This window comes from Pseudoxanthomonas sp. OG2, assembly GCF_014192765.1.
Classification (GTDB): domain Bacteria; phylum Pseudomonadota; class Gammaproteobacteria; order Xanthomonadales; family Xanthomonadaceae; genus Pseudoxanthomonas_A; species Pseudoxanthomonas_A beigongshangi.
The window spans coordinates 2,102,281-2,325,489 of sequence record NZ_JACHYM010000001.1 but is presented as its reverse complement, the minus strand read 5'-3'; the positions used below and the strand labels follow the sequence as shown (position 1 = coordinate 2,325,489).

The following is a 223,209-nucleotide window of genomic DNA, read 5'->3' as shown; positions in this document are numbered from 1 at the left end:
GGGCCAGCGGACGCGTCGCCAGGCGCACCGCGATCCAGGCGCAGCCCAGCAGCAGAAACACCTGCGCCGCTAGCACCCACGGCAACCAGCGTGCGATCGGCATCAGCGACGGGGTGACTTCGATGGTCAGCGGCTGCCCGTCCGCCAGGGTCAGTTCCACCTCGTAGCGCTCGGGTGAACTCGACACCGCGCGCGGGCGCAGGGCATAGCGGTGCATCAGCACATCGTCGATGGCGGCGGTGACCTGCCGCGCGCGATCGTTGGCCAGCGGCGTGCCGGGCTGCGCCGGGCGCAGCAGGTAGCGATAGGTGCGACGCTCCAGCCGGGGCACCCAGCGCGCGCGTTCGGCCGGCGACAGGCGTTCCAGCAGCGCCACGCTCAACGGAATGTCCTGCTCCAGGCTGGTCAGCATCATCGAGCGCGTCGCGGCGGCGCGCTCGTAGAACAGCAGGGCGAAGGACAGCGCATGCGCCAGCAGCAGGCCGGTGGCGAGTATCAGCAGCACCCGCGCGCCCAGCGTGCGCGGCAGCCAGCGCCCGGCGCGCGATGGCAAGGGTGATGGCGAGGGCGTATTCATGATTCCTCGCCAACCAGCACGACCGGCTGGCTGAAGACGTAGCCTTCGTTGCGCACGGTCTTGATGTAGGTCTGCTCGCGCGCGCCGTCGCCCAGGCGTTGGCGCAGGCGACTGACCAGCAGATCGATGGAGCGATCGAACAGTTCCGCATCGCGGCCCTGGGTGAGGTTGAGCAGCTGGTCGCGGCTGAGCACGCGCTGCGGATGATCGATGAAGACCCGCAGCAGCCGGAACTCGGCACCGCTGAGCGGGTAGGCGGTGTCGTCGGCGTCGAGCAGGTGGCGCGCGGTGGTATCCAGTCGCCACTGGCCGAAACCGATCAGGCGGCTGGCCTCGCTGACCTGAAGATTGGGCGGCAGCATCCGCGCGCGGCGGATCACCGCGTTGATGCGCGCCAGCAGCTCGCGCGAGGAGAACGGCTTGGTGACGTAGTCGTCAGCACCCATCTCCAGCCCGATGATGCGGTCGGTCTCGTCGTCGCGCGCGGTCAGCAGCACCACCGGCACCGTGCGGTGCTTGCCGGCGCGCAGGTTGCGGCACAGCGACAGGCCGTCCTCGCCGGGCATCATCACGTCCAGCACGATCAGGTCGATGTCGCTGGTGTCCAGGGTGGCGCGCATCTCGCGCCCGTCGGCGGCCAGGCTGACCCGCAGGCCGTTGCGGCGCAGGTAGTCCCCCACCATCTGGCGGATCTCGCGGTCGTCGTCGACCACCAGGACATGATCGGTGTGGGATGACATGCGTCTTCTGCTCCGGAAATCCGGCTACGGGGGCCGGTGGTTCTATGTGGATGTCGAATGTTAGCGCCTGACCGTGTGCCGGTTCCTTCAAAGCGGGCACACGGCGGGCAATGCGATGCGGTTCAGTGGCCGCCGGTGGCTTGCGCGGACGGCAGGCCGCTGGCTTCGAGGATGGCCTCGCTCACCGCGTCCGGCGCCGACAACGGCGACACGTGGCCGGCATCGGTCGCACGCAGATGGGCGCCGATGCGCTGCGCGGTGGCGGCCTGCAACTCCGGCGACAGCATGCGGTCGTTGCGCGAGAGCACGTACCAGCTCGGGTGCGATTTCCACGCGGCGGTCGTCACCGCCTCGCCCAGTGCGCTGGCCTTGAGCGGCAACTGGTGCGCTTCGACCTGGCGCAATTCTTCCGGCGCCACGTCCTGGGCGAAATCGCTGGCCAGCGTGGCCGGCGAGAGTGACAGCCAGCCGTCGCGCTCCTGCAACTGTTGCAGGCCCGGAGCGACCGGGAAACCTTCGCCCTGCTGGGCGGAAGTCTGGCCCGCATCCGGTGCGAACGCCGCCACGTAGACCAGGCCGGAGACCTTGGGATCGTCGCCGGCTTCGGTGATCACCGTGCCGCCCCAGGAATGGCCGACCAGCACCACCTTGCCCGGCGCGGCGGCGATCGCCTTGCGGGTGGCGGCCACGTCGTCGCCCAGCGAACTCAATGGATTGTCCACCGCCACCACCGGCACGCCGCGCTGGCGCAGGCGTTCGGCCACCTTGTCCCAGCTGGAGGCGTCGGCGAAGGCGCCGTGGACGAGGATGACGGTGGGCGCCTGCGCATCCGCGCGCGGCGCGGCGGTGGCGGGCAGGGCGGCGGACAGGGCCGCCAGCGACAGGCTCAGGGAAAGCGATAGCGAACGCAGCATGGGAACACTCCTCGGGTTGGGGTGCGCCATTGCACCGCCGCGCTGTATCCGCCGGGTGTCGGCCGCCGGCCGCTTTGTATCCGAATGTATCGACCGCCGGTTTTCCCCGGCTTGGCTGACAAATGCGGGCTTGCGGGGACACGTCGCCGATACGCCCGGGGCGTGCAATGGCCCCATCGCCGACGGGGCCTCCGCCGGCTCCCCACGAGGACACGCACATGAGCCAAGACCTTTCGACTTCGAACAGGACCGCGCTGGTATTCGGCGGATCCCGCGGCATCGGCGCCGCGATCGCCCGCCGGCTGGCACGCGAGGGCCATGCGGTGGCGCTGACCTATGCCTCGCGCGCCGACAAGGCGGCCGAGGTGGTCGCCGACATCCGGGCCGCCGGTGGCCAGGCCATCGCGATACAGGCCGACAGCGCCGACCCGCATGCGGTCACCGCGGCGGTGGCCGATGCCACCGCACGCCTCGGCCCGCTGCAGGTCGCGGTGATCAATGCCGGCGTCTACCGCGGCAGTCCGCTGGATCGGTTTCCGCTGGAGATGCTGGACCAGATGCTGGCGATCAACATCCGTGGCGTGTTCCTGGCCATCCAGGCCGCTGCGGCACAAATGGTGGACGGCGGTCGCGTCATCACCATCGGCAGCAACACCGCCGTGCGCGGCGGTGTGGTCGGCAGCAGCGTGTACGCGATGAGCAAGGCCGCGGTGGCCACATTGGTGCGCGAACTGGCGCTGGATCTGGCACCGCGCCGGATCACCATCAACAACATCCAGCCCGGTCCGATCGACACCGACATCACCACCGGGACCGTCGACATGCTGGCCGATCGCAATCCGCTCAAGCGGATCGGCCACCCCGACGAAGTCGCCGCGCTCGCCGCCTATCTGGCCGGCGACGAGGCCGGCTACATGACCGGCGCCAGCCTGACCCTCGACGGCGGCTTCTCGATCTAGTCCCGCCGATTTCCCCATATCCGCACGCCCTTCCCCTCAGGAGATTCCCATGTCGCTGTCCGATGCCCGCTTCCCCGTCGATCTCGAACGCCGCCGCCTGCTCGGCTCGGCCGCCGCCGCCGCGGCCGGCGCGGGACTGCTTGGCCTGCTGCCCTCGGCCGCCGTGCGCGCCGCCACGTCGCTGGGCGATGACCGCATCCGCCCATTCCGGGCGCAGGTGTCCGAACAGGACCTGGCCGATCTGCGCCGGCGCGTGCGCGCCACCCGCTGGCCGGATCGCGAAACCGTCGCTGACACCTCGCAGGGCCTGCCGCTGGCGACGCTGCGCACGCTGGTCGATTACTGGGGCGGCGACTACGACTGGCGGCGGCTGGAAACGCGCATCAACCGCCTGCCGCAGTTCATCACCCGCATCGACGGCGTGGATATCCACTTCATCCATGTGCGCTCGCGCCATGCCGATGCGCTGCCGGTGATCCTGACCCACGGCTGGCCGGGCTCCTTCCTCGAATTCCTCGGCGCCATCGATCCGCTCACCAACCCCACCGCGCACGGCGGACGCGCCGAAGACGCCTTCGACGTGGTCATCCCGTCGATTCCCGGCTACGGCTTCTCCTCGCGTCCGGACACCACCGGCTGGGGGCCGGAGCGGGTCGGCCGCGCGTGGGACGAGCTGATGCGCCGCCTCGGCTACCACCACTATGTTTCGCAGGGCGGCGATCACGGTTCGGTGATCTCCGACGCGATGGGCCGGCAGCCGCCGCCGGGCCTGCGCGGCATCCACCTGACCATGCCGGCCACCGTGCCCGGCGATCTGATGGCGGCGATCAACGCCGGCGCCGCGCCGCCGGCCGGACTGGCCGCCGACGAGCGCGAGGCGTTCCAGGCCTTGAGCGCGTTCTTCGGCCGCAACGCCGCCTACGGCGCGATGATGGTCACCCGGCCGCAGACGATCGGCTATGCGCTGAACGATTCGCCGGTTGGCCTGGCCGCGTGGATGTACGACAAGATCGCGCAGTGGACCGACAGCGACGGCCAGCCCGAACGCGTGCTCGGCCGCGACGCCATCCTCGACGACATCAGCCTGTACTGGCTGACCGGCACCGCGACCTCGGCCGGGCGCTTCTACTGGGAAAACAACAACAACAACTTCAGCGCCACCGCGCAGAAGACCGATCGCATCACCGTGCCGGTGGCGGTCTCGGTGTTCCCCGGCGAGATCTACCGCGCGCCGCGCAGCTGGACCGAGCGCGCCTATCCCTCGCTCTACTACTTCAACTCGCTCGACAAGGGCGGGCACTTCGCCGCCTGGGAACAGCCGCAGCTGTTCAGCGCCGAACTGCGCGCCGCGTTCCGGCCGCTGCGCAAGACCCTCTGACCCCTCCCTTCGCATCGAGGCATCGCCATGAACACCGTTTCCATCGCTCCGACTTCCTCCCTCCGCCGCCTGCCCCTGGTGTCCTGGCTGCTGGCCGCGTTGCTCGCGTCCGGCACCGCCGCCGCCGCGCCGGTCCAAGCACCGGCCAGCACCGCCACGCCCGCGCTGATCGCCGACAAGCAGATCGACGCCGGTGATCTCAGCATCGGCTACGCCGATCTGGGGCCGGCCAAGGGCGAGGTGGTGATCCTGCTGCACGGCTGGCCCTACGACATCAACAGCTATGCCGAGGTCGCGCCCCAACTCGCCGCACGCGGCTACCGGGTGATCGTTCCGCACCTGCGCGGCTACGGCAGCACCCGCTTCCGTTCCGCCGACACGCCCCGCAACGGCGAGCCGGCGGCGCTGGCCTCCGACGTCATCGCGCTGATGGACGCGCTGAAGATTCCGCGCGCCACCCTGGCCGGCTACGACTGGGGCGCGCGCTCGGCCGACATCGTCGCCGCGCTGTGGCCGGAGCGGGTCAACGCGCTGGTCGCGGTCAGCGGCTATCTGATCAGCAGCCAGGAGGCCGGCCGCAAGCCGCTGCCGCCGCAGGCCGAGCTGCAATGGTGGTACCAGTACTACTTCGCCACCGATCGCGGCCGCGCCGGCTACACCCAGTACACGCACGACTTCGCCCGCCAGATCTGGCAGCTGGCCTCGCCGCGCTGGAAGTTCGACGACGCCACCTTCGCGCGCAGCGCCGCCGCGCTGGACAATCCGGATCACGTCGCCATCGTCGTGCACAACTACCGCTGGCGGCTGGGCCTGGCCGAGGGCGAACCGAAGTACGCGGCACTGGAGCAGCAGCTGGCGCAGGCCCCGGCGATCACCGTGCCGACCATCACCATCGAAGGCGACGCCAACGGCGCGCCGCACCCGCAGCCGCAGGCCTACGCCGGCAAATTCACCGGCAAGTACGAGCACCGCACCTTCGAAGGCGGCATCGGCCACAACCCGCCGCAGGAAGCGCCGGAGGCCTTCGTGCAGGCGGTCATCGACGCCACCCACCTGGCCCACGCGAAGGGAGGTGCGCGATGAGACGCTTGTTGATTGCCGCCGGCGTGTTCGGCGCTGTCGCGCTGACGCTCGGCCTGATCGGCATCGTGGAAGCACGCGACGGCAGCCACTCGCCCGCCGCCCCGATCTATGGCGTGCAACTGCCGGACGGCTACCGCGACTGGCCGCTGGTGGCGCCCGCGCAGGAAGCCGCGCCGCTGGACGAACTGCGCGTGATCGTCGGCAACCCGATCGCCATGCGCGCCTACCGCGACAACATCCGCCCCTTCCCCGACGGCAGCGTGCTGGTCAAGCGCGCCTGGAAGCATGAGCAATCGCCGGATTTCGAACCGGCCTCCATTCCCGGCGCCGCCACCACCGTGCAGGTGATGGTCAAGGATTCCAAGCGCTACGCGTCCACCGGCGGGTGGGGCTATGGGCGCTTCATCGACGGGCGTCCGGTCGATGAAGCCCAGCATCGCACCTGCCATGCCTGCCACGCCGCCCGCGTGAGCGATCGCGATTACGTGTTCACCCGCTACGCGTCGTGAGTCCACGGCGTTCCTCTCCCGCTCCAACCCACAACACCCACCCATCACAGGAGATTCCCATGAACACACTCGACACCGTGCTCTACACCGGCAAGACCCGCGTCACCGGCGGCCGCGAAGGCCACGCCCGCAGCGACGACGGCCAGCTCGACACCGCACTGTCACCGCCCGGCAGCGGCCGACCCGGCACCAATCCCGAACAGCTGTTCGCCGCCGGCTGGTCGGCCTGCTTCGAAGGCGCGATGAAGATCGCCGCGCGCGCCCAGCGCATCGCCCTGCCGGCGGATCTGGCCATCGACGCCGAGGTGGATCTGGGCAAGGTCGGCGACGGCTACCAGTTGCAGGCACGTCTCAATATCTCGCTGCCTGGCGTGGATCCCGCGCAGGCGCAGGCGGTGGTCGATGAAGCGCACCGCACCTGCCCGTACTCCAAGGCCACGCGCGGCAATATCGACGTGCAGATCCGGATCGTCTGATCCCGTTCGGTAACGAAACACGCGGCGCCCGGTCCCGGACACGTCCGGATACAAAACCGCCGGGCGCCGCACACACCCCCGCGACATGCGCGCGTTGCAATGGCCTCCATCCCGCACGCGAGTCTCTTCCCATGATCGAATACGCACTGGCCATCGCCGCCGGCATGGCCACCATCCTGTCTCCCTGCATCCTGCCGGTGCTGCCGATCGTGCTGGCCACCAGCACCGGCGGCGATCGCGCCGGCCCGCTGTGGGTGATCGCCGGCTTCGTCGGCACCTTCGCCGCCGGCGGCATCCTGCTCGGCGCGCTGTCCGCCTCTTCCGGCGAACTGCAAGGCGTCATCCGCACCGTCTCCATCAGCGTGTTGCTGCTGGCCGGCCTGGCCTGCTTCTGGCCCGCGCCGTTCGATCGGCTGGTGATGCTGTTCCAGCAATGGCGCCAGCAACTCGTGCCGGCGGGCTGGCAGGGTCCGCGCATCGGCGGCCGTCCCGGCGCGCTGCTGGTGGGTGCGTCACTCGGCCTGGCGTGGACGCCCTGCGCCGGACCGGTACTCGCCTCGGTGCTGTCGCTCGCGGCGACCTCGCAGGCACCGGGCAAGGCCAGCGCGCTGCTCGGCCTGTACGCGGCCGGCGCCGGCGTGCCGATGCTGCTCATCGCTTACGGCGGCCACTGGATCAACGACCGGTTGCCGTTCCTCAAACGCCATGCCGGTCGGTTGCGCCAGGGTTTCGGCGCGCTGGCCGTCGGTGTCGCCGTGCTGCAACTGACCCAGTACGACGTGTTCGTCTCGGCCTGGGCCACCCAGTGGCTTCCCCCCGTCTCGCAAGGACTCTGACCATGAACAAGATCGCTTCCCTCTCCACCCTGCTCGCCGCCTGCCTGTTCGCCGCTTCCTGCTCTCCCAGCGTGCAGGCCGATCCGGTGTCCCCCACCGCCAGTTCGCCCGCGCCGGTCGCACCGGAATTCCGCGGCATCGACCACTGGCTCAACGGCCCGCCGCAGACCCTGGCCGCCCTGCGCGGCAAGGTCGTGCTGGTCGAGTTCTGGACCTACTCGTGCATCAACTGCGTGCGGGTGATGCCGCACATCAAGGACTGGCATGCCAAGTACCGCGACCAGGGCCTGGTGGTGGTCGGCGTGCACACGCCCGAATACGGCTACGAAAAGAAACTGTCCAACCTGCAGGCGGCGGTGAAACGCTTCGGCATCACCTACCCGGTGGCGCAGGACAACAACTACGAAACCTGGAACGCCTACGGCAACCAGTACTGGCCCGCGCTGTACCTCATCGACGCCAACGGCCGCGTCGTCTACCAGCACTTCGGCGAAGGCGACTACGACACCACCGAAGCCAAAATCCGCAGCCTCCTGGCCACCCGCAAATAACCCGCCTCACCGGTACCCGGCCACCCGGGTACCGCCCCCTTCCATCCCTTGTAGGAGCAACGTAAGTCGCGACCGGAAACCACGGCAGCCCGGATCGCCATCAAAAGCCAAACATCCAAACGCTGACACATCGGAAAGCCACATCCACAAACAACACCGACGCGCACACCAGACTAGTCCGAACATCCCCCATCACCACCGCCCCCGGCACATCCGTCAAAGCCGCTCCCGGAAGCTCCAGGCGCCTCCCCGCCAGTCGCATCCGCATTGTTCGCGAACGCGGTCCGATCCATGAATGGCTTGTCGCCGAGCGTAACCGTGGCCCTGAAGGCAAGACAGACGACCGCCCCCAATACGGGTACCAGCCACACCAGCGCAAGCTGGGCCACACGGCGCGAACGCGGCATGTCGGCGTCGCCAACAACCCTGGCGGAGGCAACGAAGTTAAGTATCAACCAAACCCCGATGAGGGCGCCCCATATCCAGCTCATGCGCTCTCCTTGGTATCTCTGCGAACCATCAGCCATCCCCTCTACCGGAACCCCGTTGAACAAACGGGAATGGCAGCTCCCGTAGACCGATATCCGGCATCCGTTCCAGCGCCCGCAATTCCAGCCCTTCCCATGAGCACTGAAGGTCTTCCTCTGCCAACGATGGCATCCGCCAGACCTCGTAGTGGCCGATGAAGTCATCCAGTTCTTCATCGAAGCGGGAGTAAAATAAAAAAGTTTCCTCGCCACGCCTCGCAACTACCATGCATGGCACGTCCCAGAAGTCCCTGTAAGCAATCACTGACCAGCTTGCCAAGGTGCTCTCCTATGCAGCCTTGCCGCATGTCTGGAATGCGCTGATGCCCTCGAGGCCCTCACGGGCGAATATCCACCCCAGGTAGGAGCGGCCTCCGGCCGCGAGCTCTCCCGCGCGATGTCCGGTTCCGATGATTGCGACGGTGAGGGTCGTGGCGATCGCGCAAAAAGATCGCGGCCGGAGGCCGCTCCTACCTCTTTTTTTGCATTGCTCCGTGTGCATCGGGGTTTGTGGCGAGCCTTCACGCCAACCCTACTCCGCCGCCTCCGGCGCACAGAACGCATTGCTGTAAATCCCCGACCGATCAAAGCAGCAGGCCCGGCGCTTGCCCGATTCCAGCTGATCGCACGCGGTAGCAATGCGCTTCACCCGGGTTTCGGCTTTCTTGCCGGAGGTCATCCATTGGATCCAGTCGCGGCGCGCGACCGGAGTGAGGGTGGCCCACTGCGCCTTGGCGGCCGGATGCTCGGCCAGCGCCTTGCGGATGTCGGGCGGCACCTTGGGTTCGGGTTCGACCGCCACCGGCGCCATTTCCAGCGCCACGGTATCGCCCACCGACACGCCGGCGGCCTCGCGCAGTTTCTTTTCCACCTTGAGCCAGTGGCTGCCCTGCCCATCCGGCTCCAGCGTGGCCTGGAAGGCATGCCCGTCGAGCTTGCCGTCCACGGTCACCTGGCTGCGCGTGGGCAGCTTCGCACTGGCCTCGGCCGGCAGGACCAGGAAAGTCCAGGCCGCGCCTTTCGGCTCCGCCGGCCGGGACAGCTTCGCCTTGAATTTGACGGTGTTGGTGGCTGTGCTCATGGGGGCGAAAGATAGCACCGGCGATGCCGGAGGGTGGGAGAAGCGGCGCCCGTCCGGCCAACGGGCCGGACTACGAACCCGCGACCGCCTTCTCCAGCGCCGCGATGTCGATCTTCTTCATCTCCATCATCGCCTTGAACGCGCGCTCGGCCTGTTCGCCGCCACCACTGACCAGCTCGATCAGGCGCCGGGGGGTGATCTGCCAGCACAGGCCGAAACGGTCCTTGCACCAGCCGCACATGATCTCCTGGCCGCCGCCCTCGGTGATGGCATTCCAGTAGCGATCGGTTTCCGCCTGATCCTCCGTCGACACCTGGAAGCTCATCGCATCGCTGAAGGTAAACGAGGCCCCGCCGTTCAACAGTAGGAAGGGCTTGCCGAGAATCGTCATCTCGATGGTCAGCACGCCGCCCTGCTTGCCGTCGGGATAGTCGCCGGGCGCGCGGTTGACCTTGTCGATGCGGCTATCGGCGAAGGTGTCCGCGTAGAACTGGGCCGCTTCCTCGGCATTGCCGTCGAAGCACAGGCAGGGCTGGATGCGCGGGATCATGGCGGGCCTCGTGAGTCGGGTTTGGGAGGGGAGCGTACTGCGGCGACATTTGGTTCAAGTGAATTTCAGTCGTTCAGAGCAGCCGAAAGATCAGGACTCGCCCCAGTCAGCAATCGCAAGCCACAACATGAGGGCGCTGCCGCCAGCCAGCAGTACAAGCGCGAGGCAGAATCCGATGGGTTCTTCGGCCCATCCAACCATTGCTCCTTTGGTGTACCTGCCGTACAGCGGCAATTCGCCGTCGGACAGCCCTGTAACGATCATGTACAGACCATAGACGCCCATTGACGCAACCACGATTCTCGCCATGCGCCATACCCATCTGCGCGGGCTTCTCTTTCGCTTTGTCCGGTGGATGAACATGTTCTCTGCCTAAAGATTCTTGCGTTTTGCCCGCTGCCGGTGTGATTCCCGTGTCTACTTGTTTGGCGCTGCCGCCGAGGAATGTTCACTGCCATTGCCACCGGTCAGTCTTCCCAGCCAACGCGCCCCTTCCTTTTTGGCAAGCGTAAACGTCTCCGCCTTGGACAAAAAGATAAATGCCAGGAAGACGAACAGCACCGAATTCACACCACAGATCCAGGCGAACAGGCTCTTCGGACCACCACTGACGGCGGCCACCAGAAATCCGACCGCTGATAAAGCCAGTAGAAAGTACCCAAGGGTATGCAGGAACGAAGTAACCGCCAGCCCCTTCGCGGTTGCATACCGGGACTTGGCCCAGACAACCGTTCTGCCAACCGGGTCGTACTGATACAGGGGCCAAAGCTGCGCGACCTGAAAGATACCGTCCGCGCAATGGTCCGACGCGCATATCCGGCGGATGACACCCGCCGGCAAATAGGTCCCGCACAAATGTCGAGTGGCAACTTCTAGCGCCATATCGTCCATCTGTTCCACGCCCTTCCATAGGCCGAGAAACTCGGTTCGCTGCTGGCTCTTGGTCCTGTGAAGTCCTGTCAGCATCGTGATCGCATAGCCCGCGACCGCAATCGACGCTATCGGCACAACCGCCGATGTCCCTATCGCCTTGAGGATTTCTTCCATCATCTATCTACCCTCCCTGACCCGACATTCTTCCTGAAAGATGGCGCATACCATCTTCCCGCTTCTCAATACGGCGCCGCGATAGCTTCAAACTCCATTTCGTTGAAGTCACGCAACGTGCGTCTTTCCATCAGCCCTTTGTTCGTCAGACGCCCGGTTTCAAGCCGGCCACCGGTTGCCCAGACCAGACGGTCTCCGTCCAGGTCGGCCCATTCCCAATCCGGGCAAGCAATGGCCCCACTGGAAGGATGAACCAGTACATGCTCATCCCAATAGCAGCCCTTGCCGGGGCCTGCGTAGAGCTGCAGATGCGACATCTTCTTCAGGGTCCAGCCACGGGGGCAGGGCTTTTCAAAGGTGAACCATTCATTCCGATGATCGGCGCGCTCCCGCCCCGCAAGCGTCCATCCATCCCGCATCAGCCGGTGGTAGTAAACGCCAGGGCATTCGCCACCATAGTCGATGGACGGGCGCCAACTGAGATCGCGGCGTATGTATCGGACGTCATGCATCACCTCGTGCCCGTAGCCGTCATTGAGCCAATAGAGGCCGTTACTGGTCCACAGTCCACCACCGTTCCAGCAATCGCCCTTGGGAAACATCGCCAAGGCTTTCAGATACGGCGCGCGCGAGATGGCAGTCCAGGAGCCCTTGGCCTCGCCGCTCCATTTGCCGTTCATCGCGAAATAGATCAGATGCTCGCCATCCGGTGAAAGATCGCAGCGTCGTTCGTAGATGCGACCTCTGAGCCATTGGCCCAGCCTGAAGTGGTCTTTGCGCCGGTCCCACAGCAGGACAGCCACGGACTTCGCCGGACCACGCCGGATGACGACACCCACCGGCGCATCACGCGCCAGCAGGACATGGATACGAGCCGGAAACTTGGCCATCCCTGGTGATTCCTTGAGTCCCTGTTCTGCCTGATCGATCCGATGCGTCTTGCCGACCGCAGCATGCCACGTCCGAAGTCCCCTGCGGCCATCACCAACCGCGAAGCCGCATCACGCCAGCCAACGGCCAGACAGGACGAAGCCTGAGCACTCCCGACGCGCTTCCATCACCCCAAAGCCTGCGCACGCTTCCAATCCCGCGGCGCCAGCCCCACGTGCGCCTTGAACGCGCGTGACAGCGCGGCTTCGCTGCCGTAGCCGACGTCGGCGGCGACGACTTTCAGGGGGCGGTCCTGGCGCAGGGCCTGTTGGGCCAGGCTGACCCGCCAGCCTTGCAGGTACTGGCCGGGCGTGATGCCCAGCGTTTCGCGGAAGGCGCCGGCGAAGACGCTGCGCGACATGCCGGCGGTGGCGGCCAGATCATCCAGCGTCCATTCCCGGGCCGGTGATTCGTGCATGGCCACCAGCGCGTGGCGCAGGCGCGGGTGGGACATGCCGGCCAGCATGCCGCCGCGCACTTCGCCGCGTTCCATCAGCTGGCGCAGGATGAGGACCATCAGCGCCTCGAACAGGCGGTTGATCAAGGCATGGCGTCCGCACCGCTGCGCGAACGCCTCGTCGAACAGCAGATCCAGCACCGGCGAGGCGCCATCAATCGCGTCGAGCGGCAGGCAGATGAATTCCGGCAGCGACGCCGCGATCGGATTGCTCGCGCCACCGTCGAAACGCACGTTGGCGCAGGTCATGTCCGCGCCGCGCACCGGATCGGTGACGAAGCGGTGCGACAGCGGCCGCGGGTACAGCAGCAGGCTGGGCACCTCCACGCAGTGCGAGGCATTGCCGTGGAAAACCTCCACCGCGCCGTGCCGGATCAGGTGCAGCTGGCCCAGGCCGGCCTCGGCCTCCAGCAGGTTGACGCCGCACAGGGCCCCGGCCTGGAACACCTGGGCGGTGACGGAAAAACGCTCCAGCAGGGCGGCGAGTCGGTCGGACATCAGGACGCTCGGTCAAGTTTAAAGGACGATACGTAGCCAATCGTATCGCCTTGGCGCGCAAAGTACACCTCGCCAGCCGGCACGGCCTCACCGCCGACCACCCACCCCTTCAGCCAAGGATTCCACCCATGAACGCACTCACCCGCTCCGTCGCCGTCGCCCTGATCGCCTTTGCCGCCCAGGCCGGCGCCACCGCCCAGGCCGCCCAATCCCCGCAGACGCCCACCGCCCTGGGCGCCACCGTCAGCGGCAGCTACGTCACCACCCGCGACGGCGTGCAGCTGTACTACAAGGACTGGGGCCCGAAGGACGGCCCGGTCGTCACCTTCAGCCATGGCTGGCCGCTCAACTCGGACAGCTGGGAATCGCAGATGCTGTTCCTGGCCGCCAAGGGCTACCGCGTGGTTGCCCACGACCGCCGCGGCCACGGCCGCTCCAGCCAGCCGTGGGACGGCAACGACATGGACCACTACGCCGACGACCTGGCCGCGGTCATCGAAGCGCTGGACCTGAAGGATGTCACCCTGGTCGGCTTCTCCACCGGCGGCGGCGAAGTGGCCCGCTACATCGGCCGCCACGGCACCGCGCGGGTCAAGAAGGCCGTGCTGGTCAGCGCCGTGCCGCCGCTGATGCTCAAGACCGCCGACAACCCGGGCGGCCTGCCGATCGAAGTGTTCGACGGCCTGCGCAAGGGTTCGCTGGACAACCGCGCACAGCTGTACACCGACATCGCCTCCGGCCCCTTCTTCAACTTCAACCGTCCGGGCCAGAAGCCGAATGCCGCGCTGATCCAGTCGTTCGTCGCCCAGGGCCTGCAGGCCGGCCACAAGAACACGTACGACTCCATCGCCGCGTTCTCCGCCACCGACTTCCGCGCCGACCTGAAGAAGTTCGACGTGCCCACCCTGGTGGTCCACGGCGATGACGACCAGATCGTCCCCATCGACAGCTCGGGCAAGGCCTCGGCCGCGCTGGTCAAGGGCGCACAGCTCATCGTCTACAAGGGCGCCCCGCACGGCCTGGCGGACACCCACAAGGATCGCCTCAACCAGGACCTGCTGGACTTCCTGAGCAAGTAAGCCAACCGCACGGCAACGGGCCCGGACAGTGATGTCCGGGCCTGTTGTTTTTGTGGGTGGTGATATCAGGTTCGGTCAGCGATGCCGCGCCGGCATGGCGTAAATCGTCAACCGCGCGTGCGCCGACTCACCAGCAATACGCCACGCCCGACCGTCACTTGCAAATCGTCACCAACCGCGAAACCGCATTGCTCCAGCCAGCGGCCGGACAGGCGCAGCTTGGGCACGGGGCGGCTGACGACGTGCTCGTCGTGGCGTTCATCGTAGTACTGGAAGCCCATCGTGCAGCGGTGCGGGATGCGGAAGCGGCGGCGTTGCGGGCGCGGAGGCTTTGCGGGCGGCAGTGGTTCGGGTGGCGCGATTTCCGTGGCGGGCGGATCTTCCGCGATGGTCCAGACGCATCGGACGCGACGGGGTTTGCGGGGGGATTTGGGCGCGGCGGTGCGCGCCGGTGACTTGCGACGGGTCATATGGGATTCCTCGGTTGTCTGGAATCCGCCGCCTCGCTGCTAAACGGGGTGACGGACGGTACGCGGTTAGCAGACCGGACCGAGGACCGGCAGACCTTGCGGTCTCCGCGCACCGCCCGCCATATGACAGGCACGCTTCCATGCCCCGATGACAAGCATGAAAAAAGCGCCGGTCATCGGTTGATGGGCGCTGGTGCGCCTCGGTTGTTCGGGCTGCTAAACCCGGCTGCCGGATTTAGGGCAGCGGGGGGAATGGTGCTATGGAGAGGGTGTGGCGTCAAATGGCTTTAGAGCGCTCTACGTATGACGGCTATCGGCCAGAAGCGGACCTTGTGAACTGACGCCTAAGCGTCGACCTTTGGAAGATCGCGGGTTCATCTACAGTGACCCACTAGCGCTGCGGTCGGCTCAAACGCCACCAATGCCATAGCTCGCATCGGCGTCTATGACGCTATCATTCTTTTGGCGGGACTGGATACGGAACGAGTGTATCCTTCTTTTTCAGTAGCTTCGCCACTCGCCCAAGATTGGACTTTTTTGCAAACATCCAGACCCACTGCCCTCCTCGTGCCTTCATCCAGCGACCGCCCCAATCCTTGAACTTGTCCTTGTGTGCGAGCGTGTTTCCGGCTACTACAAACGCCTTATCAGAGTAGTCATACAAGGTCGCGTCATCGTCATTCACGTCATCGTTGGCGTTCGAGCGCTTGGTCTCCTGCTTGTCGGTCGGAACTATTGCAGCCGACTTCGTTGCGCGCTTGAGCTCTGCAACATTAACCGTTGGAGTAACATTCATTCGATCTATGACGGTAGTGAGTTGTTTGAAAAGCATATTTTCAAGCTTTGAGGGCGTCTCGTAGTCAAAAACTAGGCCCTTCTGTTGGATCTGTTTCTTAAAATCCCGAAGGCGCTTCACCTGATCGATATCGCAATCACTAGGGAAGTTCCGCGTGGAAAAGTAGATCATCACTGGCTTTTTCTCTTTGACGAACCAGTTAATTTCTTCAATCGTTCCGGATTCTGCCTCACCAGTTGGTGAACCCAGGCGTGTCCAGAAAATGCCGACAAGCATGTCGCACTCGCGGACAATTTGCTCATTAATTACCGCTTGCGGACGAGCGTCGAGGGATGGCGCAGCGTGGGTCTCCCACATTACAGGGAGAAGTACAATGCCCCTAGCCTTCGAGTTGTGAGAGTTCCAATCGTGGATTGCCGAGGCCACTGCCGCCCGGTCCTCTGCAACATCGGAGGGCGAGGCAACAAGCACGCGATAGACCGTGGCGGAAAATGACATGAGAATTCCCTTCTTTGGTAGTTGAAAATCGACCGATCTGGGTCGAAAGCGGCCATTCGTCTATCTATTCTTTACTCAATGAGCTCAATTACGAATTCCTTTGCATATAGGGAAGGTGGAGCATCCCCAGAATCCATTTCCATCCCGCCGACTAACTCTGCGAACCATTGTTTCGCCACATCGTGGGCAGGACGGTACGTCTATCAGTTTCTCTGTCATTGCAACTAGCCTTGGTTCTATCCGATTCCTTGCGTCAATCGCTCCCGAGCTCACAGCTCGTCCTTGCTCGATCATCGCTAACAAAGTTGAGCCGTCGATCAGCTCAATCCGCTTCCCCTCGGCAAACCGCTCCGCATCCGGCGTGAAGCCGCCCAGCGCAGCAATCCGCACCTCATCCGCCCGGTGATGGGCCATCAGCCCATACATCTCCCGCACCACATTGACCGGCACGCGTTCGCGCCGCCATTGCTTGCACTGCACCAGGATGCGTCGGCCATCGCGACGCAGAATCAGATCGATGCCGCCGTCGGCACCGCCCAGGCCGGTTTCCTCGACGCTGTAGCCGCGACGGCGAAAGGCTTCGCCGACCAGTCGCTCGAAGTCGCGCCAGCCCAGCGCGGCGATGCTTTCCAGCCCGGTGCGGGTATCCAGCAACCGACGAGTGCGCCGGGCATTGAAGAACGAGGCCAGCGCGCCGATGGCGCACATGCCGAAGAACAGCCAGCCGAGCAGCGAGAACGGATGGGACGCTCCGGCGAACGCCTGCGCCAACGACCCGCTCTGACGGGCGAACCACATCGGTACGCCGTGAGCGAGCGTGAGATAGCCCAGCGCACCGACCACCAGACCGACCGGCCAAGGCAGGCCCGCCAGCACGTCGATGAGATTGCGTTTACCACGTCCCATGTGGCCTTCCCCATTACCCCGGGGCGGACCATAGCGCGAATCAGGACACGTTTGAAGTGTGTGCCAAGCCGTTTATCGGGTCAGGGGCAGTTGGCGTACCGGAGTCGGGATGAGAGGCGGAGTTTGGGACCAGTGGAAACCTAGAGCATCCGAAACACGTCGGTCAGTTCCCTGTCCGTATGTGGCGTTTCCCACTTGGACATCCAGCAGAAGGAAACGCCCGCGCGCTCGGCGGTTCGCTTCAGGGTTTCAAGTTCGCGCTGGGTAGGAACATAGTGCTCGGGGATGAAGTGCATCAGGGCGACGGGCCTGCGGAGCGAGAAACCGGGCTTCAACTCCTTGAACATTCCGCGTAGTACCTCGCGGATACGCGTGAAATCTTCGAGTTCGCCTCGCCGATTGTCCAGTGAGTGGCAATCCCGTCGGATGGTCCTTTCCTCGCCTACAGTGCGTGCCAGGAAGTGGTCTGGGTAGACCTGGATATAGATGACGGGGCGATGGAATAGCCGCATTCTGATGGGCCGCTATAGCGAAGTGCTGTTACGTCTTTTCTTGGGGAGGCTGATGGTGCGGAGGCTGACGTCCGAAGCCTCAATCAACCATCTTGCCCGCGCTCCCGGTGGGCCCGCCCATTCGATTTCATGGAGAATGGATCCGGCATCTGTGAGCCGGAGTTCGCTGTATCGCCAATCGAAGTGACCGGCTTCCGATCTCGGATTCTCCAAGGTGTAGGCATGCACCTTGGGATAGAAAAGCTCGATGTATCTGTCGTGATTCGCGCCCAGAAGCCGTATCCGCAAGCTCAGATGACGAATCTCGTTTCGGCTGCCCTCGGCCGGCTCCTCAAACCTGGCCCACTCCAACCAAGCGTCATGGGGGCAGCGAGGATCGGAGACATCTAGCAATGAGCCTGTCGCAAGGTCGTAAGCCGAGACGGGAAATCTATCCTTGTGGAGCGTCAAATACTCGCTGTAGCGCCGCCAAGGTTCATTCGGGTCTCCGCCCGCGTGAAGCTGTTCTGCAAGAATGAACATAGGTTCTGGTTTCAGTGGTTAGTCCGAATCGCCAAGCCCCAACCGTGCCAATGCCTCGGGCAGTGATAGCTGATTGCAGCCGTTGTCGTGAAGCACGCCATTGGTATCCAACTCCCCCAGCTCGAAACCTTCTTCGACATCCTCGAAATATAGAAGCCCATTGGGAAGATGGGCCACGACCAGCACATGCTCCAGCCCATATCGACGCTGGAACGGCACCGCATAGGGCATTACTCGATAGGTGCCGAAACACGTCCGTTGGGCTTGCGAACACTCGTTGAGCTGATTTGCTACGAGCGCTTCCAGTTCGTTGACGGAAATCGGCTCCCAGGAACGCGAATAGAACTTCTCGCTACTGACGGCAACAGTACCGGCATCACCTCGAACATGACCTAGGGCGCCCTGCCAATCCACTTGCCATCCGGTCTCCGAAAAGAACGCCTGCAAGGCACTTTCATCCGCAACCCATGAGTCGAAGGTGGCCGACTGCCTTGAGTCGGAAGGTTCGTCCCACCATTCGAGTATCAGGAATCCGCCGGTGTCCTCGGCATCATCGCTGACCTTGACCCTGTGGCCGGGCTTGTCGCTATTGATGATGCGTCCAGGTACGTCTCTGGGAATACTCATGCGAGCCCGTCTTCATTCGCCTGCGGCATCGACCTGGACGGCCGACCTTCTTCCGCATAGTGCTTCTGGATGGCCGTGATGATGGATCCCCGCTCGTCTTCCGTGACGGCACGAACCACCTTGGAATCCGCATCCAGCCAGTGCTGGATGGAATCCGGGTGTATCACCCGGCCACGAGAAAAAAGCCCCTCTTCATAGTCGACCCACACGAGCACCGAGAGCCCCTCCATGCGATATGCAAGCGTCTCCCGGTCAACCCAATCGATGCGGTACTGCATGAGCCGAAGCGTTCCCTGTCTGGCGGACGCCCACTATCTCATGGGTCAGCTTGAATCCGGCTCCACGACGGCAGCCCTCCTTAGTGCCGCTTCGCGGCTTCCTGTTCCTTCAACGCTTCCTCGAACGCCGCCCTGAAGTCCTTCACCATCGTGGGAAGTACGGCAGGGTCAACAAACGCATCCGCATTCCCCGCATCGCGCTTGGCCGCCCGCTCCAGCACATCCGCCATCTCGGGATGGCTGGTCAGCACGATGTCCGCGCGCATGGCGGCGAGCTTGGCGAAGGTGGCGCGGTAGTCGTCGGCGATGCCGGGATACGCCTGGTTACCGATCAGGGTGTTGCCGGCCACAGTGATGCTGCACAGGAACAGCACCTGGCGCGGGGTACCGCGGTCGTCCACGGTCATGCTCCAGCTGGTGCAGCCGCGGGTGTGGCCGGGGGTGAGGTGGGCGGTCAGGGTGACATCGCCCAGGCGGACCTGCTGGCCGTCGCTGATGACCTCGTCCACCGGGATGGGGTCGAAGGGCATGATGCCGTAGTTGTTGTCGCCTTCGTTCCGGCCGTTCTCCAGCGCCCAGCGGTCGCCTTCGCTGGCGAGAAAGCGCGCGCCGGTGTCGCGCTTGAGCTGCGCCATGGCGCCGACGTGGTCGGCGTGGGCGTGGTCGCTGAGCAGCAGTTTGACCTCGCGCAGGGGCACGCCCAGGCTTTCGATGTTGCGCTCGATCTGGCCGGCGTTCTCGGCCAGGGTGGCGTCGAGCAGGATGGCGCCTTCATCGGACTTGATGAGGTAGGCGGCCAAGCCCTGGGTGCCGACGTAGAAGACATTGCCGGCGATATGGAAGGGTTTGACCGGTTCCGACCATTCCGGCGGATCGTGCGCCAGGACCGGCAGCGCCATGGCGCCGGCCATGACCATCGCGAAAATCTGAACTACCGAACGAAACCCATGACCTGCGTTCATGCCCACTGCCAGTCCTCTGTCGGGAAGGACTGGGACATTGCCCCGGCGGGCGTCGGCGCACAAATGACCAAAACTTGTGCGACGCATGAGTTGTTCTAATGGAAGTGTCGGTACAGGCTGATATCACCCGTGAGCGATTTTCCTGCACTTCGGATTTCAGTCGCGTCCCTCTGCCGCGTCGCCGGAGGCGTTGCTCCCGGCCGACTTTCCGGGCGGGAGCGCCTGTTGTTCCTTGGCGATTTCTTGCAGGTATTGCTTGAACCCGGAAAGCTCGCCGTCAACTTCAAGCGCATCGAGCCGCTCCAGGTAGCGCTTTGCGTCGTCGTTCCGGCCGATCCTTCGGTTGTAATCGCCGAGCAGGTACAGGTTTTTCAGGGTCTCACCGGGGTCAGCCGACGCCGCCAGGCTCTTCTCGAGCAGGGGGAGCGCCTTCCTCACATACGCAAGGCTAGTCTCGCTATCTTCCCGGGTTTCAAACGCCATCAAACGGAAGAAATGGCACCAGAAGTCATCGTCCATTCCACGGGCGGCATAAACCTTCTCCGCCCACTTCAGGAGATCCTGCCGGGACTGCGGCGGCGCATTCCGATCGAAGTTGGTCTTGAGCCAGTCCTTCAAGACTGCTCGCTTGGCCGTATCCAGCTCCGCGAAGTCGTTTCCGAATGCGATGTAGCCGGACGCCGGGTTGAACCAGAGCCAGTTGCTGTCGGTGAAAGGCCAGAAGACCTGATCGGACTTTTCCGGCCAGCTGTAGACGTAGCTGCCGGACGACATGGGTTGGTGAACCTTTACGCGCTCGTTCGTGACCGGATCGCGCACCTCGCTCTTGGCCCAGGTAATCGCCTGGGCGGACATGGGCACGATACAGAGCAGGGCTGCGATCAGCAGCGCTTTGGTGCGAATCCAGTGGTGCATGGCGTCCCCTTTTGGCCTGTTCCCTAGGGCCACGCAGAGCAACGTCCCCAATGCTCCGCGCGTCGTGGGCAGACCTTAGCACGGGGCGGCCTAGTGCTTGGGGCCGGGTATCCGGCAGCAGGTTGAATCGCTCGGGCAACTGCTCCCGCCAAGCCGGTATGACCGTCTCTAATCAGATTCGACGCGTTCGGCCCGTTCACTGACCGCCCCGTTCTCGAACACCGCCAGCGTGCGCACCCTGCCCGCCGCGTCGCTTTCAAATTCAAAGTGCAGATCGCGCTCTCGGGCGAAGAAGCGGTTTTTCGTCTCCGGGTAAAGCATGGCCACGAAGTCGCCGGCGGTGAGCTTGAGGTGATCGCCATCGACGGAAACGAGGATGTCGCCAATCCGTGCCGAGCGGTAGCGGCCCGCGTACGTGGCGAGCGTCGAGGGGTCGAGTGCGAAGGTGACGGATGGCGGCGTGTAGGGGACCGGCCCGTGGCCGTAGCTCAGTACACGATGCATGCGCCATTGGCCGTCGGCGAACTTCCAGACGGTGGTGAATTCGGCCTGCCCGTCCAGGTACTCGGGCTTTCCCGCTTCCTGCGCGTAAAACCGGTGCTTGCCGGAGAGGATGGCATAGCCGTCCTTGAGGGGATGGAACACCAGGCTTTCATCCACGACTTCGCGCCGCACCCGCATCTGTGGATTGCCACACACACCCTTTCGCAGCGACTCAATCAAGGCCTCGCGTGAAACCGTCAGGCCGGTCTTGTCGTGGTAGAACTCGACATCGGCCGTGAGCAGGCGGCCCATCTCCTTCATGTCGCAGGCGTTGTAGGCCTTCCAGAATTGCGTGTCGGCGGCGCGGACCTGTGTGTCTTCGTTCTCCGCCGCGGGCGATGCCGCGATGGCCACGAGGAGTGACGCGGCCATCAGAAACCTGGTCTGCTTCATGTCCCATGCCTCCGCTTCAGCAGGCACGATTGGGAAGGATTACCGCTCCCGGCTCAAGCGCCGTAAGTCACGGCTCCCGACAAATGCCTGGCGAAGGCGGCGAAGCCAGGCATGCGGGTGGAACGGCACTGCCGGTGGGGATAGCGGGCTCGGCTTGGGGCTTGTGGTGACGCTGCCGGTGCTGCTTCCTGCCAGTGGCAATAGACGTCCTGCCGATGGAGGGATTCAACGAATCTGGTAAGTCCCCTGAATCACGACGGGGAAACCCTTCTTGGCGAATGACTCCGGCGGCGGCGGGGCTTTTATCTTCGTGATGCGCTCCGCGTAGCACCGGGTGTAGTTGCTCTGTTCCTTTTCCGCGACGGCGACATTGACGATGTTGCCCGTGGCATCGATGTCGAACACCGTGGTGAACTTCTCCGTTGTTCCTTTCTGTCCCTGGCTGGAGCAATCGCCATGGGCCTTTTCGAACGCCTCGTCTGTTTCCGGCATGAACTCCTGCATCAGATACTCGCGACCAACCGGCGATGAGCGTTCCACCTTGGTGGCGCGGGCAACACGCGCGTCGAAATCGTCACCGGCGTAGGCCATTCCGGTGAACAGGAGCAGGGTCAGCATGCATGCGGGCTTGATCATCCGAACCTCGAAGTCGATGGATCCGGCGGAACGCCGGGAATGGGGTCACTCGGAACGTCCAACCGGCTCCGACGCCTTGGGTGCGAAACGGCCGGTCCCGGTGTAGTACTCCAGCATGTAGCTGGTTCCCTGTCCCTCCCGCCGCGCGGCAGTCGCCACCACGATAGCGAAGTCCTGGCGGAGGCGCCATTTGGCGCCGGGCGCCGTTGCGGGGCCCGGCCTGGAACGCTCTCAGGCCGACCTGACGCGGCCGAATCCCATGCGCCGGGCGATATAGCCATCCTTCCGCCGCCATTGGCGGAACACCGCCGCGGCCACGTGCAAGCTGACCAGCGCCGACAGGGTCCAGGCGCCGTAGACGTGCACGTACCAGGCGAGGGCGCGCCCGGTTTCGTCGTCGTCCGACGGAACGGAGAACGCGGGCAGCTGGAGTCCGCCGATCAGGGTGCGGTCCGCGCCCATCCATACCCAGATGACGTGGCCGCTGATTGGCAACGCGAGTACCAGCAGGTAGATCAGTGCGTGGACGCAGGATCGGATTCGGCGATGCCAGCGTGGGGCATCGCTGTCGTCGGCGGGCACCGGCAAGCGCAGGCGCAGGCCGAGACGCAGGATCATCAGGCACAGGATGAGGACGCCCAGTTTGAAGTGGAGCGGGAACAGCGCGTCGGAGACCGCGCGCGGCGTCCAGTGCTCGGCCGCGAATCCGAGCATCACCTGCGCCGGCAGCAACAGCGCGAGCAGCCAGTGCAGCAGCCGCAGCTCGAATGGATATCGCCCTGGCGTCCGAACTTTCACTGGGCGCAGGCCGGATAACCGGGAATGTTGCGGCCGAGCACGATGTCGCGGGTTGCCTGCCATCCGTCCGCGACACGCTCCGGCATCACGATGCCGGAACCGCCGCGCCCGTGGTCCATCTTGCGTGCGACGGCGGGGGTGAGGTGCGGGTCGTCGCGGAACAGCACGTCGTCGATGTAGTACAGGGCGCAGCCGGTCTCGATGACGTACAGGTGGATGTGCTGCGGCATCCGCGTGCCCGGATAGCTGCCGGGGCGGATGGTGAGGAAGGCGTACCGGCCGTCGGCATCGGTGGTGGCCCAGGCGCGCAGCCGCCCGTGGGCGCGGATGCCGGGATCCGTTTCCGATTTCTCGCCCGGATAAACGCCCTGCCGGTTGGTCTGGTGCGCGTACACGATCACGCCCGGGCGCGGCCGGCCGTGCGCATCGGTTGCGCGCCCGCTCAGGCGCAGGCGTTCGCCGGGTTCGGTTTGGGGCGCCAGTCGGGCTTCCGTCGGGGGAGCGGCCGGCAGGCCGATCAGGGGCACGTCGCAGTCTTCGCACGGCAGCCCGACCACCGGCGTGGTGCCGGCATCGGCCCGGCCACAGGCCGCCAGCAGGAGAAACAGGGCCGAGGCTCGCGCGGCGTCCACGGCAAGGCTCAAGATGGGGGGTAGCGGGTGGGGCATGGGTGCGCTCCGGGTGGGTTCGCCAATGAAGAGCGCGTTTCCCGTGGCGGTGTTAACCCCGTCCGTCGTGTTAACACTTTGGCCGCGGCCCTCCTCTACTTCCAGGTTCTCCGGATTCGCCAGGACATGAAGGTCGCGACACCGCCCCAGGACATCGCCCGGCAAGTACACGCGGCCCAGCGCGGGTCGCAGGCGGCATTTGCCTGGCTGTATCGCGGTTTCGCGCCGCTGGTGCACGCCATCCATCTGGGCATGACCTCGCGTGCGCGGGCGGAGGAGCTGACGCAGGAAACCTTCGCCATCGCCTTCGGCAAGCTGGATCAGCTGCGCGAGCCGGAACGCTTCGGCCCGTGGATCGCGATGATCGCGCGGCGCACCCGACCGGCGGCGGCCATCGAGGAACAGGAACTGACGGATGCGGACGAACCGGCCTGGCCAGGATCCAGCCCCGAATCGATGGCGCAGGCGAGCGAGGCCTTGCGCGCAATCCGGCAGTTGCCCGAAGCCTATCGCGAGACCCTGATCCTGCGGTTGGTCGAAGGCTTGAGCGGACCGGAGATTGCGCAGCTCACTGGACTGACGCCGCAGTCGGTGCGGGTGAATCTTCATCGCGGCATGGGCCGGCTGCGCGACGCGCTGGGCATCGCGTCCCGGCAAGAGGAGATGACCGATGACTGAGAAACCTGATCCGCTGTGGGACCCGGATCTGCCCTGTGATCCGGATCTCGAACGCCTGGCATCGGCGCTGGGTGCGTATCGCCATGTGCCCAAGACCGATGTCATCTGGCCGAAGCCGCGTCCCTCGCGAGTGGGCGGGTGCAGGCGCCGTGTCGTCTTCGCCGTTGCCGCGACGCTGGCCGCATGCGCGATCGGCATCGCGACATGGCTGCCCTGGCGCCTGCAATGGAGCGATCAGCGGCAGTGGGCGGTCGAAACGGACGTGCGTACCCTGCCGCAGACGTGGGCGGTGGGCCAGACTTTGGCGACTGCCGCCAATCAGTCGGCGACGATCCGGGTCGCGCGCATCGGCCGGATGGAGATTCTTCCAGGCACGCGGGTCACGCTCTCGGACACACGCACCGGACACCATCGCCTCGACCTGCTGGAAGGCCGCGTGCGCGCGCGCATCTGGGCGCCACCCGGCTATTTCGGCATCGCGGCGGGCGCCAGCGAAACCGTCGATCTGGGTTGCGAGTTCGACATGATCCGCGACGCACGTGGCGAAGGAACCATCCACGTCACCAGCGGCTGGATCATGCATCGGGTGAACGGGCAGGAGACGCTGGTGCCGGCGGGCTCGACGCTCGACTTCAACGAACAGCGCAGTGGCATTCCGCTTGCGACTTCGGCGACGGTCGGGTTCCGGCGCGCGGTCGAGCGCCTGGACCTGGCGATGTCGGAGGGAAACCGCGCATCCGACATCGAGGCGGTCGTCGCCCAGACGGCCACCGCATCCGACCGCTTTACCCTGCTCACCCTGCTCACCCGCTATCCGGCACTCGCGTCCGGCCCTATCTACCCGAGACTCGCCACGATGTTCGATGGACCGGTTCCGGATCCCAATCACCGCAAAGCCTGGCGGCACGGCAGCGTGCACGCCATGAATCTATGGTGGGAACAGATTCCGCGCCCGCCCAAGGCGTGGTGGCTCAACTGGCGGGATGCGTTGGGGTGAGGAGATGCTCAGGGCTCATGAACCGGTGCGTCCAGTAGAACGCCAGCCCGGAGAATCCGCCCACCACCGAAGCGACAAGAAGGAAAGCAACTGCAACGCCGACCTCGCCCGCCGAGATGGGCCCAAATAATGCTGATGCCAGAAAGATAAGCGGCAGCGGGCTGGCCGCAATGGCTCCCGCCACTAGCGCGGGGATGGCCCTGAACATGCGCTTGTGGACGAGGAACAATCCCACCGGAAGACCGACGATTACGACGTAGGGGAGGCAAACAACGAAAGCGAGAAAGACCATGACGCCGAAGTCGCCCTTGATGAGGGGCGCATGCGGCCCGGCGCCCCACGCCGTCGCGGCCAGCAGGCACGCTGCCATGGCCGAGCAGCTGAATGTGGCGACGGGCAGGGCGAGCGCTTCTCTCAGTGTCCTGATATCAGGATGCATCAGTAGGCACCCCCCTGTTCGATTCCCCCATCGGTGTCGGGGATCTTTCCGAAAGCGATTCGCTGCCCTTCCTCAGTGGGAAACGGCCAAACATCGATGGCATCACCGGGCTTGGTTGCTGTCGCCAAGTAATCACGGAAAGCCTCAAAATCGCTGAAAGCCAGCGGGGTCGGATGGCTCGCACCGAAAAGGTGCCAATGAAGGACGACCGCGAATCCTGAAGATTCCAGGTGCAAGCTGACCGTCTCCAGATTCTGGGTGGACAGGATCGAATGCGGGTGGATCATGTGCGACCACCATCCAATGGAGGTTCCTAGGTTCCCCATACTACTTATGCGGTCACGGGTTGGACAAACCACCGGTTCTGACGGCCTGTCGATTTCCGGCCAGGTCGTTCGTCTATCCAGAGAAGGCGGCGCGGCAGCGCCATTCCCATCATCAGGAGACCCGCCATGAGCCCCACCATCACCGCCTTCGAAAGCTCGCCGGATCGCGGCAAGGGCCTGTCACGCGACGTGCGCGTGCGCTGGGCATTGGAGGAAGCCGGGCAACCCTACGATGTGCGGCTATTGTCCTTCGCCGCGCTCAAGCAACCCGGGCACCTGGCGCTGCAGCCCTTCGGCCAGATTCCTACCTATGAGGAAGGCGACCTGACGCTGTTCGACTCGGGCGCCATCGTGCTCCACATCGCGGAGCGCCACGCCGGCTTGTTTCCCAAAGACCCCAATGGCCGTGCACGCGCGATCACCTGGATGTTCACCGCGGTCAGCACGATGGAGCCGCCCATCGTCGAGCACGGCATGATGAGGATCTTCGAGAGCGGCGAGCCCTGGTTCGAACCGCGCATTGCCATGATCGAGCAGCGGGTCCGGACCCGGCTGGCCCAGCTCTCCGCGCGCCTGGGCGACGCCGACTGGCTGGATGGTGCCTTCAGCGCCGGCGACCTGCTGATGATCTCGGTGCTGCAACGGCTGCGCAGTTCGAACCTGGTGGACGAGTATCCGAACCTCGCCGCCTATGTGGCGCGAGGGGAAGCGAGGCCAGCGTATAAGCGGGCGTTCGCGGCGCAGTTGGCGGTGTTCGAGGCTTCGCAGGCGGGATGAAGAACGGTATTGACCAATGGATGATTCAGAATATGAGATCGTCGTCTGGAGATGACCCTGGTCCCATGCCGGATGGACGGCGCAGGTTCCACTTTTCTGACCTGCTAGGTCCCCATGACGAAGAAGGTAAAGCCACTGCCGGTAACCCGGTCGGCATTCATTGGAACCTCCAAGATTTCCTCGAAGAAGACCCTTGCATCCTCCGACCTTGATTCTGGAGGAACATTGAAAATCTCTTCGTCACGCAGGAGGCCCAACGCAAGCATCTCGGCCTCGTCCGGATTGGAAGCCTCCACGAAACGTGTCGTATAGAAACCAATTGGTGACGATTCGCCCAGCATGGCGCCTGGAAAGTTCTCTCCGCAGATAGAGCATCTATAAAGCGGCATGGGACGCCTTGCCTTGCGGGTCTGATCCGGGGACAAAATCGTACAACGCGTCGGCGGAAAGCAGAATACGCAAGTGAGCTTACGGCCGGAAAGCGGTTCGCGCTTCCGGTATTGAACCAAATCAGCTCATCGCACACAGCGGAGCCTTCTCCCCCGAGCGTAAGGTCAGCACCCGCACGCCGGTCCGGGTCACCGCCACGGTGTGCTCGAACTGCGCCGACAACTTGCCGTCGCGGGTGTAGACCGGCCATTCATCCGGATGGGAGCGGATCGCCGCCCGGCCGGCGTTGAGCATGGGCTCGATGGTGAACACCATGCCCTCTTCCAGTTCCAGCCCGGTGCCCGGCGTGCCGTAGTGGAGCACCTGTGGGTCCTCGTGCATTTCGCGGCCGATGCCATGGCCGCAATATTCCTTCACGACGCTGTAGCCATGCGCGCGCGCGTAGTGGGCGATGGCGTGGCCGATGTCACCCAGGCGCGCGCCCGGACGCACCCCCGCGATGCCCCGCCACATGGCGCGGTAGGCGGTGGCCACCAGCCTGCGCGCCGGATAGGCGACCTTCCCCACCAGGTAGGTGGTGCTGGAGTCGGCGATGTAGCCGTTCTTTTCCAGGGTGATATCCAGGTTGACGATCTGTCCGCCGCGCAGCACGTCGTCCTTCGACGGCATGCCATGGCAGACGACGTCGTCGATGGAGGCGTTGAGCACATACGGAAATCCGTACTGTCCCTTGCTGGCGGGCCGCGCTTTAAGTTCGCCGACGATCATGCGCTCGACGAAATCATTGATGTCCAGCGTATTCCGCCCTTCCAGATCCATACGACCCAGCGCGTCGAACACCTTGGCCAGCAGCGATCCGGCTTCCGCCATCAACGCGATTTCGGCGGTGCTCTTGATCACGTGCGGCCCGGGCGCAGGGTTTGCGGTCGCACGCCGGCCGCGCGCAATTCGTTGGCGACGATGTCCTGGAAACTCAGTTCCGGATTCATTTCGCAGAGCATGCCGACCTTGATCCAGAAGTTGGCCTGCGCGTTGATGGAGCGGCTGGTCACGGTGCAGGCACGACGAATCTGGTCGTGGAGGTCGTCGTCGATGTTGACTATGCCCATGGGTCTTTCCAGTGGTTGGATTATACGAAGCATATATGTTTCGTATATTATGCTCAAGACCTGCCATTGCCGGTCCGCTGGTGGATATCCGTGTGATTGAAAGCCTTGGGGCGATGACGCGGTCGCGACTTACGTCGCTCCTACAGGGCGCGATTGCGTGGTTGAGTCCGCTTCGGTGTGCGGGAAGGTGCAAGGCGGATTAAACCGCGCGTGTGGTTCACGCATCCCATTGGGCAATCCCGGCGAGGAAAAGGCACATGAGTCCAGCGCGCAAGCTCCGCCTGTTTTGCATATTGCTCGGTTCCGCCCTGTGGCTGTCCGCCCTGTTCGCGGCCAGCGCCGCGGAGCCGCCGGAACCGTATGCGGCGATCCAGGCGGATGTCGAGAAGGAAGTCGCGGCCGGCCGGCTCACCGGTATTTCGATGGCGGTGGTCAAGGACGGCCGGATTATCTGGGAGCAGGGCTTCGGCTGGGCCGATCGCGAAGCGCGCCGGCCGGCGACGGCGCACACGGCGTTCTCGGTGGCCTCGACCACCAAGCCGTTCACCACCCAGGCGGTGATGATGCTGGCGACCGAAGGCAAGCTCGATCTGGATCGCCCGGCCAATGACTACCTGGGCGTGGAAAAGATCGTCGACGCGAACGGGCCTTCGCGCGAGGCCACCGTGCGCCGGCTGGCGACGCATTCGTCGGGCTTGCCGACGTTCTTCTCGATGTATCCCGAGGGCGGCGTCGCCAGGCAACCGACCATGCCGGAACTTATCCGCGACTATGGCCACCTGATCGCGCCGGTCGGTGAGCGCTACGAGTATTCCAACGTGGCGATGGGCATCCTGGGCGAGATCGTCGCGCGCCAATCGGGACAGGAATTCGGTGCCTTCCTGCGCGATCGCATCCTCCAGCCGCTGGGCATGAAGGACAGCTTCTTCGACACCGATCTGTCGCGCCGCGCGGAAATGGCCGTGCGCTACAACGACGACGGCAAGCCGCTGCCTTTCTACCTGACCGGCACGCCGGGTTCCGGCGAGCTGTACGCCAGCGCGCACGATCTGGCGCGGTTCGCGATGCTGCACCTGGGCGGCGAGGGGCTGGACGCCTCCGCGAAGATTCTGGGCCAGGCGCAACTGGACGAGCTGCATCGTCCGGCCACGCAGGTCGCGCCGCACTTCCACTACGGGATGGGTTGGGAGATCTACAACGAGCCCGGACGGATCGGCGTGCTGCATCACGGCGGCGGACAGGCGGGCGTCAAGGCGGAGTTCGTGCTGGTGCCGTCGGCCAACGCCGCGGTGATCGTGCTCAGCAACCGGCGCGGTGAGAAGAACTTCATCGACGACGTGCGCGACCGCCTGCTGAAAACAGTCGTGCCCGGCTGGATCCGCCTGCCCCGGCCGGCGAACGCGCCGCTGCTGCCCTTGCAGCCGGTGAAGGACTATCGCGGCACCTGGCGCGGGACGCTGCTGGCGCAGGGCCGGCGCGTGCCGATCACGATGGTCATTGCGGATGCCGGCAAGGCGACGCTGGCGGTCGGCGACGGCCCGGCCAATCCGATTGCCGATTTCGGCCTGATCGACGGGCTGGTGTCGGGCGAGGTCAAGGGCGATGTCGGCAGCCCGGATACCCGCCGCGAAGGGCTGAAGGATCTGGCATTGGCATTGAAGCTGCGCGGCAACCGGATCGACGGCGAAATCGTCGCCTGGCGCAAGACTTCCGAGAACATGAACATGTTCCCGTTCTGGACGGATCTGGAGCGCGTCGCGGACGAGTGATCGTGCGGGACATTCCCTATTTGCGCAGGATCTTCTCCATCGCCTTGCCCTTCGCCAATTCATCGACCAGCTTGTCCAGGTAGCGGATTTTCCGCATCAGCGGATCCTCGACCTCCTCCACCCGGATGCCACACACCACGCCGGTGATCAGCGAGACGTTGGGATTCAGTTGCGGCGCCTGCGCGAAGAAGGATTCGAGGCTGGCGTCGGATTCGATCTGCTTGCGCAGGCCGGCCTCGCTGTAGCCGGTGAGCCAGCGGATGACCTGGTCGAGCTCCTCACGCGAACGCCCTTTGGATTCCACTTTCTTGACGTACAGCGGATACACGCTGGAGAATTTCATCGCGAAGAGCTTTTCAAGGCGCATCGGGATTTCCTCGGATGATGGGGTGTGGGTGCATGCGGACCGCATGGCTAAGGATGCCATCCGGGCAAGCCGGTGACAGCCTCGGTCAAGTCGAAGCCAACCGCCACCCCAACCCCGACCACCGGCTCGCGTGCCTCGCCAGTGCTTCGCGGATTACCGCTTCGCCACCGGCCAGATGGAGTTCGCGGCGGGCGCGGGTGAGTCCGGTGTAGATCAGTTCGCGCGAGAGCACGCGGTTGGTGCGGGCGGGGAGCAGCAGCCAGACGGTGTCGAACTCCGAGCCCTGGGCCTTGTGCACGGTCATGGCGAAAGCGGATTCGTGCGCGGGCAGGGCGGCGGGATGGAAGGCGCGTGGCTGGGCCGGGTCGTCGCCGGGGAACCAGGCCGCGAGCGCACCCTGCGCGTCCCGCAGGCAGATGCCGATATCGCCGTTGAACAGGCGGTGGCGGTAGCTGTTCTCGGTGACGATGAGCAGTTGGCCGTGGAAGTGGCCCTGCCCGGCGGCGCGGGGCAGGCCGGCGCCCTGGCTTTCCAGCAGCAGGCGTTCGATGCGCGCATTGAGCGTGCGCGCGCCCTGCGGGCCTTCGCGCACGGCGGTGAGGATGCGCAGGCGGCTGGAGAGTGCCAGCGCCTGTGCGGGCGTGGTCGCGGTCGCCAACGCTTGCCAGTGGGCGAGCAAGGCGTCCTGCTGGGTTTGCAGCGGGTCGGCGAGGTTTTCGTGGAAGCGGACGTTGGACAGTTCGCCGGCGCGCAGCAGGGCGAGCGTGGTGTCGGCGTCGCCTGCGCGTACGGCGTCGGCGAGGGGAGCGAGTTGCAGCGACTCGCTCTGGCGCCAGCCACGCTGGAGATGGACGCGGATGCCGGAAAAGGTTTCCTGCGTGCCCGGGTGCGGGTCGCTGCCTTCGCCGGGACGATGGGCGATCCCGTCGATGGCGGCGGCGAGGATGGCGGACAGGACGTCGCCCGCCTCCACCGAGGGCAGCTGATCCGGATCGCCCAGCAGCGCCAGCCGTGAACCGTCGGGGATGGCGTCGACCAGCTTGGCCATCAGTGGCAGATCGACCATGGAGGCTTCGTCCACGACCACGACGTCGAACGGCAAGGGATGATCGGCGTCGTGGCGGAAGCGCGGCGAGTCGGGAATCGTGCCGAGCAGGCGATGCAGGGTGGTGCCGGTGGTGGGCAATGCGGAAAGCAGATCGCCGTCGATGCCGGCGGCGGCCAGTGCCTGGATGGCATGGCGCACGCTTTCGGCCATGCGCTCGGCGGCGCGTCCGGTCGGCGCGGCCAGGGCGATGCGCGGCGGCGGGTGGCCGACATCGCGCGCCTGTGCCGCGAGCAGCACCAGCAGGCGCGCGGTGGTGGTGGTCTTGCCGGTGCCGGGGCCGCCGGTGACGAGCAGGAGGCTGTGATGGAGGGCGAGGGTGGCGGCCAGTGCCTGGTGATCGATGGTCGTGTTGCCCCCATCCGCCCTTCGGGCCCCTTCCTCCGCAGGCGGGGGAAGGGGTTTGTTGGGTTCAGCACCGAATTGCTCCTCCGCGAATAGAGGAAGTGTCTGATTCTTCTCTACCTTGAGCCCTTCCCCCGCGTGCGGGGAAAGGGTTGGGATGGGGGCACCCGGAAACAGCCGAACAAACAACGCATCAAGCGCGGACACTTCTCCCGCATCAACTCGATGCGCCGCGATACGCCGCAGACCCTCCGCCAGTTGGCGTTCGTATTCGCGATAACGACGCAGGTAGAGCAGTCCCCGCTCCAGCACCAGCGGCGCATGCGGATCGGAAACGGCAACCGGATCATCCGGGGTAGCAACCCAGCGCGACGCCGCCAGTTGCGAAGCCCACGTGTCCGCTGCCGGCCAGGCGATATCGGCATCCGTCTCCAGCAGTGCCTGCGGCTGCGCGAGCAATAGCCCGGCATGGCCCTTGGACACGGCGAGCGAGGCGAGCGCGGTGGCGGCGAGGACGTCGTCGGGAGTATCGCGATCGAGACGGCGCAGGCTCTGGGCGAGTGCGTGATCGAGGGTGCGCAGGTGGCCGGCTTGCCAGAGGTTGGCGAGGAGGTTGTGGGTGTTCATGCGCGATCACCTGGGCGGTTGCCCCCACCCTGGCCCTCCCCCGCTTGCGGGGGAGGGAGTGGATCATGGTTGCGGGAAGAAATGCCGGCGAACAGGGCGTCCAGCGCATGGACGAGTTCGGGGGCGAAGCGTTGGGCGTGGACGCCGGGCGAGGGATCCCGGGTGAGATCCATGCCGCGACAGAACAGGTAGCGCACGCCGCCGAAGTCGCGTGCATAGTCATAGGCCTCGCCCAGCCGGAAACGCAGCCACCGGTGCAGGGCCAGCGTGTAGATCAGCGCCTGCAGGTCGTATTCGCTGTGCGCCATCGCCTGCTGCATCGAGGCGATGTCATAGCCGGGCAACTGGTTGGACTTGTAGTCCAGCACGTACCAGCGTCCGTCCTGGCAATAGGTCAGATCGATCAGGCCGGTCATCAGGCCTTCCAGCCGCTGGCGCAGGCCGAACGCGTGCCGCTGGCGCAGCACGCCATGCTCGTGCAGCAACGCGAGCAGCGCGGTGACCGGCGTGGAAGTCATGGCGAAATGGAATTCGATTTCCGCGCGGCGCATGTTCGGCGGCAGGTCGGCGAGGCGACCGCCTTCGGGCATCACCGTGCCCAGGGTATGGCCGATCAGCGGCACCAGCACGGCGAGGCCGTCGGCGACATCGGCTTCGGCATAGCCACCCGCACGCAGGGCGTCGGCGATGATCCGGTCCTGTCCGGCGGGCGCATCGTCGCCGGGTCGCCAGTCGCGCCAGGCAGCGAAGTCGGCGTCTTCCAGCGCGGCGTGCATGACCACGCCGAAGTGGCTGCCGGCGAAACGCGGATCGGCGGTGAAGACGGAAGCGGCGGTTTCGGCGCCGGATTCGTCGACGTCGGCCACGCGGGTTTCGTCCTCGCCGCCGGGGTCGGCCTGGGTGGCGGCGGCCAGCGGGTCGGCGCCGGATTCGGCGTGGGCGAGCTGGGTGAAGCTGTAGACCCACCAGTCGGCGGCGATACGTCGGCGGGCGACGCGCGCGGGCGCCACGCCGGCGTCGTGTTCGGCGGGCAGGCGTGGCGGCGGCGGTTCGGCCGGGCCTTCGACGATGTGGACATCGGCGTGCCCGCGCAGCGATTCGGCACCGGCCAGCAGCGGCGCGAGGCGACTCCTGGCGAAGTCGGTGATGTCGCCCGCCGCGATCCACAGCGCATGCTCGGCGCGGGTGAGGCCGACATAGAGCAGGCGTGCGTCCTCGGCCTGGCCATCGCCGGAAGCCGCGTCGCCGGCGGCCTTCCACGCCGGATCCTCCTTGTCGATGCGCCAGCGCAACACGCGGCGGCCGCCTTCGTGCAGCACGCGGTAGCGGCCACTGTCCGGACGGCGCGTGCCGATGCCGGTGAAGGGCAGATAGACCAGCGGGTACTCCAGGCCCTTGCTCTTGTGCAGGGTGACGATCTGCACGCGGAGCGCGTCCGATTCCAGTCGCAGCAGCTGGGTCTCGTCGTCGGGATCGGCGTTGGCGATGCGCGCCTGCAACCAGTCGAGCAGGCCGTGCAGGCCGAGCGTGTGCGCGGCGGCTTCCTGCAACTGTTCGCCCAACTGCAGGTAGTTGGTCATGCGGCGCTCGCCGTCGATCAGGCCAAGCAGGCGTTCGGCCTGTTCGGCGCACAGGTCGGACACCAGCGCGAACGGGCCGCTGCGCTGCCAGCGCTCGCGCCAGTGCAGCAGGCGGGCCTGGTGGTGCCGCTGCGCGTCGCCTTCGGTTTCCAGCGCGGCAATCGCGTGGGCGTCCTCGCCCAGCAGCACGGTGGACAACGCGGCGCGCAGGCGGCCGCTGTCGGCCGGTTGCAGCAGCGCCAGCAGCAGGGTGCGCAGTTCACCAGCTTCGGTGGTCTCGAACAGGCTCTGCTTGCCGGCGGCGACGGCGGGCACGCCGGCGCGGGCGAGCGCCTGCTGCATGCGGGTGCCGTCGCGGTGGTTGCGCACCAGCACGGCGATGTCGCCGGGACGCACCGGACGGCCGTCGAGCAGCGCGCGGCCTTCGCGCGCGTCGTTCAATACGCGATGGATCTCGGCCACGCAGGCGGCGGTGGCGGCGTCGCGCGAGCCGTCGGCGTCGAGCGGCTGGCCATCCGCCTGGCGCAGCAGGCGCAGGGTCAACGCGGGCGCCGGTTCGCCATCGCGCAGATAGTCGGCGTCACCGCGCTTGCCGCCGGCATGCACGGGTTCGAACTGGATGCCGGGATGGAGAAAGGCATCCTGCCCCGCCTCCCGCGCGCCGTCGTACAGCGCCTGGACGGCGCGCAGCACGCCGGGGCGCGAGCGGAAGTTGTGATCCAGCCGCGGCGCCTCGTCGGCTTCGCCACGCGCGAGCAGGTAGGTGGCCACGTCGCCGCCACGGAAGCCGTAGATGGCCTGCTTGGGATCGCCAATCAGGAACAGCGCCGGTACGTCGCCGATCGCGCGCACCTCGTCCGAGTCGCCGAACACCCGTGCGAAGATCCGCCATTGGCGCTCGTCGGTGTCCTGGAATTCATCCACCAGCGCGACCCGGTACTGCGCGCGCAACCGCGCCACCAGCGCCTGCCGGTGCGGACCTTCCAGCGCTTCGGCGACGCCTTCGATCAGATCATCGTAGGTGCGCACGCGGCGCAACCGCTTGAGCGCGTCCAGGCGCTGCCGCGCCTCGGCGCGCAGCTGGTGCAGCAGGGCCGTGCGTTGCAGCAGCTGCACCCGCTGCCAGGCCGTATCGGCCTCGCACCAATCGCGCAAGGCGTCGAACAGCGGCGAAGCCGGCGCGCCGGCACCCTGTCCTTCCTTGCAGAAGCCGGCCAACGCGTCCGGCAACAGCTTCTGCACGTGGGTCTTGTCGGTGCGTGGCCAGTCGCCCAGTCGCGTGCCCGCCTGGAGTTCCTCGAACGCCTTGTCGAAGCTCGGCCGCCGCGCGCGCCGGCCATCGAACACCTTGTTGTCGAACGCCGCGGCGATCGCCGCGCGCGCATCGGCCTGATGGTTGGCGATGGCCTCGATCAGATTCGCGGCACGGGCCGCGCGCACGGCCTGTGTTTCAGCCTGCGCCCGCGGATCGGCATCGGGCGGCACCTGCGGATACAGCGGCAACGGTCCGCACAGCGCCGGCAAGTCCCCCGCCAGCGCGTCCGGTCCGTTCCACAGGCCCATCAGCGCGTCGGCATCCGCCGGATCGGCCGCGTGCATGCGCCACAGATCCGCAGCCACCTCGGCATACAGGTCGCGCGCGTTGCCAAGCAGTTCGAACGCGTCGAAGCCCTGCCCGGTTTCCAGCGCGTGCTCGCGCAGCACGCGTGCGCAGAAACCGTGGATGGTGAAGATCGCGGCCAGATCGGTTTCCTCCGCCGCGATGCGCAGACGGCGGGACAACTGGTCGGGAGTTTCCTCGCCGCGTTCGAGCTGGCGCTGGAGAATGCCGCGGGTCAACGCGGCCTCGTGGCTGTCGTCGTTGCCGGCGAGCGTGCCGACGAGGCCGGCGGCCAGCGACAGGCGTTCGCGGATGCGCTTGCGCAGTTCCTGAGTGGCGGCCTCGGTGTAGGTCACCGCCAGCACCTGGCCCATGCGCAGGCGCTGTTCGACGATCAGGCGGGTGAACAGGGTGGCGAGCGTGTAGGTCTTGCCGGTGCCGGCGCTGGCTTCGATCAGCTGCACGCCATCGAGCGCGCGGGTCAGGTAGGCATCGGCCGCGGGCATGGTTGCGCTCATGCGGCGTCTCCTTCGCCGACGTCGCGATCGCGCGCATGGCCGCGCCGCACGAGGTCGTAGATCACCAGGCTGGTGTCTTCCAGCTGGCGATAGTCGGCTTCGTTGGCGAACGGGTCCCGACCGCGCAGTGCGAGCCGGATCGCCTCGCCCTCCCCTTCGGCCCAGCCGCCGTTGCCGTCGCCGTGCCAGCGCTTCCAGGCGACGCCGCGACGCTTCTCCGGATCGGCGTTCCAGATGTCCCAGCCGGTATAGGGCGCGAACCACAGCGGTTCGCGCAGGCCCCGGGCGTGCAGGGAAAGCAGTTGCCGCAGCGCATCGCGCGCCTGTGCCTCGTCCGGCGCGTCGATCACGTACGGGCCCGGACCATCGCCGCCGTCATGGAACTGCACCAGCGGCAGTCGCGCGCCGGCCGCGTTGGCGAGCAGCCAATCCAGGCCCCAGCGCAGCGCGGCGTTGCCGTTGATCGGGTCCGCGCGCATCCGCACCAGGCCGCGCGGATGCACGTCGGCGACGCGACCGTGCAGCTGCACATCGTCGATGCGGACTTCATAGCGCTCGGAGGCGACGACGTCATTCGCCAGCCAGTTGCGGCGCGCCTGCACGAACGGGCGGATTTCCGCGAGCAGGGTTTCGAACTGGCGTTCGCCGAGCGCGCCGGACGGCAGCAGCGCACGGGCGCGCAGGCGGGCGCGCAGGCCGGACTCCTCGCCGGCGTCGAGCGCCTCGATCACCGCCTGTTGCAGGGCGGCGCGCTCCAGCCCGCGGCCGGGCAGCACCAGCGGTTCGACATCCTCGGCCTGTTCGATCGGCTCCGGCAGCCGCAAACCCAGCCGCTGGGCGAGGAACTGGCCGTGCGGATCGGCGAAGAAACGACGCAGCGTGTCCAGCGACAATTCGGTGGCGGGCGTGTCCAGTGCCGGCAGCGGGCCGGCCAGCCACGGCGACAACGCGGCGCGCGCGCCACCCAGGCGATCCGCGGCCGGACGCCATTGCGCGCGATAACTGAAGCGGCGTGGTTCGTCGCCACCGAACGCCGCCGGCGCGAACGGCTGCAAGGGATGCTGCACCACCAGCGCTTTCCGCGCGGCCGGGTCGGCGTGGTACGCCGCCGCCGCGTCCAGCAGTTCGCTGACCAGCACCGAAGGCTCGCGGGCGCTGCCGTCGCGCGGATCCGCGCCCTGGTAGCTGAGGTAGAACACATCCTGCGCGGCCGCGAACAGTTGCAGGAACAGATAGCGATCGTCCTCGCGGGTGGAGCGGTCGCCATGCCGGCGGCGCTCGGTGCCCAGTTCGGCGGTCAGACGGTTGAGGCCGGCGGCCGGATCCCGGTGCGGGAACTCGCCGTCGTTCATGCCGAGCAGGCAGGTCACCCGGAAGGGCAACAGCCGCATCGGCACCATCCGGCCCACGCTGATGCCGCCGGTGAGCAGCGGCGCGCGGGTGTCGGCTTCCGAAAGCAGTTCGGTGAAGTGCGCGCGCACCACTTCCGCCGGCACCTCGGCGTCGTGGCCGGCGGCCTCGGCGTCACGGGCGAAGCGATCGATCAGCGTGCGCAGGCGATCCAGCGCGCGTTGCGCGCGCGGCGCGGCCGGGCGCTCCGGCAGCAGCGCGTCGAGCAGGCGCAACAGGCGTTCGCGCCACTGCGCGGGCGCCAGCGCCTGGCCCAGGTCGCGGCGCTGGCGGGCCAGTTCGCGCAGCAGGCGGATCAGGGTGTCGAGCGCATCGAGCGCGCCGCCTTCCAGCTCCGTCCACGGCGCGACCCCGGCGATCTCGTCCGCGGCGCCGCTGGCGTGGCCCAGCAACAGCCGTTCCAGCGCGAACTGCCAGGTGTAGGCGTCGTCGGCGGGCGCATCGGACGCGGCGCGGTGCGCGGCGTCCAGGCCCCAGCGCGCGCCGGCCGCGCGCAGCCAGCCATGCAGGCGCTCGATGGCGTCGGTGTCCAGCCCGGCGGCCTCGGCCACCGGCGCGCTGGCCAGCAGATCGAGGATCTCGTCCAGGCCGAAGCGCGAGATCGGCAGCGCCAGCAGCCGCAGGAAGACCTCGGCCAGCGGTTCGCTGGCCAGCGGACTGGTGTCGGCCAGCGCCCATGGCAGTGCATCGGCGTGGCCTTCGCCGCCAAACACCGCGTCCAGATACGGCACGTAGGGATCGATGTCCGGCGCCAGCACCGCGATCTCGCGCGGCTGCAGCGGCGGATCGAATCGTTTGTCGTCCAGCAGCGCGCGCAGTTGGTCATGCAGTACCTGCACTTCCCGCAGGCGGGTGTGGCAGGCGTGGATCTGCAGGCCGGGATCCTGGCGATCCACCTGCCCGCGCGGCGGACCGGATGGCGCGGGACGACGATGGAACAGATCCCGCTGCATGCGGTGCAGCAGGCTGTCGGACAGACCGCCCTCGGCCAGGGTGGGCGCGTGGTCCTGTTCGGGATCGGCATAGGCGGCGATTTCGCCGGCCGGATGCACCACTTCGTAACTGCCGAGCACGGCCATGAAATCGCGACCGGCCGCGCCCCAGGCCTGCAACAGCGGGTTCTCGCCGGCTTGCCCGGCAAAGGGATCGGCCACGCCCGCGCGCAGGCGTTCGCCCAGTGTCTGCAGATCGCCCCAATACGCCTGGGTGGGCGTGGGCAGATAGAAATGCAGGGTGCCGGCGCGCGCCTGGGTGGCGACCACGCGCAGCACGTCGGGCGAAATATTGAGGGTGGCGAAGGCGAACAGGCGCCCCGGCAAGCCGGCCGGCAGCGCCGAGTCGGGGCCGGCGAAGCGATCGAGATATTGCTGGATGCGGCGCGCGCGATGTTCGCGCCCGGCGGCGATGTGCCGCCACAGCAGCGCCTGCGGATCTTCCGGATCGGCGCCGGCTTCCCAGCGCAGCAGCCAGTCGCGGCGCCAGGCCTGGTACTTCTCGAACACGCCGGCCAGCTCGCCGGCCAGCGCCCATGGCTTCACCAGGTCGCCGCCGGCCAGATAGGCGCGCAGCGCCGCCAGCGCGGGCCGCGCCAGCAGCGCCGGATCGGTCAGCGCCGCGTACAGGCGCCAGCGCAGGCCGGCCGCGTCCAGATCCTCGCCTTCGCCGGGCACGTTGGCGGCCAGCGCGCGGGCGACGAATTCGCCAGGGGTCAGGAATTCCAGGTTCGCCGCCACCCCGTGTTCGGCCGCCAGCGTGGCCTGCAGCCAGCGCCGCATCGCCACCTGCGGAATCAGCACCAGCTCCGGCGCCAGCAACGGCTGTCCGGGCACGGGCCGGCGCAGCTCGGCCGCCAACAGGCCCGCCAGCACGTCCAGGGAATTGGAGTGGTAGAGGCGGAAGTCGGGCATCGCGGCGTCGGGCATCCGGCTATCTTGCCGCAGCGGACCCGTGGCGCCGAGCCGGATCCGATCCGGCGGCCCGCGGGGCCCGCGCGATGGGATTGTCTTTCCCGCGGGAACCGGCTCCGTCGGTCCAGGTTTCCGGCACAATACCTGTACCGGTCAGTTCGGTTTTGTTCAGCCGCCAGCCGCGAAGCTTCCTCGTTGCTTTTCCGTTAAGCGCCCGCCCCCGCCATGACATCCGCCGACACACCCGCCGTGCGCCTGTCCGATGTCCGCCTCGATCGCGGCGGACGCGCCATCCTGCGCGACATCGCGCTGACGGTGCCGCGCGGCAGCATCACCGCCGTGCTCGGTCCCAGCGGCAGCGGCAAGTCCACCCTGCTGGCGGCGCTGACCGGCGAACTGCCGCCGGCCGCGGGCCAGGTGGAAGTGTTCGGGCAGGCCGTGCCGCGCCGCAGCCACGCGCTGCTGGAGATGCGCAAGGGTATCGGCGTTCTGTTGCAAGGCAATGGCCTGCTCACCGATCTGACCGTGGCCGAGAACGTGGCGCTGCCGCTGCGCACCCACACCCGGCTGGCCGCGTCGCTGATCCGGCGCCTGGTCGAGTTCAAGTTGAACGCGGTCGGCCTGCGCGCCGCCGCCGATCTGTATCCGCGCGAACTGTCCGGCGGCATGGCGCGCCGGGTCGCGCTGGCGCGCGCCCTGGCGCTGGATCCGCCGCTGATGATCTACGACGAACCGCTGACAGGACTGGATCCGATCGCCAGCGGCGTGATCATGAGCCTGATCCAGCGCCTCAACGACACCCTGGGGCTGACCAGCATCATCGTCACCCACCACGTCCACGAAACCCTGCCGATCGCCGACCAGGCGCTGGTGATCGCCAACGGCGGCCTGGTATTCACCGGTACGCCGGCCGAACTGGAGAACACCGGCGACCCGCTGGTGCGCCAGTTCCTGCGCGGCGAACCGGATGGCCCGATCGCATTCGATGCGGTCAAGCGCGTGGGGGAAGCCGCTTGAAGCCGGGAATCGGGAAGCGGGAAGCGGGAAGCGAAGCCGTGCACGGCCGCCTTGCCGCACTCATAAATAGCCCCCTCCCCCGCGACGCGGGGGAGGGTTGGGGTGGGGGCAGGGATGAAGACGTATTCGTCCAGGTTCCTGCATTTGCCCCCATCCGCCCTTCGGGCACCTTCCCCCGCCAGCGGGGGAAGGGACTGCGGCCTAAGGGAGGGATCCACTGATGCCGTTCATTGCCGCCACCCGTTCGCTTGGCCGCGCGGGGCTGTTCTCGCTGTCGGTGTTCCGGGCCTCGGCGCCGACCCGCGATTTCTTCGCCGAGCTGACCCGCGAGATCTACAAGATCGGCGGGCGCTCGTTGCCGATCATCGCGGTCGGCGGCGCGTTCGTGGGGCTGGTGCTGACCCTGCAGGGCTATCGCACCCTGACCACGTTCGGCGCTTCCGACGCGCTGTCGACGCTGCTGGGCCTGTCGCTGTACCGCGAACTGGGTCCGGTGCTGACCGCGCTGCTGTTCATCGGCCGCGCCGGCAGTTCGATTGCCGCCGAGCTGGGCCTGATGCGCGCCACCGATCAGATCAAGGCGCTCGAGCTGATGGCCATCGATCCGGTCGCCAAGGCGGTCGCGCCGCGCTTCTGGGCGGCGGTGCTGACCGTGCCGCTGCTAACCGGGTTCTTCTGCAGCCTGGCGATCAGCGCCAGCTACTTCGAAGCCGTGCACGTGCTGGGCCTGGACAACGGTACGTTCTGGTCCGCGTTGCAGAACAGCGTGGATTTCTGGGACGACTTCGGCGTGGCGCTGCTGAAGTCGGCGGTGTTCGGCGGCACCAGCGCGCTGGTCGCAGCCTACGTGGGCTACCACGCCGAACCGACCATCGAGGGCACCTCGGTGGCGACCACCCGCGCGGTGGTGAACGCCTCGCTGCTGGTGCTGATGTTCAATTTCGTCCTTTCCGCCCTGCTTTTCCGGAGTTGATGCCATGGCCGTCCGTGGACCCCGTCTCGAATTCGCCGTCGGCGCCTTCCTGCTGCTGGCCCTGGCCTCGCTGCTGGTGCTGGCGATCGCCTCCACCAACAAGCGCTTCGGCATCGGTGGCGGCAGCTACGAGCTGAAGGCGCGCTTCACCAACCTGGGCCAGCTGCGCAAGCAGGCGCCGGTCAAGATCGGCGGCGTGGTGGTCGGCCAGGTGGCCGACATTCAGCTGGATCCGGTCAAGTTCGAGTCCATCGTCACCCTGTCCCTGGATACCAAGTTCAAGGATCTGCCCGCCGATACCTCCGCCGGCATCTTCACCAGCGGCCTGCTGGGTGAGAACTACGTCGGCCTGTCGCCCGGCGGCGATCCGGAAGTACTGAAGCCCGGCGAGGAAATCGCCTTCACCCAACCGGCCGTGGATCTGTTGCAGCTGGCCGGCAAATACATGTTCAGCGGCGGCGGCAGCGCCGGCAGCAGCCCCCCCGGCGAAGAAGCCGCTCCGCCCGCACAACCGACGGAAGAACAAACCCAGCCATGAAAACGATCATGAAACGTTCCCTCCTGCCGTTCGCCTTGGCCACCGCGCTGCTTGCAGGCGTTCCGGTGCTCGCCAGCGCGCAGACCGCCACCGCCCAGGCCGCGCCGAGTTCGGCCAGCCAGGTGGTGCTGACCAACAGCTCGCGCATCATCGGCACGCTGGAAAAGCGCCGTGCCGAGTTCAAGGCCAACCCGGCCACCCTGCGCCAGTACGTGTCCGGCGAGTTCAACAACCTGTTCGACCGCGAGTACGCGGCCCGGCTGGTGCTGGGCATCCACGGACGCGGCGCCAGCGACGCCGACGTCAAGACTTTCGCCGACGCGCTCGGCGACAGCCTGATGACCCGTTACGGTTCGGCGCTGCTCGACTTCAATACCCAGCTGAAGGTGCGGGTGAAGTCCGAGTCCGCCCTGCCCGGCGGACGCGGCGTGAAGGTCGCCAGCGAGATGCTGCGCCCGGACGGCGAGCCGATTCCGGTGGATTACCTGCTGCGCCAGGCGGGCGGCAAGTGGAAGGTGTTCGACGTGATGGTGGAGGGCGTCTCGTTCGTGCAGACGTTCAAGACCCAGTTCGACACCCCGCTGCGGCAGAAATCGATCAGCCAGGTCGCCGCCGACCTGCGTGCCGGCAAGTTGCAGACCAATGCCAGCGCCAGCGGCAAGAAGTGACGCCGGCGTCGCCCGCGAGGGCGACGCGCTGGTGTTCCGCGGTGCGCTGGATCGCGCCGCGGCGGTCGCGCTGTGGCCGCAACTGGCCAAGGCCACCGGCGTGCAACGCATCGTCCTGACCAATGTCACTACCGTGGATAGCGCCGGCTTGGCATTGTTGGCCGAACTGGCCGCGCAGGTACGCGCATCCGGCGGCACGCTGGCCATCGAAGGCCAGCCTGCCGGCTTCACCGAACTGTGTGCCGCGTACCGCCTGACGCCGGGACTGGAGTTCCCGGCCTGACCCTCTCCCCCCGAGATTCCAAGGAAACGGGATGAACACCTTCCGACTCTGCACCGTGCTCCTGTTCGCCGCGCTGGCCACGGCCTGCGCGTCGGCGCCGAAGACGGCCTCCGCTCCGGATCCCACCGCCGGCGCCACCGTGATCGACGGTAGCGCACCGGTGGCCGCCGCCGAAGCCGCGCCTTCGTCCTCGACTGAAATCGCACCGGATCCCGGCGCCACGGTTCCGCCGGTGGAAGTGCCGGCCACCGCCGCGACCACCGATGCCGATGCGCCGGCCACCAGTGCCGAAGACGACTTCGCCGCCATCTACGGCGGCGCGGTGGCCGACCCCACCCTGCCCGCCGCGGTGTCGTCGCCGGCGGTGTACGACCCGTGGGAGAAGTTCAACCGCAAGGTGCACCGCTTCAACAACGCGGTGGATCGCGCGGTCGCGCGCCCGCTGGCCCGCGCCTATTCCAACGTGGTGCCGCGGCCGATGCGACTGGGCGTGAGCAATTTCTTCGACAACCTGACCCAGCCGCTGGCCGCCATCAACCACCTGTTGCAGGGCCGCCCCAAGTACGCCGGCCAGGCGCTGGGCCGGTTCCTGTTGAACTCCACGCTGGGCATCGGCGGCATCTTCGATCCGGCTTCCGACGCGAAGCTGCCCCGTCGCAGCGAGGATTTCGGCCAGACCCTGGGCGTCTGGGGCTGGAAGAAGTCGCGCTACGTGGAACTGCCTTTCTTCGGCCCGCGCACCGTGCGCGACGTGTTCGGCCTGGCTGGCGACATTCCGCTCAGTCCGGTGCGCTACATCGAGGACGACAAGACTCGCATCTTCCTGCAGGGCCTGAACCTGGTGGACACCCGCGCCCAGCTGCTGTCGCTGGACAGCCTGCGCGAAGGCGCGGTCGACGACTACACCCTGGTCCGCGATTCGTGGATGCAGCGCCGCGCTTACCAGATCGAGGGCACCCGCTCGCAGGATCAGGACCAGTCGCTGCCGGACTACCTCAACGACGAGGATCCGGATCCGACCGTTCCGGCCAACGCCATGCCGATGCCGCAGCTCACTCCGGGCGACTGAGGCCCGCCGCGACCGACGTTGGTCGCGAAGCGGATCTCCCGCAAAGAAAACCGGCGCAGTGCGCCGGTTTTTTGTTTTTCCAACCGGTTCCGGATGGCTTCCTGTGGGAGCGACGTCAGTCGCGAGTTTGGGGGTTCCGAACGTTGGAACAATCGCGACTGACGTCGCTCCCACAGGGATGGGCCCAGGGGTCGAGGCTATTCCGCCTCGTCGGCGCCGAGCAGCTTCTGGCTGTCCTCGCCGGGCAGGGCTTCGACGTTGCGCAGCTGGCGCTCGATGGCGCGGGTGCGCACGCCGGCGGCCTTGATGCTGTTCTGCACGGTATCGAGCTGGCTGTGGGCCTTCTCCAGCACGGTGGCGAACTTGCCGAACTCGGTCTTCACCGCGCCCAGCAGGTGACGGACCTCGCTGGAGCGCTGTTCGATGGCCAGGGTGCGGAAACCCATCTGCAGGCTGTTGAGCAGCGCGGCGAGCGTGGTCGGGCCGGCCACCACGATGCGGTGTTCGCGCTGCAGGGTATCGACCAGGCCGGGCCGGCGGATCGCTTCCGCATAGAGGCCCTCGGTGGCCAGGAACATCACCGCGAAGTCGGTGGTGTGCGGCGGCACCACGTACTTTTCGTTGATTGACTTGGCCTGCACCTTGATCGCGCGTTCGAGCTGCGCGCCCGCGCCGCGCATCGCTTCGGTGTCGCCGCGTTCCTGCGCGTCCAGCAGGCGCTCGAAATCCTCGCGCGGGAACTTGGCGTCGATCGGCAGCCACACCGGCGCCTGATCCTCGCCACGCCCGGGCAGACGGATGGCGAAGTCGACCGCTTCGCTGCTGTCCGGACGAACCCGCACGCCGCGCGCGAACTGCTCGCCGGTCAGCACCTGTTCGAGCAGGTTTTCCAGCTGCACTTCGCCCCAGCCGCCGCGATCCTTGACGTTGTTCAGCACACGCTTGAGGTCACCCACGCCGGTGGCCAACTGCTGCATTTCGCCCAGCCCGCGCTGCACCTGCTCCAGCCGCTCGGACACCAGCTTGAACGAGGCGCCCAGCCGCGCTTCCAGGGTGGTCTGCAGTTTTTCATCCACCGTCTGCCGCATCTGCTCCAGCTTGGCGGTGTTGTCGGCCTGCAGTTCCTTCAGTCGCGCTTCCAGGGTGGTGCGCATCTCGCCGATGCGCAGTTCGTTGCGCTGGGTCAGTTCGGCCAGCCGCTGGCCCAGGGTGTCGGCGAAACGCTGCTGCGATTCGGCCGCTTCCAGCCGGCCTTTGCGGGCATCCTCGTTCAGTGCCTCGCGCAGAACGTCCAATCGCTGGTCGGTGCGGGTGCTCAGATCGGCCAGGCTGCGACCGAAGCCCTCGATGCGGATTTCCTGCTGGCGCGACAACCCTTCCAGCTGCTCGCGCAGCTCGCCGCGCCCGTCGCGCTGTTCGTCGCGCAGCGCGCGCTCCAGTACGCCGCCCAGACGGTCCTCGGGTCGGCGCAGCAGCAACACGACCAACAACACGACGGCCGCGGCGGCGAGGATCAGGAGCAGGACGAGCAGGGTCTGGGTATCCATGGCGGACAGTGTAGCCGGGCGCGTCTCAGTCCTTGATACCAACGTCGCGGCAAACCGTCGGCGCACGCGCATGACAGGCCGGATTTTCGGGCGCAGAATCCGAGTTCCCCTGATTGAAACGAATCACCATGCAGTGGATGGGCATCCAGGATCTCGGCACCTTCGTGGCGGCCGTGGTCGTCTTCCTCGCCATTCCCGGTCCGGGCACGTTTTCGCTGCTGACGGCCACCGGCAAAGGCGGCCTGCGCGCCGGTTACGCGACCCTGGCCGGACTGGCGCTGGGCGATCAGATCCTGATGTGGCTGGCGGTGATCGGCGTGGCCGCGCTGCTGAAGGCCAATCCGGTGCTGTTCGGGCTGGTGAAGTACGCCGGCGCCGCCTATCTGATCTGGATTGGCGTGCAACTGCTGTGGCAGCGTGGCGAAGGCGCCGGTGGTCCGGTGCGGATGGAAGCCGGGCGCTATTTCCGCCAGGGCATCCTGGTCACCCTGCTGAATCCGAAGGCCATCATCTTCTACATGGCGTTCTTCCCGCTGTTCATCGATCCGGCCCACCACCAGGGCCTGGCGACCTTCGCCACGATGGCGGCGCTGATCGCGGTGATCACGCTGCTGTACTGCTCGCTGCTGATCCTGGCCGGCCACGCGATGAGCCAGCGGGTGCGCCAGCAGCCGCGCCTGCGACGCTGGCTGCAATCGCTGGCGGGCGTTTTCCTGGTCGGCTTTGGCGTGCGGCTGGGCACTGGTTGAGGAGACCCATGGACCTGCGGATCAAGCGTGCCTACGAACCCGCCGCGCGGACGGACGGCAAGCGGATCCTGGTCGACCGGCTTTGGCCGCGCGGGGTGTCGAAGGAAAAGCTGGACGCGGAGTGGATGAAGGCGGTGGCGCCCAGCGCCGAATTGCGTCTCTGGTACGGGCATGAGCCATCGCGCTGGGATGGGTTCCGGGAGCGTTACTTCGCCGAACTGGACGCCCAGCCCGAAGCATTGGCACCGCTGCGCGAGGCTTTGAAGCACGGCCGGGTGACCCTGGTCTACGGCGCGCGCGACCCCGAGCACAACCAGGCCGTGGCGCTGGCGGAGTATCTGAAGAAGCATCGCGGGCGGTAGGGTTCGGCGCCCCGGTGCAGAAGCAAATCCCCCTCGGTCCCCTTTTTCAAAGGGGGAGGAAAAGCTGGTTTCCGGCGTGGGGCTTCCCTGCATGCCCCCTTGACCAGCCATGCGGCTGTTGAAAGGCGCTTGAAAAAGGGGGCGGGCGGCCGCGTCAGCGGGCGACGGGGATTGACCCGCCATTCGGCGGTTGAGAAGCGCTTGCTTTTCGCGCCAGCATCCAGCGCTCTTCGGCAACCGTAAACCCGGACATGGTGGTGCGCTGCCGATTGCCAGCAGGGCGACCGGCCTTTAGCCTGCACGCGCCTCGACTCATATTGCCGTCGAGCCTCACCCGGCCTGCCGGGTCCCTTCCGTATTCAAGGACACTCCATGCAGACCTGGCTCCGGCGCAAGTCCATCGATCGCGTCACCGTGCACGAGGAGGGCCGCCGGCTGGTGCCCACGCTGAGCTGGCCCCATCTGGTGGCGCTGGGCATCGGCGCGATCGTCGGGACCGGCATCTACACCCTGATCGGGGTGGGCGCGAATCTGGCCGGTCCCGCCGTGCTGCTGTCGTTCGTGGTCGCCGGCGTGGTCTGCGCCTGTGCGGCGCTGGCCTATGCCGAGATGGCGACGCTGATGCCCGCGGCCGGCAGCGCCTATACCTACAGCTACACCGTGCTGGGAGAATCCATCGCCTGGGTGGTCGGCTGGAGCCTGATCCTGGAGTACTCGCTGGTGGTCAGCACGGTCGCGGTGGGCTGGTCGGGTTACGCGGTCGGCTTCCTGAAAGGCATGGGCGTTGATTTGCCGACCATGCTGACCGTCGGTCCGCACGCCGGCGGCCTGATCAACCTGCCGGCGGTGCTGATCACCTTCGTGGTGGCCGGCCTGCTGATTGCCGGCACCCGCGAGAGCGCCACCCTCAACGCCATCCTGGTGGTGGTCAAGGTGATCGCGCTGGCGGTGTTCGTCGCCATCGCGCTGCCGCAGTTCGATGCGGCCCACCTGGAACCCTTCATGCCTTACGGCTTCGTCAAGTCGATGGGCGCGGACGGCGTCGAGCGCGGGGTGATGGCCGCGGCGGCGATCATCTTCTTCGCCTTCTACGGCTTCGATGCGATCTCCACCGCCGCGGAAGAAACCAAGAATCCCGGTCGCGATCTTTCGATCGGCATCGTCGGCTCGATGATCGGCTGCACCCTGATCTACATCGTGGTCGCCGCCGCCGCGGTCGGCGCGATGAGCTACACCGTGTTCGGCCAGAGCCCGGAGCCGCTGGCGCTGATCCTGCGCGAACTCGGCCAGGGCACCGCCGCCAAGGTCATCGCCGGCGCCGCCGTGGTCGCCCTGCCGACCGTGCTGCTGGCGTTCCTGTACGGCCAGAGCCGCATCTTCTTCGTGATGTCGCGTGACGGCCTGCTGCCGCGCGGGCTGTCCAAGGTCAACCCTCGCACCGGCACGCCGGTGGCGATCACCGTGTTCACCGCGATCCTGGTGGCCGCGCTGGCCGGCGTGGCGCGCCTGGACGAAATCGCTGCGCTGGCCAATGCCGGCACGCTGGCGGCGTTCATCGCGGTGGCGGTGTGCCTGCTGGTGCTGCGCAAGCGCGATCCCAACCGTCCGCGTGTGTTCCGCACGCCGGCCGCCTGGCTGGTCGGCCCGCTGGCGATCGGCGGCTGCTTGTATCTGTTCTGGAGCCTGCCGCGCACCACCCAGCTGTGGTTCCTGGCCTGGAACGCCATCGGCGTGGTGGTCTACCTGCTGTACAGCCGTCGCAGCAGCCTGTTGGCCAAGGGCAGCGACGCGTAAGCCTCGCCGCCGGCAACACGCCGGGAAGAAGCGGGCACCGGCCCGCTTTTTTCATGCGCGATGGCGACTGTACGCAGGCGAACGGAATGCCACCGATACCGGCCTGCTTCATTCCGCGGGGCGCGGGCGGGTAAGATGCCGCGCAGACAAACACCGCCTGGTACCCGACGTTGATCATCCATCCCAAAGTCCGCGGCTTCATCTGCACCACCACCCATCCGCTCGGTTGCGAGCTCAACGTCCGTGACCAGATCGCCGCCACGCGCGCGCAGGGCGTGCGCACGGACGGTCCGAAGAAGGTATTGGTGATTGGTGCGTCCAGTGGCTACGGGCTGGCGGCGCGCATCTCGGCGGCATTCGGTTTCGGCGCGGACACCCTGGGCGTGTTCTTCGAGAAGCCGGGCAGCGAGAAGAAGGCCGGCACCGCCGGCTGGTACAACGCCGCCGCGTTCGACAAGTTCGCCAAGGAAGCCGGGCTCTACAGCCGTTCCATCAATGGCGACGCGTTCTCCGACGAAGCCCGCGCCCAGGTCATCGAGCTGATCAAGAACGAAATGGGTGGCCAGGTCGACCTGGTGATCTACTCGCTGGCCTCGCCGGTGCGCAAGCTGCCCTCGACCGGCGAGCTGAAGCGCTCGGCGCTCAAGCCGATCGGCGCGGCCTACACCTCCACCGCCATCGACACCAACAAGGACGCCATCATCCAGGCGACCATCGAGCCGGCGACGGAGCAGGAGATCGAGGACACGATCACCGTGATGGGCGGTCAGGACTGGGAACTGTGGATCGACGCGCTGGCCAAGGCCGGCGTGCTGGCCGACGGCGCGCGCACGGTCGCCTTCAGCTACATCGGCACCGACATCACCTGGCCGATCTACTGGCATGGCGCGCTGGGCCGGGCCAAGGTCGATCTGGACCAGACCGCGCACCGCCTGGACAAGCGCCTGGAAGCGACCGGCGGCGGTGCCAATGTCGCGGTGCTGAAGTCGGTGGTGACCCAGGCCAGCTCGGCGATTCCGGTGATGCCGCTGTACATCAGCATCGTGTTCAAGGTGATGAAGGAACTGGGCCTGCACGAAGGCACCATCGAGCAGCTCGACCGCCTGTTCCGCGATCGCATGTACCGCGCGGACGGCCAGCCGGCGCAGACCGACGACGAAAACCGTCTGCGCCTGGACGACTGGGAACTGCGTCCGGAAGTGCAGGCCAAGGCCAAGGCGCTGTGGCCGCAGATCACCAGCGAGAACCTGTTCGCGCTGACCGACTACGCCAACTACAAGCACGAATTCCTGAAGCTGTTCGGCTTCGAGCGCGATGACGTGGACTATGACGCCGACGTGGATCCGGACGTGAAGTTCGACTGCATCGAATTGTCGCCGGAAGGCTGAGGGATCAGGTAGCTTTCTTGCTTCTGCCTCCCCCTTCGGAGAAGGGGGAATGAGGGGGACTCACTGTTTGCGCGAAGAGCAAATCCCCCGTCGCCTCCGGCGCCCGCCCCCTTTTTCAAAGGGGGCTAAGTGAAAGCCTTGTCGTCAGGAACCCTCTTCTTCTTCCCCCTTTGCAAAAGGGGGATTGAGGGGATTTGCTTTCGCGCCAAGAGCAGGCGCTTCTCACCAGCCGAATGGCTGGTCAAGGGGGCTAAGAGAAACTCTATCGTCCGGAGCCCGCTTTGACCTCCCCCTTTGAAAAAGGGGGAATGAGGGGGATTTGCTTTTGCAAGGTCCCCCGCCGACCGCTCAATCCACCACCCGGCAGAATACCGCCTTCAGGTAGCGCGATTCCTGCACGTGCGCCATGAAGGGATGGTCGGCACCGGCGCCGGACACCTTGAGGATCTGGATGGTGCGACCGGAGAAGTAGGCCGCGCGGCGCAGCATGTCGAGGAACTGTTCCTCGCTGACCAGGCCGGTGCAGGAAAAGGTCGCGAACAGGCCGCCCGGCTTGACCACGCCCAGTGCCAGCTTGTTCATGTCCAGGTATTTCTTCAGCGCCGCGATGACCTGTTCGCGATCGCGGGTCATCTTGGCCGGATCCAGGATCACCACGTCGTACTGATCGCCCCGGTTCGCCGCATCGCGCAGGTACGGGAAGATGTCGGCCTGCACGAACTTCGGCCGCACGTCGTTCAAGCGCGCGTTGCCCTTGGCGATCTCGATCACATCCTGGTCGATGTCCACGCCGACCACTTCGCTGGCGCCGCGCGCGGCCGCGTAGACGGCGAAACCGCCGGTGTTGCAGCACAGGTCCAGCACCCGCTTGCCGCCGCACTGGTGCGACAGCCATTCGCGGTTCTCGCGCTGGTCGGCGAAGAAGCCGGTCTTGTGCGCCCCGGCCGGATCGGCGCGGAACTTCACCCCGTACTCGCTGATGACGGCCGGCGGCACCGGATCGCTGCCGCGGAAGTCGAAGCTCTCCTGCTTCTGGATGTGCTCCTCGGCGAAGCTGTAGAAGCGCGCGCCGGGGAACTGTTCCTGCAGGGCCTCGTAGATCCACTCGCGGTGGCGGAACATGCCGGCGCTGAAGAACTCGACCACCAGCAGGTCGCCGTAACGATCCACCACCAGGCCCGACAGGCCGTCGCCCTCGGCGTGGACCACCCGCCAGGCGTCGGTGGTCGCGTCCAGCTTGAGCACGTCACGCCGCAGCGACACCGCCTCGGCGACCTTGCGCGAGAACCAGCCGGCGTCGATCGGAACCTCCGGATGGGTCTCCAGGATGCGCACGGCGATGCGCGAATGGCCGTTGTAGAAGCCCCGGCCGATCCACTCGCCGTCCACCCCGACCACGTCGACGATGCTGCCCGGCTTGGGCTTCTGGACGGGCTTCTCCACCAGTTTCTGGAAAATCCACGGGTGGCTGGAGCGCCAGGCGTTCTTGAGGCGTACGACGGGGAGCGGGCTGTTCATGAACGCCATTTTACATTTCCCGTTGACCGGCCCGGCCCCTTGCCCTGAAAATCGCCGCCAGAAGGGGAGTAGCTCCCAACGTGCCGGCCGTCATTTCGAGCGTTCACGCTCCGGTCCCACGGCAGCCAGAGACCTGGCTGTGAGCGAGACCTTCGCCGCAACGGCGAAGATCTGCCCCGGAGTCCCCCCGATCCCGTGCATGCCTGTCGCCCTGCGGCCTGGACTTGACTCTTTCCGACGGGACTTTCGATGCAAACGATAGGCAATCCATGGTTGTGGGCCGGCTTCGCCGGCGTGGTGGTGATCGCGCTGCTGGTCGATCTGGTGCTAATGCGCCATGGCGGCGCGCACCGGGTGACCTTCAAGGAGGCGCTGTACTGGAGCCTGGGCTGGATCGGCCTAGCGCTGCTGTTCAACGCCGGCCTGTGGTGGTACGTCAATGAAACCGCCGGCGTGGCGATGGCCAACAAGGTCGGCCTGGAATTCCTCACCGGTTACCTGGTGGAGAAATCGCTGGCGGTCGACAACATCTTCGTGTTCCTGATGCTGATGAGCTACTTCGCGGTACCAGAGGAGCAGCGCCAGCGCGTGCTGGTGATCGGCATCCTCGGCGCGATCGTCCTGCGCAGCATCCTGATCTTCGCCGGCGCCGCGCTGTTGGCCCATTTCCACTGGCTGCTGTACGTGTTCGGCGCGTTCCTGCTGCTGACCGGCGTGAAGATGTGGTTCGCCGCCGGCAAGGAGCCGGATCTGGAGCGCAACCCAGTGCTGCGCTGGATGCGCGGGCACCTGCCGCTTTCGCCCGAGTACCACGGCGAGGCACTGAGCGTCGTCCGCGACGGCAAGCGCTGGTACACCCCGCTGTTCGTGGTGCTGGTGCTGATTGGCGTCACCGACGTGATCTTCGCGGTGGACAGCATCCCGGCGATCTTCGCGATCACCGCCGATCCGTTCATCGTGCTGACCTCCAACGTGTTCGCGGTACTGGGCCTGCGCGCGATGTTCTTCCTGCTCGCCGGCATGGCCGATCGCTTCCACCTGCTGCCCTACGGCCTGGCGGTGGTGCTGGCCTTCATCGGCACCAAGATGCTGCTGATCGACGTGTTCAAGATCCCGGTGCTGTGGTCGCTGGCTGGCGTGGCCGCGATCCTGGGCGTGACCATCGCCCTCAGCCTGGCGCGTCCGGCCAAGCCGGGCACGCACGCCTGACCGGCCGCCGGGACGGCCATCCCGTCCACGGGATGGTCTGTCCCCGGCCGCCGGCCCTTGCAAACGCGGGGGCCGGGCGCCATGCAGATTTCCATGGACCTGCATCATCCCGATCATCCGGCCTTCGATCCGGACACCCAGCGCCGGCATGACCGCCGGCGCCTGCTGTGGGCGCTGAACCTCAGCCTGGCCTTCGTGCTGCTGCTGGCGGTGGTGTTCTCGGCGCAGTCGAGTTTCAACTGGGCGCCGTTCGCCATCGCGCCGCTGCAGGTGCAGGGCCTCATCGGCATCCTGACCGCACCGCTGCTGCACGGTTCGGTCGAGCACATCGCCGCCAACGCCACCGCCCTGCTGATGCTCGGCACCCTTGCCGGCGCGGTGTATCCGCGTGCGACCGCCTGCGCCGTGCCGCTGGTGTGGCTGGGCGCGGGACTGGGGCCGTGGCTGCTGGGCGATCCGGGTTCGCATCACCTCGGCGCCAGCGGCCTGACCCATGGCCTGATGTTCATGATCTTCATGCTCGGCATGCTGCGCCGGGACCGCGCCGCGATCGCGGCCGGCATGATCGCGTTCCTGTTCTACGGCGGCATGGTGCTGAGCATTTTGCCGCAGGAACCCGGCGTGTCCTGGCAGGCGCACATGGGCGGCGCCGTCGGCGGCTTCATCGCTGCGATCCTGTTCCGCCGGCTGGACCCGCCACTGCCGCGCAAGCGCTACAGCTGGGAGGACGAGGAAGAATCGATCGCGCCAATCGACGACGAACTGGAACCCCCGGCGCCGCGCGAGGTGCCGGTGCTGTGGGTGCGCCCGCAGGACGACGGCGTGCGCGGGGTGGTCCTGCGCTTTCCGCCGCGAGAGCCGCCGGGGCAGTAGGTCGTTTGCCTGTTGGGGCGATTCCACTGCGATCGGTTTGTTGTTCGAGCGGGTCGGGAATCGCGACTGACGTCGCTCCCACATGATGGGATTCTCGGCATTGTTCCTTGTGGGAGCGACGTGAGTCGCGAGCTTTTGACTCCTCGGACGAGACGGGATTGTCGCGACTTACGTCGCTCCTACAAGGATGGATTCGTGGCACCGCTTTCTGTAGGAGCGACGTAAGTCGCGACAGCCTTTCGATGGAATGGCGAAACGCCGTCCATATCCAGGCCGCAGTCCAACCCCATGTCCTGCCGTCATCCGAACGGACATCCGGGGGCGCATGACAGTCATCGCATGACCTTCCCTTGCGAAGTAACGACGCCGCCCGGACATTCATCGCCATCGCGATTCGCGTCGCTTCCTCAATATGAAAGTAATCGTATAGTGACGGCCCCGCTTGGAGTCGCGATGAAATGAGCAGATTGATTCGGTCAGGGTGGTTGGCGCTGGCTTTCGCTTTCTCGGTCGGCGCCGTCGAAACGCAGGCCGCGCAGGCGAAGGACGATTCGGGATATCGAGTGATCGGCTACGTCTCCGACGGCGAGAAGCTTCCGCCGATCAGCGCGCGCAAGCTGGATGTCATCAACTTCGCCTTTGCCCACGTCAATCCGCAACACGAGGTGTTCCTGCCCCGCGAAACCGCGGCGCGCTCGCTGGCGGGACTGACCGCGCTGCGCAAGGACAATCCGGATCTGAAGATCGTGCTGTCGATCGGCGGCTGGGGCGCGGGAAATTTCTCCGAAGCGGCCGCCACCGAAGCGGCGCGTGCGCGCTTCGCCGACACCGCGGTGGAACTGGTGCGCCGGCATGATCTCGATGGCGTGGACATCGACTGGGAATACCCCGGCCATCCCGGGCCGGGCATCAGCTACAGCGCCGACGACAAGGCCAACTTCCCGCTGATGCTGGAGGCTGTACGCACGAAACTCGACGCGCTCGGCAAGACCCAGGGAGATCGGTATTACCTGCTGACCATCGCCGCGGCCGACGGTGACGCGGCGCGCGGCCTGGACATCCCGCGCATCTCGGCGATCCTGGACTGGATCAACCTGATGACCTACGACTTCTACGGCAGCCTCAAGCGCACCACCGGCCACCACGCCGGCCTGCGTCCGTCGCGCACGGCCGAGCCGGGCAGCCGCAACACGGTGCAGGCGGTGGAGGAATTCCTCGCCGGCGGCACGCCGCCACGCAAGCTGCACGTCGGCCTGGCATTCTACGGCCGCACCTTCGACGAGGTGACCGACGGCAACAATGGCCTGGACCAGCCGTTCGCCAGCGGCGGCGGCTTCATTTCCTGGCGGGAGATCGCCCGTTCACGGCTGAACAAGGAAGGCTATGTCCGCCATTGGGACGACCAGGCACAGGCGGCGTGGCTGTGGAATCCGACGCTGCGCAAGATGATCAGCTACGAGGATCCGCAGGCGCTGAAAGCCAAGGTGGCCTACGTGCGCGAGAAGGGCCTGGGCGGCGTGATGTACTGGGAGCAGAGCAACGACCCGGACGAGCAGCTGCTGGATGTGACCCGCGAAGCCCTGTTCACCGACACGCCCGCGAAACGCTGAACCGCGGAAATGCCTTCTTGTGGGAGCGACGTGAGTCGCGATGGTGGTTTCCGGAGCCGATGCGCCGGAAGGCGTCGCGACTCACGTCGCTCCCACAGGGAAGGGTCGTGAGAATCGGATGCAATGCAACACCCGAATCGCCCGTGTAGGAGCGACGTCAGTCGCGACAGCGGTTTCCGAAGCCGATGCGCTGGAAGGCGTCGCGACTCACGTCGCTCCTACAGGGAAGGGTTGTGAGAATCGGATGCAATGCAACACCCGAATCGCCCGTGTAGGAGCGACGTCAGTCGCGACCGCGGCTTCCGGAGCCGATGCGCTGGAAGGCGTCGCGACTGACGTCGCTCCTACAAAAAGCGATGGCATCCCGCTCCGCCGGTTGGACGGCGGAGCGGGCGTTTCCTCAGAACTTCATCGTGAATTCGGCGCCGACGGTGCGCGGTTCGTTGATGAATCCGGTCAGGTTGTTGAAGTCGATCGCGCCGACGATGCGGGTCTGGTCGGTGATGTTGCGGCCGAACAGTGCCACTTCGTAGTCACCGTAGTTCCAGCCGTAGCCGATGCGCAGGCCGCCTTCCAGCGAGGACTTGCCGGTGAATTCCACCGACTCGTACAGGAAGAAGTTCACTTCGCTGCGATAGGCCCAGTCGGTGTAGAAGTACAGCTCGGCACCGTCGCCCATCGGCACGCTGTAGCGCGCGGTCAGGTTGTGCACCCACTTCGGCGCCTGCGGCAGCGGATTGCCGTTGATGCGGGCGAAGCCATTGACGATCGGATCGGTGACCGTGCAACCGCCGCCGCACGGGGCGACGCCAAGATCCGCATCCTTGATCTCGGTGTCGTTGTAGCTGCTGCCGAAGGTCACCAGCAGGTTGTCCAGCACGTAGGCTTCCAGATCCAGCTCGAAGCCCTGGCCGATGGTCTTGTCGGCATTGAGCAGGTTGGCCTGGTTGGTACCACCGCCGACCGCGATCAGCTGCTGGCCGTCGACGTTGTAGCGGAACACGTTGAAGCCCACGCGCGCGCGCTTGTCCCACAGGTCCGCCTTGACGCCGGCCTCGTAGGAAATCACTTCCTCCGAATCGGCCTTGGTCACGGTGCCGAAGGCCACGCGGCCCTGGATCGACGGCGCGCGGAAGCCCTTGGCGACGCGGGCGTAGAAGTTCACGTTGTCGTTGAACGCATAGACCGCGCTGCCATCCCAGCTGACATCGTCCACGTCGGTGTGCTCGCGGAACGGACCGCCGACCGGCGAACCGCCGGGTACCGCCTGCAGCACGCTGGCGCTGAAGTCCTTCTTGTCCTGGGTGTAGCGCACGCCGCCGCGCAGCTTCAGCTTGTCGGTGGCCTGGTACTCACCGGAGGCGAACACCGCCCACGCCTTGTTCTCCTGCTCCTGGATCGCGTGGCCGCTCTGCGGATTGCCCGAGGCCAGCGAGTCGTAGTTGAAGCTGTCGATGCGGATGTCTTCCTTGAACCAGAACAGGCCGGCCTGCCAGTTGAACTTGCCGGCGTAGTCCGATTCCAGGCGGAACTCCTGGGTGAGCTGCTTGTGGTGCGGCAGGCCGTCGGCCGATTCGGACGGGAAGCGCGCGCCGATCAGCGGCTGGCCGGCGTCGATGCCGTCGGCCGGGTTGAAGTCGAAGGTGTACACGTAGCCGCCGTCGATGTCGCCGCGGTTGAGCGATTCGGCGGTCTCGTAACCGGTGATCGAATACAGGTTGTAATCGCCCAGATCCCAGCGCAGGCGGGCGCTGCCGCCCCAGGTGTCGAGCTCGGAGAAGTTCACGCCATCCGTGTACATCTTCTCCTTGTCGAAACCCGGCACGAAGTCATTCGTGCCCGGCTTGATGATGTTGGCGCGGAACAGGCGGGCGGTGCCGTTGAGGTGGCGCTTGTGCAGGTTGAACAGGCCTTCGAACGCGTCGCCCTCGTACAGGAACTGCACGCGCGCGGCGGATTCGTCGTAGCCCTCGGCACCGCGATCCGGGCCGGCCGGGTTCTGGTTCGTCACCCAGTCTTCCTTGCGCTGGTACAGCGCCGACACGCGCGCGGACCAGCGCTCGCTCAGCGGACCGCCGATGGCGCCCTCGAAATTCCACATGTTGTCGCTGCCGTAGGACAGCTGGGCATAGCCGTCCAGCTCGCGGGTCGGCTTGGCCGATTCGAACTTGACCACGCCGGCCGGGGTGTTGCGGCCGAACAGCGTGCCCTGCGGACCGCGCAGCACCTCGATGCGCTCCAGGTCGAAGATCGGGAAGCCCTTCAGCAGCGGGCTTTCCTGGACCACTTCGTCGTACACCAGCGAGACCGGCTGCGAGGCGTTGAGATCGAAGTCGGTGTTGCCCAGGCCGCGGATGTAGAAGCGCGGGAACGCGCGGCCGTAGGAGGATTCGATGTTGAGGCTGGGCACGCGCGCGGACAGGAAGCGGATGTCGTTGCCGCCGGAACCGAGCACGTCCAGCTTCTCGCTGCTGACGCTGGAGATGGAGACCGGGACGTCCTGGATGTTCTCGACCTTGCGCTGCGCGGTCACCTGCACGGTGTCCAGCGTGGACGCTTCGGTCTTGGGAGCGGTGGTGGCTGCTTCCTGGGCGAGCACACTGCCGAACGGCAGCAGCGCGGCGATGGCGAAGGCAAGGCGGTGCGGCCGCACGGCGGTGGAGCGGAGTCGGGACATGGCGATGGCTTTCCGGTGGGTGGTCGGGAGCGGCGGGCGCCGCCTAGCATGCGAATGTTGCATTACAGCAACAGGCGGGGCAATGGCCGGAAGTCCTGTTCATGCCGAAGGTAACGGCAATCCCGCCGCCCCGCGATGGCGGTCGCGTTCCGACCGTACCGGGCAGGACTTCCGGGTATGTCGCAGGCGGGGTCGCGCGGCTAGACTCGCGGCTCTTTCCACCCCCGGACACCCCTCATGAGCCAGTGGTATTTCCATAGCCCCAATGATCAGCAGCGGGTCGGTCCGCTGGACGACGAAGCCGCCCGCCGCCACGCCCAGCTCAACCCCGGCGCGCTGGCCTGGCGCGAGGGCATGCGCGAGTGGAAGGCGGTGCGCGAGGTGCCGGAACTGGGCGGCGGCGCCAGCACCCCGCCGCATGTGCCGCCGCTGCCGGGTTCCGGCGGACGCCGCGGTGCCGACGAGATCGATTTCCGCATCGTCGGCCACGACATGCAGTTCGTCGAGGTCGAGCTGGATCCGGGCGAGAGCGCGATCGCCGAAGCCGGTGCGCTGATGTTCAAGGACGGCACGGTGCAGATGGATACCGTGTTCGGCAACGGCTCGCACAGCGGCCAGGGCGGCGGCTTCATGGACAAGCTGCTGTCGGCCGGCAAGCGCGTGCTGACCGGCGAGAGCCTGTTCACCACGGTGTTCACCCATACCGGCACGGGCAAGGCCAAGGTCGCGTTCGCCGCGCCCTACCCCGGCACGGTGCTGGCGATGAAGCTGGACGAGCACGGCGGTCGCCTGATCTGCCAGAAGGACAGCTTCCTGGCCGGCGCGCGCGGCGTCAGCGTGGGCATCCACTTCCAGCGCAAGATCCTCACCGGCCTGTTCGGCGGCGAGGGCTTCATCATGCAGAAGCTGGAAGGCGACGGTTGGGTATTCGTGCATGCCGGCGGCACCGTGGTCGAGCGCGAGCTGCAGGCCGGCGAGCGCATCGACGTGGACACCGGCTGCGTGGTCGCCTACCACGCCAGCGTGAACATGGACGTGCGTCCGGTCAGCGGCATCAAGAGCATGTTCTTCGGCGGCGAGGGCGTATTCCTGGCCACCCTGACCGGTCCGGGCAAGGTCTGGATGCAGTCGCTGCCGTTCTCGCGCCTGGCCGGCCGCATGCTGCAGGCCGCGCCGCAGACCGGCGGACAGGCGCGCGGCGAAGGCTCGGTGCTGGGCGGGCTGGGCCGGATCCTGGACGGCGACAACAGCTTCTGAGCAGGCGCCGGCGGCGGGAGCGCAACCACTCCGCCGCCCCCGGAGCCGGCTGGCCGCCAGGACAGCCTCGGGCAACCGGAGTCGCCGGTTGGAAGCCATTGAACCGCCGCGCGGTATCCTGCGCCGTCGATTTCCACTCCACCTGCACATTCATGAATCCGCTCCGCCCTCGCCTTTCCTGGCTGCTGCCACTGGTGCTGCTGGCCGCCTGCGGCGGCAATACCCGGCCATCACCACCGCCCGCCGCGGTGACGCCGGTCGCGCCGGTACCGCCACCGCCGCCGGTGAAGGTCGGCATCGCCCTGGGCGGCGGCGCGGCCAAGGGTTTCGCCCACATCGGCGTGATCAAGATGCTCGAGGCCAATGGCATCCAGCCGGTGGTGGTTTCCGGCACCAGCGCCGGCAGCGTGGTCGGCGCGCTGTACGCCAGCGGCATGGATCCGTTCCAGATGCAGAAGCAGGCCTTCGCGCTGGATGAAACGAAAATCCGCGACGTGCGGCTGTTCTCCGGCGGGCTGGTGCAGGGCCAGGCCTTGCAGGACTACGTCAACGACCTGCTGGGCAAGCGTCCCATCGAGAAGCTGAAAAAGCCGTTCGCCGCCGTCGCCACGCAACTGGAAACCGGACAGCGCACCGTGTTCGTGCGCGGCAATGTGGGCCAGGCGGTGCGCGCCTCCAGCAGCATCCCCGGCGTGTTCGAGCCGGTGGTGATCGGCAAGTCGACCTACGTCGACGGCGGCGTGGTCAGTCCGGTGCCGGTGGATGCCGCGCGCCAACTGGGCGCGGACTTCGTGATCGCCGTGGACATCTCCACCAAGGCGCCCGGCACGCGGCCGGGCAGCATGCTCGGCATCGTCAACCAGTCGATCACGATCATGGGCCAGAAACTCGGCGAGCAGGAGCTGGCGCGCGCGGACATCGTCATCCGGCCACGGGTCAACGAGATTGGTCCTGCGGATTTCGAGCAGAAGAACAACGCGATCCTGGAAGGCGAGCGCGCGGCGATGGCGGTGATGCCGCAGATCCGCGAAAAGCTGCAACGCGTGCAGCGCGAGCGCCTGGCCGCGCACACGGCGAAGACCGCGCCGGTCGTTCCGCCCAAGCCCGCGGACTGCGACGACGAGGGATTCCGCCTCGGCAAGCTGTGGGGCGGCAAGAAGAAATGCGAGTAGAGCGGAGCTTGCTCCGCTGAGCGTTTCCGGACCGGCGCCAATGCTGGGCAAGCTCGGCATCTACATGATGCCGCGTACCCGCCGCTAAGCCACCGCGCGTGCCAGGTTTTCCCTTGCGCGGGTTTCCAGCCGGTCGTGGAAATATGGCGTCGTGTACAGCCGTGGCCGCTCCAGGAATCCCTGCAGGATGGCGCGCCGCTTGCGCCGGAACAGCCAGCCGGGCACGAAGGCGTATTCACGCCGGATCTGCGCTTCGTATTCGGCGAAGCGCGCCGTGTCCGCACCGAGGATGCCCAGATCGATATCCACCAGCAGCTGCGCGTCGGCATCGGCGGGAACCGCGTCGTGCCGGGTGGCCATGATCAGCGCATGCACGCGATCGGCGACCGCGCATTCCACCTCCGCGTCCAGCAGCGCCTCACGCGCCCAGTCCGCGCTGCGTGCCTCGTTGTCGGATCGCTTCACGTCGTAGATGGCGTCGTGGAACCACAAGGCCAGCGCGATCTCATCGGGATGTGGCGCCAGCGCGCGCGCCTGGTCGAAGGCCGCCAGGCATTCGCCGAGGTGTTGCAGCGTGTGGTAGTGGCGATGCGGTTCCTGGTAGCAGGCCAGCAGCCGCTCGCACCACGCCAGGTCATCACCGACCGCGCCGACGCCGCGCCATGCGCGCTGCCAGGACGATTGCAGATGCTGTTTCATCGTGCGAAGTCTACGCCTCTTGCCCACGCGTGATCCGCCCGCATCTCTGCCATCGAATCCCCCGCCGGAGTTCCCGCCGCATGTCCGTTTCCTCCCCTGCCGACCTGGCCGCCATCAACCACAAGATCGTCGCCGCGGGCGAAGTCCTGCCCGCGGTCACCCTGAAGGACGGCAGCCGCGTGCAGACCGGTACCGTGGCCACGCTGCTGCACAACATCACCCTGTACAACGCGGGCGAACGCGGCCGGGTGGAAACCGAACTGGCCGCCGCCATCCCGACCCTGTTCAAGGTCGGCCTGTTCGATCTGTTCCCGCCGGCCGAATGGATCGCCGGCGACAATCCCGGTCGGCGCCACGTGGGCGAACTGGCATTGGCGCACCGGGACGGCGCGCGCGTGGAAAGCGGCGACGCTTGACCGCGCGGGAGACGCCATCCGTCTAGAGCAGGCGGATCCATTGCCGCAGCACGGCTTCGAACGCGGCCTGGCGACGGCGCAGATCCGCCATGTCGGCGAAGACCACCCGCGCGCGATCCGGTCCCAGCCATTCCAGCAAGCCGTCGGGATCGTCAATCGCGGGTTTTCGCTCCGGCGCCCGCGTCTTCGCGCCCAGATGCAGGATCACGCCGATGCCCTGTTTCGCACGCAGGTGGGTGGTGGCGAAGTATTCGTCCAGGCGCCAGCTTGGCGCATTCCATTTGACGCCTTCGGCGATACGCGCGTCCACGCCGGTGATGATCCGGCGCAGCGCTTCCACTTCCGCCTTGCAGGGATGATCCAGCGCGGCCATGTAGGCATCGACGGCGTCCGTGGTGTCGGTGGTCTTGCGGTGCATGGCGGCGACGCTCCTGTCACCCGGGATCGGGCCCACGGATTATTCCGGTTCCACCCGGCGCAGGTCATGCTGCGCCCGCGCTTCGGCCAGTGCGGCGTGGTGGCGCTCCGCCCAACGGTCCAGCCCGACCAGCGTGCGGTCCAGCGAACGCCCCAGGTCGGTCAGGCGATATTCCACGCTCGGCGGCACCGTGCCATGGTCGATGCGTTCGATCAGGCCGCTGCGCTCCAGTTCGCGCAGGTTCTGGGTCAGTACCTTCTGCGACACGCCGTCGATGCGCCGAAGCAACGCGTTGTTGCGCACCGGGCCGCGCGCCAGTTCGGTGAGGATCGGCAGTGCCCACTTGCCCGCGAGCAAGGTCATCACCGCCTGCGACGGGCAGGCGCCGCTTGCGGTTTCCGGCTGTTCCGGCAGGGCTGGCTGAGCGCTGTCCACAGGCACCTCGAAGTGCGTACTTGTACGGTAGCCAGTGTGTGGTCAGGCTGGGCGCCCTTCAAGTGAACCGGAGTCCGCGATGGCGTGGTGGCTGCTGATCCTTGCCGGCCTGATGGAAATCGTCATGGCCGGCGCGCTCAAATCCGCGCAGGGATGGACGCGTCCCCTGCCCGGCGTCATCGGCATCGTCGCGGCGCTGGTCAGCATCTTCCTGCTGACCCACGCCATCCGCGATCTGCCCACCGGCACCGCCTACGCGGTGTGGACCGGGATCGGCGCGATCGGCGTCGCCGCGCTGGGCATCTTCGCCTACGGCGACAGCCCGTCGCCGGCGCGGCTGGGCTGCATGGCGCTGATCCTGCTCGGCATCATCGGCCTGCGCTGGCTGGAAGCGTAGGACGCGCGCCTACGCTTCGTAGTCGTCCAGGTACACTGGCGGCAGCGCTTCGGCCTCATGCAGCCATTCGCGCACGGTGGGCCGGGACAACAGGCGTTCGCTCCAGTCGCTGGCATGCGGCCAAGCGCTGGCGTCGACATCGTGCGCGAACAATCGCCACAGCACCGGCACGAACGCCAAGTCCGCCAGTGACAGCGCGCCACACAGATAGGGCCCGCCGCTGTGCACCAGCGCCTGCTGGCAGGCGGCCAGGATGCGTCCAGCCTCGGCCTGTTCCTGCGTGGTCATGCGCCGCCGTTGCGGATAGAAAGCGCTTTCGAACGACAGCCGGCCACATAGTCCGGACAGGCCCGAATGCACCCAGGCGAGCAACGCTCGCGCCCGTGCGCGAGCGAGGATGTCGGCGGGCAGCAGTGGCGAAGCACCCAGTTCACTGGCGTATTCCATGATCGCGAGCGAGTCGTAGATGACGGTCTCGCCGTCCACCAGCACCGGCACGGCGGCCGGCGGCGAGAACACAGCGATGCGAGCGAGGTTCTCGAACCGCTGCGGCTTGCGGATGTCGACGATGCGTTCCTCGAACGCGATGTCCTGTTCGCGCAGCGCCAGCCACGCGCGGAACGCCCAGCTGGAGGCGTTGCGGGTGCCGCTGTAGAGGATGCGGCTCATGCGCCGAGGTCGCCGTAGGGTCCGGCCACGACCACGACATAACCATCCGGATCACGCAGCCAGATCTCGCGATGCTGCGCGTTCGGATTGACCTTCGGTCCTTCCAGCACCTCCGCACCGGCCTGTTCCACGCGCCGGATCGCGGCATCGAAGTCATCGGCCAGGAACCACAGCAGCACCCCATTGCCGGGCGCAATATCCGGCTGGCCCAGATGCGGGTGCGCATGCGCTTCCCAGCGGTGCAGTTGCAGGATCATCTTGCCGTCGGCCATCAGCTGTTCGTACTCGTCGCCGCCGTGACCGCTGTCCAGGCCAAGCGCGGCCTGGTACCAGCGCCGGCTGGCCGCAACATCCCGCACCGCGATCAGTGGCTGCGGTTTCATGCCGTCGCCTGTGCCAGACCATGGCCGCCGACGGGCGCGGTCTCGAAATGTTCGCCGAAGCCGGCGATCAGCGGCTTGGCGCGGGCGATCACCTGTTGCACCGCCGGCAACGACAGGGAGGCCTTGTGGCTGGCGGCGCTGTCCCAGACCTCGGTGATCCAGATGCCATCGGCGTCGGCCGGGTCGCGCGCGACGATGTAGCTCAGGCAACCGGGCATGGCGCCGACTTCCTCCAGCATCAAGGCGATCAGCGCTTCGCGCTGGCCGCCCACCGCTTTCATCTTGCCAATCAATCCGTACATCGGGGGTTCTCCATGGATATGGGCCGGCAGTCGTGCGGATACGAGCATCAGTGCCGCGCCGGTCCCGGCCAACAGATCGCGGCGTTTCATTTCACGGCTCCAAAGGCTTTCGATCGGAGGGATGGTTCACGCCATCCTCGACCGGCACTTCGCCCAGTGCGAACGGGTTGACGCCATCCAGGCAACCGACGTTGTAGCCGTATTCGTTGGGATCGGAGCGGCGCTGGTGGTGCGTGTAGATGCCGCAGCGCGAACAGAAGTAGTGCCGCGCGACCTTCGTGTTGAACTGGTACAGGGTCAACACGTCCCCGCCCTGCATCACCCGTAGGCCGGACAGTGGCACCGAAGCGACGATGGCACCCTTGCGTCGGCACAGCGAGCAGTCGCAGCGGCGCGGTTTGACGATGCCGTCTGGCAGATCCAGCTCCAGAACCACCGCGCCACAATGGCAGCGCGCGCGATGCGTGGCCTGGATGGGTACACCGCCGACTTCCCGGATCATGCCGTGCCTGCCTCTCGTTCCGACGCGCCGCGTCGCGGGGACGCCAGTTTATTACGATCGTGATGAGCGACGTGGTGGCGCATCAGGTATGGGTCAACATCAACCGATAGCCATCCGGATCGGCCAGCGGGAACTCGCCCCGCGGGCAATAGAACGGATGGCTCATCGGACCGACCGGCCACCCCTCGGCGCCCAGTCGCGCATGCACCACCGCGATATCGTCAAAGTACAGATAGAACAGGATTCCCTGCTTGCCCGCATCGACCGGCTCACTGGCCTTCGTCAGCATCAGCTGCCCTGCCCCGCCCTCCAGCCAGGCCCACACCGGCGCCCCATCGTTGTCGGTTCCGTCGGGCACATGGGTGTTGCGCAGCTCGAAACCCAGCCGCGAATAGAACGCCAATGAACGCGCCATATCGGTGACCTGGAGCATCGCGACCAGGTTGCGGAGCGAAACCGGAGGTGGAGCGCTCATCTCGGACTCCCTGCCGCGCGTGCGGCGTCAACGCTTGAAGTCGGTCGGACGCTCGAGCTGGTAGATGGCGTCCTGGATATCGTCCAGCTTCGTCACCAGCGCGGCCTGCGCGTCGTACAGGCCGCGATTGTAGTAATAGGCGCCGACCTCCCGGGAGAAGAAGTCGAGCAGGAACTCGGCGTCGAACCGGCCGATGGCCTGTTTCAGCTCTTCACTGAAGTACAGCTGGATCCGATTGACGATCAACGCCTTTTCTTCCGGGGAAAACCGGATTTCGCTCATGGTGTCCGCATCACTCTTCGAGGCGCGCGACCCGCGCCGGCAACGGGAAAGGAGATCGCCTGCGGCATGCGTCAGGGCTGCACCGGCAGGGTCGACTCACTCCACCATCATCATGCAACCGATCTCACGCAATGCGATCGGCATGCCCGCGCGGCTCCCGCGTCATACCTTTGCATCGGCTTCCGGCGGTTCCAGTCCCCGGAACATCACGTACGCATCCACCCAGCCCAACCGCTCGTGGCGGAACGCGCCGGGCAGTGTCCCGACGATGTCGAAACCGAGCCGGCGATAGAGTTCCACCGCGCCCCCGTTGGTACTGACCACGTAGTTGAACTGGATGCCGCGGAACCCGGCGGCGCGTGCACGGGCCAGGCTGTGCTCGACCAGTCGCCTGCCCACGCCCCGGCCCTGCATGGCGGGCGCGACCGCGTAGGTGGCGCTGGCGACATGCGCACCCCGCCCGGCGTGGTTGGCCCCCAGCTTGTACATGCCGATCACCTCGCCGCCCTGCTCCGCCACCGAGGCGGCATGGGCGCCGAACCAGTGCTCGCGAAAGGTGTCGCGATCGAAACCCTCGTCGAACGGCAGTGCGTCGCCCGGCGCGATCACCGCGCGGAAAATCGTCCACATGGCGTCGAGGTCGCCGGTCGTGGCGGGCCGGATGTGCAACGTATCCATTCAATCTCCCGGGAGCGTTCTCATGCCTTCGGCAGCGGCCAGCCACCGAAGGCTTTCACGGTGCGCAGCACGAAACTGGAATTCACGTCGGCGACGCCGCTGGCGTCGAGCAGCTTGTCCAGCAGGAAACGCGAGAAGTGTTCCAGATCCTGCACCACGACGTGCAGCAGGTAGTCCATGTCGCCGGTCAGGGCGTGGCAGGTGACCACTTCATCCCAATGCTGCACGTTGTCGGCGAACAGGGCGATGCCGCTCTGGCCATGCTTCTCCAGCTGCACGCGCACGAACGCCTGCAAGCCCAGGCCGACGCTCTGCGGTTCCACCCGCGCGGCGTAGCCGGTGATGACCCCGGCCGCTTCCAGCCGCTGGATCCGGCGCAGGCAGGCCGAGGCCGACAGGTTCACCTGGGTGGCGATGTCGGAGTTGGGGGCCCGGCCCTGCTGCTGCAGCAGGGCCAGCAGGCGCAGGTCGGTCCGGTCCAGGGTGACGGATTCGGCCATTTGTTGCCTCGCAACATGATTCTACGCAACAAGATTGCGCCAATGACCCCTATGTGCGCAACTTTGCAAGCCCATTGCGCGGTCCCGGCGCTAGCATGCGATCGCAGGACTTGCCCTGCCAGGAGCCCACCATGAACGAACCCCGCCGCGTCGAGCACCAGCAGACCGACAAGGGCTACGTGCCGGTCTACACGACCGCCGTGGTGGAGCAGCCGGCCGACTATCCGGCCGCCGACCACGACACCTGGGGCAAGCTGTACGAACGCCAGCGCCAGCTGCTGGTCGGGCGGGCCTGCAATGAATTCCTGCAGGCACAGGACGCGATGGGCATGACCCCGGACCGCATCCCGCGCTTTGACGAGCTCAACCGGGTGCTGAAGGCGACCACCGGCTGGACCCTGATCGGCGTCGAGGGCCTGCTGCCGGAACTGGACTTCTTCGATCACTTGGCCAACCGGCGTTTCCCGGTCACCTGGTGGATTCGCCGCCCCGATCAGATCGACTACATCGCCGAACCGGATCTGTTCCACGATCTGTTCGGCCACGTCCCGCTGCTGATGAATCCGGTATTCGCCGACTACATGCAGGCGTACGGCAAGGGCGGGGTGAAGGCGCACGGCATCGATCAGGAGGCGCTGGTCCACCTGACCCGGCTGTACTGGTACACGGTGGAATTCGGCCTGATCAACACGCCTGACGGACTGCGCATCTACGGTGCCGGCATCGTCTCGTCGAAGGGCGAATCGCTGTACTCGCTGGAATCGCCGGCGCCCAACCGGATCGGTTTCGATCTGGAGCGGCTGATGCGCACCCGCTACCGCATCGATACCTACCAGAAGACCTACTTCGTCATCGACAGCTTCGAGCAGCTGATGAACGCCACCGCGCCTGACTTCACCCCGATTTACGCGCGCCTGGCCGACCAGGAGGCCATTCCGGCCGGCGACGTGCGCGAGGGCGACCGGGTGTTCACCCGTGGCACCGGCGAAGGCTGGCTGGCCGACGGCGACGTCTGAACCGGCAGTCCGATTCCCCTGTAGGAGCGACGTCAGTCGCGACCGCACCATCAGGCCCGCCGCCTGTTTCCAACAGCGGGTTGGCTTCATGGTCTTCCAGGGATGCAGGTGGTCCGGAGACTTCGGTCGCGACTGACGTCGCTCCTACAGGGGAGGGCGGGACTCTAGAATGCACGCATGACGCATCTACCTCGCGCCACGCTGGCGCTGGCCCTTCTCGTCGCCTTGCCGGCGGCCGCGCAGGACACCGCGCGCACCCTGGACCGTGTCACCGTGCAGGCCGCTCGCCTGGAGGGTGTCTCGGCGTTCGACACGCCTGCCTCGCTCGACCTGATCGATCTGCGCGAGGATGCCGCCACCGCCGGGGTAAACCTGTCCGAGCGCCTGGGCGGCGTGCCCGGACTGCTCGCGCGTGACCGGCAGAACTACGCGCAGGACACCCAGTTGTCGATCCGCGGTTTCGGCGCGCGCGCGACCTTCGGGGTACGCGGGGTGCGGCTGTATGCCGACGGCATTCCGGCCACGCTGCCGGACGGGCAAGGCCAGCTGTCGCATTTCAACCTGATGGGTGCCGAACGGGTGGAAGTGCTGCGCGGTCCGTTCTCGGCGCTGTACGGCAATTCCTCCGGCGGGGTGGTGCAGTTGTCCAGCGCGCGCGGCGAAGCGCCAGGCGAACTTCGGGTGCGAGGCTCGGTGGGCAGTCACGCGACCCGCACGCTGGGCGCGCAATGGTCAGGCGCGCAGGGCGGGGTGCACTACAACCTCGCGGCCAGCATTTTCGACACCGACGGCTACCGGGACCACAGCGCGGCGCGGCGCGAGTCGTTCAACGGCAAGCTGGGTTTCGATCTGGCGGGCGAGGGCACGCTGGATCTGGTGTTCAACCATTTCGATTCGCCGCGCGCGCAGGATCCGCTCGGCCTGACCCGGGCACAGTGGCGCGCGGACCCGGCGCAGGCGATCGCCGCCGCGCACCAGTTCAACACCCGCAAGTCGGTGCGCCAGGATCAGCTCGGGCTGGTGCTGGATCAACCGCTGGCCGCCGGTCATCGCCTGCGCGCGACGGCCTATGCCGGCAGCCGCGATGTCGAACAGTTCCTGCCGCTTCCCGTCGGTGCGCAGGGCAATCCGCTCAACAGCGGCGGCGTCATCGATCTGGGCAATGACCAGGCCGGCATCGACGCGCGCTGGTCGTGGCAGGGCGAACTGGCCGCGCGGCCGTTCGAGGCCACCGTGGGCGTGAATGCAGACCGCCAGCGCCAGCACCGGCGCGGTTACGAGAATTTCATCGATGCGGAGTGGGGCGTGCGGGGCTGGCCGCGTCGCGACGAACGCAACCGGGTGGAGAACGTGGACCAGTATGCGCAGGCGTGGTGGCGCTTCGCCGATCGCTGGTCGCTGCTCGCCGGCGCGCGCCACAGCGCGGTGCGGTTCGCCTCGCGCGATCATTACGTCACCGCCACCAACCCCGATGACAGCGGTCGCGTGCGCTATGCCGAGACCACTCCGGTCGCGGGCGTGATGTTCGATGCCGGCGCCGACTGGCGCCTGTACCTGTCGAGCGGACGTGGTTTCGAGACCCCGACCTTCAACGAACTCGGCTATCGCGCCGATGGCGGTGCCGGGTTGGCGCTGGACCTGCGTCCGGCGATCAGCCGGCACTGGGAACTGGGCAGCAAATGGCGCTGGTCCGCCGGCGACCTGGCGTTCGCGCTGTTCCGCGCCGACACCGACGACGAGTTGTCGGTCGCCAGCAACCTGGGCGGGCGCAGCACCTATCGCAACGTGGGGCGTGCGCGACGGCAAGGCGCGGAGGCGAGCATGCGCGCGTCGTTCGGCGAACACTGGCAATGGCAGGCCGCCTGGACCTGGCTGGATGCCGAGTTCCGCGACGGCTTCCTGACGTGCGCACGCAGCGGTTGCGCCGTGCCGGACACGCCGGTGAAGGCGGGCGCGACGATTCCCGGTATCGCGCGCCAGCAGTTCTTCGGCCGGCTTGAATGGCGTTCGGAGACCTGGAGCGCGGCCGCCGAAGCCGTCGCCCAGGATCGGGTGAGCGTGAACGATATCGGCAGCGAGCAGGCCCCGGGCTACGCATTGCTGCATCTGGAAGCCGCGCGCCGCTGGCGATTCGGCGACGATATGCTGCGCGCGTTCCTGCGCGTGGACAACGCGCTGGACCAGCGTTACGCCGGATCGGTGATCGTCAACGAAGGCAACGGCCGTTACTACGAGCCCGGACCCGACCGTGGATTCCTGCTGGGCCTGGAGTGGCGCAGGATGCCCTGACGCCCCTCAGGCATCCGAAGGCGGCGGGCCGACCCGGCGGAAGTACGCCTCCAGGCCATGCTCGGGATCGTCGGCGAAGATCTCGCCGGTCTCATCCAGTTGAAGGATGCGGTCGGGACGGAAGTTGCGGAAATCGCGGCGGAAACGGCACCAGGCCCCGAGCGTCCAGCTGCCGCCCCAGAAGGCCAGGCACAGCGGCTCGATGTCGCGCCCGGTTTCCTCGCCGGAATGATCGGCGTAGCGGAACCGCAGCACCCGGCGCTGCTCGATGGCTTCGTGCAGACGATCCAGCAGGCCGGTGGATTCGAAGCGGTCCTTCAGTTCCGGCGCATAGATGCGGGTGCGCTGCGCACGCGCCTGCAGATCCGGCGGCAACACCGCCTGTATTTTCAGCAGTGCCGAGCGCGCGCCGACGGACAGGCGCTTGCCGCCGAACGCGCGGACGAAGCGCGTGCCGACCACCAGGGCTTCGAGTTCGTCGGCGTTGAACATCAGCGGAGGAATGTCCGCGCCCTTGCGCAGCAGATAACCGATGCCGGCCTCGCCTTCGATCGGCACGCCGGACAATTGCAGGTCGGCGACATCGCGATAGACCGTTCGCAGCGAGACCGCCAGGGTCTCGGCGAGGGTACGGGCGGGCAGGGCGGTGCGGCGTCCACGCAGGGCATGGATGATCAGGAACAGGCGGTCGGCGCGGCGCATGTCGGCATCATCCCTTGCCGGCGCCGGGGGACGCAAAGGGACGCGCGCATCTCACGCCTCCCCGCCGGGACGCGGGTCGCGCCCCATCCGCGAACGCGCGGTGGGCGCCAGCCGCAGCAACTCGGTGCGATGCGGCTGCGCGCCGATCCGCCAGGCGGCCTGGAGCTGGCGATCGCAGCGTTCGTGGGTGGCTTCGTCGGCGAACTGCAGGAGACAGGCGAACACGTGCTCGCCCTCGCGCACCGGCAGGGCGGCGTAGTCGTTCGGGGCGGTGCTGCTCACCAGCGTGCCAAGCACGCGCGCCTGCATCTCCTCCAGCCATGGCCGTTGTATCTGTTCGAAATGATCCCGCCACTCCTGGCTCACCGGCGCATCGAAATGGTGCAGGCAGATGACGACGCGGGCCTGCTCCGGCGCGGCCGCGTCCATCGCCGGCGGCGGCGCCGACACCCGCAACCCGGGGCCCGGATGCGCGGGCTGCAGCAGCAGCACGTTGTCCGAATCGATCATCGTCGCGTTGGCGGCATCGCGATTCGCGCGCCAGGCCTGTCCCTGGTAGAACCGCGCCAGTGCCTCCCGCCGCGTCGCCATGTCGGCGAATCCGCGCAACCAGACGAAGCGATCCGGATCGTCCAGATCGCGGAACTGGCCCAGCAGGTGCATCCCGGCCGCTTCCTGGGTTTCGATGAACTCGCGTTCGAACAGGGTGATCAGTTCGTCGCGCCGGCCCGGGTGCAGGGTGTACTGGCGCAATTCGATCACGCCTGGAACCGCGGTGGCGACCGGCGGGACAGCGAGGGGACGGGAAGGGCGGGCCGTCGTGGGGGAGAGGGTATCCAGCATCACGTCACTCCTGGCGCAGGGCATCGACAACGGCGGTGTCCATCTCGATCACCACCGACAGGTATTCCTCGATCAGATCGAGCACGGCCTGGCGCGGTCCCTCGCGCCATTGATCGCTGCCGTAGAAGGCGTCCTGCTCGCGCTGGCGCGCGTCCAGATCCGCGTAGGCACGGATCAACAGGTAGGACGTGCGGTCGTGCGGCGATGGGCCATGCCGGACCACGTCCATCGGCCAGCCGCGCAGCATCGGCATGACCGTGGCAGTGATCAGCTGGTGGAAGTCTTCGCGCGTGCCGGGGCGCAGGCGATAGCTGCGGAACTCGACGGCCCGGGTGGAAACCGGCGCGCTCATGCAGCCTCCCGGCTCAGGTACATGTGCCAGTTGGTTTCCCAGTGGCCGCCACGATCCGGCGAGAACGCCTGCTCCCAGTGCGCGCTGTCCGGCTGGATCTCGTGCCAGCGGAACCGCACCCACACCTCGCGGCCCTTGTGGCGATCGCGGCCATGGAAGGTGCCGACGCCGTTCTCGAATCGGCCGATCACCGGCGGTTCGAGCAGGCCCTGGAGGTTGTTGGCCCAGTACAGGCTCCACTGCCGCTGGAGCGGGTCGTACAGGCGCAGGGTCATGCCGCGATAGCCACCCGACCAGTCGGTGACGAACTCGTCCATGTTGCCGACGCCGCCCAGCACCGGACCGCATTGCTGGCGCGCCTCGAAGTGTTCCCATTCCTCGCACCCGGCCAACCGCTCCTTCAGCCGCACGTTGCGCACCCGCCAGCGGCCGTGCAGGAAATCGAAGTCGTGGCGGCCTTCCGCGGGCAATGGGTGGCCGGGCGACGCCGGATAGACAAGCTGGTCGCCGCTCACCAGGCTACGTCCCAGGCCGGCAACGTAGGCGTGGAAGGCGCGCGGCAGCAGGTCCTGGGCGCGCGCGGTCAGACTCCGGGGGCTCATGCGTATTTCCTCCTGAAAATGGCAGGGGTCCATCCTGATGCGGGGCTGCTGACAACGTGGTGTCAGCAGCCATCGACCTGCCGGAAGTCACGACTTGCGCGATGCCCGTGGCGTCCGCCAGCGGCGGCAGGCAGCATGTCCGCATGCGCGAACGCCTGAAGCTGCTGCTGCAACCCCTCAATCTGTCCGGCGTCCTGACCTGGGCGGCGGTGATGCTGGCGATGCGCGGTGAGACCGGCGGCCTCGACGGCCCGCGCCTGGGTACGCTGCTGGCGTTCCTGGCCGCCTTCCTGCTGCTGGATCAGCCCGGCGTCGGCCGGCGCCTGCGCGATGCGCTGTTGTGGCTGCAACTGCTGCTCGCCTTGCTCATGATCGAACTGGCGCCACGCACCGGAACCGCGCCGGTCCTGCTGGTGGTGGTCGCCGCGCAACTGGCGATGACCTGGCGCCCGCTGCATGCGCTGCTGGTGATGCTGGCGGCGAACCTGGTGTTCGGCCTGCTGATGGTCCGTGCCGGGCACGACGCGGCCTGGTTCATGGTCGCCATCTACGGCGGCTTCCAGGCCTTCGCCGCGCTGATCGGCCACTACGCGCGCAGCGCCGAGAACGCCCGCGATCGGCTGGCGCTGGTCAACGCCGATCTGCTCGCCACCCGCGCGTTGCTCGCCGACAGCGCGCGCGACGCCGAGCGCCTGCGGGTGGCGCGCGAGCTGCACGATGTCGCTGGGCACAAATTGACCGCGATGAAGCTCAACCTGCGCGCGCTGGCTTCCGATCCCGCGCTGGCCGGACGTCCGCAGGTGCGCTTGAGCGAGCAGCTGGCCAGCGACCTGCTGGAGGACATCCGCAACGTGGTCCAGGCGCTGCGCGATTCGCGCGGGCTGGATCTGGAAACCGCGCTGCGCGCATTGGCCGCGCCGTTGCCGCAGCTTCGCATGCAGCTGAACATCGGCGCGGACGCGGTGATCCGGAATCCGCAGCTGGCCGAGACCGTGCTACGGATCGTGCAGGAAGCCATGACCAACGCGGCGCGCCATGCCGGCGCGGCGACGTTGTGGGTCGAACTGCGGCGCGAGGGTTCGCGGCTGTGGCTGCGGATCGCCGATGATGGCCAGGCCCCGGCGCTGCTGCGCGAAGGCAATGGGCTGGCCGGCATCCGCGAACGGGTCGCCGCGGTCGGCGGGGATCTGCGCATCGGCCGCGGCCTGGCCGGCAACCTGGAACTGACCGTGGAGTTTTCTCATGAGTGATATGTCCGGATCCGCGATCGTGCGGGTCGCGCTGGCCGACGATCAGGCCCTGGTCCGTGCCGGCCTGCGCGCGTTGCTGGACGGGCCGGACGAAATCCGGGTGGCGTTCGAGGCCGAGGGCGGCGCGGAATTGCTCGAGCGGCTCGCCGATAGCCCGGTGGACGTGATCCTCAGCGACATCCGCATGCCCGGCGTGGACGGCATCGACGCGCTGCTGCGACTGCGCGCGCGCGGTGACCGGACACCGGTGCTGCTGCTGACCACCTTCGATGACGGCGACCTGCTGCTGCGCGCGGCCGAAGCCGGCGCACAGGGATTCCTGCTCAAGGACGCGGCGCCGGAAGACCTGCGCGCCGCTATCCGCCGGGTCGCCGCCGGCGACACCCTGCTGCAGCCGGTCGCCACCGATCCGGTGCGCGCGCGCTACCGGTTCCACGACGAGAGTCCGTCCAGCGATCGTTTCAGCGAGCGCGAAGTCGCGATCCTGCGCCTGCTCGCCGGTGGCTACTCCAACAAGGAAATCGCGCGCACGCTGTTCCTCGCCGAAGGCACGGTGAAGAACTACGTCTCCAACATCCTCGACAAACTCGGCACCCGCGACCGCACCCGTGCCGTGCTCAAGGCAATCACGCTGCGGATCATCTGATCGGACTCTCCTTGTGGGAGCGACGTGAGTCGCGACGATTCCGTGTCTGATTGGATGACGGTCGCGACTCACGTCGCTCCCACAAGTAAGGAATTCCCCGCTCAGGTCAACACCAGCACCGCCAACCCCGCCGCCAGCGCGGCCAGCAATCCAGCCGCGACGCGCATGCCGTAGGCGGCGCCACCACTGATCCAGGCGATCACCGATTTGGTCGCCAGGCTCGCGCCCAGCAGCGCCAGCATCAGCCAGCGCGCCTCGATGTCGCTCAGGCCGCCGCGGGCGAACTGGTTGGCCAGCGTCGCCACCGCCGCGTGCAATTCGGCGGTCGCCGAGATCACCGCCGCGGCCATCGCGCCACGCGGCCCGATCCATGCCGCCAGCGCGGCCGACACGAACGTCAGCACGGCCACCACCAGCGCGAATCCCAGCGCCTGTCCGAACCGGAACATCCGGCTTTCCGCGGTCGGCGGCGCGGCGGGATCGTCGCGTCCCGCGCGCAGGCCCAGCAGGCCGCCGGCCAGCAACACCGCGCCGATCGCGGCCAGCTCGGGCCACAGGTCGATGACCAGCGGCGGCGACACCGCCCACAGGATCGGCACGCACAGACTCAACGACGCCAGGTTGGAGAGCAGTGCCGCAGCCACCGTCGAGGACAGCAGCGCGGGGGTTTCCCGCGCCCGCTGGCCGAAACCGATCACCGCCGCGGTGGAGGACACATAGCCGGCGAAGAATCCCGCCGCGGCCAGGCCCCAGCGGTTGCCGATCAGGCGCAGCGCGACATGGCCGAGCGCGCTGACCGCCATCACCAGCACCACCAGCTTCCACAGGGTCGCCGGGTTGATGGCCTGGAACGGACCGATCGCCTCGTCCGGCAGGATCGGCAGGATCACCAGCGCCGAGGCCAGCAGCAGCAAACCGTCGAACACCTCGCGTTCGCTCAGCACCTGGCGGGTCAACCGGTGCAGAGGCTCCTTGGCGTACAGCAGCAGTGCAGCGACCACCGCCAGTCCGGTCGCCAGCGGCGGCGACTGCATCGCCAGCGCACCCAGCAGGGCGGTCAGGAGCAGGGCGACCTCGCTGGTCAGGCCGGCATCGTGGTCGCGCGTGCCCAGGTAGGCCAGGGCGGCCAGGACCACCACCCCGGCCAGAATCACCAGCAGCACCGGCAGGCCAAGCTGGGCGGCAACCGCCGCGCCCAGTGCGGTCAGGGCGTGGGTGCGCAGGCCGGCGATGGCGCGCGCCTCGCCCCCGGCGCGCTCGCGGACTAGGCCGATCAGCAGGCCCAGGCCCAGCGCCGAAGACAGGGAAAGCCATACCGCCGGGGGGGTCGGAATCAAGGTGTGCCCTCGGGATCCATGAAATTGGTCTTGCATTGGTCCGCAATGTCCGGACAATGCGCGGTTCTTCCGCCCGCCATCCTGCCATGCCCATGCCCACCGCCCATACCGTTTCCCTCAGCCGCTACCTGATCGAGGAACAGCGCGCCGGCCGCATCGACGCCGAACTGCGCCAGCTGATCGCGGTGGTCGCGCGGGCCTGCACCAGCATCTCCATCGCGGTCAGCAAGGGCGCGCTGGGCGGGGTGCTTGGCGACGCCGGCACCGGCAACGTCCAGGGCGAGGCGCAGAAGAAGCTGGACGTGCTGAGCAACGACATCCTGCTGGAGGCCAATGCCTGGGGCGGCCACCTGGCGGCCTGCGCCTCCGAGGAAATGGAGCACAGCCAGCCGATCCCGGACGCCTATCCGCGCGGCGGCTTCCTGCTGCTGTTCGATCCGCTGGACGGCAGTTCCAACATCGACGTCAACGTCTCGGTCGGCACCATCTTCTCGGTCCTGCGCAGCCCCGAGGGCGTGAGCCGGCCGGGCGACGAGCATTTCCTCCAGCCGGGACGCCGGCAAGTCGCTGCCGGCTACTGCATCTACGGGCCCAGCACGATGCTGGTGCTGACCACCGGCCACGGCACCCACGCCTTCACCCTGGACCGGGAACAGGGCGCGTTCGTCCTGACCCAGCGCGACATGCGCATCCCGGAGGACACCCGCGAGTTCGCCATCAACGTCTCCAACCAGCGTCACTGGGAGCCGGCGATGCAGGCTTACGTGACCGACCTCCTGGCCGGCAAGGAAGGCCCGCGCGGCAAGGATTTCAACATGCGCTGGATCGCCAGCATGGTCGCCGACGTGCATCGCATCCTGACCCGCGGCGGCATCTTCATCTATCCCTGGGATCGCAAGGAACCCGGCAAGCCGGGCAAGCTGCGCCTGATGTACGAGGCCAATCCGATGGGCATGCTGGTCGAGCAGGCGGGCGGCGCGGCCAGCACCGGGCGCGAATCCATCCTCGATCTGCAACCCGACCACCTGCACCAGCGCGTGCCGGTGTTCCTGGGCTCGCGCAACGAGGTGGAAGCGGCCGCGCGGTATCACCTCGAAGCCCGCTGATCCCGCACCTGACCTGTGGGAGCGACGTCAGTCGCGATACTTTCCGGGGACGGGATTGATACGGTCGCGACTCACGTCGCTCCCACAAATGCCTTGGCCACTCAGAACAGCTCCCCCTGCGGCGAGGGCGGCCGCGGTGGCACGAACTTGCGCACATCCAGTCCCTGGTGCCTGCGCCGATCGAAACCCAGTCGCCGATAGGCCAGGTCGAAGCGGCGCGCCAACAGCTCCGCATACACCCCGTCGCCGCTGAATCGCTTGCCGAAGCGGGCGTCGTAATCCTTGCCGCCGCGCAGTTGCTGGATGGTGCTCATCACGTGTTCGGCGCGCTGCGGCAGGTGGGTCTGCAACCAGTCACGGAACAGGGGCGATACCTCGTGCGGCAGGCGCAGCAGCACGTAGCCGGCGGAATCGGCGCCCGCATCCCGCGCCGCCTCCAGCACCGCTTCCAGCTCGGCATCGTTCACCCAGGGGATCACCGGCGCGAACATCACCCCGACCGGAATGCCGGCCTCGCTCAGCCGGCGCACGGCGCGCAGGCGCGAATGCGGCGCCGACGCCCGCGGTTCCAGTCGCGCGGACAGGTGGTTGTCCAGGGTGGTGATCGAGAAATACACCTGCACCAGGTGTTCGCGCGCCATCGGCGCCAACAGATCCAGATCGCGCTCGACCAGCGCATTCTTGGTGATCAGCGAGAACGGATGCCGGGTTTCGGCCAGCACCTCGATGATGCGCCGGGTCAGGCCCAGTTTCCGCTCGGTCGGCTGGTAGGCGTCGGTATTGATGCCCAGCGCGATCGGGCTGCACCGGTAGCCCGGCTTCGCCAACTCCTTGCGCAGCAGTTCCGACGCGTTGGTCTTGGCGAAGATCCGGGTCTCGAAGTCCAGGCCGGGCGACAGGTCCAGATAGGCGTGGCTCGGCCGGGCAAAGCAGTACGAGCAACCATGCTCGCAGCCCCGGTAGGGATTGAGCGATTGCTGGAACGGAATGTCCGGCGACTGGTTGCGGCTGATGATGCTGCGTGCGCGCTCCTCGGTCACCCGGGTCGCCGGCGAGGACGCGATCTCGTCCTCGCGGTCCCGCTCGTGCCAACCGTCGTCCTCGGCCTGCGCCGTGGTCACGGCGAACCGGCCGGGCAGGTGTCCCGTGGAACCGCGGCCTTTGATCATCTCGCCCATCCATGCAGGTTACGCCGCCGGCGTCTCAGCGGCGGCGACACCGCATGGGCAACACCGCATAGAATCTCGCCATGCTGGAAACCCTGCACGCCTGGTGGGATGCCTTCCTGTCCATCCCGCACCTGAACCGCTGGCTCACCGCCGCCTGGCTGCTCTACCTGATCCCGCTGTGCGGCTGGATCGTGCTGCAGAAGCGCGAGCCCGTCGCCACCCTCAGCTGGGTGCTGTCGCTGTCGCTGCTGCCCTACATCGGCTACCTGATCTACTTCCTGCTGGGGCCGCAGAAGATCAAGCGCCAGCAGCTGCGCCGGCACCAGTCACGCACGGGAATGGATACCTACGAGACGTTCTGCCCGGTCGATGAGGGCTGCACCGAACTGGCGATGCTGGCCCAGACCACCACCGGCCTGCCGCCGTCCACCGCCACCTCGGTGCAGTTGCTGGTGGACGGCTCGGCGACCTACGAAGCCATCCTGGACGCGGTCCGCCAGGCCACCAACCACATCCATCTGGAGTACTACATCTACAACCCGGATCGCTGCGGCCAGCGCCTGCTGGAAGCGTTGATCGCCAAGGCGCGGGAAGGGGTGAAGGTGCGGCTGCTGCTGGACGCGGTCGGCTCCTCGCAGGTGGGCCGGCGCTTCCTCCAGCCGCTGCACGAGGCCGGCGGCGAGAGCGCCTGGTTCCACCCGACCCGGTTCCGGCCATTCACCCGTCCCTGGGTCAACCTGCGCACCCACCGCAAGATCGTGGTGGTCGACGGCCGCATCGCCTTCACCGGCGGCATCAACATCACCGACGAGGAAGACGAATCGCTGCGGCCCGATGCCTACCGGGATCTGCACCTGCGGATGGAAGGCGACGTGGTGCGCAGCGTGCAGCAGGTGTTCGTCGAGGATTGGGTGTACGCCACCGGCCAGAAGCGCAAGGATTTCCAGGGCACGCGCCTGTGGCATGCGACCGACAACGGCATCGAGGGCGGCATCGCGGCGCAGACCCTGGTATCGGGACCGGATTCGTCCTGGGAGCCGATCCACCGCACCTACGTGTCCGCCATCCACGAAGCGAAGTCGCGGGTATGGCTGGTGACGCCCTATTTCGTCCCGGGCGAGGCGGCGCGGATGGCGTTGACCTCGGCGGCGCTGGGCGGACTGGACGTGCGCCTGCTGGTGCCGCGGATGAGCGACTCGCGGCTGGTCACCTACGCGGCGCGTTCCTATTTCGATGAACTGCTGGCCGCCGGCGTGAAGGTCTACGAATACGGGCCGCGCATGATGCACAGCAAGGCGCTGCTGTGCGACGACAACCTGGCCCTGATCGGCAGCGCCAACTTCGATCACCGCAGCTTCCGGCTGAATTTCGAGATCTCGATGCTGTTCCGCGACCGCGGCCTGGCCGGCCAGTTGGCGCAGTTGCTGGAGGGTGAATTCGCATCCTCGAGGCCGGTCAGCCCGGAACGTCGGCGGTCATTGTGGCGGCACCGCCTGCCGGAGGCGCTGGCGCGACTGACCTCCCCGCTGTTGTGATCCGCAACGCTTCACGCCATCGCCGGGCGTTGTAAACTCCCGCCATCCAGGGGAGGGACGGTCATGCACTGGCTCTATCTATTGTTCGCCGCCGGCGCGCTGGTGCTGTCCATGCGCACCACGTCCACCGCATTGATGGTGGTCGGCCTGATCGCGTCGCTGGGCCTGTTCGTCGCATGGATCGTCGGCTGGTACGCCGCACGGATGGGCGACAGCCAGCGCGACGAATCGCACATGATCGACCCCACCGAACTGCGTCGCCTGCGCGAACTGGCCGAGGCGCGCAAGCAGGGCACGGTGCCGCCGCCGGGACCACCCCCGCTGTGAGAGGCGAACCTTGTTCCGCAGGGAAGCCGGCATGAGCCTCCTGAGCGTCAACGTCAACAAGATCGCGGTGCTGCGCAATTCGCGCGGCGGCAGCGAGCCGGATGTCGTGCGCGCCGCCCGCGCCTGCCTGTATGCCGGCGCGCATGGCATCACCGTGCATCCGCGGCCCGACCAGCGCCACATCCGCGCCGATGATGTCCACGGACTGGCCGAGCTGACCCGCGAAAGCCAGGTGGAGCTCAACCTGGAAGGCAACCCGTTCGCGCCGCCGCGCGAGGGCTATCCGGGTTTCCTGGCCCTGTGCGAACAGGCGCGTCCGGCCCAGGCGACCCTGGTTCCCGACAGCGACGGCCAGATCACTTCCGACCACGGTTTCGATTTCGATCGTGACGGCGAGCGCCTGCGGCCGCTCGTCGCCGAGCTGAAATCCTACGGCTGCCGCGTGAGCGTGTTCGTCGACGCCGGTTGTTCTTCCCTGGAAAAGGCGGCCGCCATCGGCGCCGACCGCATCGAGATCTATACCGGACCGTTCGCCGAGGCGATGGCCGCTGGCGACGCGGAGGCGGAACTGGCGCACTGCATCCAGACGGCGCGCCTGGCGCGCTCGCTGGGCATGGGAGTCAATGCCGGCCACGATCTCAGCCAGGCCAACCTGCAGGAATTCCTGGAAGCCGTGCCCGGCGTCCTCGAAGTCTCCATCGGCCACGCCCTGATCGGCGAGGCGCTGTACGCGGGCCTGCACCGCACGGTTCAGAACTACCTGGCCATCCTCGAATCGGTACACGCGGCGCAGGCGAACCACTGAGGTTCGCCTGGCCGTTTCAGGGCAACCGACCGCGAATCAGCGCTCCCCGCGCCAGGACACCTGCTCGATCCCGCTGGCGCGGACTTCGGCCAGGGCGGTAACCACTTGCTGATAGTCCGCATCGGGCGAAGCGCTCAGGGTCAGCACCGTCTTCGGGTCGCTGCGCAGCGCATCGTCCAGGCGCACGCGCAGATCCCGCGCCGAAAGCGGACGATCGTCCAGCCGCAACGTGCCATCGGCGGCGACATCCAGACTGAGGATGCTGGGTTTGTCGGGCGAGGGCGTATCCCTGCCCTGTGGCAGGGACAGGTCCAGTGGCCGCGAGAGCAGCGGAGCCGTCACCATGAAGATGATCAGCAGGACCAGCATGACATCGACCAACGGGGTGACATTCATCTCCGCCAGGGCGGAGGGACGTGCGGTTGCGGAGAAAGCCATGGCGTACTCCTTTCGCGTCGGGTCGACTCCACGCTACGCCTGCCTGTTGCCTCCTGGCAAGAGGGTGGGAACGCGCCGTGGAGCGACGTCAGTCGCGACCGGGAAGCTTGGTTGGTTGTGGAGCCAACCCCATGCGGGCGAAAGGACGCCGTGAGCAGATGCTGGATTCCGGTCGCGACTGACGTCGCTCCTACAAGGACTAGCTTCCGCGGAGAACGGCCAAAAAAAACGCCGCCCGAAGGCGGCGTTCAACAGGTTTGCGTCTATGCGTACTACTGCACGAAACCGATTTTCTGCATCTGAGCGTTCTTGGCCGCGGCCAGTACTTTCGCCATCACGTCGTACTGGGCGTCCGGGTTCGCGTCGATGCGCAGTTCCGGCTGGTTGGTCGGATCACGCTGGATCTCCTGCTCCATGCGCTGCTGCAGATCGCGCACGTTGACAGGCGAGTTGTTCCAGTAAACCGAGCCACCCGCATCGATGCGCAGATCGATCGGCGGCGGCGGTTCCTTCAACTGCGGCGGCGGGTTGATCACGCGCTGCGGCAGGGCCACGTCGATCGGGTAGGTCATGATCGGCGCGGTCACGATGAAGATGATCAACAGCACCAGCATCACGTCCACGAGGGGCGTGACGTTGATGTCGGCCATGGGGCCCTTGCTTCCACCACTACTGAATGCCATGGCTTACTGACCCTTCTCTTTGGTGGCAACGTAGCCGATGTCCAGCATGCCCTGGCCCTGCGCGATCTTCGTCACCTCGGTGATCGTGCGCATCTTGGTGGTGCGATCACCACGCAGATTGAGCTTGGGCTGCGGCTGCAGCTGCGCCGTACTGGACAGACGCGACTCAAGGATTTCCTTGCCGATCTTCTCGTCGTTCCAATACAGCGAGCCATCCTCCTTCACCGAGATGGTGATCGGCGGAACCGGCGGAGCCTTCTTGTCCTCTTCGTTCTGCACGAGGTTGGCCTCGGGCAGTTCGATCTTCACCTTATGCGACATCAGCGGCGCGGTGATGATGAAGATGATCAGCAGCACCAACATCACGTCCACGAGGGGCGTGACGTTGATCTCGGCCATCGGGCCACTGCTATTACCACTACTGAAAGCCATTTTCGGGCTCCGTCAATGCTAGTCGATGTGCGTGGGACTGCTGTTGCCTGCGGCTTAGCGGACGCGCGAGCCGGTGGCGAAGAAGTCGTGCAGATCGTGGGCGAACGTATCGAACTTGGAGATGGTCGAGCTGTTCGTCTTGCTGAAGAAGTTGTAGGCGAACACGGCCGGGATGGCGACGAACAGACCGATGGCGGTCATGATCAGCGCTTCACCCACCGGGCCGGCAACGGCGTCGATCGAAGCCTGGCCGGTGGCGCCGATGCGGATCAGGGCGCCGTAGATGCCCCACACCGTACCCAGCAGACCCACGAACGGGGCGGTCGCACCGACGGTGGCGAGCAGGGTCATGCCGCTCTGGAGCTTGGCGCTTTCGCGGGTGACGGCCTGGCGCAGGGCGCGGTCGACGAACTCGGAACGGCTCAGGGCTTCACCCAGACCGGCGCTGGAACCTTCGGCGCGCTGGTGGTGGGCGGCGGCCTGGGCGGCGTCCAGGGCGATCTTGGAGAACGGCTCGTTCTTCGGCTGTTCTTCCATCAGGCGGATGGCGTCCTGCGCGTTCGGGGTTTCCCAGAAGGTGCTGACGACGCGGTCGGCCTGGCCCTTCAGGCGCACGCTCTTGAGCGAGTTGATGACGGTCCAGTACCAGGACATGGCCGACATCGCGACCAGGATGAGCAGCACTGCCCAGGAGACGGCGTACTCGCCGGGCTTTTGCACCATTTCGGTGATCAGGTGCTCGAAGCCCATGTTGGTGAGGGCACTCGCGGCGTTGTTGCCCCCGGCTGCGGCGGCGATGATGGTTTCCTGCAGCATGACGCTTACCTTTATTTAAGAGTGTTGATTGAGGGTGTTGCGGGTGACGAAACGGATGGAGTAACTCGCGAGGGGCGGCCGATCAGCCGCCCATCTTGAAGTCGACCGGGACGCGGACGCGGCCGGCGGCCTTCTGGCCGTTGACGACGGACGGATTGAAGCGCCACTTGCGGGCGGCTTCCATCGCCGCGCGGTCCAGGTCGCGGTTGCGGCTGGACTTCTCGACGGAGACGTTGGTGACGTTGCCACTGGCGTCCACGTCGATGATCAGGATGACCGTGCCTTCGATACCGGCGCGGGCGGCCGACGGTGGGTAGCGCGGCGGGTTCATGTTCTTGGACGAGATGTCCACGCTGGCGCCGATGTCGGCGACCGGAGCCGGCGGCGCCGGGGGAGCCGGCGGCTGGTAGACGTCGGTCGGACGCGGCTCGGACACTTCGACCGGCGGCGCTTCCGGCGGCGGCGGCAGCGGAGTCTGCTTCGGCGGCGCCAGGTTCTTGACCGGCGGCGGCGGCGTGTCCTGCTTGGGCGGCGGCGGCGGCGGCGGCGGCGGGGGAGGCGGTGCGTCAACGATCACCACGGAGGTACGTTGCGTTTCTTCCTTTTCCGCCGGCGGAGCCACAGCCGGAATGAGGAGCAGCAGCAGCGCGGCCGCGTGCAACGCGATCACGAAGGCAATGCCGATGATCCGGGGCCAGTTGAGGCTCTTGTCCTCTTCCTCTTCCCGATACCTATTGATGACCAGTTGTTCAGCCATGCGCCAATGAACTCAAGGTTGGTGCGGGACGCCGCAACGTCCGCGTCGTATTGGTTTCCCCCCACCTGACTTTTGGCAGGGGGAACTCTCAGCTTATACCATTCCGTGGTGCCAAAACCATCGTTTTTTCGATGTTTCTGGCCGTCGGTTTATTGGTTTCCCGTTAGGGCAGGGCCAGGATTTTCTTGGCGTCCTCGGGCTTCTTCAGACCCTTGTCCAGTGCGGACTTGGCGGCCTGCTTGGCCTCCGGGATCCGGTTTTCCTGCCACAGCACGCGCGCCAGGTTCAGGTAGGTTTCGCCGTTGGGCGACTGCGGCGCGGCCTTCTTCCAGGCCTCGATGGCCTGCGGGATCTGCTCGGAGTAGTAGTAGGACTGGGCCAGCGCCAACTGGGTCTGGTAGTCGTCCTTCAGGACGCCTTTCTGCAGGCCTTCGTTGATGACGGCGATGACGTCCTTTTCGCGGCCGTCCATGTTCGCGTACATGCTGTACAGCTGGCGATACTCGCGATCGTCGGTGAGCTGGCCGGAAGCGCGCAGCTTCTCCAGCACGCCGGCGGCCTGGTCGGTCTTGTCGGCCTGCAGGTAGACCGAGGCCAGGTTCATCTGCGCCTTCTTGTCGGTCGGGCTCTTGGCGGCCAGCTGTTCGGCGAGCTTGACGGCGGCGTCGTTCTGGCCGGCTTCGGCATAGCTGGCCATCAGGATCTGCAGCCATTCGTTCTTCGGTTCCGGCGAGCCTTCCACGGCCTGCTTCAGGAACGGAATCGCGTCGGCGTAGCGCTCGGCGCGATACAGGATGTTGCCCTTGACCACCAGTTCCTCGGGCTTCTGCGACTTGGTCTCGGCGAAGAACTTGTCCATCGTCGCCAGCGCTTCGTTGAACTGGTCGTCCTGCATCTGCAGTTGGGCCAGGAAGAACATCGTCTGGTAGTGGTTGTTGTTGTCCAGGCCGTTGAACTCCAGGACCTTGTTCGCATAGTCCTTGGCCAGCTTGGCATCATCCTTGCCGTAGGCGGCCTGCGCACCGATCTGCGCGGCGACCGACTTGTCGTACGCGTTGGCCTTGTCGCTGGCGATGATCTCGTTGACGAGCGTCATCGTCTCGTCTTCGTTGTTTTCCTTCTCGTAGGCCTTGAACAGCTTGTTGAGCTGGTTCTGCATCTTGGCCGACGCCTTTTCCTTCGGCTCCTGGCGGGTCGCTTCGGGATACCTGATTTCGACCTTTTCCTTCTTCTGCCGGCGCATCGAACTGCTGTCGTCGCGGTTCATCTGGGCAACGGCATCGGCGGCAACCCCTGCGCCCAGCAGGCCGATGATGGCGAAGGAAAGCAGGGCGTGTCTGGACTTGCGATGCAGCATGGGGGTCACCTCAAAGCGGACGGCAGAAGTCTATCGGGGGCGGTCGGATCCTTCCGGGGCCGGAAAAGCTATCAGAAACTTCGGTGAAACAGGTAAGGTTTTTGTTGCTGCAGGGCAGCAATACCCTGGCGTTCTCAGCCGCAGCGGGGGATGTTTCCGGCCTTGCGGGCGGCTTCGTAGGTGGGGATCAGCGCCGGGGCATCGCGCTGGAGTTCGCGGATGCGGTTGGTCGGGTCCGGGTGGGTGGAGAGCCACTGCGGCGGCCTTCCGCCGCCTGCGACCATCATGTTTTCCCACAGATTGACCGCCTGGCGGGGGTCGAAGCCGGCCTGGGCCATCAGCCGCTGGCCGACCACGTCCGCCTCGCTTTCCTGGGTGCGGGAATTGGGCAGCAGGATCAGGCCCTGCGCGCCCAGGCTGCCGAACTGGCTGACCGCATCCATGCCGGTCTGGCCGTATTTGGCGCCGGCCAGCGCGCCAAGGATGCTCAGGCCCGTCTGCGTGCCCATCTGGCGCGTGATGCGCTCCTCGTGGTGGCGACTGATGACATGGCCGATTTCATGCCCCAGCACCGCGGCGAGCTGATCCTGGTTCCTGGCGACCGTGAAGATGCCGGTGTTCACCCCGACCTTGCCTCCCGGCAGGGCGAAGGCATTGGGTTCCTTGTCGACGAATACCGCCGTTTCCCACGCAACCGAGCGCTGCGCGGGCGGCAGCTGGCGCACCAGCGCGTTGACCACGCAGGTGACATAGGCGTTCTGCTTCGCGTCGCGGTTGGCGGGTTCCTTGGCCTTGGTCTCGGCGAAGGCCTGGGCGCCCAGCTGATCCAGCTGCTGCTGCGAAATGCCGCCCACCACCTGGGTGCGGCCGGTGGGCGAGGTGGTGGTGGCGCAGGCGACCAGCAAAGTCGCGACGGCGGCGGCGAGCAACCAGGGTTTCATGGCAGTGCACTCCAGTGCGGAACCGCGTTTAGTGTCGGCAAGGCCGTCTTAACATTCCGTCAACCGGGCGCGGCAGTCAGCCACCAGCCAGCTGCATGGCCCCCAGGGCCAGGGCGTTGTTCAGCGCATGGGCGGCGATGGGCGCCCAGAGCGTGCCCGTGCGCCGATACAGCCAGGCGAAGGCCACGCCCATGCCGGCATAAACGACCAGCAGCAGTGTCGTGGCCGCCGCGCCGTTGCCGTTGAGTCCGGGCGCCTCGTGCGCGAGCGCGAAGGCGCAGCCACTGAGGATCATGCCCAGCACCGGATATCCGGCCTGCCACATGCCGCCGAACAGCACGCGCCGGAACAGCAGTTCCTCGTACAGCGGCGCCAGCAGCACCGCGAACGCCATCATGAAATAGGGATGGTGTTGGGAGAGGTCCTGGATCGGCGCCAGGTTGCTGGGATTCGGCGGCACCCCCATCCGTTCTCCCAGCCAGCTCGCCAGGCTGCTGGACAGGAACGTCAGCACCGCCACGCCGACCACCGCGACCCAGGTGCCGGTCCGGCGCGCCGCCCATTGCGAATGCCGGCGTTCCTGCGCGCTGGCGGGACGCCGCCAGAAGTACAGCAGCAGGGCCGCGCTGCCCATCGAGAACAGCGCGATCAGGATCTGCACGACCGCGTCGGGCCTTTCGAGCGCGGCCGTGATTTCAGCTTGCTCGGCGCCCGCGGCAGCCAACTGGATGGCACGCGCGACGCCCCAGAAAACGCCGGCGCCCAGCATCAGCACGACGGTGATGACGAGCGCCAGCGCGGTGTCGGCGCAGAAGCCGGCAAGGGCCGAACGCAGCGGCCGCAATGGCGGCGGCGAAGACAGCCCTGTTTCCGGCGCGTCCGGCATCGGATCAGACGTCGAGGTTGGCGACCTTCAGCGCGTTGGCTTCGATGAAGTCGCGGCGCGGCTCCACCACGTCACCCATCAACGTGCTGAAGATCTGGTCGGCGGCCACCACGTCCTCGATACGCACCTGCAGCAGGCGACGGGTATCCGGATTGACCGTGGTGTCCCACAACTGCTCGGGGTTCATTTCACCGAGACCCTTGAAGCGCTGGATGCTGCGGCCCTTCTTCGCTTCCTCCAGCAGCCAGGCCTGCGCCTGGGCGAAACCTTCGATCGCCTGGGTCTTGTTGCCGCGCACGATGGTCGCGCCTTCGCGGACCAGGCCATGCAGCAGATCCGCCGCTTCGCGCAGCGCGCGCAGTTCGCCGGTTTCGAACACCGACAGCGGCAGCACCTGGGTCAGTTCCTCGCCCATGTGCCGGCGGGTGGACAGCAACGCGGCTGGACGCTGTTCGTTGGCCGACTGCAGGTGCAGCGAATAGCGCGGACTGCCCAGGCGGCCCCGGTTGAGCTTGGCTTCCAGCGCGTCGAGATCGGCGCGCTGGTCCTGGTTGCGCTCGGCGAAAGCGGCATCCAGCGCCGGCGCGTCGATCAGCGCTTCGAGCAGCTGCGAATCGAAGCGGTGCGCATTGCGCGCAATCGCTTCGCGCGCGTTGGCGTAGGCGAGCAGCAGCTTCTCCAGCGCTTCGCCGGCGATCGGCGGTTCGCCGTCGGCCGGGATCAGCGAAGCGCCTTCCACCGCGCTGTTGGCGAGATAGACGTTCAGTGCCGCGTCGTCCTTCAGGTACAGCTCCTGCTTGCCCTGCTTGAGCTTGTACAGCGGCGGCAGGCCGATGTAGACGTGGCCGCGCTCGATCAGTTCCGGCATCTGCCGGTAGAAGAACGTCAGCAGCAGCGTGCGGATGTGGGATCCGTCCACGTCGGCGTCGGTCATGATGATGATGCGGTGGTAGCGCAGCTTGTCCGGGTTGTATTCGTCCTTGCCGATGCCGGTGCCCAGCGCGGTGATCAGCGTGCCCACTTCGGCCGAGGACAGCATGCGATCGAAGCGCGCGCGTTCCACGTTGAGGATCTTGCCGCGCAGCGGCAGCACCGCCTGGTTCTTGCGGTTGCGGCCCTGCTTGGCGGAGCCGCCTGCCGAGTCACCCTCGACGATGAACAGTTCCGACAGCGCCGGATCCTTCTCCTGGCAGTCGGCCAGTTTGCCGGGCAGGCCGGCGATGTCCAGCGCGCCCTTGCGGCGGGTCAGTTCGCGGGCCTTGCGCGCGGCTTCGCGGGCGCGGGCGGCGTCGACGACCTTTTCCGCGATGGCGCGGGCCTCGTTCGGGTGTTCTTGCAGGAACTCCTCCAAACGTGCACCGAACGCGGCCTCAACGGCCGGCTTCACGTCGGAACTGACCAGTTTCTCCTTGGTCTGCGAGGAGAAGCTGGGATCCGGCACCTTCACCGACAGCACCGCGATCATGCCTTCGCGCATGTCGTCGCCGGACAGGTTGACCTTGGCCTGCTTGGCGATGCCGTTCTGTTCGATGTAGTTGCTGAGGGTGCGGGTCAGCGCCGCGCGGAAACCCGCGAGGTGGGTGCCGCCGTCCTTCTGCGGGATGTTGTTGGTGAAGCAGAACATCGTTTCCTGGTAGGCGTCGGTCCACTGCAGGGCGACGTCCACGGTGATGCCGTTGGTTTCTCCGGTCACCGAGATGACGTTCGGGTGCAGCGGGGTCTTCAGCTGGGCCAGGTGCTCGACGAAGCTGCGGATGCCGCCTTCGTACTGGAACACGTCCTGGCGGCCTTCGCCGCGCTCGTCGATCAGGGTGATCTTCACGCCCGAATTGAGGAACGACAGTTCGCGCAGGCGGCGGGCCAGGATGTCGTAGTGGAACTCGACATCGGTGAAGATTTCCGCCGACGGCCAGAACCGGGTCAGGGTGCCGCGCTTGTTCGAGGCTTCCAGCTGCCTCAGCGGATACACCGGCTCACCGAGGTGGTATTCCTGCTCGTGGTGGAAGCCATCGCGCCAGATATCGAGGGTGAGCTTGTTCGACAGTGCGTTGACCACCGACACGCCGACACCATGCAGGCCGCCGGAAACCTTGTAGCTGTTGTCGTCGAACTTACCGCCGGCGTGCAGCACGGTCATGATGACTTCGGCCGCCGAAACGCCTTCTTCCTTGTGGATGTCGACCGGAATGCCGCGGCCGTTGTCGGACACCGAAACCGAGCCGTCCTCGTGGATCTTCACGATCACGTCGTCGGCATGGCCCGCCAGGGCTTCGTCGATCGAGTTGTCGACGACTTCGAACACCATGTGGTGCAGGCCGGTACCGTCGTGCACGTCGCCGATGTACATGCCGGGCCGCTTGCGGACCGCTTCCAGGCCCCGAAGGACGGTGATTTTGCTGGAGTCGTAATTGCCGTTCGGTGCAGGAATCGTTTCGTCGGTCATTCGCTTCGTGGTCGGCTGCATAGCCACTGGTGCCGGACCGGGGAACGCCGGGCAGGCACGCAGCTATAGGGATACGAAGCGAAATTATAGCACCCCGGCGGACCCGGCCCCGCCGCGCGGCGGCGTCAGACAGGGGACAGCCGGCCGTGTTCCACGTGGAACCGGGTTGGGCTGACGCCTATTTCCTCCAATGCGGCTGGAGGCTCGGTGCCGGTGATGAAGATCTGGGCACCACTGCCCAGCAGGCGTTCCAGCACGCGGCGTTGGTGTCCGCGGTCCAGTTCGGAAGCCAGGTCGTCCAGGGCGATCACCGGCCACTCGCCGCGCCGCGCCGCATAGTCCTCGGCCTGGGTGAGCAGGCAGGCCAGCGCGGTGAGCTTGGCCTGGCCGCGCGAAAGCGCTTCCCTGGCGGGGCAGGCGGCATAGTCCACCCGCCAGTCGGCACGATGCGGCCCCACCGAGGTATGGCCGGCCGCGCGATCCCGGTCCCGGGCCAGCAGCAGGGCATCGGCCAGGGACAGTTCGTGACGGCGCCAGCCGGGCTGGAACTCCAGGGTGGCCCGGCCCAGCCCGGGGACCAATTCGGCCGTCATCCGGCTCAGGCGAGGTTGCAGTTGCTCCAGATATCCGAGCCGCCGCTGGGTCAGCGGTTCACCGGATTCGGCCAGCTCATGGTCCCAGGCGTCCAGCTGGGCGCCGCCGATTCCGGATTTGAGCAGGGCATTGCGCTGCTTCAGGGCGCGGGCATAGCGGCGCCACAGTCCCAGGAAGTCCTGTTCCACGTGGAACAAGCCCCAATCGACGAAGCGCCGGCGGGGCTCCCCGCCCCCGGTGACCAGGGCATGGCTGCCAGGTTCGAAGCTCACCACGGCCAATGCCGCGCAAAGCTCGCCCAGCTGGCCGACCGTCTCGCCATCCAACCGGCCGGTCCAGGCCTGGCCGCTGTGGCGCAGGCCGGCCCGGCGCGGCCGGACGGCCGTGGCTTCCTCCCACTCCACGAAAATCTCGACCGCCTCGCTTCCCGTCCGTACCAACCCGTCCCGGACCCGGCCGCGAAAGCTCCGGCCATAGGCCATCACGTGCAACGCCTCCAGCAGGCTGGTCTTGCCCGCACCGTTGTCCCCGGTCACCAGGTTCAGGCCCGGGCCCGGCTGCAGGCTGGCCTGCTCGAACCGACGCAGCCCTGCCACCGTCAATCGGGTCACATGCACAGGGACACCGCTCCGGCCGGACGGGGGCTGGAAACAGGGAACGAAAACCAGGAAGCCGCCGGCGTTGGCGGAAAGGTGCGGGAGGGCATGCAGGGATCTTACCGGGATCCGGCGCCCCCGATTCCGGGGCGGATGCGCAATGGGGCCATCGCATCAGGGCCAGACATGCGCGTTCCGGTCGAATCCACCTCGGTAGGGCTTGCCCACGCAGAAACGGTGCCCACTGGGCGCCTGCATGACCACCCATTCGGCCTGCCGGCTGACCAGGACCGCCCCCAACTGTTCCAGCCGACGGACTTCCAGCGGGATCGAATCCGTCTCCAGGTCCAGATGGACGCGGGGGGCATGGCGGACCTGCTGGAGAATGACCCGCACGTCGTCCGCCGGCGTCCGCAGCCGGATGAAACGGCCTTCCCAATCCCCCGGCAGAGCCAGGCCGAGCGTGGCACTCCAGAACTCCGCCGCAGCTGGGAGATCGTCTGTCCGGCAATCGATGACGAGATTGCCAAGCCTGCTCCGGTGCATGGTGGCCTCCGCTGGACTCGGGAATCGACACCGTAGCGCCCTGGGCTCCCAGGGAATGTCGACGGGACTCGCCAACGAAAACGCCCGGCATCAAGCCGGGCGCTGTTCGTGTTCCACGTGAAACCAGATGTCAGAGGCGCAACGGCATGACCACGTGGCGGGACTTCTCGCTGCTGGCCTCACGCACCAGGGCGGAGGAGTTGGCGTCACGCAGCTGGATGACGACCTGCTCGTCGCGCAGGGCGCTGAGCGCATCCAGCAGATAGTTGACGTTGAAGCCGATGGCCAGTCCGTCCACCTTGGTGTCGGCTTCGATTTCTTCCTGGGCTTCTTCCTGTTCCGGGTTGTGCGCGCTGATCTTCAGCTGGCCGGGCGAAACTTCCACCCGCACGCCGCGGTACTTTTCGTTGGACAGGATCGCCGCGCGTTGCAGCGCCGCGCGCAGGACTTCGCGATCCAGCAGAACCTCGCGATCCGCGCCAATCGGAATCACCGCGGCATAGTCCGGAAAACGGCCATCGATCAGCTTGGACGTGAAGGTGACATCGTCCCGCTTGACCCGGATGTGGCTGCGACCGACTTCCAGTTCCAGCGCCCGATCACCGCCTTCCAGCAGGCGCTGCAGCTCGGTCACGCCCTTGCGCGGCACGATGATCTGGCGCTTGGACAGCGGCGAGCCTTCCAGTTGCGCTTCGCACAGGGCCAGGCGATGGCCGTCGGTGGCCACGCAGCGCAGGGTGCGGTCGGCCAGGTCGAACAGCAGGCCGTTGAGGTAATAGCGCACGTCCTGCTGCGCCATCGCGAACGCGGTGCGCTCGATCAGTTCCTTCAGGGTCGCCTCTGGCACGTCCACGCGCTCGGTCGCCTCGACTTCATCCACCGACGGGAAGTCGTTGGCGGGCAGGGTGGCAAGGGTGAAACGGCTGCGCCCGGCTTGCACGGTGACCTTGTCTGCCGATTGGCTGACGGTGACCTTGCTGCCATCGGGCAGGGCCCGGACGATTTCAAACAACTTGCGCGCGGGGATCGTGGTTTCGCCGTCCTGCGCGTCCTCGACCGCGCTGCGCGCAATCATTTCCACTTCCAGATCGGTGCCGGTCAGCGACAGCTGCCCGTTCTGCACCTGCACCAGGAAGTTCGCCAGGACCGGCAGGGTCTGCCGCCGTTCGACTACATTGACCACCTGGGCCAACGGCTTGAGGAATGCTTCGCGCTGAAGGCTGAAACGCATGTCGGTGGGTGCCCCTTGTGCCTTGTGCTTCTAAAAAGAAGGAAAGATCTTAAAAACTGGTGGTGATGGTTTCGCCGATTTCAGTGGGGAACCATCACAAACATTTGAATCACAACGATTTTCCGACAGATCCAACCCCGTGGACAAGCCCCTCGGGAAGGGCACTGAAACCTGTGGATAAATTTTGGCGGAAATTCCAGCCACAGTTTGTCCACAAGGGAGCAGGCCGCTTACTCACTGAGTTTACGGATCAACTTATCCCAATCCTCGCGGAGTTTGCCATCGGTCTCCATCAGGCTCCGGATCTGGCGGCAGGCATGCAGCACGGTGGTGTGGTCGCGGCCGGCGAACGCGTCGCCGATTTCCGGCAGGCTGTGCTCGGTGAGTTCCTTGGCCAGCGCCATCGCGACCTGTCGCGGCCGCGCCAGCGAGCGCGTGCGGCGCTTGGACAGCAGATCCTTGATCTGCAGTCCGTAGTAGTCGGCGACCGTTTTCTGGATGTTGGGGATGCTGATCGCCTGCTGCTGCGCGCGCAGCAGATCGCGCAGGGTTTCCTGGGCGAATTCTGGAGTGATCGCGCGCCCGGTGAAGTTGGCGCGCGCGGCCAGGGTGTTGAGCGCACCTTCCAGATCGCGCACGTTGCTGCGCATCTTCTTGGCCAGCAGGAACGCGACCTCGTCGGGAATCTCGGCGCCGCGATCGCGCGCCTTGGCCAGCACGATCGCCGCGCGCGTCTCGAAATCCGGCGGTTCGATCGCCACCGACAGGCCCCAGGCCAGGCGCGATTTCAATCGTGGCTCGAGCCCTTCCACTTCGCGCGGATAGCGATCGCAGGTCAGGATGATCTGCTGGCGGCTGTCGAACAGCGCGTTGAAGGTGTGGAAGAACTCTTCCTGGGTGCGGTCCTTGCCGGCGAAGAACTGGATGTCGTCAATCAACAGCGCGTCGACCTGCTGGAAGCGGCGCTTGAACTGATCCATCGATTTCTCGATCAGCGCCTTGGTCATCGCGCTGAAGAACTGCTCCGAACGCAGGTAGAGCACGCGCGCGTTCGGGTTCTGCCGACGCATCTCGTTGCCGGCGGCGAACATCAGGTGGGTCTTGCCCAGACCGGTGCCGCCGTACAGCAGCAACGGGTTGTGGGCGCGGTCACCCGGCTTCTGCGCCGCCTGCCAGGCCGCGGCGCGGCCCAGCTGGTTGCTGCGGCCTTCGACGAAATTGTCGAAGGTGTAATGGGTATCCAGGTTGCCGGCATAGGGCTCGGCCGAGGCCACGGCCGGCATTCCCTGGCCGGGGGCGGCCGGCCTGGCCGGTTCCGGCGCGCGGGCGCGCGAGCCGATCTCCAGCGAAACCTCGGCGTGGCCGGCGAAATAGTCCAGCAGCTCCCGGATCCGGTCCAGGTAACGCTCGCGCACCTGTTCCACGATGAAGGCGTTCGGCGCGTACAGGACCACCGCATCGCTGCGCTGTTCGGCCTGCAGCGGCTTCAACCAGGTGTGTACATCCTCTGCCGGAAATTCGGCTTCCAGGCGTTCAAGGCAGCGGGGCCAGGCATCCATCGCGTGAAACAACTCGTTCTTGATAAGGTGTGGAAAACACGGCGTCCGCGCCACGCGATTGCGTGGACGGGAGCCTGTAAAGAAGGGGTCGGCCAGACTACCACCGCCATCCGGCCGCGCCAATGGTTCCTGTGCATAAGATGTGGATGAATGGACCGGCGGCGATCCCTTCCGGCGCGGGGCCTTGCGCGGCCCATTTCGATCTTCTTCGCCGGTGTTGACCGTAACCGGCGGATACCTATAGAATTTCCGGTTCTTTCCATCCGCAAACCCGCACGAGGGCCCCATGGCCACCAAGCGCACTTACCAACCCAGCAATCTCAAGCGCAAGCGCGACCACGGTTTCCGTGCCCGCATGAAGACCGCCGACGGCCGCAAGATCCTGTCGCGTCGCCGCGCCAAGGGCCGCAAGCGCCTGACCGCCTGATGGCTTTGCCGCAATTCGCGGCCGAGACATCAATCATGCGATGCCCTTGCCAGGAGCCCGCACTGAACGGTGCGGGCTTCTTGCTGTCATGAGCGCAGCATTTCCACGCCACGCCCGGGTCCGCACGGGCGCGGAGTATGCGCGCGTGTTCGAGCAGTCACGCCGTACTTCGGATCCGTTGCTGAGCCTGCACTGGCTGGCCGGCGAGCAGCCGGCCCGGCTGGGCATGGCCGTTTCCCGCAAGGTCGATCGCCGCGCGGTGGGCCGCAACCGGATCAAGCGCCAGCTGCGCGAACAGTTCCGCAGCCTGCGTTCGCAGCTGCCCGGCGGCGACTATGTCGTGGTTGCGCGACCGCCGGCCGCCACCGCCAGCAATGCGCAGCTGCGCGCGACCTTCCTCCGCGTGCTGACCCGCGCCGGCGCATTGCCGCCGCCAGCGACGGTAGGCACAATGCCGGCGGCCTTGAATTCCCCCTCTTCTCCCTCCACGACACCGGAACCCGACGCCGGTTGAGATTGCCTGTCCGATGAACCAGACCCGTGTTTTCCTGATTTTCGCCTGGCTGATGGTGGCGATCCTGTTGTGGATGGAGTGGGGCAAGTTCAATGCGCCCGCCGTCGCTGCGCCCACCGTGGCGGCCACCACCGCGACGCAGTCCGGCAGCACCGTGCCCGCCTCGGCGCCCGCTGCGCAACCCGGCAGTACGGTCCCGCAGGCGCCGGCTGCGGTCGAGGCCCCGGCCGCCGTTGCCGCCGCGCCGTCGGCCGGCCAGCGCGTGACCATCAGCAGCGATGTGCTGAAACTGACCCTGGATGGCGGCAGCGTGCTGGAAGCCGAACTGCTGCACTACCCGCAGGACAAGCGCCCCGGCAGCCCGGCGGTGAAGCTGTTCAACCAGGATCCGGCGCATTACTACGTCGCCGAGAGCGGCTGGGTGCCCGCCGGTGGAACACGCGCCGCGCCGAATCACGAGAAGGGTTTCGTGCCGGAAGCCGGCACCGCCTTCGCGCTGGCGGCGGGCGGCAATGAAATTTCCGCGCCCTTCATCTGGCGTGGTCCGGACGGCGTGACCATCCGCCGCGTCTACACGCTCAAGCGCGGCGAATACGCGCTGACCGTGCGCGACGAAGTGGTCAACGGCGGCAGCACGCCGTGGCAGGGTGCGATCTATCGCCAGCTGACCCGCAACCCGCCGCTGGTCAAGCGCGGCATGACCAACCCGGAATCCTTCAGCTTCAGCGGCGCGACCTGGTACGACGGCAGCTACCAGCGGCGCAAGTTCGACGAGGACTACGTGGCCGATGGCCGCGTCGATTGGCGCGGCACCGGTGGCTGGATCGCGATGCTCCAGCACCACTTCTTCACCGCCTGGATTCCGCAGGCGGCCGATCACACCACCATCTCGCTGGACGAGCCCAGGTACGCCACCGGCCCGCGTCCGCTGATCCGCGACATGGCCGATCCGCTGAACGTCGCGCCGGGCCAGACCGTGGCCACCAGCGCGCGGCTGTGGGTGGGCCCGAAACTGGTCAACAAGATCAAGGCCGAGAACGTGCCGGGCCTGCACCGCGCGGTCGACTACAGCCAGTTCCAGATCTTCGATCTGATCGGCCAGGGCCTGTTCTGGATCCTGGCGCACCTGCATGCGCTGCTGGGCAACTGGGGCTGGTCGATCATCGGCCTGGTGGTGCTGGTGAAGCTGGCGCTGTATCCGCTGTCGGCGGCGCAGTACAAGAGCTTCGCCAAGATGCGCAAGTTCCAGCCGCGCATCCAGCAGCTGAAGGAACGCTACGGCGACGACAAGCAGAAGTTCCAGGTCGCCATGATGGAGCTGTACAAGAAGGAGAAGATCAACCCGATGGGCGGCTGCCTGCCGATCCTCGTGCAGATGCCGATCTTCCTGTCGCTGTACTGGGTGCTGGTGGAATCGGTGGAACTGCGTCAGGCGCCGTGGTTCGCCTGGATCCAGGACCTGACCGCGCAGGATCCGTACTTCATCCTGCCGATTCTCAACATGCTGGTGATGTGGTTGACCCAGAAGCTGACGCCGGCGCCGGGCATGGATCCGATGCAGCAGAAGATGATGCAGTTCATGCCGCTGGTGTTCGGCGTCATGATGGCCTTCTTCCCGTCCGGTCTGGTTCTGTACTGGGTCACCAACGGCGCGCTGGGCCTGCTGCAGCAGTGGTGGATGACCAAGCGGCACGGCGAACCGGCCACCGCGACGGCCACCGCCAAGAAGTAAGCCGTGCCATTCCGAGGAAAACCCGCCGCAAGGCGGGTTTTTCTTTGCCGGGGTAACATGCGCGACCACCTTTCCGCCGTTCCACGGGGCGTGCCGCGATGCCATTCCGCTGTTTCCTTGCTCCGGTGCCGGCGCCGCTGTCCGGCTTCACGCGGGTGGCGCGCGACAAGGACGACGTCACTTCGGCGGTCGGGATCGGAAAAGCAAGGATCGCACCTCGCGTGGGGGCGATCAGCGCGTATCCGGTTCTGCAACCGACCGGCGCCTCCGCCGACGCGGCGCGCGAACAGCTGAGGCAACTGCAATGAATCCCGCGCCGGCTTCCGACACCATCGCCGCCGTCGCCACCGCGCCCGGTGCGGGCGGCGTGGGCATCGTGCGCCTGTCCGGCCCGCGCGCGCTGGCCATCGCGGCGGCGATGTGCGGACGCGCGCTGCATGCGCGGCGTGCCCACCACGTGCGCTTCGATGACGGCGAAGGCGGCATCCTGGACGACGGCATCGCGCTGGCGTTCCCGGGTCCGGCGAGTTTCACCGGCGAGGACGTGGCCGAACTGCAGGCGCACGGCAGTCCGGTGGTCCTGCAGGCACTGGTCGATCGCGCCTGCGCGCTCGGCGCCCGACGTGCCCGTCCCGGCGAGTTCAGCGAACGCGCCTTCCACAACGACAAGCTGGATCTTGCCCAGGCCGAAGCGGTGGCCGATCTGATCGCCGCGTCCGACACCCGCGCCGCGCGGGCCGCGCGGCGTTCGCTGGACGGTGTGTTCTCGCGCCGGGTGGACGCCATCGCCGCGAGCTTGCTGCGGCTGCGCGTGCATGTCGAGGCGGCGATCGATTTCGCCGACGAGTCGATTGAAACGCTCGGCGGCGGCGAGGTCCGGGCCGGGTTGCAGCAGGCGCAGGCCGAACTGCGGCAACTGCTGGCCGACGCCGAACGCGGGCGCAAACTGCGCGACGGTCTGCATACGGTCATCGTCGGCCCGCCCAACGCCGGCAAGAGCTCGCTGCTGAATGCGCTGGCCGGCAGTGATCGCGCCATCGTCACCGACGTCGCCGGCACCACCCGCGACACCCTGCACGAAACCATCCGCCTGGATGGACTGGAATTGCATCTGGTCGACACCGCCGGCCTGCGCGAGGGCGGCGACGCAATCGAACGCGAAGGCATGCGCCGCGCCCGCGCCGAATTGCAGCGCGCGGACCTGGCCCTGATCGTGGTCGATGCCCGCGACGTGCAGGCTGGCGCGGCGGCGGTGGCCGACGTGGTCGCCGACGTGCCGCGCCGGTTGTGGATCCACAACAAGGTCGACCTGCTGCCGACGGCGCCGGAGGATCCCGATGCGGAGGTCGTGACGGTTTCAGCCGCGACCGGCCAGGGTTTGCCGGCACTGCATGCGCGCCTGCGGGAACTGGCCGGGCAGGGAGCGGGCGAGGGCAGCGAAGGGGAGTTCTCCGCCCGGGCCCGCCACGTCGATGCCCTGCACCGCGCGTCCGGGCATGCTGAACAGGCAAATAGTGAACTGAATCACGAAATGCTGGAGCTGGCCGCCGAGGAACTGCGGTTGGCGCACGACGCGCTGGGGGAGATTACCGGCAAGATTTCCGCCGACGAGATGCTGGGATACATCTTCTCGACCTTCTGCATCGGCAAATAAGGTGACAAGATTGACAGACGGGGCGTGATCCCGTGTGCTGGGCACGCGGGATCCATTGATTCACTTTCGTGTTTCTGGGGGAAACAACCGATGCTGTCGAAGACGCACTACGCCAAGTCGCGCTTGGCGGTACCGCTATTGCTGGTACTGACCATCGCCGCATGCTCCAAGGACGAACCGGCCACGGCCCCTGCCACCGGACAGGCCGCCGCCGCGGGACAGGCCGCGCCGCCGCCGCCGGCGGTTTCAGCCGAAGTCCAGGCCATGAACGTGGACCAGCTCCGCGACGCCGCCACCAACGCGTTGCGCGAGAACCGCATCTACGCGCCCGGCGGCAACAACGCCATGGAGTACTACCTGGCCCTGCGCGACAAGCTGCCCAATGATCCGGGCGTGACGAGCGCCTTGACCGACCTGATGCCCTACACGCTGATCGCCGCGGAGCAGAGCATCGCGCGCGAGGAGTTCACCGAGGCGCAACGCCTGTCGGCGATCATCGAGAAGGCCGATCCCAAGGCGCCGGCACTGCCGCGCTTGAAGCAGAGCATCACCGCGGCGCAGGAAGCAGTCGCCCAGCGTGCGCAGGACAGCGAGGCCAAGACCAAGGCCGCGGAAGAGGCGAGGTTGAAGGACCAGCAGCGACTGGCGCAGCAGGCCGAACAGCAACGCGCGACCGAGGCCGCCGCCGCACAGCAGCTGGCCCAGCAGCAGGAAGCCGCCCGCCAGGAAGCCGAACGCCAGGCCGCGGCGCGGCGCGAGGCCGAACAGCGCGAGGCCGCCGCCCGCGCGGCGGCGCAGACACCGTCCGCACCCGCGTCGGCGCCAGCCAGCACCGCGGCGACTTCCAGCGGCAGCAACCAGTTGCGTCCGATCAGCACGCCGGCGCCGCGCTATCCGCCCGAAGCCCTGCGCGCCGGTACCGCCGGCGAGGTGCTGGTGGAATTCACGGTGGGCACCGATGGTTCGGTCACCTCAGCGCGGGTCGTGCGCGCCACTCCGGCCCGTGTATTCGATCGCGAAGCGGTCAACGCGGCCAAGCGCTGGAAGTTCCAGCCGGTCAGCGAGCCGGTTACCACCCGCCGCACCATCGGGTTCAATCCGGGCGGTTGAACCGGAACATCAGGCAGCAAAAAGGGGGCGGAATTTCCGCCCCCTTTTTTCATTCCGGCATCGCGCCCCGTCAGCCCGAGATCGCCAATCGCTCCTGGTGGTAGCGGCGCACCGCGGCGAACCACAGCAACGCCGCCAGGGCGAACGCGCTGGCCAGGTAGATGCCCCAGATCTGCGGGGTGATGGCCTCGTTGCGGATGACCTTGAGGATCAGCTGGTTCTGCGCGAGGAACGGCACCGCGAACTGCCACAGCTGGCTCTTCACCGGGCTGGCCATCAGCGCGAAGGTCGGCACCATCGGCAACAGCAGCAACCAGGTCATGTGGCTCTGCGCCTCCTTCATGCTCTTGGCGCTGGCGGCCAGCCAGGTCAGCAGCGACGTGCCGATGAACAGCATCGGCAGCAGCACCAGCAGCATCTGCGCCATCGCCGGGAACGACACGTTCAACTGGCGGCCGACGCCGGAGGAAATCTGCGCGCTGAAACGGAACGCCAGCAAGGTCAGCACCAGCGTGCCCATGCCGATCATGCAGGCCGCGGCGATCTTGCCGCTGACCACCGCGCCGCGCGAAGCCGGCGTGGCGAGCAAGGGTTCCAGCGACTGCCGTTCGCGCTCGCCGGCGGTGGCGTCCAGGATCAGGTAGGCGCCGCCGATGAACGAGGTCAGGATCAGCAGGTAGGGCAGCAGCACCGACAGCAGCACGCCACGCTTGGCTTCCGGCGTGGCCAGATCCTGCGCGCCGATGTTCACCGGCTTGGCGACCGAGGCATCCAGCCCCCGCGCCATCAGCCGCAGCGCGCCCGCCTGCTGGCTGTAGATCGCCAGCGTGGTTTCCAGCCGTCGGCTGGGAATCTCGGCATCGCGACGGGTGCTGTCCTTGATGATTTCCACCAGCGCCGGCTTGCCGGCGCGCCAGTCCCGGGCGTAGTCGGGGCTGATGCGCAGGGCGACGTCGATGTCCTGGTTGCGGATCGCCGCGGCCAGATCCTTTGGCGGTTCCACCGCCTTCAGGCCGTAGCTGGCGAGGAAGGCCACCAGGTTGGGCGCGTTCTCCTTGCCGACCACGGGAATGTCGAGTTCCTTGTCGATCTGGGTGCGGGCGCGCTTCTCGGCCAGCGAACCCATGCCCAGCATCAGTGCCGGGTACAGCAGCGGGCCGAGGAACAGGGCCAGGGCGAGCGTGCGGCGGTCGCGCGACAGGTCCTTGAGCTCCTTGCGCATCACGGTGATGACGGTACCGAACAGGCTCATGCGTGCAGTCCCTCCTCGGACCCGATCACTTTGACGAAGGCGTCTTCCAGGTTGTCCTCGCCGACCTGCCGGCGCAGTTCGTCGGCGGTGCCGGCGGCGACCACGCGCCCCTTGGCGATGACCACGATGCGATCACACAGCGCGGCGACCTCCTGCATGATGTGGCTGGAGAAGATCACGCAGCGGCCCTCTTCGCGCAGCTGGCGCAGGAAGCCGCGCATGGCGCGCGTGGTCATCACGTCCAGGCCGTTGGTCGGTTCGTCGAGGATGACGTTCTTCGGGTCGTGCACCAGCGCCCGCGCAATCGCGGTCTTGGTGCGCTGGCCCTGCGAGAATCCTTCGGTCTGCCGATCCAGGATGTCGTCCATGTCCAGCGCCTGCGACAGCTTGCGGGTGCGCTCGGCGATGACCTCGCGCGACAGGCCGTGCAGTTCGCCGAAATAGGCGATGTTCTCGCGCGCGGTCAGGCGCTTGTAGACGCCGCGCGCATCCGGTAGCACGCCCAGCGCACGGCGCACCGCGACCGGGTCGCGGGCGGCGTCGATGCCGTCGACCAGCACGCTGCCGCGATCCGGCGACATCAGCGTGTACAGCATGCGCATGGTGGTGGTCTTGCCGGCGCCGTTGGGGCCGAGCAGGCCGGTGATCTCGCCGTCGCGCGCCTGGAAGCTGACCGCGTCCACCGCATTGACCAGGCCAGTCTTGGCCTTGAAGCTCTTGTGCAGATCCTGTGCCACGATCATCGAATGTCTCCTGGAATCGCTGCTGCGGATGGGAAGGGGATGCGAAGGTCCATCACGGCTCCCATCCGTTGAAGCTGGTGAAGGCGGGCGTGCCGTCGATCGCATCCAGGCACTTGGCGTCCAGCGCCTTGGCATCCGTCGATTCGATGAACTGGCTGACCAGCTTGGGCATGCAGCCCTGGCCGATCACGTTGTGGCCCTGGCCGCGCAGGACCAGGTGGCGGCCGTTGGACAATCCCTTGAGCACGGCTTCGCCGTAGCTGGGCGGAGTGACCGGATCCTGCTCACCGGACATCAGCAGCGCCGGCACCTTCGACACCAGCGGCTGGTTGAAGCCAGCCGGGCGTTCGCCCTTCGGCCACACCGCGCAGGGACTGAAGAACAGCCGGGCCAGGTCGTCGCCCATCACCGTATCGGCGTCGGCCGGATCCGGCCGATAGCGATCGGCGTCCTCGGCGCAGATCACCGACAGCTGCATGCCGCGCGCCATCTGGCCGGACACCTGTCCGTCCATGAACTTGGCCAGCGACATCAGCGGGCCGTAGCGGCCCTGGTCGGCTTCGTCCAGCACCAGCGGCAGCAGCGAGGTGGTGGCCGGCATGTAGGAGAACGCGTGGGTCAGGCCGGTGACCGTCGAGGCGGACAGCTTGTCCCGCTTCTCCTGTCCGTTGGACGGATCCCGGTAGGTCACCTCCACCGGCGCGGCGGACAGGCGCTGCTTGAGCGCCAGCAGGCGGGTGCGCAGGTCGGTCGGATAGCGCGCGCGGCAGGCGGCATCGGCGGCGCAGGCCTTGGATTGCAGCGCCAGCGCGTCATCGAAACGGCGGGCGAACTCACCGCCGACCACCAGCGCATTCGGCGCCACGCCGTCCAATACGATCGCGCGGGTGTGCTGCGGATAGGCGCCGGCGTACTGCTGGGCGACGCGGGTGCCGTAGGACACGCCGATCAGGTTGATCTGCGCGGCGCCGATCGCGGCGCGCACGGCGTCCAGGTCGCGGATGGCCTCGGTGGTGGTGTAGAAGCGCAAATCGGCGTGCTTGGACAGCGCGTCCACGCACTTGCGCGATATGGCCTGCAGGGCGCCCTCATCCAGCGAATCCATGTCGGCGACCGACGGCCCGTCCTCGGGGCCATCGCATTTCAGCGGATTGGAGCGGCCGGTGCCGCGCTGGTCCACCAGTACCACGTGGCGCTGCTTGCGGACCTCGCGCAGGGCCGCGTCGACCAGGACCGCATGCTCGGTCGCGGCCTGGCCGGGACCACCGGCCAGGAAGAACACCGGATCCTCGAGGGCCGCGCCTTCGTCGGTGGCCGGCAGCCAGGCGAGGTTGAGGGCGATCTTGCGGCCCTGCGGCGCCTGCCGGTTCTCCGGCACCTCGAAGGTCGCGCATTGCGCCTCGACGTTCCCGCCGGTCCCGGCCTCGGCCAGGGTGCAGGGCTGGAAAGTGACGCGGCCATAGTGGCGGCCGGTGGCCGCCTTGTCCGGCGCGGGGGCGTTGCTGCAGGCGGTGAGCGCGAGCAGGCCGGCGCAGGCCAGCAGGGTGTTGCGGTGGTGTCGCATGGGCGTTCGTCCTGGTTGCGATGCGTTTCAGGATGCCATGACGACGCCAACCGACGGATGTGACCAAAGTGCGGTGGCTTTTTTTCCGACCGCCTGCAGGCATCCCAAACCATCGGAATCACCGACCGGCGGTAGGAGCGGCGTCCCGCCGCGAGCCTTTTCACACAGCGGCCGCCAATGCCCGGTGAAGAGCTCGGCGAAGAATCCGGCGAAGAGTCCAGCGAAGAATCCGGCGAAGAATCCGGCGAAGAGCTCGCGGCGGGACGCCGCTCCTACCGGTTTTATTTGCTGCTGACGTATTTTTCGCGGCGGATCTGCGGAATCGGCAGGCCGGCGGCCTTCAGCGCCTCGAAGCAGGCATCGACCATGTCCGGATTGCCGCACAGGTAGGCGATGTCGGTATCCGCATTCGGGGCGAACTCGGCCAGATGCTGCTGCACGTAGCCCTGGCGGACATCCGGGTGCGGATGTTCCGGCAGTTCGCGGGAGAAGCAGGGCACGAAACGGAACTGCGGATGCTGGTCGGCGAAGGCGCGGAAATCCTCGCCGTACAGCAGTTCGGCGGGTGTACGCGCGCCGAACAGCAGCACCACCTCGATGTCGCGGCCGGCGATCTGCTCGGCCAGCTGCGGCAGCATCGCCCGGTAGGGCGTGACGCCGGTGCCGGTGGCGATCAGCAGGTAGCGGCGGTTGCGGTCGTTGGGCATCAGGCAGAACCGGCCGTAGGGACCGCTGGCGTCGACGTGGCCACCTTCGGGCAGGCCCTCGAACAGGGCCGTGGCCGCGCCGCCGGGCACGTAGCTGACCGCGATCTCCACCGCCTCGCCCGGTCCCAGCCGGTGATCGTGGATGGTCGCCAGCGAATAGCTGCGCTTGGCCGGGGTCCCGTCGGCGTAGCTGAAATGCACCTGGATGAACTGGCCCGGGATGAAGTCCAGGGGCTGGCCGTCGTCACGGACGAAGACATAGTGGCCGACGCTGGGGGCCAGCATGCGGCGCCCGACGAGCTTCAACGGAAAATGGACGATGGCCAAGGTGCTGGGCGATGGAACGGTGTGGTGCCGGGACCGACCCGGCGGGGTGCCTATAATAAGCGTTCGTGTCCCCCCGGGCGCCCACGCTGGCGCCGCAAGGTCCCCTACGTGTCCCAACCCGTGGTTCCCGCGAACGCGCCCGCGCTCGCCATTTCCGATCTCCGCAAGGTCTACGACAACGGCGTGCAGGCGCTCAAGGGCATCTCGCTGCAGGTCGCGCCCGGCGATTTCTTCGCCCTGCTCGGCCCCAATGGCGCCGGCAAGTCGACCCTGATCGGCATCGTCAGCTCGCTGGTGAACAAGAGCGGCGGCGAAGTCGAGGTGTTCGGCGTCAACCTGTCGCGCCACCGCGACGACGCCCTGCGGCTGATCGGCCTGGTGCCGCAGGAATTGAACTTCAACATGTTCGAGAAGCCGATCGACATCCTGGTCAACTACGCCGGTTTCTACGGGGTGCCCCGCGCCGAGGCGCTGGTGCTGGCCGAAGAGGAACTCAAGCGCGCCCAGCTGTGGGACAAGGCGCAGATGATGAGCCGCACGCTGTCCGGTGGCATGAAGCGGCGGCTGATGATCGCCCGCGCGATGATGACCCGGCCGAAGCTGCTGATCCTCGACGAGCCGACCGCCGGCGTGGACATCGAAATCCGGCGTGGCATGTGGAAGACCCTGAAGGACATCAACGCCGCCGGCACCACCATCATCCTGACCACCCATTACCTGGAGGAGGCCGAAAGCCTCTGCCGCAACCTGGCCATCATCGACCACGGCACCATCGTCGAGCAGGGCCCGATGCGCGAGCTGCTGGCCAAGCTGGACGTGGAAGGCTTCCTGCTGGACATCGACGGCGAGCTGCCGGCGCAGCTGCCGCTCATCGAAGGCGCGACGCTGGTGGCGACCGATCCGCATACGCTGGATCTGGACATGCCGCGGGCGATGGATCTCAACCGCATCTTCGCCGCGCTCAACGAAGCCGGCATCCGGGTGCGCTCGATGCGCACCAAGAGCAACCGGCTGGAGGAACTGTTCGTGCGCATGACCGGCAATGGCAAGGAGCAGGCGGCATGAGCAATCCCAACCTGATCGCCTTCGGCACCATCGTCCGCCGCGAAGTGGCGCGGATCCTGCGCATCTGGGGCCAGACCCTGGTGCCGCCGGCCATCACCATGACCCTGTACTTCCTGATCTTCGGCGGCCTGATCGGCTCGCAGATTCGGGACATGGGCGGATACAGCTACATGGAGTTCATCGTGCCGGGCCTGGTGATGATGAGCGTCATCCAGAACAGCTACGGCAACATCTCCTCCAGCTTCTTCGGCGCCAAGTTCGGACGCCACATCGAGGAGTTGCTGGTCAGCCCGATGCCGAACTGGGTGATCCTGTGGGGCTACGTGGCCGGGGCGGTGCTGCGTGGCCTGATGGTCGGCATCATCGTGCTGATCATCGCGACCTTCTTCACCCCCGTGCGCATGCCGCATCCGCTGGTCACCCTGAGCACGGTCCTGCTGGGCGCCACGATTTTCTCGCTGGCTGGCTTCATCAATGCGGTCTATGCCAAGAAATTCGACGACGTGGCGATCGTGCCGACCTTCATCCTGACCCCGCTGACCTACCTGGGCGGCGTGTTCTATTCGGTGAAACTGCTGCCGTCCTGGGCCGAGGCGCTGACCCACGCCAACCCGATCTTCTACATGGTCAACGCGTTCCGCTACGGCCTGCTGGGCAGCAGCGACGTGCCGCTGTGGGTGGCTTACGCGCTGATGCTGGGATTCGTGCTGGCGCTCAGTTCGCTGGCGCTGTGGTTGCTCAAGCGCGGCGTCGGCCTGCGCAGTTGAATTTGCGCCGGCACGGTCCGGCGCGATGCAGGGAGTGGTGCGGATGCGAATCCTGATCCTGGGCGCCGGCGGCACCGGCGGTTATTTCGGCGGCCGGCTGGCGCAGTCCGGCGCCGACGTCACCTTCCTGGTCCGCGCGCCGCGCGCGGCGGATCTGGCGCGCGAGGGCCTGCGCATCCGCAGTCCGCTCGGCGACGCCGACCTGCCGGTGGCGACGGTGACCGCCGAAGCCCTGCCGGCACTGATTGCGTCGCGTCCCTTCGATCTGGTCCTGCTCAGCTGCAAGGCCTACGACCTGGACAGTTCGATCGACGCGATCGCGCCCGCGGTCGAGGCCGGCGCCGACGTGCTGCCGGTGCTCAACGGCCTGCTGCACTACGCGCGGCTGGATGAGCGGTTCGGCCGCGATCACGTGGTCGGCGGCCTGTGCTTCATCAGCGCCACCAAGGGACCGCAGGGCGAAATCCTGCATCTGGGCAGGCCCGCTTCGATCACCTTTGGAGAACGCGATGGCGCCGCGCCGCGCGCGCGCCTGTCGGCCTTCGCCGAGGCCTGCGGGCAGGCCGGCGTCGATCACCTGCTCGCGCCGGACATCGCCCGCGAACAGTGGATCAAGTACAGCTTCCTCACCGCGCTGGCCGCCGGTACCTGCCTGATGCGCGCGCCAATCGGGCGGATCGTGGCGGGCGAGGGCGGCGAGGCGTTCATGACCGCGCTGTACGCCGAATGCATCGCGGTGGCCGCGGCATCCGGACAACCGATTCCGCAGGCTGCGCAGGACACCGCGCTGGCGACGCTGCGGCAATCGGGGTCGGACATCAAGGCCTCGATGCTGCGCGACCTGGAAGCCGGCCAGCGCGTGGAGGGCCGGCAGATCGTCGGCGACATGGTGCATCGCGCGCAGGGCTTCGGACTGCCGGCGTCCCTGCTGTCCACCGCCTGGTGCCATCTGCAGGCCTACGAGGCGTCGCTGCCGGCACGTTGATCGCGCGGAGCGGAGAATCGGCGCCATTCGGAATGCTCCGATGGCCGCCGGCGATCGCCGTTCGTACGGTGGGGACACCGCCATGAACCCTCCCGGAGTCCTTCAACTGATGCATACACGCCATCTGCGACGCCTTTTGCCGCTGTCCGCGAGCCTGCTGCTGTTGACTGGCTGTTTCCCGCATGGGCAGCAGATCGTCCCGGCAATCGAAGGAATGCTGGTGCGAGGGCAGGTTCCCGTTGCGGGTGCGCGGATCCACGTGTTGCCGAGCATGTTCAAGGCCGACTGCGGACCCTCCCGGTATACGGCAGTCACCGACGCGACGGGCCGGTTCACGATCCGCGGCGCCAGCGAGATCGGGATGATGTTGCCGATGGGCGATCGCATCAACACGTGGGGCGTCTGCATCGAGGACGACGGACGCTGGGTCGAAGGATTCAAGGAAGGCGACATCGGATGGCCGCCCCGCCGTATCGACATGCACTGCGATCTGGCGCGGGTGCGGGACGTTTGCGAATGGAAGGCGCGGGATCGCTAGAGAAGAGTCGCCTCCGCATCCACGGATTCACTGGCACCGGTAACGGCGTGCGTCGCGCCGGCATTGCGCCGGCAGGCCATGCTTGTCCCAGTACGCGGCGATGCCGCTGCGGTGCAGGTAGTCCTGGAACGCCGGATCCTCGCGCAGATACGCCAGGTCGCGGGTCCACAGCAGCAGATCCCAGGATGAATACGAACGCCTTCGCACCTGATCCAGCCCGTCGATCACGGCGGCGGTGTCGCGTTGCGGATCCAGCACGCTGAGGAAGTTCATCAACCCGGTGCGCTGTTCGAACTCCTTCATCGCGATGCGCGTCCGCGGCCAGGCGGAAGGATCCACCACGGCCCGGCTGGCCAGCAGGTAGGACTGGCGAAGCAGCGGGCCATACTGCCGGCTGCTGGTGTCCTCGGGTCCGCCGATGCCGGCGGCGATCACCGGCAAGGCCGCGTGATCGCCGCGCCACACCGCGTTGAACCAGCGGCCATAGCGCCCGAAGCGGCCGGCGCGCTGCAATTCGACCAGGGCCTCGCGGTGCCGGCCCAGGGTGTCGAGGATGCGGCCATGACCGAAATGCCAGCCCTGGTTGAGCGGATCGCGGCGGGCGCCGCGCCGCATCACCTGCTCGGCCTGGTCCAGGTAGCCCAGCGACGCCAGCGCCATGGCGTACTGGAACTGCGCGCGCATCTCGCTGGGCGCCAGGTCGGTGGCATGGCGGTACAGCGAGAGGCATAGCTCCCATTGGTTGCCGCGACAGGCGGCGCTGGCCTGCACCAGGTAGGGCTCGGGCAAGGCGGGATCCAGACGCTGCGCCAATGCGGCGTGGTGCGCCGCATCCTGGCGCAGCTCGATGGCCAGTTCCGGCCGCAGGTAGGCGCGCCCGTCCAGCGCCGCGGCGAGGGCGGCGTGCGAAGGCGCGTGCCGGGGTTGTTCGGCGACCAGTTGGCGCAGGCGCGTTTCGGCCAGCTCGACCCGCTCGGGCGGTACCGGTGGCGGCGCACGCAGCAAGGCCTGCACCGCCAGGTAGCGACGGTAGAAATCCGCGTCGCCGCCGCGCGTTGCCGCGGCCGGATGTGCCAGCCCCAGGTTGAGCGCGAGTGCGCCGGCGACGGCCTGGGCGATGTCGCGTTCAAGCGCCAGCACGTCGGCCACGTCGCGATCGTAGTCCTGGGTCCACAAGGTGCGTCCGGTCGCCGCATCCACCAGCCGCAGGTGCACCCGCAGGCGCTCCCCGGCTTGGCGGGCGCTGCCTTCGAGCGCATGGCTGACGCCGAGCCGGCGGACCAGCCGCGACAGGTCGGCGCCGTCGGCCGTGGCCAGGCGGGTCGAATCGCGTGCGATCACACGCAGCCCCCGGATGCGCGAGAGCGTGCTGATCAGCTCCTCGCTGAGGCCGAAGGCGATGTCGCGATCTCCTTCGCCCACCGCGACCAGCGGCATCACGATCAGGGTGCGCGGCTCGGCCCGGGCCGATGCCGGCGCCGCGTCGTAAGCACGCGGGAGGAATACCGCGGCGGCCAGCAGCAGCAGGCCCAGCAAGGCGGCGATGGCCCAGGCCGGCGCACGCGGAGGGCGTGGATGCGCCGTGGCGACCAAAGGATCGGTTGCGGGCGCGGAGGCCGCACCGGGCGGTGCCGGTTCCTCGTTGAAGCGGTAGCCGATGCCATGCAGGGTGTGCAGCCGGCGCGGATGATGGGCGTCCTCGCCCAGCGCCTGTCGCAGCAGGGTGATCACCCGGTTGAGCACGCCCGGGGTGACGTGGCGGTGGCCCCACACCGCGTCGAGGATCTCGTCGCGGCTGAACGCGCGGCCCGGTTCCGACGCCAGCAGCGCCAGCACGTCGAACGCCTTGGGCTCCAGCGGACGCACTTCGCCGTCGCGCAGCAACTGGCGTCCGGTCAGGTCGATGACCACGCCGTCGAGCACGATGCGGGCGGAAGCGGATGACGGCATGGCGATCGGCGCAGGAAGGTTCCGGCGGAACACGTACATCCTAGGGATACGCGGAAGCGCGGCCGTGCCGGCCTAAGCATTTCCCAAGCTTCCCAAGCCGTCCATCGGGGTTTCCCGCCAGCCTCCTCAAGACCCGGACGCGGCGGCGGCGCGAGGCTGGCGACCCGGCCATCGAAGGAACAAACCCCATGAACGCCATTCCCGCCACCGTGCTGTCCGCCCTGCTGCTGGCAGCGGCCCTGTCGCTGCCCGCCCATGCCGGCGCCGTGACGCCGCCGACCGACCTGCGGGTGGATTGCGCGCAACCACGCCTGCCGTCCCAGTACGAGACCGGTCGCTGGCTGGGCCAGGCCAACGCCGGCCAAGCCTATGCCTCGCGCCAGCGGCTGATGGCCGAGATCCAGCGCGCCTGCCGGAAGCCCGGCATCCGCACGGTCGTGTTGCAGTTGCCGCGTCCGGCCGATGCGCCGGAGCGTGGGTTGGCCGGACGACCCTAGGTACCTGCTAGGTACCCGGTTCGCGCGACGGCAGGCGGAAGAACGCGCGCGCGGTCGCGGTGGTCGCGGCGGCGGTGGCCTCCACCGATTCGCCGCGATCACGTGCCAGCTCGTCGACGATGTGGGCCAGGTACATCGGCTCGTTGCGGCGATGCGAGGGCTGCGGCCGGACGGTGCGGGGCAGCAGATAGGGCGAGTCGGTCTCGATCATCAGCCGTTCGGCGGGGATGTGCCGGACCAGTTCGCGCAGGTGCTGGCCGCGGCGTTCGTCGCACAACCAGCCGGTGATGCCGATGTGCCAGTCCTGGTCCAGGTAGTCGAACAATTCCTCGCGGTTGCCGGTGAAGCAGTGCACCACCGCCGGGCCCAGCCGGCCGTCGAAGTTCTTCATCATCGCCACGAAGTCCGCATGCGCGTCGCGCTGGTGCAGGAACAGTGGCTTGCCGTTCTCCGCCGCGATCTGCAGCTGGCGCTCGAACGCGCGCCGCTGCGCCGGCCGTGGCGAGAAATCACGGAAGTAGTCCAGCCCGCATTCGCCCACCGCGACCACTTCCGGATGCGCATGCAGCGCGCGCATCTCGGCGTCGCACTCGTCGGTGTACTCGACCGCGTGATGCGGATGCACGCCGGCGGTGGCGAACAGTTCACCCGGATGCGCCTGGGCCAGCGCGAGCGCCTGCGGCGAATGCTCGCGGCTGGCGCCGGTCACCACCATCTGCACCACGCCGTGCGCGCGGGCGCGTTGCATCACCGCGTCGAAATCGTGGCCGAAGCTTTCGTGGGTCAGGTTGGCGCCGATGTCGATCAGGTGCATGGAGCGGAAGTCGTGGAGCGGAGGGCGCGCCATTGTAGTCGGCCCGGCGCGCGGAGCCGGTATCCTAGCGGGCCATGCCGTCGCCCGTGCCGTCACCGGAATTCCCCATCACCCCGCTGCTGCCGGAGATCCGGCGGAGCCTGTCGGCGCATCCGCGGCTGGTGCTGGAAGCGCCGCCCGGCGCGGGCAAGACCACCCAGGTGCCGCTGGCGCTGCTCGACGAGCCGTGGGTGCAGGGGCGCCGCATCCTGATGCTGGAACCGCGCCGGGTGGCCGCGCGCGCGGCCGCCGGCTTCATGGCGAAGCAGCGCGGCGAGGCGGTCGGCGAAACCGTCGGCTATCGCATCCGCTTCGAGAACAAGGTGTCGGCGCGCACCCGCATCGAGGTCGTCACCGAGGGCATCCTGACCCGGATGATCCAGGACGATCCGATGCTCGAATCGGTCGCGGCGATCCTGTTCGACGAATTCCACGAACGCCATCTGTCGGCCGATCTCGGCCTGGCGCTGGCGCTCGATGTGCAGGCGCAGCTGCGCGAGGACCTGCGCATCGTGGCGATGTCGGCCACCCTGGATGGCGAACGCCTGGCGCGTTTCCTCGATGCCCCGCGCCTGGCCAGCGAAGGGCGGAGCTTCCCGGTGACGGTGGCGCATTTCCCCGCGCGCCGCGACGAACCCGCCGAGGTGCAGGCGCGCCGCGCGATCGAGCAGGCGCTGGCGTCGCATCCGGGCGACGTGCTGGTGTTCCTGCCCGGCCAGCGCGAAATCGCGCGGCTGCAATCGCTGCTCGATGGCTTGCCGCGCGATGTCGCGGTGTTGCCGCTGCACGGCGAGCTGCCCGTGGAGCGCCAGGCCGAAGTGCTGCAACCAGATCCGCACGGCCATCGCCGGGTGGTGCTGGCGACCAACGTGGCCGAATCCTCGGTGACCCTGCCGGGCGTGCGCGTGGTGATCGACGCCGGGCTGGCGCGCGAGCCGCGCTACGATCCCAACAGCGGTTTCGCGCGACTGGAAGTCGTTGCCATCTCGCAGGCTTCCGCCGACCAGCGCGCCGGTCGCGCCGGTCGCGTCGCCGAAGGATGGGCATACCGGTTGTGGCCGCAATCGCAGCGGCTGGAACCACAGCGCCGCCCGGAAATCGCCCAGGTCGAACTGGCCGCGCTGGCGCTGGAACTGGCGGCGTGGGGCAGCGACCAACTCCGCTTCGTGGATCCGCCGCCGGCCGGCGCCCTCGGCGCGGCGCGCGAGTTGTTGCAGCGGCTGGGCGCGCTCGGCGACAGCGGCGGCGTCACCGCGCTGGGCCAGCGGATGCTGGCGCTGGGCACGCATCCCAGGCTGGCGGCGATGCTGCTGTCGGCGCCGGCGGGTGCGACCCGCGCATTGGCCTGCGATCTGGCGGCGCTGATCGAAGCGCGGGATCCGCTGCGTGGCGGCGGTGATGCCCTGGCTGCGCGTTGGCGCGCGCTGGCGGCATTCCGCCAGGGCAGGGCGCCGGCGGACGCGCATCGTTCCGCGCTTGCCGCCATCGACGCGGCGTCCAAGCAGTGGCGGCGGCGCCTGCGCGAAGACGCGCCGCCGCCATCGACCGTCGAGACGCACCTGCTGGGTGATCGCCTGAGCCATGCCTATCCCGATCGCATCGGCTACCAGCATCCGCAGGACCCGCGCCGCTATGCGCTGGCGAACGGACGCATGGCGCGTCTGTTCGACGACAGCGCGCTGTTCGGCGAACCCTGGATTGTCGCCAGCGAACTGCGCTACGAAGCCAAGGACGCGTTGATCCAGCGCGGTGCGCCGGTTGACGAAGGCTTTCTGCGCGCGGAGTTTCCGGATCGCTTCGTCACCGAGGACGCGGTGCGCTGGGATGCCGGCAAGCGCGCGCTGAGCGCGCAGCGCGAAGCCCGCTTCGATCGCATCGTGCTGGAAGCGCGTTCAACCGGCCGTGTCGATCCCGCATTGGCGGCGCAAGCGCTCACCGACGCGGTGCGCGAACTGGGCATCGATGCCTTGCCATGGACCGAATCACTGGGCCAATGGCGCGAACGCGTGCGCTGCCTGCGCGAATGGATGCCCGAGCTTGGCCTGCCGGATTTGTCCGACGAGGCCCTGCTGGCGGATCTGGATCGCTGGCTGCGGCCCGCCTTCGCCGGCAAGAGCCGGCTGGATGCGCTCGGCGAGTCCGAACTGGCCGAGGCGCTCAAGTCGCCGCTGGACTGGTCGCTGCGCCAGCGTGTCGATGCGCTCGCCCCGACCCGCATCATCGTGCCGTCGGGCATGGAACGGCGCATCGAATACGCGCACGGGCAACCCCCGGTGCTGGCGGTGAAGCTGCAGGAACTGTTCGGCCTGGCCGAAACGCCGCGCATCGCCGACGGTCGCGTCCCGCTGACCCTGCACCTGCTTTCGCCGGGCGGCCGCCCCTTGCAGGTGACCCAGGACCTGCGCGGCTTCTGGGAACGCACCTACCCGGAAGTGAAGAAGGAAATGAAGGGCCGGTACCCCAAGCACCCCTGGCCCGACGACCCCTGGACTGCCCAAGCCACCCACCGCGCCAAGCCGCGCGGGACCTGAGATCGGGTTTCTTCCCTTGTGGGAGCGACGTCAGTCGCGATGGACGCCTGCGGGAAAGCCCCTTCGCGACTGACGTCGCTCCCACAGGGCCACAAGAACGGGGCCGCAGCCGTTCAGCCAACGGAAGGCGCGGGCGTGGTCCGCTAACGGGCCGTGAACATCCCCCGATGGACACTGGACCCGTCATCTCCCACAGGACAACGACGATGAGCAAGCTCACCATCATTACCGACCGCGCATTGGAGCTGGTCAGCCAGGCCGGCAGCAACCTCAAGCAGGCGATGCCGAAAAACGCCGACAAGCTGCTGCAGACCGGCGTGGTGCTGGGCGCGGCGAAGACTGGCGCCAAGACCGCGGGCAAGTTCATCCGCCGCAACCCGGTGGTGGCCGTCGCCGCGGCCGCCGGCATTGGCCTGCTGGCCTATGCGGCCTACCGCAAGCGCAAGCGCGACGCCGCCGACGCGCCGATCGAAGGCAAGTCGCGTCGCATCGAAGCGCGCAAGGTCAACGGCACCGGCCGCGCCGGCCGCCGCGCCGCCGCCTCCCGCTCCACCTCGCCCAACCCCTGACGTAGAGCGGAGCTTGCTCCGCTTCACATGGCATTTCCGTCCCGATGACCCAAGCCGGGCAAGCCCGGCTCTACACAAAGCTGTAGAGCGGAGCTTGCTCCGCTGCGCGCGATGTTTCCTTCCCGATGATCCCCAAGCCGAGCAAGCTCGGCTCTACACGGCATCGTAGAGCGGAGCTTGCTCCGCTGCGCGCGGTGTTTCCTTCCCGATGATCCCCAAGCCGAGCAAGCTCGGCTCTACACGGCATCGTAGAGCGGAGCTTGCTCCGCTGCGCGCGATGTTTCCTTCCCGATGACCACCAAGCCGGGCAAGCTCGGCTCTACGTGCGGATTTCCCGCCATTGGCCGGGAGCGAGGTCGCCCAGGGAGACTTCACCCATCGCCACGCGCACCAGTCGCAGGGTCGGCAAGCCGACGGCGGCGGTCATCCGCCGCACCTGCCGGTTGCGGCCTTCGGTGATGCGCACTTCCAGCCAGGCGTCCGGTACGGTCTTGCGGAAGCGCACCGGCGGATCGCGCGGCCACAGCGCCGGCGGCGGATCCAGCCGGCGCACCTCCGCCGGCCGGGTCGGTCCATCGCTCAACACCACCCCGCGCCGCAACGCGTCCAGCTGCGCCTCGTCCGGCGCGCCTTCCACCTGCACCCGGTAGGTCTTGGCCTGCTTGTGGCGGGGATCGGTTAGGCGATGCGCGAGTCCGCCGTCGTCGGTCAGCAGCAGCAGCCCTTCGCTGTCGTGGTCCAGGCGGCCGGCCGCGTATACCCGCGGCGGCAGGCCGAATTCCGCCAGCGTCCGCCGGGGCGGAACGCTGCGGTCGGTGAACTGGCACAGCACGTTGAAGGGTTTATTGAACGCGATCAGCACGGAACAACCGCTTGAATCAGGGCTTCACGAAGCGCAGCGTCATCCGGTCGCTTTCGCCGATGGCCTGGTACTTCGCCGCATCCTTGGCATCGTGGTTGTTGGTCGGCGGCAGCGTCCACACGCCATTGGGATGGTCCTTGGTGTCGCGCGGGTTGGCATTGACCTCGCTCTTGCCGTCCAGGCGGAAACCCGCCGCCTCGGCCAGCGCGATCACCTGCGCCTCGCCGACATAGCCGCTGTTGTCGTCCGCCGGCACGTCGCGCTTGGCGCGATGCTCGACCACGCCCAGCACGCCGCCGGACTTGAGCACGTCGAAGAAGCCCTTGAACATGCCTTCGGCCTGGCCCGCCGAGCGCCAGTTGTGGACGTTGCGGAAGGTCAGCACCAGATCCGCCGAGCCCGGCGCGCCGAACACCGGCGCCGACGGCGAATAGGCCGTCACCCGGACCTTGTCGTACTGGGCGGGGGAGGCGGCGAGCTTCTTTTCCAGTCCGTCCTTGCTGCGCTGCTGGTAATCGCGCCCGCGGCCTTCGGCCACCGCCATCGGATCCACCACCGCCGCCACGTACTGGCCGCGTTCGCGCAGGTACGGCGCCAGGATCTCGGAGTACCAGCCGCCACCGGGCGTGATCTCGACCACGGTCTGATCCGGTTTCAGCCCGAAGAACGTCAGGGTTTCCAGCGGATGGCGGGCATCGTCGCGGGCCACGTTGGCTGGCGCGCGCCAGTTGCCCTTGAGCATCGTGTCGATGCCGGAAGCGGCGTCGGCGGCGGTTGCCGCGGCATCCTGCGCCTGCGCGATCACGGGTGCGCCCAGGGCCAGCAGCACGGCGAGGCAAATCGAATGCGACTTCATCGGGTGTCCTCCGGGGGAAAAGTGCCGCGAGCCTACCATGCGGTCGCGCTGCGGCATGGCTGAATCCATGCCATCGGCGTCGGCGCGCTTATGTGGAATTTACGCAGGACGCCCGTGTCCGGAATGGCCCGTTTACGCCACCGCCGCCTAGGCTGACCGGACTGCGCGCAAGCGCGTCCGGAAGCCAGGCATGAACCTGCTGATCATCGAAGGCCCGCACGCATCATCGGCTGGCCACGCGCCGATGCTGGCGCCGCGGGCCGTGCGCGGCCTGCAATCCCAGGCACGCGCCCGCGGCCACACCGTGTTCCATTGCCATTGCCCCAGCGTGGACGCGCTGCTGACCGGACTGCGTGCCGGCACCAGCCTGGACGCGCGCATGCTGTTGCTGGATTCCGGTGACATCGCCGCCAACGACCCCGGCCTGCCGGCGCTGCGCGAGACCCTGGATCAGCTGTCGATGCCCTACATCGAGGTGCACGACGACAGCGCGCAGGTGCTGGAGACCTATCTGGATCTCCGGCACGCGCCGCTGGCGACGGTCGTGTTCAACCGCGACCGTCACGCCGGCCACACGCTGGCGCTGTCCATCGCCCTGCGCCGGCTGGCCATGCCGGCGAGCGGCGTCTGACCACTTTCCATTCCTCCCTCCCGACGGAGTTCTCCCATGTCGTTACTGCTCATCCGCGGCCCGGAGCGCCGCGCCCATCACAGCGAACCTCCGCCCCCGTTGCCGCCGCAGATCCTGCGCGGACTGGCCGAGCGCGCGGCCGTCGCCGGCAAGACCCTGGCGGTGCGCGTGTGCGCCAACGAAGCTGAGTACCTGCATGCACTGGACAGCGCGCGACGGGCGCACACCGAGCTGTTGCTGCTGGATCCCGGCAGCGCCGCCGGCAGCGCGCGCCTGCATGAGGCGGTGGACCACACCGGGATTCCCTACATCGAAGTGCACGACGACGCCTGCGACGCGCCCGAACCGCGCTTGCCACCCTCGCCGGCCTGCCTCGCGGTCGCCCAGGGCTACCGCGCGCAGAGCTATACGCTGGCGCTGGAAATGGCGCTGGAGCATCTGGGCTGCGCCGAATGCGAGTCCGAACGCCATGTCGGTACCTGAGCGGCTGGCGCCCGAAAGCGGCTACTTCGCCGACTACGAGGTCTACGCGATGGGCGAAGCGGTCGCCTGGGGCCAGATCACCCTGGGCTGCGCCGCCGACGCCGCCAACCGCGATCCCGCGGGGTTGATCCGGCGGCTGCGCCAGGCGGCCGCCGACCAGCATGGCGTGGATCCGGGCGAGGTGCGCCTGCGCCAGGTCTGCCGGCTCTAGCCGGCGCCGTCCTCGGTGCGTCCGTCGATGGGCAGTTCCACGTCCATCAGGGTCGGCTCGTCGGGATCGGCGCGGATGCGGAAGCCCAGCTGCTCGCACATCGCCAGCATGGTGCGGTTGTCGCGCAGCACCTGGCCTTCCACCACCGCCAGCCCCAGCCAGCGCGCGTATTCGATCATGATCCGCATCAGCCGCCAGCCGATGCCGTGGCCCTTGAGATCCGAGCGCACCAGGATGCCGTACTCGCCACGTTCGTAATTGGCGTCGGCGTGCAGGCGCACCGCGCCCAGCATCTGTCCGCTGGCCGGATCCAGCGCCACCAGCGCCATCGAGCGCGCGTAGTCGATCTGGGTCAGGCGGGCGATGAACTCGTGGCTGAAATGGCGCACCGACTGGAAGAAGCGCAGGCGCAGGTCCTCGTCGGTGACATGGGTGAAGAACTCGCGGAACATCGCGTCGTCCTCCGGCCGCACCGGCCGCACGAAGGCGTCGCTGCCGTCGGCCAGGGTGATCGTGCGCTCCCATTCCTTCGGATAGGGGAAGATCGCGAAGCGCGGGTGGCCGCGGCCCTTGTGCAGCTTGCGGCCCGGCGCCACCGCGATGCGCGCGTCCACCGCGATCACGCCGTCGCGATCGGCCAGCAGCGGATTGATGTCCAGCTGGCGGATTTCCGGGATGTCGGCGGCCAGCTGGGCCAGCTTGACCAGCACCAGCGCGATCGCGCGCTCGTCGGCGGCCGGCACGTCGCGATACGCCTTGAGCACCCGCGAGACCCGGGTGCGGCCGATCAGTTCATGCGCCAGGCGCAGATCCAGCGGCGGCAGCGCCAGCGCCTTGTCGTCGATCACGTCCACCGCGGTGCCGCCGCGCCCGAACACGATCACCGGGCCGAACACCTCGTCGTCGGCGATGCCGGCGATCAGCTCGCGTGCCTTCGGCCGCAACAGGGTCGGCTGCACCAGCACGCCGCCGATGCGCGCGTCCGGGCGCGCCGCGCGCGCGCGCTGGAGGATGCCGGCGGCCGCCTCGCGCACCGCGTCGGCGCTGACCAGGTTCAGGCGCACGCCGTCGACATCGGATTTGTGCGGGATGTCCGGCGAAAGAATCTTCACCGCCACCGCCAGGCCCTGCGCGAGCAGCGGCTCGGCCACCCGCGCCGCGTCGTCCGGATCGCGCGCGCGCTGCAACGGCGCGACCGGAATGCCGTAGGCCGCCAGCACGTGCGCGGTCGCCAGCGGATCCAGCCAGTGCTGGCCATCCCTCAATGCCTGCTCCACCAGCGCGCGCGCCGCATCGGTGTCGACCACGAAATCCTCGGGCAGGCTGGGCGGCGTCTCCATCAGCGCCGCCTGCGCTTCGCGGTAGCGGACCAGGTGCATGAAGCCGCCGACCGCGTCGGACTCGGTCGGGTAGTTGGGAATGCGCGCGGCATCGAGCACTTCGGCAGCGGCCGGATCGTGGCCCAGCCAGACCGCGAACACCGGCTTGTGCGGGCCGTGCGCGGGGCGCGCCCGCAGCAGGCGGGTCATCGCTTCGGCGGTCTCCACCGCCGAGGACAACACGGTGGGTACGTTGACCGCCAGCAGGGCGTCGTTCTCCGGATCGTCCAGCAGTGCGGCGATGGTGGCGGCGTAGCGTTCGGCGTCGATGTCGGTCAGCAGATCCACCGGATTGCTGCGCGACCAGCCCGCCGGCAGCATCGCGTCCAGGCGGTCGCGGGTGCCGTCGGACAGCGCGGCCAGGGTGCCGCCCAGTTCGTGCAGGCGGTCCACCGACAGCGCGCCCACGCCGCCGCCGTTGGTCAGGATCGCCAACCGTCGGCCCGGAAACGCGCGCAGGCGTCCCAGGGTTTCGGCGGCGGAAAACAGTTCGTCCAGCGAACGCACCTGCAACAGGCCGGCGCGTCGGAACGCGGCGTCATACACCGCGCGCGGATGCGCCAGGTGCTGCACGTGGGTGCTGTCGGCGGCCGCGCGGCCGCCCGCGGCGGAGGGCAGGCCCGATTTCACCACCACCACCGGCTTGGTGCGCGCCGCCGCGCGCGCGGCCGACATGAACTTGCGCGCGTCCTTGATCGCCTCGACGTAGAGCAGGATGGCGCGGGTGCGGTGATCGGTGGCGAAGTAGTCGAGCAGGTCGGCGAAATCCACGTCCAGCGCGTCACCCAGCGACACCACCGCGGAGAATCCGACCGAGCGGCCGACGCTCCATTCCACCAGTCCGCCGGAAATCGCGCCCGATTGCGAAATCAGCGCCAGATCGCCCGCGCTCGGCAGGTGGCCGGCGAGGCTGGCATTGAGGCGCACGTGTGGGGCGATCACGCCCAGGCAGTTCGGCCCCAGCACGCGCAGGCCCTTCTCGCGCGCGATGGCATCCAGTTGCGCCGCCGGTGAGTCCGGACCCGAACCCATCGCCGCGGTCAGCACCGCGACCGCGCCGGCGCCGCACTCGGCCGCCTCGCGGGCGATGCCCGGCACCGTGGCCGGCGGGGTGGCGATCACCACCAGATCCGGCTTCCACGGCAGGTCCCGCAGGCGCCGGGCGGTGGTCACGCCGTCGATGGTGGCCGGATGCAGGTTGACCAGGCCGATCGGTCCGCCGAAACCGGCTTCCAGCAGGTTGTTGATCACCGCGCGTCCGACCGAACGCGGCCGCGACCGGCTGCCGACCACCGCCACCGAGGTGGGCCGGAAGATGGATTGCAGGCGGTAGGTGCTCATCGCGGACCGGAAAGACGGGAGGCGCGACAAAGGTAACGCGCTGGCCGTCAGCGGGCCATGATCAGGTCGCTGGCGATCTTCGGAACTGGCGGGGACAATTGTCGCTTCGGGAAGCCCCGCCTCCCCGTGTCGATACCGTAACAAGGGGTCAGGGAGTGGCGAAGCACTCCGGTCCCCACTGGGTTTGGAGTAGCAGATGAAGCGTCTTGCAATGGCGGGTCATGTCCCGGGCATCGCGGAATGCCGACATCTGTTCGAGTTCGTCCGCCATCTCCTCCACCACCGGCAGCGCGTCGGGGGCGCGCCGGGTCATGCAGGCGCGATGCCGCGCGATCAGCACGTCGCAGTTCGGGACGCCGGTGAGCGGTGGAACCTTCGCGACCTCGGTTTCCTCGTGCAGATCCGCGAACGGCACCATCGCCATCTGCAGCGCGTACAGGACGCTGATGAAATCGCGGTCAGGGTCGTACCAGGGACCATCGGCGGTCGCGGCGGATAGCGTGAAGGTGCCCTCGACCCGGCTGTTGCGAGGACCCTTCAGTGCGGCGATGTACGTATTGGCGAAGGCCTCCATCCGCTCCGGCGAGGGCTCGTTCATGGCGGCCTGGAAAGCTTCGTGCGTGCGGGAGACATCCGGAACAAGACAGGTGTAGGCGAAGGTCGCGACCTTTCCCTCGGCAGGCTCGCCGGGACTGGTGATGGTGACGTCCCCGACCGTGCAGGCCACGCTGGTGAAAGTATCGTACAGAGGGGCGGATATCAGCTGCATGGACTGCATGATCTTCTTTTCCACCGGATCCTCGCCGCTTCCCGCGACCTCGGCCTGAGTCGGGAATCCGGGTACGCCGCCGGAGCGAACCAGTGCCGCCATCGCGGCGACGTCTTCCGGTTTGGGGACGATACCGGCGCCATACCGGGGTTCGATTGCGTCCTGGAGCGTTCTGGCGGCTTCCGTGTCGAAACGGAGGAAGGTGCGGATATAGAGCTGGAAGGTTTCCGCTGGCGATGGCGGTACCGCGTCCTTGGCCGCAAGCGGCCATGCGGCGACCATCAGAATGGAAAGCAGGATTCGGGGAATGAGTCGCACGATGCCGTTACCGGTGAAGGAACCGGAGACGTTAGGCGGCCCGGGCGGGATCTCCCATAGGACGTGTCCGAATGTCGAGCCGCACCGCCGCAGGGAAATGGACGCGATCGTGGAAGCCCGCGCGTAGCGGCTCAGACGAAGCTCAGGCCAGTTTCAACGCGTCCGGATACGGCGGCGTGTCCGGATAGTCGCCGGCGGCCAGCCGCGCCTGCAGATCGCGCCACCAGCCGGCGCCGAACAGATCGCCATGCGCCGCGCGCAATGCGCTCGCCTGCGGCGCGGGCAGGCCGAGGAACTGCGGGAAGCGTTCCGGAAACACGTCGCCAGGACCAACGTAGAACCACGGCCCGTCGGCCATTTCCTCCTCATAACAGGTGGGTTGCGGCCAGTCGCGGAAGTGGCAGTCGGTGACCAGGCACAGCTCGTCGTAGTCGTAGAACACCGCGCGGCCGTGCCGCGACACGCCGAAATTCTTCAGCAGCATGTCGCCGGGGAAGATGTTGTTGCGCGCCATGTCCTTGATCGCCTGGCCGTAGTCGATGGCGGCGGCGAGCGCGGCCTCGGGCTTCTGCTCGCGCAGGTACAGGTTGAGCGGGCGCAACCGCCGTTGCACGTAGCACAGGTGGATGATCAGGTCGTCGCCGTCCTCGGTGATGCCGTGACCGCAGGTGGACCGCAGTTCCTCCAGCAGGGCAGGCGCGAAACGCGCGCGCGGGAAGCGCAGGAAACGGTAGGGCTGGGTGTCCAGCAGGCGACCGACGCGATCCAGGTGGAACACCAGGTTGTAGCGGTCCTCCACGTCCTTGCGGCTGACTTCCTTGGGATAGGCGAAACGGTCGCGGATGATCTTGAACACCAGCGGATAGCTGGGCAGGGTGAACACCGCCATCACCATGCCCGGGGTGCCCTCGGCCTGCACCAGCTGCTCGCCGGCCTGGGTGTCGAAGTGATGGAAGAAGGTGCGGAAGCGTTCGGTCTTGCCCTGCTTGGCCCGGCCCAGCACCGTGTAGATCTCGTCGATCGGCTTGCCCGGCAGCAGCGAGCGCAGGAACACCACCGCGTCGCCGACGGTGGACAGGTCCGCGTGGAAATAGCTGCGCGAGGTGCCGAACAGGTGCGCGACGTCGCCACGCCGGGTCAGCACCGCCTCGGCCTTCAGCTTGCCGCCGTCGTTGACCAGCGCGATCACGCAGGGCGAGAAGCGGTGCTCGCCGAACACCCGGCCGATCAGGTAGGCGCGGCGCTCGCGGTAGAACACCGTGTCCAGCAGTTCGATCCCGCGCACCGGGTTCTCGCCCCAGTGCGCCAGATCGTCCTGCAGGCGGATGGCAATCGAGGCCGCGCAGCGGGTGCGGTGTGCGTAGGGAATATCGAAGCGATAATCGCCCAGCACCCGCACGAAGGTGTCGGTGGGGCGCTGCTCGGACACCGCGTAGCTGTGCCGCGCGACCGGATGGGTGATGGCGTCGGTCGGTTCGACGTCCATCGCGATGAACTCGATCGACGGATCCACGCCGCGGGTCTTGAAGAAGCGCCGGGTCAGGGTGTTGTAGAAGGTCTTGTACAGCTCGCGGTCGATCAGATCCGCGATCAGCCGGTCGTAGCCGTCGCGCACCGCCGACCACAGGGTACGGTCATGCGCGTGATCCAGCAGCGCCGCCTGCAGGCGCAGCGCGCATTCGGCGATGCATTCGTCGTACAGCTCGATGCGCTCGACCGCATCGGCGCGCGCGCCGGCCCAGTCCATGGTCTCGAACCGATGCCGCGCGCGCTGGGTGATCTCGGCGAAGCGCGCGTGATAGTCGGCGAACGCATCGTGGATGAGCGTGGCGATGACGGTCGGCTGGATCATGCGTCCACCCGCGCCTGGTCCAGCACCCATTTGCGCACGGTCTGGAAATCCGGATGCGCCAGGCTGCGCTCCGGATAGACCAGGTAGTGGGCGAAATCGGCCTGCAGGCATTTGCCGGTCAGCGGTACCAGCCGGCCCGCCTTGATCAGCGGTTCGGCGAGGGTGAGCCGCGCCAACGCCACCCCCATGCCCTGCGCGGCGGCCTGGTGCAGGGTCTCGGTGTCGTCGAACTGGGCCACGAACCGGCGCGGCACCTCGCCGCCGAACTCGGCGAACCATTCCTTCCAGCGATCGGAGGGATCGCCCAGCAGCGGCAGGCTGCCGATGCGCGTGAGCGCGGGCTTGCCGTGGCGCTTGAGGAAGGCCGGGCTGGCGACCGGTTGGATCCATTCGTGGAACAGCAGTTCCGAGCGGACGCCGGGCCAGCGCCCGCCGCCCAGCCGCAGCGCCACGTCGACCGGTTCGCGATCGAAATCCACCACGTGGGTGCTCGACTGCAGGTTCAGGCCGAGCTCCGGATTGGCGGCCAGGAAATCGGGCAGGCGCGGCACCAGCCAGGCGGTGGCCATCGACGGGATCAGGCTCAGGGTGATGACGTGGTCGTTGCGCGCCGACATCCGTTGCAGCGCGTGGCCGATCGCATCCAGCGGCGTGGCCACCGCGTCGAACAGGCGCTGGCCCTCCGGAGTCAGTTCGACCCCGCGCGGTCCACGCGCCAGCAGCTTGTGGCCTACCCGTTCCTCCAGCAATCGCATCCGATGGCTGAGCGCGCTCACCGTCAGGTGCATGGCCTCGGCCGCGCGGGTCAGGTTCTTCAACCGCGCGGCGGTGACGAAGGCGTCGATCTGGTCCAGCGGCAAACGGCTCATGCGGATTGGTCCATGTTGAACCCGGCTCAAGGCTGGCTTGCGGAGGTTTCGCTTTTTCTGCAATCAGGATGAGCCTAACTTGGTTCCTGTTCAAGCCGGACGTCCCGGCGGCAGGAGAATCCCATGCGTACCGAAACGAAACATTCGTGGTGGCGTGAACTGGGCGCCGTCAGCCAGGGCATGCTGTTCCTAGATGGTCACATCGCCAGTACCGAAGCGCTCCGCACGGGCGACGGCGAGCAGCGCCCGGCGCGGCGGCCGGTCCCGCCCGGACGCCACGAGCGTGCCCTGCGGGTACTGCACGCCCGTCGGCGACGCGAGATGACCGCGCTGTCGTTGTTCCGGTGAGCCCGCGGCACCGGCTCGGGAGCGCACTTTTCCACCTCCCCTTTGATCAGCCAGTCGGCTGTTGAAAGCCAAAGGGGAACCAGGGCAGATTTGCCTTTGGCGCGAAGAGCCAATCCCCCGTCGCCTTCGGCGCCCGCCCCCTTTTTCAAAGGGGGCATACGAGCAACCCCGACGCTCGGAAACCGGCTTTGCCTCCCCCTTTGAAAAAGGGGGACCGAGGGGGATTTGCTTTTGGCGCGAAGAGCCAATCCCCCGTCGCCTTCGGCGCCCGCCCCCTTTTTCAAAGGGGCATACGAGCAACCCCGACGCTCGGAAACCGGCTTTGCCTCCCCCTTTGAAAAAGGGGGACCGAGGGGGATTTGCCTTTGGCGCGGAGTTGCGGGAATCGCCCCCCAAAAAGAAGACGCCCGGCGCGAGGCCGGGCGTCTGCGACATCAACCGCGGATCACCACCCTCACAGGTGCTTGATGATCTCGTCGGCGAACTCGCTGCACTTCACTTCGGTGGCGCCGTCCATCAGGCGGGCGAAGTCGTAGGTCACGCGCTTGCTGGCGATGGCCTTGTTGACGCCGTCGATGATCTTGTCGGCGGCTTCGGTCCAGCCCATGTAGCGCAGCATCATCTCGCCGGACAGGATCACCGAACCCGGGTTCACCTTGTCCAGATCGGCGTACTTGGGCGCGGTGCCGTGGGTCGCCTCGAACACCGCGTGGCCGGTCACGTAGTTGATGTTGGCGCCCGGCGCGATGCCGATGCCGCCGACCTGCGCGGCCAGCGCGTCGGACAGGTAGTCACCGTTGAGGTTGAGCGTGGCGGACACGTCGTACTCGCGCGGACGCAGCAGGATCTGCTGCAGGAACGCGTCGGCGATGGCGTCCTTGATGACGATGCCCGCGCCCGGCTTGCCTTCCGGAATCACGTGCCACGGACCGCCGTCCAGCTCCACCGCGCCGAAGTAGTCGCGCGCCACCTGGTAGCCCCAGTCACGGAAGCCACCTTCGGTGAACTTCATGATGTTGCCCTTGTGCACCAGCGTGACCGACTTGCGGCCGTTGTCGATGGCGTACTGGATGGCGCTGTGGACCAGGCGCTCGGTGCCCAGGCGGCTGACCGGCTTGATGCCCAGGCCGACGTCCACGCCCACCTCGCGGTGCGGGGCGCCGATGCCTTCCAGCGCCTGCTGCCACTCGTTGGCCTTTTCCTGGGTGCCGAAGCGGATCTTGCCGAACGCCTGCGGGAATTCCTTGGCCAGGAAGTCCAGCACCTTCTGCGACTCGGCGCTGCCGCCGGCCCATTCGATGCCGGCGTAGATGTCCTCGGTGTTCTCGCGGAAGATCACCATGTCGACGTCGCCCGGCTTCTTGACCGGCGAGGGCACGCCCTCGAACCAGCGCACCGGGCGCAGGCAGACGTACAGGTCCAGCATCTGGCGCAGCGCCACGTTGAGCGAGCGGATGCCGCCGCCGACCGGCGTGGTCAGCGGGCCCTTGATCGAGACCAGGTAGTCGCGGCAGGCCTGCACGGTCGAATCCGGCAGCCAGGTGCCGAACTGGTTGTTAGATTTCTCGCCGGCGAACACTTCCAGCCAATGGATCTTCTTGGCGCCGCCGTAGGCTTTTTCCACCGCCGCGTCGAGCACGCGGACGCTGGCGCGCCAGATGTCCGGACCGGTGCCGTCACCCTCGATGAAGGGAATGATCGGATGGTTGGGGACATTGAGCTTGCCGCCGGAGATGGTGATCTTCTCACCGCCGGGGGGCGGGGTGAGGACAGGTTCTGCCATGGAACTGCTCCCGGTTGAGATGGCACGCGGCGGACCGCGCGCGGGGGTGAACAAAAAGGGTCCAGCAAAGGTGTGGGGTACGACGGGTGAAGCGGACCCCCATTGTCGCGGTTTATGCAGTCATGGGCAAAACCCGGATCACCATGGCCCGGCGTATGGCCCGCGGCATGGTGGGAGGCCGCAAAAAAAAGCGGGCGCGATTCGCATCGCGCCCGAGCTTGCCCACCAGGGTGGGAGAGAGGGTGGGATTACTTGACTTCGATTTCCTGGGTCATGCCGACGGCCTGCCCGTCCAAGGTCACGTCGACCTTGTACTTGCCGGCGGGCCAGGGATTGGCATTGGTGAATTCGATGTTCGTGGTGCCAGCATCCTCGGCCTTGATGGCTTGAGTCTTCTGGCCGGCAACCTGCCCGTCCTGGTAGGTCAACTTGGCATCGATATTGGCATTGGCCGGCGTGTTCGCATCGGTCTTCACCGAAACGATGATCTTGTCCTTCGGGGTGAAGGTGGAAACGGCGGCCACCGACTTGTCGGCGGCTGCGGTGTTGCCCACGGTCACGCTGGTGGCGCTCACCGGAGCGGGAGCGGGTTCGGCCGGAGCGGGCGCGGGTGCCGGAGCCGGTTCGGTCGCGGCCGGCGGCGGGGCTACCGGTTCTTCCTTCTTCTTGCAGGCGGCCAAGGCCACGGTGCCGGCCAGCGCGATCATCAGGGCATAGGAAATGCGGTTCTGCTTCATGGTGTCAGTCCTTGTGTCAGCCGTTGAATGGTCGGTAGGGTGAGCGCGCGGTCAGGCGATGCTGTCCTTGGGAGGCAGCTTGATCACCTGGCCCGGGAAGATCCGATCCGGATCCTCGATGACGTCGCGATTGGCCTCGAAGATATGCTTCCAGGCGTTGGCATTGCCGTAGTGTTCCTTGGCGATCTTGGAGAGCGTGTCGCCCTTCTCGATCGTGTAGCTCTGTTCGCCGACCAGTTCCTCGGTGCTGTCCACGCGTGCGGTGACACCGGAGAAGTCAGCCTTCTCCACGAGTTGCTCGGTGGAATCCACCTTCGCGGTGACGCCCGAAAAATCCGCTTTCTTCTCGTTGCTCATACACAACCGTCCTTCCGTGCAGGATGTTGGGACGAGCTAGCCTTGCATGCGCCCTGTTAAGAAATCATGGCATTGGCGTGAAGACCGGCGTGGCCTTCAGCCAGCGGCTATTGACGCGGTTCACGTTGCGCCGGAAGCGCGGTTACGCCGGGGGTGGCGCGCCAGGGATTGATATCCAGGCCCCCGCGGCGGGTATAGCGCGCTTCCACCGACAGCCATTGCGGCGAGCAATGCGTCATCAAATCGCAATGAATGCGTTCGACGCATTGCTCGTGGAACTCGGCGTGATCACGGAAGCCGACCAGATAGCGCAGCAGCTCGGCGCGATCGATGCGCGGCCCCGCGTAGCGGATGACCACGGTGGCCCAGTCGGGCTGGCCGGTGACCGGGCAGTTGGACTTGAGCAGCGCCGACACCAGGGTTTCCTCCACCAGCACGGTGCCGTCGATCAGCAGTCCCTCCGGACGCGGCGGACCGTAGTGATCAATCTCCACGTCCAGGTCGTCCAGCGACTCGCCCTCGATCGTTTCGATCATCGGCGGCAACCCGAACGCCACCGTCACGTCGGCGCCGGCGCGCGCCGACAGATCCGTGCGGATGCATTCGAGCACCGCGGCATCGCTGTTGAAGCGGGTGGCGTTGAGCGAATTGAGGAACAGCTTGAGCGACTTGGATTCGATCAGGTTCGGCGAATCGCACGGCACGGTGAAGGTCGCGGTGGCGACCCGCGGCTTGCCGCGCGCGTCCAGCCAGCTCAGCTCGTAGGCGTGCCAGCGGTCGTGTCCGGAGAAGGGCAATGCATCTTCGGCGATGCCAATCTCGGCGCGCGCCTGGCGGCGTGGAATCGGGAACAGCAGGCTGGGATCGTAGTGATCCGGATAGGCGACCTCGCGCCCCAGCAGGGAATCTTCAGGCTTGCTCATGGTGTTAGTTTAGTCCCGTCCGCCTGTACGCCAGGCTGTCCTGGAGAACGCCATGGAAAGCAACGGAGCGCGTCGCGGCATCGTCGTCTCCACGTTGGCCGGCCTGCTGGCCGCCTGCGCACAGCCACCGGCGACTTCTCCGTCGCCTTCCGCGGGGGCCACACCGGCCATGCCGGCCGGCGAGACCAGCACCGAGGCGCGGGAACTGGCGGTGGGCGGCTTCCTCGACCTCGCCTTGCCGGCCAACGCCAGCACCGGCTATGGCTGGGAACTCATCGAGACCGGCGCGCCGGTATTGCGCCGGGTCGACCCGCCTCCCGTTGCCGAGGCCGCGCCCGCGTCGCCGCCGATGCCCGGCGCCGGCGGCGTGTCGCGCTGGCGCTTCGTCGCCGAACGCGCGGGCACCGCGCAGCTGCGGCTGGTCTATCGGCGTTCGTGGGAAAAGGAGGTGCCGCCGGCGCGCGAGGCGCGCTACCGGGTGACGGTCACGGCGGCCGTGGACGGAGCCGACGGGGACTGAACCCCGCCGGGAAAGGCAGGCCTAGCCGGCAGTGGCCGGGGCGGGTGCCGGCGCACCGTTCAGATAATCCAGGGTGACCTGCAGCAGCGCGCGGAAACCCACGTCCAGCGCGCCTTCGTCGAGCAGGAACTTCGGCGAATGGTTGCTCGGCGCGGTGGCCGGATCCACGTCCTTGCCGGTCGCGCCGACGAAGAAGAACATCGCTGGCGCCTTCTGCCCGTACAGCGAGAAGTCCTCCGAACCCATCTGCAGCGGCGGCTCGAACACGTTGTCCACGCCGGCCACCGCGCGCAGGCTCGGCAGCATGCGCGCGGTCAGGGCGGGATCGTTGATGGTCGCGGGATTGCCGTCGTGGCTTTCGATGTTCACTTCCGCGCGTGCGCCGTGCGCGGCGCCGACATGCTCGGACACGTTGGTCAGGTCGGCGAAGATCTTCTGCCGCATGCCCTCGTCGAAGGTGCGGATGGTGCCCAGCACCTCGACGTCGTCGGGAATGATGTTGTAGCGGATGCCGCCCTTGATCGCGCCGAAGGTCACCACCGCCGGCAACCGCGAGATGTCGGTGCGGCGGCTGACGATCGTCTGCGCGCTGCCGATCAGATCCGCCATCGCCACGATCGGATCGACACCGCCCCACGGCCGCGAGCCATGGGTCTGGCGGCCGATCATGCGGATGCTGAAGCGATCCGAGGCCGCCATCATCGGACCCTGGCGCACCGCGATGCGTCCCACCGGGATATTGGCGAACACGTGCAGGCCGAACACCGCGTCCGGCTTGAAGCCATCGAACAGGCCCTGCTTGAGCATCAGCGAGGCACCGCCTTCCTCGCCGCTGGGCGGGCCTTCCTCGGCCGGCTGGAACACCAGCAGCACCTCGCCCGGCAGATCCTTGCGCATCGCCACCAAGGCCTCGGCCACGCCCATCAGGATGCTGGTGTGCGCGTCGTGGCCGCAGGCGTGCATCACGCCCACGGTCTCGCCGCGGTAGGTCGATGTGGCCTTGGAGGCGAACGGCAGGCCGGTCTGTTCGGTCACCGGCAACGCGTCCATGTCCGCCCGCAGCGCCACGCGCGGGCCCGGCTTGCCGCCCTTGATCACCGCGGTGACGCCATGGAACGCGACGCCGGTCTTCGGTTGCAGGCCCAGCTTGCGCAGGTGCGCGGCCACCTGCGCGGCGGTGCGTTCCTCGCGGTTGGACAGTTCCGGATGCTGGTGGAAGTCGCGTCGCCAGGCGAGCACCTTGTCCTGCAAATCGCGCGCGGCCGCGGCCACCTCGGGACGTTGCGCGGTGTCGGAAGCCCACGCCTGGGCGGGGCACAGCAGGAATGCGGACAGCAGCGGAAGGATGGGCAGGGCGACGCGCATCATCGAACTCCGTATCGGGGACGGTCCGATGCTAGCCGTTTCCCGTCGCGCAGTGCGCATCGCGATTATCATTGTCACACGCGTCCCACAAGGTCCGAGCGGCCGGAGGAGCCGCCGCCGTCCCTTCCCCCAGAAACACCCATGCCCGAGATCGCCCTGCAGGTCCTGCTGCTGCTGTTCCTTGCCGGCCTGCTGGCCGGATTCATCGATTCCATCGCCGGTGGTGGCGGCATGATCACCATACCGGCGATGCTGCTGGCCGGCATTCCGCCGTTGCAGACGCTGGGCACCAACAAGCTGCAATCGCTGTTCGGATCCGCGTCGGCCAGCTGGAGCTACGCGCGCCATGGCCACGTGGACCTGCGCATGCAATGGCCGATGGCGCTGATGGCGGCGTTGGGCGCGGTGGGCGGCGCGTTGCTGGCGACGGTGGTGCCGGGGGACTGGCTGAAGATGGCGCTGCCGTTCCTGCTGATCGCCATCGCGGTGTATTTCGGCCTCAAGCCCAACATCGGCGACGTGGACAAGCATCGCCGCATGGGCGTGACCGCATTCGGTTTCGGCTTCGTTCCGGTGGTGGGTTTCTATGACGGCGTGTTCGGCCCGGGCACCGGCTCGTTCCTGATGCTGGGCTTCGTCAGCCTGGCCGGCTACGGCATCCTCAAGGCCACCGCGCACACCAAGTTCCTCAACTTCGGCTCCAACGTCGGCGGCTTCGCGGTGTTCCTCGCCACCGGCGCGGTGCTGTGGAAGGTCGGCCTGGCGATGGGCGCCGGGCAGTTCATCGGCGCGCAATTGGGTTCGCGTTTCGCGATGAAGCAGGGCGCGAAAATCATCAAGCCGCTGCTGGTGACCGTGTCCATCGCGCTGGCGATCCGCCTGCTGGCGGATCCGGCGCATCCGCTGCGCCAGTGGCTGGGCCTGTGACGGAACCTGCCACCACGCGCCCGGCGATGGCCGGGCGCGTGGCGGGATCCGCCGATCCTCAGCGGCTGCTCCTCAGCGGCTGACCATCGCCATGCCGGCGGCGGTGTAGCGATCGCCGGCCACCGCTTCCAGCGGGAACGCGGCTTCGATGCCGACCAGTTCCTCCGGTGCCAGCACCACGTCCAGCGCGTCCAGGTTCTCCTCCAGGTAACGCAGGCGCTTGGTGCCCGGAATCGGCACCAGGTCATCGCCCTGCGCCAGCACCCAGGCCAGTGCGAGCTGGCCGGCGGTCACGCCCTTGTCCGCGGCCAGCGCGTGCACCCGGTCCACCAGCGCCAGGTTGCGGGCGAAGTTCTCGCCCTGGAAGCGCGGCGAATGACGGCGGTAGTCGTCGGCGTCGAAATCCTCCAGCGAACGGATCGCGCCGGTCAGGAAGCCGCGTCCCAGCGGCGAATAGGGCACGAAGCCGATGCCCAGTTCGCGCACCGTATCCAGCACGTGGTTGCTCTCGGGCTCGCGCGACCACAGTGAGTACTCGGTCTGCACAGCGGTGATCGGATGCACCGCGTGGGCGCGGCGGATGGTGTCCGGCGCGGCCTCGGACAGGCCGAGGAAACGCACCTTGCCCTGTTCGACCAGGCGCGACATCGCGCCCACGGTGTCCTCGATCGGCACCTGCGGATCGACCCGGTGCTGGTAGTACAGATCGATGTGATCCACGCCGAGCCGCTCGAGGCTGCCCTCGCAGGCGGCCTGCACGTATTCGGGTCGGCCGTCGACGCCACGCGCGTGCGGGTCGGCCGGGTCCATGCGGATGCCGAACTTGGTGGCCAGGAACACCTGATCGCGACGATCGGCGATGGCCTTGCCGACCAGCACTTCGTTGGTGTGCGGGCCGTACATGTCGGCGGTGTCCAGCAGGGTCAGGCCACGCTCCAGCGCGCGGTGGATCACGGCGATGGATTCGCCTTCTTCGCCACGGCCGCCGTAGAAGGCGCTCATGCCCATGCAGCCCAGGCCCAGGGCGGAGACGGTCGGGCCATTGCGGCCCAGCATGCGGGTTTTCATCGGGAACTCCTTGCGGATGGGGGAGGGCACGCCGGCACGGCGATGCCGGGCAGACGCGACCCGGGCACGATAGAACTGGCGATTGCGTCGATAAAGACGCAATATCCGAATCCTGTTTGAAGCAAGGCTTCACAATGGCGTCCCATCCGCTGCCGGCCGTACTCGCCTTCGCGCGGGTGGCCCACCACGCCAGCTTCACCCGCGCCGCGCTGGAGCTGGAGGTCAGTCCCTCGGCGCTGTCGCAGACGGTGCGCGCGCTGGAACGCCAGCTCGGCGTGCGCCTGTTCAACCGCACCACCCGCCGGGTCGCGCTGACCGAACACGGCCAGCGCTTCCTGCAGCAGGTCGCGCCGGGCCTGCGCCAGATCGACGAGGCCTTCCGCGACATGGACTTCCTGCGTGACCGGCCCGCCGGGCATCTGCGCATCAACCTGCCCGGGGTGGTGGCCGAGCGCATGATCGCGCCGCACCTGCCCGGCTTCATGGCGCGCTGGCCCGAGGTGGAGGTGGAACTGTTCGTCGATCCGGCGCTGGCGGATCTGGTCGGTGGCGGCTTCGACGCCGGCATCCGCCTGGGCGAATCGCTGGCCCGGGAAATGATCGCGCTGCCGATCGGGCCGATGCAGCGGCAGGCGATCGTCGCCACCCCCGACTACTTCCGCCGCCATCCCGCGCCCGCCGAACCGGCGGACCTGGTGCACCACGCCTGCGTGCGCTACCGGCGCAGCAACGGCCGCATCATGGCGTGGGAGTTCACCCGCGAGGGTTGCGATTTCGAGGTGGAGGTGGGTGGCCGGTTGATCGTCAACGACAGTGATCTCGGCCTGGTGCTGGTGCGGCAGGGCCTGGGCATGGCGCAGGTGTTCGAGTCCCAGGTCGAAGCGGAACTGCGCAGCGGGGCGCTGGTACGGGTGCTGGAAGCCTGGCAGGCGCCGTTCGCCGGTTTCCACATCTACTACCCGGCGCGCGAACACCTGCCGCCCAAGTTGCGGGTGTTCATCGACTACCTGCGCGAAGTGCTGCCGCCGCCCTGAGCGCCGTTCCGGTTTCCGCGCGCATCAGCGGAACACCACCGTGCGATGCCCGTTGAGCAGGATGCGGTGCTCCACGTGCCGGCGCACCGCGCGCGCCAGCACCAGCGATTCGGTGTCGCTGCCCAGCCGGACCAGATCGCGCGGCGTCATCGCGTGATCCACCCGCGCGATGTCCTGCTCGATGATCGGTCCTTCATCGAGATCGCGGGTCACGTAGTGCGCGGTGGCGCCGATGATCTTGACCCCGCGCCGGTGCGCCTGGTGGTACGGATGCGCGCCCTTGAAGCTGGGCAGGAAGCTGTGGTGGATGTTGATCGCGCGCCCGGACAGCGCGTCGCACAGCTCCGGCGACAGGATCTGCATGTAGCGCGCCAGCACCACCAGATCCACCTGCCCGGATTCGACCAGATCCAGGATCCGCCGCTCCTGCGCGGGACGATTGCCCGCATCCACCGGCAGATGGTGGAACGGCACGCCATAGGAGGCGGCGAGCGGGCCGAAGTCCGCGTGGTTGGACGCCACCGCCGCGATCTCCACCGGCAACTGCCGGCTGTGCGCGCGGAACAGCAGATCGTTGAGGCAATGTCCCTGCTTGCTGACCAGTACCAGCAGGCGCGCCTTGCGGCGCGCATCGTGGATTCGCCATTCCATGCCGAACGCTTCGGCCAGCGTCTCGAAGCGCGCTTCCAGTGCCGGCAGGGTCGCCGCGGACGGCACGTCGAAATGCACGCGCAGGAAGAAGCGCCCGGATTCCTCGTCGCCGAACTGCTGCGCGTCGATGATGTTGCAGTCCGACTCGAACAGCAGCCCGGTGACCCGGTAGACGATGCCGGTGCGATCGGGACAGGACAGGGTCAGGATGTGATCGTGGCGCATGGAGCCGGGGCACGGGTGGGCGGGCCAGTGTAGGCCGCGCGCGGTGTCGCCGCACCGCGCGGACCCGGCGCGGTCCGCCTCAGTCCGCCGCCATGCCCTGGCCCAGCTTGCGCAGCAGTCCCGCCAGTGTCGCCTGTTCCCCGGCGTCCAGTCCGGCCACGGCCAGGCGCGCCTGTTCGAAACGCAGCGCGATGGCGCGCTCCGCCAGCTTGACGCCCTTGGCGGTCAGCACCGCGAACAGGGAACGGCCGTCGCGCGGATCCGCCTCGCGCCGAAGCAGGCCGCGCCGCTGCAGTCGGTTGAGGCAGGCGGTCATCGCGCCGGAGGTCAGCAGCACCGAACGGCGAAGGTCGGTCGGCGACAGCCGGTAGGGCGCGCCGGAGCGGCGCAGCGTCGCCAGCAGGTCCAGCTCCGTGTAGCTCAGTTCCAGCGCCTTCAGGCATTCGTCGGCCTGTGCCTCCAGCAGGCGGCCCAGATGCAGGACGCGGCCCGCCACCGCCATCGCGGAAGCATCCAGATCGGGCCGTTCGCGGCGCCAGTCCGCCAGCAGCTGGTCGATCAGGTCGGGAGCGGGGGAGGGCGGGATATCGGTCGGTGGGGTCGTCATGAAAAATATCTTGACATAAAGATATCTGTGGAGCGAGGCTACGCCCACCCCATCGTCGGGAATCCGCCCATGAAGCGCAGGCTCTGGTTGTCGGCTGTCGTGATGATGCTTGGTTCCATCGCTTCCGGCGCCTTCGCGCAGGCGCGCCGCGCCGGCGACATCGTGGTCACCGCGGCGACGGTCCGCGCCGCGGATGGTACGACGGTGCCCTACGAAATCGGCACGCTGTACGTACCGGAAAACCGCCGTGCCACCGGCGGCCGCCTGATCGGGGTGGGCTTCGCCCGCATCCGCGCACGTGTGCCCACCGGTGCGCCGCCCGTCTTCTGGCTGCCCGGTGGCCCGGGCCTGGCGGTGCTGGAGGCATTCGACGGCGATACCGAGACCGCGCGCAATCGGCTCGGATCCTGGCTGACCTATCGGGACACCGCGGATCTGGTCATCATCGAACAGCGCGGTTACAGCGAGCGCGGTGAAAAACTGACCGCGATGTCGCCGGCGTGGCCGCGCGACCGCGAATACACCGCGCGGGATGACATCGACGACGCGCTTCGTCGCGCCGCCTCGGCCATCGCCGCGCATCCGGACAAGGATCTGGCGGGCTACACCATCGACGCCTGCGCCGACGACGTCGACGATCTGCGTCGCGCGCTGGGCTACCCGCGCATCAGCCTGTTCGGCGGCAGCTTTGGATCGCAATGGAGCTTCGCGGTGATGCGCTCGCATCCGGACATCGTCGCGCGCGCCGTGCTGTCGTCGGTGGAGCCGCTGGATTTCGGCTACGACATGCCATCGCCGCTGCTGGCGACGATGCAGCGCATCGCCTTCGATGCCGATCGGGATCCCGGCCTGGCGCCGTATCTGCCGACGGGCGGACTGATGGCCGCCATCGACGCGCTGCGCGAACGCTTCGCGCGGCAGCCGATCACGGTCGATCCGCAGGATGGCGGTGGATCGGTGGTGATCGGGTTGGCCGACCTGCAGGCTTCGCTGCTGGCCGAGGCCAGCGTGCCGCACACCTGGCCCGCGTTCGTGCTGTCGCTGTACCACGGCCGCTACACGGACTGGGCCCGCGAAGTGGCCAGGGGCCGGCAGGCGCAGGAATACAAGCTGATTGGACCGCTGATCGACACCAGCCTGGGCATCACGCCGTCTCACGAGTTCCGCCTGCGCCACGATCCGGCCAGCGCCTATCTCGGCGAGGGCGGCTTCGCGCCCTACCTGGCGGCCGCGTCGGCATGGCCGACACCGGATCTGGGCGACGACTACCGCCAGCTGCGGCCGATCGATACGCCGGTGCTGCTGGTGCACGGCGACTGGGATACCTCCACGCCCATCGACAACGCGCTGGCGCAACTGCCCTACCTGCGCAATGGTCACGCCATCGTGATCCATCGCGGTGGTCACGACGGCACGTTCTATCAGCTGCGCAACGAGCCGGCGGCCCGGGAAGCGGTCCACCGTTTCCTGCGCACGGGAGAGCTTCGCGATCTGCCGACGGAAGTGACCCTGTCTTCCCCGACCTTCACCGTGCCGGCTTTTGCCGCGCCCGCCAAGGTGGCGGGCCGTATCCCGCGAGGAAGGCCGCTTGACGCAGCGGTCGCATCGCCGTAACGTGCCCGGGCCAGGGTTTCCATCTCTTCATGCGAATGAAGAGATGGAATTAATAGGGAAGCCGGTGCGGGCCGAAAAGCCCCATTCCGGCGCTGCCCCGCAGCGGTATTTGGAAACGACCCCCGTCATCGGCACTGGCCCCCAAGGGCCGGGAAGCGGCGGACAGTAGGCCGGCCCCGATCCCCGGATCGGGCCGACGTCCATGAGCCCGAAGACCTGCCTTGGCCGGAAGACCCGAAGTCTTCCGCATGACCTGGAACTTCCGAGGGGAGGTGCCCGGAACTGCCGCGGACGCGTCGCGTCCGCGCGCAAGTCCGTGCGCCTCCCTTCGCCGTTCCGGTTCGCCCGAGGGGGCGAAGGTCGCTGGCGTTGTCCGCCATCGCCATCGGCGATGAAGGCGGCGCGGTCCTTCGTTCCTCATCCGACCACGAATGAGGACATGCATCATGACGACTGTTGGCAATCTCGGTTTCCCGCGCATCGGCGTGCGCCGGGAACTCAAGCGGGCACTGGAAGCCCATTGGCGCGGCGACGCCACCGGCGAAGAACTGCACGCCGCCGCGCGCCGGCTTCGCCTCCGCCATTGGCGCCTGCAGGTAGACGCGGGCGTCGATGTCGTGCCGTGCAACGACTTTTCGCTGTACGACCACGTGCTCGACACCGCCTTCCTGTTCGACGCCATCCCCGAACCCTATCGCGCGCTGGCGGACGTGGATCCGCTGGCGGCCTATTTCGCCCTCGCGCGGGGGCGGCAACAGGACGGCGTGGACCTGCGCGCGCTGGAAATGACCAAGTGGTTCGACACCAACTACCACTACCTGGTGCCGGAACTGCATCGCGAGCAAACGTTCCGCCTGCGTGGCGACAAGCCGTTGAGCGAGTTCAACGAGGCCCATGCGGCCGGTTTCAATGCGCGGCCGGTGCTGCTGGGACCGGTGAGCTTCCTGCGCCTGTCCAAGGCAAGCGATGGCGGCGATCCGCTGGCGCTGCTCGAACGCCTGCTGCCACCCTACGCGGAACTGCTGTCGCGGCTGGCCGCCGCCGGCGCCGAATGGGTGCAGATCGATGAGCCTTGCCTGGTGCTGGACGCCGACCCGGCGTTGCAACAGGCCTACCGGCACGCCTACACCGCCCTGGCGCAAGCGACGCGCCCGAAGCTGCTGCTGACCACCTATTTCGGCGACCTGGGCGCGAACCTGCCGCTGGTGGCGGCCCTGCCGGTCGATGGCCTGCATGTGGACCTGATGCGCGGGCTGGACCAACTCGACGCCGTGCTGAAAGCCATGCCGGAGGGGCGGACGCTGTCGCTCGGGCTGATCGACGGCCGCAACATCTGGCGCGCCAACCTCGACAACGCGTTGGTGCTCGCGCGCTACGCGCAGGGCCATGTCGGTGCCGACCGGCTGTGGCTGGCGCCTTCCTGCTCCCTGCTGCACGTGCCGGTGGACGCGGAAGGCGAAACCGGGCTGGATGCCGAACTGCGTGGCTGGCTGGCGTTCGCGCGGCAGAAGCTGGAGGAACTGCGCCTGCTGGCGACCGCCCTGGACGATGCGCCCGCGGCCGGGCCGGCGCTGGCCATCGCCCGCGAGCGCCACGAAAGCCGTCGCCGTTCCGCGCGCGTGCACCGGAAAGAGGTGGCCGAGCGCCTGGCCGCGCTGACGCCCGCGGCCGCCCATCGTTCCTCGCCCTATCCCACGCGCCGCGCGCGCCAGCAGGCCGGCCTGCGCCTGCCACCCTATCCGACCACGACCATCGGTTCCTTTCCGCAGACGCCGGAAGTACGCCAGGCCCGTGCGCTCAACCGCGCCGGGAAACTGCCCGATGCGGAATACGACGCCTTCCTGGCGACCGAGATCGCGCGCTGCGTGCGCGTGCAGGAGGAACTCGGCATCGACGTGCTGGTGCACGGCGAGTTCGAGCGCAACGACATGGTCGAGTACTTCGGCGAGCAGCTCGACGGATTCGCCTTCACCCGCAACGGCTGGGTCCAGAGCTACGGCTCCCGCTGCGTGAAGCCGCCGATCATCTTCGGCGATGTGGTGCGGCCGGCGCCGATGACGGTGCGCTGGTCGCGGCACGCGCAATCACTCACATCCCGGCCGATGAAGGGCATGCTGACCGGACCGGTGACGGTGCTGCAGTGGTCCTTCGTCCGCGACGATCAGCCGCGCGCGCGGACCTGCCGGCAGATCGCGCTGGCGTTGCGCGACGAGGTCCGCGACCTGGAAGCCGCCGGCATCGGCGTAATCCAGATCGACGAACCAGCCTTGCGCGAAGGCCTGCCGCTGCGCAGGGCCGAATGGTCACGCTACCTCGATTGGGCGGTGGAATGTTTCCGCATCACCGCCGCGGTGGCGACCGACGAAACCCAGATCCACACCCACATGTGCTACTCCGAGTTCAACGACATCATCGAAGCCGTGGCGGCGATGGACGCCGACGTGATCTCCATCGAAACCTCGCGCTCGCGGATGGAACTGCTGGACGCATTCGTGAAGTTCCGCTACCCGAACCAGATCGGGCCGGGCGTGTACGACATCCATTCGCCGCGGGTTCCGGACAGCGGCGAGATGCACGCCCTGCTGGACAAGGCGCGGGAGGTACTGGCACCGGAGCAGATCTGGGTCAATCCGGACTGCGGGCTGAAGACGCGTGGCTGGCCGGAGACCCGCGCGGCGCTGGAGGCGATGGTGGAGGCGGCGAAGAGGATGCGGGCCGCGGCGTGATGCGGCCGGGCCGTGGCGCGCGCAGCCTCGTGCGCGCCACGGCATCCGCGGTCAGCGGAGGGGGACGGACCTCAGCCCTGCACGACCGGTGGCGGCAGCGGCGGAGCCTGGGTGGGCCGGCCCAGCGGATCCAGCGCGATCATCACGAAGTGGCCGCGCGTGCACAGCTTGCGCTCGCCGCTCAGCAGATCCTCGGTGATGACTTCGACATCGACGTTCATCGAACTGCGCCCGACCTTGACGATGCGGGCGATGACCTCGACCAGATCGCCCTTGTGGATCGGCTGGTTGAAATCGACCTGTTCCGACCTTGCGGTGACCACGGTGGTGCGCGCGTAGCGCGAGGCGGCGATGAAGGCGGACATGTCCATCCACGCCAGCGCCTGGCCGCCGAACAGCGTGCCCAGGTGGTTGGTGTGGTCCGGGAAGACCATGTGCAGCAGGCGCGCCTCGGTCGGGCGCAGGTCGGACAGGGGATGTTCGGACATGGGGTTGCTCCGTGGTGCCAGTGCCTCCCGGCTGCATCCTAGCGCAGGAAACGGATTCCGGAATGAATCCCTGCGGGAGCGACGTCAGTCGCGAAAGCTCCTGATCCGGCCGAAGCGCATCGCGACTGACGTCGCTCCCACAAGGTGGTTTACAGGAAACGGTCAGAACGCGTGGTCGAAGCCGACTTCGCCCTGCACGCCGACCTGGTAGGCCGAGACGCGGCGTTCGAAGAAGTTGGTCAGCTCCTGCACGTCCTGCAGTTCCATGAACGGCAGCGGGTTGCGCACGTTGTACTTCTTCTCCATGCCCAGCTTGACGAAGTGCTGGTCGGCGCAATGCTGCAGGTACTGGCGCATGTCGCGGGTGGAGATGCCGGCCACGCCGCCGGACAGCACGTCCTCGGCGAACTGCACCTCGCACTCGATGGCCTCGGCCAGCATGTCGTAGACCTGCTGGCGCATGGTGTCGTCGAACAGGTCCGGCTCCTCCTCGCGCACCGTGCGCACCGACTCGAACGCGAACTCCATGTGGCAGCTCTCGTCGCGGAACACCCAGTTGGTGCCCGAGGCCAGCCCCGGCAGCAGGCCGCGCGAGCGGAAGTAGTACACGTAGGCGAACGCGGCGAAGAAGAACAGGCCCTCGATGCAGGCGGCGAAGCAGATCTGGTTGAGCAGGAACTGCCGCCGCTGTTCGCGGGTTTCGATCCGGCGCAGGTCCTGGATCGAGTCGATCCACTTGAAGCAGAACTCGGCCTTCTTGCGGATGGAGGGGATGTTCTCCACCGCCGCGAACGCCTTCACCCGTTCGGCCGGATCCGGCAGATAGTTGTCCAGCAGGGTCAGGTAGAACTGCACGTGCAGCGCTTCCTCGTACAGCTGGCGCGACAGGTACATGCGCGCTTCCGGCGCATTGAGGTGCTGGTAGAGGTTGAGCACCAGGTTGTTGGACACGATCGAATCGCCGGTGGCGAAGAACGCGACCAGCCGGTGGATCAGGTGACGATCGGCCGGGGTCATCTTGTCGTGCAGATCGCTGATGTCGATCTGGAAATTGATCTCCTCCACCGTCCAGGTGTTCTTGATCGCGTCGCGGTACATCTCGTAGAACTGCGGATAGCGCATCGGGCGCAGGGTCAGTTCAAAGCCGGGGTCCAGCAGCATCTGGCGGGGTTGGGAGGACATGTCGCATTTTTCCTGTTTCAGCGCCTTCTCCCGCAAGCGGGGGAAGGCCGGCATGGGGGCAAACGGAGCGGGATGCATCCGTTTGCGGATTTCCGCCCCTTCCCCCGCCGGCGGGGGAAGGTTGGGATGGAGGCAAACGGGCCGGACTGCATCCGTTCGCGGATTTCCGCCCCTTCCCCCGCAAGCGGGAAGGCCGGGATGGGGGCAAACGGAGCGGGATGCATCCGTTCGCGAATTTCCGCCCCTTCCCCCGCTGGCGGGGGAAGGTTGGGATGGGGGCGAACGGGTCGGACTGCATCCGTTCGCGAATTTCCGCCCCTTCCCCCGCAAGCGGGGGAAGGCTGGGATGGGGGCGAACGAAGTGGAGGCCTGTCCGTCTGCGAAAAAAACGTGATGAAGCGAAGTGACTCTTCGGTGGGCGTTCCGGCGGTTTGCGTTCAATGGCTTCGGCCTTGCCCCCACCCTGACCCTCCCCCGCGAGCGGGGGAGGGGACTGTCCAGCGGGTATTGGCGCATCCCTGCGCCCGGAACGTCCTGTTCCTTTCTTCCCTATGTGCATCCTGCGTGGGGATTTCGGAGGGTGATCTTTCGACCGCGCATGAATTCGCTACTGGCACGCCTCGCATGCTTCCGGGTTCTCCAACGAGCACGACACCGCTTCCACCGCCGTATAGGCCGGCTTCGGCGCCTCGCTGCCCACGCTGCTGACCGTGGTCTTGGCGATGCGGGTGGCCGGGCGCGAGCGCAGGTAGTAGGTGGTCTTGATGCCCTGCTTCCACGCATACATGTACATGGACGACAGCGCGCCGATGTTCGGGCTTTCCATGAACAGGTTGAGCGAGGCCGACTGATCGATGTAGGCGCCGCGCTCGGCGGCCATGTCGATCAGCGAGCGCATCGGCAGTTCCCAGGCGGTGCGGTAGATCTGGCGCAGCGGCTCGGGAATCTGCGCGATGCCCTGGATCGAACCCTCGGCCAGTTTGATCGCATCGCGCATCTCCGGCGTCCACAGGCCCAGCTGCTTCAGTTCGGCCACCAGATAGCGGTTGACCTGCAGGAAGTCGCCGGACAGTGTCTCGCGCTTGAACAGGTTGGAGATCTGCGGCTCCACGCATTCGTAGCAGCCGGCGATCGAGGCGATCGTCGCGGTCGGGGCGATGGCGATCAGCAGCGAGTTGCGCAGGCCGTGCTCGCGGATACGCGCGCGCAGCGTGTCCCAGCGCGCGCCGTCCTGCGGCGCCACGTTCCAGGCGTCGAACTGCAGTTCTCCGGAGGCCGCGCGGGTATCGGCGAAGGACGGATGGCGGCCACGTTCCTCGGCCAGCTCGCACGAGGTTTCCAGCGCGTGAAAGTAGATGGTCTCGGCGATCTTCTGCGACAGCGCACGCGCCTCGGCGCTGTCGAACGCCAACCGCTTGCGGAAGAACACGTCCTGCAGGCCCATGCAGCCCAGGCCGACCGGGCGCCAGCGCAGGTTGCCGCGGCGCGCCGATTCGATCGGGTAGAAGTTCAGATCAATCACCCGATCCAGCTGGCGCACCGCCAGCCGCACGGTTTCGGCCAGGCGTTCGAAATCGAAGTCGCCGTACTCGTCGAAATGGCGGGCGAGGTTGATCGAGCCCAGGTTGCAGACCGCGGTTTCCTCGGCCGAGGTGATCTCCAGGATCTCGGTGCACAGGTTGGACAGGTGGATGACGTTGTTCGCGCGCAGGGTCTGGTTGCTGGCGCGGTTGCACTTGTCCTTGAAGGTCATCCAGCCGTTGCCGGTCTCGGCCAGCGTGCGCATCATCCGCGCATACAGCTTGCGCGCCGGCACCGCCTTGGCGGCCTTGCCCTGGGTCTCGGCCTGCAGGTAGGCCTGCTCGAACGCCTCGCCGTACAGATCGGTCAGCTCCGGCACCACGCGCGGATCGAACAGCGACCATTCCTGGTCGGCCTCCACCCGCTTCATGAACAGATCCGGCACCCAGTTGGCCAGGTTGAGGTTGTGGGTACGGCGCGATTCGTCGCCGGTGTTGTCGCGCAGTTCCAGGAAATCCTCGACGTCGGCGTGCCAGGTTTCCAGGTACACGCAGGCCGCGCCCTTGCGCTTGCCGCCCTGGTTGACCGCCGCGACCGAGGAGTCCAGCGTCTTCAGCCACGGCACGATGCCGTTGGAATGGCCGTTGGTCGACTTGATCAGCGAACCGCGCGAACGCACCCGCGTGTAGCTGACGCCGATGCCGCCGCTGAACTTGGACAGCTGGGCGATATCGCCGTACTTCTGGTAGATCGATTCCAGCGAATCCTGCGGCGAATCCAGCAGGAAGCACGAGGACAGCTGTTCGTGGGTGGTGCCGGAGTTGAACAGGGTCGGCGAGCTGGGCAGGTAGTCCAGGTTGCCCATCCGGCGGTACAGCGCCAGCGCTTCGGACACGTCCTCGCTGAGCGCGCAGGCGATGCGCAGGAAGAACTGCTGCGGGGTCTCGATGACCTTGCGGGTGTGCGGATGGCGCAGCAGGTAGCGGTCGTACAGGGTGCGCAGGCCGAAGTAATCGAAATGCAGATCCAGCGAGGCGTCCAGCGCGTCGTTGAGCTTGCGCGCGTTGGTCTGCACGAAGTTCAGCAGGCGATCGTTGATGAGTCCCACCTCGTGGCCGCGCGTCACCGACTGCGAGAACGCGTGGATTTCCTGCCCGGTCACTTCCTTGGCGATGTAGCTGGCCAGCAGGCGCGCGGCCAGCCGGCTGTATTCGGGTTCCTCGGCGGTCAGCAGCGCGGCGGTGCGGATGGACAGTTCGTCCAGTTCGCGCGTGCTGGCGCCGTCGTACAGGCCGGAGATGGTGCGGGTGGCCACGCGCATCGGATCGATGGCGTGCAGGCCCTCGCAGCTGCGCTGCACCGCGCGGACGATCTTGTTCAGATCCACCGGCTCGCGGCTGCCGTTGCGCTTGGTCACGCTCATCGCGGTGGCGGTGGGCGGCGAGGTCAACAGGAATGCGTCCTTCTGGGGCGGGGAGACGTCGGTTTCGGCGACGGCGGTATCGGTCGGGGTCACGGGGCTTCCTCCATGCGTGATGCACGCGGCGACCTGTCCCTCGCAGGCAGCGGAAGGCCGGATGAAGCATCAGGGTGGGGAAGCGGCGTCGCAGGGACCGCGACCGTGGAAACGGATGGCCGGCCTGCTTCACCAGCCATCTCCCCCCGGAGATTCCGCGGCCGGCACCGCGCGGTGTGCAACGCGCGGCTGTCGGCAGGTCTTCGGACTCGTGGACGCGGAAGCCGTGCTTCCTCCTAGCCCGTCGCTTCCCAAGGCGAGGCGCCTCAGTGCCAATGACGGGTTCGTTTCCACCTACCGCTGCGGGGCAGCGCCGGCATTCGACCGGCTTCCCTTTTCATCCCCCGGCTTGCGGCCGGAGGAACCGACGGCCACAAGATAGTGGGGGCATATGGGGGCGTCAACACCAAATATGGTGCCGACGCTGTTGTGAAACCCAACACCTTGCAGTGGCGGGCGTTCCACGCGATGACTACTTCACGAAGCGGATCGCCGCCAGCGCTTCGTGCAGGCGCGCCTGCGCGACGGCCCCGTCGAACGGCGGCGTGCGCGGCGGGTCGTAGACCTCCGGACGGGTGCCGACCACCAGCAGGTCGATGGCGTAGCAGCGTTGCTGGCGCACCGCGCGGTAGGCGTCCACGGTCAGGTAGTGGCTCATCGCCGCGTCGCTGGCGCGGAAATGCCGGAACGGCTGGCCATCGATGCGGACTTCGTCGCGCGGCGTGGGCAGCGCCGAATCGGAAACCTCCAGGCAGCGGGCCACGCTGTCCGCGTCATCGCTGACGCCCACGCGCAGTTCCGCCGCCGTCACCTCGTTGGAGCCGTCCAGCACCAGCGCGGCCACCGCCTTGCCGCGGCTGTCGGTCTGGGCGAAGGCCTTCCAGTCATCGGTGGCCAGATAGCTGCGGCGGAAGTCGCGGCGCAGGGTGAAACCCGGCCACGGCAGGATCGCCACGCCCAGCGCTTCGTCCACGAACTGCGCCTGCAAGGCGATGCGCGAGGCCTGCGCATCGGACACCGGCGGCGGAGCCGTTGCGGTCGCGACCGCGCGCGTGGCGGACGTGGCGTTGGCGGTATCGACGGGATGTTCCGATTGGCAGGCCGACAACAGGCTCAGCAGACAGACCGCACCCAGGCGTTGATTCATCGATCTTCCTTTCTCGTTCGCGTCAGCGCGGGCGAGTCTGGCAAAGCGAGGATGAACGTACCCAAGGCACCGCCGCGAACGGTTCAGGCTCGCGACTTCAGCAATGTGGAGACCAATTAACGCCGGCCAATCACCCGGCGCGATCAGCGCGAATGCGGATCACGCATCGCGCGGCGTACGCGAATCGTCGCTGTCGGGTTTCGGCGCAACCCATTGCGCGGCCAGGATGCCGGCTTCGTACAGCAGGCACATCGGAATCGCCAGCATCAGCTGGGAGACCACGTCCGGCGGCGTGATCACCGCGGCCAGGATGAAGATGCCGACCACCGCGTAGCCACGCCCCTGGCGCAACTGCTGCGGCGTCACCCAGCCCATCACCGCCATGATCACCAGCGCCACCGGCAGCTCGAAGCTGACCCCGAAGGCCAGGAAGATCACCAGCACGAAATCGAGATACTTGCCCGGATCCGGCGCGATGGTGACGATGTCCGGAGTGAACATCATCAGTGCGTGGAAGACGCCCGGCAGCACCAGGAAGTAGGCGAACGCGCAGCCGGCGTAGAACAGCGTGATCGCCGAGACCAGCAGCGGCAGCGCCAGCCGCTTCTCGTGTTTGTAGAGACCCGGCGCGACGAAACCCCAGGCCTGGTACAGCAGCCACGGTGCGGTCGCGAACAGGGCGGCGAAGAACGCCAGCTTGATCGGCGCGAAGAAACCGGAGGTCGGATCGTTGGCGATCATCTGCGCGGCCTGGCTTTTCGGCAGCTGGCTCAGCATGGGCAGGGCCAGCTGGCTGTACAGCGCCTTCACGAACGGCAGCAGCGCCACCAGCACGATCACCACGCCCAGCAGCGCCCGCATCAACCGCGTGCGCAGCTCCAGCAGGTGGCCCATCAGGCTGCTTTCGGCCTGATCCTCAGGTGCGTCGTGGTTCATCGCTGGCGTCGTGGGGCGTGGTCGCGGCGTCGTCGGCCGGCGGGGCGGGTTCCGGTTCGGCGCCCGGGGCGGGGGCCGGCGTGCTTTCCACCGAGGCGCGCAGGTCCTCGAATTCGCGTTCGGTCTGCGCCGCGCCCTCGCGCACCTTGCGCTCGGTCTCGCGCAGCGCTTCTTCCGTGTCGCGCAGGCTGCGCTTGAGTTCCTCGGCCGCCAGTTCGCGTTCGAACTCGTCCTTCACCGAATGCCATTGCGCGCGCGCGCGGCGTACCCACAGGCCGGCGAAACGCGCCGCCTTGGGCAGCCGTTCCGGGCCCAGGACGACCAGCGCGACGATGGCAATGATCAGCAGTTCGCTGAAGCCGATATCGAACATGGCGGCAGGCCGGCCGCGCGGTCAGTTGGCGTCGCGGTCGCGCTCTTTCGACGCGCTGGATTCGGCGTTGCGGGACTGCGACTGATCGTCAAGCCGTTCGACCGGCTTGTCCTCGTCCTGCTGCATGCCCTTCTTGAAGCCCTTGACCGCTTCGCCCAGATCCTGGCCGACGTTGCGCAAGCGCTTGGTGCCGAAGATCAGCAGAACGACCACCAGAACGATGATCCAATGCCAGATGCTGAAACCGCCCATGGTCTTCTCGTGCGTTGAGTAATGAAATTCAGGCGATCAGCATAGCGCAGGCACGCCCGGAGATCCCGGGCGCGGTGCGATGTTTTCGCTTTTCCTAGGGCGTACTGTTGAGCGGTTCAGTACGGACTTCACCCTCGGCCACCGGCTGGAAACCGGACTGGGCGGGCGGGGTGGTCGGCGCCTGGCCCAGCGGGGCGGTTTCGGCCGCCGGCGCGGTCGAAGCGGCCGCTGCCGGGGCCGCTGCGGTCACGGTCGCGGCCGGTGCGGGCGTCGACTTGCCGGCACGCGCGGCGCGCGCGGCCGCGGTCACTTCCTCCAGCTGATCCCGGAAGCCGACCACGGCGCCGGACGGATGGCCGGCGCGGCCTTCGAAAATGGCGCGCGGCGTGCTGCCGCCACCGTAGACCGCGGTGTTGGCGTCGTCATCGATCTGCAACACGGCGCCATCCAGCGCCACGCCCGCGAACAGGCCGCGGGCGCGCGACCACGACCAGATCTCGGCCTTGAGCTGGCCATCGGTGGCGGCGGCGGCGTTGCGGCCCACCGGACCGGCGGCCACGCCGGCATCGGCGCCCAGGGTGATCTTGCCGTTGACGATGTTGTCCAGGTTGCGGTCGTTGCGGAACACCAGGACGATGTCCGAGGACTGCACGCCGGCCTGGAAGCCGATGCTGCCGCCGGTCAGCTTGACGAACACCGGCTGCGACCAGGTGCCGTCCGGATTCTTGACCGACATCAGGCCATGGCCGCGGCGGCCGCCGAACACCAGGCCGGCCTTGAGGGTGTCGGGAATGACGACGATGGCGCGCCCTTCGTCCAGCAGCTTGTCGGGGATGCCTTCCTCGGGGATGCGGCGGATTTCGTCCAGCACGCGCACCGCGTTGGTGGCGCGCTCGTCCTCCTTGGGACCGGCGAGGGCCTGGCCGGCGAACAGGGCGGTGGCCAGCAGGGTCGCGGCCGGCAGCATCAGCAGGCGGGAATGGCGGCGTTTCATGGGCGCTCCGAAGGTGGATTCGCAGAAATTTACTGCAACCGCTTGAAAATAGGTAAATGCGAATGAATCGGCGCTGAGGATTCCGGCCTTCGGCTGCCGTCCATCGATTCGATCGAAGAAGGCCATTGATAAGGAGAAGCGGCTCGCAAGAGTGCGCTCTGCCACAATAGGCGGATGCCCGACGCACCCGATACCGCGCTGATCGCGGTCAATCTAGGCACGCCCGAGGCGCCCACGGCTCCCGCCGTCCGGCGCTATCTGGGCGAGTTCCTGCTCGATCCCCGCGTGGTCCAGCTCAGTCGCTGGATCTGGTACCCGCTGCTGTTCGGCCTGATCCTGCCGCTGCGCGGTCCGCGCGCGGCCCACAAGTACGCCCAGATCTGGTTGCCGGAAGGCTCGCCGCTGGCCGTGCATACCCGCCGCCTGGCCGAGGCGATCCAGCAACGCCTGCCGCATTGGCGGGTGGTCGATGCCATGCGCTACGGCCAGCCGGCCCTGCCGGAGCGGCTGCGCGAGCTGCGCCAGGCCGGGATTCGCCGGCTGATCGTGCTGCCGCTGTACCCGCAGTACTCCAGCACCACCACCGAATCGGTCAAGGACGTGCTGGCGCGCGAGGCCAAGGGCTTCGACCTGACCGTGATCGATGACTACTCGGTCGATGCCGGCTGGGTGGGCGCGGTCGCCGATTCGATCCGCGACTGGCGCACGCGCAACGGCGCCGGCGAGCACCTGCTGTTCTCGTTCCACGGCCTGCCGCAGCGCCTGGCGCGCGAGGGCGATCCCTACCCGCAGCGCTGCGAGGCCAGCAGCCGCGCCATTGCCGCCGCGCTGGGGCTGGGCGAGGGCGAATGGACCCTGACCTACCAGTCGCGCTTCGGCAAGGAGCGTTGGCTGGAACCGGCCACCGACGCCACCCTCGACGCGATGGCCGCGCGCGGCCTGCGCAAGGTCGACGTGGTCTGCCCCGGTTTCGCCGTGGACTGCCTGGAGACCCTGGAGGAAGTGGCGATCGGTTTCGTCCAGCGTTTCGCCGAACGCGGCGGCGAGCTGCGCTATATCCCCTGCCTCAACGCGTCGCCGGCGCACGCCGACGCGCTGGCGGCGCTGGCCCGCCAGGTGGCCGGGGAGCCGGCATGAGGCTGGAGGAGTTTTCCGCCGACATCGCGATGGGACGGATTGGCGGCCTGCGCGGCGGCGAGCCCGGTGGCACGCGGGTGCTGGCGCTGCACGGCTGGCTCGACAACGCGGCCAGCTTCGTGCCGCTGGCCGCGCATCTGTCCGGCGTCGAACTGGTCATTCCGGACCTGCCCGGGCATGGCCACAGCGTGCATATCGGTCCGGGTGCCGAGTACACCAGCGGCGTGGCGGTCAACGCGGTCCTGGATCTGGCCGACGCGCTGGGCTGGGACGAGTTCTGCCTGCTTGGCCACTCGATGGGCGCCGGCATCGCCAGCCTGCTGGCCGCTTCCTCGCCACGGCGGGTGCGCCGGCTGCTGGTGATCGAAGCCCTCGGCGGCCTGTCCGAGACCGTGGATCGCACCGCCGCGCGCTGGCAGGAGGCGATCGCCGCCGCGCGCGCGCTGCCGGGCAAGCGCCTGCGCGTGTTCACCGACACGGCCACGCCGATCCGCGCGCGCATGCAGGCCAACCAGTTGAGCGAGGCCAATGCGCGGCTGCTGGTGGAACGCGGCATCCGCGCGGTGGACGGCGGCCATGTCTGGAGCAGCGACCAGCGCCTGACCCTGCCGACCCCGCAGCGCCTGGACGAAGCGCAGATCGCCGCGCTGGTCGCCGACATCCGCTGCCCGACCCGGGTGATCTTCGCCGAGCCGGCGCAGCCCTACTTCCCCGAACCGCTGCGCAGCCAGCGCGCGGCGCTGTTGCCGAACGGCGAGTTGATCGTCATGGCCGGCACCCATCACCTGCACATGGAAGATCCGGCCGGCGTGGCGCGCGCGATCGGCGATTTCTTCACCGCCCCCTGAGCTTGGGGGTAGGAGCGCCGTCCCGGCGCGAGCTTTTCCGGGGCGTGTGGGAAGAGCTCGCGGCCGGAGGCCGCTCCTACCGGGGGGTTCTCAATGCGCAATCGGTCTGGAGCGGGGTAGGAGTGCCGTCCCGGCGCGAGCTTTTCCGGGGCATGTGGGAAGAGCTCGCGGCCGGAGGCCGCTCCTACCGGGGTGTCTCAATGCGCAATCGGTCTGGAGCGGGGTAGGAGCGCCGTCCCGGCGCGAGCTTTCCGAGGTGTGTGGCGAGGAAGCGGACGGCGGAAAAAAAAAGCGGCCCGAAGGCCGCTTTTTTTTTTTTCGGGATCCGCGTCTGCCCGAAACCTTCGGTCACGGGTGCGGCCGGCACGACGGTGATTACTGCGCGGCGGTTTCCGCGTCCATCACCTGCAGGCCGATCGAGACCGGCTCGCCCGCGCCTTCGCCGTTGAACGAGACCGTGGCCTTGCGGCCTTCCTTCTCGTAGGCCAGCAGGCCGTCGTTGGCGCTGCCCTGCATCGCCATGGTCTGCTTCCAGCCTTCCTTTTCCATCGCCGTGCGCGCGTCCGCGTACAGCTTGGCGACCTCGCCCGGCGCCTTCAGCGCGATCAGCTGGGTCTTGTTCACTTCCATCACGCTTTCCACCGCGTAATTGGGCGGCAGGTAGACGTCCTTGGGGAAGGTCGCGGGCAGCTTGGCGTTGTCGCCGCCGCTGATCTTCATTTCCCCCTCTTCGGTCTTGATGGTGACTGTCTCACCGTCCTTGTCGAGATCGACCTTGTGGCCGGTCGCCTTTTCCAACGCCGCCTCGGCCAGGGTTTCCTCGGCCGATTGCTTGCAGCCCGCCAGGGCCAGCGCCACGCAGCACACCAACAGCATTCCACGCATTCCGCATTTCTCCTTGTCATCGATGATCACCGGACCGGCATCCACGCCGGCCCGTCACCGGATCGAACGATAGCGGAAACCTCAGCCGGCCAGCAGTGCGCGCAGGCCCGCCTTGAGGCGGCGGCCGTGCTCATGGAAGTAGGCGCGCTCGTCGCGCCAGGCCGGAAACCGCGCCTCCACTTCGCGCCAGAACGCGCGCGAATGATTGGCGTGGATCAGATGGCACAGCTCGTGGACCAGGACATACTCGAACGCCGACGGCCGCGCGACGACCAGCGACAGATCCAGCGTCATCGCACCGTCCGGGCTCAGCGAGCCCCACAGCGAGGACATCATCTTCAGCCGGATCGGCGAGGGCGCGCGCGGCAGCGCCGCCAGGTAGCGCGGCAGCCAGCGGTTGATGTCCGCGCGCGCCTCGGTTTCGTAGAACGCGCGCAGGTGCCGGCGCAGTCCGGCGTCGCCCAGCCGGGCCGGCAGCTGGATGCGGATGCGTCCGTCTTCGTGCCGGATGGCCGCGTAGCGCCCTTCCTGCCAGTCCACCGGCACATCCTCGCCGCGCAGCGGCAGGGTGGCGGTGGTGAACGGCACCAGCGAGGGTAGTGCCTCGCCGCCGAGCTGGCGCGCCAGCTGCGCCTGCAGCCAGGCGCGGTGTTCGTGCAGGAAACGTTCGCCCGAGACCAGGCTGGCGCGCATCGGCAGGGTCAGCCGCGCGCCGCGTTCGTCCACGCTCAGCTTGAGCCGGCGCGCGCGCGGATCGCGGACCCGCTGCACCTCGATCGTGCGGCCGTCCTCCAGCGCCAGCGGGACGACGTCGCGCTCGACGCTGCGGGGCGTCTTGGCGATCAGGCGTTGCAACCGGAAGGGCATGGACAAAAGCATCGCATGGAATACCCGGCTGCTGGTGGCGCCAAGAGCCAAATCCCCCTCAGTCCCCCTTTTTCAAAGGGGGAGGCAGAGCGGAGGCTTTCGCGAGATCGAGGTGCTGAGTAAGCCCCCTTTGCAAAAGGGGGCGGGCACCCGCGAAGCGGGTGACGGGGGATTTGGCTCTTGGCGCCAAAAGCTAAATCCCCTCAATCCCCCTTTTGCAAAGGGGGAGGTAAATGCGGGGCTCTTACGAATCCCGAATCCCGAATCCCGACTCCCGAATCCCGGCCTTCAACGGCCGCATGGCCGGTCATCCCGAATCCCGGCTCCTCAAGCCTCCGCCTTGCTCAGCTTCAGCGCATGCTCCAGCACGATGAACAGGCGCTTCACCTCGCCGGCCATCAGCGCGAAGCGGGCATCCAGTTCGGCGCGCAGGTCCTCGCGTTCGGTGTTCTCCAGCTGATCCACCACGCCGTCGAGGAACTTCAGCTTGCGGATGATCAGGTCCTCGCCGAGGACGAAGGAGACGTGATCGTCCAGCGTCAGCGCCAGCCGGGTGACCTGTTTGCCGGCTTCCAGGTGCTTGGCGATTTCGTCGCTCTGCAGTTCCTGGTGCTGGCACTTGACCACCGCGCCGCCGTCCATCGCGTCCTTGAGTTCGCACTCCTCGCCCAGGCTCAGGCCTTCGGGCAGCGGTTCGCCGGCGATCCAGCCGGTCATCACCGAACGCGGCGCCACTTCGGCATTGAGCGGCAGGGCCGGGAAGCTGCCCATCGCGCGGCGGATTTCCGACACCGTGTTCTCGCCGCTCTTGCGCGAGGAACTGTCCACGGCGACGAAGCCGTGCTCCAGATCCAGCAGCGCGTCGGTGCGCGAAGGCTTGACGAAGGCGCGCGGCAGCAGCTCCATCAGCAGGTCGTCCTTCAGCCGCTTGCGGGTGCGCCCGCTCGGCTTGCGGCCTTCCTTCTCCTCGATTTCCTCCAGCTTGCGCGCCAGCAGGTCGTTGACCACCGCGCCGGGCAGGATCTTGTCCTCGCCGCCCACGCTCAGCCAGATCGAATCCTGGATGCGGTGCGACAGCGCTTCCTCACCCCGCCCGAACGGCGAGATGAAGCCGCGCGAGGACAGCTCCAGCGGGCCGACCGGCTTGAGCCGGGCCTCGGGAAGCAGTTCATCGAGCTGGGAGAAATCGAGCGAGGGATTGAAACGGAACAGCGTCAGGTTGCGGAAGAACATTCAGGGGCCGGGATTGGGGATTCGGGAGTGGGGATTCGGTCGGACGGAAGAGATGGGGATGGTGTTACGAATCCCCAATCTCCAATTCCGAATCCCGTGCCTCGCCCGCCAGCCACGCATGCGCGTCGGCTTGCTGCGCGCCTTCGCGGTGACCGAGGGAAAGGAAGTCGAACAGTTTCGGATCGCTGAGCTGCGAGGGCCGGATGTCGCCGAGCGCGCGCGAGATCGTCTCGATGCGGCCGGGGGACTCGCGTTCCCAGGCATCCATCATCTTCTTGACCTGCTTGCGCTGCAGGTTTTCCTGGCTGCCGCACAGGTTGCACGGGATGATCGGAAATCCCTTCGCCTCGGCGTAGGTTTCGATGTCCGACTCGCGCACGTAGGCCAGCGGCCGGATCACCACGTGCTTGCCATCGTCCGACAGCAGCTTGGGCGGCATGCCGGACAGCTTGGCGTGGAAGAACAGGTTGAGGAAGAAGGTCGCCACCAGATCGTCGCGGTGGTGGCCCAGCGCGATCTTGGTGAAGCCCTGTTCCTCGGCGTACGAGTACAGCGCGCCGCGGCGCAGGCGCGAGCACAGCGAGCACATCGTCTTGCCTTCCGGCACCACCCGCGACACCACCGAATAGGTGTCCTGCTCCAGGATCCGGTAGGGCACCCCGATCGATGCGAGGTACTCCGGCAGGATGTGTTCGGGAAAGCCGGGCTGCTTCTGGTCCAGGTTGACGGCGACCAGCTCGAAATCGACCGGCGCCTTCTTCCGCAGCTGCAGCAGGATGTCCAGCATCGTATAGCTGTCCTTGCCGCCGGACAGGCACACCATGACCTTGTCGCCATCCTCGATCATCCCGTAGTCGGCGATGGCCTGGCCGATCTGGCGGCGCAGGCGCTTGGCCAGCTTGCCCTGTTCGCGGGCGTGGCGGCGGGGATCCGCGCCACGAGGCGCGGGATCGGCGAGGACCTGGGGCAGGGGATGGATGGCGTTCATGCGAACGGCCATTGTACCGGCCGCGTTGCGATGACGACGAAACCCCGGCGGTGTACGCTCGGTGCGTGGACAGCCAGAACCCCGCCGACATCGCCCAGCGCATCGCCGAGCTCCGGCGCGAGCACCGCGAGCTGGACGACGCGATCGCGCAGCGGGTGTCCACCAGCCTGGAAGACGACGAAATCGCCATCAAGCGCATGAAGAAGCGCAAGCTCTGGCTGAAGGACTGCATTGCCCGGCTGGAAAGCGCGCTGATTCCGGACGAGCCGGCCTGACCGGTCGTCGCCCGCCGCCCCCGGCGTCCCATCCGGCCCGAAGCTGACGCGTCGCGTCACCTCCCATCCGTTCGGCGGCGGCGCCGTGGTCCGCCGGAATGCCGCACAGCCCCTTCCGCGCGGGGCATCCGGGGCTGGCCCGGAGTTGGCCCGATGCTTGCTTCATTTCTGTGAACAGTTGCCCATTTCGGGCGGGCAGGACGTGGCCGGGAGCCGCATGAACCAGGAAAAAGAACCCATCGGGAGCTTGTCCCCGCCGCGCGATCCGGGCGCGGGCATGGCCCCGCTGCGGGTCCGCCGCATCGCTCCCGGCGAAGCGCTGGGCGATGTCCAGCGCCTGCGCCGCGAGGTGTACTTCCTGGAACGGGGCCGGCCGGACGGGCGTGGCAAGCGCATCGCCGACGGCCTGGACGGCTGCGGCACCACCGTCGTGGTCGAGGTCGGGCCGCAGGCGGTGGCGACCCTGCGCCTGCACGACTTCGGCTCGCCGGCGGTGCAGGTGGAATACGGCAGCCTGTTCCAGGTCGATCGCTTCGCCCGCGCCTGGCCGCCGCGGAGCATCGCGGTGGGCACCCGCTTCGCGGTGCAGGCCGACCAGCGCGCCAAACCGGTGGTGGATCGGCTGATGGAAGGCACCTACCGCTGGGCGCAGGACAACGGCATCCGCTTCTGGCTGGTGGCCTGCGAACCGTTCCTGATCGATGCGTTCGAGCACTACGGCTTCCGCGAATACCTGCCGCCGGTGATCCTGGCCGGCGGCGCGGAACTGCTGCGGATGGCGCTGGTGATCGATGATGCCCAGCACCTGGGCGAATGCGGATCGCCGCTGCGTCCGCTGGTGGAGGATCCGGCCTCCGGCGCCATGGCCAAGGCCTGGCTCACCCGCAGCTTCGGCCACGTCAACTGAAAACATGCGCGGCGCCCGGGGGGCGCCGCGATTCCGTCACCGCGCTTATTCCACCGGCGCGGGAGGCGGTTCCGGCGCGGCCGCTTCCGGGCTGACCCGCTCGATGGTGTGGCGCAGTTCGCGGCCCAGGATCACCTTCGCGTCCTTGGCCCACGCGTCCAGCCGCTCGTCGAACATCAGCTTGCTGTTCTCGTCCGGCCACACCAGCTTCATTTCGCGCATCTTCTGGATGAAGCTGCGGAACAGGGTCTTGTCGAAGAATTCCGGCGCGGCCGGGGCGTACAGCAGGCTCAGGCGCTGCGCGGCCTGCTGGCACAGGCTTTCCAGTTCGGCCGTGCCCAGCTTGCCCGGGCCGTTCTTCACCAGCACCGAGATCGCGATGTAGTAGCGCTCGAACGCCTGCTGCAGCGAGTGGCCGATCGCGCGCAGGCGGAACACCTCGTCGGTCTGGCCGGCGCTGCGCGCCAGGATGCCGCCGTCCTCCTCGTTGACCTGCTGCAGCAGGCCCTCGCGGATGAACACATCGACGGTGCGATCCATGCGCTCGACGAACTCGTCCTCGCTCCACGGCAGGAACAGCTCCTCCTGCAGGAACGGATACAGCCCGCGGCCCAGGCGCAGCACGCCGGCGCGGCTCATGCGCCGGTTGTTCTGGAAGCAGCAGGCGATCCACGACGAGGCGGTGAACAGGTGCAGCACGTTGTTGCGGTAGTAGCTCATCAGCACCGCGGTGTCGTCGCTGTCGAAGCTCAGCACGTCCCCCAGCGGATGCTTGATGCGGCGGAGCGCGCCGATCTCCTCGCCGTGGGCGATGATCCGTTCCGGCGAATGCGGGGTCACCGTCACCCGGTCCGAATACGGCAGGTCCGCCAGCACCGACTTGGACAGTTCGATCTGCGCGATCAGATCCACTTCGCCCATCGCGTGCTTGGGCGTGGACAGCAGCGCCAGCGCCAGCAGGTTGATCGGGTTCACGTCCGCGGCGCGGTTGATATTGATCTGGATGCGCTCGGCCAGGGTGTCGATGGTGTCGGACAGCCAGGCCGGCTTCTCGTCGTCGGAGACCGGCTTGCCGTCCCATTCCGGCGCGTGTTCGGCCAGCACGTCGCCCAGCGGAATCGGTTCGCCGAAGTTCACCACCACCTGGCCGTAGTTCTGCTTGAGCACCTTGGGGATGTTCCACAGCAGCACCCAGATGGATTCCTTTTCCTTCGGGCGACCGCTGAGTTCGTCCAGGTAGCTGTTGCCTTCCAGCAGCTTTTCGTAGCCGATGTAGACCGGCTGGAACAGCACCGGCTTGCGCGGCTGGCGCAGGAACGCGCGCACGGTCATCGAGATCATGCCGCCCTTGGGGGGCAGCAGCCGGCCGGTGCGCGAGCGCCCGCCCTCGATGAAGTACTCCAGCGAATAGCCGCCGGAGACCAGCTGCGCCACGTACTCGGTGAACACCGCCGAGTACAGCGGGTTGCCGCGGAAGCTGCGGCGCATGAAGAACGCGCCGCCCTTGCGCAGGATGGTCCCCACCACCGGCAGGTTGAGGTTGATGCCGGCGGCGATGTGCGGCGGCACGATGCCGCGTTCGTACAGCAGGTACGACAGCAGCAGGTAGTCCATGTGGCTGCGGTGGCAGGGCACGTAGACCACTTCGTGGCCGGGCGCGGCCTCCTTGAACTTGTCCAGGTGGTGGACCAGCACGCCGTCGTAGATCTGGTTCCACACGTGCGAGAGCAGGAAGCTGGCCGAGCGCACCACCGGGTTGGAATAGTCGGCGGCGATTTCCCAGGCGTAGGCGTGCGCCTTCTTCCAGGCGTCCTCGGGCTTGCTCTTGTCGCGCCGGGCCTGCTCGGTGATCGCTTCGCGCACCGGCTCGGCCGCCAGCACCTGGTCCACCAGCAGGCGCCGGGTCGACAGATCGGGTCCGATGATGGCTTCGCGGATGCGGTGGAAGTGCGTGCGCAGTACCCGCGAGAGCTTGCGCACCGTGCGTTCCGGGTCCAGCCCCTCGGCCACGGTGTCGCGCAGCGAGACCGGCGCGGCGAAGCGGACGATGGTGCCGCGGCCGTTGAGCAGGATCGCCAGCAGGCGGCGGAAGCGGCCGACGATGGCCCAGTTTTCCGAGAACAGCACCGAGAACCAGCCGCTCTGCTTGTCCGGTGCCCGGCCGACGAAGATCGACACCGGCACCAGCTGCACATCCAGGTCCGGGTTCACGCGGTGGGCGTCGAGCAGCTTGGCCAGCGAGCCGGAATGGGTCTTGGCACTGATCTGGTCGGGAATCAGGGTGCTGGCGTTGCGCCGCGACAGCGCCACGTAGGCGCGCTTGCGACCCAGCGGGTCGCCGCCGACCGGCAGCGGTTCCAGCGGCGAGGGCAGGCCGGCGTCGCGGCAGGCCCGGTCCAGGATCAGCGCATTGGACAGGCCGTAGTCCTCCAGCACGTAGCAGATCGGGCGTCCGTCCACGACTTCCCGCGGCGACTCCGGATCGATGCGCAGGGACAGCCAGGGGTCGGCCAGGCGACCCAGCAGGCGGGCCCACAGCGGCCGCCGCGAGGCGCGCGCGGGCGGTGCCGGCACGGGCGGGCGCGCCGGGGGAGGGGATTCGGACGCCGGTTCGCGCGGCGCTTCCGGTTTCTTGTCCGGCGGCGTCGGGGCGGGGGCTTCCGGGAACGGCAGGGGGTTCTGTTCTGGCATCGGCGGCATTATGGCGCACGGGCCTGTCCGGCAGAAAAGCGCCTACCCGCACCCCGGGGGTAGGAGCGGCCTCCGGCCGCGAGCTTCTGTGCGCGGTCTCGCATGTGAGTGGTTCCCGGAGCCGGAGGATAGGGCTCGCGCCGGGACGGCGCTCCTGCCGGTGGGGCGTGCGTGCGTTGGGCCGGCAGGTCCCAAGGTAGGAGCGGCCTCCGGCCGCGAGCTTTTATGGATGGTCTCGCATGTGCGTGATTCCCAGGGACCGGGCCGAAGGGCTCGCGCCGGGGACGGCGCTCCTACCTGGCGGCGGTGGTCGGCCGTGCCGAGGTCGGGGGTTCGGGCTCGGTGGGCGGTTCGGCTGGGGGCGGGGGCGGCGGCCGGGCACGTTCGGCCGCCCGCAGGTAATCGCTCAGGTACCAGCGGCCGTCGCGACGTTCCAGGCTGACCTGGCTGTCGATCTCGCGGTTGCCCAGCGGATAGTGGATTCGCACGGTGGCGCGGTCGCCCTTCTGCTCGACCAGGCCGGTGCGCAGGTCCGCCAGGGTGGTCTCCAGCGGCAGCCCGTAGCGCGTGAAGGTCGCCTTGGTCTCGGCGAGCACCGGCGCCAGCCGGCGCAGGCTGCCGTCCATGCCGGCGGCACGCAGGTCGGCTTCGCTGGACAGACCCGCCTTGCGGGCGGCGGCGGCCATCCGGTTGATGGTGTTGCGGGCCAGCGCGGGGTCGGCCAGCGGTGCGTCCTGGGCCCAGGCGCTCAGCGCCTGGACCACCTGGGTGTAGTGGACGCGCTGGGTCGGCGAGTACTCGCCTTCCTTCTTCAGGTACTGCACGCCGAACAGGCCCAGCGAGCGCGCGGCATCGCGCAGATCGCGATCCTGGCGGGCAAACTGGCGGTTGAAGTCGCGCATCAGCGCCTGTTCCGAACCCGGCGCCGAGAACGTGGCCAGCATCGGCACCAGTTGCTGGCTCAGTGGCAACTCGGTCAGCGGCCAGCGGCTGCGGTCCTCGCGCCAGGCGGTTTCCAGGACGGCATGGTCCGCCGGCGGCACCGCGGCACGGGCAAAGCCGGCCAGGTCGTCGCGGCGCAGGTGGTCCACCAGCTCGCGCACGGTCGCGGCCGGTTCGCTGGTCGCGCCGGCGAGCTCCTCCGGTTCGCGCTTGCAGGCGACCAGCAGTGTCGCCAGCAACAGCGGTACCAGGACGGGCAGTGCGCGGCGTGCGCGCGGAACGATAGGCATCGGCAGACTTCCCCAAGTCGGGCCGCATCTTGGCCGGTCCGGCGCGATCGGGGCAAGGGACGCCGGTCCCTGTTTCCTTCCTTGCCTAAAGCAAATCCCCCTCAATCCCCCTTTTGCAAAGGGGGAGGCAACCGCCGGTCCAGTGCCGCTGAAAGATGGCCGTATTGATAGCCCCCTTTGAAAAAGGGGGCGGGCGCCGAAGGCGACGGGGGATTTGCTCTTGGTCCAATAAAAAAAGAGGCGGCGATCCCGGATGGGAACCGCCAGCCTCCTGAAGCCGGCCGAAGCCGGAGGACTATGTGTTGTGGCACATGTACGGCCGAAGCCGGATGGCGCACAGCCTAGCGCTCGGCCAAACTTAAAGCAATACCTGAGTAAATGGCGTTTAACTTAATGATTTATATGAGTGATTCGGCGATCTCACGCTGAATCGCCTCCGCCGCCGCGCGCGGATCCGCGGCCTGGCGGACCGGCCGGCCCACCACGATGGCGTCCGCGCCCAGGCGGAAGGCCGCGGCCACGCCCACCGTGCGCTTCTGGTCATCGCCCACCGGGCCGCCCGGGCGGATGCCGGGGCAGACGATGTCGAAACCCGGGCCGGTGGCGGCGCGGATGACGCCGGCCTCCTGGCCCGAGGCGATCACGCCGTCGATGCCGGCGGCCTGCGCGGCCAGCGCACGTTGGACGACGATGTCGGCAGGTTCGCCGTCGATGCCCATCGCCTTGAGATCCTGGCCATCCATCGACGTCAGCACGGTGACCGCCAGCAGGCGCAGGTCGCCGCTGCGCGCGGCGGCGGCGGCCTCCATCATCCCGGCATGCCAGCCGTGGAGGGTGCAGTAGCTCACCGGCCAGCGGGACAGGCCCTTGATGACGCCGGCGATGGTGGCGGGGATGTCGAAGAACTTCAGGTCGACGAAGATCTTCTTCTCGCGCCGCGCCAGTTCGTCCAGCACTCGGAAGTAGTCGCCCGAGGCCAGCAGCTCCATGCCGATCTTGTAGAACTGCACCGCATCGCCCAGCCGATCCACCCAGGCCAGCGCTTCGTCGCCGGTGGGTTCGTCGAGCGCGACGATCAGCCGCTCGCGGGGACCGAGTTGCAGCGGCCGGCCGCTCATCGGGCCACGTCCAGCGCGGCGCGCTTGGCCTGGCTGCGGGCCTCGGCCGGCTGCGCCCAGTCGTTGTTGAACAGCGCCGGCTCCCAGGAACCGTAGGTCGGGTTGGGCAACATCCACCAGCGTTCGCCGAACCAGTCCTCGTATTCGTCGTACAGCTTCTGCCGGCCTTCGGGGGTGTTGACCTCGACCTGCACGAAGTCGCCGATCTGGTCGCCGAACTGCATCAGCACGCGGTACTTCTGCCCGGCCAGGCGGCGGCGGCAGTTCTTCTCCGAACCGTTCTGCTCGCAGCCTTCCACCACCGTGCCCAGGCCCAGGAACACGCTGTCGTCGGCGACCGGCAGGCCGACCGCGCGCAGGTTGGCCAGGGTGGCCTCCTTCAAATGCACCGCGCGGTTGGAGATGTACAGCACCGTCACGCCCTTGGCATTGGCGGCCTTGGCGAAATCGACCACGCCCGGCACCGGCTTGGCCTTCTTCTCGGCCACCCACTGGTCCCAGCTGACTTCGTCGTATTCCTTGCCGTCGCGGATCAGGCGCGCCTGGTAGGGCGAGTTGTCCAGGACCGTCTCGTCCACGTCCATCACCACCGCCGGCTTCAGGCCGGTGGCCGCGTTGCCGCGCTCGTCCGGCACCAGCGCGTCCCAGTGCTTTTCCTTCAGCGCCGCGTCCAGGTGGTCGGCGGCGGCGCGGTAGCTCTGCTCGGACAGCGCCTTGTATTCCACCGAGGTCTGCACCCAGGCCACCGCGTTGAGGTTGTCGTGGAAACCGGCCGCGGGCGTGGCGGCGGCTTCGGCCTTCGGCGCGTCGGCGGGCGCGGCCGGAGCCGGCGCGTCGGTGCGCTTGCACGCGGACAGGGTCAGGAGGGAGGCCAGGACACTGGCCGTCAGCAGGGCAGGACGCATCGCGGTTCCATCGAACAGGAGTGGCGCGATTTTAGCCGAGCCCGGTTTCAGCCGCTTTTCCGGGCATCCGGCCACCGGCGGCGCGGGATTGCCATGCGGGGGCGTTATCCTGATCGCCATGAGTACCGAATCCGATTCTTCCTCCGAGACCATGCCGTCCGCGCTGACCCTCGATGCCACCGAAGCCCGCCTGCTGGGCTGTCTGATCGAGAAGGAGGCCACCACGCCGGACGTCTATCCGCTGACCGTCAACGCCGCCCAGTCGGCATCCAACCAGAAGACCGCCCGCGACCCGGTGCTGAACCTGGAGCCGGGTGAAGTGAACCGCGGCCTGCGCGCGCTGGAACAGAAGGGACTGGCGCGACAGGTGTTCTCTTCCCGTGCCGAGCGCTACGAACACCGCACCGGCCAGCATTTCAGCCTGCCGCAACAGCAGGTCGCGCTGCTCGGCCTGCTCCTGCTGCGCGGCCCGCAGACCATCCACGAACTGCTCGCGCGCAGCGAGCGGCTGGCGAAATTCGCCGACGCCGAGGATCTGCGGCACCACCTGGATCGCCTCGCCCAGCGCCAGCCCGCACTGGTGGTACAGATTCCGCGCGGTCCCGGCCAGCGCGAGGACCGCTACATGCACCTGCTGTCCGGCCCGGTGGATGTCGCCGCCATCGCCGCGCGCGCACCGGCGGCGTCGGCTTCCGGCGCGTCGGATCTGGAAGCGCGGGTGCAGGCGCTGGAAGCGGGTGTCGCCGCGTTGCAGGAACAGATCGCGCAGCTGCTCGCGCAGCCGGAAGCGTAAATCCCACTCGGTCCCCCTTTTGCGCTTTCAACAGCCGAATGGCTGGTCAAGGGGGATGTAAAAGCAGCTCCGTGCGCAGAAAAACCTCCTTGGCCCCCTTTGCAAAAGGGGGCGGGCGCCGAAGGCGACGGGGGATTTGCTCTTCGCGCCGAAGCCCAATCCCCCTCAAGTGCTTCTCAACCGCCGCATGGCGGGTCATCCCCCTTTTTCAAAGGGGGAGGCAAAGCGGATTCAGACAGCTCCGGCACCCGCACGAACAGATCCGTCACCCCCACGTCGACCCCCATCTGCGCGAACAGCGTCGTGATCTGCCCGCGATGATGGGTCTGGTGGTTGAAGAAATGCAGCAGCGTGCCGTCCAGCGGGCGCCGGAACGCATCGTCACGCAGATTCAGGTATTCCAGCGGCACCGCCAGCGTCGCCGCGTCGAGCGTGTCCACCCAGGCGACGATGATCCCATCCAGCCATTCGCGCCGCGCGCGCAGCGCGGGCAGATCGACGCAGGGCCGCGCATCCAGCACGCGCGGGAGCTCCAGCGCATCCATCGGCGCCAGGATTTCCGATCCCGAAGCATGCTGGCGGAAGCGCTTCAGCCAGATCGTGTCGGCCACCACCAGATGGCTCAGCGTGCCGAAGATCGACCCGAAAAAGGCACCGCGATCCGCCGTGACCTCCGCCTCCGGCAAGTCACCGGCCAGCGCGTACAGCCGCTCGTTCATCCAGCGGTTGTAGCCGGCCAGCAGCCGGAACGCGCCCGCCAGTTCGCTCATTGTGGGCGCCGGCTGCTGCGCAACAGCAGCAGGCTGCCGATGACGGTACCGATCAGGGACGCGCCCAGGCCGAGCATGGTCGCGATCCACAGCTCCCGCGGCCACGGCACCATCGCCGCATCGCCCACCAGCAGATGGCGCAGCACCACCGCCGTCGGCACCGCCAGCGCCGCCCACAGCCACACGCGCAGGAAACGCCCGGTCCCGAACGCGCGCAGCAGCATCGCCACCACCGCCACGGCGGCCAGCCCGGGCGTATACAGCGCGACCGGCAGCACCGCCTGATCGACGGGCAATTGCCAGTACTTGAAGCCGATGCCGATCAGCGCGATGGCGAAACCGATCGGCAACCAGACGGGACTGGATCGGGTCATGGAGACACCTGCGAAGAGCCTGCGCGCAGCCTAGCGAGACGGACGGGGCGGCGTCCACCTTGTGTCCTGCGATGCGTCAAAAGCAAATCCCCCTCAATCCCCTTTTTTCAAAGGGGGAGGAACAGCGGGTTTCCGACCGTTGAAGTCTCCTGGTAGCCCCCTTTGAAAAAGGGGGCGGGCGCCGAAGGCGACGGGGGATTTGCTCTTTCGCGCAAACCCAAAGACAACCGCCAAACAGCGGCTCAAGGACGCAAGCCCGCCTACCCGTCCAGCAACGCCTGAATCGCCGCCAGCCCCGCGCTCGCGCGTTCCTTCTTGCGCTCCGCATCCGCCACCGGGTCCGCGCCGTCGCGCTGCAACTCGGCGGCGGGAAGTTCATCCAGGAAGCGGCTCGGCATCAGCCGGATGCGTTCGCCGAAGCGGCGGGTCTCGCGGCTGTGGCTCAGCCACAGCGCCTGCTTGGCGCGGGTGATGCCCACGTACATCAGGCGGCGTTCCTCGGCCAGGTTGCCTTCTTCCACGCTGATCTCGTGCGGCAGGGTGCCGTCCTCGCAGCCGACGATGAAGACATAGCGGAACTCCAGGCCCTTGGCCGCGTGCAGGCTCATCAGCCGCACCTGGTTGCCGCCGTCGTCCTTGTCGTTGCGCGACAGCAGCGCCAGCTGCGCGGCAAGATCGCCGACGTTGCCGCCGCGCGGTCCGCCGTCGAACCAGTCCGCCAGCTCGTCCAGGTTGGCGCGCCGGCGTTCGAAGCCGGCCTGATCCTTGCTCTGCGCGCGCAGATCGGCCAGCAGGCCGGAGCGCTCGACCAGCCGCAGCAGCAGTTCCTTGGCCGACAGCGTCTTGGTGTGATCGCGCAGATCCCGGATCACGTCGTTGAACGCGCTCAGGCCGTTGGCCGCGCGCGCGGGCAATGCCTTGAGCACGGTCATCGACTCGGCCGCGCGCGACATCGGCATGCTCGCGTGCTGGGCCATCTCCGCCAGCTTGGCCAGCGAGGTGGTGCCCACTTCGCGCTTGGGCGACTGCACCGCGCGCAGGAACGCCGTGTCGTCATCCGGATTGGCGACCAGCCGCAGCCACGACAGCGCGTCCTTCACTTCCTGGCGCTCCAAGAACGCGGTGCCGCCGGTCAGGTGATAGGGCACGCGCAGCAATTGCAGCGCTTTTTCCAGCACGCGCGACTGGTGGTTGCCGCGGAACAGGATGCAGAAGTCGCTCCACGGTGCCTCGCGGGCCGTGTGCAGGAACGAAATCTCGGCGGCCACCTTCTCCGCCTCGTGCTCGCTGTCGCGGCACTCCCACACCCGGATGCGATCGCCGTCGGGCTGGTCGCTCCACAGTTTCTTCAGGTGTTCATGCGGGTTGTTGGCGATCAGTGTGTTGGCCGCGCGCAGCACCCGGTTGGAGCAGCGGTAGTTCTGCTCCAGCTTGATGATTTCCAGCTTGGGATAGTCCTTGGCCATCTCCAGCAGGTTGTCCGGGTTGGCGCCGCGCCAGGCGTAGATGCTCTGGTCGTCGTCGCCCACGCAGGTGAAATCGCCGCGCGGGCCGGCCAGTTGCTTCAGCAGGCGGTACTGGGCGTCGTTGGTGTCCTGGCACTCGTCCACCAGCAGGTAGCCGATGCGCTCGCGCCAGGCCTTGGCGATCTCCTCGTTGCCTTCCAGGATCTGCACTGGCAGTCGGATCAGATCGTCGAAGTCCACCGCGTTGAAGGTCGACAGGCGCGCCTGGTAGCGCGCGTACAGGCTGGCCGCCTCCTGTTCGCGCGCGCTGCGCGCGGCGGCCATCGCCTCCTCGGGCGACAGGCCGGCGTTCTTGGCGCGCGAAATCAGGTTCTTGGCCGCGTCGATGGCGTCGGGCTTGGCGCCGGTCATCAGATCCTTGATCTGCGCGGCCGCGTCGTCGGCGTCGAAGATCGAGAAGCCGCGCTTCAGGCCGGCCGCCGCGTGCTCGATCTGCAGGAACTTCAACCCCAGCGCATGGAAGGTGCATACGGTCAGGCCGTCGGTCACGTCGCTCTTGAGCCGCTTGCCCAGGCGCTCGCGCATTTCCTTGGCGGACTTGTTGGTGAAGGTGATCGCGGCGATGCGCTTGGCCGGCATCCGGCCCGAGGTGATCAGGTGCGCGATCTTCTCGATGATCACGCGCGTCTTGCCGCTGCCGGCGCCGGCGAGCACCAGCAGCGGTCCGTGCACGTGCTGGACCGCGGCGCGTTGGGGAGGGTTGAGGCCTTGCATGGGGGCGCTATTGTAGGGCCAAGGCCGCCCCGCATCGGGGTCCGGAACGGCTCGAAACAGAAAATTTTCACATTGACATCCGGCCCCGCATCGGCGGGGCAACGGCGGTCACGCCGCATCCGTTCCACGCTCGCCCACTAGACCGTCATCCCGGTTCGCGTGCTTTCGGACGATTCCGATGGGGTCGCACCGGCTGCCGTGGTCTCCTCCCATTGTCACGTGACGCACTCTTGTTCGTATCCGGGGATCGCGCCGCGATGGCACGAATCGATACCCACGGAGTCAACGGATGCACCGGCCCACATGGCATCGCGCACGCAAGTGCGCGGGAGGCTTCAGCCTCGTCGAACTGATGGCGACGACCGCGTTGCTCGCCCTCCTGGGCGCGATGGCGATGCCGTCGCTTGAAAACCTGATCAACGGCAATCGCCTGGCGAACGCCAGCAACGAGATGCTCGCGTTCCTGAATGCGGCGCGCCTGGAAGCCGTCACCCATCACACGCGGGTCGACCTCTGCCGCAGTGCGGATGGCGAACGTTGTTCGGACGACGCGCCGTCCCCGGCCGGCTGGATGGCCTATCGACCGGAGGGCGACGGGATCGAGGTGGTGGCCGCCACCCGGATGGATGGCCGCATCGTCCTGCAACTCAATCAGGCCGCGGCGGGCTGGACGGGATACGACGCCGACGGCCGGATCCGCACCCGCCCGCAGTTCCTGTCTTCCGGCCGCATGCGCCTGTGCATTCCGACGACCCGCCCGCGCGACAACATCCGCGACGTGACGATCCGCGCCAGTGGCCGGGTCGAAGTGACCGCCTCCAGCGGCAACGGCGAATGCCCGTCACCGTCGGACTGACGGGACGAAGATCCAGCCAACGAAGCGCGGGCCCGCGCACGCCGCGTGGCGACGGCCAAGCGCCCGACGCACCCGCGTTCCGGTAACGCCGAAACTGCCGGCAACGCATCGTCCACCGCGTGACCATCGCCGCGTTTGCGCGCCTTTCGGAATCCTCCGATGGCCCTCCCACCGTGTTGACGATTCCATTCCCGGTCCGTGGGTGCCGGCCGGAAACGTCCAAGGCATGGCGCCTGATGCAGGGGGATCGTTCCCGTGAGGGGCTACACGGTGGAGAGCGCAATGGGTTTGAAGCGACGGAGTGGCGCGTGTCCCGATGCGGCGCGCAACGCGGCGGGCTTCACGCTGATCGAACTGGCGGTGACCATCGCGGTGCTGGCGATCCTGCTCGCGATCGCGTCCCCGTCCTTCGAAACCCTGATCAACCAGAACCGCCTCGGCGCGGCCAGCAACCAGGTGATCGCCACCCTGCAGACCGCGCGCGTCGAGGCCATCCGCCAGAACCGGAAGGTGATGATCTGCGATTCCGCAGACGGCGCCCAATGCCGATGCTGCGAGCGCAGATGGCGCGGCCTGCTGCTCGCCCAGCCCGAGGGGGAGAGCGGCAGCCGATCGCTGGCGTTCACGCAGTTCAATGCGCCCGTCGAGTTCATTCCCGGGGCGGCGTCCAACAGCAACTACTGGGAACACCGGATCGCCTACCGCGCGGATGGCCGGCCGGCGAACGGACCCTGGCCGTCGTTGTCCGGCCCGATCACGCTGCGGGTCTGCATTCCCACCTCCCGGCCCGCCAACAACATCCGCGACGTGGTGCTGCATCCCAGCGGACGCGTGGACGTGAGGGATGCCAACGGCGGTGGCGCCTGCCCCTTCCCCGACACGTCGCCGAGTTGAGGTGCGGATGAAAATAGGTCAACGCAGTGCCGCGCTCCGGTCGCCAACCACGCGCCGCCAGATGACAGGCGCCGGATTGCTCGAAGTGCTGGTCGCGGTGCTGGTGCTCGGCATCGGCCTGCTCGGCGTGGCTGCCACCCAGAGCGTGGCGCTGAAGGCCAACCAGGTATCGGCGATGCGCTCCCAGGCCATCATCGAAAGCTACGGCATGCTCGATGCGATCCGCGCGGCGATGCCCCCGGAAGCGCTGGCTTCCTCCTCCGCACGCGCGACGTTCCTGGCCGCCTATCAGTTGCAGCGGACCTGCAACGCCAGTGGCGGCGCCGCCGGCACGCTGGCCGGCAACGATCTGCGCGAATGGGTGAGCACGCTGCGGAACGATCTGGGGGAAGGCGCCTGCGGCACCGTGGCCTGCAACCCCCAGAGCGGCGAATGCGCGATCACGGTGGAGTGGGACGAATCGCGCCTGCCCGGCGGCCAGTCGGGCAACACCCTCACCATCAAGAGCCGCCCATGAGCGCCGTTGCGTTCCCGTCCTTCCCGCGCACGCGGGCCTGTCGGCGCCGGACCATCGTGATGCCGCCCGCGTCGATGGCGGGCCTGTCGCTGATCGAACTCATGATTGCCGTCGTGCTCGGCTTGCTGGTCGTGCTGGCCGCGATCGGCCTGTTCACCAGCAATCGCGCCGTCTACGACAGCACCGAGGCGCTGTCGCGCATCCAGGAAAACGCCCGTGCCGGATTCGAACTGATGGCGCGCGACCTCCGCGCCGCGGACGGCACCGTGTGCCGGACGCCCGTCGACACAAGCACGGCGGCCGCGGCTGCCTCGCCGGAAAAGATGCCGCTGATCCGGTGGGCGGGTGCAGCCAGCAAGCCCGCATGGGGCTTCGGCCTCTGGGGGGATGGCCTGCGGGGATGGAGCGGGCAACTGGGTGATGTCATCGAACTGCGCTCGGCTACGGCGGGTGCCGTGCCCATCGAGACGCACATATCCAACACATTGAGTCACGTCGGCCCGCCCCGGTTCAGGCAGGCGGATGAACTGCTGGCCTGCGACGGCAACACCGGTTACCTGCTGAGCGCATCCGGCGTGGAGGGAAGTGCCGTTTCCTATACGCCTGCAGCTTGCAATGCAGTGATCTCCGGCAACTGCGACGAAGAGCAACTTCCTCTCGATCCCGCGCTCCGCCCGGCCTTCCTGGCCCCGGTCGCCGCGATCCGCTGGGAAGTGGGCACCAACCCGCGGGGCGGCCGGGTGTTGTATCGCGTGACGCCGGCATCGGGATCCCACGTCGGCGACGACAGGGCGGAAGTCATCGACGGCGTGCGCACGCTGACGCTGCGCTACCTGCTGCCCGGCAAGACCGAATACGTCCCGGCCACCCAGGTCGGCGACTGGAAGGCGGTGCGCGCGGTGCGTGTCGCGCTGGAACTGGAAGCCTCGCCGGGCGGCGGCGCCGGCAACGAAAAAATCGGCCGCCGCATCGTGCATGTCGTCAGCCTGCGGAACCGCAATCCATGAGCGCCGCATCCCGTCCTTGTCTCCACGACCCACGCGCGCGCCAGCGGGGCAACACCCTGCTGGTCGTGCTGGTGCTGCTGCTGGTGATGACCCTGCTGGCGTTGGCCAGCCTGCGCATCGGCAACCTGGAAGAGCGCATGACCGCCAACCTGTTCGATCGCGGCCTGGCCTTCCAGGCCACCGAGGCCGCCTTGCGCGAAGGCGAAAGGTTGGCACGGTCGTCATCGACGCCGCCGGCCGCTGGCAGCGACTGCGTCAACGGCCTCTGCGGAAAACCGCAGAGCGTGCTGTCGGAGCAACAGATCACCGCCTTGTTCAAGAAAAACGCACGCAGGGCCAGCCCGTTGGAAAAGAACACGCTGGCCGTACCCAATCCGGACAACGTCCGCTATCTGGTCGTGCATCGCGGACGTGCCGAATCCACCCATGGCTGCTCGCGTGTCCTGGGTCCCGGCGGCGGCATCAAGGACCCGCTGTGCCTGATCGAGGCCTACCAGGTGGAGGCCCGCTACGAGGCCCCCGATCGCGCAGTGGTGGTGCTGCGCTCGGTGGTGCATGTCCCCGCGCCTTCTTCTCCCTCACCGTAGCCGGCTGCGATGAAACCAAGAACCCCTTGTCTGCATTCCCGGTGGAGCTCCCGCGTTTTCGCGGGAACCGCTGCCTTCCTGATCACGTTGCTGTGCGCGCCGGTGCGGGCCGCCATCGACGACGTCCCGATTCCGGCCGAGCCGCTGGTGTCCGGCTCGGCGGTGGCGCCGAACATCATGCTGCTCCTGAACAACTCGCTGCCGGCGACACGGCTTGTCGATTACAAGCACACCTGGTACGGCCGGAGCACGATCAAGACTTACAACGGCAAGAACGGCGGATTTCACTACATGAGGGGTGAGAGCAGGGACGCTTCCTATAAATACAATCTGCTCCACTATGATCCGCGGGTGACGTACCGGCCCTGGGTACGTCCGGATGGCAGCCGCTACCCGGACATGGATCCGGCGAACACCTACACGCACCTGGATCTGGCGGTGCCCGCCTACGACCGGACCATCGGCAGGATCGCCGAAAGCCCGCGGGGTTCGCTGTACGACTGGGACCCGCATGATCCGACGCATTCCGGCGCACCCCCGCCGATATACAAGCCGAACAAGTACGGATGGCTCGGGCAGCCGTTCTACGTGTTCAAGCACAACGGCGACAACATCAGCGACCTGCTCCAGTACACGCTCTACCGGCTGGTCAACGCGGACACCGCGTGGCGCTGCACGACGGCCGAAATGGGCGACAACGGCATCTGGAAGGAAACAACCTATTTCTGGATGGAACAGGGGGAGTGCGAGCGGGTATGGGATTTCACCTGGACAACCGAGGACGGGCGGACCATCCGGCGTTCCCTGGCCGAGGAATGGAAGAACTACGCCAACTGGTACGGCTATCACCGCACCCGGTTGAAGGTCGGCAAGGCCGCCGCGGGCGAGGCCTTCAGCCAGTTGCCGGAGCACTACCGCGTCGGCTACATGAACCTCGCCACCGGCATCAAGGGGATCGAACTGCCAATCCCGGTGAATTCGGATGGCGGTCGGTTCCGGGACAAGCCGGGCGTGTCGTCCAACCGCAGTGCCTGGTTCAGCCGGATGTACGGCGAGCGGGCCACCTGGACGGCGACGGCGCTACATACCGCGCTGCAGAATGCCGGTGACTATTTCTCCCGCAGCGATGCCAATGGGCCGTGGGGACCAGGCAACCTCTCGCAGCAGGCCACCTGTCGGCAGAACCACGTGATCGTGGCGAGCAACGGCTTATGGGAAAACCCCTCGCTGCGCTACCGGCCGGTCGGCAACACCGATGGCACGCCCGGCGAGGACATCCACGGGCCCGACGGCCGGCATTACCGGTACCAGCCCGGTCCTCCCCATGCCGACACGCATGCCGACACCCTGGCCGATCTGGTCATGCACTACTGGAAGACTGACCTGCGTCCCGACCTGACCAATAACGTGCCCGCGTCCGATACCAATCCGGCGTTCTGGCAGCACATGGTGGTGTCGGCCGCTTCCATCGTCAATCGTGGTTACCTCAGCGCCGATGATCTGCCCCTGCTCAGGTCCGGGCAGAAGTCCTGGATGGACCCGTATGGAGGCGACGAGACGCATCGGGTGGATGATCTGTTCCACGCAACCCTCAACAGTCGCGGCCTGTTCTTCAGCGCCAAAAAACCGGAGGATCTGGCGAAAGGATTCACCGAGATCCTCGACGACGTGGGAGTGGGCAACAGCTCGGCCAGCAGCATCAGTTTCAACGGACCCGAGCTGAAGGCGGGAAGCCGCACCTATGTGGCGAACTTCACCTCGAAACGGTGGACAGGTGATCTGAAGGCCTATCCGGTGACGGCCAGCGGTATTTCCGGCGCGCCGATCTGGCGCGCGGCCAGCCAGATCCCCGCCGCCGCCGAGCGGCACATATTCACCCAGGGAGAGGCCGGGCAATCCGGACGCGGCCTGTCGAAACTGGCGACTTTTCCGACCCTGGCGCAGAAGGACACGCTCACCGAGCCGGTCGCCGACTGGATTCGCGGCGATCGCAGTCGCGAAGGCAAGGGCCTGCGCGTCCGTTCCGGTGTGCTGGGCGACATCGTGCATAGCTCGCCGCTGCATGTGAAGACGGCCAACGCCGAAGCGATCTTTGTCGGCGCCAACGACGGCATGCTGCATGCGTTCGACGCCGTCACCGGCAAGGAGATATTCGCCTACGTGCCCGGCCTGCTGGACATGGAATCGCTGAAGTACCTCGCCGAGGCGGAGAAGTACCGGCATCGCTACTACGTCGACGGCCCGTTGGTGGCCGGACGCGTCGACGGCGATGAGGTCACCGTGGTCGGCACGCTGGGACGTGGCGGACGCGGCGTGTACGCGGTTTCGTTGAATCTGGCCAAACCCTCCAGCGCGCCGGCCGGATGGGAGTACACCGATGACGAGGACATGGGGATGGTGCTGTCGCGCCCGCAGATCCATCGCATCGCCGGGCAGGGAGGGGCGGCCCGGACGGTGGCGCTGGTACCCAACGGCATCAACAGCCCCAGCGGTCGGGCGGCCCTGTACGTGCTCGACGCGGAGACCGGCGAGCGGATCGGCAAGATCGTGGCGGGCAATGAAACCGGCAACGGACTTTCCGCGTTGACGGTGCTGGACCGCAACGGTGATGGCCGCGTCGATACCGCGTATGCCGGCGATCTGCGCGGCAACGTATGGCGGTTCGACCTGTCGGGTACCGCGGGCAACGGGCAGGCCAGCCGAATCTTCACCGCCACCAACGCGGCCGGCCAACGCCAGCCCATCACCGGCGGGGTCGGCGTCGCCCTGCACCCCGCCACCCGTCGGCCCTGGGTGTTTTTCGGCACCGGGAGCTATTTGAGCGCGGACGACGCCGCCGACGTGTCGGTGCAGAGCTGGTATGGCGTGGAGGACCGGGGTACTGCGGCCAGTCGGAATCAACTGCGCACGCGGCGAATCGTTGCCACCGGCAGCATCGGCGGAAAAACCGTGCGCGCCTTCGGCAAGGCGTCGGCGAACGACATGACCGGCAAGCGCGGTTGGGTGGTCGACCTGCAGACACCGGGCACCGATGCCGAAGGCGAGCGCATGATCGGCGAAACCCAGCAGGTGATCGGCGGCCGTACGCTGATGGCGTCCAGCATGATCGCGGAAGGCGGTGGCTGCGGCGGCGCGGGGCGTGGCTACCTCAATGCGATCGACGCCTTCTCCGGCGGCGCTACCTCCAATCCGTTCTTCGATGTGGACGGCGATGGCCGTTTCGACGGAAACGACAATGTCGATGGCACGCCGACGGGATCGATCGATCTGGACCTGGGGATGGTGACCGACCCGGGCATCCTGCTGGGCGATCTGGTGCAGGGGAGCAATCCATCGCTGGCCTGTGTCGGAGGCGCGTCCGGCACGCCCGGCTGCGTGTCCCTGAACCTGCAGGGCATGGGTTCGCACTACGGGCGGGTGTCCTGGATGGAGATCATCCGGGATTAGCGCCGCCATCCATCCGCGCGACCGTGCCATCAGTGGGAGAGACAGTCGCCGGCATTCCTTCTAGGATTTGGACCACCGGGGATTTACAGGAAATGATCAGGATGATGCGCAAACGACTTTGGCTGCTGGCCATGCTGCCGATATCCGCCGCCATGGCGGCGGACAAGAAGCCCGCGCCGCCGCCGGATCCGACGTCCGATCCGTTGATGATCACGGCCGGCTTCCTGACCCATCACCCGGACATGAAGTACCGCCTGCTGGGCATGGAGGCGTTCAAGGCCAAGAAGTATGAAGACGCGATGCGCTTCTTCCGCCGCGCCAGCTTCTATGCCGACAAGCCCTCGCAGGGCATGGTCGCGGAAATGCTGTGGAACGGGCAGGGCGCGCCGCAGGACAGGGTGCTGGCCTACGCCTGGATGGATCTGGCCGCCGAGCGCGGCTATGCCGGTTTCCTCGGCCTGCGCGAGCGCTACTGGAGCGCCCTGACCGAGGCCGAGCGCGAGCGCGCCGTCAGCGAGGGCCAGGCCATCTATGCCCGCTTCGGCGACGCCGCCGCCAAGCCGCGCTATGAAACCCAGCTGCGGCGCGGCCGCATGCAAATCACCGGCAGCCGCACCGGCTTCGCCGGCAACGTGCAGATCATCGTGCCCGGCCCCGGCGGCGAGCAGACCATCGACGGCAGCAAGTTCTACGACCCACGCTACTGGGACGCCAAGAAGTACTGGGCCTATACCGACCAGGTCTGGGCGAAACCGCGCATCGGCCGGGTCTCGGTGGGCGAGGTGGAGCAGGTCGATGAACTCCCGCCGGCCCCCAGCTCGCGCGTGCCGGAAACCACCCCGCAGATCGACGCCCCGGAACCGGACGTGCCCGAGGAGCCCGCGCCCGTCAATCCCTGACGGGCCGGCCATGCGCGGCAGTAGAATCCGCGCATGGCCAAGCTCTACTTCTACTACTCGGCGATGAACGCCGGGAAGACCACCACGTTGCTGCAATCCGCCCACAACTACCGGGAGCGGGGCATGCGCGTGCTGATCCTGACCCCCCGCCTGGATGATCGCGCCGGCACCGGCGTGGTCGCCTCGCGGATCGGCCTGAAGGCCAGCGGCACCGCCTTCGTCCACGACACCGATCTGGAAAGGCTGATCCGCGCGGACCTCGCCGAACACGGCAAGCTCGACTGCGTGCTGGTGGACGAGGCGCAGTTCCTGACCAAGCCGCAGGTGTGGCAGCTCAGCGAAGTGGTGGATGCGCTGCGCATCCCGGTGCTGTGCTACGGCCTGCGCACCGACTTCCGCGGCGAACTATTCGAAGGCAGCCAGTACCTGCTGGCCTGGGCCGACGAGATCGCCGAAATCAAGACCATCTGCCACACCGGCAAGAAGGCGATCATGACCGTGCGCGTGGACGAGGAAGGCCGCGCGGTGCAGGACGGCCCGCAGGTGGAAATCGGCGGCAACGACCGCTACGTCTCGGTCAGCCGCGCCGAGTTCAAGCGCATCGCGCGCGGCGAAAGCCGGATTGAGCCGATGCAGGCGCCGTTGCCCTTGTAGGGGGCTTTGGCCTGGAAAAGCCAAAAAGCAAATCCCCCTCAATCCCCCTTTTGCAAAGGGGGAGGAACAGCGGGTTTCCGGGCGTAGGAGTTGCTTGTTAGCCCCCTTTGAAAAAGGGGGCGGGCGCCGGAGGCGACGGGGGATTGGCTCTGGGCGCGAACAGCAAATCCCCCTCAATCCCCTTTTGCAAAGGGGGAAGCAAAGTGGGTTTCCGGGCGTTGAAGTCTCCTGGTAGCCCCCTTTGAAAAAGGGGGCGGGCGCCGAAGGCGACGGGGGATTGGCTCTTGGCGCGAACAGCAAATCCCCCTCAATCCCCCTTTTGCAAAGGGGGAGGAACAGCGGGTTTTCGGGCGCTGAAGCTTCCTGGTAGCCCCCTTTGAAAAAGGGGGCGGGCGCCGGAGGCGACGGGGGATTGGCTCTTGGCGCGAAAAAGAAAACCCCACTTCGCTCCCCTTCAACAGGAGCGAAGATCCATCCCCAACCTCAAATGCACCGCGCCCGAATTCGCGCAATCTCCCGCGGAATGACACCACCATCCGGCTGCGCGGTGCGCAGCTCGGCCAGCAGCGCATCCAGATCCCGGCGGCCACGCTCGCGTTGATCGCGTTCGCAGCGCAGCTCGGCGGCATAGCCGCGCGCGCTCCAGCGCAGTTTCGGGATCTCGCTGCCTTCGCCCTTGCGCACCGCCAGCGCGTCCATCCGGCGCAGCGCTTCGTTGACCTGGCCGGTGCGGCCCAGCTGGCGGGCCAGCGACAGCTCGGCGAACAGCGTGCGCGGATGGTCGGTGCCGTAGCCGATGCGGGTCAGTTTCTCGGCGCGATCGAAGTACTCGCTGGCCGCGGCCAGATCGCCGCGCGAGGCCAGCACCTCGCCGATCAGGCGATCGGTTTCGCCGACCAGCGCGTGGCTGGCGCCAAACAGTTCGGCACGCAATCCGCGCGCTTCCTGCAACGCGGCCAGCGCCTCGTCCTCGCGGCCGGCGCTGTGCAGCACCATGCCGTAGTTGTAGAGCCCGCCGGGCAGTTGCTGGCGGCTGTCCGGGCTGCGCCAGACCCGCACCGCGCGTTCGATGTCGGCGATGGCGGCGTCGGTGTCGCCCAGTTCCCAGGCGATGATGCCCAGCGAGTTCCAGCTGGATCCTGTTTCGCGATGGGCCGGTCCCAGCGCATTGATCGTCTGCTCGTGCAGCTGGCGCATCTGCGCGTTGGCCTCGGTGAAATGGCCCAGATCCACCTGCACCGCGCCCATCTGCCGGCGCACCGCCAGGGTCGCCGGGTGGCTATCGCCGTGGATGTCGCGGGCCAGCGCGAGTGCGCGCCGGTAGTGCATCAGCGCGGTCTGCGAATCGCCGCGGATCCGGTACAGGCTGGCGAGACTGCGTTCGATGTCGACCGCCAGCGGATGGCGCTGGCCGTCGTACTGGCGCAGGTGCACGAGCGCGGCGTTGAAACCGCGGATCGCGCCATCGGCATTGCCCATGTCGCTTTCCAGTCCGGCCAGGTCGTACAGGCTCTCGGCGACACCGGTCTGATCACGCAGGCCGCGACGGATCAGCTGCGAGCGCAGGAACAACTGGCGCGCGGTCTGGCGGTCGGCGACCGCGCGCCGGCAACGCCCGTCCTGCGACAGGAAATCGGCGGCCTGCTGCGGCAACTGGATCTGCAGGCGGCCGATGTCCGCTTCCAGCCGGATCATCGCGTCGATGCAGTCGCGCTGCCGCCCCAGCAGGGCCAGCACGCGGCCTCGCTGGGTGGTGCTTTCCAGGGTCAGCGCGGGCGCGTCGCTGCCTTGCAGCAGGCGCTGTTGCCGGTCCAGCAGGTCCAGCGCCTCGCGGTAGTCGCCCAGGCCGATGCGCAGGCGCGCGATCACGCCCAGCAGTTCGGCGTGCGCCAGCGGCTGCCGGGCGAGTTCGCGCTCGCCGCGGCGCTCGCCCGCCACCAGCAGTTCGCGCGCGTCGTAGGTGTTGCCGCGCTGCGCGGTGCCGGCATTGTCGAACAGGCCGATCACGAAGTTCTGCATCGCCTGCGCGCGCGCGGCCTCGCGCACCGCCTGCTGGCTCTGCCACAGGCTGGCGCCGAGCGCGGCGATCAGGATCAGCGCGGTCACGCTGCCGGCGGCCAGCGCCCAGCGATGGCGGGAAATGTACTTGCGCGCGCGATAGCCCAGGCTCTGCGGCCGCGCGTGCACCGGTCGCCCGTCCATGTGCCGGCGCAGGTCCAGCGCCAGCGCTTCCACCGACGGATAGCGTTGTTCCGGCGACTTGGCCAGCGCCTTCAGCGCGATGTTGTCCAGATCGCCGGACAGCTGGCGGCCGTGGCGGCGCGCGTTCGGGCATTCGGTGCGTCCGCCGCCGGTGGTGCGCTGCGCGGCCACCGAGGGCTTGAGCGGTTCCACCGCCAGGATCGCTTCCTCCCACTCCGCGTCGCTCTGCCGGCGCAGCCGGTACGGCTTGGTGCCGGCCAGCAGTTCGTACAGCACCACGCCCAGCGAGTACACGTCGGTCATGGTGGTGACCGGTTCGCCGCGGATCTGCTCGGGCGCGGCGTAGTGCAGGGTGAAGGCGCGGACCTCGGTGCGCGCGTTCACCGGCGCGGGCTCGCTTTCATCCAGCAGCTTGGCGATGCCGAAGTCGAGCAGGCGCACATTGCGGTCCGGCGAGACCAGGATGTTGGAAGGCTTGAGATCGCGATGGACGATCAGGTTGGCGTGGGCGTGGCTGACCGCCTCGCAGACCTGCAGGAACAGGCGCAGGCGATCGTCGATGGACAGCGCGTTGACCTGGCAATACTCGGTCAGCGGGATGCCCTCGACATACTCCAGCGCCAGGTAGGGCTGGCTGCCCTGGCTCACCCCGGCGTCGAGCAGGCGCGCGATGTTGGGGTGCTCCAGCCGCGCCAGGATTTCGCGTTCGCGGGTGAAGCGCAGGCGCAGGTTGGGATCGGCCAGGCCCGGGCGCAGCAGTTTCAGCGCGACCCGGCGCTGGTACAGGCCATCGGCGCGCGAGGCCAGCCAGACCATGCCCATGCCGCCTTCGCCCAGCAGGTCCTCCAGCCGGTAGGGGCCGATGAGCATGCCGGGCTGCAGCCCGCTCTGGGGCTTTTCCAGCAGCGGGGCTTCCATGAAACCCTCGCTCTCATCCTCCAGCGCGAGCAGTTTCTCCAGCTCGATCGCCAGCTCCGGATCCTCGGCGCGAATCGCGTCCATCCGGTGTGCGCGGGCGTCCGGCGCCAGTTCCAGCAGGACATCCAGCAGGGGGGAAAGCTGTTTCCAGCGTTCGACGTCCACGATGGACCGCCGTGATCAGGGTTCCTGCATCGTCGACAGCAGGAACATCCGCGCCTTTTGCCAGTCGCGGCGGATGCTGCGTTCGGAGCGCTGCAGGAGCTCGGCGATTTCCAGTTCCGACAGACCGGCGAAGTAACGCAGTTCCACCACCTTGGCCAGGCGTTCGTCCGCCTGCGCCAGCTGGTCCAGCGCGGCGTTCAGCGCCAGCAGGTCCTCGTCGAGTTTCAGGTTGCCTTCGACTTCCTCGGGAATGTCCGCGACCCGCTTGAGGTCGCCGCCGCGCTTGCGCGCCAGCCGGCTGCGCGCGTAATCCACCACCACGCTGCGCATGGAGGAGGCGGCGTAGGCGAAGAAGTGCGCGCGGTCCTCGAACTTGGCGGTTCCGGTGGAACCGATCAGCTTGAGGTAGGACTCGTGGACCAGCGCGGTCGCGTCCAGGGTGTAGCCATGCTGGCCCGACAGCTGGCGGCGGGCCATGGTGTGCAGTTCCTGGTAGAGCGTGGCCAGCACCCGATCCAGCGCGGCGCGATCGCCGTTGCGGGCCGAATCCAGCCAGAGGGTGATGTCTGAAGCGTCCGCCATGTGCTTTCCCCACAAGTCAGGCGGCGAATATAGCCCCAAATGTGAATAAAGGCATTCGGGAGAAGGTCCCTGTCACTTCTGGCAGTGGCCGCACCAGACGGTCGTGCGCTGGCCGATGCTGGCTTCCTTCATCGGCCGCCGGCAGCGCGGGCAGGGCTCGCCGCCGCGCCCGTAGGCCGACAGTTCCTGCTCGAAGTAGCCGGGCGCCCCGTCCGGGCTGATGAAGTCGCGCAGGGTGGTCCCTCCGCGGGTGATGGCGTAACCGAGGATCCGCTTGACCGCGTCGGCCAGGGCCACGTAGCGCTCGCGCGAGACCTTGCCGGCGGCGCGCAGCGGCGAGATGCCGGCCAGGAACAGGCTCTCGGCCGCGTAGATGTTGCCCACCCCGACCACCACGCCCTGGTCCATCAGGAAGGTCTTCACCGGCGCCTTGCGGCCACGGCTGAGTTCGAACAGGTAGTCGCCGTCGAACGCGTCCGACAGCGGTTCCGGCCCCAGCCCCTGCAGGAGGGGATGGATCTCGCCGGCCGGCTGCCACAGCAGGCAACCGAAGCGTCGCGGGTCATTGAAGCGCAACACCCGCTGCTGCCCGCGCGGACCTTCCACCGCGATGTCGACATGATCGTGCGCACGCACCGGCGTATCCACCGGCAGCACCCGCAGGCTGCCGGACATGCCCAGGTGCAGCAACGCGCTGCCGCCGTCCACATCCATCAACAGGTACTTGGCCCGCCGCCGCACCTCGGCGATGCGCTGTCCGGGCAGCTCGCGCGCGATCTCCGGCGGAATCGGCCAGCGCAGATCCGGCCGGCGCAGCGTCACCTCGCGGATGCGCCGTCCTTCCAGATGCGGAGCCAGACCCCGGCGGGTGGTTTCGACTTCGGGCAGTTCGGGCATGGGGTGGCCGGAAAAGGTGACTGGGGAGGGAATGGGGGTCCCGGGAACGGCAGACAAGCCCGTCACGGGGCAAGGCGGCCACGACCGGGGCGGGGCTGATGGCCAGGCCAACGCCGGTGACGGTACCGGCGGGCGCCCGAGGCGCCCTATGTACAGACCGTGGTTCCAATCATCTTATCCGCTGCCCGCGAAGTCGGCGGAGTGCATCACGATGCGTCGCTGGCCATCCCGGATCGCGCCTCGCGCGGCGACCCTTCAGGAATTGTCGGAGCGTCCCTTCCAAGCAGTCTCGAACATGATTGGCCGCATCGGCCGCTTTGCATTCCACATCTAACTTTGAATGCGATCCGTGCCTTGAAGGATGGGATGAGCGGGACAGTGCAAATACCATGCGGGGTTCCTTCAGCCACTTGGAATGCATTTCGTATGGAAGCACGCACGCGCCTGAAACTGTCCTGCGGTGTCCTGATCGCCGCGCTGACCATGACTGCCTGTTCGCCGGGAGCTTCTCCGCAAGGCGAAGCCAGGTCCGATGACGGAACGCCGCTCGTCATCGAGGAAGTCATCATCGCCGCCAAGGGGAAAGAGCCGCATGCTTCCCGCGCCGCACTGCGACCCGGGCAGCCACTCGTACTGGGCATCCGGACTTCCCGCAGCGCGAAGAACAGCACTGTGGAAGCAAAGGTCTTCGCCTTGGCGACCGGGCAGGTCAAGGAAAAGAGGACCGAACGCTTCGACAAGGACGTCGAGACCATCGAGCTGGATCTGGACGACGCAAAAAGCTGGTCGGCAGGACGCTACCTGGTCGAGATTCGTCTGGATGGAAAACTGGCGGCCCAGCAGGAGTTCGATCTGACCGAGATGCCCGAAGAAGCATCGCGCCCCTAGGGCGTGTTCGTGTCGCTGAGCGAACGCAGGAACGCCAGAAGCGCCCGCTTCTCTTCCACGGTCAGCTGGATCGGCGTGCCGCGGGACAGGTTCCGGTAGTAGATCTCGCGTTCCAGCGCTTCCTCCAGCGTTGGAACGCTACCGTCATGCATGTACGGCCCGGTCCTGGCGACATTCCGGAGGGATGGCGTCCTGAAAGCGCCCAGATCTTCCACCCTGCGGCTGGATGTGTATTTCCCAAGTTCGGAGATGCGCTTGTCCGAAAGGATGGCGTGTCCCAGTGTGCGGGTGGCAAGCGCTTCATCCAGATAGGCGATGGCGGGCGCGATCCTTCCCGCCACCTGCTCGAAACCAATGCCCGTGTGATGTGATTGGTTGTCCGTCAGCTTGCTGTTCCCGCGCGTGAAAACGTGGCAGCTCCCGCATTCGGCCTTGCCGTTGAACAGCGCCAGTCCCGCAAGCGCTTCATCGTCTAGAACGGCTTGTCCACTCAGGTGTCGAAAGCCCGGACCATCGGCCGCCGGCAGCGACCCGAGATAGGCCGAGATGACGGCGGCGAGGCGGGCCTTGTCCACCCGCAGCGAACCACCTTGGCGGAGCAGGAGTTCCGAATACTCCGGCCGCGAAGCCAGGCGATCGGCCAGCTGATTCATGTCGGCCAATCCCATCTCGACGGGATTGGTAAAGGGCTGAAGCACGACATGTTCGAGGGACGTCTCCCGTCCGTCCCAGAAAAACGCGAGCGCACGGCTCGAATCCAGCAGGCTGGGTGAATTGCGTGTTCCGGACTTTCCTCCGCTTCCCAAGGAAACGGCGCGGCCATCTGAGAAGTGCAGATCGGAGCGATGGCAGCTCGCACAACTGACGTCGTGCTCCGCGCTCAGGCGGCGATCGTTGAATATTTTCTTGCCCAGATCGGCGTCGGAAGGATTGACGATGGATGCTGCTTCGAAACGGCATGAAACAAGCGAGAGGAGTGACGCTGCCATCACTGTCAGTGTGATGCTTCTCTTTATCAAGCTCTTTTCCATTTTCAAAGTTAATTGACAGCGTACTTCCAGTCGCTAAAAAAGAAATGGAAATGGGGCGGCATTCGATCGAATGTCGAAAAAAGCACAAGTGTCGAGGCGTACAGCCCGGCGATCATGGAGTGGCGGCTTGGGCATGTGGCGGAAGGATTCCATACGGAAGAAAGTGCGGAGCACCGTGTTCTGGCGAGCGTGGAAAGCCGCAATCGCGCTGATGATTTTTGGCGTAGCGGCATCGCTTGCGGGCGCGACCACCTATCTGTACGACGCCAACGGTCGGCTGGTGGTGGCGACGAATGAAGAGGGCGCGCACGCGCGATACGTCTATGACGCCGTCGGCAACCTGCAAGGAATTGAAAGACTGCGTCCGGACGAACTGGCGATATTCAGCGTGGAACCTAGTCGCGGCGCACCAGGCGCGCGGGTCCTGGTGCGGGGACAGGGATTCTCGACGGCGACCGCGGGAAACCGGGTCGCGTTCAACGGGACCGCTGCGGAGGTGGTGCAGGCATCACCGACATCGCTGACGGTTGTGGTGCCGGCAGGAGCGACGACAGGCTTTGTTGCAGTCGAGGCGGGTGGAGCGTCGGCCGTCAGCACATCGACCTTCGTCGTTGACGAGAACGAAGCACCGCCAGTGATTCGCAGGATCGTGCCGTTGCGTGTCGCGGCGGGGGCAACCGTTGGAATCGATGGCGAGCATCTGGTGCCGATCCCGGGCCAAAGCAAGGTATCGGTATCGGGGCGCTTTGTGTCCTCCGCTCGTGAGTCTGCCGGAAATCACATTGATTTCGTGGTGCCAGCCAACGTCGGAAGCGGCAAGGTTACGGTCACCACCCCATTCGGCAAGGCTGAAAGTGGCGATGACCTGATCGTGGTTCCGCGTGATGTTTCGCCCGCTGATGTTGAGGCGGTCCATCGGGTTGAGCTGGGAGCGGAGCCCATTTCTTTGGGCGCATCCGGTTCTGGGAAATGGGTGGTGGTGCTGTTCGATGGAAAGCTCGACGACTACCTGAGCATTCAGTCCGACCCCGGCACGGGATCAGCCGTCGAGTATGTCGTCCGTGATCCCGCGAATCAGATACTCGCAAAAGGCTCACTGTCTGCAAGTCGGCCATCGAGCCATTTGCCTGCTCTGAACAAGACGGGCAGCTATGCGATCTACATGAAACGCGCACCGGAGGCGGGAAGCTGGCGGTTGTCGGTGGAGGTCGACCCGACGCAGGCCATCGACGGGGAGTCTCGGGCACTGGGGGCATGGGCGCCGGGTCAGAGCAAGCGTTTTCTTATTTCCGGAAGGATTGGCGACAACCTGGGCCTGGGCATCAGTGAATTGGATGCACCCGGTGGCAGCTATGCCTATGTCGAGGTGTACCGGCCGGATGGCAAGCGAGGGTGGTCCAGTACCTGCTACCTCAGCCATGGCGGCTGTGACGTGAACCTGCCGCGGTTGTCGGCGGGCACGTATGTAGTGGTAATGGAACCCGCGTGGTCCAGACAGCAGGTGCAATTCAAGGTCACCTTGTCGGCGGACGTGACAGGTGAGCTGGTGCCGGATGCATGGACGTCGCTGGTGCTGAGTCGGCCGGGACAGAACGGCCGGCTGAGCTTCACCGGCACGGCCGGCCAGCGGTTGGGCCTGCAGGTCAGCGGGCAGCAGACACTGCCGGCAGATGGGAGCGCGTACTACACCGTGTATGCACCGGACCGCACTCTGCTGACGTCCGGGACCCTACGGGGCGGCGGTGCGCTGGACTTGTCGACGTTGCCGGCGGATGGCACCTACCAGGTGTTCGTGGATCCGTACTACGGCGAGACGCTGACCGCGCAGTTGCGGTTGGCGACCGGTACCGCCGAAGGGCTGGGGGTGACGAACGGGTCGGTCTCGTATGAAGCACGGGGCGCCAACGAGGCGGCGTACTTTACCTTCACCGCCAAGGATGGGGACAACCTCGGCCTGGGCATCAGCGAGCTGCAGGTGACTCCGGAGAACTGGTACGCCTACAGCTATGTCCGGGTGTTCCGGCCGGATGGCAAGCAGGGGTGGTCCAGCACCTGCTATCTCAGCCATGGCGGCTGCGATGTAAACCTGCCGCGGTTGTCGGCGGGCACGTATGCAGTGGTGGTGGAGCCGACATCGGCCGGACAGCGGTTGCGGTTCAAGGCCACCTTGTCGGCGGATGTGACAGGTGAGCTGGTGCCGGATGCATGGACGCCGCTGGTGCTGAGTCGACCGGGCCAGAACGGCCGGCTGAGCTTCACCGGCACGGCCGGCCAGCGGTTGGGCTTGCAGGTCAGCGGGCAGCAGACACTGCCGGCAGATGGGAGCGTGTACTACACCGTGTATGCACCGGACCGCACTCTGCTGACGTCCGGGACCCTACGGGGCGGCGGTGCGCTGGACTTGTCGACGTTGCCGGCGGATGGCACCTACCAGGTGTTCGTGGATCCGTACTACGGCGAGACGCTGACGGCGCAACTACGCCTGGCGACCGGCACGGCCGAAGGGCTGGGGGTGGCGAACGGGTCGGTCTCGTATGAAGCACGGGGCGCCAACGAGGCGGCGTACTTTACCTTCACCGCCAAGGATGGGGACAACCTCGGCCTGGGCATCAGTGAGCTGCAGGTGACTCCGGAGAACTGGTACGCCTACAGCTATGTCCGGGTGTTCCGGCCGGATGGCAAGCAGGGGTGGTCCAGCACCTGCTATCTCAGTCATGGCGGCTGCGATGTAAACCTGCCGCGGTTGTCGGCGGGCACGTATGCAGTGGTGGTGGAGCCGACGTCGGCCGGACAGCGGTTGCGGTTCAAGGCCACCTTGTCGGCGGACGTGACAGGTGAGCTGGTGCCGGATGCATGGACGCCATTGACGCTGAGTCGGCCGGGACAGAACGGCCGGCTGAGCTTCACCGGCACGGCCGGCCAGCGGTTGGGCCTGCAGGTCAGCGGGCAGCAGACACTGCCCGCTGACCGGAACGTGTACTACGCCGTGTATGCACCGGACCGCACTCTGCTGACGTCCGGGACCCTACGGGGCGGCGGTGCGCTGGACTTGTCGACGTTGCCGGCGGATGGCACCTACCAGGTGTTCGTGGATCCGGAGTACGGCGAGACGTTGACGGCACAGTTGCGGTTGGCGACCGGTACCGCCGAAGGGTTGGGGGTGGCGAACGGGTCGGTCTCGTATGAAGCACGGGCCGCCGGCGAGGCGGCGTACTTTACCTTCACCGCCAAGGAAGGGGACAACCTCGGCCTGGGCATCAGTGAGCTGCAGGTGACTCCGGAGAACTGGTACGCCTACAGCTATGTCCGGGTGTTCCGGCCGGACGGCACGCAGTTGCGGTACCGGTATTGCTACGTCAGTTATGGCGGCTGCGACGTGAACCTGCCGCGGTTGTCGGCGGGCACCTACGCGGTGGTGGTGGAACCGGCCTCGTCCACTCAGCGCTTGCAGTTCAAAGTCACCTTGTCGGCGGACGTGACAGGTGAGCTGGTGCCGGATGCATGGACGCCGCTGGTGCTGAGTCGACCGGGCCAGAACGGCCGGCTGAGCTTCACCGGCACGGCCGGCCAGCGGTTGGGCCTGCAGGTCAGCGGGCAGCAGACACTGCCGGCAGATGGGAACGTGTACTACACCGTGTATGCGCCGGACCTTAGTCTGCTGACGTCCGGAACCCTAGAGGGCGGCGGTACGCTCCGCATGCCGGCGTTGCCGACGGACGGCCCCTACCAGATATTTGTGGATCCGGCTTACGGCGAGACGCTGACCGCGCAGTTGCGGTTGGCGACCGGTACCGCTGAAGGGTTGGGGGTGGTGAACGCGCCGGTCGCGTATGAAGCACGGGGCGCCAACGAGGCGGCGTACTTTACCTTCACCGCCAAGGATGGGGACAACCTCGGCCTGGGCATCAGTGAGCTGCAGGTGACTCCGGAGAACTGGTACGCCTACAGCTATGTCCGGGTGTTCCGGCCGGATGGCAAGCAGGGGTGGTCCAGCACCTGCTATCTCAGCCATGGCGGCTGCGATGTAAACCTGCCGCGGTTGTCGGCGGGCACGTATGCAGTGGTGGTGGAGCCGACATCGGCCGGACAGCGGTTGCGGTTCAAGGCCACCTTGTCGGCGGATGTGACAGGTGAGCTGGTGCCGGACGCGTGGACGCCGCTGGTGCTGAGTCGACCGGGCCAGAACGGCCGGCTGAGCTTCACCGGCACGGCCGGCCAGCGGTTGGGCTTGCAGGTCAGCGGGCAGCAGACACTGCCGTCAGATGGGAGCGTGTACTACACCGTGTATGCACCGGACCGCACTCTGCTGACGTCCGGGACCCTACTGGGCGGCGGTGCGCTGGACTTGTCGACGTTGCCGGCGGATGGCACCTACCAGGTGTTCGTGGATCCGTACTACGGCGAGACGCTGACGGCGCAACTACGCCTGGCGACCGGCACGGCCGAAGGGCTGGGGGTGGCGAACGGGTCGGTCTCGTATGAAGCACGGGGCGCCAACGAGGCGGCGTACTTTACCTTCACCGCCAAGGATGGGGACAACCTCGGCCTGGGCATCAGCGAGCTGCAGGTGACTCCGGAGAACTGGTACGCCCACAGCTATGTCCGGGTGTTCCGGCCGGATGGCAAGCAGGGGTGGTCCAGCACCTGCTATCTCAGTCATGGCGGCTGCGATGTAAACCTGCCGCGGTTGTCGGCGGGCACGTATGCAGTGGTGGTGGAGCCGGTATCGGCCGGACAGCGGTTGCGGTTCAAGGCCACCTTGTCGGCGGACGTGACAGGTGAGCTGGTGCCGGATGCATGGACGCCATTGACACTGAATCGACCGGGCCAGAACGGTCGGTTGCACTTCACCGGCACGGCTGGGCAACGGTTGGGCCTTCAGACCCGTGGACAGCAGACGCTGCCGGCGAATCGTTATGTCTACTACTACGTGTACACCCCCCAGGGCAGTTTGCTGACTTCGAGGTCGATTCGAGCCGGCGGCACACTGGATCTGCCAGTGCTGCCAGTGGACGGTACCTACCAGGTGTTTGTGGATTCGGAGTACGGCGAGACGTTGACGGCACAGTTGCGGTTGGCGACCGGTACCGCCGAAGGGTTGGGGGTGGCGAACGGGTCGGTCTCGTATGAAGCACGGGCCGCCGGCGAGGCGGCGTACTTCACCTTCACCGCACGGGAAGGGGACAACCTCGGCCTGGGCCTGAGCGAACTGGCCGACAATGAGGACCGTCACGCCTACCTCCGTGTGTACCGGCCGGACGGCACGCAGTTGCGGTACCGGTACTGCTACGTCAGCTATGGCGGCTGCGACGTGAACCTGCCGCGGTTGTCGGCGGGCACCTACGCGGTGGTGGTGGAACCGGCCTCGTCCACTCAGCGCTTGCAGTTCAAAGTCACCTTGTCGGCGGACGTGACAGGTGAGCTGGTGCCGGATGCGTGGACGCCATTGACGCTGAGTCGACCGGGCCAGAACGGTCGGTTGCACTTCACCGGCACGGCCGGCCAGCGGTTGGGCCTGCAGGTCAGCGGGCAGCAGACACTGCCGGCAGATGGGAACGTGTACTACTACGTGTATGCGCCGGACCTTAGTCTGCTGACGTCCGGAACCCTAGAGGGCGGCGGTACGCTCCGCATGCCGGCGTTGCCGACGGACGGCCCCTACCAGATATTTGTGGATCCGGCTTACGGCGAGACGCTGACGGCACAGCTGCGGTCGGCGACCGGCGCGGCCGAAGGGCTGGGGGTGGCGAACGGGCCGGTCGCGTATGAAGCACGAGGTACGGGCGAGGCGGCGTACTTCACCTTCACCGCCAGGGAAGGGGACAACCTGGGCCTGGGAATCAGCGAGATGCGCATCGTCAGAGGCAGCTCTGCCTACCTCGACGTGTATCGGCCCAATGGCGACCGAATGATGCATGGAACCTGTAGTGCTGGCTGCCGTGTGAACCTGCCGAATCTGCCGGCGGGCATTTATGTGGTGATAGTGAAACAGAGCCCGGTTGGGCGGCAGTTTCAGTTCAAGGCCACGCTGTCGGCGGACAAGATGGGCCTGCTGCTGCCGGATGACTGGAAGACATTGGTGCTGGATCGTCCGGGGCAGGGAGCACGGCTGAGCTTCACCGGCACGGCCGGCCAGCGGCTGAGTCTGCAGGTCAGGGGGCAGCGGACAGTGCCCGCTGACCGTCATATCCGTTATGAGGTCTACAGCCCCAATGGCAGATTCTTGACTTCGCGAGCGCTGCGAAATGACGGTACGCAGGACCTGCTTGCATTGCCAACGGACGGCACCTACCAGGTGTTTGTGGATCCGATTCATGGTGAAACGTTGACCGTGCAGTTGCGGCTGGCTGTCAAGCCGCCCATCTCGAGCCGAGGCCGGCAGGGCCGAGTTGAGTCGGTGTTTTCATGGCGCACCGCAAGAATTCGAATGGATGCAGGCCCGTCTCCGGACGCGCGTGCAGGGCGCTGGATTCAAGATGGGAGCCATCGACTCCTGCCGATGCGCCGGCAAATCCGCAGTACACGAAGCATGGCATGCCTGAACACCCGTGCACGCAGCCGAAGAGCGGCAAGTCTCAAGGAAGAACAAGGAATGCATCATGGATAAGCACCCGCGTAGCCAGAAGAGCTTTTCCCTGGCCGTCTTGCTGAGTCTGTTCGCGGTCACGGCCAGCAGCGGGCAGGTACCGTCCCAGTCGGCACGTCCGGCGTCGATGGACAAGAACGAAGTGCCTACGTCCACGCGCCAGACCCTGACACCCATGGAGCGCAAGGTGTCCATTCAGGATGGACGAACGCTGGTCCTGTCGGGTGATGGCAATACCTTGATCGAACGCGATGCGAAGACCGGTGGGATCACGCATCGAGTCGAACTGGAATCCGTGCGAATCGGGGCGAGCCTGACCCTGATGCCGCAGGGGCGCGCGCTCATTTGGGGAGGCGCGGCGGCGGACGGCAAATTGCAGCCGGGTGGCGTCTGGTACGACACGCGTTCGCGTCGCATTGAACCTGCGCTTGGCCTGCCCATGTCGGCCCGGGCGGGCCACAGCGCAACCGTGCTGACGGATGGACGCTTGCTGCTGGTGGGAGGATTGGGTGCCGAGGGTGGTGCGCAGTTGTGGGACGAACGAACCGGAGTGCTCACCCGCGTCCAGCGCCATTCTGGCGATCGGATGTCGGGTCATCGGGCGACCCTGCAGAGCGACGGAAAGGTCAGGTTGCGCGGAGGCGGGGTTGCGGGACGGACGACGTCGACCGACGTCTGGTTCGACCCCGAAACCTCGTCGTTCATTGAAAGGGCGCGCAACGACAACGAGCCCACGCAGGCACCCCGGATGGCGGGATCCCTGCCACGGCAAGGCGATCAGGCGGTCTCGACGGATGCATTGATCGCCGTCAGGTTCACCCAGCGCATGCGTGCGCAGGAACTCAATCCTTCGACGGTGTCGTTGCTGGGGCCCGGCGGAATGACCCCCATCGACATCGTGGTGGTCGAGGAGGGAAGGCTGGTATTCGCACGCCCCAGACAGGCGCTCTATCCCGGATCCCGATACTCGCTGCTGGTGGATGGCGTGCATGCGGTGGATGGCCGCGCCATGCCGCTTGCGGTCCTGGACTTCCAGACGGCCGTCATCGCCGGACCGGAAGAAGCCGAGGCAACTGCGGAGCAGCTTCCCGGCAACGCCGACCTGATCCAGGGCACCCCTGCGGAATGCGGATACCTGGAAAAACGCCAACCCTGCCGCAGGCAGGGCGCCCTGAAAGAAGGGGTGTGGCAACCGGGGCAAGACAATACGGACGGACGCTGGCGGGTTCCGGGAAACCAGCCGGACCTGCGCAACACCGAACTCATTGATCGCATCGTCCGCGCCATGCGCTTCACCAGCGTCATGGGGCAGATTCTTCGGGTGGACGGCGTGCCGGTGGCCGATGTCGAAATCAGCATCGGCGGCCGGCACGTCAGGACCAACCGGGATGGCTACTTCCTGTTGCACGAAGCCCCCGCGGGCAAGCAGGAACTGTATGTCGATGGGACCACCGCGAACTCGGCGGGCGTGGAGTACGGCCAGTTCGTGGTCGGGCTGGATGTAAAGCCCGGCCAGCTCACCCAGATTCCCTACACCCTGTACCTGCCGCGCATCACCGCGCGGGACAAGAGCAGAATTGGCTCACCGCTCGGCAGGGACACGGTGCTCACCCATCCGGACATGCCGGGCCTGCAGGTCCTCATCCCGCGCGATACCGTCATCCGGGACCGCAAGGGGCGGCTGGTCACCGAACTGGCCATCGTGCCGACACCGGTCAACCGCGCGCCGTTTCCGGTGGCGGACAACTATCCGATGTACTTCACCCTGGAGCCCGGTGGTGCGACGGTGCAGGCGCTGACGCCGCGCGCGGCGGAGGGCATCCGGATTTTCTATCCGAACTACGACGGTCACCCGACGGGCACCCAGGCTAACTTCTGGATCTACGATCCCGCCGAGGGCTGGCGTGTCTACGGTCAGGGGCGCGTCACCAGCGACGGCAGCCGCTTCGCACCCGAGAAGGGAGTGGCGCTGCACCAGACCATGGGCGGGAGCTACTCCGTGGCGAGCAACGACCCGCCCACCGAGCCCGACCAACCGCCCTGCAGCGAGGCCTGTGGTTCCTCCGGCTCCGGTTCCGGCGCCACGGCCGGGGACCCCATCGATCTCTATACCGGCGAATTCTTCTACTCCGAAACCGACGCCACCCTCAACGACATCCTGCCTGTTGCGATCAGTCGCCACTATCGGCCGAATGACACCGGCAAGCGGGAATTCGGCATCGGCACCACGTCGAATTTCGGCTATCGCATGTTCTCGCCGCCGGGTTCCGGCTATGACCTGATCCAGCTCATCCTGCCGGGTGGCATGCCGGTGGATTTCACCCGCATCGCGGGTACCGGCCTCACGGGGACCTGGAAACATTCGGGCGGCACGACCGGGTTCGCCGGTTCCGTCCTGAAGTATGTATACGACGATCAGGGCTATGGGCTTCTCCTGACCCTGCGGGATGGCGCCATCATGCGCTTCGGCAACTACGCGCCCAATCCGCTGCGCTGGATGCGGGACAAGCATGGCAATCGGGTCGAGTTTGTCTATGACGCGGGTTTGCTGGTACGGATCGTCTCTTCCAGTGGACGCTATCTGGCCCTGGAGCACGACGGCAACAACCGCGTCCAGCGTATCCGGGATCATTCCGGCAGGAGCTGGACATACGCGTACGATGACAACGGCTTCCTGGCGCGCGTGACCTATCCCGACGGCGCCGCCCGGCGATACGGATACCGGGCCGAAAAACTCCCGGGCGGAAAGCGGAAGTCCCGGCTTGAGTCGATCCACGATCAGAACGGCCACCGAATCGTGTACAACGAGTTCGAAGCCAGGGGCGAGGGCGGATGGAGCGGTCGCGTGGTGCGGCAGACCCAGGCCGATGGCGGCGTCTATCGGCTTGAGTACGACCACGTCGATGGCGATACCCTCGGCACGTTGGTGACCCGCCCGGATGGAAGCCAGCGCAGGCTGGTATTCGACCCCGTCAGTCACTATCCCGTCAGCGACACGCTGGGATATGGCACCGCGCTGGCGCAGACCACCCGATTCGAGCGTGACGCGGCAGGACGGTTGAGCGCGAAGGTGGATCCGCTGGGGCGGCGTTCCGAGTATCGCTACGATGCCGAAGGCCAACTGACGGGCGAGACCCATCTGCCGGGAACCCCGGAAGCCAGAACGCTTGCCATCGCGTACAACGCGCATGGCGACCCCGTTTCGATGACGGACGCATTGGGCAGAACGACCACCCTGGGATACACCGATCGCTGCCTGTCCTCGGTGACCGATCCCGCGGGCCAGGTCCGACGTATCACCTGCAACTTTGCCGGCCAACCCGCCGCCCTGTCGGACCCGCTCGGCAATCGCACCAGATTCGAATACGAAGGCTACGAGTTGACCGCCACGATCGATCCGCTGGGCCGGCGAACCGAAATGCGCCATGACCCGCTGGGCCGGGTGATCAGCATGCGTGATACTGCGGGCCACACCGCGCGACGCGAGTACGACGCCATGGGCCGGATCGTTCGCCAGATCGATGCGATCGGTGGCGTGACCGAAACCGGCTACGACGCCAACGGCAACGTGATGGCCGTCTTGCTGCCGCACGGCGCCGGCATCACTTACGCCTACGACGCGCGCAACCGGTTGACCGCGCGCACCGACAGTCTGGGCCAGACCGAGCGTTGGACCTATGACCTGATGGACCGGGTCACCTCCCACTCCGATCGCAATGGCGCGCTCACCCGTTTCCAGTACGACCTGCTGGGCCGGCTGGTACGGGTGGAGCAGGGACAGCATGTGGTCACGGCAAGCTACGATACCGGCGACCGCGTGCTGAGCATGGACGACAGCGACACAGGAACCCTGCGCTGGTCCTACAACGCGTTCGATGAAGTGGTGCAGGCCACCAGCCCGCAGGGCATCGTGCGCTACGAGTACGATCGCGGCGGACAGCGCATTGCCATGACTGCGGACGCGCAGCCCCGCATCCAGTACCGCTATGACGCGGTTGGCCGTCTGATACGGTTGTGGCAGGGCAGCGAAAACGTGGCCTTCGACTATGATGCCGCCAGCCGGCTCATCCGCACCACGCTGCCCAACGGCGTCGAGACGGGCTACGCGTACAACGCGACCAACCAAATCACCGGTATCGCCTGGACCAAGCCGGGTCAGGCGACGCTGGGCACGCTGGGCTACGGCTACGACGCGCTCGGCCGCCGGGTGGCCCAAACCGGCACCTATGCCTCCCAACTGCTACCGGAAGCGAGCCGGGGCAGCAACACGTTCGATGACAACAACCGGCAGACCCGGCACGACGAAAAAGCCTTGAGCTACGACGCCAACGGCAATTTGCTGAGTGACGGCCAGCGCACCTACCACTGGAACGCGCGCAATCAGTTGGTCGCCATCAAGATAGGAGACTCGACGCAGGCCAGCTTCCAGTACGACGCACTGGGCCGGCGCATCAGCAAGACCGAAGGCGGGCAGACCCTCACCTATCTCTACGACGGTGTGGACATCGTGCAGGAGCGGGTGGGCAACACGGTCAATCCCATTCTGACCGGCCCGGGCATCGACCAGCGGTTTGCCCGCAATGAAGGCAGCGAACGGACCTACTTCCTGACGGATGCGCTGGGCAGCACGCGCGCGTTGACCAACGCGGCGGGTGAAGTGGTGCAGCGTTATGACTACACGCCGTATGGGCAGACCCGGGCACTCAATGCCGGCACGACCAATCCGTATCAGTACACCGGGCGGGAGCGTGACGATTCAGGCATCTACTACTACCGGGCCAGGTATTACTCGCCAGGAATGGGGCGGTTTATCAGTGAGGATCCTACGGGTCTGCACGCTGGAGTAAACACCTATGCCTATGTGGGCGCCGACCCAATCAGTTATATAGATCAGGATGGGAAACAAAGAACGAAGCAAAATCCGTGGAACATACATCAGAGACAAAATGGTGGAAAAGGCCTAACAAGCGATGAGATTTGGTCGAGTTACAGGAGATTGCAGTTAGACAGGCTAGGGAAGGGGAATGCCGAACTTCGAGACGCGCTTGGAAATTTTCCAGAGCCAGTTGGCAAAACATATCCTGATATGAGGACGGTTAGATGCAATAGCCTTGGTTATTGTGTTGTTGATGCCGACCTATGCAAATGCATAAGGGAAAAGCCGGATACTTGTCAGGCAAATCCGCTGCCTAACATCGGTCCTGCTCCGCGCGATGATCCAGGCTGCTATTGCACGAAAGTTACCATGCCGATTTAGAGGAGTGATTATGTTTGTCATATATAGAGCTCTGACAGTTGTTTTATTGTCAATTTTATTGGTCTGGTTCTTCTTTCCTTGGGGGTTTGCTTATGTGGGTGAAGCGAAATACGCTCTTGCGTGGCTTGGCGTCAATTCTGTTGTCGACAGGGAAGTAATTGTCGCTTATAGCAATGTGGTGGTAGTAGCTTATGTTGTTTTATATGTTGGTCTTTTCTTCTATATAAATGTTGCGCGCTATGGATTTGTACTCTTGGTCATGTTGGTTGGGCTTGCTTCTCCTCTTTTAGGATTGTCCGTGCAATCGGGGTACGAAGCGATGTTTGGGTATTTTCAAACAATAGGAGATGGCATGGTGCTTGCAATGTCTTTTTTTACGGGTGTTGCGAACCGCTTCAAAGAAGGACGGAACAAGAAAATGGATAATTGAGGTCTTGAGCAATCGAGGTCCAGCGCGACGACCTGGGCCGACGCATCAGCAAGACCGAAGGCGGGCAGACCCTCACCTATCTCTACGACGGTGTGGACATCGTGCAGGAGCGGATGGGCAACACGATCAATCCCATTCTGACCGGCCCGGGCATCGACCAGCGGTTCGCCCGCAATGAAGGCAGCGAACGGACCTACTTCCTCACGGATGCGCTGAGCAGCACGCGCGCGTTGACCAACGCGGCCGGTGAAGTGGTGCAGCGTTATGACTACACGCCGTATGGACAGACCCGTCAACTCAACGCCGGCACGACCAACCCGTATCAGTACACAGGGCGGAGCGGGATGGGTCAGGTATCTACTACTACCGGGCAAGGTACTACTCACCCAGCATAAGTAGATTTATTGCCGAGGATCCGGTCGGCTTATCTGGGGGAGATAACGTCTATTCCTACGTGGAAGGCAATCCGATTATTTATGTTGATCCGCTAGGACTATGGAAAGTGACGCTATCGCTATTCAAAGGTATTGGGGGAGCCATATTTTTTGGGAATGACGAAGCATCTGGCGGATTTGTTGGTATTCGAGCAGGCAAGGGATTTGGTGGTGGAATTTTGTACGAGCCACTAGGAACTGCTCCAGGGGCAGATCCGTGCAGTAATGGAGGGCTAGGGATTGGCGGTTTTGCAGAAGCTGGACTTAACGCGGGGCCGATTCAGGCAGCCTTGGGTGGGAACTTGGGTGTGAAGTTTACGCCTTCCGATGGTTCGATAATCAAACCATATGGAGGGTTAGAGCCACAGGGCGGAGTAGGCAACAGCTGGGGCATTAAAGGAAGTGCATCGGTGGGTGTGGAGATTACTTTGCACGGCGGCCGCCCACGTCGGTAACGGAGAAAAGTCATGAAACTTAGGAAGCCATATGCGATAGCGAGATCAACGGCCGTAGCATTGTTGATAGCTACCTTCATCTATCTCGGGGCCTACCTGTTGGTCGTTAATGGTGATGCCTATCAGTGCGCCAAGTCGTTTGTCCGATCGTCGGAGGTTATTTCAAGGCAAACGGGAGGAATCGAAAAGGTATGGCTCGCTCCGTTCCCGCTAAAAATAGCCGTATCCGGATCCAGCGGAAATGCGGAGTTCAGCATGATTGCTGTTTCGGACCAGGGAGAGCGGCACAAAGTGCTGATAGACCTGAAGAAGACGTTGGGACAGTGGCGGGTCACCGGCGTCACGCTGGATGCGCTCCCGCTTCCAGTTGGAGTTGATGAGGCCGACAGGCTTGAAATGGAGCCGAAGGCGTAAGGAAAGCGCCTTAGCTTTGAACGGCGATGGTTCGTCCAGTGGGTACCGGCTTGAAAGGTATTGATGGGCTGCCATCAGGTCACGCCGAACTCAACGGCGGTCCGACCTAATCCAGCCCCAGCACAAACCGCCCACCCTCACGCCGCACCTGCAACGGTCCGCCGTAGGCGGCGGACAGGTTTTCCGAGGTGAGGATGTCGTCGGGCGCGCCGTCGGCCATCACGTCGCCGGCGCGCAGCAGGATCACGCGCTGGAATTCGGGGACGATTTCTTCCAGGTGATGGGTGACCAGCACCAGGGTGATGCCCTGGCGTGCGAGATCGCGCAGTAGTTCCAGGAAGTGGCGCTGGGCGATCAGGTCCAGGCCGGCGGTGGGTTCGTCCAGCAGCAGCGCCTCGGGCTGGTGCACGAGGGCGCGGGCGATGAGCACGCGGCGCATTTCGCCGGTGGACAGTTCGGCGACTTCGCGATCGGCCAGCGCGGTGGCCTCGACCGCCGCCAGCGCGCGGCGGGCCTGCGCGCGCATCTGCGCATCCACCTCGCAGTGCGGCGGAATGACGAAACTGGAGAAGAAGCCGGTGACGACCGCGTCCTCCACCCGCAGCTGCGGCATCTCCTGCAGGTTGCGGGTGAGGTCGCTGGTGACCACGCCCAGCCGGGTGCGCAGTTCGGCCACGTTCCAGCGGCGCAGGCCGAACACCTTGACCGGCGCGTCGCCTTCACGGGCGAGCGGATACAGCTCGCGGTTGATCAGCTTGATGAAGGTCGACTTGCCGCAGCCGTTGGGGCCGAGGATGACGGTGTGCTGGCCCAACGGGATGCTCAGGGTCAGCTCGCGCAGCACGCGGACGGAGCCGCGGATGACGGTGGCGCGATCGAGTTCGAACAGGGGCGCCGGCGCGGGCGCGGCATCGGGGGCGAGGGACATCGGCGGGGCTGTCTGGGGGGAGTGGAAGCGGGATAGACTCGGCGCCAGTCCAGGGAGGGAACCGACCATGCGCCGCATCCGCCTCGCCATCCTGCTGCTCTGTCTTTCGGTGGCATTCCCCGCGTTCGCGCAGTCGCCCGCCATCGGCGATCCGGCACCGACCGTGCTCGGCAAGGGACGTGACGGAAAGATAGTCGATCTGGCCGAACACCGGGGCAAGGTGGTGATCGTGACCTTCTGGGCGTCCTGGTGCGGTTACTGCCTGAAGGAACTGCCGGTGCTGGACGCCCTGCAGAAGAAGGTCGACCCCCAGTGGCTGCAGGTCATCGCGGTGAACGTCGAGGACCCGCCCGCCACCTACCGGCAGATGATGCGGCAGATGCGCGATTACAGCCTGCTGCAGTCCCGCGACCCCAACGGTGACATCGCGCGCACCTACAGTGTGAAGGCCTACCCGAATCTGTGGGTGATCGACACCCAGGGTCGTATCGCCAGCCATCACGTCGGCTACGGCGAGGACTCGCTCGAGTCGATTGTGGGCGAGATCAAGCGGGTGCTGACCGAAGAAATGCACCGCCAGGAAGCGGCCGCGGCAGCGGCGAAATCCGCCAGCTGAACACCATTCGGCGGCGTCGGGTGAAATCGTCACGTGCAGGCCGCATGATGCGCTGACGGCACCGGACCCCACCGGCGCCGGTGCCTTCCGGAGCGCTTTCCATGTCCGACTCGTTGCTGCAGTTCCTGATCGGAGGCCTGACCGGCCTGGTCTGGTGGGAGCTGTTGATCGTGCTGCTGGTCTTCACCCAGCTGACCATCTTCTCGGTGACGCTATACCTGCATCGCAGCCAAGCGCACCGGGGCGTGGATTTCCATCCGGTGCTGAACCACTTCTTCCGGTTCTGGACCTGGCTGACCACCTCGATGATCACCAAGGAGTGGGTCGCCATCCATCGCAAGCATCACGCCAAGGTGGAGACCGAAGAGGATCCGCACAGTCCGCAGACCAAGGGCATCGGCAACGTGTTCTGGCGCGGCGTGGAGCTGTACCGCGAAGCGCGCGGGCAGCGCGCCGACATCGAGCAGTACGGCAAGGGCGCGCCGGACGATTGGATCGAGCGCCATGTGTACACCCCGCACGCCAACCTGGGACCGACCTTGTTGCTGCTGATCAACGCCACCCTGTTCGGCCTGCCCGGCGTCGCGCTGTGGGCGATCCAGATGGCGTGGATTCCGTTCTGGGCGGCGGGCGTGATCAATGGCCTGGGCCACTGGTGGGGCTATCGCAATTTCGAATCCTCCGACACCTCGACCAACCTGACGCCATGGGGCGTGTGGGTGGGCGGCGAGGAGCTGCATAACAACCATCACGCCTTCCCCAGTTCGGCACGCTTCTCGATGCGCCGCTGGGAAGTGGATATCGGCTGGATCGTGATCAAGGGCATGGAGAAGGTCCGGCTGGCGAAAGTGTTGCGGGTGGCACCCACCCTGGACATTCGCCCGAACATCGCGGTGCCTGACGCAGACACGCTGAAGGCGCTGCTGTCGCACCGTTTCCAGGCCATGACCGACTACCAGCGCAACGTGCTCAAACCGGCGCTGAAGGAAGAGGCCGCGCAGGCGGGCGCCAAGCTGCGCGCGCTACTGCCGCGCAAGCTGCGTCGTGGCCTGGTCGACGACGGCCGCTGGCTCAAGCCGGACGCGCGCGAACAACTGCGCAACTGGGTCTCGCAGCGGCCGCGCATCAGCGCGCTGGTCGAACACCGCGCGCGCCTGTCGGCGCTGCTCGAAGCCCGCAGCCATGATGCAGCGGAGCGGTTGAAGGCGTTGCAGGCGTGGTGCCATGAGGCCGAGGCCAGCGGTATCCGGGCGTTGCAGGAGTACTCCGCGCGGTTGAAGGGGTATGCGCTGGCGCATTGAGGTTTGCAGCGAAGAGCCAATCCCCCTCAATCCCCCTTTTTCAAAGGGGGAGGAAAAGCGGGTTTCCGAGCGCTGGAGTCTCTTGTTAGCCCCCTTTTCAAAAGGGGGCGGGCGCCGTAAGGCGACGGGGGATTAGCTTTTGGCGCCAAAAGCAAATCCCCCTCAATCCCCCTTTTCCAAAGGGGGAGGCAAAGCGGTTTCCGAGCGCTGGAGTCTCTTGGTAGCCCCCTTTGAAAAAGGGGGCGGGCGCCGTAAGGCGACGGGGGATTTGCTTTTGGCGCCAAGAGCAAATCCCCCTCAGTCCCCCTTTTGCAAAGGGGGAGGAAAAGCGGGTTTCCGAGCGCTGGAGTCTCTTGGTAGCCCCCTTTTCAAAAGGGGGCGGGCGCCGGAGGCGACGGGGGATTTGCGCGGGGTGCGTGGACGAGCGCACACGCCAAATCCAGTCCTACAATGCGGGGATGACGCGTCTATTGCTCGCATTGCTGATATCGGCCCTGCCGCTGCTCGCGGTGGGGCAGGTCAACGGCACCAAGGACTATCTGCAGCGCATGGATACCGATGGCGACGGTCGGGTCAGCCAGGCCGAGTTCCTGGACTGGATGAGCTACGCCTTCGATGCGCGTGACCGCAATCGCGATGGCGTGCTGTCCGGCGACGAGCTGCCGGGCGGCAAGGGGACCGCCATCACCCGCGCAACCCATCGCGAGCGATTGGCGGCCACCTTCCGCAAACAGGATCGCAGCGGCGACGGTTATCTGGATGCGCGGGAGCTCGCTGCTCCCCCGCAATAGGCCGCGGCCCGATCGATGAAACGCGGCGGCGTCAGCCGCCGGACAACAGCCGGCGAGCCAGGCGTTCGCTGCCGGTCAGCTCGGCCAGATGGTGCAGCTGGTTGTTCTCGTAGGCCTGGTTGAAGGTCGCCACGTCGATGGCCAGGACCTTGCGGAACGCCTGGATCGCCGCCTCGCCCTTGGCCGATGCGATGCGTTCGCCGTGGCGGGCGATCAGGTCCATCATCGCCAGCGGATAGCGGACCGGCAGTCCGATGCGCACGTGCACGTTGCCGATGCCCAGCCGCTTGAGTGCGTAGGCGTCGTCGTACTCACCGCAGAACACCTCCACGAACCAGTTGGCCAGGGTGGTGGCCAGGCGTTCCTTGTCGCCGATGAATTCCCGGGTCGGCTCGTGCGACAGCAGGCGCTCGTAGAACTCGGCGACCAGGGTCGGGGCCGCTTCGCGGGCCATCGGCTCCAGCGCCTTCAGCAACGCGCATTCCTCCGCCGACAGGGTGAGCAATTCGCGCAGCTCGCGGACGATGGCTTCGTCCTTGACCGTCCAGCTCTTGCGTTCGTGGTTCATGGCGTCTGCTCCTTACAGGATGGCGGTCAACTGGGTGATCACGTCGGCCACTTCCAGTTCGATTAGGCCGACATTGGTGTCCGACGGCGCCACCAGCGCCAGGCAGGCCTTGCTGCCGACCATGTAGATGAAGATGCGGCCCTCCGCGGCCACCAGCTTGATGCCGCGCAGCGTTCCGGTGGACAGGGTTTCGGTGATGCGCCGGCCCACGCCCAGGGCGGTGGCGGCCATCGCCGCGACCCGCGCCGAATCGACGCCGGGATCGGTAATCGACTGGCAGACGGGCATGCCGTCGAAGGTGCAAAGGAAGCTGCCCTTCATGCCCGGAATGGCGCGTGTCAGGGCGTCCAGCGTGGCTTGCATCTGTTCTTGCTTGCTCATGATGTGTCCTCGTGAAAACAGGGAAGAAGGCCGCGTGCAGGCGATCAGACGCGCTGCAGCAGCTGGTGGATGGCATGGCGGGCGTGCGCGGCGTCGCGGGGATTGAGCGCAAGCACCTGCTGTTCGGGAACACCGAAGTAGGCGGCGACCTCGGCGGCGGTCCAGCCGTCGGCGGCCAGATCGGTCCGGGTCAGCCCGATGATGAATTCCACCGGCTGGCGGCTGATCACGAACTCCAGGATCCGCCGCGCCTGCGGGAATTCGCTGGGCGCGTCGCAGGGCACCAGCACGATCAGGCCCAGCGCGCCTTCGCTGAGGACGTCCCACATGTAGTCGAAGCGCGACTGCCCGGGCGTGCCGAACAGGTGCAGCACGTAGTCGCCCAGTGCGATCTGGCCGAAGTCCAGTGCGACCGTCGTGTGCGTCTTGCCGATCCGCTCGGTGCTGACTTCCTCCGTGCTGACCACTTCGGTCTGGGACACGGAACGGATGAAGGTGGTCTTGCCGGCGCCGACGGGGCCGGAGATAACGATCTTGAGTGGGGTCATCGGGTGAAGAAGCTGGCGATGCGCTGGCCCAGGGACTGGCGCTGCTTGCGTTGTTCCGGATCGAGCCGATCCACGTATGCCTGCATCGGCCAGACTTTCTTGACCTGACGCAGGCGTTGCAGGTTGCGGCGCGTGCCTTCGAGCGGGAATCCCAGTTGCCGCGAGATCCGTTCGGCGCTGGCGCCCTCGGTGAGCAACGGCACGGCCGCGCCGAGGAACTCGGCCAGATCCGGCGGCAGTTCCACCTGGCGACCCTTGATCACCAGGAACATCGTCTTGGGATGCGGCAGGTCGCGTTCGTCCAGTGGCACCGCGCCGCGGCCTTCCAGCAGTTCGTCCATCCGCAGGAACGAACGCTTCGCCTCCACCGTGGCCAGCGGCTCGAAACGGAACTCGCCGTTCCCCTGCGCGAACATGCGCAGCAGCACTTGTCCTTCGCTGCGCGAGTCGATGGGGCGTTCCACGGTCATCCGGGTGATGCTGGTGCCGGCGATGTCCAGGCGGAGCACCTGGCCATCCCGTTGATCCACGGTGAGCACGCCGTGCTTGCCGACAACCACGGTCAGGATGTCGCGCAGCGAGAAGTCGCTCAGGTTTCCGTGGATGGCCATGGGATGCCTCGATCGCGGGAAAGGCCGGGTCGCCTGACCGATGGCCGGGCGAACGAAGGTTCTGGGGAGAGTCCGGGCAGGATAGGAAGGCGCCACCGCTTGCGAAATCGGAGGATTCCTAAAAGCGCATGCCGCCGCGCGCACAAAAAAACGCCGGCCACGAGGGCCGGCGTCGGGTTGGCCGGAATGCGTCCGGCCGGCGCGGAGGGAGCGCGCTTACTGGGTGATGTCCACGTCCTTGGTTTCGCGCAGGAACAGGATGCCGACAATCAGGGTCAGCACCGCCACGCCGATCGGATACCACAGGCCGTAGTACATGTTGCCGGTGCCGGCGACCAGGGCGAACGAGATGGCCGGCAGGAAGCCGCCGAACCAGCCGTTGCCGATGTGGTACGGCAGCGACATCGAGGTGTAGCGGATGCGGGTGGGGAACAGCTCCACCAGGTAGGCCGCGATCGGGCCGTAGACCATGGTCACGTAGATCACCAGCACCCACAGCAGGAACAGCGTCATCGGGATGTTGATGCGTGCCGGGTCCGCCTTCTCCGGATAGCCGGCCGAGGTCAGCGCGGTCTTCAGGCGGGCGCCCAGGTCGGTGCCCTTGGCCTTGGCGTCATCCTTGGACAGCCCGGCCGCTTCGTACGACTCGACTTGATTGCCGCCGACCTCGACGCGGGCCAGCGAGCCGGGAGCGGCCGCCTGCACGGTGTACGGCACGCCCGCCTTGGTCAGCGCCGCGGTGGCGACGTCGCAGGAACTGGTGAACTTGCGCACGCCGGCCGGATCGAACTGGAAGCTGCAGGTGGCCGGGTCCGCCACCACCACCGCCGGCGAGCTCGCGCGGGCTTCCTCGATGCCCGGGTTGGCGAAGTGGGTCAGGCCCTTGAAGATCGGGAAGTAGGTGATCGCCGCCAGCAGGCAGCCGGCCAGGATGATCTTCTTGCGGCCGATGCGGTCGGACAGCCAGCCGAAGAAGATGAAGAACGGCGTGGCCAGGGCCAGTGCGCCGGCGATCAGCAGGTTGGCGGTGGTGCCGTCGACCTTGAGCGCCTGGGTCAGGAAGAACAGCGAGTAGAACTGGCCGCCGTACCACACCACCGCCTGGCCGGCGGTCGCGCCCAACAGCACCAGCAGCATAAGCTTGAGGTTGCCGCCCTTCAGGCTGTCGCGGAACGGGGTCTTGGAGCCCTTGCCCTCGGACTTCATCTGCTGGAACAGCGGCGATTCGCTCAACTGCATGCGGATCCACACCGACACGCCCAGCAGCACGATCGAGACCAGGAACGGAATGCGCCAGCCCCAGGCTTCGAACGCCTCGGTGCCCAGCGACAGGCGGCAGCTGAGGATCACCAGCAGCGACAGGAACAGGCCCAGCGTGGCGGTGGTCTGGATGAAGCTGGTGTACAGGCCGCGCTTGCCGTTGGGGGCGTGCTCGGCCACGTAGGTCGCCGCGCCGCCGTACTCGCCGCCCAGTGCCAGGCCCTGCAACAGGCGCAGGCCGATCAGGATGATCGGGGCGGCCACGCCGATGCTGGCGTAGGTGGGCAGGATGCCGACGATGAAGGTGGACAGGCCCATGATCACGATGGTGACCAGGAACGTGTACTTGCGCCCGATGCGGTCGCCCAGGCTGCCGAAGAACGCCGCGCCGAACGGACGCACCGCGAAGCCGGCGGCGAAGGCCAGCAACGCGAAGATGAAGCCGGTGGTCTCGTTGACGCCGCTGAAGAACTGCTTGGCGATGATCGCCGCCAGTGAACCGTACAGATAGAAGTCGTACCACTCGAAGACGGTACCCAGGCTGGATGCGAAGATGACCTTCTTGTGGCCTTGGCTGAGTTCGCCGGACGGCGAATGCTTGAGCGTGGTTGCGTTCATTCCTCTCCCCTCAGAACGAGTATTTGACGTGGGTGTGCAGGCGCTTCAGGTCGCCCTCGCGGTCATCCTCGAGTGAACGCTGGCCGAAGATGAGTTCCGCGCCGATGTCCAGTTTCGGAAACGGCGAGTAGATGACGTTGGCGTGCATCGACTGGGTGCGCTCGGTGACGCCCCAGCCGGTGAGCGACACGTCGTTGTCGAAATGCGAGGCCGAGTACATCAGGTTGGTGCGGACCTTCGGGCTGAACACGTGGCGCCAGGCCACGAAGCCGCCGTAGCCGTCCAGCGCGCTGATGTCGCCATCGGCCTCGGTGACCACGTCGCTGCCGACGCCGAAGGCCAGGTAGCGGCCGATGCCCTGGCCGGCGTTGACGGCGTAGCGGATGTCGTCGTTCTTGCCCAGGTTGAACTTGCCCGAGACGCTGAGCGCGGCGCCGGTGTCGGTCTCGTCGGCCACCTTGAACTGGCGCAGCAGCGCGGCCACGGTGAAGTGGCCCCAGTCGCCCTTGGTCAGCCAGCGCGCGGTGAAGTCGGGCGCGGCATTGTCTCCGCTGTTGAAGCGCGCGCCGGTCAGGTAGGGCGTGACGGTGGTCTGCGGGTTCTCGATCGAGAACGACCACGGGCCCTTGGTGTAGCGCAACTGCGCCTGGCGCACGAAGATGGTGCCGTCGGTCGGGCCGACGAAATCGACCGCGTCCGGCAGCGCGCCGGCGTCCATGAAGTTGGACCAGGTCTGGCCGGCCAGCCAGTTGTTCCAGGTCACGTAGGCGTGGCGCAGGGTGACGGCATAGGTGTTGGTGGCGGTTTCGTTGCCGGCCAGCGCGTTGCTGCCGCCGCCGAAGAAGTCGGCCTCGATGAAACCCTTGAACTTGTCGCCGTTGTCGGTGACGTGGTCGGCGCTGAGCCAGAAGCGCGAGAACTGGGCATGGAAGTCGGCGTAGGGATCGCCGCCATCGGCGTTCGCGCCCGCCACCGGGATCGTGCTGGGCACGTAGAACAGGCGGCCGGAGGAACCGTCGGCGATGCGGCCGTCGCTGGTGTCGGTCACCATCGCGTCCATCTTGATGAAGCCGCCGTAGGAGAACGTGGTGCCCGGATTGGCGGCGGTCATGATGGTGGTGCCCTGGATCGGCTGCTTGCCGGCCGGCAGCGCCGGCTTGGCCGCCTGCGCGGCCTGGACCTGGGTCACCTGCTCCTGGGTGCTGCTGATCTGGGTCTGCTGTTGCTGCTGCGCCGACAGCAGCAGTTGCACCTGCCGCTCCAGTTCGGCCACGCGGGCCTCCAACGCCTTTTCCTTCGCCGTCTGGGCGAACGCCAGGCCCGGCGCGATGCAGGCGACGAACAGCGCGGCGGCCAGCGGCCGCCTGGCCATCGTTGCGAAACGTGTGGTCATAACCCCTCCCGGTTTGGACGCATGCCGTGCTCGGCACGTGCCGGGCAGACTTGCGCCGTTGCCTCCGCCGCGCCTATTCGCCATTGGTCGAATGACACGCGCCGGCCGCCAAAACCCCTTCAAAACGGCTTCCACGCGCGGGTGGGCATGCGGGTGCGCGGCTGGAATTACGACCAAGGTCTAACAGGGTTGCTGCGATGCCGCATGGCCGGATGCGGCAAACTCGGCGCGTCGCCCCTCCCGCGGAGCGTTGCCGGCGCTCGCGGTGTGATGGGCATTCTTGTCAGAATCGCATCCTCAGACTTTTCGTTCCGCTGTCCCCGGGAGGGCCCCCATGAGCGACATCTACCCCATCAAGCCGGACTTCGCCGCCAAGGCGCGCATCGACCGCGCCGCCTACCAGCGCGACTACCAGGCTTCCATCGACCATCCTGAAAAATTCTGGGGACAGGTCGCCGAGCGCCTGGACTGGTTCAAGAAGCCGACCCGGATCAAGGACGTCAGCTACCAGCTGGATGACTTCCACATCCGCTGGTTCGAGGATGGTGAGCTCAACGCCAGCGTCAACTGCCTGGATCGCCAGCTCGCCGCCCGCGGCGACAAGACCGCTCTGCTGTTCGAGCCGGACAGCCCGGACCAGCCGTCGCTGCGGGTCACCTACCGCGAACTGTACGAGCGCACCTGCAAGCTGGCCAACGCGCTGCGCGCGCTGGGGGTGAAGAAGGGCGACCGCGTCACCATCTACCTGCCGATGATTCCGGACGCGGCGGTGGCGATGCTGGCTTGCGCGCGCATCGGCGCGATCCACTCGGTGGTGTTCGGCGGCTTCGCCCCCAATTCCATCGCCGACCGCGTGGCCGACTGCGGCAGCAAGCTGATCATCACCGCCGACGAGGGCCTGCGCGGCGGCAAGAAGGTGCCGTTGAAGGCGAACGTGGACGCCGCGCTCAAGCTGCCCGGCACCAATTCGGTCGAGACCGTGCTGGTGGTACGCCACACCGGCGGCGCGGTGGACATGCAGATGCCGCGCGACCGCTGGTTCGACGCGGTGGTCGACCAGCAGCCGGCCGAGTGCGAGCCCGAGCGGATGAACGCCGAGGACCCGCTGTTCATCCTCTACACCTCCGGTTCGACCGGCAAGCCCAAGGGCGTGCTGCACACCACCGGCGGCTACCTGCTGTACGCGGCCTACACCCACGAGGCGGTGTTCGACCTGCGCGAGGACGACATCTACTGGTGCACCGCCGACGTGGGCTGGGTGACCGGCCACAGCTACATCGTCTACGGGCCGTTGGCCAACGGCGCCACCTCGGTGATGTTCGAGGGCGTGCCCAACTACCCGAGCGTGTCGCGCTTCTGGGAAGTCATCGACAAGCACCAGGTCACCATCTTCTACACCGCGCCCACCGCGATCCGCGCGCTGATGCGCGAGGGCGAGGCGCCGGTGAAGAAGACCTCGCGCAGCTCGCTGCGCCTGCTCGGCAGCGTCGGCGAGCCGATCAACCCGGAAGCCTGGCGCTGGTACTACGACGTGGTCGGCGACGGCCGCTGCCCGATCGTGGACACCTGGTGGCAGACCGAGACCGGCGGCATCATGATCAGCCCGCTGGCCGGCGCGATCGACCAGAAGCCGGGTTCGGCCACGCTGCCGTTCTTCGGCGTGCGCCCGGCGCTGGTGGACGCCAACGGTGAAATCCTCGACGGCGCCACCGAGGGGAACCTGGTCCTGCTGGATTCCTGGCCGGGCCAGATGCGCACGGTCTACGGCGACCACCAGCGCTTCATCGACACCTATTTCCGCACCTATCCGGGCACCTACTTCACCGGCGACGGCTGCCGCCGCGACGCCGACGGTTACTACTGGATCACCGGCCGCGTCGACGACGTGATCAACGTCAGCGGCCACCGCATCGGCACCGCCGAGGTGGAAAGCGCGCTGGTGCTGCATCCGAAGGTCGCCGAGGCGGCGGTGGTCGGCTTTCCGCACGACATCAAGGGCCAGGGCATCTATGCCTACGTGACCCTGAAGGCCGGCGAGGTGCCCAGCGACGAACTGCAGAAGGAACTGGTGCTGTGGGTGCGCAAGGAAATCGGCCCCATCGCCGCGCCGGATCACCTGCAATGGGCGCCGGGCCTGCCGAAGACGCGCTCCGGCAAGATCATGCGCCGCATCCTGCGCAAGATCGCCGAGAACGCGCCGGACCAGCTGGGCGACACCTCGACCCTGGCCGATCCGGGCGTGGTCGATTCGCTGGTCGCGGAACGGAAGGTGAAGTGAGCATGGCGGGGGCCCGCAAATCCCCCCCGGGCCCCCTTTTTCAAAGGGGGGAGCGCGGTTGGCTTTCCCGAAGGGTCCTACCCAGTGGCGGTGCATGGACCTTTCCCATCGAAACGCGGACGCCTTCGTTCTCCGCTGACGCAGCCGGAGCATTCCCCCCTTTGAAAAAGGGGGGCAGGGGGGATTTTCCCTCAGCGTTCGCGGATCACCCGCAGAATCACTTCCAGCACGGCGGTCGTTTCCAGCAGCGCTTGCCGATCATCGAACCGGAGGACGCGCAGCCCCTGGCCCGCCAGGAATGCATCACGGCGTCGATCCCCTGCCAGGCCGTCGGCGGTGAAATGCTGGCTACCATCCAACTCGATCACCAGATCTGCGGCAGGGCCATAGAAATCGACGATATATCGCCCAAGCGGCTTCTGCCGGTAGAACTGCACGCCATCGAGCTGTTTCCTGCGCAGGTGGAACCACAGCCGCTGCTCGGCATCGGTCATGTCACGGCGCAGCCGGCGCGCATGGGGTTTGAGGTAGCGGTGGTAGGGAAGCATCCGGAGAGTGAATCCCCCCTGCCCCCCTTTTCCAAAGGGGGGAAAGGCGCGATTCCGCGTAAGGAAAGTCCGCTGCCACCAACAAACTGCACCGGATTACGCACACGGCAACCTCGCAGCACTACCACCGAAGGAATCCCCCCTTTGAAAAAGGGGGGTAGGGGGGATTTGCCCCACCCCGGGAGAACCCCATGACCACCCTGCTGATCGCCGACGACCATCCGCTGTTCCGCGAAGCGCTGCGCGCGGCGGTGCAGCGGGTGCTGCCGGGCGTGCGCCTGCACGAGGCCGACAGCGTGGACGCCCTGTATGCGCTGGTGGATGCGCACCCGGATGCGGATTTGCTGCTGATGGACTTGAACATGCCCGGCGCGCAAGGGTTCAGCGCGCTGGTGCATGTGCGCGCGCTGCATCCGCAGCTGCCGGTGGTGATCGTGTCCGCGCGCGAGGAGCCGACCGTCATGCGGCGCGCGCTGGATCATGGCGCGCTGGGCTTCATTCCCAAGTCGGCCGATTCGGACACCATCGGCGAGGCCATCGGCACGGTGCTGGACGGTGAACGCTGGGCACCGGTCGAAGCGATGAACGCGCCGGCCATCAGCCGTGACGAACACGAGATCGCACAGCGCCTGCGCGACCTCACCCCGCAGCAGTTTCGGGTATTGCAGATGCTGGGCGTGGGCCGGCTCAACAAGCAGATCGCCTACGACCTGGGCGTGTCCGAAGCCACCATCAAGGCACACGTCACCGCGATCCTGCGCAAGCTCGGCGTCACCAACCGCACCCAGGCGGTGCTGATGGCCGGTCGTCTCGCGGTGGATCCGGACGGCGTGGTGCCGCCGCCGGAAGAGGATTGACGACCGACGACAACGGACCGGCGATCGGATGGGCTGTCTTGATGCGGAACGTTCGGGCGCAGCGGAGCAAGCTCCGCTCTACGGGCGGCAGGCGGCGAAGAGATCCCGATCGCGGTCGTATACGCCGGTGCGCACGTCCAGCAGGCCCAGCACGGACGGAAACAGGTTGTCGTGGCTGGCCGGTTGCGTGGATTCCCGGCGCAGGCAGGCGATGTCCAGGCCGCTGCCGGCCGCGAAACCCGGCGAGAACCACATCACCATCGGCACCCGGGTCTGTTCTTCCGGGGCGATCGCATAGGGCACGCCATGCAGGTAGAGGCCTTTCTCGCCCAGCGATTCGCCATGATCGGATACGTAGATCATGGCGGTGTCGTAGCGGGGATTGCGGCCCAGCTGGCCGATCAGCTTCGCAAGCACATGATCGGTGTAGCCCAGTGCGTTGTCGTAGGCGTTGACGATGGACGGGCGATCGCATTCGCCCAGATCGACCGATTCGCACACCGGCGTGTAGCGGCGGAACGCGGAGGGATACCGCTCGAAGTAGTTGGGGCCATGGTTGCCCAATGGGTGCAGCACTACCACGCGATCGCCGCCACCGGCGGGTACGGCGGCGTCCAGGCCACGCAGCAGGATCTCGTCCAGGCAGCGTTTGCCGTTGCACAGGTCGGGATCCTTCGCATCATCCAGCGCCTGCATCGGCAGTCCCTGGCAGACGCCCTTGCAGCCGGACTGGTTGTCGCGCCACAGGGTGCGGATGCCGGCGTACTCCAGCACATGCAGCAGCGATTGGTGATCGCGGATCTTCTTCTGGTCGTAGTCGTGCCGACCGTAGGGTGAAAACATGCAGGGCAGGGAAACTTCGGTGCTGCTGCCGCAGGCGGTGACGGCGGGGAAGTTGATCACGCCCATGCGCGACAGTTCCGGCGTGGTCTGGCGCGAATAGCCGTTCAATCCCCAGTTCTGCGCGCGCGCGGTTTCGCCCACCACCAGCACCAGCAGCCGCGGCTTGCGGCCGGCCGTCTGCGGCAACTGGCGGGCGTCCTGGCCGATCGGCGTCCTGGCGGTACGGCTTCCCGGCGGCGCGGCCGTCAGCACCCGCGCCAACGAGACCAGATAGTTCGCCGGCGTCACCAGATAACGCACCTCGCGGCGGTTGCGGATCAGCGAGGACAGGTCCTGGTACGACAGCATCGCCGCGCCCGCGAAGGCCACCAGCAGCGCCGCCAGGAATCCGCCGCGCATGATCAGCGCGCGCCGCCACGGCCGTTCGCGCAGCCGCACCCGCCACAGCAGGGCGATCGGCAGGCTGGCGAACAGGATCGGCATCAGCAGGCGCCAGCTCAGCAGTTCGCTGGACTCCTTGCGATCGGTATGCAGGATGTTGCGCAGCATGTCCGAATCCAGGTACACGCCATAGCTGCCCATGTAGTAGGTGGCGATGGCGGTGACCAGGATCAGCCCGGCCAGCAGCGGACGCGCATAGCGGCGATGCACGACCAGTCCGAGCAACAGCGCGTGCACGGCGGTGATGATCACGAACAGCGCCGCGGCGAACTTCCACTGCACCGCCGGCGCGACGATCACGTTGCGCCAGAACTGGCCATTGCTGAAGAGGGTGAAGTAGAGGCTCACCGCCAGCAACAGGGTTTCGCTGGCGACCACCGGACGCTGGCGCAGCCACGCCGGCGCGGTGGAGCGGACATTGCGGCGCAGACCGGCTTCCAGCGGACTGGCGTTCATGGCTCGCTCCGCGACAACAGGCCGGGAGCCGGCGGCGCTGGCATGACGCGCCGCGCCGCCGGGGACCGTGCCGGCACCAGCAGGCAGGCATGCAGCAGCAGCGCGATCGTCCAGCAGATGGCCAGGGTCCACAGGTCGTGCGAGAGGAAATGGGCACCGCGCAGCTGCTGGGCGAAGCCGAACAGCAGCCCGGCCGCCAGGCCGACGCCCAGACCCAGCCAGCGCAGGCGTGGCGCGGTGGCCAGGAAAAAGAAGTACAGCGCCACCCACGCATAACCGGCGCTGGCGTGGCCGGCGGGAAAGCACGACGCCGTCGGCAACCGCGCCGGCCGCGCGCTGAACAGGTCGACGAACGGCCGGCTGCCGCCATAGCGGGCCAGATCCCACGGGCAGTCCATGTCCGTCCACAGCTTCAGCGTGCCGACCGCTGCGGTCGACAACGCGGTGGCCAGCAGCAGGAAGAACAGCGGCCGTCGCCATGCCTTCAGGCGCGGGAAGGAACCACTGGCGATCAGCAGCAGTGCCACGCCGTACCAGCCCAAGGTACTCAACCGCTTGCCCATCACATGGATCAGGTGCTGGGTGACGAAACCCTGCTGCAGCGACCAGCGATGGCCTTCCCAGGCGTACAGCCGATCCGCCAGCCACAGATCGCCGCGCAGCGGGATCAGGATCACCGTTGCCAGCGCGAACACCGCCAGCGGCCAGCCGGCGTGGTGGACGAGGAAGTCGCGATCGAAGGCCGGCGGCGGACGGATCTCGCCAAGCGGCATGGAGGGCTGTGGTGCGGCAAAGGACATCGGATACGTTCATTCCGGCCCCTGCGCCGGTATGAAGGCCATGCTGGTGACGCCGCTGTCGGAGAGTCGTCGGAACCCCGTTCGCGCGTCGTTAACGCGGCAGGCGGCGCAGGGCACGCTTCAGCCGCCGTTGCCATTGCGCGACTGCTTCACCCGTGTCTCCCCGCGCATGGGAGAATCGTCCCGTTCCGACCGGATTCCGACACCGGGAGGTACAGCGTGGCGACCCGCCGGGATGCCCGTGCCGGTCAACGACGAGGACGGAAACCCCGATGCGGCTGCTCGTGATCGAAGACAACCGGAGCCTGGTGGCAAACCTGTTCGACTACTTCGAAGCGCGCGGCCATGCCCTGGATGCCGCGCCGGACGGGGTGACCGGCTTGCACCTGGCCACCACGCAGGCCTACGACGCGATCATCCTGGACTGGATGCTGCCGCGGATGGATGGTCGCGAGGTGCTGCGACGCCTGCGCGAAACGCATGCCGGCGACGCGCCGGTCATCATGCTCACCGCGCGCGACGAACTGCCCGACAAGATCGCCGGCTTCCGCGCCGGCGCCGACGACTACCTGACCAAGCCTTTCGAGCTGCCCGAACTGGAGGTGCGGCTGGAAGCGGTGCTGGCGCGCAGTGGCGGGCGCGGTCGCAACCGCCTGCTGCAGGTGGCGGATCTGAAATTGGACCTGTCCACCCTGGAAGCCAGTCGCGCGGGGCAGCCGCTGCACCTGTATCCGGCCTGCCGCAAGCTGCTGGAAGTGCTGATGCAGGCCAGTCCCGGCGCGGTGACCCGGGATCGCCTGGAATACGCCCTGTGGGGCGACAGTCCGCCGGACGGCGACATGCTGCGTTCGCATGTGTACGAGTTGCGCCGCAGCGTCGATGGACCGTTCCCGGTGAAGCTGATCCAGACCTTGCCGCGGGTGGGCTACCGGCTGGCGGCACCGGAGGAGCAGCGCGATGGCGGCTAGGAACAACAGCCTGCGCCGGCGCATCCTCACCTGGCTGCTGGTCTACGTCTCGCTGCTCTCGGTCGCCATCTTCATCGGCGGCCTGATCGTCAACGAGGAGGCCGAGCGCATGGTCTGGAGTTCGCTGCTGCGCGCCGAACTCCATCACTACCAGGATCGCGTGCAGGCCGATCCCGGCTACCGCTGGACCGACACCGACGACATGACGCTCTACCGCTGGGACGGCGTGCCGCCGCCGCCCAAAGTATTGCGTGCGCTGCCGCCCGGCCTGCACGACGACCTGTGGGTGGAAGGCAAGCTGCGGGTGGTGATGATCCAGGACCTGCCCGGTGGCCGGGTCGCGCTGGCGCTGGACATCACCGAGTTCGAGGGACTGGAGGAGACCATCAGCAGCGGAATCGTGGTCGGCATGTTCGCCTCGGTGATCCTGCTTGGCCTGCTGCTGGCCTGGGGGCTGGGCCGGGCGATCCGTCCGCTGGGCGTGATGGCCGACGATATCGCGCGCCTACGGCCCGAACGCGGGCGCCAGCGTATCGGGCTTGAACCCAGCGCCAGCCGCGAACTGCGGGTGATTGCCGATGCCTTCAATGACTACCTGGATCGCAGCGAGCGCTTCGTCGAGCGCGAGCGGGCCTTCATCAACAGCGCCAGCCACGAGCTGCGCACGCCCATCGCGGTAATCGGCGGCGCCGCCCGGCTCGCCTCGGACCAGGCAGGCGTGCCGCCGGCCGCGCGCGAACAGATGCAACGCATCGCGCGCAACGTCCGCCAGATCGAGCAGCTGATCTCGCTGCTGCTGATCCTGGCCAAGGACCCCGAGCGCCTGGCCGCGGTCAGCGATGCGGTGGCGTTGGACGAACTGCTGCCGGAAATCGTCGAAGACCATCGCCATCTCACCCACGGCAAGGATCTCGCGTTGCAGTTGGGTCCGCTGTCGGCGGTCCGGGTCACCGCGCCGGTGGCCATTGTCCAGGCCGCGATCGGCAACCTGTTGCGCAACGCCATCGAGAACAGCGATCGCGGCGTGATCGACATCCGCCTGGACGCCGATGCCACCGTGACGATCACCGATCCCGGACACGGCATGAGTCCGGAGGAGATCAGCCGCATCTATGCGCAGTTGGCGCGCGGGGAAGGACGCGACGGCGGCGGCATCGGGCTGGATCTGATCGCGCGCCTGTGCGAACACCTGGGTTGGCAGCTGGACATCGATTCGGCGCCGGAACGCGGCACGGTGGCCCGACTGCGTTTTCGCCGGTAGCGCCATCGCTCCAGGCCGTGCCGCCGAGGATCGCTTTCCGGTGAAATGAAAGCGATCGACATCGCGCGCGTTCGCCGCCCGGAGAGGGAAGCGAATCAGCTGCGCGCGAGGCATGCCTGTCATTCGCGTAACTTTGAACGCGAATGTCTTTTTCCAGCGCGCAGGGCTGGTTAGCATCGGTCGGGCATCATCGCGCCGCCATCGCGGACGGCGCATCGACTGGCGCGTGCTCGACGGGCCATCTCCTTGTCCACCGCATCCCGGAGGCACGCCCATGCGATCCGCCCACATCCGTGTCCTGCATCGATACGTTTTCCACCGACATGATCTCCATCGACGCCGGTACCCGGCGGCAGGATTCAGCCTGCTCGAACTGATGATCGTGGTGGCCATCATCGCCATCCTGGCAAGCATCGCTTTTGGCAGCTATCAACATCACGTCGTCAATACCCGTCGCGCCGCCGCCGCCGCATGCCTGCAGGAACGCACCCAGCGCCTGGAACGCTTCCATACCCTGCATCTTTCCTATCTGGATACGGCGGGCAAGCCTCCCGCCCTCGCGGAGTGCGGCGATGGCCTGGCCCGGCACTACCAGATCAGCCTGTCCGCTGTTTCGGCGCGTGCCTTCACATTGCAGGCGGTGCCGCAGGGAACGCAGGCCAGGGCCGACACCCGCTGCGGCACGCTTGCGATCAACCAGCTGGGTGTCCGCACGGTGAGCGGGACCGCGAACGCGACGCCGGGGGAATGCTGGTGACCACCGGCGGCGCGCGCGGGCACCAGCGGTAGTCAGGCTTCCAGGCGCTGGCGGGCGTCGTGGTGCGCGGCGAGGAAGGCGCGCAGCGACGCCGGCTTGACCGGTTTGGTCAGCAACCGGTAACCGCGTTCGCGGGCGCGCTGTTTCAACTCGTCGCGGCCGTCGGCGGTCAGCAGGGCCCCGGCCATCGGGCCCGCGCTGGCGGCGCGCAGCGCGTCCAGCGTATCCAGGCCGTCCAGCCGATCGTGCAGGTGGTAGTCGACCAGCACCACCGTCGGCGCCGAGGCCATCCGTTCCAGCGCCTCGTCGACCGTGGTGGCGATGATCACCTCGACCTGCCAGCGGCCCAGCAGCGCGCGCATGCCGTCGAGGATCTCGCGATCGTTGTCCACGCACAGCACCCGCAGGCCGGCGAGCGAATCGGCGGCGAGTCCACGCCGCGGCGTGGACGGACGCGCCGGCGCGCGGGTGGCGCGCGGAACGACGATCGAGAACATGCTGCCGTGATCGACCCGGCTGCGCGCGTCCAGGTGATGCCCGAGCAGGCGCGAGATGCGCTGGCAGATCGACAGGCCCAGGCCGAGTCCGCGCTCGCCCCAGTCGAACGGCTGCTGGTAGCGGTGGAACTCGTCGTAGATCTGCCGCATGTGGTTTTCCGGAATGCCCGGGCCGGTGTCCCAGACCTGCAGCGACACCTTGCCGTCGAGCATGCGCATGCCCAGCACGATCCGGCCCTGGCGGGTATAGCGCAGGGCGTTGGCCAGGAAGTTCTGCAGCACCCGGCGCAGCAGGCGCCGGTCGGTGCGTACCGACAACCCGCGCGGATGCACCCGCAGATCCAGCCCGCGGCCGGCGGCCACCGGCGCGTACTGGGCGGCCAGTTCGCGCAGCAGTTCGCCGGCGTCGAAGTCGCTGATCTCCACCCGCAGGCTGCCCGCGTCCAGCCGCGACACGTCGAGCAGGCCGTCGAGCAACTCTTCGGCGGCGCGCAGCGAGGCATCCACGCGTTCGGCCAGGTGCCGTTGCTCGCCGTCCTGTTCGCCGTCGCGCAGGGCCGAGGCGAACAGGCGCGCGGCGTTGAGCGGCTGCAATACGTCGTGGCTGATGGCGGCGAGGAAGCGGGTCTTGGACTGCTGGGCCGCTTCGGCCGCGCGGCTGCGTTCGGTGACGCGCTGCTCCAGGGTCTCGTTGGCTTCCCGCAGCGCCAACTCGGCGCGCTTGAAGTCGGTGATGTCGTTGTAGCTGGTGACGTAGCCGCCGCCGGGCAGGGCCTGGCCGCGCATCTCGATCACCTGGCCATCGCTGCGCACGCGCTCGAACACGTGCGGCGAGCCGGCCCGCATGTAGGCAATGCGCTTGCCGATCTGCGCGTCGACGTCGCCTTCGCCCAGCTCACCGCGCTCGGCGTTGTAGCGGATCAGGTCGGCGACCGGCCGGCCGACGTACAGCATGCCGTCGGGGTAGCCGAACATCTGCTGGTAGCGCCGGTTCCAGGCGACCAGCCGCATCTCGGGATCGACCACACTGACGCCGGCGGCGATGTTTTCCAGGGTGGTGGAGAGGATCTCGCGGTTGAAGCGCAGTTCCTGGCCGGCCTCGTCCAGCACCGCGACCACTTCGCCCAGTTCCATGCCCGATCCGCGCAGCACGCTGGTCAGGACAATGCGCGCGGACGCCGCACCGATCGAGGCGGCCAGCAGACGCTCGGTGAATTGCACCCAGGCGCGGTCGGCAGAGGCGCCGGGCTGCATCTCGCGGCCCAATGCCTGGGCCTGTTCCTGGAACGCGCGGCGCGCATGGCGCTCGCCGACCACCCGTTCGGCCAGGGTCTGCAGGTCGCCCACCCGCACGCTGCCGGGCCATTCGCCGGCGACCAGCGCCGGGCGCTGCGCGTACGGATCCAGGAATGGCGCCGCGCGCAGGCGATCGTCCACGCCGGGCCGCCAGCGCGCGGAGATCACCATCATCGCGCCGGTGTTCACCAGCAGTGACCAGAACGTGCCGTGGGTGAGCGGATCCCAGCCGCTCAAACCGAACAGCTGGTGCGGCCGCAGCCAGGCGATGCCGAACGGTCCGGTCGCGATCCATGACGCATCGAAGCCACCGGCCTGGGTCATGGTCGGCAGCAGCAGGGTGTAGATCCAGGTGCCGAAGCCCAGCAGCATGCCCACTTCCACGCCGCGCCGGCTGGCGCCGCGCCAGTACAGGCCGCCGATCAGGCCCGGCGCGAACTGGGCGACCGCCGCGAACGCCATCAGGCCATAGGACGCCAGCGTGCTGTCGTTGCCGCTGCTGCGGTAATAGATGTAGGCGGCGAGCGCCAGCAGCAGGATCGCGAACCGGCGGATCCACAGCACCCGCGAAGCGACGTCGGCTTCGGCGTGATGATCCGCCCAGCCGCGCCGCAGCAGCACCGGCATCACCAGGTCGTTGCTGACCATGGTGGCCAGCGCGATGCTGGCGACGATGACCATGCCGGTGGCGGCGGAGAAACCGCCGACGTAGGCGATCAACGCCAGCGCCTTGCTGCCGTCTGCCAGCGGCAGCGCCAGGATGAAACTGTCATCGGCCACGCCGCTGCCGATGCCGAAGGACGCCACGCCGGCGGCCGCGATCGGCACCACCATCACCGAGATCAGGACCAGGTAGGTGCCGAACAGCCAGCGCGCCCGACGGATGTCGCCGACGTCGCTGCATTCGACCACCGCGACATGGAACTGGCGAGGCAGGCAGACGATCGCGAGGAACCCGAGCAGGGTCTGGGTGACGAATCCGACCGGTGGCGAATTCTCGAACAGCGTGCGTGCGGACTCGGCGACCGGGATGGAGCGGCCCTGCAGCCACAGGTAGGCGAACAGGCCGACCGCGATCATCGCCACCAGCTTGACCATCGACTCCAGCGCGATGGCCAGCATCATGCCGTGATGATGTTCGGTGGCGTCGACCTGGCGGGTGCCGAACAGGGCGGCGAACAGCGCCATCAGCAACGCCACGTACAGCGCGGGATCCGAGAAGAAGCCATGCGCGCTGCCGCCGGGCTGGCCGGTCAGCACGCCCAGGCTCATCGCCACCGCCTTGTACTGCAGCGCCAGGTAGGGAACGACGCCGATCAACGCGATCACCGTCACCAGCGCGGCCAGCCGGCGCGAGCGTCCGTAGCGCGAGGAGATGAAGTCGGCGATCGACACCGTGTTCTCGCTGCGCGCGATCAGTGCCAGCCGTTCGATGATCCGCCAGCCGAACAGCAGCAGCAGCAGCGGACCCAGGTAGATCGGCAGGTAGCCGATGCCGTTGCGCACCGCGCTGCCGACCGCGCCGTAGAAGGTCCAGGACGAGCAGTAGACCGCCAGCGCCAGGCTGTACACCACCGGACGCAGCCACGGCCGATCCGGATACATCGGGCGACGATCACCCCACCATGCCACGCCGAACAGCAGCGCCGCGTAGCTGATGGACACCAGCAGCAGAATCCAGCTCGAAACCAATGCCGCCTCCCGGCGCCCGACATCGGAACCAGCGTAGCAGCGGAGCTGGCTCCGCTCTACAGCGAGGGAGGAAATCCGCCGGGGATGCTGGCGGGTAAACGACGGCCGGCGAGCGCGCCCGCGTCAGCGCGCGAGCAACTGGCGGGCGACCGCTTCGGCCTGGCCCCGCAGTTCAGGAATGGCGGTGCTTTCCCACAGGTTGCCGATCCGCAGGCTGCCCAATACCCACAGGTCGGGCTGGACGCGGCCGTCGGCGTCCAGCACCCGCCCGTCGTCGCCGGCGTCGATGCCGATGCCGTGCGGGCCGGTGCGCGCGTGGCCCTCGCCCAACAGCTCGGTCAGCAGCGGATTGCGCATGGTCGGAACCCGCATCTCGACACCGGTGGCGTTCACCACCCGATCCACTTCCAGCGCCAGCCCGGGCCTGCCACGCACGTTCGCGCCGACCTGCACGCAGCGGCCGACCTGCATCACCGTGTCCAGGCGGCCGCGGTGCATGCGCAGCTGCCCGCGATCGATCAGCGCCTGCAACTGTTCGTGCACGGAAATCGCCACCCGGTGCCGGTGCACGTCCCACAGTCGCACGACGTGGCGCAGGAAACGCCGCTGGTCGGATTCGGACAGGGAACGCCACAGCGCCTGTCCGTGCGGGCGCAGGCGTTCCATCACCGCCTGCCAGGGCAGGCCGGCGGCGGCGGCTTCGCGCACGCGTTCGCGGACGAAGCGCAGGCGCGCGCGCAGGTCCAGCGGCAGCAACCGCGCCGGATCGAAATCGGCCACCGCATGCGGCGCATGCGGCTGCGGCAGCCAGCCATGCCGCGAAAGCACATGGATGGCGCCGCGATGTTCGGTGGCGACGAAGCTCAACACCGCGTCGACCATGCTCAATCCGGAACCGACGATGCACAGCCGGGCATCGCCGGGAACCGCGCGCACCGCGTCGAAATCCCAGGCCGACAGGCTGGCATCGGCGGACAGGCCGCCGGCGCCGCGCGCCGGCAGCGGGCGTGGGCGGTTGCCGACCGCCAGCACCACCGCATCGCAATCGGCCTGCGCGCCATCGGCGAGCCGCAGTCGCCAGCCCGCCTCGTTTCGATCCATCGCCATCACCGGCTGGACGATGTGCACCAGCGTGGCCGGGCTGGCCGCGCGCGCGCGCTCCAGGCGATCGCGCAGGTATTCCCCGTAGCGATGACGCTCGACGAACGTGGGTGCCAACGCGGCGCGTTCCTGCGGATCGGCGCTGAGGAAATCGAGGAAATCGTCCGGCTGATCGCTGAAGCCGCTCATGCGTTGTGCCGGCACGTTGAGCAGGTGTTCCGGATAGGGCGTGGCATAGGCCACGCCACGGGCAAGTGTGGATTGCGGTTCGTACAGCGCGATGCACAGCGGCGCGGTCGCCGCGCGCAGCAACTGGATGGCGGTCAGGACGCCGCCGGCGCCTCCCCCGATGATGGCGATGTCATGGGCGAGGCCCGCGGATACGCTGGTCATGGGCCGCATTGTAGTGGATCGATCCGGCGCGCCTCATGCTGGCTTGGCATCAGTGGCGCATGACCGGGCAACGCAAACTTTACAAATACGCGAAAACCGTTGCGCATCAGGCGCTTTCAACATCGACGTTTTGTTACATCAGCGAATCCGCCAGGCGCGCGATGCCATCGCGGCTGCGCCGCCACGCCGGGCGTCGTGCCCAGTCCTCGCCGTGGACGCTGCGGGCATCGCGCAAGTATTCCGATTCGATCCCGCGCAGCCGGGCGACGACCGCGCGGTCATAGCACAGCAGGCCGATTTCCGCGTTGAGCGCGAACGAGCGGATGTCGAGGTTGATCGAACCGACCAGCGCGACTTCGTCGTCCACGCTCATGTGCTTGGCATGCAGGAAGTGCGGCTGGTACAGCGCGATGCGCACGCCGCAGGCCAGCAGTTCCGCGTAGTAGGACTCCTGAGCCCATGCGGTCAGGCGCTGGTTGTTGCGGTCGGACAGGATCAGTTGCACCTCCACGCCCGACAGCGCGGCGATGCGCAGCGCGCTGAGGGTGGCGTCATCGGGCACGAAGTAGGGCGTGGCCAGCACGATGCGGCGCTTGGCCAGGTGGATCAGCGCGTTGACGGCATCACGTGCGTTCTCGAAGGGATAGGCCGGCCCGCTCGGCAGCAGTTGCATCGCCACCTGGCCCGTGCCGGTGGCGCGAACGGGATCCACGTGCAGGCGCTCGCCGGTTTCCAGATACCAGTCGCTGGCGAACACCGCGTCGAGCTGGGCGACGATCGGCCCGCGCACGTGGGCGACCAGTTCGCGATTGGGAAAGCCGGGAATGAACATCGGGTCGGCGAGGTTCTGCGAACCGATGAAACCGGTGGCGCCATCGATGACCGCGATCTTGCGGTGGTTGCGCAGATCCATCCGGCCACTGCGACGCCAGCGCAGGCCACCGGGAAGCAATTGGTGGATCTGCACGCCGGCCTTGCGCAGGCGCCGCGCGTAGCGGCGCCATCCGCGCTTGGCGCCGACCGCGTCGAGCAGCAGCCTGCATTCCACCCCGCGACCGGCCGCGCGTTCCAGCGCGGCGGCCACCGCATCGCCGACCGCGTCGTCGAACATCAGGTAATACAGCAGGTGGATGCGCGCGCGCGCCCCGTCCATCGCCGCGATCAACGCGCGCAGGGAATCGTCATAGTCGTCCAGCAGTTCGACCGTGTTGCCGCGGATGGGCATGAACGCGCCCTGCCGCTCGACCAGCGGCGCCATCTCGGCGGCGATACCGGCGTCGGGCTGCCAGCGCAGTGCGGCGAGCGGCCGCTGTTCCTCGCGGATTACCTGCGAGGCGCGCGCCTGGCGCTGGACGCGTTCGCGCGACAGCCACGGATGGCCCAGCAGCAGGTAGGCCGGCAGGCCCAGCAGCGGCACGAACCCGACCAGCAGCATCCAGCTGCGCGCCGCCGCCGGCGAGGTGCGGCTGGGAATCCACAGCAGCGCGGCCAGCCGGATCATCCAGTCGAGGATCAGCAGTACGGTTCCCAGCGACCAGTCCATGCGGCGCCTGTGAAGGATGCGATGGCTGATTCTGGCCGCAGTCGGTGCAAACCGGAAGGTGGCGGGGTGTTGCCGGCCAATCGCGCAAATCCCCCGTCGCCCGCTACGCGGGCGCCCGCCCCCTTTTTCAAAGGGGGCTAGCAATCATTGCCGAGTTCAGCTGCCAGAGAATTGCTGTTCCTCCCCCTTTGAAAAAGGGGGACCGAGGGGGATTCGCTCTTCGCTTCATTCCCGAAGCAAACAAAAAGCCCGCCTTGCGGCGGGCTTCGGATGACGCGGATGCGCTCGCCGGGGGCAAGCGCATCACGACATCACTTGATCTTGCCTTCCTTGTAGATCACGTGCTTGCGCACGACCGGGTCGTACTTCTTCATTTCCATCTTGCCCGGGGTGTTCTTCTTGTTCTTGTCCGTCGTGTAGAAGTGGCCGGTGTTGGCCGAGGAGATCAGACGGATCTTGTCACGCTTGGTTGCCATGTTCGATTACTCCTCAGACCTTCTCGCCGCGGGCACGCAGCTCGGCCAGAACGGAGTCGATGCCGTTCTTGTCGATGGTGCGCAGGGCATGCGCGGAAACTTTCAGCTTGATCCAGCGGTTTTCGCTGGCGACCCAGAAGCGGCGCTCGTGCAGGTTGGGCAGGAAGCGACGACGGGTCTTGTTGTTGGCGTGCGAGACGTTGTTACCGGTCTGCACACGCTTGCCGGTGACTTGGCATACGCGGGACATACGCACCTCGAAAAAAGTTTGATGCTTCCCTTGGCCAGGGAGGCGGCGGCCCGACGACACGGCCTGCGAACAGACCGGACGACACGCGATGCGGAGGAAAAACCTCGCCGTGGACCCAAGCCGGAATCGCGCTTCCGGCCGCAAATCCGGACAAGCCGGACACAGCGAGCCGCGCATTATGGAGGGCTTTCCCTTTCCATGCAAGCACTTAGGCCGGAAACGGGCCCGGGACGGTTCCCCACGCCCCGGGCCGTCCGGTTCAGCTCGCCGGCCGGGCCTCCGGAGCCGCCGGCGCGGCCTTCCGCCCGTGCAGCCAGCGGTACAGCACTGGCAGCACCAGCAGGGTCAGCAGGGTCGAGGAGACGATGCCGCCGATCACCACCGTGGCCAGCGGGCGCTGGACCTCGGAGCCGGCGCCGACGTTGAAGGCCATCGGCAGGAAGCCCAGCGAGGCCACCAGCGCGGTCATCAGCACCGGCCGCAGCCGGCCCAGGGCCCCGTCGACCACCGCTTCCTCCAGTGGATTCCCCTGCTCCCGCAGCTTGCGGATGAAGGCGATCATCACCAGCCCGTTCAGGACCGCCACCCCGGACAGGGCGATGAAGCCGACCCCGGCCGAGATCGACAGCGGGATCCCGCGCAGGGCCAGGGCGATGACGCCGCCGGTCAGCGCCAGCGGCACCCCGCTGAACACGATGGCCGCGTCGCGGGCCGAGCCGAAGGCCCAGAACAGCAGGGCGAAGATCAGCGCCAGGGTCACCGGCACCACCACCGACAGGCGCTGGCTGGCTGAAATCAGCTGCTCGAAGGTGCCGCCATAGTCGATCCAGTAGCCGGACGGCAGCTTCACCCCGGTCCCGACCCGCTGTTGCAGCTCGGATACGAAGCCGCCCAGATCGCGGCCGCGCACGTTGGCGGTCACCACCACCCGGCGTTTGCCGTTCTCGCGGTTGACCTGGTTCGGCCCGAGGGTGGTTTCGATCTTCGCCACCTCGCGCAGCGGCACCGTCCGTGGCGTGCCCGACGCCAGCGCCATTTCCCGGCTGGACTCGTCGGCGTTGGCGTCCCCGCCCAGCGGGATCGGCAGATCCTGCAGCGCGGCCGGGTCCTGGCGCAGGTGCTCCGGCAGGCGGATGACGATGTCGAACCGGCGATCGCCCTCGAACAGCTGGCCGGCAACTTCGCCGCCGACCGCGGTCGCCACGGTGTCCTGGACCACGCCGGGATTGAGGCCGTAGCGGGCCAGCGCGCGCCGGTCTGGGCTGATGGTCAGCAGCGGCAGGCCGGTGGTCTGTTCCAGCTTGACGTCGGCCGCGCCGGGTACGCTCCGCGCCACCGCCTCGATGCGGCGGCCGACGTCCACCAGCGTGTCCAGATCGTCGCCGTAGAGCTTGATCGCCACGTCCGCGCGGACGCCGGAAATCAGTTCGTTCATGCGCATCTGGATCGGCTGGGTGAACTCGTAGTTGTTGCCGGGCAACTGCTTCACCGCCGCCTCGATCTCGGCGACCAGCTCTGCCTTGGACTTGCGCGGATCCGGCCACTGGTCGCGCGGCTTGAGGATCAGGAAGGTGTCGGCCACCGATGGCGGCATCGGGTCGGTCGCGACCTCCGCGGTGCCGAGCTTGCCGAACACGCGTTCCACTTCGGAAAACTGCTTGATGCGCGCTTCCAGCGTCGCCTGCATCCGCAACGCCTGCTCCAGGCTGGTGCCGGGGATGCGCATGGCGTGCATGGCGATGTCGCCCTCGTCCAGGCTGGGGATGAATTCCGACCCCAGCCGCGTGGCCAGCAGGCCGCACACGGCCAGCAGCGCGACCGCGCCGCCGAGCACCCAAGCGCGCCGGCGCAGCGCCCAGTCCAGCGCGGGCGCGTACGCACGGCGCGCCCACAGCATCACCCGGGTTTCCTTTTCCTCCACGCGGCCACGCAGGAACAGCGCGATCGAAGCCGGCACGAAGGTCAGCGACAGCAGCATCGCGCCGGTCAGCGCCAGCACCACGGTGATCGCCATCGGGTGGAACATTTTTCCTTCCACGCCGGTGAGGGCGAAGATCGGCAGGTACACGGCGGTGATGATGCCCAGGCCGAACAGGCTGGGGCGGATCACCTCGGCGGTGGCCGAGGCGGTGGTGTCCAGCCGTTCCTCGTCGCTCAATACCCGCCCCAGCCGGTGTTGCAATTCGCCGAACCGGCGCAGGCAGTTCTCGATGATGATCACCGCGCCGTCGACGATCAGGCCGAAGTCGAGCGCGCCCAGGCTCATCAGATTGCCGGACACGCCGCCGCGGACCATGCCGGTGAGGGTGAACAGCATCGCCAGCGGAATCACCGCCGCGGTGATCAGCGCAGCGCGGAAATTGCCCAGCAGCAGGAACAGCACCACGATCACCAGCAGCGCGCCTTCGACCAGGTTCTTGGCCACGGTGCGGATGGTGCGATCCACCAGCACGGTGCGGTCGTAGACCGGGTTGGCCGACACCCCCGGCGGCAGGCTGCGGTTGGCTTCGGCCAGGCGCGCGGCGGCGGCCTGGGCGACGTCGCGGCTGTTGGCTCCGATCAGCATGAACACCGTGCCGAGCACGACCTCGTGGCCGTTCTGGGTGGCCGCGCCGTTGCGCAGTTCCGGGCCTTCGCCGACCGTGGCCACGTCGCGCACGCGGATCGGCACGCCCTCGCGGCGATCCAGCACGATGTCGCGGATGCCGTCCAGATCCGCGACCTGCCCCGGCGCGCGCACCAGGTACTGCTGGCCGTTGCGCTCGATGTAGCCGGCGCCGACGTTCTGGTTGTTGGCGGCCACCGCGTCGACCACGTCGCGCAGGGTGAAGCCCAGCGCGACCAGCCGCGCCGGATCCGGGGTGATGTGGATCTGGCGCGCGTAGCCACCGATGGTGTTGACCTCGGTGACGCCGCGGGTATTGCGCAGCTGCGGCTTGATCACCCAGTCCTGCAGGGTGCGCAGATCGGTGGCCGTCCACTTGCCGCCATCGGGCTTGCGCGCGTCCGGCTTGGCATCGACGGTGTACATGAAGATCTCGCCCATGCCGGTGGTGACCGGACCCAGTTCCGGCTCCAGTCCCCCGGGCAACTGCGACTTGACCTGTTGCAGGCGTTCGGCGACCTGCTGGCGGGCGAAGTAGAGATCGACGCCGTCGTCGAATACCACCGTCACCTGCGACAGCCCATAGCGCGAGATCGAACGGGTGTGATCCATCCCGGGCAGGCCGGACAGCGCGGTCTCGATCGGGAAGGTCACGCGCTGTTCCGATTCCAGCGGCGAGTAGCCGGCGGCCTCGGTGTTGATCTGCACCTGCACGTTGGTGATGTCGGGGGTGGCGTCGATCGGCAACTGGCGGAAGCTCCACGTGCCCACGCCGATCAGCGCGAGGGTGAGCGCCAGCATCAGCCATCGGTGGGCGATGGCGAAGCGGATGATTCTCTCGAGCATGGCCGGGTCCTCAGTGGTCGTGGGAAGCGCCGGACTTCTCGATGTCCGCCTTCACCACGTAGCTCTGTTCGACCACGACCTGGTCGCCCGCCTTCAATCCGGACAGCACTTCCACCCGTTGCGCGTCGCGCTTGCCGAGCTTGAGCGGCCGTACCTCGTAGGTGTCGCCGACCCGCACGAACACCACGTCCCAGTCGCGGAACTTCTGCAGCGACGCCACCGGTACCACCAGCGCGGCGGGTTGCCGATCCACGGTGACGCGCGCGGTGATCGCCGAACCCGGCCGCCATTGACCGTCCGCGTTGGCGATGACCGCGCGCGCGACCGTGCTCTGGCTGGCGGTGGCGGTGCCGGGCAGCACGCGTTCCAGGGTGGTTTCGGCCTGCGCGCCGTCGCTGATGCGGGTGATGGTCACCGGCGAGCCGGCGCGGATGTGCTGGGCGTCGAAGCCGAACACGTGCAGATCCACCCACAGCGTGGACAGATCGGCGACCTCGAACAGCGTCGTGCCTTCGGCCGCGACCGATCCCACTTCGGCGTTGCGCGCCAGCACCACGCCGTTGATCGGCGTGCTGACGGTGTAGGTGGTCAGGCTGAGGTTGCTTTCAATCGACGCCAGCGCCTGTCCGGCGCGCACCCGGTCGCCGACGTTGGCGGCGAGCCGGCGGATCGGGCCGGGAAAGCGCGCGGCGACCTTGGCCACGCGGCCTTCGACCGGGGTCAGCAGGCCCTGCACTTCATGTTCGTCGGCGATGATGCCGGCGCCCGCCGGGGCGACCCGGATGCCGGTCTGTTGCGCGATCGGCGCGGCGATCTCGGTGCGTCCCTCATAGCTGGGATAGGCCCAGCGCAGTGAACGCCCCTCGATGCCCGCCAGTACTTCCACGTCGAAGGAGTGCGGTTCGATCACCTCGGCCGTGCCGAGCAGGCTGCCGTCGGCCTGCGCCTGCAGGCGATGGGTCTCGGCAAGGCCGCCCAGGCGCTTGAGTCGGACTTCGACCGTGCCGGCGCTGGCCGGCAGCGGTTTGCCGTCGCGGTACAGCCAGGCCTGGAATTTTGGCGGCGTGCCGTCCTCGGCCATCGCCAGTTCCACCGCCAGGCCCTCCTTTTCCAGCAGGCGGCCGCCGTGCTGGCCGGTGGCCGCCTCGGTTTCGGCGTGCTCGTCGGAGGCGTGGCCGTGTTCGTCGCCAGCGGCTTCGCCATCGGCGCCGCCGCCGCAGGCGGCCAGGGCCAGGGTCAACAACAGCAGCGGCATCCACCGCAGGGCGGGAGTGCGGATATTCATGGGGAGGTTCCTTGTGCGGGGGCGGCGGCCACGAACGGCTGGCCGGTCAGGCGCTGGATTTCGATCAGCGCGCGCTGTGCGTCGAGGGCGGCGTCGAGCTGCTGCCGGCGCGCGCTGGTGCGCTCGGATTGCAGCTGCGCCCATTCCAGATAGCTGATGGCGCCGGCGCGATACGCGCGCTCGGCGGCGC

At 67.1% G+C, this 223,209-nt stretch carries 212 protein-coding genes and 2 riboswitches (2 of these 214 cut by a window edge); of the genes, 87 read left to right on the top strand and 125 right to left on the bottom strand.

Annotation, left to right across the window (positions count from 1 at the left end):
- The 3 genes from FHW78_RS10715 to FHW78_RS10705 all read right to left on the bottom strand — a co-directional run.
- Positions 1-577, bottom strand: the start of a protein-coding gene (locus FHW78_RS10715; RefSeq protein WP_183640013.1) for a HAMP domain-containing sensor histidine kinase. The gene continues 764 nt to the left of window position 1, outside the view; the window shows 577 of its 1,341 coding nt (coding positions 1-577); its start codon is at positions 575-577; its stop codon lies off the left edge, out of view.
- Entirely contained in the window at positions 574-1,317 is a 744-nt protein-coding gene (locus tag FHW78_RS10710) for a response regulator (protein ID WP_141454854.1), read from the bottom strand. Before FHW78_RS10710 ends, FHW78_RS10715 begins: the two co-directional genes overlap by 4 nt.
- Before the next feature lie 122 nt (positions 1,318-1,439).
- Positions 1,440-2,231 (bottom strand): alpha/beta hydrolase, encoded by a 792-nt coding sequence (locus tag FHW78_RS10705; protein WP_183640010.1) that lies wholly within the window; start codon positions 2,229-2,231, stop codon positions 1,440-1,442.
- Between the two features lie 218 nt (positions 2,232-2,449).
- On the opposite strand from FHW78_RS10705, the gene FHW78_RS10700 reads away from it, so the two are divergent.
- The 7 genes from FHW78_RS10700 (at position 2,450) to FHW78_RS10670 (ending at position 8,023) form a co-directional block, all read left to right on the top strand.
- Entirely contained in the window at positions 2,450-3,190 is a 741-nt protein-coding gene (locus FHW78_RS10700) for an SDR family oxidoreductase (RefSeq protein ID WP_183640008.1), read from the top strand.
- A 49-nt stretch (positions 3,191-3,239) separates the two neighbouring features.
- Positions 3,240-4,568, top strand: a complete 1,329-nt coding sequence (locus tag FHW78_RS10695) for an epoxide hydrolase (protein WP_183640006.1) — start codon at positions 3,240-3,242, stop codon at positions 4,566-4,568.
- A gap of 27 nt (positions 4,569-4,595) precedes the next feature.
- Entirely contained in the window at positions 4,596-5,651 is a 1,056-nt protein-coding gene (locus FHW78_RS10690) for an alpha/beta hydrolase (protein WP_183640004.1), read from the top strand.
- Positions 5,648-6,160 (top strand): cytochrome P460 family protein, encoded by a 513-nt coding sequence (locus tag FHW78_RS10685; RefSeq protein WP_183640002.1) that lies wholly within the window; start codon positions 5,648-5,650, stop codon positions 6,158-6,160. Before FHW78_RS10690 ends, FHW78_RS10685 begins: the two co-directional genes overlap by 4 nt.
- Before the next feature lie 59 nt (positions 6,161-6,219).
- On the top strand, positions 6,220-6,636 hold the full coding sequence (locus FHW78_RS10680; protein WP_183640000.1) for an organic hydroperoxide resistance protein: 417 nt from the start codon (positions 6,220-6,222) through the stop codon (positions 6,634-6,636).
- Positions 6,637-6,767: 131 nt separating this feature from the next.
- Positions 6,768-7,472, top strand: a complete 705-nt coding sequence (locus tag FHW78_RS10675; RefSeq protein WP_183639998.1) for a cytochrome c biogenesis CcdA family protein — start codon at positions 6,768-6,770, stop codon at positions 7,470-7,472.
- A 2-nt stretch (positions 7,473-7,474) separates the two neighbouring features.
- Positions 7,475-8,023: a thioredoxin family protein gene (locus FHW78_RS10670; RefSeq protein WP_183639996.1), complete on the top strand. Its 549-nt coding sequence runs from the start codon at positions 7,475-7,477 to the stop codon at positions 8,021-8,023.
- A gap of 519 nt (positions 8,024-8,542) precedes the next feature.
- Here FHW78_RS10670 and FHW78_RS10665 read toward each other — a convergent pair.
- The 7 genes from FHW78_RS10665 to FHW78_RS10635 all read right to left on the bottom strand — a co-directional run bounded on the left by FHW78_RS10665 (position 8,543) and on the right by FHW78_RS10635 (position 13,113).
- Positions 8,543-8,830, bottom strand: coding sequence for a hypothetical protein (locus FHW78_RS10665; protein WP_183639994.1), 288 nt, complete (start codon positions 8,828-8,830; stop codon positions 8,543-8,545).
- 252 nt (positions 8,831-9,082) lie between these two features.
- Entirely contained in the window at positions 9,083-9,631 is a 549-nt protein-coding gene (locus tag FHW78_RS10660) for a YdeI/OmpD-associated family protein (protein ID WP_183639992.1), read from the bottom strand.
- Positions 9,632-9,701: 70 nt separating this feature from the next.
- On the bottom strand, positions 9,702-10,181 hold the full coding sequence (locus tag FHW78_RS10655) for a VOC family protein (protein ID WP_183639990.1): 480 nt from the start codon (positions 10,179-10,181) through the stop codon (positions 9,702-9,704).
- Positions 10,182-10,271: 90 nt separating this feature from the next.
- Complete coding sequence (locus tag FHW78_RS10650) at positions 10,272-10,490, bottom strand: hypothetical protein (RefSeq protein ID WP_183639987.1); 219 nt, start codon at positions 10,488-10,490, stop codon at positions 10,272-10,274.
- A gap of 108 nt (positions 10,491-10,598) precedes the next feature.
- Positions 10,599-11,231 carry a hypothetical protein gene (locus FHW78_RS10645; protein WP_183639985.1) on the bottom strand — a complete coding sequence of 211 codons (633 nt, stop codon included), beginning with the start codon at positions 11,229-11,231 and terminating at the stop codon, positions 10,599-10,601.
- Positions 11,232-11,293: 62 nt separating this feature from the next.
- Complete coding sequence (locus tag FHW78_RS10640) at positions 11,294-12,118, bottom strand: hypothetical protein (RefSeq protein ID WP_183639983.1); 825 nt, start codon at positions 12,116-12,118, stop codon at positions 11,294-11,296.
- 167 nt (positions 12,119-12,285) lie between these two features.
- The gene (locus FHW78_RS10635; protein ID WP_183639981.1) at positions 12,286-13,113 is read right to left on the bottom strand and encodes an AraC family transcriptional regulator; all 828 of its coding nucleotides are present in this window, start codon (positions 13,111-13,113) and stop codon (positions 12,286-12,288) included.
- Positions 13,114-13,241: 128 nt separating this feature from the next.
- On the opposite strand from FHW78_RS10635, the gene FHW78_RS10630 reads away from it, so the two are divergent.
- Positions 13,242-14,192, top strand: a complete 951-nt coding sequence (locus tag FHW78_RS10630; RefSeq protein WP_183639979.1) for an alpha/beta hydrolase — start codon at positions 13,242-13,244, stop codon at positions 14,190-14,192.
- A 107-nt stretch (positions 14,193-14,299) separates the two neighbouring features.
- On the opposite strand, the gene FHW78_RS19975 is transcribed toward FHW78_RS10630, so the two are convergent.
- The 12 genes from FHW78_RS19975 to FHW78_RS10570 form a co-directional block, all read right to left on the bottom strand.
- A complete protein-coding gene (locus FHW78_RS19975) occupies positions 14,300-14,662 on the bottom strand; it encodes a SymE family type I addiction module toxin (RefSeq protein ID WP_255443191.1) in 363 nt (120 codons plus the stop codon).
- Positions 14,663-15,116: 454 nt separating this feature from the next.
- Positions 15,117-15,956 (bottom strand): DUF4062 domain-containing protein, encoded by an 840-nt coding sequence (locus FHW78_RS10620; RefSeq protein ID WP_183639977.1) that lies wholly within the window; start codon positions 15,954-15,956, stop codon positions 15,117-15,119.
- A gap of 84 nt (positions 15,957-16,040) precedes the next feature.
- The gene (locus tag FHW78_RS10615) at positions 16,041-16,862 is read right to left on the bottom strand and encodes a restriction endonuclease (protein WP_183639975.1); all 822 of its coding nucleotides are present in this window, start codon (positions 16,860-16,862) and stop codon (positions 16,041-16,043) included.
- A gap of 140 nt (positions 16,863-17,002) precedes the next feature.
- Positions 17,003-17,209 carry a hypothetical protein gene (locus FHW78_RS19970; protein ID WP_255443190.1) on the bottom strand — a complete coding sequence of 69 codons (207 nt, stop codon included), beginning with the start codon at positions 17,207-17,209 and terminating at the stop codon, positions 17,003-17,005.
- Between the two features lie 705 nt (positions 17,210-17,914).
- Positions 17,915-18,523 carry a hypothetical protein gene (locus tag FHW78_RS19965; protein ID WP_255443189.1) on the bottom strand — a complete coding sequence of 203 codons (609 nt, stop codon included), beginning with the start codon at positions 18,521-18,523 and terminating at the stop codon, positions 17,915-17,917.
- Positions 18,520-18,801 (bottom strand): hypothetical protein, encoded by a 282-nt coding sequence (locus FHW78_RS10600; RefSeq protein WP_183639970.1) that lies wholly within the window; start codon positions 18,799-18,801, stop codon positions 18,520-18,522. Before FHW78_RS10600 ends, FHW78_RS19965 begins: the two co-directional genes overlap by 4 nt.
- 80 nt (positions 18,802-18,881) lie before the next feature.
- A complete protein-coding gene (bla, locus tag FHW78_RS10595; protein ID WP_218533396.1) occupies positions 18,882-19,763 on the bottom strand; it encodes a subclass B3 metallo-beta-lactamase in 882 nt (293 codons plus the stop codon).
- A 156-nt stretch (positions 19,764-19,919) separates the two neighbouring features.
- Positions 19,920-20,678: a DUF2225 domain-containing protein gene (locus FHW78_RS10590; RefSeq protein ID WP_183639968.1), complete on the bottom strand. Its 759-nt coding sequence runs from the start codon at positions 20,676-20,678 to the stop codon at positions 19,920-19,922.
- Positions 20,679-20,846: 168 nt separating this feature from the next.
- Entirely contained in the window at positions 20,847-21,614 is a 768-nt protein-coding gene (locus tag FHW78_RS10585) for a DUF4440 domain-containing protein (protein ID WP_183639966.1), read from the bottom strand.
- Positions 21,615-21,839: 225 nt separating this feature from the next.
- Positions 21,840-22,232, bottom strand: coding sequence for a hypothetical protein (locus tag FHW78_RS10580; protein ID WP_183639963.1), 393 nt, complete (start codon positions 22,230-22,232; stop codon positions 21,840-21,842).
- Positions 22,233-22,481: 249 nt separating this feature from the next.
- Positions 22,482-23,048 carry a cytochrome b/b6 domain-containing protein gene (locus tag FHW78_RS10575; protein ID WP_183639961.1) on the bottom strand — a complete coding sequence of 189 codons (567 nt, stop codon included), beginning with the start codon at positions 23,046-23,048 and terminating at the stop codon, positions 22,482-22,484.
- On the bottom strand, positions 23,045-23,680 hold the full coding sequence (locus FHW78_RS10570) for a hypothetical protein (protein WP_183639959.1): 636 nt from the start codon (positions 23,678-23,680) through the stop codon (positions 23,045-23,047). Before FHW78_RS10570 ends, FHW78_RS10575 begins: the two co-directional genes overlap by 4 nt.
- 162 nt (positions 23,681-23,842) lie before the next feature.
- Between FHW78_RS10570 and FHW78_RS10565 the strand changes: the two genes are divergently transcribed.
- Positions 23,843-24,394: a sigma-70 family RNA polymerase sigma factor gene (locus FHW78_RS10565; RefSeq protein ID WP_183639957.1), complete on the top strand. Its 552-nt coding sequence runs from the start codon at positions 23,843-23,845 to the stop codon at positions 24,392-24,394.
- Positions 24,387-25,391 (top strand): hypothetical protein, encoded by a 1,005-nt coding sequence (locus FHW78_RS10560; RefSeq protein ID WP_183639955.1) that lies wholly within the window; start codon positions 24,387-24,389, stop codon positions 25,389-25,391. Before FHW78_RS10565 ends, FHW78_RS10560 begins: the two co-directional genes overlap by 8 nt.
- On the opposite strand, the gene FHW78_RS10555 is transcribed toward FHW78_RS10560, so the two are convergent.
- Positions 25,366-25,830, bottom strand: a complete 465-nt coding sequence (locus tag FHW78_RS10555) for a hypothetical protein (protein ID WP_183639953.1) — start codon at positions 25,828-25,830, stop codon at positions 25,366-25,368. The genes FHW78_RS10560 and FHW78_RS10555 overlap by 26 nt on opposite strands.
- Complete coding sequence (locus tag FHW78_RS10550; RefSeq protein ID WP_183639951.1) at positions 25,830-26,117, bottom strand: hypothetical protein; 288 nt, start codon at positions 26,115-26,117, stop codon at positions 25,830-25,832. The genes FHW78_RS10555 and FHW78_RS10550 overlap by 1 nt, the downstream gene beginning before the upstream one ends.
- Before the next feature lie 165 nt (positions 26,118-26,282).
- On the opposite strand from FHW78_RS10550, the gene FHW78_RS10545 reads away from it, so the two are divergent.
- Positions 26,283-26,933, top strand: a complete 651-nt coding sequence (locus FHW78_RS10545; RefSeq protein ID WP_183639949.1) for a glutathione S-transferase family protein — start codon at positions 26,283-26,285, stop codon at positions 26,931-26,933.
- Between the two features lie 104 nt (positions 26,934-27,037).
- Here FHW78_RS10545 and FHW78_RS10540 read toward each other — a convergent pair whose 3' ends face one another.
- The 3 genes from FHW78_RS10540 to FHW78_RS10530 all read right to left on the bottom strand — a co-directional run bounded on the left by FHW78_RS10540 (position 27,038) and on the right by FHW78_RS10530 (position 28,432).
- The gene (locus tag FHW78_RS10540) at positions 27,038-27,274 is read right to left on the bottom strand and encodes a hypothetical protein (RefSeq protein WP_183639947.1); all 237 of its coding nucleotides are present in this window, start codon (positions 27,272-27,274) and stop codon (positions 27,038-27,040) included.
- Positions 27,275-27,443: 169 nt separating this feature from the next.
- Positions 27,444-28,223 (bottom strand): type I methionyl aminopeptidase, encoded by a 780-nt coding sequence (map, locus tag FHW78_RS10535; RefSeq protein WP_183639945.1) that lies wholly within the window; start codon positions 28,221-28,223, stop codon positions 27,444-27,446.
- Positions 28,220-28,432: a ParD-like family protein gene (locus FHW78_RS10530; RefSeq protein WP_141454886.1), complete on the bottom strand. Its 213-nt coding sequence runs from the start codon at positions 28,430-28,432 to the stop codon at positions 28,220-28,222. The genes map and FHW78_RS10530 overlap by 4 nt, the downstream gene beginning before the upstream one ends.
- Before the next feature lie 257 nt (positions 28,433-28,689).
- Between FHW78_RS10530 and FHW78_RS10525 the strand changes: the two genes are divergently transcribed.
- Entirely contained in the window at positions 28,690-30,201 is a 1,512-nt protein-coding gene (locus FHW78_RS10525; protein WP_183639942.1) for a serine hydrolase domain-containing protein, read from the top strand.
- Positions 30,202-30,217: 16 nt separating this feature from the next.
- Here FHW78_RS10525 and FHW78_RS10520 read toward each other — a convergent pair whose 3' ends face one another.
- The 4 genes from FHW78_RS10520 to recC all read right to left on the bottom strand — a co-directional run bounded on the left by FHW78_RS10520 (position 30,218) and on the right by recC (position 39,675).
- Positions 30,218-30,568, bottom strand: coding sequence for a DUF2200 domain-containing protein (locus tag FHW78_RS10520; protein WP_183639940.1), 351 nt, complete (start codon positions 30,566-30,568; stop codon positions 30,218-30,220).
- Between the two features lie 85 nt (positions 30,569-30,653).
- Positions 30,654-32,645, bottom strand: a complete 1,992-nt coding sequence (gene recD, locus FHW78_RS10515) for an exodeoxyribonuclease V subunit alpha (RefSeq protein WP_183639938.1) — start codon at positions 32,643-32,645, stop codon at positions 30,654-30,656.
- On the bottom strand, positions 32,642-36,343 hold the full coding sequence (locus FHW78_RS10510) for an exodeoxyribonuclease V subunit beta (RefSeq protein ID WP_255443186.1): 3,702 nt from the start codon (positions 36,341-36,343) through the stop codon (positions 32,642-32,644). Before FHW78_RS10510 ends, recD begins: the two co-directional genes overlap by 4 nt.
- Positions 36,340-39,675, bottom strand: coding sequence for an exodeoxyribonuclease V subunit gamma (gene recC / locus FHW78_RS10505; protein ID WP_183639936.1), 3,336 nt, complete (start codon positions 39,673-39,675; stop codon positions 36,340-36,342). The genes FHW78_RS10510 and recC overlap by 4 nt, the downstream gene beginning before the upstream one ends.
- 210 nt (positions 39,676-39,885) lie before the next feature.
- Between recC and FHW78_RS10500 the strand changes: the two genes are divergently transcribed.
- The 6 genes from FHW78_RS10500 (at position 39,886) to FHW78_RS10475 (ending at position 44,208) form a co-directional block, all read left to right on the top strand.
- The gene (locus FHW78_RS10500) at positions 39,886-40,677 is read left to right on the top strand and encodes an ATP-binding cassette domain-containing protein (RefSeq protein ID WP_183639934.1); all 792 of its coding nucleotides are present in this window, start codon (positions 39,886-39,888) and stop codon (positions 40,675-40,677) included.
- Positions 40,678-40,897: 220 nt separating this feature from the next.
- Positions 40,898-41,650, top strand: coding sequence for an MlaE family lipid ABC transporter permease subunit (locus FHW78_RS10495; protein ID WP_183639932.1), 753 nt, complete (start codon positions 40,898-40,900; stop codon positions 41,648-41,650).
- Between the two features lie 4 nt (positions 41,651-41,654).
- Positions 41,655-42,188, top strand: a complete 534-nt coding sequence (gene mlaD, locus FHW78_RS10490) for an outer membrane lipid asymmetry maintenance protein MlaD (protein ID WP_183639930.1) — start codon at positions 41,655-41,657, stop codon at positions 42,186-42,188.
- Positions 42,189-42,196: 8 nt separating this feature from the next.
- Positions 42,197-42,856 (top strand): ABC transporter substrate-binding protein, encoded by a 660-nt coding sequence (locus FHW78_RS10485; protein ID WP_183639928.1) that lies wholly within the window; start codon positions 42,197-42,199, stop codon positions 42,854-42,856.
- Positions 42,831-43,139 (top strand): STAS domain-containing protein, encoded by a 309-nt coding sequence (locus FHW78_RS10480; RefSeq protein WP_183639927.1) that lies wholly within the window; start codon positions 42,831-42,833, stop codon positions 43,137-43,139. The genes FHW78_RS10485 and FHW78_RS10480 overlap by 26 nt, the downstream gene beginning before the upstream one ends.
- 31 nt (positions 43,140-43,170) lie before the next feature.
- Positions 43,171-44,208, top strand: a complete 1,038-nt coding sequence (locus FHW78_RS10475; RefSeq protein WP_183639925.1) for a VacJ family lipoprotein — start codon at positions 43,171-43,173, stop codon at positions 44,206-44,208.
- A 197-nt stretch (positions 44,209-44,405) separates the two neighbouring features.
- Here FHW78_RS10475 and rmuC read toward each other — a convergent pair whose 3' ends face one another.
- Positions 44,406-45,701, bottom strand: coding sequence for a DNA recombination protein RmuC (gene rmuC / locus FHW78_RS10470; protein ID WP_328805083.1), 1,296 nt, complete (start codon positions 45,699-45,701; stop codon positions 44,406-44,408).
- Positions 45,702-45,868: 167 nt separating this feature from the next.
- Between rmuC and leuE the strand changes: the two genes are divergently transcribed.
- The 4 genes from leuE to fabV all read left to right on the top strand — a co-directional run bounded on the left by leuE (position 45,869) and on the right by fabV (position 50,048).
- Positions 45,869-46,504: a leucine efflux protein LeuE gene (gene leuE / locus FHW78_RS10465; protein WP_255443185.1), complete on the top strand. Its 636-nt coding sequence runs from the start codon at positions 45,869-45,871 to the stop codon at positions 46,502-46,504.
- Positions 46,505-46,512: 8 nt separating this feature from the next.
- Entirely contained in the window at positions 46,513-46,866 is a 354-nt protein-coding gene (locus tag FHW78_RS10460; RefSeq protein ID WP_183639921.1) for a DUF488 domain-containing protein, read from the top strand.
- 372 nt (positions 46,867-47,238) lie between these two features.
- Positions 47,239-48,660: an amino acid permease gene (locus tag FHW78_RS10455; RefSeq protein WP_183639919.1), complete on the top strand. Its 1,422-nt coding sequence runs from the start codon at positions 47,239-47,241 to the stop codon at positions 48,658-48,660.
- A 170-nt stretch (positions 48,661-48,830) separates the two neighbouring features.
- Positions 48,831-50,048 (top strand): enoyl-ACP reductase FabV, encoded by a 1,218-nt coding sequence (gene fabV / locus FHW78_RS10450; protein WP_183639917.1) that lies wholly within the window; start codon positions 48,831-48,833, stop codon positions 50,046-50,048.
- A gap of 348 nt (positions 50,049-50,396) precedes the next feature.
- On the opposite strand, the gene FHW78_RS10445 is transcribed toward fabV, so the two are convergent.
- Positions 50,397-51,566: a class I SAM-dependent rRNA methyltransferase gene (locus FHW78_RS10445; RefSeq protein ID WP_183639915.1), complete on the bottom strand. Its 1,170-nt coding sequence runs from the start codon at positions 51,564-51,566 to the stop codon at positions 50,397-50,399.
- A gap of 249 nt (positions 51,567-51,815) precedes the next feature.
- On the opposite strand from FHW78_RS10445, the gene FHW78_RS10440 reads away from it, so the two are divergent.
- The 3 genes from FHW78_RS10440 (at position 51,816) to FHW78_RS10430 (ending at position 55,258) form a co-directional block, all read left to right on the top strand.
- Positions 51,816-52,775 carry a TerC family protein gene (locus FHW78_RS10440; protein ID WP_183639913.1) on the top strand — a complete coding sequence of 320 codons (960 nt, stop codon included), beginning with the start codon at positions 51,816-51,818 and terminating at the stop codon, positions 52,773-52,775.
- A 93-nt stretch (positions 52,776-52,868) separates the two neighbouring features.
- Positions 52,869-53,648 (top strand): rhomboid family intramembrane serine protease, encoded by a 780-nt coding sequence (locus FHW78_RS10435; RefSeq protein ID WP_183639911.1) that lies wholly within the window; start codon positions 52,869-52,871, stop codon positions 53,646-53,648.
- A gap of 458 nt (positions 53,649-54,106) precedes the next feature.
- Complete coding sequence (locus FHW78_RS10430) at positions 54,107-55,258, top strand: glycoside hydrolase family 18 protein (protein ID WP_183639909.1); 1,152 nt, start codon at positions 54,107-54,109, stop codon at positions 55,256-55,258.
- A 400-nt stretch (positions 55,259-55,658) separates the two neighbouring features.
- Here FHW78_RS10430 and FHW78_RS10425 read toward each other — a convergent pair whose 3' ends face one another.
- Positions 55,659-57,935 carry a TonB-dependent receptor gene (locus FHW78_RS10425; RefSeq protein ID WP_183639907.1) on the bottom strand — a complete coding sequence of 759 codons (2,277 nt, stop codon included), beginning with the start codon at positions 57,933-57,935 and terminating at the stop codon, positions 55,659-55,661.
- A gap of 237 nt (positions 57,936-58,172) precedes the next feature.
- Between FHW78_RS10425 and FHW78_RS10420 the strand changes: the two genes are divergently transcribed.
- Together FHW78_RS10420 and FHW78_RS10415 are read left to right on the top strand one after the other, a co-directional pair.
- On the top strand, positions 58,173-59,192 hold the full coding sequence (locus FHW78_RS10420) for a TIGR00266 family protein (protein WP_183639905.1): 1,020 nt from the start codon (positions 58,173-58,175) through the stop codon (positions 59,190-59,192).
- Between the two features lie 152 nt (positions 59,193-59,344).
- Complete coding sequence (locus FHW78_RS10415; RefSeq protein ID WP_183639903.1) at positions 59,345-60,364, top strand: patatin-like phospholipase family protein; 1,020 nt, start codon at positions 59,345-59,347, stop codon at positions 60,362-60,364.
- A gap of 84 nt (positions 60,365-60,448) precedes the next feature.
- Here the strand turns inward: FHW78_RS10415 and FHW78_RS10410 are convergent, their stop codons facing one another.
- Positions 60,449-61,063, bottom strand: a complete 615-nt coding sequence (locus FHW78_RS10410; protein WP_183639901.1) for an N-methyl-D-aspartate receptor NMDAR2C subunit — start codon at positions 61,061-61,063, stop codon at positions 60,449-60,451.
- Between the two features lie 80 nt (positions 61,064-61,143).
- Between FHW78_RS10410 and FHW78_RS10405 the strand changes: the two genes are divergently transcribed.
- Positions 61,144-61,479 carry a hypothetical protein gene (locus FHW78_RS10405; protein ID WP_183639899.1) on the top strand — a complete coding sequence of 112 codons (336 nt, stop codon included), beginning with the start codon at positions 61,144-61,146 and terminating at the stop codon, positions 61,477-61,479.
- Positions 61,480-61,501: 22 nt separating this feature from the next.
- On the opposite strand, the gene FHW78_RS10400 is transcribed toward FHW78_RS10405, so the two are convergent.
- Positions 61,502-61,897, bottom strand: a complete 396-nt coding sequence (locus FHW78_RS10400) for a DUF1801 domain-containing protein (protein WP_183639897.1) — start codon at positions 61,895-61,897, stop codon at positions 61,502-61,504.
- A 39-nt stretch (positions 61,898-61,936) separates the two neighbouring features.
- A complete protein-coding gene (locus FHW78_RS10395; protein WP_343205553.1) occupies positions 61,937-62,332 on the bottom strand; it encodes a helix-turn-helix domain-containing protein in 396 nt (131 codons plus the stop codon).
- 79 nt (positions 62,333-62,411) lie between these two features.
- Between FHW78_RS10395 and FHW78_RS10390 the strand changes: the two genes are divergently transcribed.
- Positions 62,412-62,729, top strand: coding sequence for an SMR family transporter (locus tag FHW78_RS10390; protein ID WP_183639895.1), 318 nt, complete (start codon positions 62,412-62,414; stop codon positions 62,727-62,729).
- Positions 62,730-62,738: 9 nt separating this feature from the next.
- On the opposite strand, the gene FHW78_RS10385 is transcribed toward FHW78_RS10390, so the two are convergent.
- From FHW78_RS10385 to FHW78_RS10350, 8 genes are all read right to left on the bottom strand, one after another.
- Positions 62,739-63,398, bottom strand: coding sequence for a glutathione S-transferase family protein (locus tag FHW78_RS10385; RefSeq protein WP_183639893.1), 660 nt, complete (start codon positions 63,396-63,398; stop codon positions 62,739-62,741).
- On the bottom strand, positions 63,395-63,781 hold the full coding sequence (locus tag FHW78_RS10380; protein WP_183639891.1) for a VOC family protein: 387 nt from the start codon (positions 63,779-63,781) through the stop codon (positions 63,395-63,397). The genes FHW78_RS10385 and FHW78_RS10380 overlap by 4 nt, the downstream gene beginning before the upstream one ends.
- The gene (locus FHW78_RS10375; RefSeq protein ID WP_235996616.1) at positions 63,778-64,173 is read right to left on the bottom strand and encodes a putative quinol monooxygenase; all 396 of its coding nucleotides are present in this window, start codon (positions 64,171-64,173) and stop codon (positions 63,778-63,780) included. Before FHW78_RS10375 ends, FHW78_RS10380 begins: the two co-directional genes overlap by 4 nt.
- A gap of 1 nt (position 64,174) precedes the next feature.
- Positions 64,175-64,585: a GFA family protein gene (locus FHW78_RS10370; RefSeq protein WP_183639889.1), complete on the bottom strand. Its 411-nt coding sequence runs from the start codon at positions 64,583-64,585 to the stop codon at positions 64,175-64,177.
- Positions 64,586-64,667: 82 nt separating this feature from the next.
- Complete coding sequence (locus FHW78_RS10365; RefSeq protein ID WP_183639887.1) at positions 64,668-65,060, bottom strand: VOC family protein; 393 nt, start codon at positions 65,058-65,060, stop codon at positions 64,668-64,670.
- 27 nt (positions 65,061-65,087) lie between these two features.
- Positions 65,088-65,342, bottom strand: coding sequence for a DUF2164 domain-containing protein (locus FHW78_RS10360; protein WP_183639885.1), 255 nt, complete (start codon positions 65,340-65,342; stop codon positions 65,088-65,090).
- Positions 65,343-65,504: 162 nt separating this feature from the next.
- Positions 65,505-66,020: an N-acetyltransferase gene (locus FHW78_RS10355; protein WP_255443184.1), complete on the bottom strand. Its 516-nt coding sequence runs from the start codon at positions 66,018-66,020 to the stop codon at positions 65,505-65,507.
- A 20-nt stretch (positions 66,021-66,040) separates the two neighbouring features.
- The gene (locus FHW78_RS10350; protein WP_183639883.1) at positions 66,041-66,520 is read right to left on the bottom strand and encodes an Lrp/AsnC family transcriptional regulator; all 480 of its coding nucleotides are present in this window, start codon (positions 66,518-66,520) and stop codon (positions 66,041-66,043) included.
- A gap of 131 nt (positions 66,521-66,651) precedes the next feature.
- Between FHW78_RS10350 and phhA the strand changes: the two genes are divergently transcribed.
- On the top strand, positions 66,652-67,536 hold the full coding sequence (phhA, locus tag FHW78_RS10345; protein WP_183639881.1) for a phenylalanine 4-monooxygenase: 885 nt from the start codon (positions 66,652-66,654) through the stop codon (positions 67,534-67,536).
- Positions 67,537-67,713: 177 nt separating this feature from the next.
- A complete protein-coding gene (locus FHW78_RS10340; protein ID WP_183639879.1) occupies positions 67,714-69,825 on the top strand; it encodes a TonB-dependent receptor in 2,112 nt (703 codons plus the stop codon).
- Between the two features lie 6 nt (positions 69,826-69,831).
- On the opposite strand, the gene FHW78_RS10335 is transcribed toward FHW78_RS10340, so the two are convergent.
- Genes FHW78_RS10335 through FHW78_RS10320 form a run of 4 tightly spaced genes read right to left on the bottom strand, consistent with a single transcriptional unit; the run spans position 69,832 to position 72,324 of the window.
- A complete protein-coding gene (locus FHW78_RS10335) occupies positions 69,832-70,527 on the bottom strand; it encodes a YafY family protein (protein ID WP_183639877.1) in 696 nt (231 codons plus the stop codon).
- Between the two features lie 51 nt (positions 70,528-70,578).
- On the bottom strand, positions 70,579-71,370 hold the full coding sequence (locus tag FHW78_RS10330; protein ID WP_183639875.1) for an NIPSNAP family protein: 792 nt from the start codon (positions 71,368-71,370) through the stop codon (positions 70,579-70,581).
- 4 nt (positions 71,371-71,374) lie between these two features.
- Entirely contained in the window at positions 71,375-71,722 is a 348-nt protein-coding gene (locus FHW78_RS10325; RefSeq protein ID WP_183639873.1) for an NIPSNAP family protein, read from the bottom strand.
- Positions 71,719-72,324, bottom strand: coding sequence for a hypothetical protein (locus FHW78_RS10320; RefSeq protein ID WP_203322049.1), 606 nt, complete (start codon positions 72,322-72,324; stop codon positions 71,719-71,721). Before FHW78_RS10320 ends, FHW78_RS10325 begins: the two co-directional genes overlap by 4 nt.
- Positions 72,325-72,467: 143 nt before the next feature.
- On the opposite strand from FHW78_RS10320, the gene FHW78_RS10315 reads away from it, so the two are divergent.
- Both FHW78_RS10315 and FHW78_RS10310 read left to right on the top strand, forming a co-directional pair.
- Positions 72,468-73,574 carry a histidine kinase gene (locus FHW78_RS10315; protein WP_183641323.1) on the top strand — a complete coding sequence of 369 codons (1,107 nt, stop codon included), beginning with the start codon at positions 72,468-72,470 and terminating at the stop codon, positions 73,572-73,574.
- A 1-nt stretch (position 73,575) separates the two neighbouring features.
- A complete protein-coding gene (locus FHW78_RS10310) occupies positions 73,576-74,220 on the top strand; it encodes a response regulator transcription factor (protein WP_183641321.1) in 645 nt (214 codons plus the stop codon).
- A 101-nt stretch (positions 74,221-74,321) separates the two neighbouring features.
- Here the strand turns inward: FHW78_RS10310 and FHW78_RS10305 are convergent, their stop codons facing one another.
- Positions 74,322-75,557: a DUF4010 domain-containing protein gene (locus FHW78_RS10305; protein ID WP_183639871.1), complete on the bottom strand. Its 1,236-nt coding sequence runs from the start codon at positions 75,555-75,557 to the stop codon at positions 74,322-74,324.
- 92 nt (positions 75,558-75,649) lie between these two features.
- Here FHW78_RS10305 and FHW78_RS10300 point away from each other — a divergent pair, with 92 nt between their 5' ends.
- Positions 75,650-76,663, top strand: coding sequence for a class 1 fructose-bisphosphatase (locus tag FHW78_RS10300; protein WP_183641319.1), 1,014 nt, complete (start codon positions 75,650-75,652; stop codon positions 76,661-76,663).
- A gap of 101 nt (positions 76,664-76,764) precedes the next feature.
- Here the strand turns inward: FHW78_RS10300 and FHW78_RS10295 are convergent, their stop codons facing one another.
- The gene (locus FHW78_RS10295; RefSeq protein ID WP_183639869.1) at positions 76,765-77,841 is read right to left on the bottom strand and encodes a PA0069 family radical SAM protein; all 1,077 of its coding nucleotides are present in this window, start codon (positions 77,839-77,841) and stop codon (positions 76,765-76,767) included.
- A 71-nt stretch (positions 77,842-77,912) separates the two neighbouring features.
- Between FHW78_RS10295 and cls (FHW78_RS10290) the strand changes: the two genes are divergently transcribed.
- The 3 genes from cls (FHW78_RS10290) to FHW78_RS10280 all read left to right on the top strand — a co-directional run bounded on the left by cls (FHW78_RS10290) (position 77,913) and on the right by FHW78_RS10280 (position 80,499).
- Positions 77,913-79,367, top strand: a complete 1,455-nt coding sequence (cls, locus tag FHW78_RS10290) for a cardiolipin synthase (protein ID WP_183639867.1) — start codon at positions 77,913-77,915, stop codon at positions 79,365-79,367.
- Between the two features lie 63 nt (positions 79,368-79,430).
- Positions 79,431-79,694: a hypothetical protein gene (locus FHW78_RS10285; RefSeq protein ID WP_183639865.1), complete on the top strand. Its 264-nt coding sequence runs from the start codon at positions 79,431-79,433 to the stop codon at positions 79,692-79,694.
- Between the two features lie 31 nt (positions 79,695-79,725).
- Positions 79,726-80,499, top strand: coding sequence for a pyridoxine 5'-phosphate synthase (locus FHW78_RS10280; protein ID WP_183639863.1), 774 nt, complete (start codon positions 79,726-79,728; stop codon positions 80,497-80,499).
- 36 nt (positions 80,500-80,535) lie between these two features.
- Here the strand turns inward: FHW78_RS10280 and FHW78_RS10275 are convergent, their stop codons facing one another.
- The 13 genes from FHW78_RS10275 to dnaA form a co-directional block, all read right to left on the bottom strand.
- Positions 80,536-80,937 (bottom strand): biopolymer transporter ExbD, encoded by a 402-nt coding sequence (locus FHW78_RS10275; protein ID WP_183639861.1) that lies wholly within the window; start codon positions 80,935-80,937, stop codon positions 80,536-80,538.
- A 272-nt stretch (positions 80,938-81,209) separates the two neighbouring features.
- Complete coding sequence (locus tag FHW78_RS10270) at positions 81,210-81,620, bottom strand: biopolymer transporter ExbD (RefSeq protein ID WP_183639859.1); 411 nt, start codon at positions 81,618-81,620, stop codon at positions 81,210-81,212.
- A 3-nt stretch (positions 81,621-81,623) separates the two neighbouring features.
- Positions 81,624-82,052 (bottom strand): biopolymer transporter ExbD, encoded by a 429-nt coding sequence (locus FHW78_RS10265; protein ID WP_183639857.1) that lies wholly within the window; start codon positions 82,050-82,052, stop codon positions 81,624-81,626.
- A gap of 54 nt (positions 82,053-82,106) precedes the next feature.
- Positions 82,107-82,868, bottom strand: coding sequence for a TonB-system energizer ExbB (exbB, locus tag FHW78_RS10260; RefSeq protein ID WP_141454935.1), 762 nt, complete (start codon positions 82,866-82,868; stop codon positions 82,107-82,109).
- Positions 82,869-82,950: 82 nt separating this feature from the next.
- Positions 82,951-83,625, bottom strand: a complete 675-nt coding sequence (locus FHW78_RS10255; protein ID WP_183639854.1) for an energy transducer TonB — start codon at positions 83,623-83,625, stop codon at positions 82,951-82,953.
- Positions 83,626-83,788: 163 nt separating this feature from the next.
- Positions 83,789-84,982 carry a tetratricopeptide repeat protein gene (locus FHW78_RS10250; protein ID WP_183639852.1) on the bottom strand — a complete coding sequence of 398 codons (1,194 nt, stop codon included), beginning with the start codon at positions 84,980-84,982 and terminating at the stop codon, positions 83,789-83,791.
- A 134-nt stretch (positions 84,983-85,116) separates the two neighbouring features.
- Positions 85,117-85,923 (bottom strand): M48 family metallopeptidase, encoded by an 807-nt coding sequence (locus FHW78_RS10245; RefSeq protein WP_183639850.1) that lies wholly within the window; start codon positions 85,921-85,923, stop codon positions 85,117-85,119.
- Positions 85,924-85,999: 76 nt separating this feature from the next.
- Positions 86,000-86,809, bottom strand: coding sequence for a CPBP family intramembrane glutamic endopeptidase (locus FHW78_RS10240; protein WP_183639848.1), 810 nt, complete (start codon positions 86,807-86,809; stop codon positions 86,000-86,002).
- Between the two features lie 4 nt (positions 86,810-86,813).
- Positions 86,814-89,252, bottom strand: coding sequence for a DNA topoisomerase (ATP-hydrolyzing) subunit B (gene gyrB, locus FHW78_RS10235; RefSeq protein ID WP_183639846.1), 2,439 nt, complete (start codon positions 89,250-89,252; stop codon positions 86,814-86,816).
- Positions 89,253-89,377: 125 nt separating this feature from the next.
- Positions 89,378-90,463 carry a DNA replication/repair protein RecF gene (gene recF, locus FHW78_RS10230; protein WP_183639844.1) on the bottom strand — a complete coding sequence of 362 codons (1,086 nt, stop codon included), beginning with the start codon at positions 90,461-90,463 and terminating at the stop codon, positions 89,378-89,380.
- Between the two features lie 153 nt (positions 90,464-90,616).
- The gene (locus tag FHW78_RS10225) at positions 90,617-90,988 is read right to left on the bottom strand and encodes a VOC family protein (RefSeq protein WP_183639842.1); all 372 of its coding nucleotides are present in this window, start codon (positions 90,986-90,988) and stop codon (positions 90,617-90,619) included.
- 130 nt (positions 90,989-91,118) lie between these two features.
- A complete protein-coding gene (dnaN, locus tag FHW78_RS10220; RefSeq protein WP_141454943.1) occupies positions 91,119-92,219 on the bottom strand; it encodes a DNA polymerase III subunit beta in 1,101 nt (366 codons plus the stop codon).
- Positions 92,220-92,449: 230 nt separating this feature from the next.
- Positions 92,450-93,778 carry a chromosomal replication initiator protein DnaA gene (gene dnaA / locus FHW78_RS10215; protein ID WP_183639840.1) on the bottom strand — a complete coding sequence of 443 codons (1,329 nt, stop codon included), beginning with the start codon at positions 93,776-93,778 and terminating at the stop codon, positions 92,450-92,452.
- A 286-nt stretch (positions 93,779-94,064) separates the two neighbouring features.
- Here dnaA and rpmH point away from each other — a divergent pair, with 286 nt between their 5' ends.
- The 6 genes from rpmH (at position 94,065) to FHW78_RS10185 (ending at position 99,215) form a co-directional block, all read left to right on the top strand.
- Positions 94,065-94,205, top strand: a complete 141-nt coding sequence (rpmH, locus tag FHW78_RS10210) for a 50S ribosomal protein L34 (protein ID WP_097123437.1) — start codon at positions 94,065-94,067, stop codon at positions 94,203-94,205.
- Positions 94,206-94,293: 88 nt separating this feature from the next.
- Positions 94,294-94,719 (top strand): ribonuclease P protein component, encoded by a 426-nt coding sequence (gene rnpA, locus FHW78_RS10205; RefSeq protein ID WP_183639838.1) that lies wholly within the window; start codon positions 94,294-94,296, stop codon positions 94,717-94,719.
- Between the two features lie 13 nt (positions 94,720-94,732).
- Positions 94,733-96,451, top strand: a complete 1,719-nt coding sequence (yidC, locus tag FHW78_RS10200) for a membrane protein insertase YidC (RefSeq protein WP_183639836.1) — start codon at positions 94,733-94,735, stop codon at positions 96,449-96,451.
- A gap of 98 nt (positions 96,452-96,549) precedes the next feature.
- The gene (locus tag FHW78_RS10195; RefSeq protein WP_183639834.1) at positions 96,550-96,759 is read left to right on the top strand and encodes a hypothetical protein; all 210 of its coding nucleotides are present in this window, start codon (positions 96,550-96,552) and stop codon (positions 96,757-96,759) included.
- Positions 96,756-98,105: a tRNA uridine-5-carboxymethylaminomethyl(34) synthesis GTPase MnmE gene (gene mnmE, locus FHW78_RS10190; RefSeq protein ID WP_183639832.1), complete on the top strand. Its 1,350-nt coding sequence runs from the start codon at positions 96,756-96,758 to the stop codon at positions 98,103-98,105. The genes FHW78_RS10195 and mnmE overlap by 4 nt, the downstream gene beginning before the upstream one ends.
- A 90-nt stretch (positions 98,106-98,195) precedes the next feature.
- The gene (locus FHW78_RS10185) at positions 98,196-99,215 is read left to right on the top strand and encodes an energy transducer TonB (protein WP_183639830.1); all 1,020 of its coding nucleotides are present in this window, start codon (positions 98,196-98,198) and stop codon (positions 99,213-99,215) included.
- Between the two features lie 70 nt (positions 99,216-99,285).
- Here FHW78_RS10185 and FHW78_RS10180 read toward each other — a convergent pair whose 3' ends face one another.
- The 4 genes from FHW78_RS10180 to FHW78_RS10165 all read right to left on the bottom strand — a co-directional run bounded on the left by FHW78_RS10180 (position 99,286) and on the right by FHW78_RS10165 (position 103,865).
- Entirely contained in the window at positions 99,286-100,467 is a 1,182-nt protein-coding gene (locus FHW78_RS10180) for an ABC transporter permease (protein WP_183639828.1), read from the bottom strand.
- Positions 100,464-101,210: an ATP-binding cassette domain-containing protein gene (locus FHW78_RS10175; RefSeq protein ID WP_183639826.1), complete on the bottom strand. Its 747-nt coding sequence runs from the start codon at positions 101,208-101,210 to the stop codon at positions 100,464-100,466. The genes FHW78_RS10180 and FHW78_RS10175 overlap by 4 nt, the downstream gene beginning before the upstream one ends.
- Positions 101,211-101,262: 52 nt before the next feature.
- The gene (locus tag FHW78_RS10170) at positions 101,263-102,774 is read right to left on the bottom strand and encodes an alpha/beta hydrolase (protein WP_183639824.1); all 1,512 of its coding nucleotides are present in this window, start codon (positions 102,772-102,774) and stop codon (positions 101,263-101,265) included.
- 281 nt (positions 102,775-103,055) lie between these two features.
- On the bottom strand, positions 103,056-103,865 hold the full coding sequence (locus FHW78_RS10165; RefSeq protein WP_183641317.1) for a ferredoxin--NADP reductase: 810 nt from the start codon (positions 103,863-103,865) through the stop codon (positions 103,056-103,058).
- Between the two features lie 63 nt (positions 103,866-103,928).
- On the opposite strand from FHW78_RS10165, the gene FHW78_RS10160 reads away from it, so the two are divergent.
- From FHW78_RS10160 to FHW78_RS10145, 4 genes are read left to right on the top strand one after another with little or no spacing between them, the layout of a single operon-like run.
- Positions 103,929-104,873 carry an ABC transporter ATP-binding protein gene (locus tag FHW78_RS10160; RefSeq protein WP_318289411.1) on the top strand — a complete coding sequence of 315 codons (945 nt, stop codon included), beginning with the start codon at positions 103,929-103,931 and terminating at the stop codon, positions 104,871-104,873.
- Positions 104,870-105,640, top strand: a complete 771-nt coding sequence (locus tag FHW78_RS10155) for an ABC transporter permease (RefSeq protein ID WP_141454962.1) — start codon at positions 104,870-104,872, stop codon at positions 105,638-105,640. Before FHW78_RS10160 ends, FHW78_RS10155 begins: the two co-directional genes overlap by 4 nt.
- A gap of 43 nt (positions 105,641-105,683) precedes the next feature.
- Positions 105,684-106,625 carry a 2-dehydropantoate 2-reductase gene (gene panE / locus FHW78_RS10150; protein ID WP_183639820.1) on the top strand — a complete coding sequence of 314 codons (942 nt, stop codon included), beginning with the start codon at positions 105,684-105,686 and terminating at the stop codon, positions 106,623-106,625.
- Between the two features lie 40 nt (positions 106,626-106,665).
- A complete protein-coding gene (locus tag FHW78_RS10145) occupies positions 106,666-107,163 on the top strand; it encodes a carboxypeptidase-like regulatory domain-containing protein (RefSeq protein ID WP_183639818.1) in 498 nt (165 codons plus the stop codon).
- Positions 107,164-107,190: 27 nt separating this feature from the next.
- On the opposite strand, the gene FHW78_RS10140 is transcribed toward FHW78_RS10145, so the two are convergent.
- A complete protein-coding gene (locus FHW78_RS10140) occupies positions 107,191-109,113 on the bottom strand; it encodes a winged helix-turn-helix domain-containing protein (protein ID WP_183639815.1) in 1,923 nt (640 codons plus the stop codon).
- Between the two features lie 188 nt (positions 109,114-109,301).
- Between FHW78_RS10140 and FHW78_RS10135 the strand changes: the two genes are divergently transcribed.
- A complete protein-coding gene (locus FHW78_RS10135) occupies positions 109,302-109,610 on the top strand; it encodes a hypothetical protein (protein ID WP_183639813.1) in 309 nt (102 codons plus the stop codon).
- Positions 109,611-109,617: 7 nt separating this feature from the next.
- Here the strand turns inward: FHW78_RS10135 and FHW78_RS10130 are convergent, their stop codons facing one another.
- Positions 109,618-110,424: a TatD family hydrolase gene (locus tag FHW78_RS10130; protein WP_183639811.1), complete on the bottom strand. Its 807-nt coding sequence runs from the start codon at positions 110,422-110,424 to the stop codon at positions 109,618-109,620.
- A gap of 86 nt (positions 110,425-110,510) precedes the next feature.
- On the opposite strand from FHW78_RS10130, the gene hrpB reads away from it, so the two are divergent.
- Both hrpB and FHW78_RS10120 read left to right on the top strand, forming a co-directional pair.
- Positions 110,511-112,994, top strand: a complete 2,484-nt coding sequence (hrpB, locus tag FHW78_RS10125) for an ATP-dependent helicase HrpB (RefSeq protein ID WP_183641315.1) — start codon at positions 110,511-110,513, stop codon at positions 112,992-112,994.
- Positions 112,995-113,200: 206 nt separating this feature from the next.
- Entirely contained in the window at positions 113,201-113,563 is a 363-nt protein-coding gene (locus FHW78_RS10120) for a hypothetical protein (protein WP_225562375.1), read from the top strand.
- A gap of 319 nt (positions 113,564-113,882) precedes the next feature.
- Here the strand turns inward: FHW78_RS10120 and FHW78_RS10115 are convergent, their stop codons facing one another.
- Together FHW78_RS10115 and FHW78_RS10110 are read right to left on the bottom strand one after the other, a co-directional pair.
- Positions 113,883-114,425 (bottom strand): pseudouridine synthase, encoded by a 543-nt coding sequence (locus FHW78_RS10115; protein WP_183639809.1) that lies wholly within the window; start codon positions 114,423-114,425, stop codon positions 113,883-113,885.
- A gap of 16 nt (positions 114,426-114,441) precedes the next feature.
- The gene (locus FHW78_RS10110; protein ID WP_183641314.1) at positions 114,442-115,320 is read right to left on the bottom strand and encodes a class I SAM-dependent methyltransferase; all 879 of its coding nucleotides are present in this window, start codon (positions 115,318-115,320) and stop codon (positions 114,442-114,444) included.
- 151 nt (positions 115,321-115,471) lie between these two features.
- Here FHW78_RS10110 and FHW78_RS10105 point away from each other — a divergent pair, with 151 nt between their 5' ends.
- Genes FHW78_RS10105 through FHW78_RS10095 form a run of 3 tightly spaced genes read left to right on the top strand, consistent with a single transcriptional unit; the run spans position 115,472 to position 116,606 of the window.
- Positions 115,472-115,912 carry a hypothetical protein gene (locus FHW78_RS10105; protein WP_183639807.1) on the top strand — a complete coding sequence of 147 codons (441 nt, stop codon included), beginning with the start codon at positions 115,472-115,474 and terminating at the stop codon, positions 115,910-115,912.
- 36 nt (positions 115,913-115,948) lie between these two features.
- Entirely contained in the window at positions 115,949-116,395 is a 447-nt protein-coding gene (locus tag FHW78_RS10100) for a type II 3-dehydroquinate dehydratase (protein ID WP_183639805.1), read from the top strand.
- Positions 116,382-116,606 carry a hypothetical protein gene (locus FHW78_RS10095; RefSeq protein WP_183639803.1) on the top strand — a complete coding sequence of 75 codons (225 nt, stop codon included), beginning with the start codon at positions 116,382-116,384 and terminating at the stop codon, positions 116,604-116,606. Before FHW78_RS10100 ends, FHW78_RS10095 begins: the two co-directional genes overlap by 14 nt.
- On the opposite strand, the gene FHW78_RS10090 is transcribed toward FHW78_RS10095, so the two are convergent.
- From FHW78_RS10090 to FHW78_RS10075, 4 genes are all read right to left on the bottom strand, one after another.
- Complete coding sequence (locus tag FHW78_RS10090; RefSeq protein WP_183639801.1) at positions 116,603-119,326, bottom strand: bifunctional acetate--CoA ligase family protein/GNAT family N-acetyltransferase; 2,724 nt, start codon at positions 119,324-119,326, stop codon at positions 116,603-116,605. The two genes, FHW78_RS10095 and FHW78_RS10090, sit on opposite strands and share 4 nt — an antisense overlap.
- 148 nt (positions 119,327-119,474) lie before the next feature.
- A complete protein-coding gene (locus FHW78_RS10085; RefSeq protein ID WP_183639799.1) occupies positions 119,475-120,413 on the bottom strand; it encodes a hypothetical protein in 939 nt (312 codons plus the stop codon).
- A gap of 142 nt (positions 120,414-120,555) precedes the next feature.
- Positions 120,556-122,295, bottom strand: coding sequence for a bifunctional isocitrate dehydrogenase kinase/phosphatase (gene aceK / locus FHW78_RS10080; protein WP_255443182.1), 1,740 nt, complete (start codon positions 122,293-122,295; stop codon positions 120,556-120,558).
- Positions 122,262-123,134 carry a LysR substrate-binding domain-containing protein gene (locus FHW78_RS10075; RefSeq protein ID WP_183639795.1) on the bottom strand — a complete coding sequence of 291 codons (873 nt, stop codon included), beginning with the start codon at positions 123,132-123,134 and terminating at the stop codon, positions 122,262-122,264. Before FHW78_RS10075 ends, aceK begins: the two co-directional genes overlap by 34 nt.
- A 123-nt stretch (positions 123,135-123,257) precedes the next feature.
- Here FHW78_RS10075 and FHW78_RS10070 point away from each other — a divergent pair, with 123 nt between their 5' ends.
- Positions 123,258-123,482, top strand: a complete 225-nt coding sequence (locus FHW78_RS10070; protein WP_183639793.1) for a hypothetical protein — start codon at positions 123,258-123,260, stop codon at positions 123,480-123,482.
- A gap of 454 nt (positions 123,483-123,936) precedes the next feature.
- Here FHW78_RS10070 and icd read toward each other — a convergent pair whose 3' ends face one another.
- The 4 genes from icd to queF all read right to left on the bottom strand — a co-directional run bounded on the left by icd (position 123,937) and on the right by queF (position 127,282).
- A complete protein-coding gene (gene icd / locus FHW78_RS10065) occupies positions 123,937-125,265 on the bottom strand; it encodes an isocitrate dehydrogenase (NADP(+)) (RefSeq protein WP_183639791.1) in 1,329 nt (442 codons plus the stop codon).
- Positions 125,266-125,513: 248 nt separating this feature from the next.
- Positions 125,514-126,002: a hypothetical protein gene (locus FHW78_RS10060; protein WP_183639790.1), complete on the bottom strand. Its 489-nt coding sequence runs from the start codon at positions 126,000-126,002 to the stop codon at positions 125,514-125,516.
- 51 nt (positions 126,003-126,053) lie between these two features.
- Positions 126,054-126,359: a LysM peptidoglycan-binding domain-containing protein gene (locus tag FHW78_RS10055; RefSeq protein ID WP_183639788.1), complete on the bottom strand. Its 306-nt coding sequence runs from the start codon at positions 126,357-126,359 to the stop codon at positions 126,054-126,056.
- A gap of 107 nt (positions 126,360-126,466) precedes the next feature.
- Positions 126,467-127,282, bottom strand: coding sequence for an NADPH-dependent 7-cyano-7-deazaguanine reductase QueF (gene queF, locus FHW78_RS10050; protein ID WP_183639786.1), 816 nt, complete (start codon positions 127,280-127,282; stop codon positions 126,467-126,469).
- Positions 127,283-127,334: 52 nt separating this feature from the next.
- Between queF and FHW78_RS10045 the strand changes: the two genes are divergently transcribed.
- Positions 127,335-127,802, top strand: coding sequence for a protease inhibitor I42 family protein (locus FHW78_RS10045; RefSeq protein WP_183639783.1), 468 nt, complete (start codon positions 127,335-127,337; stop codon positions 127,800-127,802).
- A gap of 21 nt (positions 127,803-127,823) precedes the next feature.
- Here the strand turns inward: FHW78_RS10045 and FHW78_RS10040 are convergent, their stop codons facing one another.
- Complete coding sequence (locus tag FHW78_RS10040; RefSeq protein ID WP_183639781.1) at positions 127,824-129,167, bottom strand: M20 family metallopeptidase; 1,344 nt, start codon at positions 129,165-129,167, stop codon at positions 127,824-127,826.
- Positions 129,168-129,308: 141 nt separating this feature from the next.
- On the opposite strand from FHW78_RS10040, the gene FHW78_RS10035 reads away from it, so the two are divergent.
- Positions 129,309-130,094, top strand: a complete 786-nt coding sequence (locus FHW78_RS10035) for a TSUP family transporter (RefSeq protein WP_183639779.1) — start codon at positions 129,309-129,311, stop codon at positions 130,092-130,094.
- A 72-nt stretch (positions 130,095-130,166) separates the two neighbouring features.
- Here the strand turns inward: FHW78_RS10035 and FHW78_RS10030 are convergent, their stop codons facing one another.
- Positions 130,167-131,162, bottom strand: coding sequence for an aldo/keto reductase (locus FHW78_RS10030; RefSeq protein WP_183639777.1), 996 nt, complete (start codon positions 131,160-131,162; stop codon positions 130,167-130,169).
- Positions 131,163-131,296: 134 nt separating this feature from the next.
- On the opposite strand from FHW78_RS10030, the gene FHW78_RS10025 reads away from it, so the two are divergent.
- A complete protein-coding gene (locus FHW78_RS10025) occupies positions 131,297-132,196 on the top strand; it encodes a LysR family transcriptional regulator (RefSeq protein ID WP_183639776.1) in 900 nt (299 codons plus the stop codon).
- Positions 132,197-132,220: 24 nt separating this feature from the next.
- Here the strand turns inward: FHW78_RS10025 and purU are convergent, their stop codons facing one another.
- Entirely contained in the window at positions 132,221-133,072 is an 852-nt protein-coding gene (purU, locus tag FHW78_RS10020) for a formyltetrahydrofolate deformylase (RefSeq protein WP_183639773.1), read from the bottom strand.
- Between the two features lie 79 nt (positions 133,073-133,151).
- Entirely contained in the window at positions 133,152-133,679 is a 528-nt protein-coding gene (locus FHW78_RS10015; protein WP_183639771.1) for a MarR family transcriptional regulator, read from the bottom strand.
- Positions 133,680-133,748: 69 nt separating this feature from the next.
- On the opposite strand from FHW78_RS10015, the gene FHW78_RS10010 reads away from it, so the two are divergent.
- Positions 133,749-135,293, top strand: a complete 1,545-nt coding sequence (locus tag FHW78_RS10010) for an alpha/beta hydrolase (RefSeq protein ID WP_183639769.1) — start codon at positions 133,749-133,751, stop codon at positions 135,291-135,293.
- Positions 135,290-135,532, top strand: a riboswitch (cobalamin riboswitch). It overlaps the preceding gene by 4 nt.
- A gap of 207 nt (positions 135,533-135,739) precedes the next feature.
- Positions 135,740-138,019, top strand: a complete 2,280-nt coding sequence (gene metE, locus FHW78_RS10005) for a 5-methyltetrahydropteroyltriglutamate--homocysteine S-methyltransferase (protein ID WP_183639767.1) — start codon at positions 135,740-135,742, stop codon at positions 138,017-138,019.
- 71 nt (positions 138,020-138,090) lie between these two features.
- Here metE and FHW78_RS10000 read toward each other — a convergent pair whose 3' ends face one another.
- From FHW78_RS10000 to FHW78_RS09965, 8 genes are all read right to left on the bottom strand, one after another.
- Positions 138,091-138,507, bottom strand: coding sequence for an acyl-CoA thioesterase (locus tag FHW78_RS10000; protein WP_183639765.1), 417 nt, complete (start codon positions 138,505-138,507; stop codon positions 138,091-138,093).
- A 162-nt stretch (positions 138,508-138,669) separates the two neighbouring features.
- The gene (locus tag FHW78_RS09995; protein ID WP_183639763.1) at positions 138,670-139,689 is read right to left on the bottom strand and encodes a ribonucleotide-diphosphate reductase subunit beta; all 1,020 of its coding nucleotides are present in this window, start codon (positions 139,687-139,689) and stop codon (positions 138,670-138,672) included.
- Positions 139,690-140,296: 607 nt separating this feature from the next.
- On the bottom strand, positions 140,297-142,633 hold the full coding sequence (locus FHW78_RS09990) for a ribonucleoside-diphosphate reductase subunit alpha (RefSeq protein WP_255443281.1): 2,337 nt from the start codon (positions 142,631-142,633) through the stop codon (positions 140,297-140,299).
- A 269-nt stretch (positions 142,634-142,902) separates the two neighbouring features.
- Positions 142,903-143,110: riboswitch (cobalamin riboswitch) on the bottom strand.
- Between the two features lie 88 nt (positions 143,111-143,198).
- On the bottom strand, positions 143,199-143,873 hold the full coding sequence (locus FHW78_RS09985; protein ID WP_183639758.1) for a hypothetical protein: 675 nt from the start codon (positions 143,871-143,873) through the stop codon (positions 143,199-143,201).
- Positions 143,874-144,032: 159 nt separating this feature from the next.
- Positions 144,033-144,809: a twin-arginine translocase subunit TatC gene (gene tatC, locus FHW78_RS09980; RefSeq protein ID WP_183639756.1), complete on the bottom strand. Its 777-nt coding sequence runs from the start codon at positions 144,807-144,809 to the stop codon at positions 144,033-144,035.
- On the bottom strand, positions 144,790-145,182 hold the full coding sequence (gene tatB / locus FHW78_RS09975; protein ID WP_141454996.1) for a Sec-independent protein translocase protein TatB: 393 nt from the start codon (positions 145,180-145,182) through the stop codon (positions 144,790-144,792). The genes tatC and tatB overlap by 20 nt, the downstream gene beginning before the upstream one ends.
- Positions 145,183-145,203: 21 nt before the next feature.
- A complete protein-coding gene (gene tatA, locus FHW78_RS09970; protein WP_141454997.1) occupies positions 145,204-145,434 on the bottom strand; it encodes a Sec-independent protein translocase subunit TatA in 231 nt (76 codons plus the stop codon).
- 94 nt (positions 145,435-145,528) lie between these two features.
- On the bottom strand, positions 145,529-146,401 hold the full coding sequence (locus FHW78_RS09965) for a lipid-binding SYLF domain-containing protein (protein ID WP_183641312.1): 873 nt from the start codon (positions 146,399-146,401) through the stop codon (positions 145,529-145,531).
- A 201-nt stretch (positions 146,402-146,602) separates the two neighbouring features.
- Between FHW78_RS09965 and hemH the strand changes: the two genes are divergently transcribed.
- On the top strand, positions 146,603-147,565 hold the full coding sequence (gene hemH, locus FHW78_RS09960) for a ferrochelatase (RefSeq protein ID WP_183639754.1): 963 nt from the start codon (positions 146,603-146,605) through the stop codon (positions 147,563-147,565).
- Positions 147,562-148,413: an alpha/beta hydrolase gene (locus tag FHW78_RS09955; protein ID WP_183639752.1), complete on the top strand. Its 852-nt coding sequence runs from the start codon at positions 147,562-147,564 to the stop codon at positions 148,411-148,413. Before hemH ends, FHW78_RS09955 begins: the two co-directional genes overlap by 4 nt.
- 375 nt (positions 148,414-148,788) lie before the next feature.
- Here the strand turns inward: FHW78_RS09955 and FHW78_RS09950 are convergent, their stop codons facing one another.
- The 4 genes from FHW78_RS09950 to ttcA form a co-directional block, all read right to left on the bottom strand.
- Positions 148,789-149,298: a hypothetical protein gene (locus FHW78_RS09950; RefSeq protein ID WP_183639750.1), complete on the bottom strand. Its 510-nt coding sequence runs from the start codon at positions 149,296-149,298 to the stop codon at positions 148,789-148,791.
- Between the two features lie 81 nt (positions 149,299-149,379).
- Entirely contained in the window at positions 149,380-150,165 is a 786-nt protein-coding gene (locus FHW78_RS09945; RefSeq protein WP_183639748.1) for a SprT family zinc-dependent metalloprotease, read from the bottom strand.
- 327 nt (positions 150,166-150,492) lie between these two features.
- A complete protein-coding gene (locus FHW78_RS09940) occupies positions 150,493-151,398 on the bottom strand; it encodes a recombination-associated protein RdgC (RefSeq protein WP_183639746.1) in 906 nt (301 codons plus the stop codon).
- A 64-nt stretch (positions 151,399-151,462) separates the two neighbouring features.
- Positions 151,463-152,386: a tRNA 2-thiocytidine(32) synthetase TtcA gene (gene ttcA, locus FHW78_RS09935; RefSeq protein WP_183639744.1), complete on the bottom strand. Its 924-nt coding sequence runs from the start codon at positions 152,384-152,386 to the stop codon at positions 151,463-151,465.
- Positions 152,387-152,451: 65 nt separating this feature from the next.
- Here ttcA and FHW78_RS09930 point away from each other — a divergent pair, with 65 nt between their 5' ends.
- Both FHW78_RS09930 and FHW78_RS09925 read left to right on the top strand, forming a co-directional pair.
- Positions 152,452-152,661: a YdcH family protein gene (locus tag FHW78_RS09930; protein WP_183639742.1), complete on the top strand. Its 210-nt coding sequence runs from the start codon at positions 152,452-152,454 to the stop codon at positions 152,659-152,661.
- Positions 152,662-152,878: 217 nt separating this feature from the next.
- Positions 152,879-153,568 (top strand): hypothetical protein, encoded by a 690-nt coding sequence (locus FHW78_RS09925; RefSeq protein ID WP_183639739.1) that lies wholly within the window; start codon positions 152,879-152,881, stop codon positions 153,566-153,568.
- Between the two features lie 45 nt (positions 153,569-153,613).
- Here the strand turns inward: FHW78_RS09925 and plsB are convergent, their stop codons facing one another.
- From plsB to FHW78_RS09905, 4 genes are all read right to left on the bottom strand, one after another.
- The gene (gene plsB, locus FHW78_RS09920; RefSeq protein WP_183639737.1) at positions 153,614-156,268 is read right to left on the bottom strand and encodes a glycerol-3-phosphate 1-O-acyltransferase PlsB; all 2,655 of its coding nucleotides are present in this window, start codon (positions 156,266-156,268) and stop codon (positions 153,614-153,616) included.
- Between the two features lie 284 nt (positions 156,269-156,552).
- On the bottom strand, positions 156,553-157,491 hold the full coding sequence (locus FHW78_RS09915) for a hypothetical protein (RefSeq protein ID WP_183639735.1): 939 nt from the start codon (positions 157,489-157,491) through the stop codon (positions 156,553-156,555).
- A gap of 398 nt (positions 157,492-157,889) precedes the next feature.
- On the bottom strand, positions 157,890-158,609 hold the full coding sequence (gene pyrF, locus FHW78_RS09910) for an orotidine-5'-phosphate decarboxylase (RefSeq protein WP_183639733.1): 720 nt from the start codon (positions 158,607-158,609) through the stop codon (positions 157,890-157,892).
- On the bottom strand, positions 158,606-159,514 hold the full coding sequence (locus FHW78_RS09905) for a 5'-nucleotidase, lipoprotein e(P4) family (protein ID WP_183639731.1): 909 nt from the start codon (positions 159,512-159,514) through the stop codon (positions 158,606-158,608). The genes pyrF and FHW78_RS09905 overlap by 4 nt, the downstream gene beginning before the upstream one ends.
- A gap of 118 nt (positions 159,515-159,632) precedes the next feature.
- Between FHW78_RS09905 and FHW78_RS09900 the strand changes: the two genes are divergently transcribed.
- A complete protein-coding gene (locus FHW78_RS09900; protein ID WP_183639729.1) occupies positions 159,633-160,307 on the top strand; it encodes a DUF480 domain-containing protein in 675 nt (224 codons plus the stop codon).
- Positions 160,308-160,483: 176 nt separating this feature from the next.
- Here the strand turns inward: FHW78_RS09900 and FHW78_RS09895 are convergent, their stop codons facing one another.
- The 3 genes from FHW78_RS09895 to FHW78_RS09885 form a co-directional block, all read right to left on the bottom strand.
- Complete coding sequence (locus FHW78_RS09895; RefSeq protein WP_183639728.1) at positions 160,484-161,077, bottom strand: DinB family protein; 594 nt, start codon at positions 161,075-161,077, stop codon at positions 160,484-160,486.
- Complete coding sequence (locus FHW78_RS09890; protein WP_183639726.1) at positions 161,074-161,451, bottom strand: hypothetical protein; 378 nt, start codon at positions 161,449-161,451, stop codon at positions 161,074-161,076. Before FHW78_RS09890 ends, FHW78_RS09895 begins: the two co-directional genes overlap by 4 nt.
- A gap of 260 nt (positions 161,452-161,711) precedes the next feature.
- A complete protein-coding gene (locus FHW78_RS09885) occupies positions 161,712-163,691 on the bottom strand; it encodes a UvrD-helicase domain-containing protein (protein WP_183639724.1) in 1,980 nt (659 codons plus the stop codon).
- A 289-nt stretch (positions 163,692-163,980) separates the two neighbouring features.
- On the opposite strand from FHW78_RS09885, the gene FHW78_RS09880 reads away from it, so the two are divergent.
- The 8 genes from FHW78_RS09880 to FHW78_RS09845 all read left to right on the top strand — a co-directional run bounded on the left by FHW78_RS09880 (position 163,981) and on the right by FHW78_RS09845 (position 172,552).
- Positions 163,981-164,547, top strand: a complete 567-nt coding sequence (locus tag FHW78_RS09880; RefSeq protein ID WP_183641310.1) for a GspH/FimT family pseudopilin — start codon at positions 163,981-163,983, stop codon at positions 164,545-164,547.
- Between the two features lie 282 nt (positions 164,548-164,829).
- The gene (locus FHW78_RS09875; RefSeq protein ID WP_183641308.1) at positions 164,830-165,441 is read left to right on the top strand and encodes a GspH/FimT family pseudopilin; all 612 of its coding nucleotides are present in this window, start codon (positions 164,830-164,832) and stop codon (positions 165,439-165,441) included.
- A 61-nt stretch (positions 165,442-165,502) separates the two neighbouring features.
- Positions 165,503-165,958, top strand: coding sequence for a type IV pilus modification protein PilV (gene pilV, locus FHW78_RS09870; protein WP_183639722.1), 456 nt, complete (start codon positions 165,503-165,505; stop codon positions 165,956-165,958).
- Positions 165,955-166,965, top strand: coding sequence for a hypothetical protein (locus FHW78_RS09865; RefSeq protein WP_183639720.1), 1,011 nt, complete (start codon positions 165,955-165,957; stop codon positions 166,963-166,965). The genes pilV and FHW78_RS09865 overlap by 4 nt, the downstream gene beginning before the upstream one ends.
- On the top strand, positions 166,962-167,552 hold the full coding sequence (locus FHW78_RS09860; RefSeq protein ID WP_183639718.1) for a PilX N-terminal domain-containing pilus assembly protein: 591 nt from the start codon (positions 166,962-166,964) through the stop codon (positions 167,550-167,552). Before FHW78_RS09865 ends, FHW78_RS09860 begins: the two co-directional genes overlap by 4 nt.
- A gap of 102 nt (positions 167,553-167,654) precedes the next feature.
- Positions 167,655-170,999 (top strand): PilC/PilY family type IV pilus protein, encoded by a 3,345-nt coding sequence (locus FHW78_RS20175; protein WP_183639717.1) that lies wholly within the window; start codon positions 167,655-167,657, stop codon positions 170,997-170,999.
- A gap of 104 nt (positions 171,000-171,103) precedes the next feature.
- Positions 171,104-171,898 (top strand): sel1 repeat family protein, encoded by a 795-nt coding sequence (locus FHW78_RS09850; RefSeq protein WP_183639715.1) that lies wholly within the window; start codon positions 171,104-171,106, stop codon positions 171,896-171,898.
- Between the two features lie 33 nt (positions 171,899-171,931).
- Positions 171,932-172,552: a thymidine kinase gene (locus FHW78_RS09845; RefSeq protein ID WP_183639713.1), complete on the top strand. Its 621-nt coding sequence runs from the start codon at positions 171,932-171,934 to the stop codon at positions 172,550-172,552.
- Between the two features lie 483 nt (positions 172,553-173,035).
- Here FHW78_RS09845 and FHW78_RS09840 read toward each other — a convergent pair whose 3' ends face one another.
- The 3 genes from FHW78_RS09840 to mutM all read right to left on the bottom strand — a co-directional run bounded on the left by FHW78_RS09840 (position 173,036) and on the right by mutM (position 177,316).
- Positions 173,036-175,837, bottom strand: a complete 2,802-nt coding sequence (locus tag FHW78_RS09840; RefSeq protein WP_183639711.1) for a serine/threonine-protein kinase — start codon at positions 175,835-175,837, stop codon at positions 173,036-173,038.
- Positions 175,838-175,852: 15 nt separating this feature from the next.
- Complete coding sequence (locus FHW78_RS09835; RefSeq protein WP_183639709.1) at positions 175,853-176,419, bottom strand: ECF-type sigma factor; 567 nt, start codon at positions 176,417-176,419, stop codon at positions 175,853-175,855.
- Between the two features lie 72 nt (positions 176,420-176,491).
- A complete protein-coding gene (gene mutM / locus FHW78_RS09830) occupies positions 176,492-177,316 on the bottom strand; it encodes a bifunctional DNA-formamidopyrimidine glycosylase/DNA-(apurinic or apyrimidinic site) lyase (protein WP_183639707.1) in 825 nt (274 codons plus the stop codon).
- A 426-nt stretch (positions 177,317-177,742) separates the two neighbouring features.
- Between mutM and FHW78_RS09825 the strand changes: the two genes are divergently transcribed.
- Positions 177,743-178,204: a hypothetical protein gene (locus FHW78_RS09825; protein WP_183639705.1), complete on the top strand. Its 462-nt coding sequence runs from the start codon at positions 177,743-177,745 to the stop codon at positions 178,202-178,204.
- Here FHW78_RS09825 and FHW78_RS09820 read toward each other — a convergent pair.
- Positions 178,201-179,235, bottom strand: coding sequence for a cytochrome c peroxidase (locus tag FHW78_RS09820; protein WP_183639703.1), 1,035 nt, complete (start codon positions 179,233-179,235; stop codon positions 178,201-178,203). The genes FHW78_RS09825 and FHW78_RS09820 overlap by 4 nt on opposite strands.
- Positions 179,236-179,305: 70 nt before the next feature.
- Here FHW78_RS09820 and FHW78_RS09815 point away from each other — a divergent pair, with 70 nt between their 5' ends.
- From FHW78_RS09815 to FHW78_RS09795, 6 genes are all read left to right on the top strand, one after another.
- Complete coding sequence (locus FHW78_RS09815) at positions 179,306-185,842, top strand: IPT/TIG domain-containing protein (RefSeq protein ID WP_183639702.1); 6,537 nt, start codon at positions 179,306-179,308, stop codon at positions 185,840-185,842.
- The gene (locus tag FHW78_RS09810; protein ID WP_183639700.1) at positions 185,835-191,078 is read left to right on the top strand and encodes an RHS repeat-associated core domain-containing protein; all 5,244 of its coding nucleotides are present in this window, start codon (positions 185,835-185,837) and stop codon (positions 191,076-191,078) included. Before FHW78_RS09815 ends, FHW78_RS09810 begins: the two co-directional genes overlap by 8 nt.
- Before the next feature lie 10 nt (positions 191,079-191,088).
- On the top strand, positions 191,089-191,508 hold the full coding sequence (locus FHW78_RS09805; RefSeq protein ID WP_183639698.1) for a hypothetical protein: 420 nt from the start codon (positions 191,089-191,091) through the stop codon (positions 191,506-191,508).
- Between the two features lie 113 nt (positions 191,509-191,621).
- A complete protein-coding gene (locus FHW78_RS19955) occupies positions 191,622-191,903 on the top strand; it encodes a hypothetical protein (protein ID WP_255443179.1) in 282 nt (93 codons plus the stop codon).
- Positions 191,864-192,397 (top strand): RHS repeat-associated core domain-containing protein, encoded by a 534-nt coding sequence (locus FHW78_RS09800; RefSeq protein ID WP_343205567.1) that lies wholly within the window; start codon positions 191,864-191,866, stop codon positions 192,395-192,397. Before FHW78_RS19955 ends, FHW78_RS09800 begins: the two co-directional genes overlap by 40 nt.
- A 12-nt stretch (positions 192,398-192,409) precedes the next feature.
- Positions 192,410-192,811, top strand: a complete 402-nt coding sequence (locus FHW78_RS09795; protein WP_183639696.1) for a hypothetical protein — start codon at positions 192,410-192,412, stop codon at positions 192,809-192,811.
- Positions 192,812-192,917: 106 nt separating this feature from the next.
- On the opposite strand, the gene FHW78_RS09790 is transcribed toward FHW78_RS09795, so the two are convergent.
- Positions 192,918-193,739 (bottom strand): ATP-binding cassette domain-containing protein, encoded by an 822-nt coding sequence (locus tag FHW78_RS09790; protein WP_183639694.1) that lies wholly within the window; start codon positions 193,737-193,739, stop codon positions 192,918-192,920.
- 67 nt (positions 193,740-193,806) lie between these two features.
- Here FHW78_RS09790 and FHW78_RS09785 point away from each other — a divergent pair, with 67 nt between their 5' ends.
- The 3 genes from FHW78_RS09785 to FHW78_RS09775 all read left to right on the top strand — a co-directional run bounded on the left by FHW78_RS09785 (position 193,807) and on the right by FHW78_RS09775 (position 196,447).
- Positions 193,807-194,355: a TlpA disulfide reductase family protein gene (locus FHW78_RS09785; RefSeq protein WP_183639692.1), complete on the top strand. Its 549-nt coding sequence runs from the start codon at positions 193,807-193,809 to the stop codon at positions 194,353-194,355.
- Positions 194,356-194,456: 101 nt separating this feature from the next.
- Positions 194,457-195,656, top strand: a complete 1,200-nt coding sequence (locus tag FHW78_RS09780; protein ID WP_183639690.1) for a fatty acid desaturase — start codon at positions 194,457-194,459, stop codon at positions 195,654-195,656.
- A 458-nt stretch (positions 195,657-196,114) separates the two neighbouring features.
- On the top strand, positions 196,115-196,447 hold the full coding sequence (locus tag FHW78_RS09775) for an EF-hand domain-containing protein (protein ID WP_183639688.1): 333 nt from the start codon (positions 196,115-196,117) through the stop codon (positions 196,445-196,447).
- Positions 196,448-196,478: 31 nt separating this feature from the next.
- Here the strand turns inward: FHW78_RS09775 and FHW78_RS09770 are convergent, their stop codons facing one another.
- The 6 genes from FHW78_RS09770 to FHW78_RS09745 form a co-directional block, all read right to left on the bottom strand.
- The gene (locus FHW78_RS09770) at positions 196,479-197,015 is read right to left on the bottom strand and encodes a protoglobin domain-containing protein (protein WP_183639687.1); all 537 of its coding nucleotides are present in this window, start codon (positions 197,013-197,015) and stop codon (positions 196,479-196,481) included.
- Positions 197,016-197,027: 12 nt separating this feature from the next.
- A complete protein-coding gene (locus FHW78_RS09765; RefSeq protein WP_183639685.1) occupies positions 197,028-197,396 on the bottom strand; it encodes a roadblock/LC7 domain-containing protein in 369 nt (122 codons plus the stop codon).
- A gap of 44 nt (positions 197,397-197,440) precedes the next feature.
- The gene (locus FHW78_RS09760) at positions 197,441-197,944 is read right to left on the bottom strand and encodes an ATP/GTP-binding protein (RefSeq protein ID WP_183639683.1); all 504 of its coding nucleotides are present in this window, start codon (positions 197,942-197,944) and stop codon (positions 197,441-197,443) included.
- Positions 197,941-198,555, bottom strand: coding sequence for a DUF4388 domain-containing protein (locus FHW78_RS09755; protein WP_183639680.1), 615 nt, complete (start codon positions 198,553-198,555; stop codon positions 197,941-197,943). The genes FHW78_RS09760 and FHW78_RS09755 overlap by 4 nt, the downstream gene beginning before the upstream one ends.
- 216 nt (positions 198,556-198,771) lie before the next feature.
- Entirely contained in the window at positions 198,772-200,433 is a 1,662-nt protein-coding gene (locus FHW78_RS09750) for an MFS transporter (RefSeq protein WP_183639679.1), read from the bottom strand.
- A gap of 10 nt (positions 200,434-200,443) precedes the next feature.
- Positions 200,444-201,826: a DcaP family trimeric outer membrane transporter gene (locus FHW78_RS09745; protein WP_183639678.1), complete on the bottom strand. Its 1,383-nt coding sequence runs from the start codon at positions 201,824-201,826 to the stop codon at positions 200,444-200,446.
- Positions 201,827-202,160: 334 nt separating this feature from the next.
- On the opposite strand from FHW78_RS09745, the gene acs reads away from it, so the two are divergent.
- The gene (gene acs, locus FHW78_RS09740; RefSeq protein ID WP_183639677.1) at positions 202,161-204,104 is read left to right on the top strand and encodes an acetate--CoA ligase; all 1,944 of its coding nucleotides are present in this window, start codon (positions 202,161-202,163) and stop codon (positions 204,102-204,104) included.
- Between the two features lie 191 nt (positions 204,105-204,295).
- Here the strand turns inward: acs and FHW78_RS09735 are convergent, their stop codons facing one another.
- The gene (locus FHW78_RS09735; RefSeq protein WP_183639676.1) at positions 204,296-204,652 is read right to left on the bottom strand and encodes a DUF559 domain-containing protein; all 357 of its coding nucleotides are present in this window, start codon (positions 204,650-204,652) and stop codon (positions 204,296-204,298) included.
- Positions 204,653-204,843: 191 nt separating this feature from the next.
- Between FHW78_RS09735 and FHW78_RS09730 the strand changes: the two genes are divergently transcribed.
- The gene (locus FHW78_RS09730) at positions 204,844-205,509 is read left to right on the top strand and encodes a response regulator transcription factor (protein ID WP_183639675.1); all 666 of its coding nucleotides are present in this window, start codon (positions 204,844-204,846) and stop codon (positions 205,507-205,509) included.
- A 78-nt stretch (positions 205,510-205,587) separates the two neighbouring features.
- Here FHW78_RS09730 and FHW78_RS09725 read toward each other — a convergent pair whose 3' ends face one another.
- Both FHW78_RS09725 and FHW78_RS09720 read right to left on the bottom strand, forming a co-directional pair.
- The gene (locus FHW78_RS09725; protein WP_183639674.1) at positions 205,588-207,249 is read right to left on the bottom strand and encodes a phosphoethanolamine--lipid A transferase; all 1,662 of its coding nucleotides are present in this window, start codon (positions 207,247-207,249) and stop codon (positions 205,588-205,590) included.
- Entirely contained in the window at positions 207,246-208,049 is an 804-nt protein-coding gene (locus tag FHW78_RS09720; RefSeq protein WP_225562376.1) for a phosphatase PAP2 family protein, read from the bottom strand. Before FHW78_RS09720 ends, FHW78_RS09725 begins: the two co-directional genes overlap by 4 nt.
- A 272-nt stretch (positions 208,050-208,321) precedes the next feature.
- Here FHW78_RS09720 and FHW78_RS09715 point away from each other — a divergent pair, with 272 nt between their 5' ends.
- The 3 genes from FHW78_RS09715 (at position 208,322) to FHW78_RS09705 (ending at position 211,035) form a co-directional block, all read left to right on the top strand.
- Positions 208,322-209,017, top strand: a complete 696-nt coding sequence (locus FHW78_RS09715) for a response regulator transcription factor (RefSeq protein WP_183639673.1) — start codon at positions 208,322-208,324, stop codon at positions 209,015-209,017.
- Positions 209,007-210,278 (top strand): HAMP domain-containing sensor histidine kinase, encoded by a 1,272-nt coding sequence (locus FHW78_RS09710; RefSeq protein WP_183639672.1) that lies wholly within the window; start codon positions 209,007-209,009, stop codon positions 210,276-210,278. The genes FHW78_RS09715 and FHW78_RS09710 overlap by 11 nt, the downstream gene beginning before the upstream one ends.
- Before the next feature lie 274 nt (positions 210,279-210,552).
- Positions 210,553-211,035: a type IV pilin protein gene (locus FHW78_RS09705; protein ID WP_183639671.1), complete on the top strand. Its 483-nt coding sequence runs from the start codon at positions 210,553-210,555 to the stop codon at positions 211,033-211,035.
- A 32-nt stretch (positions 211,036-211,067) separates the two neighbouring features.
- Here the strand turns inward: FHW78_RS09705 and FHW78_RS09700 are convergent, their stop codons facing one another.
- From FHW78_RS09700 to FHW78_RS09665, 8 genes are all read right to left on the bottom strand, one after another.
- Positions 211,068-214,520 carry a PAS domain-containing hybrid sensor histidine kinase/response regulator gene (locus FHW78_RS09700; protein WP_183639670.1) on the bottom strand — a complete coding sequence of 1,151 codons (3,453 nt, stop codon included), beginning with the start codon at positions 214,518-214,520 and terminating at the stop codon, positions 211,068-211,070.
- Positions 214,521-214,643: 123 nt separating this feature from the next.
- Positions 214,644-216,014 (bottom strand): FAD/NAD(P)-binding protein, encoded by a 1,371-nt coding sequence (locus FHW78_RS09695; RefSeq protein WP_183639669.1) that lies wholly within the window; start codon positions 216,012-216,014, stop codon positions 214,644-214,646.
- 133 nt (positions 216,015-216,147) lie between these two features.
- Positions 216,148-217,557, bottom strand: a complete 1,410-nt coding sequence (gene cls, locus FHW78_RS09690; protein ID WP_183639668.1) for a cardiolipin synthase — start codon at positions 217,555-217,557, stop codon at positions 216,148-216,150.
- A gap of 311 nt (positions 217,558-217,868) precedes the next feature.
- Positions 217,869-218,033 (bottom strand): 50S ribosomal protein L33, encoded by a 165-nt coding sequence (gene rpmG / locus FHW78_RS09685; protein ID WP_141455049.1) that lies wholly within the window; start codon positions 218,031-218,033, stop codon positions 217,869-217,871.
- Positions 218,034-218,046: 13 nt separating this feature from the next.
- Entirely contained in the window at positions 218,047-218,283 is a 237-nt protein-coding gene (gene rpmB, locus FHW78_RS09680) for a 50S ribosomal protein L28 (RefSeq protein WP_056881579.1), read from the bottom strand.
- 259 nt (positions 218,284-218,542) lie between these two features.
- Positions 218,543-221,734 carry a CusA/CzcA family heavy metal efflux RND transporter gene (locus tag FHW78_RS09675; RefSeq protein ID WP_183639667.1) on the bottom strand — a complete coding sequence of 1,064 codons (3,192 nt, stop codon included), beginning with the start codon at positions 221,732-221,734 and terminating at the stop codon, positions 218,543-218,545.
- A gap of 10 nt (positions 221,735-221,744) precedes the next feature.
- Positions 221,745-223,019, bottom strand: coding sequence for an efflux RND transporter periplasmic adaptor subunit (locus FHW78_RS09670; protein WP_183639666.1), 1,275 nt, complete (start codon positions 223,017-223,019; stop codon positions 221,745-221,747).
- Positions 223,016-223,209: the final stretch of a TolC family protein gene (locus tag FHW78_RS09665; RefSeq protein ID WP_183639665.1), read on the bottom strand. Its footprint extends 1,078 nt past the window's final position; the window shows 194 of its 1,272 coding nt (coding positions 1,079-1,272); its start codon lies off the right edge, out of view; it ends in the stop codon at positions 223,016-223,018. Before FHW78_RS09665 ends, FHW78_RS09670 begins: the two co-directional genes overlap by 4 nt.

What these genes read in the sequence shown, in the direction of transcription:
- FHW78_RS10710 (WP_141454854.1), bottom strand. Translation starts at nt 1,317, where the DNA reads ATGTCATCCCACACCGATCATGTCCTGGTGGTCGACGACGACCGCGAG.
- FHW78_RS10705 (WP_183640010.1), bottom strand. Translation starts at nt 2,231, where the DNA reads ATGCTGCGTTCGCTATCGCTTTCCCTGAGCCTGTCGCTGGCGGCCCTG.
- FHW78_RS10700 (WP_183640008.1), top strand. Translation starts at nt 2,450, where the DNA reads ATGAGCCAAGACCTTTCGACTTCGAACAGGACCGCGCTGGTATTCGGC.
- FHW78_RS10695 (WP_183640006.1), top strand. Translation starts at nt 3,240, where the DNA reads ATGTCGCTGTCCGATGCCCGCTTCCCCGTCGATCTCGAACGCCGCCGC.
- FHW78_RS10690 (WP_183640004.1), top strand. Translation starts at nt 4,596, where the DNA reads ATGAACACCGTTTCCATCGCTCCGACTTCCTCCCTCCGCCGCCTGCCC.
- FHW78_RS10685 (WP_183640002.1), top strand. Translation starts at nt 5,648, where the DNA reads ATGAGACGCTTGTTGATTGCCGCCGGCGTGTTCGGCGCTGTCGCGCTG.
- FHW78_RS10680 (WP_183640000.1), top strand. Translation starts at nt 6,220, where the DNA reads ATGAACACACTCGACACCGTGCTCTACACCGGCAAGACCCGCGTCACC.
- FHW78_RS10675 (WP_183639998.1), top strand. Translation starts at nt 6,768, where the DNA reads ATGATCGAATACGCACTGGCCATCGCCGCCGGCATGGCCACCATCCTG.
- FHW78_RS10670 (WP_183639996.1), top strand. Translation starts at nt 7,475, where the DNA reads ATGAACAAGATCGCTTCCCTCTCCACCCTGCTCGCCGCCTGCCTGTTC.
- FHW78_RS10660 (WP_183639992.1), bottom strand. Translation starts at nt 9,631, where the DNA reads ATGAGCACAGCCACCAACACCGTCAAATTCAAGGCGAAGCTGTCCCGG.
- FHW78_RS10655 (WP_183639990.1), bottom strand. Translation starts at nt 10,181, where the DNA reads ATGATCCCGCGCATCCAGCCCTGCCTGTGCTTCGACGGCAATGCCGAG.
- FHW78_RS10650 (WP_183639987.1), bottom strand. Translation starts at nt 10,490, where the DNA reads ATGGCGAGAATCGTGGTTGCGTCAATGGGCGTCTATGGTCTGTACATG.
- FHW78_RS10645 (WP_183639985.1), bottom strand. Translation starts at nt 11,231, where the DNA reads ATGATGGAAGAAATCCTCAAGGCGATAGGGACATCGGCGGTTGTGCCG.
- FHW78_RS10640 (WP_183639983.1), bottom strand. Translation starts at nt 12,118, where the DNA reads ATGGCCAAGTTTCCGGCTCGTATCCATGTCCTGCTGGCGCGTGATGCG.
- FHW78_RS10635 (WP_183639981.1), bottom strand. Translation starts at nt 13,113, where the DNA reads ATGTCCGACCGACTCGCCGCCCTGCTGGAGCGTTTTTCCGTCACCGCC.
- FHW78_RS10630 (WP_183639979.1), top strand. Translation starts at nt 13,242, where the DNA reads ATGAACGCACTCACCCGCTCCGTCGCCGTCGCCCTGATCGCCTTTGCC.
- FHW78_RS19975 (WP_255443191.1), bottom strand. Translation starts at nt 14,662, where the DNA reads ATGACCCGTCGCAAGTCACCGGCGCGCACCGCCGCGCCCAAATCCCCC.
- FHW78_RS10620 (WP_183639977.1), bottom strand. Translation starts at nt 15,956, where the DNA reads ATGTCATTTTCCGCCACGGTCTATCGCGTGCTTGTTGCCTCGCCCTCC.
- FHW78_RS10615 (WP_183639975.1), bottom strand. Translation starts at nt 16,862, where the DNA reads ATGGGACGTGGTAAACGCAATCTCATCGACGTGCTGGCGGGCCTGCCT.
- FHW78_RS19970 (WP_255443190.1), bottom strand. Translation starts at nt 17,209, where the DNA reads ATGTTCAAGGAGTTGAAGCCCGGTTTCTCGCTCCGCAGGCCCGTCGCC.
- FHW78_RS19965 (WP_255443189.1), bottom strand. Translation starts at nt 18,523, where the DNA reads ATGAGTATTCCCAGAGACGTACCTGGACGCATCATCAATAGCGACAAG.
- FHW78_RS10600 (WP_183639970.1), bottom strand. Translation starts at nt 18,801, where the DNA reads ATGCAGTACCGCATCGATTGGGTTGACCGGGAGACGCTTGCATATCGC.
- bla (WP_218533396.1), bottom strand. Translation starts at nt 19,763, where the DNA reads ATGAACGCAGGTCATGGGTTTCGTTCGGTAGTTCAGATTTTCGCGATG.
- FHW78_RS10590 (WP_183639968.1), bottom strand. Translation starts at nt 20,678, where the DNA reads ATGCACCACTGGATTCGCACCAAAGCGCTGCTGATCGCAGCCCTGCTC.
- FHW78_RS10585 (WP_183639966.1), bottom strand. Translation starts at nt 21,614, where the DNA reads ATGAAGCAGACCAGGTTTCTGATGGCCGCGTCACTCCTCGTGGCCATC.
- FHW78_RS10580 (WP_183639963.1), bottom strand. Translation starts at nt 22,232, where the DNA reads ATGCTGACCCTGCTCCTGTTCACCGGAATGGCCTACGCCGGTGACGAT.
- FHW78_RS10565 (WP_183639957.1), top strand. Translation starts at nt 23,843, where the DNA reads ATGAAGGTCGCGACACCGCCCCAGGACATCGCCCGGCAAGTACACGCG.
- FHW78_RS10560 (WP_183639955.1), top strand. Translation starts at nt 24,387, where the DNA reads ATGACTGAGAAACCTGATCCGCTGTGGGACCCGGATCTGCCCTGTGAT.
- FHW78_RS10555 (WP_183639953.1), bottom strand. Translation starts at nt 25,830, where the DNA reads ATGCATCCTGATATCAGGACACTGAGAGAAGCGCTCGCCCTGCCCGTC.
- FHW78_RS10550 (WP_183639951.1), bottom strand. Translation starts at nt 26,117, where the DNA reads ATGATCCACCCGCATTCGATCCTGTCCACCCAGAATCTGGAGACGGTC.
- FHW78_RS10545 (WP_183639949.1), top strand. Translation starts at nt 26,283, where the DNA reads ATGAGCCCCACCATCACCGCCTTCGAAAGCTCGCCGGATCGCGGCAAG.
- FHW78_RS10540 (WP_183639947.1), bottom strand. Translation starts at nt 27,274, where the DNA reads ATGCTGGGCGAATCGTCACCAATTGGTTTCTATACGACACGTTTCGTG.
- FHW78_RS10530 (WP_141454886.1), bottom strand. Translation starts at nt 28,432, where the DNA reads ATGGGCATAGTCAACATCGACGACGACCTCCACGACCAGATTCGTCGT.
- FHW78_RS10525 (WP_183639942.1), top strand. Translation starts at nt 28,690, where the DNA reads ATGAGTCCAGCGCGCAAGCTCCGCCTGTTTTGCATATTGCTCGGTTCC.
- FHW78_RS10520 (WP_183639940.1), bottom strand. Translation starts at nt 30,568, where the DNA reads ATGCGCCTTGAAAAGCTCTTCGCGATGAAATTCTCCAGCGTGTATCCG.
- recD (WP_183639938.1), bottom strand. Translation starts at nt 32,645, where the DNA reads ATGAACACCCACAACCTCCTCGCCAACCTCTGGCAAGCCGGCCACCTG.
- FHW78_RS10510 (WP_255443186.1), bottom strand. Translation starts at nt 36,343, where the DNA reads ATGAGCGCAACCATGCCCGCGGCCGATGCCTACCTGACCCGCGCGCTC.
- recC (WP_183639936.1), bottom strand. Translation starts at nt 39,675, where the DNA reads ATGCCCGACGCCGCGATGCCCGACTTCCGCCTCTACCACTCCAATTCC.
- FHW78_RS10500 (WP_183639934.1), top strand. Translation starts at nt 39,886, where the DNA reads ATGACATCCGCCGACACACCCGCCGTGCGCCTGTCCGATGTCCGCCTC.
- FHW78_RS10495 (WP_183639932.1), top strand. Translation starts at nt 40,898, where the DNA reads ATGCCGTTCATTGCCGCCACCCGTTCGCTTGGCCGCGCGGGGCTGTTC.
- mlaD (WP_183639930.1), top strand. Translation starts at nt 41,655, where the DNA reads ATGGCCGTCCGTGGACCCCGTCTCGAATTCGCCGTCGGCGCCTTCCTG.
- FHW78_RS10485 (WP_183639928.1), top strand. Translation starts at nt 42,197, where the DNA reads ATGAAACGTTCCCTCCTGCCGTTCGCCTTGGCCACCGCGCTGCTTGCA.
- FHW78_RS10480 (WP_183639927.1), top strand. Translation starts at nt 42,831, where the DNA reads ATGCCAGCGCCAGCGGCAAGAAGTGACGCCGGCGTCGCCCGCGAGGGC.
- FHW78_RS10475 (WP_183639925.1), top strand. Translation starts at nt 43,171, where the DNA reads ATGAACACCTTCCGACTCTGCACCGTGCTCCTGTTCGCCGCGCTGGCC.
- FHW78_RS10460 (WP_183639921.1), top strand. Translation starts at nt 46,513, where the DNA reads ATGGACCTGCGGATCAAGCGTGCCTACGAACCCGCCGCGCGGACGGAC.
- FHW78_RS10455 (WP_183639919.1), top strand. Translation starts at nt 47,239, where the DNA reads ATGCAGACCTGGCTCCGGCGCAAGTCCATCGATCGCGTCACCGTGCAC.
- FHW78_RS10445 (WP_183639915.1), bottom strand. Translation starts at nt 51,566, where the DNA reads ATGAACAGCCCGCTCCCCGTCGTACGCCTCAAGAACGCCTGGCGCTCC.
- FHW78_RS10440 (WP_183639913.1), top strand. Translation starts at nt 51,816, where the DNA reads ATGCAAACGATAGGCAATCCATGGTTGTGGGCCGGCTTCGCCGGCGTG.
- FHW78_RS10435 (WP_183639911.1), top strand. Translation starts at nt 52,869, where the DNA reads ATGGACCTGCATCATCCCGATCATCCGGCCTTCGATCCGGACACCCAG.
- FHW78_RS10430 (WP_183639909.1), top strand. Translation starts at nt 54,107, where the DNA reads ATGAGCAGATTGATTCGGTCAGGGTGGTTGGCGCTGGCTTTCGCTTTC.
- FHW78_RS10425 (WP_183639907.1), bottom strand. Translation starts at nt 57,935, where the DNA reads ATGTCCCGACTCCGCTCCACCGCCGTGCGGCCGCACCGCCTTGCCTTC.
- FHW78_RS10420 (WP_183639905.1), top strand. Translation starts at nt 58,173, where the DNA reads ATGAGCCAGTGGTATTTCCATAGCCCCAATGATCAGCAGCGGGTCGGT.
- FHW78_RS10415 (WP_183639903.1), top strand. Translation starts at nt 59,345, where the DNA reads ATGAATCCGCTCCGCCCTCGCCTTTCCTGGCTGCTGCCACTGGTGCTG.
- FHW78_RS10410 (WP_183639901.1), bottom strand. Translation starts at nt 61,063, where the DNA reads ATGAAACAGCATCTGCAATCGTCCTGGCAGCGCGCATGGCGCGGCGTC.
- FHW78_RS10405 (WP_183639899.1), top strand. Translation starts at nt 61,144, where the DNA reads ATGTCCGTTTCCTCCCCTGCCGACCTGGCCGCCATCAACCACAAGATC.
- FHW78_RS10400 (WP_183639897.1), bottom strand. Translation starts at nt 61,897, where the DNA reads ATGCACCGCAAGACCACCGACACCACGGACGCCGTCGATGCCTACATG.
- FHW78_RS10390 (WP_183639895.1), top strand. Translation starts at nt 62,412, where the DNA reads ATGGCGTGGTGGCTGCTGATCCTTGCCGGCCTGATGGAAATCGTCATG.
- FHW78_RS10385 (WP_183639893.1), bottom strand. Translation starts at nt 63,398, where the DNA reads ATGAGCCGCATCCTCTACAGCGGCACCCGCAACGCCTCCAGCTGGGCG.
- FHW78_RS10380 (WP_183639891.1), bottom strand. Translation starts at nt 63,781, where the DNA reads ATGAAACCGCAGCCACTGATCGCGGTGCGGGATGTTGCGGCCAGCCGG.
- FHW78_RS10375 (WP_235996616.1), bottom strand. Translation starts at nt 64,173, where the DNA reads ATGAAACGCCGCGATCTGTTGGCCGGGACCGGCGCGGCACTGATGCTC.
- FHW78_RS10370 (WP_183639889.1), bottom strand. Translation starts at nt 64,585, where the DNA reads ATGATCCGGGAAGTCGGCGGTGTACCCATCCAGGCCACGCATCGCGCG.
- FHW78_RS10365 (WP_183639887.1), bottom strand. Translation starts at nt 65,060, where the DNA reads ATGAGCGCTCCACCTCCGGTTTCGCTCCGCAACCTGGTCGCGATGCTC.
- FHW78_RS10360 (WP_183639885.1), bottom strand. Translation starts at nt 65,342, where the DNA reads ATGAGCGAAATCCGGTTTTCCCCGGAAGAAAAGGCGTTGATCGTCAAT.
- FHW78_RS10355 (WP_255443184.1), bottom strand. Translation starts at nt 66,020, where the DNA reads ATGGATACGTTGCACATCCGGCCCGCCACGACCGGCGACCTCGACGCC.
- FHW78_RS10350 (WP_183639883.1), bottom strand. Translation starts at nt 66,520, where the DNA reads ATGGCCGAATCCGTCACCCTGGACCGGACCGACCTGCGCCTGCTGGCC.
- phhA (WP_183639881.1), top strand. Translation starts at nt 66,652, where the DNA reads ATGAACGAACCCCGCCGCGTCGAGCACCAGCAGACCGACAAGGGCTAC.
- FHW78_RS10340 (WP_183639879.1), top strand. Translation starts at nt 67,714, where the DNA reads ATGACGCATCTACCTCGCGCCACGCTGGCGCTGGCCCTTCTCGTCGCC.
- FHW78_RS10335 (WP_183639877.1), bottom strand. Translation starts at nt 70,527, where the DNA reads ATGCGCCGCGCCGACCGCCTGTTCCTGATCATCCATGCCCTGCGTGGA.
- FHW78_RS10330 (WP_183639875.1), bottom strand. Translation starts at nt 71,370, where the DNA reads ATGCTGGATACCCTCTCCCCCACGACGGCCCGCCCTTCCCGTCCCCTC.
- FHW78_RS10325 (WP_183639873.1), bottom strand. Translation starts at nt 71,722, where the DNA reads ATGAGCGCGCCGGTTTCCACCCGGGCCGTCGAGTTCCGCAGCTATCGC.
- FHW78_RS10320 (WP_203322049.1), bottom strand. Translation starts at nt 72,324, where the DNA reads ATGAGCCCCCGGAGTCTGACCGCGCGCGCCCAGGACCTGCTGCCGCGC.
- FHW78_RS10315 (WP_183641323.1), top strand. Translation starts at nt 72,468, where the DNA reads ATGCGCGAACGCCTGAAGCTGCTGCTGCAACCCCTCAATCTGTCCGGC.
- FHW78_RS10310 (WP_183641321.1), top strand. Translation starts at nt 73,576, where the DNA reads ATGTCCGGATCCGCGATCGTGCGGGTCGCGCTGGCCGACGATCAGGCC.
- FHW78_RS10300 (WP_183641319.1), top strand. Translation starts at nt 75,650, where the DNA reads ATGCCCACCGCCCATACCGTTTCCCTCAGCCGCTACCTGATCGAGGAA.
- FHW78_RS10295 (WP_183639869.1), bottom strand. Translation starts at nt 77,841, where the DNA reads ATGGGCGAGATGATCAAAGGCCGCGGTTCCACGGGACACCTGCCCGGC.
- cls (WP_183639867.1), top strand. Translation starts at nt 77,913, where the DNA reads ATGCTGGAAACCCTGCACGCCTGGTGGGATGCCTTCCTGTCCATCCCG.
- FHW78_RS10285 (WP_183639865.1), top strand. Translation starts at nt 79,431, where the DNA reads ATGCACTGGCTCTATCTATTGTTCGCCGCCGGCGCGCTGGTGCTGTCC.
- FHW78_RS10280 (WP_183639863.1), top strand. Translation starts at nt 79,726, where the DNA reads ATGAGCCTCCTGAGCGTCAACGTCAACAAGATCGCGGTGCTGCGCAAT.
- FHW78_RS10275 (WP_183639861.1), bottom strand. Translation starts at nt 80,937, where the DNA reads ATGGCTTTCTCCGCAACCGCACGTCCCTCCGCCCTGGCGGAGATGAAT.
- FHW78_RS10270 (WP_183639859.1), bottom strand. Translation starts at nt 81,620, where the DNA reads ATGGCATTCAGTAGTGGTGGAAGCAAGGGCCCCATGGCCGACATCAAC.
- FHW78_RS10265 (WP_183639857.1), bottom strand. Translation starts at nt 82,052, where the DNA reads ATGGCTTTCAGTAGTGGTAATAGCAGTGGCCCGATGGCCGAGATCAAC.
- exbB (WP_141454935.1), bottom strand. Translation starts at nt 82,868, where the DNA reads ATGCTGCAGGAAACCATCATCGCCGCCGCAGCCGGGGGCAACAACGCC.
- FHW78_RS10255 (WP_183639854.1), bottom strand. Translation starts at nt 83,625, where the DNA reads ATGGCTGAACAACTGGTCATCAATAGGTATCGGGAAGAGGAAGAGGAC.
- FHW78_RS10250 (WP_183639852.1), bottom strand. Translation starts at nt 84,982, where the DNA reads ATGCTGCATCGCAAGTCCAGACACGCCCTGCTTTCCTTCGCCATCATC.
- FHW78_RS10245 (WP_183639850.1), bottom strand. Translation starts at nt 85,923, where the DNA reads ATGAAACCCTGGTTGCTCGCCGCCGCCGTCGCGACTTTGCTGGTCGCC.
- FHW78_RS10240 (WP_183639848.1), bottom strand. Translation starts at nt 86,809, where the DNA reads ATGCCGGACGCGCCGGAAACAGGGCTGTCTTCGCCGCCGCCATTGCGG.
- gyrB (WP_183639846.1), bottom strand. Translation starts at nt 89,252, where the DNA reads ATGACCGACGAAACGATTCCTGCACCGAACGGCAATTACGACTCCAGC.
- FHW78_RS10225 (WP_183639842.1), bottom strand. Translation starts at nt 90,988, where the DNA reads ATGCACCGGAGCAGGCTTGGCAATCTCGTCATCGATTGCCGGACAGAC.
- dnaN (WP_141454943.1), bottom strand. Translation starts at nt 92,219, where the DNA reads ATGCGTTTCAGCCTTCAGCGCGAAGCATTCCTCAAGCCGTTGGCCCAG.
- dnaA (WP_183639840.1), bottom strand. Translation starts at nt 93,778, where the DNA reads ATGGATGCCTGGCCCCGCTGCCTTGAACGCCTGGAAGCCGAATTTCCG.
- rpmH (WP_097123437.1), top strand. Translation starts at nt 94,065, where the DNA reads ATGGCCACCAAGCGCACTTACCAACCCAGCAATCTCAAGCGCAAGCGC.
- rnpA (WP_183639838.1), top strand. Translation starts at nt 94,294, where the DNA reads ATGAGCGCAGCATTTCCACGCCACGCCCGGGTCCGCACGGGCGCGGAG.
- yidC (WP_183639836.1), top strand. Translation starts at nt 94,733, where the DNA reads ATGAACCAGACCCGTGTTTTCCTGATTTTCGCCTGGCTGATGGTGGCG.
- FHW78_RS10195 (WP_183639834.1), top strand. Translation starts at nt 96,550, where the DNA reads ATGCCATTCCGCTGTTTCCTTGCTCCGGTGCCGGCGCCGCTGTCCGGC.
- mnmE (WP_183639832.1), top strand. Translation starts at nt 96,756, where the DNA reads ATGAATCCCGCGCCGGCTTCCGACACCATCGCCGCCGTCGCCACCGCG.
- FHW78_RS10185 (WP_183639830.1), top strand. Translation starts at nt 98,196, where the DNA reads ATGCTGTCGAAGACGCACTACGCCAAGTCGCGCTTGGCGGTACCGCTA.
- FHW78_RS10180 (WP_183639828.1), bottom strand. Translation starts at nt 100,467, where the DNA reads ATGAGCCTGTTCGGTACCGTCATCACCGTGATGCGCAAGGAGCTCAAG.
- FHW78_RS10175 (WP_183639826.1), bottom strand. Translation starts at nt 101,210, where the DNA reads ATGATCGTGGCACAGGATCTGCACAAGAGCTTCAAGGCCAAGACTGGC.
- FHW78_RS10170 (WP_183639824.1), bottom strand. Translation starts at nt 102,774, where the DNA reads ATGCGACACCACCGCAACACCCTGCTGGCCTGCGCCGGCCTGCTCGCG.
- FHW78_RS10155 (WP_141454962.1), top strand. Translation starts at nt 104,870, where the DNA reads ATGAGCAATCCCAACCTGATCGCCTTCGGCACCATCGTCCGCCGCGAA.
- panE (WP_183639820.1), top strand. Translation starts at nt 105,684, where the DNA reads ATGCGAATCCTGATCCTGGGCGCCGGCGGCACCGGCGGTTATTTCGGC.
- FHW78_RS10145 (WP_183639818.1), top strand. Translation starts at nt 106,666, where the DNA reads ATGGCCGCCGGCGATCGCCGTTCGTACGGTGGGGACACCGCCATGAAC.
- FHW78_RS10140 (WP_183639815.1), bottom strand. Translation starts at nt 109,113, where the DNA reads ATGCCGTCATCCGCTTCCGCCCGCATCGTGCTCGACGGCGTGGTCATC.
- FHW78_RS10135 (WP_183639813.1), top strand. Translation starts at nt 109,302, where the DNA reads ATGAACGCCATTCCCGCCACCGTGCTGTCCGCCCTGCTGCTGGCAGCG.
- FHW78_RS10130 (WP_183639811.1), bottom strand. Translation starts at nt 110,424, where the DNA reads ATGCACCTGATCGACATCGGCGCCAACCTGACCCACGAAAGCTTCGGC.
- FHW78_RS10120 (WP_225562375.1), top strand. Translation starts at nt 113,201, where the DNA reads ATGAGCAAGCTCACCATCATTACCGACCGCGCATTGGAGCTGGTCAGC.
- FHW78_RS10110 (WP_183641314.1), bottom strand. Translation starts at nt 115,320, where the DNA reads ATGGTAGGCTCGCGGCACTTTTCCCCCGGAGGACACCCGATGAAGTCG.
- FHW78_RS10105 (WP_183639807.1), top strand. Translation starts at nt 115,472, where the DNA reads ATGAACCTGCTGATCATCGAAGGCCCGCACGCATCATCGGCTGGCCAC.
- FHW78_RS10100 (WP_183639805.1), top strand. Translation starts at nt 115,949, where the DNA reads ATGTCGTTACTGCTCATCCGCGGCCCGGAGCGCCGCGCCCATCACAGC.
- FHW78_RS10095 (WP_183639803.1), top strand. Translation starts at nt 116,382, where the DNA reads ATGTCGGTACCTGAGCGGCTGGCGCCCGAAAGCGGCTACTTCGCCGAC.
- FHW78_RS10090 (WP_183639801.1), bottom strand. Translation starts at nt 119,326, where the DNA reads ATGAGCACCTACCGCCTGCAATCCATCTTCCGGCCCACCTCGGTGGCG.
- aceK (WP_255443182.1), bottom strand. Translation starts at nt 122,295, where the DNA reads ATGGGTGCTGGACCAGGCGCGGGTGGACGCATGATCCAGCCGACCGTC.
- FHW78_RS10075 (WP_183639795.1), bottom strand. Translation starts at nt 123,134, where the DNA reads ATGAGCCGTTTGCCGCTGGACCAGATCGACGCCTTCGTCACCGCCGCG.
- FHW78_RS10070 (WP_183639793.1), top strand. Translation starts at nt 123,258, where the DNA reads ATGCGTACCGAAACGAAACATTCGTGGTGGCGTGAACTGGGCGCCGTC.
- icd (WP_183639791.1), bottom strand. Translation starts at nt 125,265, where the DNA reads ATGGCAGAACCTGTCCTCACCCCGCCCCCCGGCGGTGAGAAGATCACC.
- FHW78_RS10060 (WP_183639790.1), bottom strand. Translation starts at nt 126,002, where the DNA reads ATGAAGCAGAACCGCATTTCCTATGCCCTGATGATCGCGCTGGCCGGC.
- FHW78_RS10055 (WP_183639788.1), bottom strand. Translation starts at nt 126,359, where the DNA reads ATGAGCAACGAGAAGAAAGCGGATTTTTCGGGCGTCACCGCGAAGGTG.
- queF (WP_183639786.1), bottom strand. Translation starts at nt 127,282, where the DNA reads ATGAGCAAGCCTGAAGATTCCCTGCTGGGGCGCGAGGTCGCCTATCCG.
- FHW78_RS10045 (WP_183639783.1), top strand. Translation starts at nt 127,335, where the DNA reads ATGGAAAGCAACGGAGCGCGTCGCGGCATCGTCGTCTCCACGTTGGCC.
- FHW78_RS10040 (WP_183639781.1), bottom strand. Translation starts at nt 129,167, where the DNA reads ATGCGCGTCGCCCTGCCCATCCTTCCGCTGCTGTCCGCATTCCTGCTG.
- FHW78_RS10035 (WP_183639779.1), top strand. Translation starts at nt 129,309, where the DNA reads ATGCCCGAGATCGCCCTGCAGGTCCTGCTGCTGCTGTTCCTTGCCGGC.
- FHW78_RS10030 (WP_183639777.1), bottom strand. Translation starts at nt 131,162, where the DNA reads ATGAAAACCCGCATGCTGGGCCGCAATGGCCCGACCGTCTCCGCCCTG.
- FHW78_RS10025 (WP_183639776.1), top strand. Translation starts at nt 131,297, where the DNA reads ATGGCGTCCCATCCGCTGCCGGCCGTACTCGCCTTCGCGCGGGTGGCC.
- purU (WP_183639773.1), bottom strand. Translation starts at nt 133,072, where the DNA reads ATGCGCCACGATCACATCCTGACCCTGTCCTGTCCCGATCGCACCGGC.
- FHW78_RS10015 (WP_183639771.1), bottom strand. Translation starts at nt 133,679, where the DNA reads ATGACGACCCCACCGACCGATATCCCGCCCTCCCCCGCTCCCGACCTG.
- FHW78_RS10010 (WP_183639769.1), top strand. Translation starts at nt 133,749, where the DNA reads ATGAAGCGCAGGCTCTGGTTGTCGGCTGTCGTGATGATGCTTGGTTCC.
- metE (WP_183639767.1), top strand. Translation starts at nt 135,740, where the DNA reads ATGACGACTGTTGGCAATCTCGGTTTCCCGCGCATCGGCGTGCGCCGG.
- FHW78_RS10000 (WP_183639765.1), bottom strand. Translation starts at nt 138,507, where the DNA reads ATGTCCGAACATCCCCTGTCCGACCTGCGCCCGACCGAGGCGCGCCTG.
- FHW78_RS09995 (WP_183639763.1), bottom strand. Translation starts at nt 139,689, where the DNA reads ATGTCCTCCCAACCCCGCCAGATGCTGCTGGACCCCGGCTTTGAACTG.
- FHW78_RS09990 (WP_255443281.1), bottom strand. Translation starts at nt 142,633, where the DNA reads ATGAGCGTGACCAAGCGCAACGGCAGCCGCGAGCCGGTGGATCTGAAC.
- FHW78_RS09985 (WP_183639758.1), bottom strand. Translation starts at nt 143,873, where the DNA reads ATGAATCAACGCCTGGGTGCGGTCTGTCTGCTGAGCCTGTTGTCGGCC.
- tatC (WP_183639756.1), bottom strand. Translation starts at nt 144,809, where the DNA reads ATGAACCACGACGCACCTGAGGATCAGGCCGAAAGCAGCCTGATGGGC.
- tatB (WP_141454996.1), bottom strand. Translation starts at nt 145,182, where the DNA reads ATGTTCGATATCGGCTTCAGCGAACTGCTGATCATTGCCATCGTCGCG.
- tatA (WP_141454997.1), bottom strand. Translation starts at nt 145,434, where the DNA reads ATGGGCGGTTTCAGCATCTGGCATTGGATCATCGTTCTGGTGGTCGTT.
- FHW78_RS09965 (WP_183641312.1), bottom strand. Translation starts at nt 146,401, where the DNA reads ATGCTGCCGGCCGCGACCCTGCTGGCCACCGCCCTGTTCGCCGGCCAG.
- hemH (WP_183639754.1), top strand. Translation starts at nt 146,603, where the DNA reads ATGCCCGACGCACCCGATACCGCGCTGATCGCGGTCAATCTAGGCACG.
- FHW78_RS09955 (WP_183639752.1), top strand. Translation starts at nt 147,562, where the DNA reads ATGAGGCTGGAGGAGTTTTCCGCCGACATCGCGATGGGACGGATTGGC.
- FHW78_RS09950 (WP_183639750.1), bottom strand. Translation starts at nt 149,298, where the DNA reads ATGCGTGGAATGCTGTTGGTGTGCTGCGTGGCGCTGGCCCTGGCGGGC.
- FHW78_RS09945 (WP_183639748.1), bottom strand. Translation starts at nt 150,165, where the DNA reads ATGCCCTTCCGGTTGCAACGCCTGATCGCCAAGACGCCCCGCAGCGTC.
- FHW78_RS09940 (WP_183639746.1), bottom strand. Translation starts at nt 151,398, where the DNA reads ATGTTCTTCCGCAACCTGACGCTGTTCCGTTTCAATCCCTCGCTCGAT.
- ttcA (WP_183639744.1), bottom strand. Translation starts at nt 152,386, where the DNA reads ATGAACGCCATCCATCCCCTGCCCCAGGTCCTCGCCGATCCCGCGCCT.
- FHW78_RS09925 (WP_183639739.1), top strand. Translation starts at nt 152,879, where the DNA reads ATGAACCAGGAAAAAGAACCCATCGGGAGCTTGTCCCCGCCGCGCGAT.
- plsB (WP_183639737.1), bottom strand. Translation starts at nt 156,268, where the DNA reads ATGCCGCCGATGCCAGAACAGAACCCCCTGCCGTTCCCGGAAGCCCCC.
- FHW78_RS09915 (WP_183639735.1), bottom strand. Translation starts at nt 157,491, where the DNA reads ATGCCTATCGTTCCGCGCGCACGCCGCGCACTGCCCGTCCTGGTACCG.
- pyrF (WP_183639733.1), bottom strand. Translation starts at nt 158,609, where the DNA reads ATGAGCGGCCGGCCGCTGCAACTCGGTCCCCGCGAGCGGCTGATCGTC.
- FHW78_RS09905 (WP_183639731.1), bottom strand. Translation starts at nt 159,514, where the DNA reads ATGCGTCCTGCCCTGCTGACGGCCAGTGTCCTGGCCTCCCTCCTGACC.
- FHW78_RS09900 (WP_183639729.1), top strand. Translation starts at nt 159,633, where the DNA reads ATGAGTACCGAATCCGATTCTTCCTCCGAGACCATGCCGTCCGCGCTG.
- FHW78_RS09895 (WP_183639728.1), bottom strand. Translation starts at nt 161,077, where the DNA reads ATGAGCGAACTGGCGGGCGCGTTCCGGCTGCTGGCCGGCTACAACCGC.
- FHW78_RS09890 (WP_183639726.1), bottom strand. Translation starts at nt 161,451, where the DNA reads ATGACCCGATCCAGTCCCGTCTGGTTGCCGATCGGTTTCGCCATCGCG.
- FHW78_RS09885 (WP_183639724.1), bottom strand. Translation starts at nt 163,691, where the DNA reads ATGCAAGGCCTCAACCCTCCCCAACGCGCCGCGGTCCAGCACGTGCAC.
- FHW78_RS09880 (WP_183641310.1), top strand. Translation starts at nt 163,981, where the DNA reads ATGCACCGGCCCACATGGCATCGCGCACGCAAGTGCGCGGGAGGCTTC.
- FHW78_RS09875 (WP_183641308.1), top strand. Translation starts at nt 164,830, where the DNA reads ATGGGTTTGAAGCGACGGAGTGGCGCGTGTCCCGATGCGGCGCGCAAC.
- pilV (WP_183639722.1), top strand. Translation starts at nt 165,503, where the DNA reads ATGACAGGCGCCGGATTGCTCGAAGTGCTGGTCGCGGTGCTGGTGCTC.
- FHW78_RS09865 (WP_183639720.1), top strand. Translation starts at nt 165,955, where the DNA reads ATGAGCGCCGTTGCGTTCCCGTCCTTCCCGCGCACGCGGGCCTGTCGG.
- FHW78_RS09860 (WP_183639718.1), top strand. Translation starts at nt 166,962, where the DNA reads ATGAGCGCCGCATCCCGTCCTTGTCTCCACGACCCACGCGCGCGCCAG.
- FHW78_RS09850 (WP_183639715.1), top strand. Translation starts at nt 171,104, where the DNA reads ATGCGCAAACGACTTTGGCTGCTGGCCATGCTGCCGATATCCGCCGCC.
- FHW78_RS09845 (WP_183639713.1), top strand. Translation starts at nt 171,932, where the DNA reads ATGGCCAAGCTCTACTTCTACTACTCGGCGATGAACGCCGGGAAGACC.
- FHW78_RS09835 (WP_183639709.1), bottom strand. Translation starts at nt 176,419, where the DNA reads ATGGCGGACGCTTCAGACATCACCCTCTGGCTGGATTCGGCCCGCAAC.
- mutM (WP_183639707.1), bottom strand. Translation starts at nt 177,316, where the DNA reads ATGCCCGAACTGCCCGAAGTCGAAACCACCCGCCGGGGTCTGGCTCCG.
- FHW78_RS09825 (WP_183639705.1), top strand. Translation starts at nt 177,743, where the DNA reads ATGGAAGCACGCACGCGCCTGAAACTGTCCTGCGGTGTCCTGATCGCC.
- FHW78_RS09820 (WP_183639703.1), bottom strand. Translation starts at nt 179,235, where the DNA reads ATGGAAAAGAGCTTGATAAAGAGAAGCATCACACTGACAGTGATGGCA.
- FHW78_RS09815 (WP_183639702.1), top strand. Translation starts at nt 179,306, where the DNA reads ATGTCGAAAAAAGCACAAGTGTCGAGGCGTACAGCCCGGCGATCATGG.
- FHW78_RS09810 (WP_183639700.1), top strand. Translation starts at nt 185,835, where the DNA reads ATGGATAAGCACCCGCGTAGCCAGAAGAGCTTTTCCCTGGCCGTCTTG.
- FHW78_RS09805 (WP_183639698.1), top strand. Translation starts at nt 191,089, where the DNA reads ATGTTTGTCATATATAGAGCTCTGACAGTTGTTTTATTGTCAATTTTA.
- FHW78_RS19955 (WP_255443179.1), top strand. Translation starts at nt 191,622, where the DNA reads ATGGGCAACACGATCAATCCCATTCTGACCGGCCCGGGCATCGACCAG.
- FHW78_RS09795 (WP_183639696.1), top strand. Translation starts at nt 192,410, where the DNA reads ATGAAACTTAGGAAGCCATATGCGATAGCGAGATCAACGGCCGTAGCA.
- FHW78_RS09790 (WP_183639694.1), bottom strand. Translation starts at nt 193,739, where the DNA reads ATGTCCCTCGCCCCCGATGCCGCGCCCGCGCCGGCGCCCCTGTTCGAA.
- FHW78_RS09785 (WP_183639692.1), top strand. Translation starts at nt 193,807, where the DNA reads ATGCGCCGCATCCGCCTCGCCATCCTGCTGCTCTGTCTTTCGGTGGCA.
- FHW78_RS09780 (WP_183639690.1), top strand. Translation starts at nt 194,457, where the DNA reads ATGTCCGACTCGTTGCTGCAGTTCCTGATCGGAGGCCTGACCGGCCTG.
- FHW78_RS09775 (WP_183639688.1), top strand. Translation starts at nt 196,115, where the DNA reads ATGACGCGTCTATTGCTCGCATTGCTGATATCGGCCCTGCCGCTGCTC.
- FHW78_RS09770 (WP_183639687.1), bottom strand. Translation starts at nt 197,015, where the DNA reads ATGAACCACGAACGCAAGAGCTGGACGGTCAAGGACGAAGCCATCGTC.
- FHW78_RS09765 (WP_183639685.1), bottom strand. Translation starts at nt 197,396, where the DNA reads ATGAGCAAGCAAGAACAGATGCAAGCCACGCTGGACGCCCTGACACGC.
- FHW78_RS09760 (WP_183639683.1), bottom strand. Translation starts at nt 197,944, where the DNA reads ATGACCCCACTCAAGATCGTTATCTCCGGCCCCGTCGGCGCCGGCAAG.
- FHW78_RS09755 (WP_183639680.1), bottom strand. Translation starts at nt 198,555, where the DNA reads ATGGCCATCCACGGAAACCTGAGCGACTTCTCGCTGCGCGACATCCTG.
- FHW78_RS09750 (WP_183639679.1), bottom strand. Translation starts at nt 200,433, where the DNA reads ATGAACGCAACCACGCTCAAGCATTCGCCGTCCGGCGAACTCAGCCAA.
- FHW78_RS09745 (WP_183639678.1), bottom strand. Translation starts at nt 201,826, where the DNA reads ATGACCACACGTTTCGCAACGATGGCCAGGCGGCCGCTGGCCGCCGCG.
- acs (WP_183639677.1), top strand. Translation starts at nt 202,161, where the DNA reads ATGAGCGACATCTACCCCATCAAGCCGGACTTCGCCGCCAAGGCGCGC.
- FHW78_RS09735 (WP_183639676.1), bottom strand. Translation starts at nt 204,652, where the DNA reads ATGCTTCCCTACCACCGCTACCTCAAACCCCATGCGCGCCGGCTGCGC.
- FHW78_RS09730 (WP_183639675.1), top strand. Translation starts at nt 204,844, where the DNA reads ATGACCACCCTGCTGATCGCCGACGACCATCCGCTGTTCCGCGAAGCG.
- FHW78_RS09725 (WP_183639674.1), bottom strand. Translation starts at nt 207,249, where the DNA reads ATGAACGCCAGTCCGCTGGAAGCCGGTCTGCGCCGCAATGTCCGCTCC.
- FHW78_RS09720 (WP_225562376.1), bottom strand. Translation starts at nt 208,049, where the DNA reads ATGTCCTTTGCCGCACCACAGCCCTCCATGCCGCTTGGCGAGATCCGT.
- FHW78_RS09715 (WP_183639673.1), top strand. Translation starts at nt 208,322, where the DNA reads ATGCGGCTGCTCGTGATCGAAGACAACCGGAGCCTGGTGGCAAACCTG.
- FHW78_RS09710 (WP_183639672.1), top strand. Translation starts at nt 209,007, where the DNA reads ATGGCGGCTAGGAACAACAGCCTGCGCCGGCGCATCCTCACCTGGCTG.
- FHW78_RS09705 (WP_183639671.1), top strand. Translation starts at nt 210,553, where the DNA reads ATGCGATCCGCCCACATCCGTGTCCTGCATCGATACGTTTTCCACCGA.
- FHW78_RS09695 (WP_183639669.1), bottom strand. Translation starts at nt 216,014, where the DNA reads ATGACCAGCGTATCCGCGGGCCTCGCCCATGACATCGCCATCATCGGG.
- cls (WP_183639668.1), bottom strand. Translation starts at nt 217,557, where the DNA reads ATGGACTGGTCGCTGGGAACCGTACTGCTGATCCTCGACTGGATGATC.
- rpmG (WP_141455049.1), bottom strand. Translation starts at nt 218,033, where the DNA reads ATGGCAACCAAGCGTGACAAGATCCGTCTGATCTCCTCGGCCAACACC.
- rpmB (WP_056881579.1), bottom strand. Translation starts at nt 218,283, where the DNA reads ATGTCCCGCGTATGCCAAGTCACCGGCAAGCGTGTGCAGACCGGTAAC.
- FHW78_RS09675 (WP_183639667.1), bottom strand. Translation starts at nt 221,734, where the DNA reads ATGCTCGAGAGAATCATCCGCTTCGCCATCGCCCACCGATGGCTGATG.
- FHW78_RS09670 (WP_183639666.1), bottom strand. Translation starts at nt 223,019, where the DNA reads ATGAATATCCGCACTCCCGCCCTGCGGTGGATGCCGCTGCTGTTGTTG.